Raw genomic sequence first — 166944 nt, 5'->3', positions numbered from 1 at the left:
TCAACAATCGACCAAGAAAGTGTTTGGATTGGAAAACTGCATACGAGGTCTTTTCCGAAGAAGTGTTGCGCTTAATTTGACAAACCGTCTAATGCTAAGAAGCTCGAAGAACTTCAATCGATCGCGGGTGGGGATCACGCGTTCCTTCAAAAAATCGGAGAAACGTATATCGCGCAGTTCGATCGAAAGTTTCCTGAACTAAAAGATGCCGTCGCCAAGCAAGATGCTGAGCAAACTGAAAAGCTCGCTCACTTGCTAAAAGGTGCTTCCTATTCCGTTGCCGCTGATGATTTAGCTGATGATTTCGAACTGCTTGAAAAAGAAGCAGAATCTGGTTCAATGACCGGAACACAAGAAATCGTCGATCGGATTGAGCAATGCATGGTGGAATTCCGTGTCGTCTGGCTCGATGTGTTTACTGGAAAAAATCTTGACGCGCTGCGTTGAGCAATCGAATAGATCAAAAAAGCCGACATGCTGTCGGCTTTTTTTCTTATAAGACGTATGAATCGACCGTTTCGATCAAACGACCGATTTCCGGTTTCGTGATTTGTGCATTGACACCAACGGATTCACCTTTATGGCGTAAATCGTCGGAAATCAAGGAAGAGAAGACGATGATTGGCAATTCCGCATAACGATCATCTTCACGGAGTCGTTTCGTCAAGTGTAGTCCATCCATCTTCGGCATCTCGATATCGGTGATCAAAAGGTCACAGTTGCTTCCGTTCTCAAACGCATCAAAAGCTTCCTTACCATTGATGAACCACTTCAGTCCGTGATAACCGGCTTCCTCAAGTGTTTCAATGATCAATGTCCGGAGCATTTCCGAGTCTTCGGCGATCCAGATGACTTTGTCGGACCGGTCACGGGACTGGACGCGACGCCCTTCTTCGCGGGCGAAGATATCCTTGCGTGAGAGCTCAAGTGCGATTTTTTCGTAGTCGAGCAAGATGATCATTTTGTCGCCCGTTTTGACGACACCGTTCGTTAATCCCTCAATGCCACGAGCGAGTTCGTTTGGTGTATCGATCTGTTCCCATGAGATACGACGGATTTCCGTCACGGAATCGACACGCAGGACGCTTTTCTCCCCATTAAATTCACAGATGATCAATCGATCCTCGGTTGCTTCATCGTGTGGAACACCAATGACCGTCGGCAAATCGATGACTGTCATGACTTCGCCACGCAGTTCAATCAATCCTTTAACAGCGTCCGGTGTACCTGGGAGTGGTGTCATCGGGAGCGGAACGATGATTTCCCGAACCTTCATGACGTTGATTCCAAACGTGTATGGTCCGCAATGGAAGATGACGATCTCGAGTTCGTTCGTGCCGGCTTCTAATAAAATATCGTGCTGATTATACATATGGTTGTGCCCCTTTCCATTACCTTCACTTCACTTCTGACTAGTTATCGGCATGCTACGCTAAAAATTCTAGTTCTGAATTGACAAAAAAAGTGTTGTAATCGCTTTCATAATATGTTAAGCAAAAAGTTTGGCATTTGTCAGACCAATTGATTACAATAAGCTATGCAGCCACACACTGAAATGAGAGAGATAAAAATAAATGGAGGTAGAGTGGAATGACTACAGCAACAACCTACACATTTTTACTAGATGGACAATGGCATGAAAGTGAATCAAAAGAGACGATTGAAATCTCTTCACCATATAAAGAGGATCTTGTCGGTCGCGTCCAAGCGATGACAAAACCGGAAGTCGATCGTGCCATCGCTTCAGCGAGAGCGGCACAAGCAGAGTGGGCAAAACAACCAGCGAACAAACGGGCTGAATTGCTTCACGCGTGGGCAACGGAACTCGAAAAACGTGCGGACGAAATCGGTGAAGTCATCATGCGCGAAGTCGGTAAAGGACGTGCAGATGGCGTCAAAGAGGTCAAACGAACAGCTGAAATCATTCGCTACACAGCGGAAGAAGGTCTCCGTTTCGACGGTCAGATGATGCAAGGGGATTCGTTCCCTGGTGGTAGCGCGAAAAAAATCGCGGTCATCAAAAAAGCACCACTCGGCGTCGTGCTTGCGATTTCACCGTTCAACTACCCAGTCAACTTGGCAGCAGCGAAACTCGCACCTGCCCTCATGACAGGAAACGCCGTCGTCTTCAAACCGGCAACACAAGGTTCGATCAGCGGTATCTTGATGGTCGAGGCACTCGTCGCAGCAGGTCTTCCAGCTGGACTCGTCAACATCGTCACAGGTCGTGGATCGGTCATCGGTGATTACTTGACGACTCACCCGGGCATCAACATGATCACATTTACTGGTGGTACAGGCACTGGACAACATCTATCACGTCAATCGGCAATGATTCCACTTGTCCTTGAACTTGGTGGAAAAGACCCAGCGCTCGTTCTTGAAGATGCGAATCTGTCACTTGCGGCAGATCATATCATCAGTGGGGCGTTCTCTTACTCAGGTCAACGTTGTACAGCAATCAAACGCGTCTTCGTTCTTGATCATCAAGCGGATGCACTCATCGAAGAACTCAAGACACGAATCGCGAAATTGACAGTCGGTTCACCTGAACAAGACAGCGTCGTCGTGCCGCTCATCGATACGAAATCAGCGGACTTCGTCGAAGGCTTGATCACGGACGCAACAGACAAAGGCGCAACGCTCGTCACAGGTGGCGGACGTACGGCGAACTTGATCGAACCAACACTTCTTGACAACGTGACACGCGACATGCGTGTTGCTTGGGAAGAGCCGTTCGGACCAGTTCTTCCAATCATCCGTGTCAACTCAGTCGACGAAATGATTGCATACTCAAACGAATCAGAATACGGTCTTCAAGCAAGTGTCTTCACAGAGAATATCGATGCTGCGTTTGCAGTAGCGGATGCGCTTGAAACAGGTTCTGTTCAAATCAATGGTCGGACGGAACGTGGTCCTGACCACTTCCCATTCATCGGTGTGAAATCATCGGGTCTCGGCGTTCAAGGCGTTGGACGTAGCTTAGCTTCGATGACACGCGACAAATTAACAGTCCTCAACTTAAAATAAGTTTCTGACCGACCTTTCAATCTGCGGAAAGGTCGGTTTTTTGTGCATCCATTTCTCGCGCTTTAACGTAAGCTAGAAAACAAATGTCACCCTTTGACGCACAAAGTTTGGCGCTATAGCTTCATTCTCTCTATAATGAAAGAAAATGGACGAGAGAAAAGAGGCGTGTAGGTATGACTGTATCAGACGAAATCATCCCGATTCCGATTCCGACACCATTTCCGGTTGGAGACGTGAACTGCTATGTACTACGAACGGAAGGGGAAAACATCCTCATTGATTGTGGACCGGATACGCTTGAAGCATGGCAAACGATGCAACGGACGCTTGCACGACATGAACTTCAGGTCGAGGATTTAGATCGTGTCATCGTGACACATCACCACGCGGATCATGCTGGGATGGCACATCGCTTTTCAGAGAAAGGCATTCCCGTCTATGGACATGCGCGATTACGCCCATACTTGGAACAGGACGAGACCTTCTTGAACAACGGGGACGCATTCTTGCGTCGATTGGCGACATCGTTTGGCGTTCCGCTAGCGATTCAAGAGATGTTACCAAGCTATCAATCTGCCTTGAAATGGCTTGGAAAAGGTCAACTTGATTTTACATTAAAAGAAGGCGACGCAATTACGCCGTCTGGGCGATACCGGGTCATCGAACTACCGGGGCATGCAAGTGACCAAATCGGAATACTAAGTGACGATGGTGTGTTGTTCGCGGCTGATCACCTGCTCGACCGGGTCGAGCCGAATCCATTGCTCGAACAACCGCAACCAAGTGATGATGTGCTCGTAAAACGTCCTGTTCTTGCGTATCTTGACTCTTTAGAAAAATTACAAAGTGAGCAGATTCGAATCGCCTACACTGGACATGGTGCTCCGATTCGAGATGTTGCGGTACTCGTCGAAGAACGATTGATGCAACGCAAGGCACGTGGTGATCAGCTCTTGAAGTATTTTTCGGGAGAACATACGTTATTCGAATTAGCACAAGTGACGTATGGAAACCGATTAAAAAAATCATTCCCGCTTGTCATGAGTGAGATGAAAGCACGTCTCGATACACTCGTCGCCCGCGGTGCGATCACGGTCGAGAAACGATCAGGTATCCTCTACTATTCGAAAATGGAGGAAGTCTAATGCAACTCATCAACCGGACGATCGTCATCACGGGCGCTTCAAGTGGACTCGGGGAAGCACTGGCGCGCACTCTGCATAAAGAAGGCGCAAACTTGATTTTAATTGCACGACGCGAGGATCGGTTACAAACGTTAGCATCTGAACTCCAGGCAGACTACCTGGTCTACGATTTGGAAAAGGCGCCTGAAATTCTTGCGAAAACACTCGCAAATCGTTATGGACGGATTGATATTTTGATTAATAACGCAGGTTTCGGGGAATTCAGCTTCTTAGACGATACCTCGATTGAAACGATTGAGTCGATGCACCGGATCAACGTCTTAAGTCCCATTCGCTTAACGAAGGCATGTCTGCCATTACTGAAAGAAGGTGGCATGATCGTCAACGTGGCCAGTCAGGCGGGGAAGTTGCCGACACCGAAATCAACGATCTATTGCATGACGAAAGCAGCGATGTTGCAGTTTTCGAACGCGTTACGTCTGGAGTTACGTCCAAAAGGCATCCACGTCATGACGGTCAATCCAGGGCCGATCGCGACAGAATTTTTTGTCCGTGCGGATGTCGACCGGAAGTATGAGCAAAATGTCGCTTCCATCGTCCTATCGAAAGAACGACTAGCTTCGACTGTCGTCCGAGCAATAGAGCGGCGTAAACGTGAAGTCAATGCACCATGGTGGATGGAGTTATCGGCAAAAGGGTACGGCGTGATGCCACGGTTGATCGAGTGGTTAGGAAAACCGGGCTTCGATAAAAAGTGATGACGGAGGAGAACGACAAATGAAAACAAAGGTAATCAGCTTTCTTGCCCTAGGTACGCTGCTCGCAGGCTGTGGAACACCGGATGCGACACCGGAACCGAAGAATGTCTTGGGGACTTCTTATCAGACGATCGAAAAAGAAGCGGAAAAGTCAACGGTTCGGATGTACATGTGGGGCGGCGATGACGGCATCAATGCCTACATCGATGAGTATGTAGCACCGCGTCTGAAGAAGGAACACAACATCACGTTAGAACGGGTCCCGATCGAGACGGCGGATATCATTCAAAAACTGCGTGCTGAGAAGCAGGCAGGTAAGGAAAAAGGTGTCATCGATGTCGTCTGGATCAATGGCGATAATTTCTTGAATGCTAAAAAAGATGATTTACTCTATGGAGAAATCACAAAAGTCCTCCCGAACATGAAATATGTTGATGCTGCCGCACAGAGTTCAGATAGTGGTACGAAAACAGACGGACTTGAAGCCGCATGGGGGAAAGTTCAATATACGTTGCACTATGACGCAGCTGACGTGAAGTCGCCACCGACCGACTTGAAAGCACTGAAGTCATGGGTCAAGGAAAATCCAGGACGTTTCACTTATCCGGAAGTGACGGACTTTACGGGGAATGCCTTCGTCCGCCACGTCATGTATGGTGTCGAATCGAATGAAACCTTAAAAGACCCGAAAGCAGACTTCAAGAAGACATGGGCTTATTTGAACGAAATCAAACCGTATCTCTGGAAAAAAGGGAAGACCTATCCAAAGACACTTGCCCAACTCGATCAGTTATACGCGAAGGGAGACGTTGATTTCACGATGGGCTTCAACGAACGACGGGCTGAACAAGAAGTGAAGACAGGAACGTTTCCGAAACAAACACGTCCGATCGTCTTGAAGGATGGATCAATCGCGTCGACGCATTTCCTTTCCGTACCGTTCAACGCACCGAATCCGAAGGGCGCACTCGTAGCGATCAATACGTTGTTATCACCAGAAGCACAGTTGAAAAAATACGATGCGACGTATTGGGGAGACGGAACGAGTCTTGATTTATCGACACTGAATTCGTCAGAACAAAAGCAATTCGCTGATGTACCGGCTGCACCGTCGACACCAAAGCCAAGCGTCTTTGAAGGAAAGGTCCGGACGGAACTCGACCCATCCATTTTCGAGATGATCCGTAAGGAATGGCCGTCTCGTGTGGCGCGGTAACGCGTATCCTGCTGCACTCTTGATGGCAGGGATGGTCTTATACGGGTTATGGGTCAGTATCTCGATGACGACATCTGCTGATTACCGCGAGCTACTGACGGATGAGGTCTTTTTAGAGAGTCTAGCCGTCAGCAGTTATGTGGCCATCATCAGTACGGTGCTCGCGCTGATCATTGGTGTGGTGCTCGCAAGGCTCTTGAGCAGAACACGACTAGCTGTGTTACTTGCGATTCCTTTATTCATCCCTCATCTAGGAGCAGCATACCTCGCGATTCTCTATTTGAGTGATGTGCCTGTCATCGGACCGCATGAAAGGAATTATTTTAGTGTCATCCTGACGTATCTGTATAAAGAAATTCCGTTCGTGTTTTTTTATCTCTTACCGGTGGTCCGGCGCCTTGATTCGCGTTATCAAGAACTCGGTATGATGCTCGGTTTATCACCAGTGTGCCGATTCTGGCATGCGCGGGGTGTTTTTCTACTCGTTCCGATGCTTGAGGCAGCATTTATCTTGCTTGCCTTCATCCTGTTCGCATATGAGATTCCAGCACTGCTTGGCGTGACCTATCCAAAATTACTTGGCGTCTATGCATTCGATTTGTATACACAAGGCGATTTATCGGAGCAACCACTCGCTTTTGCAATGAGTGTCGTCTTGACGGGAGGACTCTTCCTCCTGCTATTGCTTATGACTGGTTTGACACGCCCACTGGCAACGAAGATCAGTAGGGGGCGAAGCGAATGATGAAAAAAATCAGTGTGACCGTATTCGTTGTACTCCTGTTCATCGTTCCTTTAATTGGTTTGATTCCAGGAGAGTGGAATTGGAATCCGCGCCTAGAAGCGACGCTCGGCACGACCGTCGCGATGATTTGTGCCGTCGTATTGTTAAATCATCTCTTCGGATACATGGCAGGAAAAGCGATTGCCTTTCAAACGGGGAAACGGATTCGTATAGCAGAGTTCTTGATTAGTTTGCCGCTGTTCGTTCCCGTGTTATTGCTATCATTCGGTCTCTATTTGACATGGATCCGTCTTGGTTTGGCAGATCGATTTTTTGGTGTCCTGCTCGTGTTGCTTCTGCCGACCTTACCCTATACAGTTCGCTTGTACACGAACGGATTTCAGGCGCTCGGAGAACGGATGCTTGAACAGATGGTCTTGATTGAGGGAAACCGGTTCAAGCGTTGGTTCTATTTGACGGGACCGATGCTTCGGTCGACGTTACAATCCGTGACGCTACTCGTCACGGTGATCACCATCAGTCAGTACGCACTGGTTGCGTTGATTGGTGGCGGAATCGTCCGCATGATTGCACTGGAAGTTTTTCCGGCGTATTCCGGTAATTCTCAAGGGGCGGCGCGTCTAGCGACACTCTGGTTGATTGGTTTACCCATCCTCTTTTATGCTGGACAAGCTATTATTTTTTCTAGTTGGATACGAATCGTACGGAGGCGTTTAAATGGAAGTCACGATACAACAAGTCAATAAACGTTTTGGAACGAAGCATGTATTATTTGATATCGATGTAAGCATTGCGTCTGGACAATGTGTGGCCTTAGTCGGACCGAGTGGTAGTGGGAAAACGACGCTTCTCCGCCTGATTGCAGGTCTCGAACGTGTGACGAGTGGAGTGATTCAGTTCGGCGACCGAGATGTGACTGTCCTTTCACCGAATCAACGTGGTGTGACGATGATGTTTCAACGGTCGCTGTTGTTCCCACATTTGAACGTCGAACAGAACATCCGTCTCGGTGCCAAACAATTAACACCGATTGAGCTCGAATCCTGGTTACATCGCGTCGGACTCGAGGGAAGAGGAAAAAGTGCTGTTCACGAATTGTCAGGGGGCGAACAGCAGCGGGCGAGTTTAGCTCGTGCGCTGGCGAGTCAACCGGACTTCTTGTTGCTCGATGAACCGTTCTCGAGTCTAGATGTACCGAGACGACGGGAACTACGGACATTGATTCGGAAGTTGACCGAGGAACAAGGTGTCACGACACTCCTTGTCACACACGATCGGGAAGAGGCAATGGCGATGGCGGATATCGTCTATGTCTTAGAGCACGGACGAATCGTCGATCATGGCACTCCAATCACACTTAGTCAGACAAGTCCGTTTTTTGGCGAAGGCATTCAGATTGAAGAAACATGGCATCCGCTGACGGCAGTCAACTTGGTCTCAAGACCGACGAAGGAAACGGATGAACGTGTTACGATTACGAAAGAACTCATTCAATACGGCGTTCGCTTCTACGAAGTAGAACGGGCGTCCGGAGAACGGCTCGTGCTTTCTTCAGACGAGACGATTCATGAGAAAGAAGGCTATATCGTTAGAAAGGAGGGGTGACATGTTAGATACGCGTGCGCGTAAAATCGTTCAACCCCTGTTTGATCAAGGGGCGACCTTATTTAAGAAAATTGGATTATCGGCGACACAGGTGACGATCATTTCCGGCATCATCGGTGGTGTGACGGGATTTTTCGTTTATAACGATATGATGGGAACGGCGATTGTCTTATTGTGGATCTCGGGCATGCTTGATGTCATCGATGGAACGATGGCACGAAAAGAAAAGACAACTCCGATTGGTACGATTCTTGACCTTGTGCTCGACCGGATCGTCGAGCTGTCAGTGCTGATTGGTCTTGCACTCCGATTTCCGGAAACGCAGGTCGTTATTCTGTTGCTCGTCGCATCATTCGTCATTGGGATGACGATGTTCCTCGCAATCGGAGCGGTCAGTGAAAATTACGGCTATAAGTCGTTTCAATATCAACCGGGACTCGTCGAGCGGACGGAAGGGTTTTTATTCCTAACAGCGATGATCCTGTTCCCAAGCGCCATCATTTGGATCGCAATTGTCTTTTTGATTGCTGAACTCTATACGGTCGGGGAGCGATTCCATCAAGCTTCGAAGGTGTTGCGATGAGTGAACAAGAGATGATCATGACTGTGGATCGAGCGGGCAACCTGCTCGGACCTCGTCCACGATCAGAAGTCCACGCAAACGGCTTGTGGCACGAAACGTTTCATTGTTTCGTTTACGATCCAAAGCGGGACGTCGTGCTGCTCCAGCAACGGTCTGAACAAAAGAAGGACTTTCCAGGAATGCTTGATATCACGGCAGCGGGTCACTTGCTTGCGAATGAGACAGTCGAGGATGGTGTCCGGGAACTCGAGGAAGAGATTGGTTTGACGTGTACGTTTGATCAATTGATACCGCTTGGCATCCAGGAAGAGGAGTTTCGGGATGCGTCACTATGGGACTGTGAGCGATGCCATGTCTTTCTTGCTCGAAGTGATCAAGCGATAGACGCATACGTCCTCCAGGAAACAGAAGTGAAGCGATTGATTGCTTTTTCGATCGAGCAGTTTGAGCGAATCGCTGACATGTCCATCGAGCGTATTCAGGACACGACAGGCGAGTGGTTCGATCGTCGTCAATTCGTTCCGCATCCTTCTTCTTACTGGAGACATGTACGACAAGGAATCGAGCAATTACGTAAATAGAAAGAATGGGAAAGCAATAACGCATGAAGACCTACGATCGAATGTGATTTCGCTCGTAGGTCTTTTTTTAATCGTACATTCGTTCGACGCAAGAGTAGCGAAATTAAGATATATTTGAGATAATTAAGTATATATACAAAAGAAGGAAAGAAGGTGCAGCCAGTGGCATTACGATTTGCACTACTCGGGCTGCTGACCCAAGGGGAAGCGACCGGTTACGATTTAAGCGCGACTTTTAAAAAACAGATGATCCACTTCTGGACCGCACACCATACTCAAATATACCGAGAGTTGTTGAAAATGGAAGAGGCAGAGCTCGTGACGAGTGTTCATATCGTCCAAGAAGACTTGCCGGACAAGAAAGTCTATTCGATTACCGATAAAGGGCGTACGGAGCTCGTTGAATGGTTACGGACACCAAATGAATTCAAACCGAAGATGAAGGATGAGAACTTGATGCGGGTGTCGCTCTTGCATCTGCTCCCACCAGAGGAAGCCGTTGCTTATTTGGAAGAGTCGAAGCGGCACCATCAATTTGCCGTCGAGATGATGCATAGTTGGCGTCACGACCACCTCGAGAACGGTGCAACACTAGGGGAGACCTTGACGAGTGAGTACGGCTTGCGTATGATGTTGAATTACTTGGATTGGTGTGACTGGGCAATCGCGGAAATCAAAAAGAACGAAGCAAACGTCTAACAATATTGGCTCGACTGTCATGTAGATGGCGGATTCGAGCCAGTTTTATTTTGTAATAGGATTTAGTAAGGAGAGAATCGATGTACTTTAATGACTATGAAGACTGGATTGAGGAAGAGGCGGAAGCATTATTTCGCTTACATGAAGAACCGCTGATACGAGAAGCAATCTCGTATTCGCAATTTACGGCGTATGTAGAAGAGGCACTCCTTGAACCATTATTGCTGAAATTACGTTGGCTCGGAGAAGCAGAAGAAGAGGAGATTCTAGAACGAGCGGATTCAATCGTTTGGGAGAATGCCTCAGGTCATTCGGAAGCTTCCCTTCGGCGAGATGTGTTACGACGGGTCGTCAAGCGAGATTTTACTGCGCATATCCTCGCGTACCTCACACCAATTCTTGAAGCGAGACAAGCCACTTATGAGGCGGAATTGAAGCAGCTTCAATTGGCGCATGCTGAACAAATAGATGAGGTCAAACAATACGAGCAACAGATTGAACTCGGACCGCCACCTAAAAAAGTCAAAAAATGGTGGTACCTCAAAGAAAAAGAAGTAGCACGTTCCTATACGGAGGAAGAACGATCTGCATTGCAAGCCCAACAGCAACAACTCGAGGACGAGTTAAAGCGACTCGAACAAAAAACACGTGAGACAGAAGCTGACCTCGAACGATTGGATTCAATTCACCGTCTATAACGTATGAAAAAATGGAGCATGCGACATGATGTCGCGTGCTCCATTTTGTATGAATACTATCTATTACGCTTGTGTCGCCAGTTTTGCGAGGACTAGTTTTGCGACTGCTTCACTTGAAGCCGGGTTTTGTCCTGTGACGACGTTGCCGTCGATGACTGCGAATTCCTTACCAGCATCCGATGTGAGGAAAGTAGCGCCTTCACCACGAAGTGTCGTCTCAAGCAAGAATGGTACTTTATCTTCGAGACCTGTCGATTTTTCTTCTTCGTCTGTGAAGCCGTTGATTTGACGACCTGATACGAAAGGTTTGCCATCGATCATGACGTGTGCAAAGGCCGCTGGACCGTGACAGACAGATGCGACGACGCCATCTTTTTTGATGACAGCTTCAATGGCACCTGCCACTTGTGGGTTATTCGGGAAGTCGACGACCGCACCGTGACCACCTGGGAAGTAAACAGCATCAAATGATGCTGGATCGACTTCTGAGAGTGCTTTCGTGTCGTGCAACGCACGGCGTGCATCTTGGAATTTCGGCAAGATTTCTTTGACGATCGATGCTTTATCGATCGGGACGTCGCCACCTTTGATCGAAGTGACCGTCACGTCATGTCCTGCATCCTTAAACAGGTTGTATGGTGCTGCGAACTCTTCGAACCATAATCCTGTTTTGTGACCATTCATGTCATCTGCACTTGTTGATACGATTAAAATACGAGCCATAATAAAACTCCTCCTCTGTATGAACGTTACAAAGAAGGAGTTTCCCGGAGATATGAAGAGTTAAACCTCACCGGTGTTCCGTATAGTGATGAACCGGCAGTGTAGCAAGTGCCTGATCGATTTGAGCTTGCGAGATCGGCTCTTTCATCGCTTGGACGTTTGCCTGAAGCTGTGACACGCTTGACGCGCCAGGAAGGACGATATCGACCTGTTGATCGATGGCTTGCAACGCAAGCGCCGGAAGCGGGAAATCTTGAAGTTTTTGTAGACTCGCCTCAAGCGTTTCCTTATCGAATTGTTCGAACCGATCAACCGACTGCAGGCGTGAAGCACTCTCATGTGTCAAGAGTCCTTTTGCCAGTGGACCACGGGCAACGACTTGGATGTTTTTCTCTTTTAAGCGTGGCAACAACTCTTCGATGCGGCGATCGAGCAACGAATAAGGCGTCATCAAGTAAGAGAAATTACTATGCTCGAGCCAATATTCGATGACATTCGGGCGCAGTGACGACAGACCATATTCCTTGATCTTCCCCTCTGCTTTTAAATCTTCCATTGCGCGGATCGACGCATCGATGTCATCATCGATCGTGCCACCGTGGACGTAATACAGGTCGAGATAAGGTGTTTCAAGACGATTCAAACTTTCAAGACAAGCTTGCTTCAGATAGTCATAACTCGGATCCCATGTCCAACCGGTTCCGGTCGCGTTCATCCGATTCCCACCTTTTGAGGCGAGGAACAATCGACTGCGATCCTCTTGTGAGAAGGTTTGACCGATGATGGATTCGACCGCTCCGTTCGCATAGACGTCCGCTGTATCGAAGTGCGTGATTCCGGCATCAAGTGCCGTCCGCAGGATTGCTGTTGCTTCCTCCTGACCACGCTTTAAGATCGTCATCGTACCTAATCCTAATGACATGTTCAATTCCCTCTTTTCTTAGATGAACTATAAGTTTGGAACTTCTGCTTTCTAGTGTATCATATCTGATGAAAAAGACGATTTCGAAGTCTTGCGGCAATACGTCGGAAACGGCATACTAATCATGACAGAGAACGTAAACTAAGATAGAAGAGGGGAACACATCCGATGGAAGAAAAAACGATTGAACGTGAAGTGATCTATGAAGGAAAAGTCTTTGATGTCGAGAAACATGTCGTCACGTTACCGAACGGCAATACCTCGGTCCGTGAATTGGTCTATCATAATGGTGCCGTCGCAATCATTGCTTTTGATGAACAAGGTGATTTGATCGTCGTGGAACAGTACCGGAAGGCGTTCGAGAGTCTATCGATCGAGATTCCAGCAGGAAAACTCGAGAAGGGTGAAGATCCACTCGATTGTGCCGGACGCGAATTAAAGGAAGAAACAGGATACGTCGCGAAAGAGTTACGACATGTCTTTGATTTCTACGGTGCGCCTGGTTTCTGCAGTGAGCGTGTACATATCTATGAAGCGATTGGTCTGACTGCCGGTGATCGTCAACTCGATGAGGATGAGTTCCTTGAGAATAAGACATTGAAGCTCGAAGAAGCACTCGAACTCGTTGCAAACGGAACGATCGTCGACGCGAAAACGATCATGGCGATCCAGCATTGGCAAATTCGTACTTTAAAATGATTCTCATTTAAATGATTTTCAGTTGATAATCATTTTAATTTGAAAAAAGACTGATTATCAGCTATGATAATAGCATCAGTTCGAACAAAGGGGGCGTTATGATGGAAAGTCGTGTAGAACGCATCAAAAAACAGCTAAGCGGTAAAGGATATAAGCTGACTCCCCAACGTGAAGCGACTGTGCGTGTCCTGCTCGAACACGAGTCGGATCACCTCAGTGCCGAAAATGTCTTTCTCCTTGTAAAAGAAAAGAACTCCGACATCGGACTTGCGACGGTTTACCGGACGCTCGAATTATTGACGGAGCTTGAAGTCGTCGATAAAGTCAACTTCGGAGATGGCGTATCCCGGTTTGATTTACGACAAGAAGGTGCGAGTCATTCGCATCACCATCTCGTCTGTATCGAATGCGGATCCGTCGAAGAGATTTTAGACGACATGCTAGAAGAAGTAGAGAAAGAAATCGTGTCCCGATTCCACTTTAAAATCAAGGATCACCGCCTGACATTCCATGGCGTCTGCCGTGTCTGCCAAGAGCGTCATGCTCGGGAAGCGTTGGAACAATCGCAAACACAAACAGTCTGACCGTCCGACGAAATTTCGGATGGTTTTTCTTTTTCAATTTTATAGGTCAGACCTCTTCACAACGGTTTACACCTTTGATATGATGGGAAAGTAAGCGATTTCGTAAACGAAGAGGATGAGTTCAGTGCGTGAACAACTGGAAGCATTTATCAATTATTTAGTGATTGAACGGCAAATGTCCGCGAATACGGCAGCTGCGTATCGAAATGATTTAAATCAATACTTACAGACGCTTGAAACAGCGGAAGTTTCCTCGTTCGAACAGGTTCACCGACATCATATCGTCGACCATATTGAACGATTGCTTGAAGCACGAAAGTCACGATCGACGGTTCGCCGGGCGACGAGCTCGATCCGTTCGTTCCATCAATATTTGGTCGAAGAGAGACTTGCAACACATGATCCGTCTCGTCATCTTGATTTACCGAAACCGGAGAAAAAGTTGCCCGTCGTCTGGAGTCAAACGGACGTCGAACGCTTGCTTGATTCGGTCGTCGGTGTCGATCCGCTTACACGACGAGATGCAGCAATGCTTGAGCTTCTCTATGGAACAGGCATGCGCGTCAGCGAACTGCTCCAACTGAAGTTGAACGATTTGCAACTCGAACTCGGGTATCTGTCGTGTCTTGGGAAAGGGAACAAATCCCGGATCATCCCGATGAGTACGACATCGATTGAGAGCGTCAGGACATATCTTGACCTCGCGCGCAACAGTCTCGGTGGTCAACAGACGGACGACGTCTTCTTAAACAGTCGCGGTGATCGTTTATCACGGCAAGGGTTTTGGAAGATGATCAAGCGACGGGCAAAGGAAGCGGGTATCGAAAAAGAGATCACGCCGCACGTCCTGCGTCATTCGTTCGCGACCCATCTACTTGAAAATGGTGCCGATTTACGCGTCGTACAAGAGATGCTAGGACACGCTGATTTGTCGACGACACAAATGTATACACACGTTAACAAAGCACGACTTCACGACGTGTATAAGAAACATCATCCACGGGCATGATGGTTCTATCTTTTAAAGGTCTGACTTCAGACAAATGATGCGTTTTGTCTAGTCCCTTTCCGGGAAAAATCGTAACGGGAATCGCACAACTACAGCTCGTATATAGGAGGAACAGCAAATGGCTCAATCATTTAAACGTGTATTTTTGATCGTCATGGACTCCGTAGGAATCGGAGAAGCACCGGACGCTGAACAGTTCGGAGATCTTGGTTCGCATACGCTCGGTCACATCGCGCGTGAACGCAACGGACTCAACATGCCGAACATGGCAAAACTCGGTCTCTCGCATATCGAACCGATCGAAGGTATCTCAGCTGAAGAAGTACCGCTTGCGGCATACGGAAAAATGCAGGAAGTATCTGCAGGGAAAGATACGATGACAGGGCATTGGGAGATCATGGGACTCCGGATCGATACACCATTCCGTGTCTTCGAAAAATTCCCGGATGATTTGATTCATCGCCTAGAAGAGTTCTCAGGTCGGAAGATCATTGGGAACAAACCGGCTTCTGGTACGGAAATTCTCGACGAACTCGGACAAGAACATGTCGAGACAGGCGCCTTGATCGTCTATACGTCGGCAGACTCTGTCCTTCAAATCGCAGCACACGAAGAAGTCGTGCCATTAGAAGAATTGTACCGGATTTGTGAATACGCACGTGATATCACACGGGATGACCCGTACATGCTTGGTCGTATCATCGCGCGTCCATTCCTTGGTGAAGCAGGAGCGTGGGTCCGGACAGCGAACCGTCACGACTATGCACTTAAACCATTCGACCGGACGGTCATGAACGAACTCGAGACGGCAGGACTCGATGTCATCTCGCTCGGTAAGATTGCTGATATCTACGATGGAGAAGGCGTCACGGATGCAATCCGGACGAAGTCGAACATGGACGGGATGGATCAGCTCGTGAAACAACTTGATCGTGATTTCAACGGACTTTGCTTCTTAAACCTTGTCGATTTCGATGCGTTGTTCGGACACCGTCGTGATCCGCAAGGTTACGGACAAGCACTCGAAGAGTTCGATGCGCGTCTTCCGGAAGTGTTTGCTCGCTTAAACGAAGACGATCTCTTGATCATCACGGCTGACCACGGAAACGATCCGGTTCACGCAGGAACGGATCATACACGGGAATACGTACCATTGCTTGCCTACCATAAAAATGGTGTTGCAAAACCGCTCGGTATCCGTGAAACGTTCGCTGATCTTGGAGCGACGGTCGCAGAAAACTTCGCCGTCAAGATGCCGGCACATGGAACAAGCTTTTTAACAGAACTATAATTCGAGGGAGCGATTCAGATGACAGTCAACTGGAATGAAACACGTTCGTTTTTAGAAAGCAAGATGCAGGCAAAACCGGAGATCGGATTGATTCTCGGTTCAGGACTGGGTGTCCTCGCGGATGAGATCGAAAACCCGATCGCGATTCCATATCATGAAATCCCGAACTTCCCAGTATCAACGGTCGAAGGACACGCGGGACAACTCGTCTTCGGTACTCTTGAAGGGAAACAAGTCGTTGCGATGCAAGGGCGATTCCACTTCTACGAAGGATATTCGATGGACATGGTCACATTCCCAGTCCGTGTCATGAAAGCGATCGGCGTCGAGACATTGATCGTCACGAACGCAGCGGGTGCTTGTAACGAAGCGTTCGAACCAGGTGATTTGATGTTGATCACAGATCACATCAACTTCTTCGGTACGAACCCATTGATCGGGAAGAACGTCGATGAGATGGGACCACGTTTCCCGGATATGTCGAAGCCGTATGATGCGGAATTACTTCGTCTTGCGCAGGAAACAGCAGATGAACTCGGAATTCGTGTCCGTCAAGGTGTCTACTTCGGAAACACTGGTCCAACGTATGAGACGCCAGCAGAAGTCAAGATGGCACGGATGCTCGGTGGCGACGTCGTCGGTATGTCGACGGTTCCTGAAGTCATCGTTGCCCGTCATTCCGATATGCGAGTCCTTGGGATCTCATGTGTCTCGAACATGGCAGCAGGTATTCTCGACCAACCGTTACATCATGATGAAGTCATCGAAACGACAGAACGTGTCCGGGCACACTTCCTATCACTCGTTCGCGGTTCGATCAAAAAAATGTAACGACTGTTTATAAAACTCACAAACCACTCCTGAGGAGGAACTAGATTATGCGTATGGTAGATTTGATTGCAACAAAACGAGACGGTGGCGAACTCGCAACAGCTGATATTCAAGCAATGGTAGAAGGATTCACGAATGGTGAGATTCCAGATTACCAAATGTCAGCGATGTCGATGGCGATTTTCTATCAAGGAATGTCAGATCGCGAAATCGCTGATTTGACGATGGCGATGGTCAACTCGGGCGACGTGATCGACCTTTCACGTATCCACGGGAAAAAAGTCGACAAACACTCAACTGGCGGTGTCGGTGACAAGATCAGTCTGATCGTCGCACCACTCGTTGCGTCAATCGGCATTCCGGTTGCGAAGATGAGCGGTCGTGGACTCGGTCATACAGGTGGAACCATCGACAAACTCGAAGCATTCCCTGGTTTTGACGTCGAGCTTTCAGAAGAAGCGTTCGTCTCACAAGTCAACGACATCAAGATGGCAATCATCGGTCAAACGGGTAACCTAACGCCTGCAGACAAAAAACTCTACGCCCTTCGTGACGTCACGGCGACGGTCAACTCGATCCCATTGATCGCAAGTTCAATCATGTCGAAGAAGATTGCAGCAGGAGCAGACAGCATCGTACTCGACGTCAAGACGGGTTCTGGTGCCTTCATGAAATCGTTTGAAGATGCAAAAGCACTCGCGACAGAGATGGTTTCAATCGGTAAGAGTGTCAACCGTAAGACGGTTGCTGTCATTACAGACATGGATCAGCCGCTCGGCTTTGAAATCGGAAACGCAAACGAAGTCAAGGAAGCGATCGAAGTCCTTCAAGGGAAAGATGTTCGTGACTTGAAAGTCATCGCCTTGACGATTGCATCACACATGGCAGTCCTCGGTGATTTCTACCCGACGTTTGACGAAGCATATGCGGATCTCGAAACACGTCTCGGTAACGGAGCAGCACTTGACGTCTTTAAAAAGTTCATCGCAGCTCAAGGTGGCGACGCGTCTCTCGTTGACGACATGACAAAAGCACTTGAAACGAAATACGAAAAAACATTCGTCGCTTCAAAAGCAGGTTATGTCTCTGAAATCATCGCTGACGAAGTCGGTGTTGCAGCAATGATCCTCGGTGCAGGACGCGCGACGAAAACAGATGAGATTGATCACGCAGCAAGCGTCACGTTGCACAAGAAAGTCGGCGACCGTGTCGAAGTCGGCGATGTCATCGCAACACTTCGTTCAAACAAAGAAACACTCGATCAAGCAATCGAAAAAATGGATCACGCGTACCATATCAGTGAAACGAAACCGGCAGAACGCCCGCTCGTTCACGCTGTTATCCAGTAAGCAATCCAATCAGCAATACTTAAGTAGTGGACTTCGTCCGCTACTTTTTTTATGGTAAAATTGTAAGTGTAAAAATATGGGAGGGGAGTATATGAAACGTTGGATAATCGGGATTGCCAGTCTAATTGGAGTCATCGGAGGTAGTGCCTTATTGATGACTTTCGCTTTTACACAGGACATGAACTCGGATGGAACGAAAGAGACTGAAGTACAGCGGAAAGCAAAAACTTACTTAGAACAGCATCTTCCGGAAGCGAAGGTGACCGGTAGTCTTTACGACAACATGGGCAATTTTCCATTTGAATATGCCGCACGCGCGATAGACGAAAAAACGAATACTGAGTTTTTCGTCTATCAACAAGAGGAGTCGGGGAGGTTCGTTGACTCGTATCATGCGTCACTTTGGGAAGATCGGTTAGAGCGACGGATCCCGTCGCCGACTCTCGAACAACTGAACAATCAATTGAGCGTGACCGTACTTTATGACAACGATAAAATACAGCATCTAGGTGACGTGCGTTTTTATTCAAAGGCTTATTTACGGAAGGAAGTCGCTCCGACGCTCTTAGTGGACGTTCCACGCAAGCGACACGAACAAGATAAAGCGCAGGTCACAGCGTGGGCAAAGTCGTTGCGCGAACAAAAGATTCTTCAACATATGACAGTCAAGGTCGATTATGTCTCGGAAAAAGGAGAATTGCTTGAGAACGGAGATTCGCTCTTCGTGAAGCTGTAAAATGGAGGGGAAAAATGAAAGTACGCGGTCCCCTTTCGATTTGTTATACTGGAAATACTTGTAATGAAAAGGGGGAACTCTCATGAAACCACCACGCTTACAAAAAGGGGATAAGATTGCCATCGTCTCGCCGGCGTCTGCTGTCGCAGCATACGTACCGCGTCGTCTCGCCCGCGGTATCGCAACACTTGAAAAAATGGGCTTTGAGGTCGTCTTGATGCCGAACGCAACAGCTGTCCATAGTCATACGGCAGGAACGATCGGGGAACGGCTACAAGATTTACATATGGCGTTCGCTGATCCGTCGATCAAGGCGATCATCTCGACGATCGGTGGGTTTAACTCGCACCAGCTACTCGACGAACTCGATTATGAATTAATCCGGAACAATCCGAAGATCTTCGTAGGTTACAGCGATATCACGGCACTGTTTGCTGGGATCTATCAGCAGACAGGATTGACGACGTTCGTCGGACCCGCACTGCTGACGCAGTTTGGTCAATTCGATGGTCTTGATCCGTATACAGAAGAATCGTTCAAACGTACGTTCATGCAGACGGAGCCGATTGGTCGGATCGAAGCGTCTGAGGAGTGGACAGATGAGGTTTTACGCTGGGATGTCGCGGACGACCGAAGACGAGAACATCAAGTGAACGCAGGGTACAAGATCGTTAAGACCGGTGCCGCAGAAGGTCCGATTCTGACGGGGAACACGGGAACACTTTTACTGCTTGCCGGAACACCTTACTTGCCATCGTTTGACGGTGTCGTCTTGATGCTTGAGGATGACGAGAGTGAGACACCAGAAACGATCGACCGGTATTTCACGCAATTGCGACACATGGGTGCGTATGACAAGATTGCGGCACTCGTCGTCGGACGCTTCCCGCGAAAAGTCGATTTTGACCCGGACTTCCCGCTCAAGGACATCATTCTGCGCGCGACGCGAGGCTATGATTTCCCGATCATTCTCGATGCGGACTTCGGGCATACGGATCCCGTCACGACACTTGCGAATGGAATTCGGATTCGTGTCGAAGCAACAGATTCGGTGACACTCGATATTTTAGAGGCAGCCGTCGAGTAAAAAGGTCTGCACGACGTCCTGAAATTTGGTACACTGTACCATGGAATCACGATCTTGAATCGTGACGAATCTCTTGCTGAAAAGCACGAAAGGTTGGTCAAACATGCAAAAAACTGGTCATATCTTATTAGAAGATGGAAATAAAATCGAATTCGAATTGTTCAACGATGAAGCACCGATCACGACTGAAAACTTCGAAAACCTTGCAAACTCGAACTTTTACGATGGATTGAACTTCCACCGTGTCATCCCAGGCTTCGTCTCACAAGGCGGATGCCCAATCGGAAACGGTACAGGCGGTTCAGGAAAAACGATTCCTTGTGAAACGTCAACATCATACCCACACAAACACAAAGCGGGTTCACTTTCGATGGCACACGCTGGTCGTAACACAGGATCGAGCCAGTTCTTCATCGTACACGAGCCACAACCGCACCTCGACGGCGTACACACGGTCTTCGGACAAGTGACTTCAGGTCTCGAACATGCACAAAAAATGAAGCAAGGCGCTGGCATCAAAGAAATCCGCGTCGAAGCGTAAGTTCTTGCTCCTCTTCGAACGTTCGAAGAGGAGTTTTTCTTTTTTTAGAACCGGGTACAATCAGTAAGGGAACTCAACTCGAAAAGGAGTGTTTGTCATGCGTTTAGAAGGAAAACGAATCATCCAAGTCGTCAGCAATGACTTCGAGGATTTAGAATTATGGTATCCAGTCCATCGCTTACGTGAAGAAGGCGCAATCGTCGACATCGTCGGTGAGAAAGCGGATGAAACATATATCGGGAAGTACGGTGTCCCAATCAAATCGAATAAGACGTTCGATGAGATCAATCCAGCAGAATACGATGCGATTCTTGTTCCAGGTGGTTGGTCGCCCGATCTGTTACGCCGCTTTGACTCTGTTCTGAACATGGTGCGTCATTTTGACCAGAACAAACAACCGATTGGTCAAATCTGCCACGCTGGTTGGGTGCTGATCTCTGCCGGCATCTTAAAAGGTGTCAACGTCACGAGTACGCCAGGGATTAAGGATGACATGACGAATGCGGGTGCGATTTGGCATGATGAAGCCGTCGTCGTCGACGGACATATAGTCTCGAGTCGTCGTCCGCCCGATCTACCGGACTACATGCGTGCCTTCATCCAAGTGATGGAAGAACAAGCGTGATTCAGATGCAGGGGACGTCACGAGACGGACTCCTGCATTTTCATGGATTATGAAAAAAATGCAGTAATTCTGTGTGAGAAGGTGTAGAATGAATGAGTCTCAGTCGTTCATGCTCCTGAGAGTTGTTGAAATTAGGAAGGTGTAGAATCACATGCTAGTAAAATATAAGAAGTTGAATGAACGGACCGCGATGGGGCTGATCGCCTTTTCGTGCGAAGTGAAGGATCCGAAGTATTTGCTTGAAACGGTTCAAGCCTATGAACAGGAAGAAGACCAACGCTTGTATTTGTACAAACAAGATGAGGATTTCGTCGGTGTCATCGGGTTTCAATTAATGGATGGCCATGCTGAATTGAAACATATCGCATTATCACCATCGTTCCGTGGAGAACGGATGTCGTATCTCCTACTCGATGAAGCAGCCAAGCTTCTTCGAACGGATATTACGGGTGCGACCGAAGAGACGCAACGCCTCGTCGACAAATGGAAAAATCAATAAAAAGACCGGTCCATGGCTCAGATGGACCGGTCTCTTCGGTTTTGTAGCGCTTCTTGTCGTGCCGTGACGACATCCGTACGATCACGTAAACGGTGTTTATGCGTCACATAGTCGAGATCAGGTGCTGTCGCTTCAAGTGCGACGGCTCGGATGACGTCCGAGAAGACAGGCAACGGGATGTGTCGATAGACCTTATCCGTAAAATGGTCGCGATGATCGAGCAAATATGAGACGTCGATCCCAGACGCAATCAGTGTTGCCCGGTGACGTTCGATTTTATCGAATGCTTTCAAATATGTCCGCTGTGCCCCAGTCGCATTTCCGCGGCGGTGATGATAGCGGGCGACGGCCAGTTGAATCAGACCGACAAGCGCCTCGTCCTGGCGTTGTCCTTCTTGCCAGACTTCCTCTAAGATTTCATGGCACTCGAAGTAATCGTGCCGGATGTTGAATTCAAATACGAATCGTTCAATCGGATTCATGGAATCACCTCTTCCTTGGAATATAACATAGTCGAACCCACCAGTTGTATGGTATACTAAGGCGCAAAAAACGTTGATGGGCAGGGAGAATCATGGAATCATACAGTGTAAAGATGGATGCGTTTGAAGGCCCGCTGGACTTGCTGTTACACTTGGTTGGTAAATTAGAAATCGATATTTATGATATATCCGTTTCCATGGTGACGGATCAATATGTGTCCTATATCCGTGCGATGCAGCATCTTGAACTAGATGTTGCTAGTGAATATCTTGTCATGGCAGCGACGCTGTTGCAACTGAAAAGCAAACAACTCTTGCCGATCGAACAGACGGAATACGATGAGATTCCTGATTTCGAGGAAGAACCGACACGAGAAGGTCTGATTCAACAGTTGATCGAGTATAAAGCGTATAAGGAAGCAGCACTCGTCCTGAAAGAAAAGGAAGAGGCACGCCTTGAGCTATTTTCGAAACAACCAGAGGATTTGATGCGTTATCTCGACACGGATGCACAAGAGTATAATGGTACGTTATCACTGAGTGATTTATTACGTGCCTATGAAAAAATGCGCCAACGGGAAGCTTGGAAGGTACGTCGCTCGAAGACGGTCAAACGGGAAGAACGGTCACTCGAACAACAGATGGAGTCCGTTGCCCGGTACGTCGCGACCCGGGAGCGTACGACATTTTTCGGCTTTTTTGCGGAGCAACCGACAGTCGAAGAACTAGTCGTCAGCTTCCTCGCTGTTCTAGAGCTCGTGAAGCAACGGGTCATTGATTGTGAACAGATGACCGATGATATCCTATTGCGGAGCATGGTGAAGGAGGAGAGTCAGATTGGCGTATGAACAAATCATTGAGAGCCTGTTATTCGTCGTCGGAGACGATGGGATCGATCCACGTGGTCTCAGTCAAGCGCTAGAGATCAGTGAAGCGGCAGCACGCGAACAGTTGCTGGCTCTTCAAACGACATTCGAAGCAGAGCAGCGTGTGTTGCAAATCGTGGAGTCAGGTGGCGTCTTTAAGATGGTGACACGAAAAGAGATGTCGCCATATATTCAGGCATATGCCGGTTCGCTCGCAGAAGATTCCTTGTCTCGAGCAGCGATGGAGACACTCGTCATCATCGCATACAAGCAACCCGTCACACGTGCTGACATCGAAGTCGTCCGTGGTGTGAAGACGGAGCGTGTCATCCATACGTTAAGTGCAAAAGGTTTGATTGAAGAGGCGGGACGCGCCAAAGGCGTCGGTCGCGCAAAATTGTATAAAACGACGGATCATTTCCTGGACCATTTTGGTCTGAACAGTATTGAAGAGTTGCCGCCACTCGAGTTCGAAGAAACGTTCGAATCGGATGGAGATCTCTTCTTCCGGAATGATCCTTCATTAGAGGAGAGAGTGAATTAATGGAACGGTTACAAAAAATCATCGCACAAGCAGGTGTCGCTTCGCGGCGTAAAGCAGAGGAATTGATCACAGCAGGTCGCGTCAAGGTCAACGGAAAAGTCATCACGGAGCTTGGAAGGAAAGTCGGAGCACGTGCGGAAGTCGAAGTAGACGGTGTGAAGCTCGAGCGGGAAGAGCACGTCTACTACATGCTCTATAAACCAACAGGTGTCGTCTCGACGGTTGAAGACGATAAAGGACGTAAGACGGTCGTCGATCTCGTACCACCGGGACACCGTGTCTTCCCAGTCGGTCGACTCGACTATAATACGAGTGGTCTTCTTTTAATGACGAATGACGGTGAATTCTCGAACCTCTTGCTTCACCCGAAATATAAGGTGCCGAAGCGTTACATCGTCAAAATCAAAGGTGTACCAGAATACTTCCACGTCAAAGGTCTTGAAAAAGGCGTCGTCTTACCGGATGGTTTCAAGACAGGGAAAGCACGTGTCGAGATGCGCGATATTGATAAGAAGAAAAACACGGCGATTCTTGAAATGGTCATCTACGAGGGACATAACCGCCAAGTCCGTCAAATGGTCGAGACACTCGGTTCGGAAGTCTTGAAGTTGAAACGTGAACAGTTCGGTTTCTTGACACTGGCAGGTCTTACTTCTGGCGAGTGGCGTGAACTTTCAAAAAAAGAAGTCAATCAATTGCGTGAGCTAGCGGATCCAGCCGCTCCACCTACGAAAAGACGTAAGAACACAAAAAAACGTTAATTTGTAAAGCGAGAAGCTCATCCTCCGGGTTGAGTTTTCTTTTTTTGTGACAAAACGATTAACGAATTTCACATTTTGTCAACGGTAAAGCGATTTCAAGTACAATATGGGTGGAGGCGGTAAAATATGAAAAAAACGAAACAAAATCCGGAAGAACGCTTAGCAGCGGCCCAGCAAAAAAAGAAGAAACGCTCCTTCTGGCGTCTGATGATCATGACGATTGTCTTGTTCGCCGGAGCAGTCGTCATCATGCAATTCGTCGATCAAGCGACACGTGATAAAAACGGTCGTGTCATGGCAGGCGATGATGCCCCTGGTTTCTCACTCGTCGATCTATATGGTGAGAAACAGCACTCGATGGACGAATACAAAGGAAAAGGACTTTTACTCAATTTCTGGGGAACATTCTGTGAACCATGTAAGAAAGAGATGCCATTGATCAATGACAACTATCAGATGATGCAAGACCAAGGCGTCAATTTCGTAGCGGTCAATGTCGGTGAAACACCAGTTCGTGTCTCAAGCTTCATCAAAGATATTGGCGGAACGGACTATCCGATTCTCATGGATACGAACAGTTCGGTCGAGAAGGCTTACGGGATCTACAACTTACCTGTGACGTTCATCATCAATAAAAAAGGTGAAGTCGTCGAGAAATATGAAGGTGAGATTGATCAAGCGAAGCTCGAAGAGATGGTGAAGAAGGCGAACGAGTAACGCATCGAAGGGGGATTTAAGGATGCAGGAGCAAGAAGATTTCAAACAACTGGACATGCGTTACGAAGAAGCGGAGCTTCGATCGAAACGTAAGAATCCATCTTGGATCGACCGGGCATGGACGTTCTTCTCGTCCGTCAAGGTCGGGTTATGGTTGATTGCCTTGATCATCATCGCGAGCGGGGTCGGAACGATCTTCCCGCAAGAGATGTATATTCCACAGGCAACACCACCGGAAGAGTTTTACCAAAAAGAATACGGTACGGCAGGGGATATCTACTATACGTTAGGATTCCACAACCTGTTTGAGTCATGGTGGTATATCGGATTGATCACGCTTTTATTACTCTCGATCATCATCGTGTCGATTGACCGCTTCTTCCCGCTCTACCGAGCATTGAAGAAACAACCGGTCATTCAGTCGGACCGTTTCATGAATGGTCAGCGATTTGGCGCTGAAGCGACTGGAGACGTCAAAAAAATCGATGCGATCGCACCGTTACTTGAGAAAAAGGGCTATAAAATCCGTCGACAAGACGGGGCGCTCTTAGCGGAAAAACAACGGTTTGGACGATGGGGTCCTTACATCAACCATATTGGTCTTGTACTATTCTTCGGAGGAGCGATGCTTCGAGTCGTACCAGGGATGCACGAAGATGAATTGCTTTGGCTCCGCGAAGGAGAGACGTTGCCGATCGAGGCGACGGACAATCAGTACTACTTGAAAAATGAAGCGTTCAACATCGAGTTCTATGATCCTGAGAAGGTCGATGAGAAGTTCAAGAAATCACTTGAAGCAGCAGGCGGAAACGTACCGAAGAACTATGATACGAAGATGACGCTGTACAAGAAAGTCGGCGAAACATCCGATTTCAAACCGAAGCTTGAAGAAATCAAATCAGGTGAGACGGCAGTCAACCGCCCATTCGAATTCGATGATTATCAAGTCTTCCAGGAACAATACGCGGCAGATCCGGAATTCAAGACGATGTCGTTTAATATCGTCAACCAGAAGACGGACAAAGTCGTCGATACGATCAAAGTCGACTTGCGTGATCCGAAAGAAACATATGCTTTAAAAGATGGATATGAAGTCGAACTGAAGGACTTCCTTCCGGACTTCGTCGTTAAAGATGGTCAGCCAACGACGAACTCGGGACGTCCAGTCAATCCAGCCTTCGTCTTTAGTATCAAGTCACCGGAACATCCGAAAGGTGAACGGAGTTTGATTGGGATCAAATTGAACGTCGGTGGAGATGAGAACCAGTACAAAATGGCATTCGCGGGTACGGAACTCTCGAACATCTCGGGTGTCCGGATTAAAAAAGATCTGACGCTACCGTTCCTGTTTGCAGGTGGTATCATCTTCATGGCAGGTCTATTGATCGGAATGTACTGGCCACACCGTCGTCTCTGGCTCAAAGAGAAGAACGGTCGGATCCAGATTGCTGGATTTACGAACAAAAATGCATTGGGGCTTCAAAAAGAAGCTAATCTCGCGTTGACGGAAGTCGGTCTACCAGAACTTGAGGATCGACAAAAGTTGCGGGAAGAGGGGGAAGCTAAATGAATTTGCTTCAGTTGAGCAGTAACCTGCTCCTTACATCATTCATCGTCTACCTCGTCAGTACAGGATTCTTCGCTGTAGCGACGAGTGGTAAAAAAGGACCGACGCGTTCTGGTAAAATCGCCTTTACGCTCGCGATCATCGGTTTCCTCGCGCAGCTCGGTTATTTCTTCACGCGCTGGGCTGGAGCTGGGCACGTTCCAGTTTCGAACTTATATGAATACACGACATTCTTCGGCATGATGATGGTACTTGGTTTCTTGATCGTTTATGCCATCTACAAAAACAACGTCCTTGGCTTGATTGCGATGCCAGTTGCATTGCTCGTCATCGCCTATGCGTCGATGTTCCCGGATGAAGTCCAACCGTTGATCCCAGCACTACAAAGTGTTTGGCTCAAAATCCACGTCACGACGGCAGCGCTCGGCGAAGGGATTCTGGCCGTCAGCTTCGCGACGGGATTACTGTATCTGATTCACGCGACGGATTTCAGTAAGGAATCGAAAACACGGACGTGGCTCGAAGTCGTCATGTTCTCACTCGCATGTGTTGTCGGTTACATCTTAGTTGGGCTGTTGTTCAAAGCAACAGGTTCTGCATCGACGATCGAATACGTTGCGAAAAACGGTGCAACGATGACACATGACTACGCGATGCCAGTCTTGACCGGTCCTGAAGGCGGAAAAGTCTTATCGGGTTCAGGTGCCGTCATCGAATTACCGAACTTCTTGAACGCGAACAAAGTCAATACGGTCTTATGGTCGATCATTGGTGGCGTCGTCTTATACGTCTTGCTTCGCTTCGTCATTCTTCGCAAGCGTCTTGCTGAGAGCTTGAAGCCGATTGCACGTAAGATTGATCTTGAGACAGCAGATGAGATCAGCTATCGTTCTGTTGCGATTGGTCTTCCAATCTTCATCCTGGGCGGTCTGATCTTCGCGATGATCTGGGCGCAAATGGCTTGGAGCCGTTACTGGGGCTGGGACCCGAAAGAGGTATGGGCACTCATTACGATGCTCTTCTACGTCTTTTATCTCCATATGCGCATCCAGCGTGGTTGGATTGGTAAAAAATCAGCTTGGTTATGTGTCGGCGGATTTGCCGTCATCATGTTCAACCTTGTCTTCGTTAACCTTGTCGTAGCAGGATTACACTCATACGCGTAAGAAAAAGCAAGCAGCGGACCCGGAAACGGTCCGCTGCTTTTTCGTGTGCGTCTGACCGAAATGTGCCTTTTCGGAGAAATCAGCCGGAGCAAGCCATTCTTTTCGTTTCATAGTATACTAAAAGAGTAGTAGGATAGAGGAGTAGAGTTTAGTTCATAGGAGGAGACAGCATGTCAGAAGAAGCACGTATTTTAGTCGTCGACGATGAAGAACGGATTCGTCGCCTGTTGAAGATGTATCTGGAGCGGGAAAATTTCACGATCGAGGAAGCAGACAATGGAGAGACGGCGCTTGAAATGGCGCTTGAGACAGAATACGATGTCATTCTCCTCGATTTGATGATGCCGAAGATGGACGGGATGCAAGTCTGTGAAGAACTGCGGAAAACAAAAGCGACGCCAATCGTCATGTTGACGGCAAAAGGCGAAGAGACGAACCGCGTCCATGGGTTTGAGATGGGGGCAGATGATTATATCGTCAAACCATTCAGTCCACGTGAAGTCGTCTTGCGTGTCAAAGCGATTCTTCGTCGGGCAAGTGCGACGAAATTCCTCCACACGGATGCGAAAACAAAAGATGTCATCGTCTTCCCACACTTGACGATCGACAATGATGCGCACCGCGTGACGGTCGAGTCGCAAGAAGTCAATTTAACACCAAAAGAATACGAACTCCTGTATTTCTTAGCAAAACAAACGGATAAGGTATTCTCGCGAGAACAATTACTCAAGGAAGTCTGGAACTATGAATTTTTCGGAGATCTGCGGACAGTCGATACACACGTCAAACGTCTGCGTGAAAAGCTGAATCGTTTGTCTCCGAACGCTGCTCAAATGATCACGACGGTCTGGGGTGTCGGATACAAGTTCGAGAATAGTCCGACCTGACGATGAAATGGTTGCAAAGCGTTGTCATCAAACTATGGGGAACGATTCTGTTACTCGTTTCGGTCGTCTTGATCGCCTTGACGATCTTGTTACTTGAATTTTTCAACTCGTTCCATATCGAACAGGAACGGGGGCACTTGGCAAAGCTCGGTCAACAAGTCGAGACCGTCTTTCAGGCGCACTCCGGCATCGAGGAAGGGTCGAGTACTGCTGTTGAAATCACGGATATCTACGGGGCGACACTGATCGCAAAGACGCAGGATGATTCCGTCGAAGCGAATATCTCACAAGCGAAGGCGAACCGGATCATCAAGGAACTCGAACGTCAGAACTGGAAAGCAATTGATGGTGAAGAAGGCGAGACAGCGATAGGCAACTATGAGACCTTTGATGGAAAAGCAGCACTCGCGTATCGGGCACCGCTCATTACGGATAGTGGCAACGGAACGATCTACTTGATCGAGCAATTGACGAACATCGAACAGGCGAATGAGGGTGCACGTCAAATCATTCAACTCTGTGTCCTGTTAGCGATCATCGGAACGACCGTCTTTGCCTTCTTCCTCTCGACACGAATCACGGCGCCACTGCGAACGATTCGCCAAGCTGTCGTTGAGGCCGGTGAAGGAAAGTTTGATCAGAGCCTGACGCAACGTTCACGGGATGAGATCGGTGACTTAGCGCTTGCGTTCAATGAAATGAGTAGTCAACTCAATCAATACGTCACGGATCTCGACAAGGAGCGGCATTTACTCTCCTCGATTCTGCGCTGTATGGCAGACGGTGTGTTGACGTTCTCAAAATCAGGGGAGCTCCTCGCGACGAATCCACCGGCTGAAGCCTTTTTGGCGGGTTCTCCCGTACCGGATGAACTAATTGAGTTATTCCAGACGGTCATGCGTGAAGAGACGGAGATGACGGTCTCCTTTGAACGAGAGGGACGCTTCTACATCATCATCGTCAGTCCGTTACTCGAACAAGAAGAACAGATCGGAGCGGTCGCCGTCTTGCGTGATATGACGGAAGCTCAGCAACTCGAGAAGATGCGCGCTGATTTCGTCGCAAACGTCAGTCATGAATTGCGGACACCACTCGTCATGCTGCAAGGGTACTCGGAAGCAATTGTCGATGGGATGACCGAGAGTGATGAGGCAACGAAGGAATTCGCTTCGATCATTTACGACGAGTCCCAGCGACTGTCGAGACTCGTTAACGATCTTCTTGATCTTGCACGAATGGAAGCGGGATATCAGGAGTTACGGATTGAATCCGTCGAAGCAATCCCTTTTGCAAAGCGGGTGATCAAGAAGTTCAAACAGATGGGACGCGATAAACAAGTTACCTTCTCGGTTTCTGGTCCGAACATCGCGTTTGAAGCAGACCCTGATCAGATGGAGCAAGTCTTGACGAACCTGCTTGGGAACGCCCTGCGTTATACGGAGAACGGTGAAATCAAGATTAAGATTGACGAAGATAGGGAAAACATTATATTATCCGTCATTGATTCGGGTGACGGAATTCCAGAAGAAGATCTACCGTTCGTCTTTGACCGTTTTTATAAAGCGGATAAAGCGCGGACACGTGGCAAGACGGGGACAGGAATCGGTCTTGCGATCGTGGCGAATGTCGTCCGAGCTCATGGTGGTGAAGTCGAAGTCGACAGCCGCTTGGGAGAGGGAGCGACCTTCCGGATCCGATTACCGAAAAAACAAGGGAAGCGAACATTATGAGTCGCTTCCTTTCGCTATAGGAGTGAATGAAACATGAAAATTTACACGAAGTCTGGTGACGAAGGAGAAACATCTCTCGTTGGTGGAAGAGTCAAAAAAAATGATCGGTTGATCAGCTTGATGGGAGAACTCGACGAATTGAACAGTTTCGTCGGACTTGCCCGGACGAAAGCATCGTCAATCGAGGTGCGTGAGCAACTGACAGTGATCCAGCACGCGTTATTCGATTGTGGTAGTGACTTGATGTATGTCGAACCGCGTCCGTCACGTTTGAGTCAAGAAGCGACGATTGATTTAGAAAGTTGGATCGACACGTTAACGGAGTTATCGCCGCCGCTCGATAAGTTCATCTTGCCTGGCGGAACGGAAGCAGCTGCAACGTTACACGTGGCACGGACGGTCTGTCGTCGCGTTGAACGTTCGATGATCGATGTCCCTCAAGCGGCTCATTTGTTACCGTTCATCAACCGACTCAGTGACTTCTTCTTTACAGCAGCCCGTTACGAGAATGCCGTCAAACAAAAAGCAGATATTGAATATGTCCGCAGTGCGCATGTATTCAAACGAAAGGATGGAGAGCAATGAGTCAGTCATTTAGCACATGGAAAAAGGAAGGAACGAGCTACCATCTCGTTCCGACCGATAAATTCAAGACGACGACGATTCTCGTCACATTTTCAGCACCGTTAGAAGCGAAGACGCTGACAAGCCGTGCAATCCTACCGTACATCATGGAAAAATCGACAGCCGCTTATCCGTCGATGAAAGCGTTACGTGAGCCGCTTGAAACACTATATGATGCGGGACTTTATGCGGACGCGTCGAAGTTTGGAGAAGAGCATGTCATCTCATTCCAACTCGATGTCGTCCGGGGAGAACTCGTCCATCATCCATCGTTGTTAAAAGAAGCACTCGAATTGCTCGAGCAAATGGTGCTGTATCCAGATTTGACGGAAGGTGGCTTCCGTGAACAGTTCGTCAAACAAGAAAAACGATTGCATGCCTTACGGATCAGTTCACTATATGACGATAAAATGCGCTACGCACAGCAACGTCTTCTCGAATTGATGGCACCAGGTGAAGCCGTCGCGTTGCCATCCCTTGGAACACTCGAAGAACTCGAACAGATCACCCCGTCATCCTTGCGTGATACATACCGTTCGATGATTGAAGACGACCGGATTGATGTCTTCGTCGTCGGACATGTAACGAAGGAGGAGATGGAAGACGCTCTATCATTCTTGCCATCGCATTCTGAAAAAATCAGTCATTACATTCCGGCCCAAAAAGCAGTCAATGGCGTGAAACGGTCGAGTGAAACGCAACCGATCAAGCAAGGTAAATTGCATCTTGGTTACCGGGTAGCGGTCGATCCGACATCTGCTGACTCGATTCGGATGCAAATCGTCAATGGTCTGTTCGGTGGCTTCCCGCATTCAAAACTGTTCATGAATGTTCGTGAAAAAGAGAGTCTCGCGTATTATGCGGCTTCACGATACGCGGCATTGAACAGTGCACTCTATGTTTATGCAGGGGTCGACACGAAAGAAGCGGAACGTGCTGAGAAAATCATCTTGGAACAACTCGTTGATTTGAAAGCAGGACAGTTCACGGATGAAGAATTGACACAGACGAAGGCGATGTTGATCAATGCGCGCCGCCAAATCCTTGATCAGCCAGGTCAATTGATTGGTTGGTTGAATGGTTCGAAGATGCGTGGACTGACACTGGAGGATGAGATTCATATCATTGAAACGGCGACACGTGAAGACGTCGTTCGATTAGCAGCGGCAATCGATCTTGATGCCGTATATCTATTGCGAGGTGAAGCATGATGGAACAACTGACTTATCACGATACAGACGAAACGGTATACCACGAGCAACTCGATAACGGCTTATCCGTCTATTTGTTGCAAAAAAAAGGATACGAAAAGACGTATGCGACGTTTACGACACGTTATGGTTCGATTGATCAACGATTCAAAAAAGGGGAGGAATGGATCATGGTACCGGACGGCATCGCCCATTTCCTCGAGCATAAGATGTTCGAATCCGAAAAAGGGGACGTCTTCCAAGAGTTTGGTCGTCTCGGTGCCTCTGCGAATGCCTTTACCTCGTTCTCGCGGACAGCGTACTTGTTCTCAGCGACGTCGCTGATCGAACAAAACCTTGAGACATTGATCGATTTCGTACAAGATCCCTACTTCACGCCGGAGAGTGTTGAAAAAGAGAAGGGGATCATCACGCAAGAAATCCAGATGTACCAAGATAATCCGGGATGGCGTCTGTTCTTCGGTCTGATCGAATCGATGTATGCATCGCATCCAGTCCGGATCGATATCGCGGGAACTCCGGAATCAATCAATCAAATCACAGCCGATGATTTGTACACGTGCTACCGTACGTTCTATCATCCATCGAACATGGTGTTGTTCGTCGTCGGAAACATCGATCCAGAAGAGACACTGGCATTGATCAAGGCGAACCAGGCGAAGAAGGACTATACGGATCGCCCGGCAATCGAACGAGATTACGGTCAAGAGCCGCATGGCGTACATCGTCCACGTTTTGAACTCGAGCTCGACGTTAAGACACCTAAGGTATTGATCGGTTACAAGGACGAATCGCTCCGCGGCGAGGCACAAGTCCGCCGTGAGTTAACGAGTGAACTGCTGTTACACCTCTTGTTCGATCAGACATCATCGACGTATTTGGAATTGTATGAAGACGGTCTGATTGACGATACGTTCAGCTTTGATTACTCGAGTGAGGAAGAGTTCGCCTTTGCGACGTTTGGCATGGAGACAGAGGATCCAGACAAGTTCATCCAAGCGTATGAGACACTCCTGCAAACGCGTCCTGACTTCACGGAAGATGAAGTCACGCGCAAGCGGAACATGATGCAAGGGAAATTCCTCCGTGCCTTGAATTCACCGGAATTCATTGCGAATCAGTTCTCGCGTCACGCACTTGCCGGTACGAACCTGTTCATGCTTCCAACGTTGATTGCTTCGATTACGAAAGAAGAGATTGAAGCCCGTTTCGACGAGTTGTTCGCCATTGAAAACCGGGCGATCTCAATCGTCAAACCGTACGCGTGATGCGAATCCTCATCACCGGTGCGAGTGGCGCCATTGGTCTTGCGGCAGCAAAACAACTTGCTGCCGCCGGTCATGAATTGGTGCTTCAGACGTATCGACAGCAAGCGGTTTTAGAACGGATGATAGAGGAGTGGCAAGGCGAGCACCACATCCTGACTGCGAACTTAGCAGACGAGAAGGACTTGCAGGCATTTTGTGCGGCATTACCTGTCGTCGATGCCTTCGTCCATTGTGCCGGAACGAGTTATAGCGGTCTGTTGCTCGATCAATCAGCAACATCAATGCACGAACTCTGGAAAATTCATGTCGAGGCGTTGATGCGCATCAGCCAAACCGTGACACGGACGAAACCGTTTACGTCGAAGCTTGCGATCGTCGTCATCAGTAGTGTGTTAGGAGAACAAGGTGTCGCGGGTGAGGTCGTCTATTCGACATGCAAGGCGGCACAGCTTGGATTCGTCAAGGCATACAGTAAGGAACTTGGACCGATGCATGGACGCATCAATGCGATTACGCCGGGGTGGATCGATACGCCGATGAACGCGATTTTTTCTGAGGATGAAAAGGCAGAAGCGATTGCTGAAATTCCTGCCGGACGATTCGGGAAAGCAGAGGAAGTGGCTACTGCGATCCGTTACTTAGTGCAACCCGAATCGAGTTATGTATCGGGAGCCATCCTTAAAATAGATGGCGCGTGGATGTAAGCATTGGAATTTCAGTTCAGGAATGCTTTTCATTTTTCAAAAAATCATTTAACATGAGGAATGGATAATCGTATTGATAGAGGAGGATGGGCGCGTGAGTGAGTTCGAGCAATGGTATCTCGAATATGAATTAAAGGTCAATCGTCCCGGTATACTCGGGGACATTGCTTCGTTGATGGGAATGTTACATATTTCGATCGTGACGATCAATGGTGTCGATCATCAACGACGCGGTATGTTGCTCCAAACGAAACAACCGGATCAAATTCCACGACTCGCCGCTATTCTCAAGACGATGTCAACCATAGAGGTCATCAAACTACGAAAACCAAAACTACGTGACCGAATCGCGATTCGTCACGGGCGCTATATCGATCAAAGCAGTGATGAACGAAAGACGTTCCGCTTCGTCCGGGAAGACTTAGGGATTCTCGTCGATTTCATGGCAGAGCTATGTAAACAGGATGGGCACTTGTTGATTGGTGTCCGCGGCATGCCACGCGTCGGTAAGACGGAGTCGATCGTCGCAGCGAGCGTCAGTGCGAATAAGAAATGGCTGTTCCTATCGTCGACGTTGATTAAACAGACGGTTCGAACATCGTTGTTCGACGACGAGCGGACGGGTGATTATGTTTACATCATCGATGCGTTAGTGTCACAACGAAATTTCGATGAACGACACTGGCAAATCCTGCGGGAAGTCATGCGTCTACCCGCGACGAAGATCGTCGAACATCCGGATGCGTTCGTCAAATCGAGTGAGTATACGTGGGATGATTTTGATTACATCATTGAATTACGCAACACGACTGAAGAAATCATTGTGACTGAACTGCCTCGTTCCCATGGGGGAAATGATTGGTTCAACTTTGAATAAGTATGAAAAATGGAAGGTGTGTTACCGATGACCGAGCTCGGAACCTACTTAAAGGAACAACGGGAGGCGCTAGGCGTCTCTCTCGAACAAATTCAAACGACGACAAAGATTCAAAAGCGTTACATCGTCGCGATCGAAGAAGGCAATTATGATCAATTGCCGGGAGCCTTTTACGCCCGGGCCTTCATCAAGACATATGCGGAAGCACTCGGTCTTGACGTCGATGAAGTCTTTACGACTTATAAACGTGATCTTCCGGAACCGGAAGCACAACCGGTCGTCGAACTGTCACGGCGCGCGACGTATTCGAAATCCAGTGCTCCGAAGAAGAGCGTTGCGAAGCGTTGGATTCCGAACATCATCATCATCGTACTAATCTTTGCGATCGGTACTGCCTTGTATTATGGTCTGCAGACGTTCCTCGACGGTAACGAAGAGGCGAAGACGTCCGCACCGAAGCAAAATGATGTCACGATCGATCAAGGGGACGCGCCAAGTAAAGAGACGGATGCGCCTGCGAAGACGGAAGAAGAGCCGAAGGAAGAACCGGCGAAACAGGAAGAAACAAAAGAAGAACCTAAAAAAGAACCTAAAAAAGAGGCACTTGCTGCGAAGTCGACATCTGGTCAAGATGTCACGTATGAAGTCGCAACGAAAGATACGATGAGTGTCTCGATTCAAATCAAGAAAGATGCCTCTCCGTCGCCATTCGTCGGTGTGCGTGATACATCACTTGAAGGAAAAGCACTCGCGCCAGACCACATCAACGCATCGGATCCGAATCCGATCGTCGTGAAGGACGCGAAGACGGACTTGATCCGCATCCGGATCGGTTCGATTAAAGGGATTGATAAAATCGTCGTCAATGACCAAGAACTGAAACTGAACCGTTCGCTTCTCGTCCAAAACATCTATCTAAAGAAAGTAGCCACGCCGTAATCCGGCGTGCCTTCTTTTAGATGGCATGTCATTTACATATGAAATGAAGGAGGAGGGCGTTACATGAACTTACCGAATCAATTGACAGTATTACGTGTTTTATTAATTCCCGTGTTCGTCATCGTACTTGCGATTGATCCGAACTGGGGACAGTGGGATGTGTTGGGAGCCGAGCTTCCCGTCTCACACTTCGTTGCAGCTATCATCTTCCTTGTTGCTTCACTGACGGACTGGCTCGATGGATATATCGCTCGTAAACAAAAATTAGTAACGAACTTTGGAAAATTCATGGATCCACTTGCCGACAAGATGTTAGTTGCAGCTGCACTCGTCTACTTGGTGGAACTTGGATTCGTCGCAGCATGGATCGTCGTCATCATTCTCTGTCGAGAGTTCGCAGTCACGGGTCTTCGTCTCGTCGCATCTGACGAAGGGATCGTCCTTGCTGCCGGAAACTCTGGGAAAGCCAAGACATGGGTCCAGCTGACATCAATTACGGCATACTTGTTGCACGATATCATCTTTGCGATGTGGAACATTCCGTTCGCAGATATTACGATGTGGCTTGCTTTGATCTTGACGATCTACTCAGGCGTCGAATATTTCTCGAAAAACATTAAGTTAATTACGAAATCCATGTAAGATGGATCAATTTAGACTGTTCGTCATACCGAACAGTCTTTTCTTATACTTCAAGAAGGTGAGGAATCAACATGAAAGCAGAAATCATCGCAGTCGGAAGCGAACTCCTCCTTGGGGAAATCGCGAACACGAATGCACAGTACCTTTCCGAATGGTTAGCGAGTGCCGGAATTGACGTTCATTATCATACAGTCGTCGGTGACAATCGCGAACGGATGCAAGAAACATTCCGTCAGGCACAACAGCGGGCAAATCTCCTCGTCATCACAGGAGGTCTTGGACCAACGGAAGATGATTTGACGAAAGAGGTGCTCGCTGATCTCCTCGGACGTGATCTCGTTCTCGATCAAGCGGCGTACGAGCGAATCGAAGGGTTTTTAAAGACACGTCAACGAGAGATGACGATCAACGAACGAAAACAAGCATTAATCATCGATGGTGCAACGGTTTTACGTAATGATGCAGGACTTGCTCCCGGTATGTCGGTCCAAACGGAGCATCACCAATATATCGTCTTACCCGGTGTGCCACGCGAGATGAAGCAAATCCTCAAAAATCACTTCAGTCATCTATTCGGTCAAGAAACGATTCGCTCTCGAACGTTACGATTCTTCGGAATCGGGGAATCGGCGTTAAACGACCGTCTAGAAACGTTGATCAAGGAAGCGACCAATCCATCGGTCGCACCGTATGCGGAGCTCGCTGAAGTCCGGTTGCGCCTGACGGCTAAAGCACTCGATCAACAGGAAGCCGATCGTATGCTCGATGAACTCGAACAACACGTCCTTGCTGAAGTCGGCATGTACTTTTATGGATATGGGGAGACGAGTCTGCCGGAAGTCGTCCTAAAACGGTATCAAGAAGCAGGATTGACACTTTCGCTCGCCGAATCACTGACGGGAGGAGCTGTCGCGAGTGGTCTCGTTGATGTCAGCGGTGCGAGTCAAGTATTGCGCGGGAGCGCTGTCGTCTATGATGATGCAGCGAAGCAAGCCGTGTTATCGGTACCAGAGGATTTATTACGAGAGCATACTGCTGTCAGTAAAGAGGTAGCGATTGCGATGGCTGAAGGGGCACGAGAACTGTATCAATCCGATATCGCCGTCGCCTTGACGGGGGAAGCAGGTCCGACGAGCAACAGTGGAAAAGTGGTCGGAACGGTCTATTGTGCTGTTGCGGACGCACATGGAACACGGATCGTCGAATGGCAATATCCATCGTTCGACAGAGGCATGATTCGACTGCGCGCCGTCAAGGATACCTATTTCCTTTTACTGAAACATCTCGAAAAATCATCAGAGTAAGAAAAATGATCGAAGTGCAAGTATGCGAATAAATGTTCGTAAAATGCTTGTCATTCGGTCTCAAAAGAAGTACAATAATCTCAGTAAGATAATTAAAAGGAGGCCTGCTACGTGAGTGATCGTAAAGCAGCACTTGAGATGGCGTTACGCCAGATAGAGAAACAGTTCGGTAAAGGTTCTATCATGAAACTCGGAGAAAATGCGGATCAGAAGGTATCAGTAATCTCTTCTGGATCGATTACATTAGATATTGCCCTAGGTGCAGGTGGATACCCACGTGGACGGGTCATCGAAGTATACGGACCTGAATCGTCAGGTAAAACGACGGTTGCGCTTCATGCAATCGCAGAAGTTCAAAAACAAGGCGGACAAGCCGCATTCATCGATGCGGAGCACGCGCTCGATCCAGCATATGCAAACAAACTCGGTGTCAACATCGATGAGCTCCTCTTGTCACAACCGGACACTGGGGAACAGGCACTTGAAATCGCGGAAGCACTCGTTCGTTCTGGTGCGGTCGATATTCTTGTCGTCGACTCTGTTGCAGCACTCGTACCAAAAGCAGAGATCGAAGGCGAGATGGGTGACTCACACGTCGGTCTTCAAGCACGTTTGATGAGCCAAGCGCTTCGTAAGTTGTCTGGTGCAACGAATAAATCGAAGACGATTGTCATCTTCATCAACCAAATCCGTGAAAAAATCGGTGTCATGTTTGGTAACCCGGAAACAACTCCAGGCGGTCGTGCACTTAAATTCTACTCGTCTGTTCGTTTAGAAGTGCGTCGTGCGGAAGCGTTGAAAAACGGTACGGATGTCGTCGGTAACAAAACGAAGATTAAGGTCGTCAAGAACAAGATCGCGCCTCCGTTCAAACAAGCGGAAGTCGACATCATGTATGGTCTCGGGATTTCGAAAGTCGGCGAGTTGATTGACATCGGAACAGACCTTGATATCGTTCAAAAGAGTGGTGCATGGTACTCGTACAACTCTGAACGTCTCGGTCAAGGGCGTGAGAACGCGAAACAATACATGGTCGAGCATCCGGAAGTCGCAGCAGAGGTCGAACGTTTGATTCGTGAACACCACGGTCTCGTCGATCGCGAAGAGCCGGTTGATTTCGAAGCAGAACAACCAGAAGATCTATTTGCTGAATAAACCGTTTCAGAGAGGATTCGCGTGCGAATCCTCTCTTTTTTAGTGTAAAAGAGGAAAACAGTGGAATTCTTTCCCGTCCGTTCGTTGACAATGAACGAGTGCTATCCTTACAATATAGATGTACGTTTTTTAGACAGCTTCGATGAAATACCGAAATGAACTAAGAAACACCTTGCAAAGGGGAGGTGAACCCATGAGTACACTGACTTGGATTGTCATACTTCTCCTCACTTTGCTGATCGCATTCATCGTAGGCTACTTCTTGCGGAAATCGATTGCAGAAGCGAAAATTCAAGGCGCAGAAACGGAAGCGAACAAAATCGTTGAACGTGCGCGTGAATCGGCTGAGGCAACGAAAAAAGAAGCAGTACTCGAAGCGAAAGATGAAGCATTCAAACTTCGTAACGAAGTGGAAAAAGAATTGCGTGAACGTCGCCAAGAGCTAGCGAAACAAGAAGCCCGGTTGCTCCAGAAAGAAGAGACACTCGATCGCCGTGTTGACGCTATCGACCGTAAGGAAGATCAGATCAATACACGTGATGCAGAGATCGCGAAACGGAAGCATCAAGCTGAAGAACTAGAGCGCAAAGTAGAGGACCTGTATGAACAGGGACGTCAAGAGCTTGTCCGCGTCGCGAATTTATCGCAAGACGAGGCAAGAACGATCATCATGGATGAGACGAAACAGGCTGCTTTACATGACGCAGCCATTCTTCAAAAAGAAATCGAACAAAAAGCAAAAGAAGAAGCCGACAAGAAAGCACGTAACATCTTGTCACTTGCGATTCAACGGTTCGCCGCTGAACATATCGCAGAGACGACTGTATCGGTCGTCAACTTACCGAACGATGAGATGAAAGGTCGGATCATCGGACGGGAAGGCCGCAACATCCGTACGCTCGAGACCTTGACTGGGATCGACTTGATTATCGATGATACGCCGGAAGCCGTCATTTTGTCTGGTTTTGACCCAATTCGTCGCGAAGTCGCTAAAATGGCGCTCGAGAAATTGGTTCAGGATGGTCGGATTCACCCGGCCCGTATTGAAGAGATGGTCGACAAATCCCGTCGTGAAGTCGACGAGCGGATTCGAGAAATCGGGGAAGAAGCGACGTATGATGTCGGAATCCACGGCATTCATCCGGACCTTGTCAAAATTCTCGGTCGCTTGAAGTACCGTACGAGTTACGGACAGAACGTCCTGTATCACTCACTTGAGGTTGCCCACCTTGCAGGTATGATGGCAGCTGAACTTGGAGAAGATGTCACGCTTGCGAAGCGTGCAGGTCTTCTGCATGATATCGGGAAAGCGATCGACCACGAAGTCGAAGGCAGTCACGTTGAGATCGGAGTCGAGCTCGGTACGAAGTACAAAGAACATCCAACCGTCATCAATGCGATCGCGTCCCACCACGGGGATACGGAAGCGACATCTGTCATTTCCGTCTTGGTTGCAGCTGCGGATGCATTATCTGCTGCTCGTCCAGGTGCACGTCAAGAGACACTCGAAAGTTATATCCGCCGTCTCGAACGCCTCGAGGAAATCTCGGAATCGTTCGACGGTGTCGAAAAATCATTTGCGATCCAAGCGGGTCGTGAAGTCCGTATCATCGTTCGACCTGACGTCGTCGATGATGTACTGGCTCACAAGATGGCGAGTGACATCCGGAAAAAAATCGAAGAAGAACTCGATTATCCGGGACACATCAAGGTCACGGTCATTCGGGAAACACGAGCAGTCGAATACGCGAAATAAATGGAGTGGCGGGCGACCGCCACTTTTTTTAATGAACGGAGGAACAGCAATGAAGATTTTATTCATCGGAGACGTCGTCGGTGCACCCGGTCGACACATCCTGCAACAATTCACAGCACGCCTGAAAGCGAAGTACAACCCGAACGTCATGCTCGTCAACGGCGAAAACGCGGCACACGGACGCGGCATCACGAAGTCGATCTATCATCAATTCCTTGAACTCGGATTCCACGGAATCACGATGGGGAACCACACGTTTGATAACCGCGACATCTTTGACTGGATCGACGATGCGGATCGAATCGTCCGTCCGGCGAACTATCCGGAAGGCACGCCAGGTCGTGGAATGATGATCGTCAAAGCAGGTAATAAAAAGATTGCCGTCATCAACGTCCAAGGAACGGTCTTCTTACCACCACTCGGTGACCCTTTCCGTACCGTCGATGCACTGATTGCGGAAGTCGAAGGAAAAGTTGATGCGATCTTCGTTGATGTCCATGCGGAAGCAACGAGTGAGAAAATTGCGATGGGTTATCACCTCGACGGTCGAGTACAGGCTGTCGTCGGGACACATACGCACGTCCAGACAGCAGATGAGCGTGTCCTTGACGGAGGAACAGCTTACATCACGGATGTCGGGATGACAGGTCCGCTGAACGGCGTGCTCGGAATGCGCCAAGAAGATGTCCTACGAAAATTCAAGACACAGCTCCCAACACGGTTTGAAGTTGCCGAAGGACGGGAACAACTTAATGGAGTCTTGATTCATATCGATGACACAACCAAAAAAGCAACGAAGATTGAACGGATTCATCTGACGGATCAGTCAGTATTCTTCGACTGATTGCCATTTCTGGATGGGGAGGTACACGCATGGACGTCCTGAAAGTATCAGCTAAGTCGAATCCAAACGCGGTAGCAGGTGCACTCGCGGGTGTCATTCGAGAGAGAGGTTCCGTCGAGATTCAGGCCATTGGTGCGGGAGCGCTCAATCAGTCTGTCAAAGCCGTCGCCATCGCACGCGGATTCGTGGCGCCTTCTGGCATCGACTTGATTTGTATCCCAGCCTTCACAGACATTTTGATTGATGGGGAAGAGAGAACCGCCATCAAACTCATCATCGAACCACGATGACGAATTGGACATAGGTCCTATTTGCAAGTAGACCATTTACTCGACTGGAGTAGATGGTCTTTTTGCTGTGCCTGCGAAATTTTCTCACCTTTCCACCGAGGGAGCATTGTACTACTTCCGGTAAATCGGTATCATGAGGGAGGATAGAGAGAACTATCATTTCAGGGGACAGAGAAGGAGCGAACGTCGATGTATAATCAGTTATCATGGAAAGTTGGCGGTCAGCAGGGAGAAGGGATCGAATCAACAGGCGAAATCTTTGCGATTGCCTTGAATCGACTCGGCTATTACCTGTACGGCTACCGTCACTTTTCGTCACGTATCAAGGGAGGACATACGAACAATAAGATTCGTGTCGCGACACAGGAAGTCCGGACGATTTCCGATGATCTCGATATTTTGGTCGCGTTCGATCAAGAGACGATTGATGTTAACTTCCATGAATTGCGTCAAGGTGCCATCATCATCGCGGATGCGAAATTCAATCCGACGAATCCGGACGAAGCACGCGCTTCCTTGTATGCGATTCCATTTACGGAGATTGCAGCTGATCTCGGTACGGCTTTGATGAAGAACATGGTCGCGATCGGTGCATCGAGCGCGATTCTCGGCATTGCACCGGAGCGTTTCCAAGCCGTCGTCGAACAGATTTTCGGCCGAAAAGGTCCAGACATGGTCGAGAAAAACTTAGCGGCAATCCGTGAAGGAGCAGCAGCGTTCGAAGCACTCGCAGGAGATGGTGAACGATTCGTTTTAGATCCAGCAGACGGAAAACAACGAATGTTCATGATCGGAAACGATGCGATTGCGCTTGGTGCGATTGCCGGTGGAGCACGTCTCATGGCAGCCTACCCAATCACACCATCATCTGAGATCATGGAATACTTAATCAAGAAACTGCCGCAGTTCGGCGGGACGGTCGTCCAGACGGAAGACGAATTGGCGGCAGTCACGATGGCAATCGGGGCGAACTACGCAGGTGTCCGTGCTTTGACGGCGTCTGCTGGTCCAGGATTGTCATTGATGGCGGAAGCGATCGGGTTATCCGGGATGACGGAAACACCGCTCGTCATCGTCGATACACAACGAGGTGGTCCGTCAACGGGTCTACCAACGAAACAGGAACAGTCTGACTTGATGGCGATGATCTACAGCACGCATGGTGAGATTCCAAAGGTCGTTTTGGCACCGTCAACGGTCGAGGAAGCGTTCTACGATGCAGCAGAGGCATTCAACATCGCAGAGGAATACCAGTGTCCTGTCATTCTATTGACGGATTTGATGCTGTCTCTTGGAAAACAATCGGTCGAACCACCGGATATGTCACGCGTTGAGATCCGACGCGGGAAGTTGATCCAGGAAGACTTACCGGAACTTGAAGGAAAAGCGTACTTCAAACGCTACGAAGTGACGGAAGATGGGATCAGCCCACGTGTCATTCCAGGCGTCAAGCACGGGATTCATCACGTAACGGGTGTTGAGCACAATGAGGAAGGGCGTCCGTCGGAAGCGACGAAGAACCGAGTCGATCAGATGACGAAGCGACTCCGTAAGCTAAACACGTTCCGCTTACAGGATGCCGTTCTCGTAACGGAGCATCATGCAGAACCGGATATCTTATTCGTCGGTTTTAACTCGACACGTGGAACGATTGAAGAGATCATGCCACGACTCGAAGCACAAGGAATCAAGGTTGATCACTTGCATATCCGTCAAGTCCATCCGTTCCCTAGTGAGCTTGTCACGCCACACTTAGAGCGGGCAAAACGAGTCGTCGTCGTCGAATACAACGCAACGGGACAACTGGCGAAGCTGATCCAGATGAACTGTGGACATGCATCGAAGATCGAGCATATCCTGAAATTCAATGGCGACCCGTTCTACCCAGCAGAGGTCGTCGAGCAGGTCGTAGGAGGGGTATATCATGGCAACCTTTAAAGATTTTAGAAACGATGTCAAACCAAACTGGTGTCCAGGGTGTGGAGACTTCTCGATTCAAGCAGCGATTCAGCGTGCTGTCGCGAACGTCGGTCTCGAACCAGAAGAGTTGGCATTGATTTCCGGGATTGGCTGTTCTGGTCGGATTTCCGGTTATATCAATACGTATGGCTTCCACGGCGTTCATGGACGGTCCCTTCCGATCGCCCAAGGTGTCAAGATGGCGAACCGCGAATTGACGGTCATCGCGTCTGGTGGCGACGGTGATGGATTTGCAATCGGCATGGGACATACGATCCATGCATTCAAGCGCAATGTCGACATGACGTACATCGTCATGGACAATCAGATTTACGGCTTGACGAAAGGACAGACATCACCCACTTCTGCACCTGGATTCAAGACGAAATCGACGCCAAAAGGGTCGATCGAAAAGAGTGTTTCACCCGTTGAACTCGCCTTGACGGCTGGTGCGACGTTCGTTGCCCAAAGCTTCTCGAATGATTTGAAGGGCTTGACGCAATTGATCGAGCAAGCGACGGCACATAAAGGATTTGCCTTCATCAACGTCTTCAGTCCATGTGTCACGTTCAACAAGGTCAATACGTACGATTGGTTCAAACAGAACTTGACGAAGCTGTCCGATATCGAAGGATACGATCCGGCGAACTTGGATCTTGCGAAACAGACCGTTCATGCTCACGACGGACTCGTCATGGGATTGATCTATCAGGATGAAACACGTCCTGATTACCAGTCACAAATCGATGGGTATCAAGAATCGGGTCTCGCGTACGCGGATCTTGAGCTAAACGAAGAAACATTCGGTAAACTGGCAGCGGAATTCATGTAAGATAGAGGAAAGATGTGTTTGGTTTTTTTGGGGATGCTAAACATTTGGAAGTTCGCCACATATAAAAAACGTGAACTTCCGCGAAGGAGTCGGGGAAAGATGACGAAATTAGTAACGACGGTAGAAGAGACGACAACGACGAAAACGATGCGTGCACTCGTCAAAGAAGAGCGCGGGTTCGGTGCCGCACTCAAAGAAGTACCGGTACCCGTACCGAGTCGTGGAGAAGTCTTGATTCGAGTCGAGGCAACATCGATCTGTGGGACGGACGTGCATATCTATGAGTGGGACGCGTGGGCAGCCTCGCGTGTCAATCCGCCGTATGTCTTCGGTCACGAGTTCTCGGGCGAAGTCGTCGAGCTCGGAGAAGGCACGAAACGCTTGAAACTCGGTGATCGTGTCTCGGCGGAGACGCATATCGTCTGTCATCAATGTAAACAGTGTCTTCGTGGGCAATATCACATCTGTAAGAATACGAAGATCATCGGTGTCGATACACAAGGTTGTTTTGCAGAATACGTCGTCATGCCGGAAGAAAACCTTTGGGTCAACCCGGAAGATATGCCAGCAGGGATCGCTTCGATTCAAGAGCCAATGGGCAATGCCGTCCATACGGTACTCGCGAGCGATGTCAGCGCGAAAACGGTCGCAATCGTCGGTTGTGGTCCGATTGGTCTGATGGCAGTTTCGGTCGCAAAAGCAGCCGGTGCGGCGGAAGTCGTCGCGATCGACGTCAATCCGTATCGTCTTGAACTCGCGCGGACGATGGGGGCGGATGTCGTCATCGATTCACGTCATGACGATGTCTTGGAGCGGATCGAGCGCATGACGGACGGAGATGGAATTGATGTCGTCTGTGAGATGAGTGGTCATCCGGTTGCGATTCGTCAAGCCTTCGAGATGGTGACAGCAGGTGGAGACGTCAACATCCTCAGTCTGCCGGTCAAACCGGTCGAAATCGATTTGACGAACCATGTCGTCTTCAAAGGTGTCCGGGTTCAAGGCATCACCGGTCGGAAGATGTATGAGACATGGAGCCAGGTTTCTGCTTTCTTATCGAGCGGAAAAGTCGATGTCCGACCGTTAATCACACACACGTTACCGCTAGAGCGGTTCGAAGAAGGATTTGAATTGATGCGTCAAGGGAAATGCGGGAAAGTCGTATTACAACCAAGGGGGACGAATTAATGGGATTTGAACACTTACGGACAGAACTAGAAGAGATGAAACAGGCGGGCACGTTCCGCAACCTCGTAGCACTTGAGAGCGCGCAACATAACCGCGTGACGATCAATGGTAAGGAACTCATTCAACTGTCGTCGAACAACTACCTCGGACTCGCCGCACATCCACGTCTTGCTGAACAAGCAGCGGAAGCAGCGCGCACGTTCGGTGCTGGAACAGGATCTGTTCGGACGATTGCCGGGACACTCGAGATGCACCAAGCATTCGAACGGGAACTCGCGACATTCAAGCACACGGAAGCAGCACTTGTCTTCCAGTCTGGATTCGCAACGAATCTCGGTGTCTTATCGGCACTGCTCGGTCCGGAAGACGTCGTCATCTCGGATGAGTTGAACCACGCTTCGATCATCGATGGTATTCGTCTGACGAAAGCGAAACGCCGCATCTATAAACATGTCGACTTGGCGGATCTTGAAGCGGCCTTACAAGAAACACAAGACGCGCGGACGCGCCTCATCGTCACGGATGGCGTCTTCTCGATGGACGGAAACATTGCACCACTTCCGGAAATCGTTGAATTAGCCGAGCGTTATGACGCACTCGTCATGGTCGATGATGCCCATGCGTCAGGTGTGCTTGGGAAAGCGGGACGCGGTACGGTCAATCACTTTGGTCTTGACGGACGTGTTGCCCTGCAGGTCGGTACGCTCTCAAAAGCCATCGGTGTCCTCGGTGGATACGTCGCGTGTGAACAGCACGTCAAGGATTATCTGATCCATAAAGGACGTCCGTTCTTGTTCTCGACATCACATCCACCAGCAGTCGTCGAAGCGAACCGGGAAGCGCTCCGTGTCATGGAGGAAGAGACGGAACTCTTCGATCGTCTATGGGAAAACACGGAATTCTTTAAACAAGGACTCCGTGATCTTGGATTCGACATCGGAACATCGACGACGCCGATCACACCGGTCATCGTCGGGGATGAAGCACGTTGCCATGAGTTGTCGGACCGCTTACGTCAAGAAGGTGTCTTTGCTCAAGGCATCGCCTTCCCGACGGTCGCAAAAGGAAAAGCACGTGTCCGGACGATCGTGACGGCGGAACATACGCGTGAAGATTTAACGACGGCGCTTGCAGCTTTCGAAAAAGTCGGTCGTGAATTAAACTTGATCGGTTGATATCGATCACGGACGAAATGCGTCCGCATACTTTCAGGCAGCGGATCAGCGATTCGCTGCCTGAAGTGCGTCATGACGAAAGAATCAAAGTCGACCGTTTTTACTTTTGCGAGATAGGGAATAACAGATGAGGAAAGGATGTGACCTGATGAGTACGAAGAAAAAAGGGATTTTGCTCTCATTTTTGATGCTGACGCTGCTCCTTGGGGGTTGTATTCGCATCCAATATGATGCGACGATCCATACCGACCAGAGTGTCACCTTAAAGACGACATATGCCGCAAAGGAACACCCGGTAGCGCGTTTACTGAACCTAAATCCGAATTGGAATAGTTATGTTAAACAGGCAGAAAAGAACGGTTATGCAGCGAAGGCGTTCAAGACGAAGGATGACTATGAAGGGATTCGGATGCAGAAGACATTCGCGAACTTCAAGGACATGACGTCGATTAAGGACGAATGGAAGACAGGTATCGGAGGGATTCTCATTCCACCTGATACGAAGTTCGACATGAAAAAATCGGATGGTTTTTGGTTTGATACGTATCGACTGGATACGAACATCGATCTCAGTATCGATCGTTTGAATATCAAAGGCTATCAACCGACAGGACAGGTCAAGAAACTCGCCGACCGGTATATCCGTCAAGCCGATATCGAGATCAAGCTCCACGGTCCGAAAGTAATCGGTCTCCAAAATGGAGAAAAGATCGACTGGTCGAATTATCATGATGTGTCATGGAAATTATACGGAACGAAAGCCAACCAGCTACAGTTGATTGCGTATGTACCGAATCCGACAGGTTGGATCATTACTGGTATCGTGTTATTGATCGGTTTCGGATTATTCCTCTACTGGGTCTTTCACCGTGTCCGTCGTTTGCGCCGGCAACAGTTAAAGACGATCGGCATCTCGCTCCTCGTCTGTTTGATTGTCGGGGGAGGCGCGTGGTGGGTGTTCGCGGAGGATACGTCAAGTGCGCCGCCACCAACGCGCCAGATCGTTACACAAGGAAAGAGTGAAATCGTGCCGACGTTCCTCGTTCATGGGTTATTCGGGACGGAGCGGACATTCGTGCCGATGATTCAAAACTTCACGAATAAAAAAGTCGCCGATGATGGTGGTCGATGTGACGTGACTCGTTCCGGAAAAGCAACCTGTAGCGTCAAACCCTCGCCGACCGGCTACCCACTTGTCCGAATCGTCTTCGCAGATGATGAGGCAAGCCTTGCCGACCAGCAAAAGTGGTTGAATGCAGCGATTGCAGCTTACGATGCGAAACAAAAAGCGACCTTTGCCGATATTCAGCTCGTTGGGCACAGCATGGGTGGTGTCGATGTCGTCGCCTACACAGTCCAAGAGGAGATGCCGTATCACGTCCGAAAAGTCGTGACGCTCGACTCACCGATCGCCGGTTCCGATTACGCGAAACTTGGTTTGACACTTGCGCCACTCGGCACGAATACGAACAGTCCTGCGATACGTGATCTTGCGAAAGGTTCTCCAGCGATGAACAATCTGACCCAACGGCTTGAGACGTGGCCACGCGACGTACTCGTCTATTCGTTTGGTGCCAAAGGAGGCGACTTCAATCTGATTTCGTTAAATAGTTCGTTTGCACTCGAGAACTACACGGATAACATTCAGACGAAATCCTATAAGTATGATCACTTCACGATTCATCGCCGGGAGCCGGTCTTCCGCGAAATCCGCAATTTCCTGTTTAAAGAAAATCGAGTCACGGAGGAGGAACCATCATGAAACAGGTCGTCATCGTCGGCGGAGGAATTGCCGGTCTAACGGCTGCGGCATTGATTGCACAAGAAGGACATGCCGTCACGGTACTTGAAGGAAGCCGTGAATGGGGAGGGTCAGCCGGGAAGTTCACACGCCGGGACTTGACGTATCCAGTTGGAGCGACCCTTGGGATGGGATTTGAACCAGGTGGCATTCATGCCCGTGTGCTCGATCATCTCGGAGTGACGCACCAAGTCGAGCCACTCGACGTCGTCATGACGATTCGCATCGAAGGACGATTGATTCATTATTATCAAAACCGTGATGCGTTTCTAACCGAATTGACCTCACATTTTCCGGAGCAGGCATCGTCGATTCGGGCATTCTTTGCTGAAATCGAGCAGATACACGAGGCAATTCGTCCACTAATGGCAGAACTGCCGGCATTGCCACTTCAAGATTTAGCCGACGTCCGGCGGTTAGTCCGTCACACGAAAAGTGTCGTCCTCTTACCATATTTTCCGCTGACGATTGGTCATCTGTTACGCAAACATCGACTAGCGGATACGCTGTTCGCACAAGTGATCGACGGGATCTTACTCGACAGCATGCAGACAGGGCAGGAAGCATCTGCTTTACTAGGAGCTGTCGCCTTATCGATTTACCACGAGGGTGCTTATTATGTCCCAGGTGGATTATACCGACTGGCCGAGCAATTAAAAGAGACAGCAGAGGCGAGCGGGGCAACCTGTCTCCTTGGGCGAAAAGTCACGTCGATTCGAAAGACACCGGATGGTTTCTTGATCGAGGATCGTCGCGGACGCTTGATGCTTGCTGATGCTGTCATCTGCGCAGTTCCGCTTGAAGGCATCAGGGAAGTCGTCAGTACGGATATGAAACGAACGTTACGACGGACGTACCAGCGACAAGAAAAGCTACAGCAATGGGCGACCTTTACGTATTATGCGGCGATACCGGAGTCGGTCATTTTGTCTGATGAAGCATTCCGGCAAGTCCATGATCCGTCCCTACCTTCAGGTCATGCCTTCATCTCCCTCTCCCGTCCAGATGACCGGTTACGTGCACCAGCCGGTCAGCGGACGCTGACGATGTCATGCCATGTTCCGATTGGTACGTTCGATAAGACGAACCGGAAACGCTACGACGAACAAGTCGAGAAGTTGTCGGCAATCTTCGAAGCTATTCTTGAACAACAGTTTCCAGGTTTCCGTCAACAGGCGATCGAACGCCATCCGGGTGGACCCGGTGCGTGGGTACGCTATACGTTCCGTCCGGACGGTGGAGTCGGGGGATATCCGCAACGTCCGAGTACAAGTCTCTTGTTCGCGGCTCCGTTTCGTACAGGCATCGATCACTTCTTTGCAATCGGGGACACGATCTTTCCGGGTGCCGGGACGATCGGGGCGACGACGTCTGCGATTCATGTTGCCCGACAGTTTGATGTCAGATTATGAGAAATCGTCGTAAAATGATGAAAGAAGCGACGCATCTGTCGCTTTTTTCACATTTGAGGATTATGATGAGGAAGAGTCGGGAACATGATATCCATGAACAGAAAGAGAAAAGGAGTGAAGAACCATGGAGACATTCGAGCAAAAATGTCAGTCGTTCATTCAGGAACGACGACCTGAAGTCGGTCCGATTCAATTCGAGTCGGCGCGTACGTTTCTCAATGCACGCGGTTTAAGCGTTTACGAACGGATTTATCAAGGGAAAGAGGAAGTCCGATTAGCGTTCGTCGAGCAGACGAATGGTCAACAACTCGTTTCATTGATGGAAAATACATTCGGCAACGGACTGGTCTATTTTGTCTCAACGGCAACCGCGACATGGGATGGCGACCGTTTTGGTGAATATACGTTTTAAGTACATAGGGAGTCCCAGTCGATGACTGGGGCTCTTTCGTGTCGAAACCTAATCCTTGTCCCGTTCGTAAGGTAGATAAGTGACTCAGTTGAAGGAGGAAACGATGTGTCATCACTTGAACAACCTAAAACATCGACACGGCGGCTTGCGACCGTCTCGTTGATTTTCATGGCGGTCGGATTCGTCGTCTCATTGCCATTTAAAGAAAATGCGTGGGTCTTTTGGCTCCAGAGTGGTTTTGAAGCCGGACTCGTCGGTGGGATTGCCGACTGGTTTGCGATCACGGCATTGTTTCGCCATCCGCTCGGCTTAAAGATTCCCCATACGAACCTGTTGCCGAAAAATCGGGAACGGGTCATCGAATCAATCGTTCATATGCTCGAGACGGACTTGCTCAATAAAGAGAGTATCGTCGCGAAGCTCCAGCATATGACGCTCGCAGACCGTGTCATCAAAATCTTACGTTCGATTCTCGTTCTGCCTGCTTTTCGAGCGACCGTTACCGAACTATTGGTCGGTCTGATCCGGAAATTACCGAAAGAGGCGATTCTTGAGTTTGCGAATACACGGTTGACGGAGACGATCAAAGCGTATCCGTCAAAACGGCTGGCGGTACGGGCGATGGAGTTAAATGAGGAACGTCGACTCGACGAGTGGCTGATGGATCAGTTACTCGGTTATGGGCAACGTCTGCTCGAAGACCCCGTCATCCGAGACCAGATTGGGCGCCTTGCCTATACGGCGATGATCGACCAAGAAAAGAATACGTTCTTGCGGGTGACGGCGCGAACCGTCCAAAAAGTCTATTCAGAAGAAAAACTCAGTCTTGTCATTCAAGGTGTCTTGTTGACGGTCATTCAAGATATGCGACACGTCCATCACCCGAATCGTTTAGCGATTCTTGATCATCTGCGTCGTAATCTGGCACAGTTATCGATTGATGAAGAGCGTCTAGCAAAAATCGATGCTTGGAAGGCAAGCGAGGTCGACCGGTTTGACTTCGTTCCGGTCATTGAACGCGCGTATGATGCTGGTTTGATCGAACTCGAACGCTACTTGACGTCAGATGCCTTCTGGACGGAACGGGCGATGCCGATGCTTTCGCGCGCTTTAGACGACTGGGAACAGCATCCGACGTTCAAAGATAGCAGTGATCAATGGATGAAGGAGCAACTCGTTCGTTTCGTCGAACAAAATCACCAAAAAATCGGTGGACTCGTCCGCGAGAACTTAAACCGGTTCGATACGGAGACACTGATTCATATGATCGAGGATAAGGTCGGCAGTGACTTGCAATGGATTCGGGTCAACGGGGCGTTGTGTGGATTCATCATCGGTTTGATTCTCGGTGCGATCAAGGTGTTCGTCGGATGAGCCGGTGGACGCATGATGTGACGTTGTCGGAAGCATTTGATTTTAAAGGAATCGTATCTCGTTTGACGGAAGACCCGTTACAAATCGAACAGGATGGGCGACTCGTCGTTCCGATCTTCATCAACGATCAGGCATACATCACGACGATGGAAGCCATCGATGGTTACACGTTACGGATTGACGGTTCAGGACCGCAAACAGCGGTGCTGACGCAACTCAATCGACGGTTTCGACTCAATGAGCCAAATCCTGCGCAGCGTCTCAAGGCGACGTCGTTACACGCGATCGTCGAACGGTTCGGCGATGAACGACTCGTGCTTGATCATTCACCGTTCACGGCCTTGATTCGCTCGATCATTCATCAACAGATCAATCTCTCATTTGCCCATACGTTGACGGAACGTGTCTTTCGAACATTCGGAACGGTCAAGGACGGAATCATTCTTCCGCCGACACCGCGTCAATTAGCGGCAGCGCGTCGCGAGGACTTGCTTGCTCTACAACTATCAGGACGTAAAGTCGATTATCTGCTTGGCGTAGCGACAGCAACGATTGATTACGATGCATTGATGTCAGCCGACGATGCAGAAATCGCTGAGACGTTGATTGCACTGAAAGGCGTCGGACCATGGACGGTCCAAAACGTCCTGATGTTCGGATACGGTCGTCCGGACCTTTTTCCGGCATCGGACATCGGGATATTACGGGCTTTCGAACGGTTGCTCGGTTACCGACCGACGGTGGAAGAAGCGACGCGACTGGCGGAGGAATTTGCCCCTGTCCGTAGTCACGCCGCCTATCTATTATGGCGTTCGATTGAATAAGGAACTATTCTTGTCACTCTATCGCGAGAACGGTATAATGAATGCGACAGAACGAGGAATCGTTCAGAATGCTAAGGGAAGCGACGTGTTCGCTAACGATAGAGGGGACGAATGTGGATGTATACAGATGAACAAATCATCGAAAAAGCCAATGAAATCGCCAAAATGATTTCAGAGACACCGGAAGTAGAACGATTTAAAGCGGCAGAAGCCAACATCAATGGGAATGAAAAAGTCCAAAAGATGATGAAACAAATCAAGTTCCTTCAAAAAGAGGCAGTCAACTGCCAACATTACGGCAAAACAGAAGCACTCGCACGTGTCGAAGCGAAGCTCGATAAATTGTTCGCTGAGCTCGATGAGATGCCTGTTGTCCAACAGTTCCAAGAAACACAAGAAGAAGTCAACGGACTTCTCCAATACATCACGGTGACGATCTCGAACGGGATTACGGATCAAATCATCGAAGCGACGGACGGAGATGTTCTCGCTGGTAAGACAGGTAGCGGCATGGAAGCAGAAAACAAAAGCGGCGGTTGCGGCTACTAATCACGAAATGAACGAAAAGCCGACGGACATCCGTCGGCTTTTTCTACGAATGAGGTGGAAGAATGGAAGCAGTACACAACACTCCGATGATGAAACAATACTTCTCAATCAAGGCGGATTATCCGGATGCCTTTTTGTTTTATCGACTCGGTGATTTTTACGAATTATTCTTTGAGGATGCCAAGAAAGTCGCTCATGAACTGGAGTTGACGCTGACGGCGAAAAACGGCAAGAACGCGGAACATCCGATTCCGATGTGTGGCGTGCCCCATCACGCAGCGAACGGCTACATCGAACAGTTGATCGAGCGTGGTTATAAAGTGGCGCTTTGTGATCAAGTCGAGGATCCGAAGTTGACGAAAGGACTCGTCAAACGCGAAGTCATCCAAGTCATCACACCGGGAACGTTGATGTCCGCCTTGACGGAAAAAGAGAATCGGTACTTAGTCGCGGTCGTCGAACAGGACGGTCGCTTTGGGATTGCTCGCGGTGATGTCTCGACCGGTGAGAGTGCCTTGACTAGCGTTGCGACACTCGACGGTGTGGTCAAAGAACTGAGCATCATCCTGCCACGGGAAATCATCGTCACGACAGAGGAACATGAGACAGCGCTCGCACACTTACGGATTCCACTGACGCGTAGTTCACGGCGCGAGACGCATCCGCACGGTGACCGTGCGATTGATGCAGCCCAAGCGGAAGCCTTTGCGGTCCTCTATGCCTACATGCACGATACACAAAAACGAGCGTTGACACATCTACAACCTGCTGTCGTCTATGAAGCGAGCGACTTCATGCAACTCGAGCCGAATACGGTCAAGAATCTCGAACTCGTCCGCTCGGCACGGACAGGAGATAAAAAGGGTTCGTTGCTTGGTTTACTTGACGTGACAGGTACAGCGATGGGCGGACGGATGTTGAAACGCTGGCTTGAAAAACCGTTGTTATCGGAACGCGTGATCACCGAGCGGCTCGACGCTGTCGAGGAATTGTTGCAACACTACTTCGAACGTCAGCAATTAAAAGATACGTTACGCGAAGTCTATGATCTCGAGAGACTCGTCGCAAAAGTCGGTTACGGTACGGCTTCAGCGCGCGACCTCGTTCAATTGAAGTCGACGTTACGGCTGATTCCCCGCATTCAATCAGCGCTCGAGGAGATGATGAGCGAACGTCTTGGTCAGCTCAGTCTCGGACTCGATCCGCACGACGAATTGAGCGATTTGCTCGATCGTGCTTTCGTTGAAGCACCACCAATCTCAACGAAAGAGGGCGGAATGATTAAGGCTGGTTATTCAGCAGATCTCGACGAGTTACTCGTCGCCTCAAAAGACGGAAAGACATGGCTTGCGACACTTGAAGCCAGTGAACGGGCAGCAACCGGCATCAAGACGTTGAAGATCGGCTACAATCGCGTCTTCGGTTATTACATCGAGGTATCACGAGCCAATGCCAAGCTGTTGCCAGAAGGACGGTATGAACGGAAGCAGACACTTGCCAATGCCGAGCGTTACATCACACCGGAACTGAAGGAAAAAGAAGCATTAATCCTTGGTGCGGAAGAGAAGAGTGTCACGCTCGAGTACGATCTCTTCTGTGGAGTGCGCGATGAAGTCAAAGGACACATCGAAAGCTTACAACGGGTCAGTCGCCGGATCGCGGAACTCGACGTCCTCGTCGCACTAGCTGAGATTGCTGAAACGCACGACTATGTCCGACCAATCACGACGACGGGACGAACGGTTGATATTCAGCAAGGACGTCACCCGGTCATCGAAACAGTCTTACCGCGCGGTGAATACGTCGCGAACGGGATCACCTTAAACGAAGGACGCGAGATGCTGTTGATCACTGGACCGAACATGTCCGGTAAATCGACCTATATGCGACAATTCGCATTGATTGCTCTATTGCACCAAATCGGCTCGTTCGTACCAGCTGCTCAAGCGGAACTGCCGATCTTCGATCAAATCTTCACCCGGATCGGGGCGGCAGACGACCTCGTCAGTGGACAGTCGACATTCATGGTCGAGATGGTCGAGACACAAGAAGCGTTGACGCGTGCAACGGACCGATCGTTGATCCTGCTAGATGAAATCGGTCGCGGGACCTCGACGTACGACGGGATGGCACTCGCACAAGCGATCGTTGAACACATCGCCCGGCATGTCGGAGCGAAGACGCTATTTTCGACCCATTACCATGAACTGACGGTGCTCGAAGAATCGATTGATCGATTAGCGAACGTTCACGTCCGTGCCGTTGAACAAGATGGGCGTGTCGTCTTCTTGCATGAAGTACGCGACGGAAAAGCCGACCAATCATACGGAATCCATGTCGCGCGGTTAGCTGATTTACCAGATAGTCTGATCGAACGGGCACAAGTCCTCTTGTCCGAGTTCGAGCAGGCTGAGCCTGTTCCGGTCGCAGCACCTGTAAAAGCTCCTGTTCAGGAGGAGCCGATTGATCAACTCAGTCTGTTCTCAGATGCGGATCCTCTGCGAGAGACGATGGCGAGTCTTGATTTGATCAATATGACGCCGCTCGAGGCATTGAATACGCTGTATCGTCTACAAGCCGAAGCGAGAAAGTGAGGAGAATGCAGTGGGAATCATTCGTGAATTATCCGATAGTTTAGCGAACCGGATCGCGGCGGGAGAAGTCGTCGAACGACCAGCATCGGTCGTCAAGGAACTGGTCGAGAACGCACTTGATGCCGGTGCGACCCAAATCGATGTCGAACTCGAAGAAGCTGGAATGAAACGGATGACGATCCGCGACAACGGACACGGGTTTTACCCGGATGACGCTGAACTGGCTTTCGTCCGTCACGCGACGAGTAAGATTAAGGACGAGCATGACTTGTTCCGAATCAAGACACTTGGTTTTCGCGGAGAGGCACTTGCCTCGATCGCGTCCGTCAGTAAAGTGACATTGAAGACGAAACGTGAGGACGCGGAAGGAATTCAAGTGACGCTTGAGTACGGGACGGTCGTTGAACGGACACCAGCAGCAATGAACCGGGGAACGGAATTGACGGTCGAGCATCTCTTCTTCAATACACCGGCACGGCTGAAGTATTTGAAGACGACGCATACGGAGCTTGCGGCGATCACGGACGTGCTGAACCGGATGGCGTTCGCTCATCCAGACGTCAAACTTCGAGCAACGCATGAAGGGAAGACTTTGATCCAGACGAACGGATCAGGAGACGTCCGGCAAGCACTGGCGAGTGTCTACGGTCATCAAACGATTCAAGGAACACTAGTCGCTAAAGGTGCGAATGCCGATTATCAATTGACGTGTCATCTCGTCAAACCGGAAGTGACCCGTGCCTCAAAGAATTACATCACGTTGATTCTCAATGGACGTTCGGTCAAAAATTTCGCCCTGACGCAAGCGGTCTTGAACGGTTACCATACGCTCTTACCGATCGGGCGGTATCCGATTGCGGTCATCGAGGTGACGATGGATCCACTCTTGATCGATGTCAACGTTCACCCGGCGAAACGAGAAGTCCGTCTTTCAAAAGAGATGGAGCTCTGCCAGTTGATCCAGGAGACGATCAAGATGACGCTCAGCCGGGAGACGCTGATTCCGAAAGTGACGCCACCGAAACCAAAAAAAGATCCGAGTAGCCAGGAAAAACTCGATTTTTCTTATGTCGCTGAACCGGTCGAAGAAACGTCATCGCGAGCGGTCTGGAATTATCCGATTCCGAAAAAGCCGCAAGAAGACGATCGACCACCTGTCGAGAAATCATTACCTTTTAGCAACGAGGATGATCTGTTCGAGCCCATCGAACCGGTCAAGCAAGACTTTGTTGAACCGATTGAGGAACCAGCCGCGCGTCCGCGCTTTCCGCATCTTGACGTCATCGGTCAACTTCATTCGTCCTATATCGTCTGTGCCGGGGAAGACGGGATGTATATGATTGATCAACATGCAGCACAGGAACGAATCAAATACGAGACGTATAAGGTCATGTTCGGTCGACCACCGGAACAGAGGCAACAATTGCTCTTACCGTATACGTTCGAAATCTCGTCGGATGATATGAAACGGATGGATGAAGTCCTTCCGTTGCTAAAAGACGTCGGCATCGAGTTCGAAGCATTCGGTCCACAAAGCTTCATCGTCCGAGAAGTTCCGACGTGGTTCCCGTCCCATCGGCAGGAAGAGACGATTCAGGAATTACTCGATGAAGCCTTGATGAAGCGAAAAATCGATCTCGAGATGTATCGGGAAGATGCCGCCATCATGATGGCATGTAAGAAATCAATCAAGGCGAATCATCCATTGAACGATGAGATGATGCGCCGGTTGATTGACGATCTAGCGAAAACGGAAATGCCGTTCACGTGTCCACACGGACGTCCGGTCATCATCGAATGGACGACATATGAACTTGAGAAGTTATTCAAACGGGTCATGTGATCAAGATGAGGAGACGATTCCACTAAGGAATCATCTTCAAAATGAAGACAAGGCGCAATTTTTCTCTTATGAGAAGGATTGCGCTTATTGTTCGTCTCGAATCATTTTTTGTACTGATACACGACTGACTGGTTTTTGTTTGTGCTAATACAAAAAAGGTGTAGATTTTCATGAGAACGGTTACTTCAGTTGATTAACTAGATTTCATTGATTATTGAAGGAAAGAGGCGGATAATAAGACCCGAAACTGTTAACAAGGGGACCTTTATCATGTTGTCATGCGTTATGCGTATCATTCAAATCATTGCTCAAATCGCATTTATTTTTTGTTTTTCACTCAGTGGGGACTGGGTGAGCGAAACTTTCCAGTTACCATTACCCGGTAACATCATCAGCTTGATTCTGCTGTACGTGACGTTAAAAAGTCGACTGCTTCCTCTCGTCGCTGTTGAACGGGGCGGAACCTTTCTGCTGTTCGTCATGCCGTTATTCTTCGTTCCAGCACTGTCCGGAATCATGGATTATACGACATTCCTTCGAACATCTGGTCTTCAAGTCGTGTTGATCGTCGTCGTCAGCAGCCTGCTGACGTTAGTCGGCTCAGCGTACATCGTCGATCGCTTGGCACACCGGAAAGAGGCGGTGAACCCACATGAGTGAGACACTGTTCTGGATCATCCTAACCATTCTTTTATTCAGTGGCGCAATGTTCCTTTATCAACGTCATCCTCGTGTCTGGACGTTACCGATCCTGACGGTGACGGCTGTCCTGATCGTGATTCTCGTCTATAGCGGCGTCTCACATGCAGAATACATGCAAGGGGGACAATACTTGTCGAAAATGCTCGGTCCAGCGATCACGGCGTTTGCGATTCCACTCTATCGTGTCCGACATCACGTCCGGCGTTTCTTACCGGAAATCGGACTTGGTGTGTTGCTTGGAACCTGTATTGCAATGAGTTCAGATCTGTTACTCGGTCTGTTGCTTCATCTCGAGCGGACGACGAACCTTGCCTTGTTGCCGAAATCGGTCACGTTACCCGTTGCCTTAGCGATCTCACAAAAAGCAGGCGGGACGACGACGCTGACGGCAGCCTTCGTTTTATTGACCGGATTAACGGGATCAATCGTCGGACCAAAATTAATGACGGGCTTGAAGATTCGGCACTTCGTCAGTCGCGGAGTTGGGCTAGCATCGATTGCCCACGTCATGGGCGCGACAAAATCGATGAGTCTTGACCAACGCGAAGGGGCGGTCGGTCTGTTGACGATGGTCTTGACGGCCGTCTGTGCCAGCGTCATCGCACCGTTTTTAATCACATGGTTATATGGCTAAACACTCTGTTTTTTCAACGGAGTGTTTTTTTGTAACCGATTGAAACTTGTCGACTACTTTTGCAGTATAGTACAACAGAAAACAGGGTGGAGGAGAAGAAGATGATCATTTGGATTAACGGTACGTTTGGCGTCGGAAAGACGACAGCAGCAAAAGGATTACAAAAGCGTTGGAGCAGATCATACATCTTTGACCCGGAAGAGACAGGCTATTTCTTACGGGCACAACTGCCGGAAAACAAGAACGATTTTCAGGATGAGCCGTTGTGGCGCACGTTTAATCGACAGCTCCTCGAACAGCTCGATACGGAAGATGCGCGAATCATCGTGCCGATGACCTTGACGAATCCAGCGTACTTTCAGGAAATCATCGGGACGTTACGAGCGAACGGTCATGACGTCCGTCATATCGCCCTGATGGCGAAGGAGACAACTGTCAAACGCCGCCTGATCAGCCGCTTTGAGCGTCCAAACTCGTGGGGCGGTCAACAGGCAGAACAACGCTTACGTCAACTGACCGATCCATTGTTCAGTCAACAGATCGAGACGGATGATCTGACGAAAGGACAAATCGTCGATGCGATTGCCCTCGTGACCGGGATTGGACTCTCGCCTATCCGACCGTAAAGGATTCAAGAGGGATGTTTCCGGGAATCATTAGATGATAATAGATGAGGAGGAAACAATCTTGAACGAAGGGCAACTTATTGCTAGGAGGATTTATGAATATGAAACACTGGATGACTGAGAAATTGGGCAGACAGTTGATGGCGATTTTTTATAGTGTCTTTGCACTAAGTGTCATCACATCGGTTGCCAGTTATTTATACGTGGATAATGCAGACGGTCGGACGAAGGAGCAAGTACTTGACCAGTTACAAAAGACACAATGGTTCTGGTTCTTGAACTTGATGATTTTTTTATTTTGTCTATTGTTCATCGTCCGTCCGTTGATACATCGGGTGACGTCACAACTCCGCGAATTGAACGTCAAGAGTCGTCGCCTTGCAGAAGGCAAGTCGATTTCGCTCGAGCACGATGTCGACAGCCATAATGAAGTCGGTCAATTGACGGCATCGTTTTACCAGATGGCACGGTCGATCTCATCACAACATGCGGAATTGTCAGCTAAGAATCAAGAAATGGAACACAATCAGGAAGTATTGAAGCAAAAACAGAATGAGCTTGAGCGTGCTCTTGAAGTGACGCGGACGAATGAACTCCATTTGCAGGATCGGAATGAACTGATCGAAACGCTTGCTTCAAAGGAGAGTTTATTCGATTACTCGTCTGTCATCAGTACGATTGTCCGGTTGACGAAGACAGAGTTCGGGGCATTGTTATTGATTAAGAACAATGAAATCGCGCAAGTCGTTCCAAAAGAAATGACAGAAGAACAACAAGAAAGCCTGAAGACGGAGTCGTTACTACTAAAGCGAGTCATGATTTCAAAGGAAACCGCACATTCTTCAAAAAAGGTCGCGAACGACGATCTGATCAAGTATCCGTATCACGTATATGAAGGTGTCATTCCGATCATGGATCCGGCAAAAGAAGAATTGATTGCTTGTCTTTATCTAGCACGGTTTGACGCACCATTCAACCAACAGGATCTAGCGGAACTGGAATCGTTCTCAAAACAGATTGCGATCTCATTGATGCGAATGTCACTCTACGAACAGATGGAATACGAACGAAAAGAGACGGCACAACTGCTGAATTCCGTTCGGGAAGCGATTCTCTACATCAAACACGAAGAGAAGACGATCTTAGGAAATCAGGCGTTATTCGATATCTTCCAGTCGTTACAAGTCGAAGAAGACAACGATTCGATGACCTTCCTTGAAGTCCGACCGGAAACGATGTTCGAACAGATGGACCAGAAGGAAGCGTTTGAAGCATACTTTGAAGAAGTCTTATCGGGTGAGATTCCGGAGGGCATGTTCTCCTTGTCGATTGATCAGGGGGAATACTTCATTCAAGTCTATGCCGAAGCCATTGCGCACGGGGGACATTCAAAAGGAACGATTCTCGTCTTCCGTGACGTCACGGCTGAGACAGAAGTCGACCGCGTGAAGTCGGAACTCGTCTCAACGGTCTCGCATGAACTTCGAACACCGCTCTCTTCGATTTATGGCTTTACGGAGCTCATGTTGAAACGGGATTTGGATCCTGAGCGGAACAAGCGATACTTGCAGACGATTCACGATGAATCGAAGCGTCTGACCGATCTCGTCAGCGACTTCTTGAACGTTCAGCGGATGGAGTCAGGAAAGCAAGAGTATGACAAACAAATCTTTGACCTGAAAGAAATCGTCAAGGAACAAATTCAGTTTTATCAAGCAGCGACGGAGCAACACAGCCTGAAACTTGATTTGAATGATGAACAGGACTTCATGGTCGAGGCAGATGCGAACAGCATGAAACAGTTACTCGGTAATCTCTTGAATAACGCGGTGAAGTACTCACCGGACGGCGGGGATGTCGTCGTCACGATGACTCACCAACACAATCAAATCGAACTCAGCGTTCGCGATTTCGGGATCGGGATTCCGAGTCATTCGATGCCGCATCTATTCAGTAAGTTTTACCGGGTCGACAACTCAGACAGCCGAAAAATCGGCGGAACAGGTCTTGGATTATCGATCTGTAAGGAAATCGTTCGCGCTCATGATGGCAATATCGAAGTCGAATCAATCCTTGGAGAAGGAACGGTCTTCCGGGTCAAGTTGCCGAGTGCGACAGACGCGTTACTCGAAGCAGAATGAAGAGATGAAGAAGAGGCGATATCATACGCCTCTTCTTTTTTGTCGTGCCTCGTGTGAGATTCGTCCAAATTCCTGCGTTTGGCTAAAACGAGTAAGATGCAGACATTTGAACGATAAATCGAACAGATTGATGACAGAACGGCTGAAACAGTTGAAAAAATCGTAAGTTGTGCAGGGATTGCGAACGTTTCTGAACTCTCGCTATAGTGATTACAAAAAACGTGGGAGGAAAAAGAATCATGGAGAGCTTAGAAGCGTTACTCACACCACTGCAAGATATCGAACAAGAGAATGCAAACATTGATGGCAAAACACCGCTAGCGAAATTACAGCGGATTGCTGGGGAAGCAGCGCGACAGATGATGCGACAACATCTCGAAGCAGATGTCTTGCAGGCGCTTGACGACAACATCTTGTATATCCACGACGCCGATTATTACGTGACCGGGACGACGACTTGTGCCCAGATTCCGCTCGGTCAGCTACTCTCAAACGGATTTCAGACGACACACGGTTCAATCCGTCCAGCGCAAGACATCCGTTCCGCCCTCGCCCTTGCAGCAATCATCGTCCAGGCGAATCAAAACATGCAGCATGGCGGACAAGCCTTTGCGACCTTTGACGATGATCTAGCACCATTCGTCGAAAAGACCTACCAACGCGAATGGACCAAACTACAAGATCTTGTACCGCATTGGAAGCGACGCAAACGGGAGCGGCGCGCATGGCAGGAGACGTATGAAAAGACGTTTCAGGCGTGCGAAGCGTTCATCCATAATACGAATTCAATGCATTCACGCGGTGGGGGACAGGTACCGTTTTTATCCGTCAATTATGGAACGAATACTACGCAGGCAGGGCGGCTCTTCCAGCGCGCCTTGCTGACAGCGACGGAACGTGGGTTAGGAAGAGGGGAGACGCCGATCTTTCCAATTCAAATCTTTAAAGTCAAACAAGGCATCAACCTGTCACCGACAGACCCGAACTACGATTTGTTTCAACTTGCTACCCGCGTGACAGGAAAACGACTGTTTCCGAACTTTGCGTTTCTTGATGCACCATTCAACCGTCAGGAGCAACCAGGGGGAGCCGAAGTCGCGTACATGGGATGCCGGACCCGTGTGTTTGAAGATCGTGGAGACATCCCGTCCGTTACAGGGCGAGGGAACTTATCGTTTACGAGCATCAATCTCGTCCGTTTGGCACTTCAGAGTCAAACCGTCGATCAAATGTTCGAAGCCGTCCAAGAGACGACAAGACTTGCATGCCGGCAACTCATTGCGCGTTATGAGTTCCAGGCAAGTCGAACAGCTGACGCGTTTCCATTTTTATATCAACATGTCTGGAAAGACGGTGAGATGCTAAAAAGTACGGATCAGGTGGGTCAGGTCCTCAAGCACGGGACGTTAGCGGTCGGCTTCATCGGTCTCGCGGAATGTTTGACCGTTTTGACGGGCAATCATCATGGGTATTCCGAACTGGCGCACCAGATTGGTATTGCCTTGATTCAAGCGATGCGAACGGTCATCGACAACTATGGCGAGATGACGGGATTGAACTTCAGTTTACTGGCAACTCCAGCTGAAGGGTTATCAGGTAAGTTCACACGTCGTGATGCTAGTGACTTCGGTGAAATCAAAGGAGTGACCGATCAGCCGTATTACACGAATTCCTTTCATATCCCTGTCGATGCGCCCGTAACGATCCGTGAAAAGATTCAACTCGAAGCACCGTTTCATGCATTATGTAATGGTGGACATATCACCTATGTCGAGACAGATGGCGCCCTTGCCGGAAATCCACAAGCGATTGAAGACATCGTTCGTTTGATGGCGGAAGCTGGAATCGGCTATGGGTCAATCAATCATCCCGTCGATCGTTGTCTTGATTGTCGAACGGAGCAGACGATCGAGGATCAGTGTCCGGTTTGCGGAAGTAGATCGATCGAACGGATTCGACGCATCACAGGATATCTCGTCGGTACACTGGACCGTTGGAATGAGGCAAAACGGGCTGAAGAGCAGAATCGGGTGAAGCACGATGTTACGCGTTCTTTCCCTTCATCCTGATTCTGTCGTTGATGGACCCGGTTTGCGAACGGTCCTGTTTCTTGCCGGTTGTCCACACCACTGTGTCGGCTGTCATAATCCGTCCTCCTGGGACCCGACAGGTGGAGTGGAGTGGAGGATTGAAGAAACAGTTGAACGGATTCAGGCGATCGGAAATCGTCGTTTGACATTGTCCGGTGGGGAGCCGATGCTTCAAGCGGCAGCACTTGTGCAACTACTTGAACGACTTGGACCAGACTATGACGTCATTTTATATACTGGCTATGTACTAGAGGAAATCTTAAGACGTCAACGATGGTATCCACTAATACTGCGACTAGATGGACTCATCGATGGTCCGTTCATCCTGTCGAAACTCGACCGAACGACACGTTTTCGGGGCAGCACGAATCAACGAATCTACGATCGACAGCAACTGCAAAAAAGAGTGTTACACGAAAACAAAAACTCCCCCGTCTGAATAGACAGGGGAGAGTCAGATCATGCATATTTTTGTTCTTGATCGACGGATTCGACGACTGCAAGTGTCGTCGTCCGTCGTTTTTTGATGAAGAACGATAAAATCAATGCCGCGAGTGCAAGTAACGTCGCGATGAAGAACGTATCGTTGATCCCTTCGATCATCGCCTGCATCTGTAACCATTCCGGATTAGCGGCTTCAGGTTGTGAAGCGAATTCCGGAACGTGATGTTTCGTCCGCGATGTCATGATCGTCACGAGCAGACCTGAACCGATCGCACCCGATACTTGTGACAACGTATTGTTCAATGCCGTACCGTGGGGCGTCAAGTGTTGCGGAATATGGTTCAATCCGTTCGTCATGACCGGCATCATGACCATCGAGATTCCAAGGAAACGTAGCGTATACATGATGACGAGGAACGCGTATGACGTATCCGCAGCTAGCTGACTGAACGAGAACGTCGTCAAGACCGTCAGTGATAAGCCGATGATCGCAAGGAACCGGGCACCGAATCGGTCGAACAGACGACCTGTGATCGGTGACATGATTGCCATGACGATCGCCCCCGGTAACATCAAGAGACCAGAGTGAAACGGTGAGATACCCCGAATCGTCTGGATATAGATCGGCATCAAGATCATTGCGGAGAACATCGACATGTTCAGGACCATCGAAATTCCTTGCGATAAAGCGAACATCGGATAACGGAAAATCCCGAACTCAAGCATCGGTTCTTCGAGCATGAATTGACGTATAATGAAGGAAGTCAGACTAATCACACCGATGATCAATGATCCGATGACCGTCCAAGATCCCCATCCGGCAGAACCAGCGGAACTAAATCCATACAGCAAACCACCGAAACCGAAGCTTGAGAGAACGAGTGAAAACAAATCGAGTTTGAGTGTGCTACGAACTGTCTCTTTTTTCAACAAGAAAGCACCCGTGAACAGTACGAGTAATGCGATCGGTGTAACGAGATGGAACAACATCCGCCACTCATAATGTTCAAGAATCCAGCCGGACAATGTGGGGCCGATGGCTGGGGCGAACGTGATGACAAGTCCGAAGATCCCCATTGCTTGTCCGCGTTTCTCGATCGGGAAACCGGTCAAAAGAACATTCATTAATAATGGCATCATGATCGCAGAACCTGACGCCTGCATCATCCGCGCGCCGAGTAGAAGCGGGAAGACGTGTGCTTGTCCAGCGATGATCGTACCGAGTGAGAACAGCGTCATCGCCGTCAAGAACAGTTGACGTGTCGAAAACTTCTGGACAAGGAAGGCTGACGTCGGAATCATGATTCCGTTGACGAGCATATAGCCCGTCGTCAACCACTGGGCGGTGCTTGCCTGAATACCGAATGATCCCATGATCGACGGTAAGGCGATATTAAGTAACGTTGAGTTCAGGACCGCAACGAACGCACCTGCCATAAGGACAGTTAAAATTAAATAAAGTCGTGATGATTGCTTGCTTGATTGCATTTCGTTATGCTCCTTTTGTACTACGAGTCTAAAATGTTAGACTTGAATTCTATGACTAACTTGGCTATCTTACCAGGCTAAGTCGAATGAATTCAAATTATTTGCTTCATACACTAAAATAAGTGATTGTTAAACCATTGCAATCATTTGAACAGAAAAGGACAAGACCATGAATCCAAAAAAGAAACAACTTCTAGATGCCGCCTATCAGCTATTCGTCGAAAAAGGATATCAATCGACGTCCATCCAGGACATTCTTGAGCACAGTAACGTTTCCAAAGGAACGTTCTATAACTACTTCTCCTCTAAAAATGAATTATTCATCGATGTATTCAATACCGTCTTTGAAAAGATGCGGACAGCGCGCAAGGAAATTCTCGTCGGACGAGATGTCTCGGATTATGAGACGTTCATTCAACAAGGTAACTGTTACTTGGAACTGATGCAAAAATATAAATTGTATACGTTGTTCGAAGAGGCGATTGCTTCAAATGAAAAAGAACTAAAGACATTCATGGAGAATAACCGTCTTCTCGAGATCGAATGGACGTTTGAACGATTACGTGATTTATTCGGTCAGACGAAAGAACCGTATCTTCTAGATTTAGCGGTCATTTATACAGGGATGTTGCAATATGCGATGTACTTCTTCCGTCAATCCGAACCGAACACACAGCCGGAACGGGTCGTCCGTTACGTATTCAATCGATTGACGCATCTCGTCGAAGACGTCAGTCGGACGGAAGAACAGTTGATTCCGCCGCGCTTCCTATCCGTTTGGCTCGACCGTCCACAAGATGAAGTCGTCATTCGGAAGGATTTGTTCGAGAAGACGAGTGCGCATATGAAACGCTTGATTACCCTGTCATCGATTTCCGATGAATCGAAGGAAGCCCATGAAGAGGTTCTTGATTTCATCTATGAAGAACTACTCGAACGGAAGAAACCAAAAATTCATCTTCTACGCCGTGCACTCGAGACGATGGACGAAGATCCGGTCTTTGCGGGTCAGGAAATCATGGCGACCTATAAGGCGATGGTCGATGAGATTGCCCGTGTGCGGACCAGAACTTCCTAAAAAGGTTGTTTTTTGAAACTAATCGGATTACACTGAGACCATTCATGTTAGAAAAGGGGTCTCAATCATCATATGTTTACTCAATGGAAAAAAGAGTGGTTCCTGCAACCAAAAGCGGATTTGCTGTCCGGAATCGTCGTTGCCTTGGCACTCGTTCCGGAAGCAATCGCGTTTTCGCTGATTGCTGGCGTTAATCCGATGGTCGGTTTATACGCTTCCGTCATCATTGCGATCGTCATCTCGATTGCCGGCGGTCGTCCCGGAATGATTTCAGCTGCGACCGGTGCGATGGCACTCGTCGTTGTCCAGCTCGTCAAGGACCATGGTGTCGATTATTTACTAGCTGCCGGTATCCTTGCCGGAATTCTACAAATCGCGTTCGGATTTTTAGGAATTGCTAAGTTATTACGGTTCATTCCTCGATCCGTCATGGTTGGATTCGTCAATGCTTTAGCGATTTTGATTTTCTCGGCACAACTGCCGCAGTTCGAAGGACAGAACTGGATCATGTACGCAATGGTCGCCGCATCACTCGCCATCATCTTGTTATTCCCACGCGTGACGAAAGTGATCCCGGCACCACTCGTTGCGATCACGATCATGACAGTGTTGACGGTCGTCTTCTCACTTGATACACGAGTCATCGGGGACATGGGGCAAATCGAAGCGGCGTTACCAAGCTTCTTCCTGCCGAATGTTCCGTTCTCGCTTGAGACGCTCCAAATCATCTTCCCGTATGCTTTGTCACTTGCATTCGTTGGGTTGATCGAATCGTTGCTGACAGCACGAATCGTCGATGAGATGACGGATACGACGTCGAACAAAGCGATGGAATCACGCGGACAAGGAATTGCGAACATCATCGCAGGTATGTTCGGTGGCATGCCGGGCTGTGCAATGATCGGTCAATCGGTCATCAATGTCACGTCGGGTGGGCGTGGTCGCTTGTCGACGTTTACAGCAGGTGTGTTTTTAATGCTGTTGATGTTCACGATGAATGATCTATTGATGACGATTCCGATGGGAGCACTCGTCGGCGTCATGTTCTTCGTCTCGTATGCGACGTTTGACTGGGGATCATTCAAGATGCTCAAGACGTCACCGAAGAGTGATTCTGCTGTCATGCTCGCAACCGTTCTCGTCACCGTATTGACGAACGATTTATCAATGGGTGTTCTTGTCGGAATCTTGCTTGCTGCGTTATTATTCGCGTCAAAAATTTCTCGTATTCAAGTCGAGCGCAAGGAGCAAACAGATCGAGTCCGTTATACGATTCGTGGACCATTGTTCTTCGCATCGACGACAGCATTTGCAGAACAGTTTCAGCTCGAAACTGATCCATCGTCTGTCATCACGCTCGATTTCTCAGCGTGTCACTTGTTTGATGATTCCGCTATCGAAGCGATCGAAAACGTCGTCTTGAAATACGAACGACTTGGCAAAAAAGTTGAACTCGTTGGATTGAACGAAGAGTCGCAGGCTCTTGTTGATCGACTAGCTCAGCGGATTGCGTAACGAATTTTATAAAAGGGGTGGCATTCCTAGGTACATTGGGAATGCCACCTCTTTCTATTGTCTCGACGAGTCATATACGCACTATGTATCCAATAATTGTATGATGTGATAAGGTGTAAGCTATTAAAAAAGAAAGTTATTATGAACTAACGTTAAAAACTTTAATTCAACTCACTTTAATAAGTAAACGAGGTTCACTAAATGAAAAATTACCATTTGAATAGAATACTCAATTTAAGGACAGTCGAAGCATATTTTTTGAGAGATGGTTATTTAACACCACCTATGTATTGCCTAATACTCATTGACTATCAACGTCCTAGCACTATTGACGATTTTCCTTATTTAAAAAATATTGATGGAATCTCGGAAGACGACTTTGGATATGATAATTTTATAAAAGCAATCATTATTTCACCTGAGGAAGTTACTCAAGAAACGTATGATGAATTATGTACCGTGGCAGGTGGTTTTTTAGAGGATAAAGAAGAGTGTCGATGGAATTTGGATATTGAAGTTATTGGTAATTTCAAACATAAAAATAATTTGGATGACATTTTTCCTTTACTCCAAAATGTATTAGAAAAATACAAGTGTCCTATAAATATTCATCATATTCCTATAGAAAAATTTAACTTCTTATCACAGGAATAAATGAGTATGATGTTTTAACATTCAAACCTACTACTCGTCCGATATGATTTATAAGATATCTATATGATCTTCATCTGTTGAAACGAACTAAAAGTCAAAGAATGACTGAATACCATGTATGAATTATGTTTTATCACTAAAAATAATAGCAAAACGATTTGAGGATTGAACATGTGCTGGAGAGGATAAGTGCGACGTGCTTTCAGTTTCGCTATACTAGAAACAAAAGGGGGCATTTAGGATGAAATGGTTTCGATTTGAGCAAGAAGGAAAAGTAGGTATCGGGGTTGAACGGGATGGCTCTACATATGATGTGACGGCACAAGTCTATACGGATTCATTGTTTGAAGTGATTTCACGTGAGTTCGATGTTGATCTTGATTTAGATATCGCGCCACTACTTAAAGGGGATGTTCGAAAACTGGCACCGTATATTCCGGCACGAAACGTCATCTGTGTCGGCAAGAACTACGCCGATCATATCAAGGAGATGGATACGGCGGGAGCGGGGAAATTCGTCTTGTTCACGAAAGCACCGACGTCGATCGTTGGTCCGTTCGAATCGATCGAACGGCATGCGGATTTGACACAGCAACTGGATTATGAAGGTGAACTCGCCATCATCATCGGCACGACGGGGCGTGATCTGACACCTGAGAATGCACTTGATCACGTGTTTGGCTACAGTATCGTCAATGATTTGACAGCGCGGGACTTACAAAAAGAACACGTCCAGTTCTTCCGTGGCAAATCACTCGATGGGTTCTGTCCGTTCGGACCGGTCATCGTCTCAGCGGACAGCTTTGATCCGCATGACGTCCTTGTCGAGACGCGTGTGAACGGGGAACTCCGTCAATCGGGATCAACGGCCTTGATGTTGCGTGATGTCGTAACGATTTTAGTTGAAGTGTCACACGGGATGACACTTGAAGCAGGGGACATCATTGCGACAGGCACTCCGGCTGGTGTGGGTCACGGCATGAAACCACCGGTCTACCTTCAGACAGGAGATGTCGTCGAAGTATCGATTGAAGGAATCGGTCGCTTGCAAAATGAAGTACAGTGAACGAAGATGACTGAAATGACCGATTTTCATTCACCACTTTCCAAGTTGCTTTGGAAAGTGGTTTTTTATTTTGTGAAAATCATTAATAATTTAAAAAATGATTGATTCTAACCAATAAAACAGTCATAAAATGACCGTTTTTGATGTATAATGAAACTATAAGAACGGTTTCATGTCGAAAAAAGTCGTATTTTGAACGTTTTATAAAGAATTTATATAAGTTTTGAACGTTTTTGATTGATTTTTAGATGTAAACGCTTTATATTAAAGATGCGGAGGGAAACCTTATGTTAACGAAAAAACGCCATCAACTCATCCTTGAGCTTTTAGCCCGAGAAGAAGTCGTCAAGATGCAAAAGATCGTCGAACAAACCGGTGCGAGTGAATCCACGATTCGTCGGGATTTATCACAACTCGAGACAGCAGGTCATCTGCGTCGGGTGCACGGGGGCGCGACAGCGAACCATTTGCAAATTGAAGAACCGAGTTATTTCGAGAAGAGTGACCAACACGTCGAAGAGAAGGAACGGATCGCGCGAGCGGCTGCCGATCTGATCGAAGACGGGATGTATGTCTATCTCGATGCCGGAACGACGACGCTTGCCATCGTTCCGTATCTCGAAGAGAAGGCGATTACGGTCGTAACGAACAGTCTTCCTCTAGCGAACACGTTACTCTATCACCGTATCCCGACGTTCGTCGTCGGAGGGCAACTCAAGCATTCAACGCAAGCACTCGTCGGTTACAACGCACGTGAAGGAATGTTGATTTACCATTTTGATGTCGCGTTCCTTGGGATGAACGGTGTTCATCCGGCACAAGGCTTCACGACACCAGATCCGGAAGAGGCACTCGTAAAGAAGACAGCGATCGAATTAGCAAAACAATCGTATGTACTCGTCGATGAGACGAAGCTGGATGCGATCAGTTTCAGTCGTGTGGCGTCCTTGCAAGCGGCGACGATCATCACGACGACATCCAGTGAGCAAGAAGCGAAATACAGTCAATACACAGAGGTGGTGAACGCGAAATGATTTATACACTGACACTCAACCCATCCATCGACTATTATGTCACGTTACCGGTATTTGAGGCAGGACAAGTCAATCGTGTCGAACAGGCGGAAAAAGTGGCCGGAGGGAAAGGGATCAACGTCTCTCTCGTCCTAAAAAACTATGAGGTGGAAACACAAGCACTCGGATTCCTTGGAGGAAGTACCGGACAATTCATTCGGACGGAACTCGAGAAACGAGGCGTGTTGACGGACTTCACACCGATTCAAGATGAGACGCGAATCAACGTAAAGATTCGCGCCGATCAAGAATCTGAGCTGAATGCAGCGGGACCGAAGATTCAACCGGAAGAGCTGGAGCATTTATTATCCCGATTCAAGACGATGGAAGCCGGTGACATCGTCGTCTTCGCAGGTAGTATCCCAAGCAGTCTGCCGCATGATCTCTATCGTCATATCGCGACGATCCTGAATGAACGGAACGTCCGCTTCGCTGTCGATACGACGAAGGAAGCGATGCTTGAAGTCTTACCGCTCGGTCCATTTTTAATCAAGCCGAATCACCATGAACTCGGTGAAATCTTCGACGTCGAGATTACGTCGAAGGAGATGGCCGTTCCATACGCCCAACAGCTCGTCGAGCGAGGTGCCGAGAACGTCGTCATCTCATTTGCAGGAGACGGAGCACTGCTTGTCAATCGTGAAGGTGCCTATACGGCAAACACACCGGCAGGGAAGCTCGTCAATTCCGTCGGTGCTGGAGATTCACTCGTCGCTGGATTCGTCGCCAGCCACGCGCTCGGTAAATCACCAGAAGAAGCGTTCCGCTATGCGGTGACGACTGGTAGCGCGTCTGCTTATTCCTTTGGTCTTTGTACGAAGGAAGATATCGATCGTCTCATCAAAGACGTCAACGTCGTTGAACTCATTCAATCCTAAAAGGAGTGTGACTACTCATGAAAATTACTGATCTCTTGACACGTGATACGATTCAGCTCGATTTACAAGCGTCATCTAAAGCCGCTGTCATCGATGAACTCGTCAACGTCCTCGATCGGGCAGGAAAACTGAACGATCGCTCGGCATATAAAGAAGCGATTCTCGCACGGGAAGCGCAAAGTACGACAGGTTTAGGGGAAGGCATTGCCATTCCACACGCAAAAACAGCAGCAGTCAAAACACCAGCGATCGCTTTCGGTCGTTCGGCAGGTGTTGACTACGAAGCACTCGATGGTCAACCAAGTCGGTTGTTCTTCATGATCGCAGCGGGTGAGAACGCAGATAATGCGCACCTTGAAACACTTTCGAAACTATCGGTTTATCTGATGGATATGAACTTCCGCGATACGATCCTTGCGGCTAAAACGAAAGACGAAGTCATCGCAGCAATCGAAGCGAAGGAACGTGAAGAAGAAGGTCCAGTTGACGTCTCAAGCGACAACGTTGACCAAGACGCACCGTACATCCTCGCTGTCACAGCTTGTCCGACAGGGATTGCACACACGTATATGGCGGCTGATGCCCTTCGCCAAAAAGCAGAAGAGATGGGTGTCCGAATCAAAGTCGAGACGAACGGATCGACAGGCGTCAAGAACGGTTTGACACAACAAGACATCAACGATGCGACAGCGATCATCGTCGCTGCGGATAAAGCGGTTGAGATGGATCGTTTCAACGGGAAACACGTCGTTGAAGTACCGGTCGCACAAGGAATTCGTAAACCACAAGAATTAATTAACCGTGCCGTCAAACAAGACGCACCTGTATACAAAGCGAGCGGTTCAAGCGAAAGTTCAAAACCAGCGCGTGGTGGATTCTACAAACACTTAATGAGTGGGGTATCCGCAATGTTGCCACTCGTCGTCGCTGGTGGTCTCTTGATTGCGATCAGCTTCTTCTGGGGAATCAACTCTGCGAACCCGGATGATCCGTCATACAACGAGTTCGCTGCTCAGTTAATGTCGATCGGGAAAGCTGCATTCGGTCTCTTGATTCCGATCCTCGCCGGATTCATCGCGATGTCGATCGCTGATAAACCAGGTCTTGCTCCTGGTCTGATTGCTGGTTTCCTTGCAAGCAACGGTAATGCTGGTTTCCTCGGTGGATTGATTGCCGGTTTCCTTGCTGGTTACGTCGTGCTCTTGCTCGTTAAAGTCCTCAAAGGTCTCCCAGCAGCACTTGAAGGAATCAAACCAGTCTTACTCTATCCATTGTTTGGTTCATTCATCACAGGGATGATCATGTTGCTCGTCATCAATGAGCCGATCGCGAAGTTCATGACATGGCTCACGGATTCGTTGAACGGGCTCAGCGGTGGGAACGCAATCCTCCTCGGTATGCTCGTCGCAGGTATGATGGCAATCGACATGGGTGGTCCAATCAACAAAACAGCATATGTTTTCGGTACAGCTGCTCTTACAGCAGGTAACACGGAAGTCATGGCAGCCGTCATGGCAGGTGGGATGGTTCCACCACTTATCGTGGCTTTCTCATCAACATTATTCGCACGTAAGAAATTCACACCGCAAGAACGTGAAGCAGGCATCGCTGCTTACGCAATGGGTGCATCGTTCGTCACAGAAGGTGCGATTCCATTCGCAGCAGCCGATCCACTCCGCATCATTCCTTCAAGCGTCATCGGTTCAGCTATCGCTGGTGCATTGACGATCGTCTTCGGCGTCTTGCTCCCAGCACCACACGGCGGTATCTTCGTCTTCCCGTTACTTGATGGTCCATCAGGTACGGTCATGGCAATCGTCGGTTACGCGGGTGCGATCCTCATCGGTTCACTCGTCGGTGCGGCAATCCTATCCTTCCTCAAAAAACCACTTGTTGACCAATCGGTCGCGAAAGCGGAAATGACAGAAGGAACAGGTACGAAAGCATCATAATTCATCTAAATCCTCTCCGTTTTCAAGCGGAGGGGATTTTTTGTTGAATTTTGACGGCTAACGGTGAAGAATAGAGGGCATACTGAATAAGAAGGAGGGATGGACATGGGTGGACAATCCTTACAAATCGGACCACGGACCATCAAGACAGGTCTTGCGGTCATCTTGGCGCTGTTGATCAGTAATCTGTTCAACCTCAGCCCGATCCTGCCTGCAATCTCGGCAGCGACGACACTCCTGCCTTCGGTCTATCAGACATGGAAACAATTTCTCGAGGAAGCAGAGGCCAACTTGATTGGTGCCTTTTTGACGTTACTCGCACTTTGGATTTTAGGGGATAAACCAGCCAATCCGCTCGCGATCGGAATCGTCATCATGGCAGCAATCTCGATTTTGCTAGCCTTTGGTTTCGGGCGGACGATTCCACACGTCGTTTTGATGATCATCGTCATTCTCGAAAGTGTGGCGACAGCGACCGAGCCACTTTGGCAAGTCGTCCTGATCCGTTACTTGCTCGTCATGCTCGGGATCGGCTGTGCGCTTGGCATCAATGCGCTGATCTTCCCGCCGCGCTACGGCAATGTCTACTATCAAAAAGCGACGAAACTCTTCGAAAAGCTGCTCGTCGTCACGCGAGCGATTGCCTTCGAAGGCAAGGTCGCCCCATATCGGGCGGCAATCGATAAAATGTCAAATTCGCTCCTTGAGACACAAAACTTGTTCAACCTACACAAGGAAGAGATTCGAGGAACGCGTCAGAAGCACGCCTCGCTCTTACGGAACCTCTTGATTCTCAAACATATGCAATCGTGCCTCGAACGTGGTGTCGCGACGGCAGAGCGCTTCAGAGAGCGAGAGAAGGCCCTTGACTCGATTGCGGACGATCTTCGGAGTGAATTGTTTTATCACTTGATGCATATCGCCCAGCGACAAGAGAAGGTCTTGCTGACATATGATCTCTTGTTGACGGAAGAACCACTCGCAATGGAGGATCTCGTCAAAGAGAACATCGCCTTCGTTAAGCACTCTTTCCTTGACCGCGATGAACTCGAGGAAGAAGTCATCATGGAAATCTTACCGATCGTCGTTTCGATGAATGAGTGGATCCAAGAGCTTGAAGCATTCGAAAAACGGCTCAATGGTGCGCTTCGTCGTCATATCACATCACTGACGATCGAACAAAAATCAGTCCGTGATAAAACATTTAATCGATTTAAACGTAAAAAAGCCATTGACGAAAGTAAAAAGTAAGCGTATAGTCCTCCTTAACGATACTTTACTTGCTAAAAGCATAACAGTATAACAGCATAACAGAACGAAAGATTAAGCGATGATGAAACCGAAGTAAAGACCATCTCCCTGTTTCAGAGAGCACGTGGCGCTGCGAACGTGTACACAGATGGTGTTGAATTACAGTTTCTGAGCTTCTTGCGTAAGCGAGCGGAGCACACCGTTATCCCAATCATAAGTGACTCAGTCGATGACTGGGTAATCAGGGTGGTACCGCGGCTTTCGTCGCCCCTGTCGAACAATATGTTCGGCAGGGGCTTTTTTGTTATCTCACATTCATTCAAGGGGGAACTCATATGTCTACACCAATCATTCCAAGTCATTTACGTCCACACGTCGCACCACAGCACTACGAAGACTACACGCCAACGGATCATGCCGTTTGGAGATACGTCATGCGACTGAATTTAAATACGTTACAAGATACAGCACATCCGGCATACCTCGAAGGGCTTGCTGCATCGGGCATCAGCCCGGAACGGATTCCGGACGTGCGTGAAATGACAGCGAACCTAAGCTGTGGAGGCTGGGGAACAGTCGCTGTTGATGGTCTCATTCCTGGCGTCGCCTTCTTCGATTTCCAAGGGCACGGACTCTTGCCGATCGCGACCGACATTCGGAAGGTCGATAACATTCTCTACACACCGGCGCCAGATATTTTGCATGAAGCAGCGGGGCACGCGCCAATCTTGATGAATCCGGTCTACGCGGAATTCGTTCGACGCTTCGGTGAGATCGGGGCACATGCCTTTAATCATAAAGCCGAGCATGACGTGTTCAAGGCACTAAAGAAATTGACGATTGTCAAAGAGAGCCCGTTCTCGACGCCAGCCGACATCGAGCAAGCTGAAGTCGAACTCGCGGAGACACGGACACACGTCAAAGGAATTTCGGAAGCGAACGAAATCTCACGTCTGTTCTGGTGGACGGTTGAATTCGGTCTGATTGGTAATATCGACAACCCACAAATCTACGGGGCAGGTCTTTTATCATCCGTCGGTGAAAGTCGCCACTGCTTAACGGACGCGGTCGTCAAACATCCATTCTCACTTGAAAAAGCACTTGCAACGAAACATGACGTGACGAGCATGCAAAAAGAACTCTTCGTTTGTGAATCGTTCGAACAACTCCGCGATGCACTTGAAGAATTCGCACAGTCGATGTCTTACATCCGCGGTGGCATCCACGGACTAACAAAAGCGGTCGAATCGGGTAACCTGTCAACGCTCGTCTTCGACAGTGGTCTCTCGCTCGTCGGTGTTCCTGAAACGCAAGAGATTCACGATTCGCTTCATCTCGTCAAACTAACAGGTCCGACAGCGCTTGCTGCGAACGGCGAAGTGTTGACAGGTCAAGGACTTGCAGATCATCCGGAAGGCTTTACACTCCTTCACGGCAAGGAATTGAACGAAGTATTGATGCAAGTCAAAGTCGGTGAACGTCTCGACTGGGCGGAAGGAAATGTTCGCGTCACAGGGGACATCACAGCGATTCAAAACGTCAATGGAAATCGGGCGCTCGTCGTCTTAGAAGCAGCGACGCTTGCAAACGACGGGAAAACGATGACGATGGACCGGATGGAATTGATCGTCGGTGACATCACGTCAGCATTCCCGGGAACGGAAGTTGAAGCACTGAAGCCGATTCCGGAAACGGTCGAGTTCGAACGAATCGAACGTCCGTTGACAGCGGCTGATCCGATCTTCGAAGTCGTCCGCGAGATTCGCGAAGGTCGTGCCGGACGAGAACGGTTACCGCAACTGATCGATCAGACACTCGTCCAGTTACCGGACGCTTGGTTACTCCGTCTTGAATTACTCGAGTTAGCGGATGAAGTCGATCAACCACGTCTGATTGCAGATCTCGAGCGCTTAAAAGCGACATCTGAGCAGCGAGATGAATTGATCACGCGTGGGATGGCCTTACTCGACGTCGTTCATCAATGAGTCGAACTCCGGTTCTGAACCTGTTAGAATGGAGACATTCGGTAAAAGGGGATGATCGGTTATGACAAATTATTATCAAGACGTAAAGGAATTCCACCGTGTGTTTTCACACCCTGGCGCAACGACGCCAACACCTATGACGGTCAATCGTGGAATCAAACGCTCGACCTGGACGGCAGAAGAAGCGGTCGTTGAGTTCCTGCATCAATCGGCGACGAGTGAAGCAGAATTTCTCGAAGCAATCGAACGTTTCAAGTCAGGACTTGATACAGCGGTCGAAAAATCGCTTCAGATGAAACAACCCGAAACAGATGTCGAACGGCTCGTCGGACAAGGGGATGCCTTGACGGACGCCCTCTACTTCATCATGGGAAGCTTCGTTGAGATCGGGCTTGATCCGGCTCCATTGTTCGAGATCGTCCAGCGTGCGAACATGGCGAAGCTTGGACCGGACGGAAAACCAATCTTCCGGGAATCGGACCAAAAGGTCATGAAACCGGAAGGCTGGCAACCACCGGAACCACAATTAGAAGCAGAAGTGCGTCGGCAAATCGCTGTAGCTTCGAGTTCGTCGAAAGCGTGATTCATGACGATAAAAAAAGAGGGATGACTGGTCTGCGAACCGGTCATCCCTCTCTTGTTGTATTTATTCACTTTTGACTTGATAACGCGATAAATCGAGTTGACGGGCGGTCAGGAACTCGACCCCTTCTGCTTCAAGTGCCAGTCGCTGTTCATCGCCTTCAAGCGATAGTTTTCCGCCAGCAGCGAGCACGCGGTGCCACGGTAGACGTTCCGTCGTACTCATGCTGTGAAGAATCCGCGCTACTTGTCGTGCGCTACGCGGATGACCGGCGAGTCGAGCGACTTGCCCGTACGTCATGACCCGACCAGCAGGGATTGAACGGATGATGGTCAGGACATCTTGCGTGAACGGTGTCATGACTCGTCAGAAGCGACGACATACTGTTGAATCTTATCGTCTTCATCAAAGCCGATCGTCACATCGATGATGCCTTGTTGCAGGCGAATCTGGAGTTCGAGACGGTCCTTGATATCGTCCGCTTGTGCGATCGTCAACGTCGGGTCGACTTCAATCTCGACTTCGACGTGGAAATGATCGCCTTCCTTAATGACTTCTAGTTTACTAATGTCCTTGACGTCAGGGTCCTTCATGATTAGTCCGCCGAGACGTGCTGCCATCGTCTCATCGGCTTCACCCAGTGCACCAGCTGCGTTTTGCAGGAAGACATTCCCGACGACGTAAAACATCATCAGTCCGATGAGGATCGAAGCAATTCCTTCTGCCTGATGGAACGGTGTCACATGCGAGATGATGACGGCGAGCATCGCGACGACGCCACCAGCCGTTGCGACCAAATCTTCTAGGAACACAAGGCGTGTGGCTGGTTTCGCTTGTTTGAGTGAGCGGAAGCTGTCAAGAATCAAGCGTGGTCCTTTCGAGTCCAACTTCGCATCGTGCGCGATCTCTTGCATCGCTTTAACAAATACGCCACTCTCTAAGACGACACCGACGAACAAGACAGACAACGTAATCCAAAAGCCAGTTGATTCTGTCGGTTCGATGATGTGGGCGATCCCTTCATGAATCGTCTCGTACGCCATGATACCGACGAAGAGGATGGCACCGAGCAAGACGAGATTGACGAGACGACCGAAGCCGTTCGGGAAACGTTTCGTCGGTGCCTTTTTACTGAGGGCAGAACCGATGAAGACAAAAAATTGGTTAGCAGCGTCCCCGAGCGTATGCATCATCTCCGCGAACATTGCGACATTTCCCGTCAGGACGTAGGCAATTGCCTTGATGATGGCGATGACGGAGTTAACGATGCCTGCCGTCAGCGCCGACCGGTTTCCCCGGCGTAATAACGTAAAAAATTCTCCCATGATTGTACTCCTTTTAGTTAAGTTACATATTAGTTCATTTTATTATGTTACATCATTTTGAGAAAAACGACTATCTTCACACGAAAAAACCCACGCAAGCTGCGCGGGTTTAACTCGTCAAGACAAGTCGACTGTTTTATTGATTTCGTTCTCATCGTCCTTGCCGACGACTTTCTTCAAGACTTGTTTGACGGACTTCGTCGTGTTTCCCGTTTCCCAGTATTCAGCAGCTTCCGTGTTGACCTTGATCAAGACGACTTTCGGATCTTCGTATGTCGTTCCAAGGTATGCTTCGTAGCGTGGACTCCAGAGCTCTTTTTTTCGTTCGATGTCTTCGACGAGTTCTGCTGTCCCACGAATCGAGACGTATGATTTGTCGACGTACGCGACGTTAACGCTCGGATTCTTAAGTAGTTCTTGGTACTTGTCTGTTTCTTTTGAAGTGAGGAACCAGAGGTCGCCATCAAATTCGATATCCTGTGTCTGCATCGGACGCGATACGAGTCCTTCTGCTGAAATCGTCGTCAGCATCGCTGTTTCGATTTTATCAATCAGTTTCTTGACCGTTTCGACTGCTTCTTGATTCGTAGTATGGGTTGACATGTAACTCCACCTCATTCGTTAGATTTTTATGCTCACTTAGGCATTGTTCCCTGAATTTCAAAATGAAAACGTCCCCATGATAAAAAGAAGCAGTTTCGTTGCACCGTACAACGAGGAGGCGTACAGTGTAGGTACGCATTCGAAAGAAAAAGGAGAGACATACATGAAACTTAGTATTTTAGACCAATCCCCGGTCTCTAAAGGACAATCGCCATCTGATGCCTTACACGAAACGGTCGAGCTCGCGAAAATCGCGGACGAACTCGGCTACCATCGCCTGTGGGTATCCGAACACCACTTCGCTAAAACATTGGCTGGTTCAAGCCCGGAAGTCTTGATCGCTTACATGGCGGCAGTGACGAAACAGATTCGCCTCGGTTCAGGCGGTGTCATGCTGCCGCATTACAGTGCTTATAAAGTCGCGGAGAACTTCCGTGTCCTTGAAGGGCTTGCACCGAACCGGATCGACCTTGGACTCGGTCGGGCACCAGGCGGTATGCCGCTTGCGACACGTGCGTTGCAAGAAGGATCGTCGCCACGTTTTGGTGGAGCCGATTACGGCGAACAACTCGATGATCTCGTCGATTACTTGAAAGACGGAGCACCTGCCGGACACCGGTTCGCGGGACTCGTCGCAACACCAGAAGTCGATACGACACCAGAAGGTTGGTTGCTTGGATCAAGTGGGGGTAGTGCCTTGAACGCTGCGCAACGCGGATTCGGATTTGCCTTTGCCCACTTCATCAATGGACAAGGTGGACAAGAAGTGATGGATTACTACCGTCATAACTTCATGGCGACGTCGTTCAATGAGACACCACAAACGCTCGTCTCGATCTTCGTGACGTGTGCTGAAACGACGGAAGAAGCAGAACGGTTAGCTTCAAGCCTGGATCTGTCACTACTCCTACTTGAAAAAGGGGTCTCGTCGACAGGAACGCCAACTCCAGAAGAGGCAGCGGCGTATCCGTATACGTTCCAAGACCAATTCCGGATCGCTGAAAACCGGAAGCGGATGATCGTTGGTAACCCGGAATCCGTTGCAAAACAATTGCAAGAGCTCGCTGATTCCTACGGCACAGACGAAGTAATGATCGCTTCGATGATCGCTGACAAGGAAGCAAAACAACAATCATTGAAATTAATCATGGATGCCGTCAAAGCGACGGTCTGACCGATACGCACGTCCTTTCTCACGAAGTGAGGGAGGACGTGTTTTTTGCGTCTGCTACGGGAATGCTCTCGGATAAGATGTCATTACGAAGTCGGAGGAATCCGAATGATGCTGTACCGAATAAGCCGACTGTACCGACTCCAAGTAGCACGATGATAGATACATGATCACTGAGTAAACCAAACAATAGGGTACCGATTGGCATCATCGCCATTGCAATGGATTCCAGCACACCGATGACACGTCCGAGGTAAGCCGGATCGGTCTGTTTTTGAACGATGAGCTGCAGTGGAATGTTCATCCGTAAGACGAGCATGCCGTCGATGAACAATAGAATCATGAAAAAAGGTAATAGTAGAGCAGATGGAACATAGCCGAGTAGAGCAAGTGCAGGAAGCGCATAACAAGAGGCGATTAAAAAGAGCGACTCGAATATCGTGCGTAACGGACGTTTCACCGTAAAGCGAGGTAAGGCAAGAAGCAACGAAGCGACAAGAAGACCGGCACCGAGTGCGGACTCGACCAGTCCAAACCGAAATGGTGTGAATTGCAGTCGATCGAGCAAAATGATTGGTAACAAGATTTCGAAAGCGACAAAAAAGAAGTTCAGGACAATCGCCATCAGGACGAGTATCGTCAAGACCGGTTGACGGAACAGATAACGGTAGCCCTCTTTAAACTCCGAGACGAAAGACGGAGTATCGGTAGTAGCCAGAGGAGAGGTATCCACTGCAAGAAAGCGGAGGCGGCTATTCCACCAGGCAGCAGAAGCAAACAAGAGGAACGGTAAGATCAAGAATTGCGTGATGGAGACAGTGGCGATAAGAAATCCCGCAACGAGTGGAGCGGTGATCGTTGAGGTCGATTGAATCGTCGAGAAAAGCGCGTTTCCGCGTTGTAACTCATCTTCTTCTACGAGTCGCGGTAACGAGCTTGATAAGGTGACGGATAGGAACGTCGACAGGCTCGTCAAGAGGACACTAGCAACGATGTAATGAACGGTATGTAGAGGGGCTTGTAGCGAATAGAGCAAAAGTCCAAACAAGACGAGTGCACTTAAGCTTTCGGTCATGACGATGATTCGTTTCCGGTTCCAGCGATCAGCGAGGACACCAGCAACCGGTGAGAGTAAAATTCGTGGCACTGATCCTGCAAGCAGGACGAGCGCAAACTGAAAACCAGACGACGTTTCCCGTAAGACGGTCAGTCCAGCGACGAACGTAAAGAGACTAGCCGCAAACAATGAACAAAACTTTCCGAATAAGACACGCTTTAAATTAAATGACATCCTGTCCACTCCTTCAGAGTTAAATTTTATTGAACTTTAGTGTAGAATAAAGGAGTGGAAGAAAAATGTAAAGATAAAGTTCAATAAAATTTAACTTTTATGATAAAAGGAGTGACAAGTGTGTTAGGGGAACGTATCAAACAGATCCGAAAACAGAAAAAAATGACGCAAACGGACGTTGCGACCGGCATCATCACGAAGTCGATGCTCAGTATGGTCGAGAACGGGAAAGCGACACCGTCAGTGCCTGCACTACAGGCGATTGCTAGGCGATTACAAGTGACGGTCGAGGAATTGATGCTCGATCCGCGGGATGTTCGGATGCGGGAACTCCTTGAAACAATCCGTTCACGAGATACCTCATATCATTCGGACGAAAAAGTTCGAGAAATTCTGCATCCGTATTTAGTGCCAGAGACAAACTCTTACTGGCAAGGACAGGTCTTTCAGGAATATGGGGATGCCCTCCGAACGTCTGACCCTGAGCTTGGTTTGACATATTTCGAGAAGGCAGAGCGAGTTTTTCAACAGCTTGGTCGTCAAGATGAACAATTACTTGCCCAAATCGCAAAAGTTTACTTTTTATTCAATCTCAAACGGACGAAGGAAGCGTATGAGCTGATCGAAGCAATGGATATACCACATGAGATTCCACTTGCACCGAAAACCTATTTAAAGCTTCAAATCCTGCGTGCGCTCCGAGCAAGTTTGTTCGATGATCACTACACAGAAGCGATCGCCTTATTGCGTGAAGGGGTTCAGTATATGCGGGAGCAAGATGTCTATTATCATGTCATTTCGTTTCAACGTTTCCTCGGATTGTTTTTATATCTAGAAGGGGAAATCGAACAATCACGGCAAGAGTTTGATCGACTGGAGCAGTTTTTTGCATTTAGTGAAACGACTGCCGTCGGACGAATCGAAGTCGATTTAACGAAAGGACTCATCGCGATTTTTGAAAACGATACAGACGGCATGCAGATGGCGTGGGAAAAACTCGTCACTGTGGCGATTGACGACGCGAAGCATTACATCGGACAACTCGAAGTCCATCTCCTTTTGAACGGCATCGAATTACCGAATCAGACGCTGCAGCAGAGCGTCGATAAGATATGGGAGATGCAAGATGCGTGGCTTGCCGCGAGTGGATTCGACCAAGCGATGATGCTACAGACGCTCGTACTAGCGATGCAACGAGGGATTGGTCAGGAACGGCTGGAGGATGTCATTCGATTGAAGGATGATCTTCAAAGCGAACGACTCAAAGGCGATCTTGAGCGAGAGATACAAGCATTGGTTAAGGTTCAATGACAAAAAAACAGGCATGAGGCGAGTTCGCTTCATGCCTGTTCGTGTAAGGATGTCGTTCTTCTGAAAATCAATAAGACGCAAGCGGCGACGGAAACGATCAAGTGACCGATATAGACGTCTCCCGTCTGGATATAATGCAAGAGCATCGAGCCACCAAAAATCAATAAGGCAAGAAAGAGAAGCCGAACATACAGTGTTTTGTAAGACATGCAGACACATCCTTTCCATATCCAGTATATCCCAAAGTGAAGTGGTAAGACAAAAAACATCCACCCCGAGGGATGGATGAGGAAAGTTTAAAGTGATTTAAAGCCTAATAGTTTTTGCGTCCAGTAACGTTCCGATACACGGCTGATACCTAAAGCAGGTTCATTTGCATGAATGAACTGATCGTTGTTCAGCATGATGCCAATATGTGTCGGACCAGCGGCATAGGTGTTTTCGAAGAAGATGATATCGCCACGCTTCGGTTGACGTAATTTTGATAACTTCGCTCCGAGATACCGATCATCGTTCCAGTAACCGTTGACGTTCGTCCGTCCGACAGCATAGCCAGCGGCATTCAACGTGTAATTCACAAAACCAGAGCAATCGAATCCACCATTGACGGGGCTACTTGATCCCCAGACGTATGGTGTACCAAGATATTGTTGCCCAATCGAGATCGCACGTTCCATCAATGTCGAACCAGGTACGGTCGTCACAGGAGGTGGTGGCGTGACCGGAGGCGTCGTCGTGACGGATCCCGTCGTGATGTAACTCTTCGCAACATAGTAGAGACCCGTTCCAATCTTGATCTGGTACCAGCCGCTATCTTTTCCTGTCGTTTCACCTGTGACATTGACCGTTGAGCCGTGTCCGACTTGCGTGAAGACTTTAGAAGACGTCGAAGGCAATGTGCGGACGTTCAGCCCGGTTGGGGCATTGACGCGATACGTCTTCGAAGCATCAACCGGCGTCACAGAGACTCCGGGAGTCGTTGGTGTTGTTGGTGGCGAAGCTTTTGTTGAAGCTTTGACATAAGTTGAAGCAACATACGCTTCTTTTCCGTCGAGCTTGACTTGATACCACGAATCAACGGCACCTGTGACATCGAGTACTGTCTGATGGGGTAATGTCTTGTAAATTTTTGCGTTCGTTGCTGCAGCAGTCCGTGCGTTCAAGCCTTCCTTCGCATTAACCGTGTAGATCTTCGAGCGATCGACCGCTTTAATGACGTTCTTGACGGGTGTCGTCGTAGCAGGTTTTGACGTAGACGTTACTTTCACTGTCTTTTTATCAACTAATGATGCATGGATAAAAGCTACTTGCTTCTTATACGTGATTTGATACCAATCACCGGATTTTTTCGTAACAGTCAGAACGCTATTTTTTGCCAGTTTTCCGAGTGATTTCGAACTCGTCGTTGCTTGTTGGCGGACGTTGACAGCATCGGTGTTCGTTATGTAGGTCGTCGTTGTCGTAGTCTTTACTGTCGTCGCCTTGACGTATGCTGAAGTGATGAAGGCTGGTTTTGACTGGTAACGGATTTCGTACCAGCTGTTGACCTTCTTGACTGCTGTCAGCTTCGTTCCTTTTTTCAGTGTCGTGATGACCTTCGCGGAAGTCGAGGCAGCCGAGCGAATGTTGACGTTATCCGTCAATGTTAAGGTCGTTGACGCAGCAGAGACCGGTCCAGTTGAACTGATCAAGGCGATCGTCGTAAGAGCGAGAAATGTCTTCTTCACGTGACGTAGCTCCTTCCAAATAGATAGGTAAAAATCGTTGTTACCATTTTGTCATAAAAAGTGCTAATTCCCCTGATTTTAAAATATATTTTTGTTCTAAAAAACTACGCGGTTGTTTTAATAAAAAAATGAATAGCTCGATACAGTATTTTCAAAAAAGTTCGAGTACACTAGAAGTACTCGGAAGGAGGCTACACATGTTACGCCGTTTTTATCAATATTATATCCCGCATAAACGTTTATTTTGGCTTGATTTCATATCTGCCTTATTCGTCGGGGTTTTAGAACTTGCTTTTCCACTCGCTGTCCAGTGGTTCATCGACTCCTTGTTGCCAAACGGTGAGATGAACTGGATCATCCTCGTCAGCGTCGGATTATTAGCACTCTACATCATCAGCACGTTGATGCAGTTCGTCGTCAACTATTTTGGACATAAGCTCGGGATCAATATCGAGACCGATATGCGTCGTCAACTGTTCAGCCATGTGCAGAAACAGTCGTTCCGCTTCTTCGATAATACGAAGACCGGTCATATCATGAGTCGGATCACGAATGATTTGTTTGATATCGGGGAACTTGCCCATCACGGTCCGGAAGATGCCTTCATTGCCGTCATGACATTGCTTGGTGCGTTCTCGATCATGTTGACGATCAACGTACCACTCGCGCTCGTGACGATCATTGCGGTACCGTTTTTGATCTGGCTGATTAGTTATGCGAACGTCCGGATGAATAAATCGTGGGACCGGATGTATGGTAACATCGCGGAAGTCAATTCGCGCGTCGAGGACAGTGTCTCTGGTGTCCGTGTCGTCCAGTCATTCACGAACGAAGCTTACGAAATCGAGCGTTTTGAAAAAGACAACGCGACGTTCCGGCAGTCGAAGATCAATGCCTACAAGGTCATGAGTAAGAGTCTATCCGGCATCTACTTGACGACCCGTTTGATGACGCTTGCCGTCTTAGTCGTCGGTGCCTACTTGACGTATCGCGAAGCTTTAACGGCAGGGGAACTCGTCGGATTCATTCTTTATATGAACATACTGCTGAAGCCAATCGACAAAATCACCGCATTACTTGAGATGTATCCAAAAGGGATGGCTGGCTTCAAACGCTTCCTCTCGATGATTGATGAGGATGCATCGATTCCGGATGCGCCAGACGCACTCGTCGTTGATCGGTTGAACGGTGGCATCACATTCAAGGATGTGGCGTTCGGTTATGAAGCCGATCGTCTCATTCTAGAGAATATCAATCTGACGGTCGAACCGGGTCAGACAGTCGCGTTCGTCGGAACATCAGGGGCAGGGAAGACGACGATCTGTTCGTTGATTCCACGTTTTTACGATGTTCTAGATGGCGCAATCACGATTGACGGAATCGATATCCGGCAGATGACGAAGGAGTCTCTGCGACAACAAATCGGGATCGTCCAGCAGGATGTCTTCTTGTTCTCAGGGACGATCGCTGAAAATATCGCCTACGGTGACCTGAATGCGACGCACGAAGACATCGTGCAAGCGGCGGAACGTGCCCATCTCGGTCCGATGATCGCGGATCTTCCGGATGGGTATGCGACACAAATCGGCGAACGGGGACTCAAGTTATCGGGTGGGCAAAAGCAACGACTTGCCATTGCACGGATGTTCCTTAAGAACCCGCCGATTTTGATTCTCGATGAAGCGACGTCTGCGCTCGACACGGAAACGGAAGCACTGATCCAAGAATCGCTCGCCGAGTTGTCCGAGAACCGGACGACGCTCGTCATTGCCCATCGTTTAGCGACGATCCGGAATGCGGATAAGATTTTCGTCGTTACGAAGGACGGCATCGTCGAAGAAGGCTCGCATGACGAACTGATGAATCAAGGTGGTTATTTCTCCCGGTTGTTAGAGAGACAACGAGTTTGAATCGATTTGAAAGATTGGAAAGCAATGGACATGTTCCGTTGCTTTTTTTGTTCGTTCAAAAATAAGATTGTGTATGCTAATTTTAGGGAAAACGATTTATAGAAAAGAAGGCGAGGTGGAAGGATGTACGGTCAATTCTGTGAGAACTATGATGAGAGTTATCCCGTCTTGCGGGAAGAGACGTCACATGATTTCCATCGTTTTTTTGCACTGTCTTACACGATTCATGATACTGTCTTTGAACAAACTGTATATGAAAGACTAATGCGGACAATCAAACACAAGACATCGCGTTTTTCAGCGCTTCGGAGCCGTTATACGCCGTTACTTGTCGCCCATGTTCAATTGAATAGCACGGATCCCGATGTTCTCATCGAAGAGATCATCGTTGCGGAAAAGAAGATTAAACATCGCCTGATTCGTGATAAAGGGGTTCGTCCATTTTTTGCGCTCAACGAAGTATTGAATCGACGTCAAGGAATCGATGCCTTTCCCTATATGGAACGGCTGCACGCGACACGACCTCATCTAAATGCAGCAAAGCAGTACGTCGTGACATCGACATTGCTTGAACAGCAGCCATTACCAGAAGAATTTCTAGAGCGGGTCAATACATCGGAAGAGTGGCTCGCGCAATTCATGGAACGAACGAGTGAACGTGTCATTACGGCGCAAATCTTAGCGGCGCATCCAGATCCTTCAGCGCAACAGGAACGAATCATTGCGTGGCGGGAACTGTTAGAGCGGAGAGAGATCATCATCTGGAATCTTTTAATGCCGATTCTTGCGTTACTCCCTACAATGGAACGTGTCGACTGGATTTATGTGACCCGGATCGTCGACCGGGAGCGGGCACGGAATCGATTTTCAGACGAGGTCAACTGGTTGATTGCCTTTCATTTGTTGCTCGCTAAAACAGGTGTGACACGAGTTCAAGCCACGTTGTTATTGCTGGCTGCACTAGAGTTGACGAAAAAACCGTAAAATGAAAAACGAACGAGGAGTGGCGCGCGCCATTCCTCGTTCGTTTGGTTTAGTGACTTAATCGAACGTCGTAAACGTCGCATGTCGTTCGACCGGATACAGTTCCGTACCGGCGACAGCGTTCAAGATCAACTGGTTCCGCGAGACGGACATACCAAGATTATCCGCAGCCGGGCCGTGTGATAATTCTAAATTAGCGGTTGCGTATAGATGGTGGGCTGTCTCGACCGAACGCACGATTTGGTAGTCAGCATCGACTTTCCAGGCATTCGGTGCTTCGAATACGATATCAAGTCGGTCGATGAAGCTCGGAAGGGATGGCGAAAAACCAGTTGCCGCAATGACGGCATCTGTTACGGACATACGTTCATCCTCAAGTTCTTGATGTTGCATCGCAATCGTGAACCGCTCATCGTACGTAATCTCTTTTACTTCAAGATTCGCGCGGATCGCGACCTGTCGTTGTTCCTCTTCCGTCAAATCATAGAGATGGGCGTAGATCGATTGCAGGGTCTCCGGACTGATACCGTTCTGAGAGCGGGCAAACTTCTTGACCGACTCTTGTCGTACTTCGAGTGGAAGTTGGTTGAAGTACGTGACGTAGCTCGGTGAAAAAATTTCTTCTCCGAGTTTGCCGGTCTCAAGTGTCTCAAACAGTGTCGAACGCGCAATCCACTCGAGTTCAGGACGCTCTGAAGCAGGCGTCGTCAAGAGATCAAGGAAAATCTCGGCGGCACTTTGACCGGAGCCGACGATGCTGATTTTGTTGCGCTGAAGTAAATTTGCCTTGTTCATGACATATTGCGTATTGTGGATGACGCGTTCGTCAAACGTATCCGGGATGGCGGGTTTTGAACCAGTGCCGATGACGACGTTTCGTGCTTCGAACGTTTCGCGTTTACCGGTCGAGACATCTTCGACGAGGACTTCAAAACTATCACCGGTGTCTTGCACGTCGATGACACGTGTCGAAAAGCGGAGATCTTCAAGTTGTGTTGCGACCCAACGTAAGTAATCGTTGTAACCTTGTCTTGAAATCAGAAGTTTTTCATAGAAGTAAAACGTGTGGAGACGGTGAATCGATCGTAAGTAATTGAGATAGGAAAACGAACTTGTCGGATCGGCGAGTGTGACGAGATCGGAGATGAAGCTCGTCTGCATCATCGAGTCCTGGATCATCATGCCGGGATGCCATGAAAATTGTTCGCTTTCGTCAAAAAATAACGTCTTTAAATCTGTCGGATGCGCAAGTGCGCTCAATCCTAAATTCATCGGACCAATGCCAATGCCGATTAAGTCATACATAGAAAAAGCCTCCCAATTCGATATTGTTCTAAAACAATACCCGAAAAGGAAGGCGGACGAAACGTCAGGCTGAAGCTTTACAGCTGGTCGGTCGTCGTTGTTTTGGTTTCGACCGTCATCGTTTTCCCATCACGGATGATCGTCAAGGAGAGCGGTCCATCTGATTTGATCAGTGCCGTTTTGATGTCAACGAATGCTTTGATTTCGGAGTCATTGATTTTCGTGATGACATCACCTGTTTTCAGTTTAGCCGCAGCAGCTGGACTGTTCGGTTCGACTGACATGACGACGACACCTGTTTTTTGACTGTCTGGTAGTTTGACTTGATCTTTAAGATAACCGGCAGGGAACGCCGCAACGTCTTGTAAGGACACACCGAGCGTCGGATGCTCAACTTTACCGTTTGTTTCAAGCTGTTTGAGGATTGGTAATGCATCATCGATCGGGATACTGAAGCCGACGCCTTCAACACCAGACTCAGCGATTTTCATCGAGTTGATTCCGACGAGTTGTCCTTGTTCATTGATCAAGGCACCCCCTGAGTTACCAGGGTTGATTGCGGCATCCGTTTGAATGACTGTCGTATTGAAGTCGTCTTGTCCATCACTGTTCGTATCGACCGGTACGGTCCGGTCTTTCGAACTGACGATTCCGCGTGTGACGGAGTTTTGGAACTCACCGAGCGGGTTACCGATTGCAAGGACCGTTTGTCCGGCTTTTAAGTCCGCTGATTTCCCGAGTGTGATGACGCCCGGAACATCGCTTGCGTCAACTTCAAGCACAGCTAAGTCATAGGTTTCGTCGCTACCAAGCAACTTGGCTGAGAGCGTCTTGCCGTCATTCAACGTTACATCGAGTTTTGATGCCCCATCGACGACGTGATGGTTCGTAATGATGTATGCTTTGCCATCCTCTTTCTTATAGATGACACCGGACCCTGAACCAGCCGCTGCTTCTTGTTGCGACATCGAGTTGCCCGTTTGATAGTTCGTTACGGTCACGACTGATTTTTGAGCCGTGGCGACTGCGTTCGTCACCGGATCATTCGTCGTCGTTGAGACTTGTTTGGGCATACCATTTGATAGTGGTGTATCAGCGACTTGCTGTTCTTGATCGAGTAGGATCGGAAAGGCAACCGTAGCCATCAAGACCGCGCCGATGATGCCTCCAGTCAATCCAGGTAAAAGTGCTTTCGTTTTTCCAGCCATAAGTCATCATTCCTCTCTGTATGATTTCTGATTTCATCATAGCAAATGAAACAACCTCTTCACTGATTACGGGAGACATTCCGAAATGACTCATCATTCCCCATAATTCGACGACAATTTCTAAAAGTTGAGATAATCAGGTCAGTTCGATACACTGAAGCTGTCTCGAACATATATTTCATTAACAGAAAGAGAGTGTGGAACATAATGCTATTGCGTCTAGTCTATGGAGCAGGATTGTTGTTTGCGGGAGTTGGTCATTTCCGTAATGAAAAAGGATTCGTCAGCATCATGCCGTCGTTCATTCCGTTCAAGCGCTTTTTCGTTCAAGTGACAGGTGTCATCGAAATCGCTTACGGTGTCATGTTGTTGACAGGAAAAGGGGTGCACCTCGTCCGTAAGACGCTTCCTGCCTTCTTATATGCAGTCTTGCCCGCAAACGTCAACATGGCAGTCAATCCGAAGCCGATTAATGGAAAACGTCTTCCGTCTTGGTTGCTTTGGACACGGTTGCCGCTCCAATGGGGACTCGTCTCTCTTGCGAAACGCCTGAAATGAATCGGAACAAAAAGCCGCCAAATTGGCGGCTTTTATTGTTAGAAACGTTTGTTGACAGCAAGTAAGGAAGCTTTTGCAATCTCTTCGTAGGTAGAATCGTTCGGGTGGAATTGGTCACTCGATAAATCACGTTTGACGTCACGCACGAGATTAAACGTGTCGATGATCTCGACATCGTACTCGATACCGAGCGTCCGTGATTTTGCGTTCCAATCTTGGACGATGGCATCGAATGCTTCACCGTTTTCCGTCGCGCGGAAAGGATTATAGAGCCCGACGTAGAAGATGACAGCATCCGGATTTTGTTCTCGTAGGATACTGAACGTCTTTTTCAAGTTCGCTTGTGCCGTCGTGACGGTTTCGGCTGTCTTCTTCGCATTGAAGTTTGCGACGCCTTCACCACGATTGAATAAGTCATTTCCGCCAATCGTCACCGAGATGACTTTTGCTTGTTTGATTGAGCGTAAGACTTCTTTTTGTTCTAGTTGTTTCAGTAAATCTTCCGTCCGGGCACCACTGACGGCAAGATTCTGGAAGCGCTCGACAGTGTTATCTTTGACAAGATCGCGTCCGACGATTGCAGCGTAACTATTGCCGTTTGATGCTCCGACACCACGTGTCAAGGAATCACCAAGCGCGACGTACGTCCCGCCTTTTTTGACAGGCTCTTCCTTCGTAGGTGTCAAGACGGCACGTTTTGGTGGGTTGACGACGTCACTATAGGCACTGACGAAGCCGTATCCAAAGATTGCCGTCAAAACGAGTGAGACGGTTAAAAACAGGGGCCAGCGTAATCGCTTCATGAACGTTCCTCCTTCTAGGTTCTAACCTGATTGTAGCAAAAGTTGAAAGAATGTGCGGAAATGAAGTGTTCTGACAAGTCAAATGATTCATTATTCCGCTAGAATAGACAATAAGAGGTGAGAGACGTGAAACCAACAGTGAAATTAGAAGGTGTAACAAAGGTGATCGGAAAAAAGACGATCATTGATAATATCTCGTTTGAGATCCAACCAGGTGAAGTCTTTGGCTTCCTTGGACCGAACGGGGCAGGAAAAACGACGACGATCCGGATGCTCGTCGGCTTGATCAAACCGACGTCCGGTAAAATCACGGTCTGTGACTTCGACGTCCGCAAACAGTTCGTCCAAGCGATGGAGCGGATTGGCTCGATCGTTGAAAATCCAGAGTTGTATAAGTATTTAACGGGTCGCGAAAATCTACAAGTCTTTGCCCGGATGTTACCGAATGTCGATGAGGCTCGGATTCAGGAAGTCATCGATCTCGTCGATTTGACGGCGCGTGTTGATGATCAAGTCCGGACATACTCGCTCGGGATGCGGCAGCGTCTCGGCATCGCACAAGCATTACTCGGACGACCAAGCGTCTTGATTCTCGACGAACCGACGAATGGTCTCGATCCGATGGGGATTCGGGATTTACGTCAATTCATCCGCCGGCTCGTCGAGGAAACGGGACTGTCGGTCCTCGTCTCGAGTCATATCTTGGCTGAGATCGAAATGCTTGCCGATCGAGTTGCAATCATGAGTTATGGCAAAATCGTTCAAGTCGGAACGGTCAAGGAACTGGTCGAGTCGCTCGCACCAGGCGTTGACTGGCGTGTCGATGATGCCTTTAAGACGAATGAGATTTTATCAGCATCCGATTTAGTCCAAGTGTCCGAAGTCGTCGATGCGAATACGGTTCATACTTTGATGGATGCAAGCAAGACACCAGCGCTCAATAAGCAGCTGCTCGAAGCAGGGGTCGAAGTCTGGACGATTGAACGGAAGGTCCAAACGCTCGAAGATCTATTCATCACGTTAACGGGAGGCGATCACATTGCGTAATCCGAACATGATCGGTCTCGTACGAAATGAAGTGACGAAAATTGCTTCGAAACGTCGTTTTGCCGTCGTTGCGATCATTCTCGTCGTTCTTGTCTCGATGTTTACGTACGCACAGTACCGAGACATCCAAGAACAAATCAAAAAGCAGGGAACGCTCGATTGGCGGGTTGAGTTACAACAAGACATCGTCGACACGCAGAACCGTCTTGCTTCTAGCAGTATTCAAGATGAGTTCCGTCAGTTCCTTGAGTTTGACCTCAAACAAAATCAATACTATCTCGATAACGACATCAACCCGAACTATCCGGGAGCCCCGACGTTCATCCGGATCTTCTTCTCGCAAGGATTGACGCTGATCTTACCGCTGTTCATCATCGTCATCATGGCGGATATCGTCAGTGGGGAGCAAAATGATGGAACGATCAAGACGCTCCTGTCGCGACCAGTCCGGCGCTGGAAGATCCTGATGGCGAAATGGTTGACGGTGCTGCTCTATACGTCGATGTTGATGGCATTGACCGTTGCCGTCTGTTACGCGATATCCGGGATCGTCCTCGGCTATGACGGCTGGACCGCACCGATCTTGACCGGTTTCCAAGCCTCACCGAGCGGTACGTTCTCGACCGAGTTGGTGCATACGTTACCGATGTGGGAGTACCTCTTGATGGCAGTCGGTCTAGCGTGGATCGTCACAGCCGTTGTCGGAACGATCGCCTTGATGGTCTCTGTTCTCGTCAAAAACACAGCGACAGGGATCGGGATCATGATGGCAGTCTTGATTTCCGGTACGTTACTGACGACGCTTGGTTCAAGTTGGACGAGCTCGAAATATCTCGTCAACGTCAATTTCGGACTGATCAACTATCTCGATGGACAAGCACCACCAATCGAAGGAATGACGCTTCCGTTCTCACTTGCTGTCCTCGGTTGTTGGACGGTCGCGGCGCTAATCGTTGCGTTTTGGAACTTCACACAAAAAGATATGTATTAAGACGAACGGGTCCACCTATAGAGGGGGACCCGTTTTTCATGGATGAAGCGACAAACGATCGTATGTCTCGATTATTTTTTGATACTGAAGTTGTGTCGATAACGAAGCATCTACTATCAGAATCGGGGAAATCGACTGGTCCATCTGATACTGGTGTTCTGCGAACGTACCGATCATCGATGGATCCGTCGCCGTGTGATACGTCCGGCACCAGTCAAGGAATTCATTGGAGCCTGTAAAATCTGGGTATCGTGCTTTTTCGCGCGCGATGAGACGTTCCATCCGAACCGATTCGTCGAGCGACAGGAAGACAAGCAAGTCCCGATTGATGAAACCATCCGGATGCCAAGCGAAGACAGAGCCGGAGACGATGTAATCGTTGTAAGACATAAGATCTGCTTCATACATGGAAAATCGCTCGGAGACGTCTCGCTTTTCAGTGAACGTCGTATCTGTCCAAAGATAATGGTCGGTATCAATCCAGGGAATCTGTTCAGCTTGTCCGATGAAGGCGCCCAGTGTACTTTTTCCGGTACCTGATCCACCAATGATTTGAATACGCACGACAATCGGCTCCTTTCGAAATAATGTACCGGCACGCAGAACAGGCCCGGGCATGATGCCGGACCTGTCGCTTGGAAGAACGAATTCTCCCTATGTCGCCTCGTGCAAGCACAAGACATGGAATCGAGAGGCAGTGCCTCTAATAGGAAGCCGATGCAGGTCAGCCTCCGCGCTACGTACCAATCGTACTTTTATCATACTGATTCCAAGAATTGGTGTCAAACCTGCTCGAAAGGGTTTATATTCTGTGTAAACCGTCAAAAGAGAGAATAACGATGATTAGAGGAGGAACGACCATGGCAGATTGGGGCATCATGCTGACAGGCGTCGTCATTTGTGGGTGGTGCATCTTTAGTGCCATTTATGACGATTTCATCCGTCGCGTATAAGACGAGCAAGTGGAAGCCGTCCAGAATGGGCGGTTTTTTCATTGATTTTTTTAATCCGAGTAAGTGGCTGTGGTACACTCGAATCAGAATGAAAAGATAGAGAATGGGTGAAGAAAAATGAAGAAACAACCAGTCATCGTCATCGTCGGACCGACGGCAGTCGGAAAAACGAAGACGGGCATTGAACTAGCCAAACGATTAAACGGAGAAGTGTTATCGGGAGACTCCGTCCAAGTCTATCAAGGGATGGACATCGGATCAGCCAAAGTGACGACCGAAGAGATGGAAGGGGTGCCGCACCATCTGCTTGATCTTGTGACACCGGACGACGAGATGAGTGTAGCGCGTTTTCAGACGGTTGCCCGAGCGACGATTGATGAGATCGCAAGTCGGGGCAAGTTACCGATTATCGTCGGTGGAACCGGGCTTTATATCCGGTCGATTTTATATGATTACCAGTTCACTGAGCAGGCGGAAGATCCAGCCTTGCGTGCTGAACTCGAAGCGTACGCGGCGACGCACGGTGCGAATGCATTGCATGACCAGTTGAAGGAACTCGATCCGGTGCGCGCCGAAGCGATTCATCCGAATAATATCCAGCGGGTCGTTCGGGCGATCGAGGTCGCACGGACCGGTCAGACACAAACGACCGGTAGTAAGCCGGCACTTTATGAGAGTCTACTGTTCGTCCTACACATGGAAGACCGGGATCGCTTGTATGACCGGATCGATCAACGAGTAGATATGATGGTCGAAAGTGGGCTTCTTGAGGAAGTGGCGCGTCTGGACGCTGCCGGGTATCGACACACGAAGGCGCTACAAGCGATTGGTTATAAAGAGATGTTACCAGTCCTTGACGGAGCACCACTCGATCCTGCCGTCGATATGCTGAAACGGAACACGCGACGCTTCGCGAAACGTCAATTGACGTGGTTCCGTCACCAATTTGATGGCGTTTGGGTGGATATGGGAAAGTTTTCATTTGAAGAAACGTTCAAAATTATCTATGATAGAACTGTAGAGTTTCTGAAAGCGGTTAAATAAGAGTTGCCCGAAGACAGAAACAGATAAAAAGAGGGGGCACGGGGAATCATGAAAGCGACATACAACATTCAGGACGTCTTTTTAAATCAATTACGGAAAGATGCAGTCCCGACAACGGTTTTCTTAATCAGCGGGTATCAATTACGGGGGCTGATCAAGTCATTCGATAACTTCACGGTCATCTTGGAGTCGGAAGGCAAACAGCAGTTGATCTACAAGCACGCAATCTCGACGTTCGCACCAGCGCGCAACGTGACGTTATATGAGCAAGAAGAGACACAAGAAGTCTCTCGCTAAGTAAAAAAGACGACCGGGGGGTCGTCTTTTTTTGTTGACTTCATTATTTATACGCTGGCTGAACAAGCGTACGAAGAACGTCGACAGGATATCGTTCTAAGTCAAGGATATCAAATCCGATAAATCCGGTATGATCGGATTCAGCGAAGTAGAACGTAACTCCTTGGAGGTGAGACGAACTTTTCGGAATCGTGTTTCGCAATCGGAGCGAGAAACGATCTGTATGTTCTGCGTATAAGAATGCTTGTGAATGGACGGCGCGGATCACGTTCGCTTCTTCATTGAAACATTCAATCCCGACGATGCGTCCCTCTTGATCAACGTCTACGTTGAGGAATTCATTTTCTTCTAGCTCGTCCGTTTCTTCAATCGCGGGAGTAAATGTTTCTGGGAAGAGATATAGATATCCCATTTCTGCTTCTTGATCATAAGTCATTCGAATCGTCATCTATGTCACATCCAAGCCTAATGATTTTTTTACAACAACGGTGTCAGTTCCTCGACCGCCTCTTCATAACGTCGGAGCGAGACATCCTTATAGAGGCATGTCTTCTGCAGACGTTCTTCCTTCGTCATCTCGTCCTGATACGTTTTTAAGATGAAACTGTTGCGTAACATCGACGGTGTCAAGACCCGTTTATTATCGGATCGTTCATTCAACTGACGCATCATCTTCGTGATCATGACAATCGACAGTTGCTTTGGTGCATTTTTGCTGTAAACCCAGCGGAACGTCATTCGAGCAAAGTCGAAGGCGACGAAAAAGGGGTCGGTGCTGTGATAACGGGGACGGACCGGTTCCGGAATCGTCTTCAAGTAACGCAACATGATGTCTTGATCTTCCCGCTCGAGATGGAGCAGGTAACGGTTACCAAGGCGATCGTGGACAGTCATCTCTTGCTGGGCGAAATTAAGGTCATGCATCTTCAAACCAATGATATGATGAACACGTAGACCGTAGCGATAAAACAATCGAAGGATCAGTTCGTTTCGATCGATTAAAAACGGACGTGCCTTCAATTGATGTTCCGTCAAGCCGCGATCGGATTGATTCGTCCGGACCAATTGTTCATATTCCTTGAAGGAAGCGACGTGTTTTGCCGTCAATTCGTGCGTCGGTTGTGCGTATTCAATCAGCTTCGCCTTCGTTTGTCGAATCTGATAATTGACTTGATTGATGACGGTGACGATCCGGGCAACCGTTGCTTGCTGGTAGAGTTTCTCTTCGATTAAGTATTCATTGATGAACGTCTTCCACGTCTCGATCGAAATCGCCTTGAAATCGTCGATCGTCTCGAGTGGTTGGTCGACATCGGTCATGTAGCGATGGACTTCGATTAAATCATAGCGATAGCGGCGGACGGTCGAAAGTTGCCGTCCACTTGTCGTTAGATAAAACAAATAGCGTTCAATGAACTCTGGAAGCGTATACGACTGTTCGCGTGCCATGGTTTTCCTCCCCTTATCGTAATCTTTCTTCCATCATAAACCGAACGGATGTTTCCTGTCCAAAAAAGTTCAGACGAACCGGTGCCTGTGGTATGATAAAGGGCGCAGTACGTCTTTACTCGTGAAAGGAATGATATTATGTCAGAACGCGTCATCGTCGTTGGTTGCCAGCTCCCCGGTGTCCCGGACCATGTCTATGAAGAATCGGTCGCGGAGCTCGAAGCACTCGTAACGACTGCGCATGGTGTCGTCGTCGGTCGTCTGGATCAAAAACGACAAGCGATTGATCGCCGTACGTTCATCGGAAAAGGAAAGGTTGAAGAACTCGTTGCTTTAGCAGACGAACTTGAACCTGATTTAATCATATTCAATGCCGAGGTCACGCCCGGTCAGATGAAGAATATCCGGATCGCCTTGTCGGACCCGGAAGCCATCAAATTGATTGACCGGACGCAGTTGATCCTCGATATCTTCGCTGGCCGAGCCCAGTCACGCGAAGGGAAATTGCAGGTCGAACTGGCACAGATGAGTTATCTCTTACCACGTCTTGCCGGGCAGGGCACACAACTGTCACGTCTTGGTGGCGGAATCGGGACGCGTGGACCAGGTGAATCGAAACTCGAGACGGACCGCCGTCATATCCGGCGTCGGGTCGATGAGATCTCGAAACAACTCGAGACATCCGTCGCGCACCGTGCCCGTTACCGGGAACGTCGCAAAGAGAACCAGACATTCCAAATCGCGCTCGTCGGTTATACGAATGCTGGCAAATCAACGATCTTCAACCGGTTGACACAAGCCGACACATACGAGAAGGATGAGTTGTTCGCGACGCTCGATCCGTTGACACGTCAAGTCGATTTGCCGGAAGGTGGTCAAATTCTCCTGACGGATACGGTCGGTTTCATTCAAGATCTGCCGACGAAGTTGATCGCGGCGTTCCGTTCGACACTCGAGGAAGTGCTGGAAGCCGACTTGATCCTCCATATCGTTGATGCGTCGAGTGAGCATTACTTGAATCAGATGCAGACGACGAACGATGTCCTCGATGAACTCGGTGCCGGTGACATTCCGCAACTCGAAGTCTACAACAAGAAGGATCAATTGAACCGCTTGTTCACAGGTGGAAAACTGCTGATTTCTGCGCTTGACCCGCAGGATATCGAGCGCTTGATCGAAGAGATCGAACGTTCGATCAGCGAAATCCTCGAGTATCTCGAGATTCGCATTCCAGTTGACGGATTTGCCCATTACAATCCGGCGAAGGAAGTCATGATGAATTTGAAGGAATCGTTCGAAGAAGATGGTTCCGTCATTCTAAAAGGTTACTTGCGTAAAGATACGCGTCTATACGCGACATTGAAACAATACGAGGTGTAAACATGTTTTCAGAATTAACCCATTACGAAACGCTCCGTCCGCTCATTGACCGGGCGGAGGAACAGATCGCCCCGTACGTCAAGAAAGCGCAAGAGGTCGCGGAATACAATCAATTCCGCGTCCTCGATGCGTTCCGACGTCACAAGGTCAGTGATTTTCACTTCATGCCGTCAACAGGTTACGGCTACAACGATGAAGGACGCGATACGCTCGAACGGATCTATGCTGATGTCTTCGGTGCGGAAGCCGGTCTTTGTCGTCCGCAAATCATCAGCGGAACCCATGCAATCGGTATCGCGTTGTTCGGTTTGTTATTGCCAGGAGACGAATTGCTTTATATCACAGGAAAACCATACGACACGCTTGAAGAGATCGTCGGAATTCGTGGTGACGGACGCGGTTCATTAAAGGAACTGGGCGTCCAGTATGATGTCGTCGAGATGAAAAACGCCGAGACGATCGACGTACCGGCCGTTCTCGAACGGATCACACTACAGACGAAGGTCGTCGGGATTCAGCGTTCAAAAGGCTATGCGACACGACGCAGTCTGCCGGTCAACGAGATCGGAGAAGCGATTGCTGCCATCAAAGCCGTTCATCCGCACGTACTGATCTTCGTCGATAACTGCTACGGTGAGTTCGTCGAGACGATCGAACCGACACACGTCGGAGCGGACTTGATGGCAGGATCGTTGATTAAGAACCCGGGTGGTGGACTTGCGAAGACTGGCGGTTATCTCGTCGGTCGGACTGATCTGATTGAACGAGCGTCATTCCGGATGACGACACCAGGAATTGGCGCCGAAGCCGGTCCATCGTTATCCGCACTTCCGGATATGTACCAAGGCTTCTATATGGCACCACATACGGTGAGCCAAGCGTTGATGGGCGCGATGTTCACGTCGAGCATGCTTGGTCAGTTTGGCTTTGACACGGCACCTCATCATACGGCAGAGCGGACGGATTTGATTCAATCGGTCTCGTTCCATGCGCCAGAGCCGATGATTGCCTTCTGTCAGGCGATTCAAGCCGCTTCACCCGTCAATGCACATGCGTTACCGATTCCGGATTATATGCCGGGCTATGCGGACGATGTCATCATGGCAGCAGGAACATTCGTACAAGGATCATCGATCGAGTTATCAGCGGATGGTCCGATCCGTGCGCCCTATACCGCATACGTCCAAGGTGGTTTGACGTATAGCCACGTCAAGATTGCCATCATCTCAGCCATCAATCACTTGATGGAAAAACAATTAATTCCAGAAAAAAACGTTTAATACTAGAATATCTCGTGAAAAGACCTCTGAACGACTTCATGTAAAGTGATTAAAAAAGTTGTGTTAACTTTTCTTACATCGCTTGACAAGTTGCCTGACAGAGGTTTATTCTCATGGAGTAAGGAAAAAGGAGGAACCACATGGCAGACTCATCACGCCAGTCCAAGCCACTATTTCCCATCGGAGTCGTTCAAGAGTTGACCGCGTTATCTGCCCGCCAGATCCGATACTACGAAGAACAAGGACTGATCAAACCGGAGCGGACAGAGACGAAGCGTCGCCTCTATTCGTTCAACGATGTCGATCGTCTGTTGTCGATCAAGGAATACCTGGATCAGGGACTGAATATCGCAGGGATCAAATTGATTTTTGAAAACGATCTTGTCAAACGCGAACGCGTTGCGGAGAGCGTCGTCGAGACGCGCCCGGAACTATCTGACGGCGAATTGTATAAACTCCTGAAAAATGAATTGAAGGAAGCAGGACGACATGGAAAGACGTCGCTCATCCAAGGTGAGCTCGGGCGTTTCTTCAAGTAAGGACCTGTAACCATATAAAAACGAATCGGAGAGGGGATTTGTCACATGACACGTCGCAACATTACACGAGAAGACATTTTGAAAATCGCTAAAGCTGAGGATGTACGCTTCATTCGCTTACAGTTCACAGATATCCTCGGAACGATCAAGAACGTTGAGATTCCAGTAAGCCAATTGGAAAAAGCACTTGATAACAAAATGATGTTCGATGGTTCATCGATCGAAGGATTCGTCCGGATCGAAGAATCAGATATGTATCTCTTCCCAGACTTGAACACATGGGTCGTCTTCCCATGGACAGAAGATGGAACAGGGAAAGTTGCACGTTTAATCTGTGACATCCACAATCCGGATGGCACGCCGTTCGCAGGAGACCCACGTGGTCAGCTCAAACGGGTACTTAAAGAGATGGAAGAGCTCGGTTTCTCATCATTCAACGTTGGACCAGAGCCAGAATTCTTCCTCTTCAAGAAAGATGAAAAAGGTCGTCCGACACTTGAATTGAACGACCAAGGTGGATACTTCGACCTCGCACCAGTCGACCTCGGTGAAAACTGCCGTAAAGAGATCGTCATCGAGCTCGAGAACATGGGCTTTGAAATCGAAGCATCACACCACGAAGTTGCTCCAGGTCAACACGAAATCGACTTCAAATATGCGGATGCAATCACGACAGCGGATAACATCCAAACGTTCAAACTCGTCGTCAAGACGATTGCTGCGAAGCACAACTTGCACGCGACATTCATGCCAAAACCACTCTTCGGTGTCAACGGATCAGGCATGCACGCGAACATGTCGCTCTTCAAAGGCAACGAGAACGTCTTCTTCGATGAAGGCAACGAAGACATGCAATTGTCGGATGATGCACGTGCTTTCACGGCAGGTATCCTCAAACACGCTCGTGCGTTCACAGCGGTTTGTAACCCGACAGTCAACTCATACAAACGTCTTGTTCCTGGCTACGAAGCACCTTGCTACGTCGCATGGTCAGCGCGTAACCGTTCACCACTCGTCCGTGTTCCTGCAGCACGTGGACTCTCGACTCGGATCGAAGTTCGTTCAGTCGATCCAGCAGCGAACCCGTACCTTGCGCTTGCGACATTGCTCGCTTCAGGTCTTGATGGAATCAAGAACAACTTGAAAGCACCGGCTCCAATCGACCGCAACATCTACGTCATGGACAAACCGGAACGCGTTGCAAACGGAATTGATGATCTTCCATCAACACTCAGCCACGCACTCGAAGTCTTGAAAGCGGATGACGTCGTCATGCACGCTCTCGGCGATCACATCGCAGAGCACTTCGTTGAATTGAAAGAAATCGAATGGGATATGTTCCGGACGCAAGTCACGGAATGGGAACGCGATCAGTACATGGTCTTGTTCTAATCCAACTCAAGCACTTTCGGACTTCTGTCCGGAAGTGCTTTTTTCATAGCGCAGACAGGGATTGAGTCAAGGATGTGGAAAGATACAAGAGTACAAAGAAAGGGAGACGATACATCATGAAAAAAGGATATGAAGGCAAAGAGATCACGGTCTATTTTGATTCGGAAGTCTGCATTCACTCTGGTCATTGTGTACAAAGTCTACCAACTGTCTTTGATGTCAAGCGGCGTCCGTGGATTGAAGCGGACGGGGCACCAGTGGACGATGTCATGCGGGTCGTCGACGGTTGTCCGAGCGGCGCCTTATCTTACGAACGGAGGGAAGCAAATGGAGCTGAAACGAGCTGAACGTAAAATCGAAGCCCATCAGGAAGGGGAAGTGATTGGGGAAATCACTTACAGCGATACGAACAACGGCATGTGGATCATTGATCACACATACGTCGATCCCGCGCACCGCAATCAACAGATCGGGGAACAACTCGTTGCCGAGATCGTCAACTGGGCACGAGAAGCAAATGTCAAGCTGTTACCGTTATGTCCGTTTGCGAAAAAAGAGTTTGAACATCAATCCGATTATCAGGACGTACAAGCAAATACGTGAACACAAAAATCTCCTCTAGTCTCTCAAGACCAGAGGAGATTTTTTCGAGTCATTGTTTATGATCCCTAACTTTCATTTTGCGAGAAACCATCAGCGTGCCGAAATAGGCGATGACGTACAACACAATCAATCCTTGTTTTAGCAGATAAGGCAGATCCATTTGACTCGCGATTATAAAAATGACGCACAGCAATATCAAATAGGGTATGAACTGCTTATTTGGCATATCAGGACCCTCTTCACTATCCATTTATTTCTATTATAAGGATAACACAAGAGTACATCGAAATAGGCTAAAGATGAATGACTTGCTTATAGATACAATCGTAGAAACGCCATCGTGACAACACCAGTCACGACCGTCCAGGATAAACTTTTACTGAAAATCGCGACCGCCATGGTCGGGAGGGCGGCGAAGACATGAAGCGTCGAAACCGTCGGAAACGCCTCATCTTGAGCGATGAGAAGATTTTGAAAGAAAAGGGCACCGAGCAGGCAGACCGGAATGAACGAGAGCCATTCTGTTACGAGGCGCGGTAACGTCAGTCCATGAAGGACGAGAAACGGTAAGACGCGTGGAATCCATGTGACGAGTCCACAAGCTAAAAAAAGAGCAATTAATTCCGGGCGGATTTCCATCGTGTGATCACGACTCCTATACTTGCACCACCGAGCGTCGCGCAAAGAACGGCGACTTCTGGAGAAAAGTAGCGCATGGTTATGTAAAGCAATAGTAAGACAATCAGTAAAAGGCAACTATTCACGGCAATACGGGAACGTTCCCCTTCAAACTGTAAGTACAATAAGCCGATGAACATCGCTGTCAGGGCAAAATCGAGACCGAAGCGCTCGGGATCAGGAAACCAGCTACCGACAAGTGCACCGAGAACGGTTGCGATAATCCAGCTGAGATACGCGGTCAGATTTAAGCCATGCATGAATGACGGAGCGAGCTTCCCTTTTTGGGCAGTGTTCATCGCGACAGCGAACGACTCATCCGTTAGTAGCGTTCCGGTACCGAGGCGGTCGCGGAGGTGACGTGTCTCGACATGCGGAGCGAGCGTCAGACTCATTAACAAGTGCCTGAGATTGACGATGAACGTCGTCAGAATGATGGCAGAAGCAGGACTATTTAAGAGTAAAAGACTCGTGATGATGAACTGGGCGGCGCCGGCATAGATGAAGACGGACATGAATCCGACTTCGAGAGGGGATAAGCCAGAGGCACGACCGACGATCCCGGCTGAGAAGCCGATGCCGATATATCCGAGGACGGTAGGTAGACAGGCACGGACACCTGTTTGAAAGGCTGATGACATTCGATTCCTCCTCTTTTTAAAGAGCATAGCATTCGTATGGAATATCGTCACCAACTGGTCAATATTTTCATCGTTTTTTTCGACATACTCGGCTTGATTTAGTGGTAAAGAGTAAGTGGTACGGCAAAAAACAGATTGGTAAAGGAGCGTTTTTCATGCACAAATTAATGAAAGATTCAAACCGGTTCGTTTCAGACATGGTCGACGGACTCGTACTAGCTCACCCTGATTTGTATAAGAAGGTCGAAGGTGTTAATGTCGTCGCACGGAAAGTACCGCTCGATGGAAAAGTCGGTCTTGTCTCTGGTGGAGGAAGTGGTCATGAACCCGCACATGCTGGATTCGTTGGGGACGGTATGCTTACTGCGGCTGTCTGTGGGGAAGTCTTCACGTCACCGACACCGGACATGGTGCTTGAAGGCATCAAGGCAGCCCATGGTGGAAAAGGTGTGTTACTCGTCGTCAAGAACTACTCGGGTGACGTCATGAACTTCGATATGGCAAAGGAACTCGCTGAACTCGAGGACATCGAAGTCGACACGGTCATCGTCAATGATGACATTGCTATCAAAAAAGAGGAAGACCGTCGTGGTGTCGCGGGAACCGTCTTCGTCCATAAGATTGCTGGTGCTGCAGCTGCAGATGGAAAATCACTGAGTGAAGTCAAGGCAGTCGCAGAAAAAGTCATCCAGGGCGTTCGGTCGATCGGAATGGCACTCTCGCCATGTTACATGCCGGAGAGTGGCAAGCCAGGTTTTGAGTTGCATGATGACGAGATGGAAATCGGAATCGGGATCCACGGTGAAAAAGGACTTGAACGAAAAGCGGTCGCTTCCGTTGATGCGATCGTTAAAGAGTTGCTCGATCGTCTGACGAAAGAGGTACCAGACAAAAAAGTCGCCGTCATGGTGAATGGGATGGGTGGAACACCAGAATCCGAACTGTATATCACGTATAAATACGTTGCGGAAGAACTTCAGGCGCATGGGTACGAGATTGCCCGTTCGTTCGTCGGAAACTATATGACCTCGCTCGAGATGCACGGATTCTCAATCACGCTCTTACCAGTGGATGATGAACTGCTTGGTTATCTCGATGCAGAAACGAAAGCGATTGGATTCTAATTCAGATAAACGGGGTGTACAAAGATGAAGTTGACGACGGAACAGTTACGAAGCGCGCTCATCAAAGCAGCGGAACAGATCGAACAGCATAAGGATGAATTGACGGACCTTGACCGGGAAATTGGTGATGGAGATCATGGAATTAACATGTCGCGTGGCTTCCAAGCAGTCCAGAAGACGCTAGAAGAACACGGCGAATATGAGGATTTAGGAGCTTTATCGAAAGAAGTCGGGATGACGCTGATCAAGACGGTCGGTGGAGCATCCGGTCCTTTGTACGGGACTGCATTCGTTAAGTTCGCCGGTGCATTCAAAGGGAAAACAGAAGTCGAAGGTGCGGATCTTGCAGACGCTTTCCGCGAAGCGACGGAAGGGATCAAATCGCGTGGGAAATCGGAATTCGGTCAAAAGACGATGGTCGATATCTGGACACCGTTCCAAGAAGCGCTCTCGCAAGAAGGGGACTTGAAAGCGGCAATCGATCAAGCACTTGCTGATACGAAAGCGCGTATCGCAACGAAAGGGCGCGCGTCCTACTTCGGTGAAGCGACGGAAGGCGTACAGGACCCAGGTAGTTTATCGAGTGCTTTGCTACTCAGCGAAATTGCGGAGGTGCTTCATGGTTAATCTTGTACTTGTTTCTCATAGTGAAAAACTCGCGGCTGGTCTGAAAGAACTGTTAGCAGAGATGGCACCGGATACGCCAGTCTTAGTAGCAGCCGGTCTTGAAGATGGTAGCATCGGAACGGACGCGACGCGCATCGAAGAAACACTAAATACACTAGACGACGATGGAGTCGTCTTAACGGATATCGGCTCTGCGACGATGAATACGGAACTGGCCCTTGAACTATATAGTGGCGAACGGACGGTTCGGTTTATCGACGCACCACTCGTCGAAGGCGCGTTTTTAGCGGCTGTTCTTAGCGGACAGTCGAAATCTGTTGATGAGATTGAAGACGGATTGAAAAAAGAGTTCGGTAAATAATTGGTGAAGCCCTCGATACTGAAGACAAAGTGCAATTGTTCTCTAACGAGAAGGATTGCGCTTTTTTGTTCGCTTCGAATCGTTTTCCTGGGACAAGCATCGCGCCGCTTCGCTTCGCTGCAGGGTCGCTCTTGCTTGCTTTTCCCTAGGAAGCGATGTCGAGTGAACAAAACGCTTCTCTAATCTTTCTTCCGAGTATAAAAAAAGATGCGTCACACGCCACTCCTACAGGAACAAGCGCATATTTACGCTGTCAGAGACAAATAAGACCCGCTTTCCTGCTTGAATGAAGCAGGAAAACTGGCTGGTGTCTCGCCTGAGGAAAGGGCGTGAAAAAACGCATCATTTTTTGGAGTCAGCCCTTTTGTCTACAGTCTGAGCTCTCTTTGCAATAAAGCGAAGAATGGTTTTTTGTATTATTGGATATCAAAAACCCGGTCCCTCTGCAAAAAGAACCGGGTCAATTGTTTTATTTTGATGGTTTGAAGACCATTGTCGCTTCAACTGCTTTTTGCCATCCAGCATAGCGTTGCTCACGATCGTCTTCTTTCATCTCTGGTTTGAACTGGTGATCTAGCTTCCATTGTTGTTTGATTTCCGCTTTATCTTTCCAGTAACCAACAGCTAATCCAGCAAGGTAGGCTGCACCGAGTGCTGTCGTTTCGTTAATTTCTGGACGATCGACAGGAACGCCGAGGATGTCCGATTGGAACTGCATCAAGAAGTTGTTCGCTACTGCACCACCGTCGACACGAAGTGTCTTCAGTTCGATACCAGAATCTTGTTCCATCGCTGTCAACACATCGCGTGTTTGATAAGCGAGTGATTCAAGCGTTGCACGAACGAAGTGTTCCTTATCTGTTCCGCGTGTTAATCCGAAGATTGCCCCGCGTACATCTGAATCCCAGTATGGCGCACCAAGACCAACGAAGGCAGGAACGACATAAACACCGTCTGTTGAGTCGACTTTCGTTGCGTAACCTTCTGAATCTTTCGCATTTTTCAGCATCCGGAGTCCATCACGGAGCCACTGGATCGCAGAACCAGCGACGAAGATAGAACCTTCCAGCGCATATTCCACTTTTCCATCGACGCCCCAAGCGATCGTCGTCAAGAGTCCATGATCAGAAGAAACGGCTTTCTCGCCTGTGTTCATGAGCATGAAGCAACCTGTTCCGTATGTGTTTTTCCCTTCACCCGCTTCGAAGCACGTTTGACCGAAGAGTGCTGCTTGTTGGTCACCCGCAATACCAGCGATTGGCACTTCGTAACCGAAGAAGTGATACGGTACCGTTTTGTCGTAGACTTCACTCGACTGACGAACTTCTGGCAACATCGAAGCAGGAACACCGAGGATATCGAGTAACTCTTCATCCCATTTTTGTTCGTAGATGTTATACATCAATGTTCGTGAAGCGTTCGTGTAGTCCGTGATGTGCGTTTTTCCACCAGACAGTTTCCAAACGAGCCACGTATCGATCGTACCGAAGAGCAATTCACCGTTCTCTGCTTGCTCACGCGCACCTTCGACATTATCGAGGATCCATTTGACTTTCGTTCCAGAGAAGTAGGCATCAATCAGAAGTCCTGTTTTATCGCGGAACTTCTGGTTCAAACCTTGTTCTTTTAAATCGTCACAGATACCAGATGTTTGACGTGATTGCCAAACGAGCGCGTGATAAACGGGTTTGCCTGTTTCCTTGTTCCAGACGACAGTCGTTTCACGTTGGTTCGTGATGCCGATTCCGGCGATTTGCTCAGGTTTGATATCTGCTGTTCCGAGTGCTTCGGCCATGACAGCAAGAATCGAACCCCAGATTTCGTTTGCATCATGCTCGACCCAGCCTGGTTGTGGGAAGTACTGCTTGAATTCCCGTTGTGCCGAGTTGACGATTTTCCCATCGTGATCGAAGATGATCGCACGTGAGCTTGTCGTACCTTGGTCGAGTGCTAGGATATACTTGTTTTCCATTTCGAAATCCCCCTTGAGCGGTATGTGTTAGTGAGACGTGATCTTAGTAGATCAATTGATAGATGAACACGGCAAGCGCTCCACCGATGATCGGACCGACGACAGGAATCCATGAATAGCCCCAGTCAGATGAACCTTTATTCGGAATCGGTAGGATAGCGTGCGCGATACGCGGTCCAAGGTCACGAGCCGGATTGATGGCATACCCTGTTGTACCACCGAGCGAGAGACCGATGACGACGACGAGTAAACCGACGATGAGTGGTTTTAAGCCATCTCCGAACGTTGTTAAACCAAGTGCCAAGATACCGAAGACGAGAACAAATGTCCCGATGATCTCAGAAATCAAGTTCGACGGCGTATGACGAATCGCTGGACCTGTTGCGAACACACCGAGTTTTGCAGCTTGATCATCAGTCGCTTCAAAATGTTTCATGTAATGAAGCCAAACGAGAATGGCGCCGATGAAAGCTCCGACAAGTTGTCCGGCAATGTAGATCGGAACGTCTGCCCACGGTAGGTCAGAGTTCAAAGCAAGTGCGATTGTCAATGCGGGGTTCAAGTGTGCTCCACTTTCAGCAGCGACGAATGCTGCTGTCATGACGGCAAGACCCCAAGCGAATGTGATGACGATCCATCCGCTGTTTTCCGATTTCGTCTTTTTCAAGACGACACCGGCGACGACCCCATCCCCGAGCAGGATGAGAATCATCGTACCGATCATTTCTAGTACAAAGTTATTCATGCAAAAAACCTCCCTTTGGATTAAAGCAGATAATGGCCTTTCTACTTTAAATTACTCCGAATTGAGAACGTTTTCAATACATATAATTGAAATATAGGAATGGAAATTTTTTATTTTGATGTTTAAAGATACGAAAAAGTGGATAAGAAAACACCTCTTCCTGCCTGCGAACAAGCAAAAGAGGTGTTACCGACGACGTTTTTTTCTTTTTTTAGGTCGAAACCAACTGCTGGAATAATCTAGTAGGATATGAATCGTACTCGCCACCATGATACCGACGACGAATGCAGGCAGGGAAGCGAACCACGAATCAATCGTAGCAGAATCAAGAACCTGAAAATATAGACTTAAAAATAGTAGGGGAATCAGAATCGCAGCACTATAAAGAAGCCGGATGATATCTCCGATGATCAGTCCATGCGACCAGATCGAGCGGTGGGGCATGATTTTGACGTACGGCATCCAAAGGACTCGAAATGGTCCAAAGCGATAATACGGTTCTGACTTTAAATCGAGGTCGGGTGACAACCAAAGCGTACCGACAGCGATACCGATGGCGGTTGGTAACCAATCGGTTTGTTGCGTTGCGACCGAATACGCAACGTAACCCGTCAGTGCGACGGTATTGACGGTATCATGTACATTTCCTGAAGGCATGAAAAAAGACCAGTCGTAACTGGTCCCTCCGTCAATGAATCGTCCGATACACGCCGATTACCTTACCAAGAATGGAGACATTATCGAAATACATCGGATCCATCGAGTCATTTTCTGGTTGTAGACGTACCTGTTGATCTTCTAAGAAGAACCGTTTCACCGTCGCTTCGCTATCTTCGGTCATAGCTACGACGATTTCTCCGTTTTCTGCTGTGTTTTGCTGGCGCACGATGACACGATCGCCGTCAAGAATACCTGCGTTAATCATCGATTCACCATCGATCGTCAACATGAAGACCGTCTCATTTCCTACATAATGTGCAGGGAGCGGGAACTGTTCTTCGATGTTTTCAATCGCTGTAATCGGAAGACCCGCTGTGACTTTCCCGATGACGGGAACATGGACGATGGCTTCCGTGATTTCTTCAGGCTTATCAAGCAATATCTCAATCGCACGTGGTTTCGTCGGGTCACGGCGAATCATTCCCCGTTTCTCGAGTCGATCCAAATGACCGTGTACCGTCGAGCTAGACGCGAGTCCGACTGCTTCTCCGATTTCACGAACTGATGGTGGATACCCCTTCAGTTTCACTTCAGAGACGATGTAGTCGAGAATCTCTTGTTGGCGCTTAGACATTTTCCGCATACGAATTGCCACCTCTTTCTGGATTGAAGTTTGAAATGTAAGAATATATGTTTCTAGATTCACTATAACATAGAACAAATGAGCGTACAAACAATTGTTCGACATTTTGTGTTGACCGAACACGGGTTCTATGTTTATTATGAGTTATGCGAACAATTGTTCCGCGAACATTTATTCTAACTCATTCATTTCATATTTGGAGGGATTCATGATGATTCATACGATTCGTACTCATGCTTTTTCAATTCTCTTCTATGCATTAAGTATTGCCTTCGTGATCTTTTTACTCACACCACGCCCGGATGAAAAAGTGGCGCAACTGATGACAGCTTCCGTTACGGTCGATGAGAACGCTACAGTCGAACAAATCGCTGAAGTCTATAATGATGGTTCGATGTCAGATGAAGAGTACGTCAACTGGTTGATTAAAAATAATGATGTTGAAACAAAACACGTCATCTCAAAAAGCAAAATCGTTGTACCAATCGCACAACAATGACAAAATGGAAAAGTTGTGAAAGAACGAACAGGGATGTGAGGTACGATGAAGGTCGTGATTTATTGTCGGGTGTCGACCGAAAAAGAAGCACAAGATAGTTCGATTGAACGCCAACGGATGGAACTTTCGAAGGTCGCGTCTCAAAAGGGTTTTGATGTCGTGGACGTCGTCTCTGAAAAAGAGAGTGGCTATGACGTCGATCGGGAAGGGATGCTGACGGTTCTTGATCATGTGACACGTGACGCGGTAGATGCGGTCCTCGTGACGGATGATACACGGATTGGTCGTGGGAATGCGAAAATCGCTATTTTGCACACGTTTAAGAAGCACGGTGTTCGGTTGATGACGCTTGATTCCGATGGAGAATACCAGCTTGCAGATGCAGAAGCAATGGTCCTTGAGATCGTCTCACTCGTGGAAGAATATCAACGGAAACTGCATAACGCAAAAATCGCGCGCGGCATGCGGCGAGCTGTTGAACAAGGCTTTCGACCGGAACGAAATCTCAATCGCCAAGGAGAGAACGCTGGGCGTAGTCGAAAGGACGTACCGATCGAAGAAATCGTACGTCTTCGAGAACTCGGACTGACGTTTTCAGATATCGCCATTACGCTTCGCGGGATGGGACATGATATCTCAAAGGCAACAGTCAATCGTCGATATCTTGAATACCGCGAATTGACACCTAGCCCGGAATGAGAAGCAAGTAACCCGTCGACTGACGCGGTTAACTTGCTTTTTTTAGTAAGCTCTTTTACAGTAAGAATACAATTGAACAACTCAAGTTTGAGTCATAGAGAAAGAGGGATTTCATGTTATCACAAGAACAATTAGATCGAATCAATGCATTGGCGAATAAATCAAAAGTCGAGCCGTTATCGGAAGCAGAAACAGCAGAACAAAAAGAGTTACGTGCAGCGTATCTCGCAGCATTCCGTGGATCGTTCAAAAACCAACTCATGGGCATGAAGATCGTTGATGAAGAGGGCACAGACGTAACACCTGAGAAATTAAAACAAGCACAAGAAGAAGAACGGAATAAACAATAATCGTTTGTTCCTTCTATAGAAGAAAGAGGTTTCGCGTTAAGCGGACCTCTTTTTTGTTTAGCGCTGTTAGATGAGGAAACATTGCACGATAGCAATACATCTTAATAACGATCTTTCATCAATTCATGCATCCTGTATGAGTCGATAGAACGGCTATAGATAGCGCATTCATTTTAATGTGACATACTATTTAGAAAAGTTGTATCACATTTAAGAGTGTGCTAAAATGAGTAGGAATTTGTGAAAAAGAGAGAGGATGATTGTTTTGACGAACATGACGACAGTAGAACAATTAGCAATTAATACGATTCGTACCTTATCGATTGATGCCGTACAAAAGGCGAATTCGGGTCACCCAGGTATGCCAATGGGAGCAGCGCCGATGGCATTCTCGCTTTGGGCGGATCATATGAACCACAACCCTAAAAATCCAGAATGGTTCAACCGCGACCGTTTTGTACTTTCAGCTGGACACGGTTCGATGCTTCTCTACTCACTCCTCCACCTATCGGGATATGATCTATCAATGGATGATCTTAAATCATTCCGTCAATGGGGATCAAAAACACCAGGTCACCCGGAATACCGTCACACGGCTGGTGTAGATGCGACAACAGGTCCACTTGGTCAAGGGATTGCAATGGCAGTTGGTATGGCGATGGCAGAACGTCATCTTGAAGCAAAATACAACCGTGACGATCTCAACGTCGTCGATCACTTCACATACGGAATTTGTGGAGATGGAGACTTAATGGAAGGTGTCTCAGCTGAGGCGGCTTCACTCGCAGGTCACCTTGGTCTTGGTAAATTGGTCGTATTGTACGATTCAAACGATATCTCACTTGACGGCGATCTCGATAAATCATTCTCTGAAAACGTCCAGAAGCGCTTCGAAGCGTACAACTGGCAAGTCATTCGCGTAGAAGACGGAACGGATATCGATTCGATTTCGAGAGCGATCGCGGCGGCACAAGCAGAGACGACAAAACCAACGTTGATCGAAGTCAAGACAGTCATCGGCTTCGGTTCACCGAACAAGTCAGGGAAATCGGCTTCTCACGGTGCACCACTCGGTGAAGCGGAAATCAAATTAACGAAAGCAAGCTACGTTTGGGATCACGAAGAGTTCTACGTGCCTGAAGAAGTTAAATCATTGTTCGACGAGCGGATCGTCCAACGTGGTGCTTCTGCAGAAGACGCATGGAACGAGACGATGAAACAATACGAAGCAGCGCATCCAGAATTGCATGCTGAACTCGTTCGCGCGATCGCAAATGAATTGCCAAGCAACTGGGAAGCAGATCTTCCGACGTACGACTTGTCATCGAAAAAAGCGACACGCCAAACGAGTGGTGAAGTCTTGAACGGTCTTGCGAAGAACGTTCCGACATTGTTCGGTGGTTCAGCTGACCTTGCAGGATCGAACAACACGATGCTCAAAGGCGAAGCAGACTTCGATATCGACCCAAGCGGTCGTAACATCTGGTTTGGAGTACGTGAATTCGCAATGGCTGCAGCTGTCAACGGTATGGCACTTCACGGCGGCGTTATTCCTTACGGCGCGACATTCTTCGTCTTCTCGGATTACCTCCGTCCAGCGGTTCGTTTAGCAGCATTAATGGGACTTCCATCAATCTTCGTCTTGACACACGACTCGATCGCTGTCGGGGAAGATGGTCCAACACACGAGCCAGTTGAGCACTTGATGAGCTTCCGTGCAATGCCGAACGTCACGATCTACCGCCCAGCAGACGGAAAAGAGACGATCGCAGCATGGAAAACAGCGGTTCAAGCGAAAGACAAACCGACACTTCTTGTCTTGACACGTCAAGGTCTTCCTGAACTGGAAGGTACGACGACAGAGGGCGCTGAAAAAGGTGGTTATGTCATCGCTGGTGACGTCACGAAAGCTGATACGCTCTTGATCGGTACGGGTTCAGAAGTTCACCTTCTTGTCGAAGCACAAAAAGAACTTGGTGAATCAGCAGCTGTCGTTTCGCTTCCATCATGGGAAGTATTCGAAGCGCAGTCAGCAGAGTATAAAGAATCAGTTCTTCCAAAACACATCACGAAACGTGTTGCGATCGAAGCAGGCGCTTCGCTCGGTTGGTACAAATATGTAGGAACAGAAGGACAAGTCATCGGAATCGATCGTTTCGGTGCATCTGCGCCTGGAGACTTCCTCTTGAAAGAATACGGCATGTCTGTTGAGAACGTTTTAGCGACAGTCAAACAACTCGGATAATCTTTTCCGGAAAAACGGGTCCGATCTTACGTCGGGCTCGTTTTTCATCTATTATCATCTATGCAAACAATTGGAATTATAGTATAGTAAAAAGCGACGTTTTAAGTTAGAGGAGGAAGCAACTTGGCTACATGGATTTGGATTTTAATTGCCCTTCTTTGCTTGGTAGCAGGTGTCGCCCTTGGTTTCTATATCGCTCGTCGATACATGATGAACTACTTGGAGCAAAACCCACCAATCAACGAAGATATGATTAAGACATTGATGATGCAAATGGGTCAAAAGCCATCACAAAAGAAAGTCAACCAAGTGATGCGTTCAATGAGTGGTTCAATGAAATCACCTAAAAAATAAGCTGTACGAAAGGGGACCAAATGGTCTCCTTTTTATTTGCTATTTTTTAGAAAGAGCACTAATCTAAAATGTGAGACTATTTCAAATAATCATAGGATTTAAAAAAGGGGGGAGACTTGAATGGGAGTCTTCAGGAAACTCGGTTGGTTTTTCCGACGAGAATGGAAAGCGTATAGTCTTGGGGTCGTCAGTTTGATTTTTGTAGCAGCGTTAGAACTCATTCCACCGAAGATCATCGGGACGACAGTCAATGGTCTAAGCGAGGGAAGCTTGACGAAGAATGATTTGATTCGTCTCGCAGGTACATTGTTGCTCATCGGGGTCGCGACATATATCATTCGTTATTTTTGGCGCTTTTATATCTTTGGGGCATCGATTCGTCTCGGTCGATTATTGCGCAGCCAACTGTATGGACATTTTTCAGATTTGGATCAATCGTTCTATAAGAAATATCGGAGCGGGGATTTGATGGCGCATGCGACGAACGACGTACAGGCGGTATCGATGACAGCAGGTGCCGGTATTCTAACGCTCGTCGACTCGGTGACGATGGGGAGCTTCGTCATCATCACGATGGTCACGACGATCAGTTGGAAATTGACGCTCGTATCACTTCTACCGATGCCGCTGATGGTCTACTTGACGTCACGCTACGGGAAAATGTTACATTCGCGTTTTCATGACGCACAGGAAGCCTTCTCCGATTTGAATGACAAGGTCGCGGAAAGCATTAGTGGTGTCCGTGTCTTAAAAGCAACAGGAGAAGTGGAGTCTGACGTGCAGACGTTTACGGATCTATCGGATGACGTCGTCCAAAAGAACCGTCGTGTCGCAAAAATCGATGCATTATTTGATCCGACGATTTTTGGATTAGTCGGTCTATCGTACATCATCGCTGTCGGATATGGTGCATATCTGTTACAACAAGGTGAAATCCGAATCGGTGACATCGTCTCATTCACTACATATCTTGGTTTATTGACATGGCCAATGCTTGCCTTCGGTTGGTTGTTCAACATTGTCGAACGTGGTCGTGCTTCCTACGATCGGATCGAGCGAATGCTTGCGATCGAACCGGAAATTAAAGATGCGAAGGAAGCAGCAACAAGTGTTTCCTCACCTGAACTCCACGTTGGGATTGAGCGTTTCATCTATGATACGCAACCGGTCTTACAAGACATCGATGTGACGTTGAAGCCCGGTAAGTCGCTCGGAATCGTCGGGAAGACAGGTGCTGGGAAATCGACGTTCGTTCGCTTATTGTCTCGCGAATACGACGTCAAACAAGGCGCCATCACGATTGGTGGACGAGACATCAAACAATTGACGCGTGACACCGTCCGTCGTCAAGTGGCGATCGTCCCACAGGATCATTTCTTATTCTCCGCGTCGATTGCTGATAATATTGCCTTTGCAAAACCGGACGCATCAATGGAAGACATCATGGAAGCAGCTCGGATCGCAGCGGTTCATGAGGATATTCTTGGGTTTAAGGAAGGGTATGCGACGATGGTCGGGGAGCGTGGGGTGACGTTATCCGGCGGTCAAAAACAACGGATCTCGATTGCCCGGGCATTACTAGCAGACTGTCCGATTTTAGTGCTCGATGATGCCTTATCTGCGGTTGATGCCAAAACTGAGGAAGCGATCATCCACCACTTCCGCACGGCGGATCACGATCAGGCACAAATCATCGTTGCTCATCGCCTGTCGGCTGTGTCACATACCGATGAGATCATCGTCCTTGAAGACGGTCGGATCATCGAGCGAGGCACGCATGAGCAGTTACTCGCTCATGACGGTTGGTATAAAGAGACGTACGATCGTCAGCAACTAGAATCACTCGTCGAACAAGGAGGGCGTTCCGAATGAATCATGATATCAATGAAAAAGCCGTCCTGAAACGATTACTTGATTTCGTCAAACCGTTCAAAAAACAGGTCAGTATCGCCTTCATCCTGCTGTTCATTACGACAGCGGCAAAACTCGGGGGACCGTATCTCGTCAAGATTTTCATTGATGAATACGTCGCACCGGGTACGTATCCGGTACAGGAAGTCGCACTTTTGTTTACAGCGTACTTGTTACTGCATACGACAGGAATCATCGTCGATTACTTGCAGGCGTTCGAATTCCAAAAGATTGCCTTGCAAGTCATTCAACGCTTACGCATTGATGTGTTCCGGCACGTCATGCACTTACGGCTTGCCTATTTTGACCGAATGCCTGCTGGAGTGCTCGTATCCCGGATCACGAACGATACGGAAGCAATCAAGGAGCTCTACATCGGTGTCCTGTCAACATTTGTGCAAAGCGGCGTTCAGTTGATTGGAACATATATCTTCCTTTATCTACTAGAGCCGCGACTCGCGACGATTGCGTTACTATTGTTACCGCTGTTTTATTTCATCATTTGGATTTACCGGAAGTATTCGACGAAGTATTACGCGGAAGTCCGCGATTTACTATCGAAAATCAATGCCCAACTGAACGAATCCATCAACGGGATGGCAATCATTCAACAATTCCGCCAAGAAAAACGCTTGATGGCAGAGTTCGAGGAGACGAACGTCGCCCACCAGAATGGACGTTATAAGAACTTGAAGCTCGATAGTTGGTTGCTGCGACCAATCATTGAATTGTTACTCGCCATTTCAATTGCGACACTTGTGACGTATTTCGGTGTCCTATCGTTCTCGCAAACGGTCCAAGTCGGTGTCGTCTATGCCTTCATCAGCTACATGGAGCGGATTTTCCAACCGGTACAGCAAATCATGCAACGGTTGTCCGAGTTCCAACAAGCTGTCGTCTCAGCAGACCGTGTGTTCAAGGTTCTCGATACGGATGAGCCGGAACCAACGAAACAACTCGAAGGGGATGCACGAGTATCGGAAGGACATATCGTCTTTGAAGACGTGCGCTTTAGTTATGACGGAGAGAAAGATGTCTTGAAAGGAATTTCGTTCGAGGCGAAAAAAGGACAGACGATTGCCCTCGTTGGTCATACGGGAAGTGGAAAAAGTTCAATCATCAATATCTTGATGCGCTTTTACGCATACCAATCGGGTCGGATTTTGATCGATGGTCAACCTCTTGAGCAGTTATCAGAAGAAGAACTACGACAGCATGTCGGACTCGTGTTGCAGGATTCATTCTTGTTCACGGGAACGGTCGCTGATAACATTCGATTATTCGATAGTTCGATTTCCTTTGATCGTGTCGAAGCGGCTGCTAAATTCGTACAAGCCGACGGATTCATCAATCAACTCGACCAGCAATATGACAGTCCCGTTGCGGAACGGGGGGCGACGTTCTCAGCTGGGGAACGTCAGTTGATCTCCTTCGCACGCACGATGGCGCGGGATCCGAAAATCTTGATCCTCGATGAAGCGACAAGTTCGATTGATACGGAGACAGAGGAGAAAGTGCAAGTCGCACTTGAACGGATGCGTCAAGGGCGGACGACGATCGCCATTGCCCACCGTCTATCGACGATTCAAGATGCAGATTTGATTCTTGTGTTGCATCAAGGGGAAGTAATCGAGCAAGGAAATCACCAAGAATTAATCGCACAAGATGGTCTGTATAAGAAGATGTATCAGTTGCAATCCGGTCATGTCACGGTTTCTTAAAAAAAGACATAAAAAAAGCCTGCCAGGCGGCCTCGCCCGGCAGGTTGTTTGTTTTGATTAGTAGACTGTGACTGTGACGTTTTGACGTCCCCAGTTAAGTGCTTCTTGTTGTGAACCAACGAGAAGGTCAAGTTTGTTACCTTGAATTGCGCCGCCACGGTCGAGTACGATTGCTTCACCAATGCCTTCGATGTGCATACGTGTACCGATTGGGTATTGTGAAGAAGCTGCTACGATACGCATACCATTGTAAGTGATCGTATTCGTAACGTCATAACCGCTTGCTGTCAACGCGCGACCGTTGTAGAGTTGGCTACCGTTGTTAGATGGGTCGTTCGTGTAAGCACTGACGTTCATCGTCACCTTTGTGCCTGATTTTGCAGGTGTTGATTGTTTTGTTGCAGTAGCTGGTTTAGCTGCTGCTTTTGGTGCTGGCTTCGCAGCAGGTTGTGCTTTTGCTGCTGGTGCTTTCGATACGCCAGCGAGTGAAGTATAGTCGCTGTGTACATAGCGCGTTTTACCATCGATTGTTGTTTTAATCCATGCACCAACTTTACCTTCTACGTTGACTTTTTCGCCTTTGTAGAGGTTACCGACATCTTTCGAGCTTGTCGTTGGTTGTGTGCGGACGTTTAATACTGCCGTAGTAACTGTAGCTTTTTTAAAGTCGAATGAGCCTGCTGCAGACGTATACGCACCATGGACATAACGTTTTTGACCGTTAACTGTTGTTTTGATCCATGCGCCAGAACGTCCTTCGACATTTAATGTTTGACCTTTATAGACATTCCCTACGTCTGCTGATGCAGTTGTAGGTGCTGTGCGTACGTTGAGTACTGGTGTATTTACTGTTACCGTTTCTGAGGCAGCCTCTGTCTCTTGGGCAAATCCTACTGATAGAGCTGTTGCTGCAAGACCGGCAGCGAAAACTGCTTTTTTCATTATTGATGTCCTCCTGACATATGCTGTGTTTACTGTTCCTACTTTACACGGCAAATCTGACCTGTGCGTTTACATGTCAATGTCATTCGAGTTACAAACCGGGCTTTTGTGACAACAAGATTGCAAAAGGACGGTTTTTGTCATCGATAGGACATACTGATTATGAAAAACGGATGTTTATAGGTCTTTTGGCTTACTAAATATAAAAAATTCGCACAATTCAACAGAAAAAAGTCTTAAAAATAGAAAGTGTTAAATCCTTCTATCGTCTGATGATGAAAAAGTGAAACGGATCATCAATACTTGACGACCGTCATCACGCCGAACGCTGTCAGGTAAGAACGATTGTACAATTCCTGCATCCAATCGTTAGCGGAGAGTTGAAACGTGCCGCGAATCGATTGGTACGTCCGCTGGCGAATATTGATTTCGATTGGCTCTAGTAGCGGAGTGGACGGTAGATGGTCATGCATGCTGTCATTTTGATTTTCGATATAGAGCAGCTCGAGGACATCTCCTTCTTCCATATGACGTTGTTCTATATGACGTTGTAGATAAATTATGAACTCCCACTGATCGGCACCATCGATCGTATACAAGTAAGGTATCGTGAATCTTCCTCGCTTCAATGAGACGTATTTCAACCGCTTCGACTTCATGTACGTATAATTGAGGGAAATCGTCAGGTATATAAAGGGGACGAGAGCTAGCAATGAATGTAAGAGCGGACATCAAGCACCCCATCAGAAATAAAAAGTCATAAAAAAAAGTCAGCATTCACACTCGAATACTGACCAAATCGTGCATTAAGATAAGAGCGGTTCGTTCGAACCGTGAATGGTGTAGTTTTGGACTGTCCGTGAATATTCTAAAAGTAGGACATCAAGTTCATGGCTAAGTTGTAGAACACGCGGGGAGGTGAAGCTGGACTGGTCAGCTTGATGATATAGTTCGCTACGTTTGGCTTCGATGGCTAACGTCAATAGTTGTTGTGTCGTCATAGCAGTCTCCCTTACATTGGTGTCGTATCCATATTCTAGCAAGTCCAATTACTAGGCGCAACGAGATTTCAGTAAAATCGACGAAATGTAATTTTTTTGTAATTTTGGCGGACACGAATCTTTTGCAACTTTCTGTGAGATAATAGGTGCTAAATGCAGAGGAGTTTGGCAAAATAGAGGAGGAACTTCTTCTATAGTAGTAAAGGAAAGGGGATGCTCATGATGGAGCTCTCGTTATGGTTAGCGTTTGGAGCAGGATTATTATCTTTCGTCTCTCCATGTACGCTACCACTGTATCCTGTGTTTCTCTCATACATCACAGGCGTGTCGGTGACGGATTTAAAAGAACGGGGCGTACGAGAAAAGCAATCCTTGTTTCATACGTTAGCGTTCCTCGTTGGTTTTGCGATGGTATTCGTTGTGCTCGGGTTATCGACATCGTTATTCGCAGATGTCTTTATCACATATCGCGATACGTTACGGATGATTGGGGCACTCGTCATCTTCGTATTTGGGATTGTTCTCGTCGGATTATGGCAACCAACATTCTTGATGCGTGAAAAGAAACTGAATCTCGGGGAACGAAAAGGGGGATACGTCGGGACGGTACTCGTCGGAATCGGTTTTGCAGCCGGTTGGACACCGTGTACAGGTCCGATTCTCGCAGGAGTCATCGGATTAGCTGCGACCAATCCGAGTCAAGGCATGTTCTACATGCTCGCGTATGTGCTTGGCTTCTCGATTCCGTTCTTATTGATGGCGTTCTTCGTCGGTCGTTCGCGCTTGTTCGTGCAGTATAGTCTGAAATTAACGAAATTCGGGGGAGCCTTGATGATGGTGTTCGGAGTCATGCTGTATTTTGATGGCTTGAGTAAATTCGCAGCATGGATGAGTGACATCGTCGGATTCACTGGATTTTAATCAAGGAAGTGATCGGATGATTTGGATATCAACTGGGGTAGCGCTCGTCATGGGATTGCTGATCAGCTTCATTCGTGTGAAGGCATCAGCAAAACCGACGAATGCTAAAAAAATCTTGATCCCGCCCTTTGCGATGTCGACGGGGATGCTACAGTTTTTATACCCAGCATCCCGTCTGACATGGACGGAAGTGGCAGAAGCATTGCTCATTGGAGCCATCTTCAGCATCTTTTTGATCAAGACATCCAATTTTTATGAAGCAGAAGGGCAGATTTATTTGCAACGTTCGAAAGCTTTTTTCATCGTCTTATTCGGTATCTTATTCATTCGGACGGTTGCGAAGTTCTTCATCGGCGGGCAGATTGACATTTTCGAAACGGGCGGCATTTTTTATCTCGTCGCTTTTGGAATGATCGTCCCTTGGCGCTTCGCGATGTATTTGAAATACAAACGAGTAAAGTCGGGCACCGTGCCGGTCGCGCACTTACCTCATTAAAAAAACCGCTGAAGGCGACTTCGGCGGTTTTTCGTGCATCCTTCAATTTTGGAAGTATAATGCGTAGTCTCGCCAGTCGATGGCGTGCTCCGTCAGTGCTTTTTTCAAGAATTTATGATCGCGTTTTGGCGTAGCGGAAATATATCCTTTGACGACCAGTTCAGATGTCATCTCTGTCGCTTGTTCCTCCAGTGCGAACTGTCCGATCCGCCCGGCAATCTTGCGGCGTGCGACATCACGAAATGCCGATGGAACCGGCATGACGAGAGCGTTCAATAATTCCATCGTCTCATCCGTCCAAAGATGTCGTGTTTGGTCGATGTACTCATCTTCCCAGTCCATCATCGATTTACCGTCTTCTTTCGGTAACTTTTTGAGGAACTTCCGGAACATGAAAAACCCGCCAATCGCCATGAGTGTAATCATGATAAAGCCCCAGAGCAGAATCCCGTTCATGAACCATTCCATGCGCGACTCATCCCCCTTTCACATCAAATATAGATTAGCATAAATCAGATGGACGTGCTATGATGAATGACGGAGAAAGTGAGGCGAAAGAATGCTGCAACCATACGTACAATTGGACGAGACCGGACAGCCCCGTAAAGGTATTTTACCTGAAACAGCGGACGGTCGGATCGTTGAATTCTATTATGATACGAAGGGTGAGGAGATCACAGTCATCTTCGTCACTGTTCCGGCAGAAGATGCGAGCCGGAAGCGTGCGTTTACGGTCGGGAAAACGTTTAAAACGGTCTCGACACTCGAAGACTTCACGTTACTTCACTATGAATGGGCAAATGACCAGATTTTCGCAACACTCGAGATGTTCGCGGATGGGTCGAAACGTCAAATCGACGCTTCGAGATTGCTCGACTATTAAAAAAGAAGGAGATGCGGATTGCCGCGTCTCCTTCTTTTGATATTCAAGAAATATGAAGTCGGATGACCTCGTCATGCAGTTCAACCTGACCACCAATCGGGAACGTGAACAAAGGACTCGTATGTCCGAAGTCGACATTCGCAAGAACTGGTACGTGCTCTAGGACTGGATAGAGCGAGATCAGATACCGCAGATGCTCTTCCGTCATCTTTGTTGCGAGCTGGAAGCGCCCGAAGACGATCCCGCGAATCGTTTCGGCACCCGGTTGCGCCATCAATGAGGCGAAATCACGGGCAAACGTCGCTGGATGGACTTCGTAATCGTCTTCAAGGAATAAAACCGTATCCCGTAAATCAGGGAAGTGTGGTGTGCCTTGCAGGAGATTTAACGTACAAAGATTTCCACCGAGCAGTCGACCACTTGCTTGTCCCGGAGATAAGAGAAGTGGACCTTTGTTTGGTAACGTAATGACATGTCCGAGATCGGTATCACGCCAATGGACCGAAGGCTTGATCGTAACGGGATCCGTTCCAAACAACACTTGCTTGAAGTAATCGATCGTATAGGCGTCGCGATCACGGAAAGCCCGTAACATCGGTCCGGAGTAAGTGATTAATCCGGTATTCGTTAGAATGGCATGACTGAGTGCTGTGATATCGGAGAAGCCACAAAGGATCTTCGGATGTGTCCGAATCAATTCGTAGTCGAGTAAGTCGACAAGTTCATTCGTACTGAACCCACCGCGAACGCACAGGATCGCATCAACGTTCGGATCAGCGAACGCGGCATGAAGATCAGCAACCCGTAACTCAGGATCACTGGAACCGAATGGATTGACGGCACGCGCATGTTGACTGATCGAGACACTTAATCCGAGCGATTCGAGGGTCTGGATCGCACCATCGATGATCTTCATCTCGACCGTTGAGAGACTAGAAGCGGGTGCGATTAAGCGGACATGAGAACCATCCATCAACTTCTTTGGCGTTAACGTCGGCAGGTGGGCAGCGATGATCTCTAAACGGTTACCGAATGGATCGGCTGTGAAGAAACGACGACGTGGCGCAAGGCGTGTGTCATGCTCAATTGGATAACCGGCAGCTTGAAGAGAATCGCTCAACGCTTCGAACGCAGCGACGGTTAATCCAGGATGCGCTTTTTTAGCAGGGGAGAAGGGATCCTCGATGCCGAGATGAAGTGCTGCACCATGATTCTCGAACCAGACACCGCCACTGGCTTGAACACCAGTCGGTTTTTCGACTTCCTTCATATGTAAAAGCCCGGCATAAAATGCACGGGCGCGATCTTCTTCGTTTTTCGGCATAGCGAGCTGGACATGATCTAACATGAAGACACTTCCTTTACGAATGAGATTCAAGCAACGAACTGGGTGATTCGTTTTAGTTCACGTTCGACGAGGTTCAAGTAGAAGACACCTTCGATCCGGCGATCGAGAGACTGTGCAATCTCATAGAGATTCGTCCGAAGCGCTGCGAGATACGACGCTTCCTCACCAAGCGATTGACGATGAGCAAAGGCATAGTGAGCGAGTAGGAACTGAAGATATCCACGATCAGTCAAGAACGGGATCAATTGTTTTTTCTCTTCCATCGACCAAGTATAGTTCGTATCATAATACATCTTCGCATACAGGTGATACGGTTCGTCACCGCCTGTAAAGAGGGTTTCACCCCGTTTGACTTCTTCGATCAAGCGTTCGCTCCAATCGAAGCGTTCTTTTTTGCGACTGAGGAACAACGGTAGGATGTATGGATGAGCCTGATCCGGCATCCGCGAGCAACCGCGTTCATGCCGCAGTGCTGCATAAAGTAGCAAGGCACGATCTTCGAAGCCACGATCAATCGCATACGTCATCCGGCTGAATGCTTCACAGGACGGGCAATCACTGAGTTCGTCACTTGGCGCGTCAACCCATTCCGATAGATAATGATCGGCCTGTTCCTCGTCACCGAGTTTGCTGTAGACCATGAAGCTGATATAGTCACGTGTCCGAATAAAGCCATGCGCGTCACAGAAATCGATGAAGCGATCAAGATCTTCTTCGAGAAGCGAGACCGTCACGTCTTCTTGTTCTGCCATATAGATCAAGTAGGACTTGTAGTTCCAGTACAAATCAAGTTCTTGTTTGGGAGTCAGTGTCATCTCATCTTTTCGGATCCATTCCATCAAGAGCGTGAAAGACACGAGAAACGATCGGAAGTGTCCTAAATCAAATTGATTTTGTGAAAATGCCCATAAGGAGAGGAAGCGGAGTGAATCATCAGCTGTTTCCTCAAAGATGGCCCATAAGGCCTCACCGCGTGCAACGGAGGGTTCTTCTTCCTTTAAGCGAAGATATAAGAGATGGAGTTCTTCTTGAGGGTTCATCTGTACCCCTCCTTTCTTATATAAGTATACCACGAGCGTTTTGAGAAATCGCAATTGAGCGAGGATGGAATAAAAAAAGATTCCGAACCGGCTCAATCGCGGTTCGGAATCATTTCAAGTATTTGTGGATGAGTATCAGCTGTCGGATGTAGCAAATCATGTACCGTGTAACTATTGAGTACTTGATGGAACGCCGCAATGGCATCATCGAAGGCATCACGTGCCGGATTGAGCGAAGGGACCTCGTGAATGCCTTCTTGCGGATCGAGAAAATGAACGGTTGGTTCAAACAGTTGTACGACGTCACCGATATGAATTGCATCTGGAGGACCTGCTAAGCGGAACCCACCTCCACGACCACGGACAGAATCAATCAAACCACTCTGTCCTAAACGATAGACTACTTTCATCAAATGATTCTTAGAAATGTCGTAACAATCCGCTACTTCCTGGATTCGGACTAAACGATCGGGATGGGCTGCTGCGAACAGCAGGGACCGAATCGCGTAATCCGTATAACGTGTCATGCGCATTTTCATCACCTACTTAACACACATACTAGGGGGGTACGCAAGCATTATCAACTCTCAATGTGCAAAAATTAAGATGCATTTTAGAGATTGTTTTTGAGGGTGGATTCACGCATAATGGACGGTGAAAGGTAGGTTAAATTATGCATTTCGATCAGGCATTACACCTTTTGCAACAGCTCGGACCATCGATGGAGCAAAAGGGATTGCGGATCGCGACGCGCTTCTATGACTCGCTTGAGGCGACGTACGAAGAAGAATTGCGCGCGCTTCGAGAAGCGGGGGCTCAGGACGGAACTCGTGCCTTGCGGATTTTACGCCTGAGTCAATTACTGAACCAGATTACCAATCAGCATGAATCGAGTGAACTGTTTAAATTGATTTTACTGAATGAAATCGATCAGACGAAATCGTTTCTACTGACGTACCCGGACATTATCAGTCGTGAAATTCTTCAAGCTATTCAAATCGAATATGATCTTAAAGAAGATGCACCTTTACTTCAAGCATGGGCAATTGTTCACCATCAACTCGTCGATACGTGCCGCCATTTTTGTAAATACCGTCATGCTGAAAATTGGCGTCAACAAGATATTTTGTTGATCGCAGAAGAACATCATCTCGGAGCCGTCATTGATGAAGCAAGGCATGCTCTCTTGAGTGGTCGAAAAACGACATTGTTACATGTCTCAGCTGAGGAACTGGCAGAACGAATGTTAGCGAATGTCGTATCCTTGACGACGAAAGGGATGGTCGTTCATCACATTCGTCAAGAAGGATGGGAACAACAGATGCACGAATTCTTGACGATGATCACGGCGAATGATCCGATCGTCTTCGTCAGTGGATCGACGAATTTCATTGAAGAAATCCAGCAACGACTTGATCCGCTACCGGTCCTGTTCGGTCCGTTCGTAGCGGCAAATCAATTACCCTCTTAACGAGAAAAGCGATGTGTAACGCTCTGACAAAAGTCGGAGCATGACACATCGCTTTTTTAAGCTGATTTCGTTAAGCGTTTCGCACGTTGAATCGACCGGTCGAGTGCGAGATAGACCCCACCTGAGACACAACATAGCAGTCCGACGAATCCGAGCGCAAAGTCACCTTTTCCGGTATCAAGGAATAACGATCCGAGAAGCGGTGCGGTGACGCCGCCAATCAACCACTGGAGACTCGCAGCACCGTTGTACGTTCCGCGGAGATGTTCTGGTGCGATCAAAGCGATGAACGTCATCTGCACAGGAGACATGATCATCTCACCGAGCGTATAGAACGCATAAATCGCAAGCAATACCGTCACGAGCACGACATAACTCGTTCCGAGTGAGAACAGGTAAGACGGCACGAATGCGAGAAAAATCATGCCGATCCCGAAAATCGAGGCGCCGAGCAACATGACTTTTCCGAATGCCTTGCCGGACAAGCGAGCAGCGATCGGGAACTGGAACAAGACGACCATGATTCCGTTCAGTGCCATCAAGTAAGGAAACGGATTTTGTTTCGTCGGTAGTCCCGGTAGTGCTTCCTTCAAGAAGACCGGTAACATACTCTCGACGAGGGCAAATCCCATCGAGATGAAGACACCCGCCCCGATGAAGATTAAAAAGACATGATCCTTCCGCAATACAGTGAGCGGTGATACTTTGACTTCGTCCGTCTTTTCGATATACTCCGGTTTCGTCTCTTCGATGAAGAAGTAGAGAACGAGTCCGTACAGGAAAAAGACGAAAGCGGCAGAGTAGAAGATGAGTGAACGGTCGACGAATAGGACCGCACTTCCGAGAAGTGGACCGAATGCGGCCCCGACGTTATGTCCCATCCGCAGCAGGCCGAACGATTCGTTCAGGCGTTCTGGTGGTGTGACGTCAGCGACCATCGCGCTTGCCGCCGGATGGAACAGTGAACTCGATAAACCGAGCAGCGCGTTCAAAGCGAGAAGTGGTCCGAATGAATCAGCGAACGAAAAACCGATTAGTGCGATGACGTCACCGATGATCGAGAGGACCATCAGTGGTTTTCGACCGAATTTATCGGCGAAGTGACCACCGAGGACGGCACCGACGAGCGACATGATCGGTCCGGTCGCCATGATGACACCGACCAAGAAGTAGGAATCGAGTCGATCCGCATAATAAAGAACTAAAAATGGTGCAATCATGAACATCATGATCCCCGTGATCGTTTCCCCGACGAACCGGATCCAGATGTTGCGATCAAGCTGTTTGAGTGCGTTAAACATAGTGAAAACCCCTTATATTCTGTTTTTAGACAATAGAAAAGACGGATACGCACAAATATGGGCATACCCGTCCTAATATAAGAGGGCAACATGTACGTATACGCATACGCACACCCTGCTTAATTAAAAATTAAACGATTGGGTGACGTACAGTTATAGCCGATACAAAGACAGTGTGGACAGATGTCCGGGCTTGATGGAATACCATTGTACGTCTCCTCCTTCTGTAATAGTAAACTTCCTAGTCATCGTAAAGAAGATCGTGATGAATTGTCAACTTTAAATCTGAAAATTGAGTCAATGAAGTGAAATGGACGAGACCTTGAAAATTCGGTATGATAGACTAGTTGCGAAAAAGATTGATCGGACTTTTGAATATATCGGTGAAAGGAACTACCATACATGACAAACATTCTACAAACGGAAGTCGAAAAGCGTCGGATTTTCGGCATCATCTCCCACCCGGATGCGGGTAAGACGACATTAACTGAAAAATTCCTCCTGCACGGAGGGGCAATCCGTGAGGCAGGTTCTGTCAAGGCACGGAAAAACTCGAAATTTGCGAAATCCGACTGGATGGAAATCGAAAAACAACGCGGAATCTCTGTTACGTCTTCGGTCATGCAATTCGAATACGATAAAAAGATCGTCTCAATCATGGATACACCAGGTCACTCGGACTTCGGTGAAGATACGTATCGGATCCTGACAGCGGTTGACTCAGCAATCATGGTCATCGATGCAGCGAAAGGGATCGAGTCGCAAACGAAGAAACTGTTCCAAGTTTGTCGGATGCGCGGGATTCCAATCTTTACGTTCATCAATAAGATGGACCGTCAAGCGCGTGACCCACTCGAATTGATGGAAGAACTCGAAGAAGTCCTCGGTATTCCGTCTGTTGCTGTGACGTGGCCAGCTGGTTCAGGGCAACAGTTCGAAGGGGTCTATGACCGTGTCAAAGGACAATTCCATTGTTTCAAGAACGATCGTAAGTCGATCGAACTCGGTGAGGAAGGTCTCGCGAACGAAGAACTCGCGACGACGATCAACTCGGAAATGTATGAGACGTTGATGGATGAAGTCGACTTACTCGACGGCGCAGGTAACGAATATGATGAAGAATTGATCGCAAAAGGTGAACTGACTCCAGTCTTCTTCGGATCAGCACTCGTCGATTTTGGTGTCACACCACTTCTTGAACATTACTTGAACTTGTCTCCTTCACCGACACCACGCGAGTCGAACAAAGGGAAAGTCGAGCCGGCACAAGACTTCTTCAGCGGTTTCGTCTTCAAGATTCAAGCGAACATGAACCCGAACCACCGTGACCGGATTGCGTTCGTCCGTATTTGTACGGGTAAATTTGATCGTGGAATGGACGTCGTCCTGACACGGACAGGCAAGAAGATGAAGTTATCTCAATCGACACAATTCATGGCGGATGAGCGGGAAACGGTCAATGAAGCGTTCGCAGGAGACGTCATCGGGTTGTACGATTCAGGCAACTATCAAATCGGTGATACAATCACGAACGGTGATCCATCGTTACAATATGAAGCACTCCCAACGTTCGCACCAGAACTCTTCTTGAAGGTCTACACGAAAAACGCCTTGAAGTCGAAACAGTTCCAAAAAGGTGTCGAACAGCTCGCGCAAGAAGGTGCGATCCAGGTCTACAAGACGGAATACAACGAAATCATCCTTGGAGCGATCGGACAACTCCAATTCGAAGTCTTCGAGCACCGGCTCAAAGGTGAGTATGGCGTTGACATCTTGAAGGATGCTGCGAACTTCCAAGTCGCGAAATGGATCAAGCCAGCTGAAGTCGCTGCCGTCAAACAATTGACGGATTCTCGGACGGTTCTCGTCTACGACCGTTGGGAAAATGCTGTTCTATTATTTGCAAATGATTTCGTCTACGAGCGATTCGTTCAGAAAAACGAAGGAACGATCACATTGGTCGATTCACCGCAACAACTCTAAGTTTTTGACGGATTACTTTTCGAAGTAGTCCGTTTTTTCATTCCTGAAATCTCGTTTGATGGCAAGCGAACAAGGGTAAAAACAGAGCGAGTTTGAATTCATATGAAAAAGGAAGGTGTCATGTGATGGCGAAACGGTTTGTTGGAATCTATCAGGATCAATCGAGTCTGGAACGAAAAATCGAGGAATTGAAACAACAGGGGCATCATGATTCGGATTTTTCTGTCGTCGGTCGAGATGACGCGGCAGACGAAGCATCGGGTGCAAGTTGGATTGATCAGGTCAAATCAAAATTTTCTAAAGAACCACCGCTCCGCGAGACATTAAAACGTGTCGGACATTCGGACGATGAGGCAGAACGGCATTACGCAGAAGTCGAGCGTGGCGGTCTTGCATTGTTCGTCAAGGATCGAGATCACGATCATGACCACGACCATGAGCACCATCATCACCATAACCATGATCATGACCATCGACACGATGATAACAAGGTCGAAAATCCGGGGAACAATGCCTATGAATCCAATCACCGCGGGGACGGTGAGAAGAGCGACCGGGCGAAGTGGAAAGCGGACGATCTCGACTAATACCTAGAAGTGAAGGCGCCGCTTGCGGTGGACTTCACTTTTTTTCATATCTGGAGGCGTAGGGCGAGATGTGTGAGGAATCGAGGTGCTATACTGAGACCATCGAAGAGGTGATAAGACATGAAAAAAATAGTGACAGCTTTAGCAGGAATTGGTCTTGCCAGTGCTTGGTTCATCAACCGATACCCGGTGTTCGGAAATCGACCAAGCCGTGCAGAGCGGCTGAGTTTTGAACGATCAGATCGTTTTGTCGACGGGAAGTTCAAAAATGAGATGGATTTCCAGTTGAAGATGGAATGGGACTCGATGAAAAGTATCTTAAAGGATTACGGAAGAAACATTCCGAATCTGCGTCCTGTCAAAGCGTTACCGACGCTTCCGTATCAGCGACGTCAAGACGATAGCGAAACACCACGTGTCACATGGTTCGGACATTCGGCATTTTTACTCGAACTCGATGGGCAAACGATTTTCTTTGACCCGATGCTCGGGCGCGCACCATCACCGTTCCCGAAGCTGGGCGGAGGACGTTTTCAAACGACGCAGACGGTTGATCTCGAACGTTTACCGTTGATTGATGTCGTCGTCTATTCGCATGATCATTATGATCATCTGGATTATCCATCCGTCCTCGCCTTGAAAAATCGAGTCGGTCGCTTCATCGTGCCGCTCGGTGTCGGGAGTCGTCTCCGTGGATGGGGCGTCTCAGCTGAGCGAATCACGGAACTCGACTGGCATGAATCGACACAAGTCGGTGGCATCAAACTGACAGCGGCTCCGTCGCGCCATTATTCAGGGCGAAATGGTCTTGATCAATTTTCAACGCTATGGGCGTCATGGGTCATCGAAGGCTCGCAAAAGGTCTTCTTTAGTGGCGATAGTGGATATGGTCCACACTTTAAAGCAATCGGCGAACAATATGGTCCGTTTGACCTGACGATGATGGAATGTGGGCAGTACGATGTCCGGTGGTCCAATTCGCATATGTTACCGGAACAAACGGTTCAAGCACATCGTGACGTCAAAGGTCGCGTCCTGATGCCAATTCACTGGTCTGCCTTCATCCTCGCGTTTCATGCATGGTTCGAGCCGGTCGAACGGTTGCTCAAGGAAGCGAAACGCGATGAGATTCCGGTTCTGACTCCGATGATCGGGGAGAGTGTGACACCCGAGAGCACGACACGAAAATGGTGGCGGGAAGTGCGTTGAGTAAAATAGCTTTTTGATTTTAATTGAATGAAATGAGAAAAAAGTAGCCTTTTCGATGTGACTCGAAAAGGCTACTTTTTTAGGTGAATAAACAGAGGAGATGTTCATCCTCGACCCTTACAGGAAAGCGAGGATGATGACATCGTTCGGTCGTACAATACCATTTAGCTCGCTAATCGATCAGCCTGTTTCGCGCGACGAGAGCGAACTTTTTCGATGATTTCGAAACCGAGCACAAGCATCGTTCCGACGAGTAATCCATTACTGAGGAACGGACGAAGCGTCAAAGGCAGAACTTCCGCAATGACGGTTGATTGCAACAAGATACTGATGCCGATGACGGCACTGATCGCAAACGCATGGCGGCGACGGCTGTTCTCCATGTTACTTTCCGCAGACTGCCAAGCAATCAGGAACATGTGTGGCAATGTCGCAAGCAACGCGGCACTCGCGACGCTACGCGGTAATGTTGCGATGATCCCGATCAAGCTTGGGAAGAAACCGATCAACGCGATGACGAGCGAGGCAATCAAGAACGGGCGACGTTTCCGGCTTCCCGTTTGCGCGATGAATCCGCTCGTGATCGGTAACGGCACCGGCACAAGCGTCGAGAATGTAGCAGCGAGTAAATGAATGACACCTTCGATGGATAATCCTTGGTGCAGACGTCCTTGTTTTTGAAGCGTCGCTTCGACGGCGCTTAAAGCGGCAATTAAATTGACGACGAGCAAGATCGCGAACGGAATCGCGACAAGGAATGCACTGCCGTCAAACTGTGGCCATCCGAACGGTAACGCTTGCGGTGGTGCGAACAAACTAGACGATGCAGGAAGCGACGGACGGCTGACGAGCCAACCGACGATGATTCCGATCATCAAGGCAAACGGACGTAAGCGACTCGGTCCGAATTGGCTGAGTCCGAGTACGAGCAAGAACGTGATGATTCCGGCGAGACGTGTTGCCTCGACGGCAAGAACGGCACCGAGCATGACGCCTGTTAATTGAATACATAATAAGAGCAAAAATGTTCCGCTGACGAGCGGTGTGAAGACGGGTAGTAAGTATTTCGTCCATCCTGTCAAACCGAGAATGATGAGGACGACGCCGGCAATGACGACGGCTGCCATCGCGATCGTAAAGGCCGTTTTTGAGTCGACCGGTAGTGCGGCGATGACGACGAAGATGCTGACCCATGATCCGGCAGGTCCCGATACGATCGGAAGCCGGTGGCCGAAGGCTCCGTGTAGGAAACAGGCAATCCCGCCTACAAAGAACGACCGTTGGACAAGAGCAGCTGTTTCGACTGATGAGAGGTCGAACAGACTGGCGACGACGATTGGTAAAGCAATCGTGTTCGCGAGTAAAAAGACGATCCACTGGAAGGTAGAAGTCGTTTGTTTCATGAAAAAGCTCCTTTCTTAAACTTCAGATATTCCTGCATCATAGCATATGATTGATGTTATGATTCATATATCTTTATACATGAAAACATATGAAAGAGATGATGAGTATGGATTTACGCCAGTACCGCTATTTTTGTGCGGTCGTCGAGGAACAGTCTGTCACGCGGGCAGCGGAGCGTTTGCGGATGGCGCAACCAGCCTTGACGCAACAAATTCGGCGGATGGAAGAAGAGCTCGGCGTTCGTCTGATTGAGCGGGCAGGACGCGGGATCCGGATCACACCAAGCGGCAACCGCTTATATGAACGAGCAGTTTCTTTACTGCAGTTCGAGCAGGAGACACGGATGGAAGTGAGCGACATCGAAGCCGGTCGAACAGGGATTTTGCGAATTGGTGTCAACACATTATCAGCCAGTCGGCTCGTCGAATGGATTGAACAGATGAAACGACGACATCCTGGTATTATCTTACAAGTCCACCAAGGAGAATCGAGTGCGCTCATCGAACGGTTGAAAGAACGGTCGCTTGACGCAGCGTTCGTCCGTCTGCCGATTGATGCACAAGGGATCTCGATTGAATGGATGGAAGAAGAACCGTTTTATCGCGTCCATCATCCGGAATATGCGGACGCCGACGTCATCATTCCGAGTCAGGAAGGACTGGGTGTCTTTCAGACGCTCAGTCAGCAGTTCGGTGTCGTCTCGCAGGAAACCTGTTCCGACGTCCTGACCTTAATCGGACTCGTCCGGTGCGGACAAGCCGTGACACTGTTACCGAAAAGTACACTCCGTGAGCTCGACATGACGGGACTTGTTCAGGAACGGTTACCGGACGCGACGAGTACGACGGCTCTTGTCTGGTTGACGGAAGACGGACAATCTGCCTTAACACAACAATTTTTGAAGATTGTTCAAGAAAGAGAATAAATTGGCTCATCACCATAAGATGTGGTTGACACATAAAATCCATCGGATTTTGAATTGAACATAGAAAAAAAGCGAAAACCCCAGTATCGTAATTGTTGTCTAGACAAACCACGATTGGAGTTTTCGCCTTGTCCCAACTGTTTATCAAATTAATTCTTCCGCTTCCAGCTCTTTTTCAAATCCAGATGTCGTCTGATGAAGAACCACATGTATTTCCTGTCATTCCTGATCCACGTGAGATTCCTAGTGTTCCGAAAAAGCATTATAGAACGGTGCCATGGACGGACGATTTCAGATGTCGCACGTGAATATGAACTCCCTTATACGACTGTCGAACGATGGTTTTATCAGTGCGCTTCAGCTGAGGTAGAAAAGCACACAAAGCACATCCTCGTCGATGGATTTGCCACGAGAAAAGGGCAAACTCATCGACGATTGTTCTTGATGCCAAGACTGGGTGTCTTCTGTCTGTCGTCCCGGGTCCGGGACGCATCAGCGATTACAGCTGCGCTTCAAGGTGTGCCGGGAGATGTTCGGTCGGTCGTCAGCGATTTTGCACCTGCGATGGCGAAGGCAGTCACTTCTGTCTTTCTGGATGCAACGCATGTGCTGGATCGTTTTCATCTCATCCAGTTCTTCACGGACACTCTTCGCCGACGGCGTCGTTTTTTTGAACGAGACGAAACGTCATCATCATATTCGTGTCATCGACCGTGCACTGGCTTGTCGCCCAGAAATGTTGGCTCTAGAAGACCGATAGGTCGCCCGTTCTTGTATTCTAGAAGATGCCTTTACTCAGGATCTATATAGAGGACTCCAACATATCCGGTATGTGCTGAAAGCAACGTGTAACGGGCAGGCTCAACGAAGGCTGACGGACTGACTAGACCGTTACCAGTTCCATCCGTGCGGACCTCTCGCAAAAATCGCGAAAGCGATTCGGGGTCGTAAGGAAGCGATGCGTCAGACCATTGTATCAAGGCTATCGAACGGGAAAATGGAAGGAACGAACAACAAGATTAAGCTCATCAAACGTCGTGGTTATGGCTACTGAAACCTCGAGCGATTCTTTTTGAGATTGCGCCTCGAACTTGGTCGTTAAAATAGCAACCACATGTCATAGTGATGAGCTAGTTTTATGGAAAATTTTGATAATTTGTTCGAATATGGTTTTAAAAAATAATATTGATGAAAATACCTATTTTATTTCTGTTACTCCTCTTAATATAAATAAGGACAGCTTAACGATGGATTTTGTCAATGAAAACAATGATTGATCAGAATTTATAAAATTATTAGTTACTGAATCGAAAAGAGTTATAACTGAAAGAGAAGATGAACTGCTCCCCGTCAAGTAGACAGGATAAATAATAAAAATCTCTTAAACGGCTTGAGTTCCGTATTCTAATGGAGCCAAGCCGTTTAACCGTTGTTGGTACCGTTTTTCATTGTAGAAGTAAATATATTTCTGGATCGCGAGTCGGAGTTCGTCGAACTCCGAAAACTTATGTAGATAATAACTTTCGCACTTTAACGCTCCCCAAAAGGACTCCATCGGTCCGTTATCAATACATCTTCCAACCCGAGACATGCTTTGTGTAATGCCTGCCACGCGTGTCATATGACGAAACGTATGAGACGTATATTGAAATCCTCGATTACTATGAAGCAAGGGAGGACTTCCGGGTGCGCCCTGTAGGGCGAGTTCGAGAGTATCGAACTCGAGCTGATTATTATTGGAGTGCCCAAAAACGAAGGCACGGATGGATCCATCACATAGGTCCAGAATAGCGCTCAAATATGCCTTCTGAGAGGCGCCGTACTTCAGTTCCGTTCAAACCGTCACCCATTTTTGGTTCGGTCCTGCCGCGTTGAAATCACGGTTCAGAATGTTCTCTGCGGTCTGTTGAGGGCGATTACGAATATACAAAGGACGTTTCCGGCGTATGACGCAATGAATACCGGCGACGTGCATTAGACGACGGACACGCTTCGCGTTGACGTTTCTTCCGAAACGGCGTTTCAGGTTCAATGTCATCCGTCGGTAGCTATAGATTCCGTTCACCGCAAGGTGGATCTCGTTCATCTCTTCGATGATTTTTATGTTCTCCGTCTCACGTGTCTGCGGTATACCAATCCGGCGTAACCACTTGTAGTAGGCAGCGCGCGAGACACCAGCGAGGTGACATAGGGCGATGATCGGGTAACCAAATTGCTCTACCGATGATTGTATGGCTTCATATTTATCTTGAAGACGAATTTGACTTAACGTGACCTCCTCTCGATCTCCTCTAACTTTTTTAAGAAATCATTCTCCATTCGTAGACGCTCATTTTCTCGCTCGAGTCATTTCAGCTCCAACGCAAAGCTCTCTGTATCCGTCAATTCTTCTACTGGCTTCTGACGTCCGCGACGGTCCATCAGCGCGTCGATTCCGTCCTTCTCGAACTTTCTTACCCAACTATAGATTTGTTGGTATGAGACCCGATGGGTCTCCATGATGTGTTGATAGTCTTTTCCGCTTTGTATACAATCCATAACTGCCTGGACACGTTCTTCGAATGTAGAGGTTCTATCTTTAGTCATAATAGACCGCTCCTTCAATGGTTTCCCAAGTGTACTATGACTAGTATATTTCCGAATCCATCTTGCAAGTAAGCTTGTACTCGAAATATTAAACCGTACGGTAGCGCTAGAGAGCGATTCCTCTTGGGTCAGAACTGCATGTATAGCTTCCATCCTTAGTTCCTTTCATCCTTAGTTCTTCTGGATAGCGTGTCCACTTTGTTCGATTATGAAGTGTGGAGAATCCTCCCACGCGATATTTTGTCCTCCAACCATTCAAGGTCGTGACTGAAAGCTCAAAGAGCGAGGCGATCGACTTAATCGAGTTTGTTCCATCCTCACACAACTGAATGATGTGTAGTTTTTGATCCATCGAAAACCTAGATGTGGCCATAGAAAAAGCTCCCTTCAAAAAGTAGACAGTTTTAGTTATTTCAACTGTCTACTTTTTGGGGAGCATATCAGACCGACAACTGCTATTTGTTTGCATCTTTTGTCTCTCAAAAGTTGATAACCGTCGAGAACATCTTGCTACCAGTCGGCTGGTCCGTAGTTCAAAAGTTCTTCTGCTGGTAAACCGTGTCCACTCAGTGTCGGAGCATAGTAGGAAAACTGACTCTGTTGCAAATAGCGGCCAAGCTTTTTCATGTTATTCGGATTGCTGGTGAAGGAGTGTAAAAGCAAAACAGCGCGTTCGCCGCCTTCGTAGTAAAAGGGTTTCGGGGGTAATAGTCGCATAGAAAAGTAAGTTCTTATTTCATCGTAGTTCTCATTTTTATTAAATTTAACATCTGGTGAACTTATGAAGATATATTCATATTCTATTTCTCTACATAAGTTATCTCATCCACCGACCAACCCCAAGTATTTTTCTTTTTATTAAACCTCATTTTTTTTATAAACTTGATTAGATCTTCATCTTCCAAATTATGTTTATCTACTAAGATTGGAGAAATGAAAACATCATTGACAAAAGCAAATGCATTTTCATTATTTTTTTCTATATATCCGATGTCGGATTGAATGAAGTTCGAACGAAAGTCTTCGTCACCTTGTGTAACTTCATGTATCAAATAATAATTCGGTCTACTGTGATGTTTGAACAGTTTTGCCTTAAATATTTCGTCACCTTTCCAATTATGATTCCCTTCAATTGAATCACTATGGAAGTAACCGCTTTTCACGGACTTGTTGTTCAACAGGAAGTTAAAATTGACAATGCTTTTCTCTTCGTTGACGGAGGTGACAAATATATCGGTAAGCGGGAGTGTTCGATAAAGAATGTCTTTCGCTTTTTGCGCATAATCAGCTAGTTGTTCTCTTGTGTCAACGTTCTCCGTTTCCTTGTACCAATTCTCTTTTTTCCAACCTTCTAGTTTTGGTGAAACGCTCTTCCGGTTTGCTTGTTGAGATTTGATTAACGTATCTAGCTCTCGCTTAGCATGCGAATACATCTCACGTTGTATTAATAACGGGATGATTTTTTCTTGCAGTCCCACAATCATTTCTGGCTTTGCCTTGCAAAGTAAACCTGCACATAGGCAGTTAAACCGTTCTTCCTCTTCAACTAGCTCACTTATAAGATTCCATACCCAAAACTCATTACTTTTTGTTCTTCCGAAGGAAGAAATGACGCTCAATGCTTCTTCATTTCGATTCAATTTTAATAACAATCGTCCTTGGTGATAAGGGAGCCAAACAAAGGAAGTATTTGCAGCAATGCTTCTCTCCAAAACAGATAAGAAAGTATTAACGCGTTGCTCTGTCACAATTTGAATGTCCATTTTTAATATTCTTTTTGAATAATGGTTTAATACCGATTCCTTCAAAGGTGGTATTTTTTTTTCCTCTCCATCTTCAGTCTGAAAATGAGTTTCTCTCGCATCAATTGAATCGAACCAATCAAATCCGATAGTATCTATAAACTTGAGATAGTTATAATCATTTAAATGACTCATCATGTCTTTGATAAGTGAACGCATGGCAGAACGTGCATTCGGATCATATCTTGTCTCAATAAAATTAGAGTCATTTCTATAAAATCTTAAAAACTCAGGAAGTACTTTATCGGCGTATGAATCATCTTTTGAGATGACTCTCCGAATAGACCATAATATAGAATCTACCAATGTTCTTTTTATGTCGTTTGGTGACCATTTATTCAATGTAATGGTCGCATTATCGTTCAATATTCTGAAATTATTAAGATAACGATCAATCTCATTCTCAGAGATTTTCAGAAAATCATACATAATCCACCCAAACGTGATTAAAGTATCATCATCATTTGGATTATTCATTAAGGTAGGCAAAATCTTTATAAATGCCTCTTTAGGCTTGTTTGCTTTTCTCAGGTGTTTAGCTTCTTCGACCGGATCGGGGTCTAGGTTGCCACCATTTAAGCGAATTTTTTCAGATATGGCTCTTAAATCATCAAAAATCTGTTTAATCTCGCTATCTTCCTTCTTTAGCTTTAACTGCGCGATAAAGTCATTTTGACTAACTCGTCGTTCCGTAAAATCTAATAACAACTTATATTTCACGAAGCGAGTTTTCGTAATTTGATACAAATCATCTTTATAATCTTTTGTCGTATACATTCTATCCCTCCGTTACGTTAACGTATATCTTTTTTGAATGAGTTCCACTACCTGTTTATAGATATCTGCATCTCCATGCAAATAATCGAATGTACTCACCATTCCTTTCCCGTTGTAATAAGTTTGGACTTCCACATACTCTTGATGATTATGGAACTGTAAAATCAGTTTCCAATCCTGAGCATCAATCACACGCAATTGAATTTCAGCATGCTGAAGGTATTGACTCAGTTCTTCAAAGATAGGCCTCATGACTCCAAGATCGTTTACCAAATCCTGATTTCCAGAAGCTAAAAGTGAAAGTAACTTCTCATATCCTGCCGTACTCCCTGATTTGAATTTTGGGCTTCGAATCTCTCTCTTCCCAGTGTAGTTAAAGTGCACTTCAACATCTTCTGAATCTATGTTTAAAGTGACCATTTCCAGGTATGGTCTTGAGACGATTGTTTTGACTGCACCTACACCAGACAATCGTTCGTCTATATATGTTCTTAAATGTTCCGCTGGCAGGAGTTGATCGTCTGCAAAGGAAAAAATGTTCTTAGGTTTCTTCTTATAACTTGTAACTTCTGGAGCGTTCGAGAAGTTGATTTTCATGAATGGCGAGATAGGCTTCCAATTGATTAAGTACACCTTATTCAAAGCTGTCGAGATTCCCGTATAGAGCCATCTGAAATATTCTTTATTCGTCCGTCCTCGATTCTCCTCGTCCGTAATAAAGAATACCTCATTAAATGTATAAGCCATGGCTTTATTTACTGTCATAGCCCATCCAAATTTCACCTTCGCTGCGTTTAAAATTTTGAAATATTCAAACTCGGGATCATTTAACTCTTTTAGGATGCGGTATCGATATGCTTTTTCAAAGCTAGTCAATTTTCGACTATCTGATGAATCCCGATAAAGTATTTTTCCAGAACGCTCGATTTTTGCGTATGTTTTAGGTTGTTTCATCATTTCTTCAAACTCAGGACTTTTTGAAAAGGGTGATTTTTCTTGTGCGTCTACTTCTAGTTTTGCCAAGACCTTGAGGTATGCGATTTGTTCATTTAGCTCAAGCTCATTTTTATCGGCATTTAAAAAATTCTCAAACACAAACGTTTCAATCACGATTCCACTTCTAAGCCTAATAACACAAGGAACAAAGCGTAAGACGATATTTTTGTCGTCCACCATTTCGTTTTTTTCTATCGTTTTTGAATAAGTAATTCGTAACACTTCCCCAAACATGCCGTTATGTACCTGTCTGACTTCTGAAAAGACAAAATGCTCATTTTGAGATACACCAGTATCATCATGTGTTTCTTGTTCAGCAAGAGAAGAGGAGTTGAAAATCAGCAAATCTCCCGGTCCAATTTTTGCCCCGTTTTTAAGGAAGTGTTGTTTAATCCACTGATTAATCTTCATCGCTACTTTATTCGTATACACTATTATCTTTTTTTCATACGGATGTTGAAACGCTGCTTTCATCACTTTTGCCTTATTTTCCACTTCATTTACAGACATTGCGTTATGCGATGATAGGACCAAGCTATTGAATTGATCTTGTTTAATCTGAGATGAAATTTGATTACAAGCCTCAATGATCTCATTTCCGGTTTTATTGTCAGGCAATTCAATGTGAGCTATATCTGAAATAAGATTTCGTTGTTTTAAAAGTGCTTGAAGGTAATTCACTTGTAGTGCGTCTTCCATTTCTGATCCAAAACTCAGTTTGTTCACATCACCTACAAAAATAATCTTTGTATCTGGGTGATCTACTAAATTGATATGATCCAACACATCATTTAATAGGTGACCAGAACCATATTGGATATCATCGGAATGAAGCTTCGAATTTGTGATCAATTGACTGTCATCAATGATGTATAGAATCTTGTCTTGAACAGCAATCTCAGTTCCATTTGAGTTTTCTTCTGTCGAGAGAGGACGAGATATTTTCAAAGGAATAACTTTTCTATAATTTTCGTCCCTGTCTTCTGTACTAAAATCAAATATCGAACTGAATAAAGATTCGACCTCTTCTAGGTTCGGATGGCTCTGTAGCATCTTTTGTTTCAACCGATTCGAATAGGCGAAGACTGGGACATGCGTATAATTTGCATCGAATGCCAAATCGCGTATATGTGGGATCAACGCCGTCTTTCCACTTTTCGTATTTCCTGTCACGGTCATAATTTTCTGATCAGAACGTAAAAAGTCATTTATTTCCTTCATTTGATGCATATGATCATTTGAGGCTTGCAGTTTAGGTTCTGATATCACTACGTCTATGGCCTCGTTAAAGTTATACGGATTGGCTTGAAATACGGTTTGGGTAAACACACGTTTGGCCGAATCTGATAAATAGTTCAAATTCCTATTACCCATCACATCAAGAATGTCGACGATTTTATTGAGATAATTGTTTGGATCAGCGATTGTGAACCCTAATTGGAATTGGTGTGGGATTTCACCAATCGTTTCGATCGCATCTTGAAAACATACCATCGTCGAGACTGTACTTTTATTGAACGATTGGATTCGGGATTGTAGCTCTTGAATTAATCGAGCACGCTGTCTTTGTAACTGAGCGTAAGGATTGGGAGCACTGCCACCTTTAACGGTAACATCTTTATTTAGCACCCATCTGCCATATTTGAAGTCCTGAGGAGAGGGGAGGTTCAACACCCCTTTATAGTTTTTAAAGTCAATTACAATCATTTGATTCTGAGTGAGCAGCAGACAATCAATTTGTAAGCCCTCTTTTGTTACACACTCCGGCATGCCAATCAATATGCCGTTCCAAGATTTTCGCTCAAATAAATCAAAAAGTTCAGCGGAGATTTTTCTGAAAAACTCATTCTCATAGGTCTTGACTGATTTTCCTTTTAAAATTTCTAACACGTTTCTTCCTCCTTTAAGATGATTTTCGTCGAATTTAAAGCCAAACTTGAGAGGCAACCTTCTCTGTAACATTTATATGGCATCGTTTTACCATACGTTCACTCATTCAATCTCCTCTGAGTCATGAGATGGTTTTAAGAGTAATGTTCAAACCCAATAAATATGTATGTTTTCTAAATTTTGATTGATAAAGCAAACTATTAATCCATATAATTCTATTATACTTGAAAATACAGTAAGTGTTTGTTAGGAACTCATAAGTTTAATTATTTTTATTTATCAAACTAGTGACACTAAAAAAGCCCCCAAAATAAATGGGGACGAAGCGCACACCTTATATTGTTAGTTTACACTGTCTCATCCTGCAATGTCTCACCTGTCCGGCGAATCGTCGCTCCGAGTTCAGCGGCAATCGCATTGACGGCTTCTGAATCTTCGTTGACTTCACTGATCAAGATGACACCGTAATGATTGAGATTGATCTGATTCAGTGTCCGGTTAAACAAATCAAACGAATCTCGTTCGTTTTTCTCATCCCGATTCGCACCAATCAAGTAGCCAGCGACGGAACCGACGAGCATCCCGAACGGACCACCGATGACGCCGATCGCCATCCCGATGAGCGATCCTTTGAACGATTGATCCTGTTGCGTGAAGTCGATTGCATCGATGAAAGAGAACCCCTCTGCTTCGTCGCGTTTTGCGAGAACCATCTGCTCCATGTCGATTTCCTTGATCGCTTCGAGGTCTTTGATCATCGCGAAGCCTGTTTGCGCTTTTTCTAAATCATTGAAAATAATCGTCGTAATGACGTGCGTTGCATCGCTTTTATATTTCGCCATAATAAACGCCTCCACAAGAATCGGATATCATACTACACTTTTTAAGTACCCTGAACATTCTAAATGGAAACGCATGACTGGAAATATGGCAAGAACAGGACAACAGAATAATTTTCTAATATCGGCAATAAGTAAAACTTATCGAAAGTCTTTTGTTCTTTCAAATTGTAACGGAATCCATATTATACTATGATAGAACTGTACAAGTAAGCGGTATCAGGGGCTTGATGTCGTGAACACTTAAAGGGGGAATCACCATGAAGCAAACAGATGTGTCGCAAGATGTCTTTGGCGCACGCCGTTCGTTTGAAGCAAACGGTAAGAATTATCAGTACTATAGTCTTGAAAAATTGGAAGAACTCGGATTGACGGAAGTCAAACGCCTTCCATACTCGATTCGTGTCCTGCTCGAGTCAGTACTTCGTCAACAAGATGGTCGTTCGATCACACGTGAACACGTCGAGAACTTGGCGAAATGGGGAACAGCTCAAGTTTCGAACGATGTCGATGTTCCGTTCAAACCGTCACGCGTCATCCTTCAGGATTTCACAGGTGTTCCAACAGTCGTTGACCTCGCGTCACTTCGTAAAGCCATGCAAGATCTCGGTGGAGACCCATCGGTCATCAACCCAGAAGTACCAGTCGACCTCGTCGTTGACCACTCGGTTCAAGTCGATGCTTACGGTTTTGCTGGAGCACTTGCAGAAAACATGGATCTCGAATTCGAACGTAACGAAGAGCGTTACAAATTACTTCGCTGGGCGACATCGGCATTCGATAACTACCGTGCCGTACCACCAGCAACAGGGATCGTCCACCAAGTTAACCTCGAGTACTTGGCATCTGTCGTCCTTGAAAAGGAAACAGCAGACGGTACAGTTGATGTGTACCCGGATACACTCGTTGGAACGGACTCACACACGACGATGATCAACGGTCTTGGCGTCCTCGGTTGGGGAGTCGGTGGGATCGAAGCGGAAGCGGGCATGCTCGGACAGCCATCGTTCTTCCCAGTACCAGAAGTCATCGGTGTACGCATTACAGGTGAGATGCACCCAGGAACGACAGCAACAGACGTTGCCCTTCGTGTAACGGAAATGCTCCGTCAAGAGAACGTCGTTGGTAAATTCGTCGAGTTCTTCGGTCCATCACTCCACTTGATGTCACTTTCTGACCGGGCAACAATCGCGAACATGGCGCCAGAATATGGTGCAACATGTGGATTCTTCCCAGTCGACACAGAAACATTGACGTACCTTCGTCTGACAGGTCGCGATGAAGAATTGATCGAAAAAGTCGAGAACTACTCGAAAGCAAACGGTTTGTTCTACACGCCACAAAACGAAGATCCAACATTCACGAAAACAGTCGAACTCGATCTTTCGACGATCGTTCCTGCCCTTGCTGGACCAAAACGTCCACAAGACCGGATCGATTTGACGGATGTTCATACATCATTCAAAAAAGCGTTGACGGCTCCACAAGGAAACGCTGGATTCGGCTTAGCGGAAGAAGAAGCGAACAAAGTCGCTGTCGTTCAGTTCGAAGACGAAGCAGTTGAAATGCGTACTGGTGACGTGGCAATCGCTGCGATCACGAGCTGTACGAACACATCAAACCCATACGTCATGATCGGTGCGGGACTCGTCGCGAAAAAAGCAATCGAACTCGGTCTTTCGGTTCCGAAATACGTCAAGACATCACTTGCGCCAGGATCGAAGGTCGTTACGGATTACCTCGAGAAATCAGGACTCCAAACGTACCTTGACGAACTCGGCTTCAACACGGTCGGTTACGGCTGTACGACATGTATCGGTAACTCCGGTCCACTCGACCGCGCTGTCGAAGACGCGATCCTCGGTTCAGACTTACTCGTTTCGTCTGTCCTCTCCGGTAACCGTAACTTCGAAGGTCGTGTCCACCCGCTCGTCAAAGCGAACTACTTGGCTTCACCGCCACTCGTCGTCGCGTATGCACTTGCAGGAACAGTCGACGTCGATATCATGAACGCGTCACTCGGAACAGGCAAAGACGGACAAGAAGTCTTCTTCGCTGACATCTGGCCGTCACGTGATGAGATCCAAACGATCATCAACACGGTCGTCACACCAGAAAGCTTCCGTGCAGAATACGATTCAGTCTTCACAGGAAACGAACGTTGGAACAACCTTGATGTGCCAACAGGGGATCAGTACGACTTCGACGGTGAGTCGACGTACATCCAAAACCCACCATTCTTCGAGAACTTGGCGAAGGAAGCGGGTCAAGTCGAAGCACTCAACGGGCTCCGTGTCTTCGGTAAGTTCGCTGATTCAGTCACGACGGACCACATCTCACCAGCGGGTTCATTCTCGAAAACGACACCAGCCGGTCAATACCTCGTCAACAAAGGGGTTGCACCAAAAGACTTCAACTCATACGGTTCACGTCGTGGTAACCACGAAATCATGATGCGCGGAACGTTCGCGAACATCCGGATCCGTAACCAAGTCGCACCAGGTACAGAAGGTGGCTTCACGACGTACTGGCCAACAGGCGAAACGATGGCGATGTACGATGCTGCGATGAAGTATAAAGAAGATGGCACAGGTCTCGTCATCCTCGCTGGTAAAGATTACGGTATGGGTTCTTCACGTGACTGGGCAGCAAAAGGAACGAACTTGCTCGGCGTCAAAGCCGTCATCGCGGAAAGCTTCGAGCGGATTCACCGTTCAAACCTCGTCATGATGGGTGTTCTTCCACTGCAATACGTGGCAGGCACGACAGCTGAAACACTTGGTTTAACAGGTGAAGAAGCGATCAGCATCGCAATCGATGAGTCTGTTCGTCCACGTGACATCGTTAAAGTCACAGCGACAGCGGCAGACGGAAAAGTCACTGAATTCGAAGCGATCGCTCGTTTCGACTCAGAAGTCGACATCGATTACTACCGTCACGGCGGGATCCTTCCAATGGTCCTTCGTGAGCGTCTCCAACAAGCATAAGTTGTCTAATCAAAGGTGGGGGAAACCCCACCTTTTTTTGACGAGAGGAGGAAAAAGGTGAACCGATTCAAGAAGTGGTTTCAACCGAAGGAAGACCAGCCGTTGCCGATGCGTGACGTGACGCTTGATGAAGTCAAACAAGCGACGCATGCTTTTGAATCCGAACTACCGAAAGGGACGAATCGGACAGTGCTTTTAGACAACGAACAACGCATCGACTTAAAACAGTTGGAGCCGTATTTGAAAGCACGTTCGACACAAGTGTTTTACATGTCGCGTGAGACATTCACCATCATGGAGGCAAAAGACCGAGAACTTGTCTATGAGATGGATCATGTCCAGGTTGCCGTCGATCGCTATTTTGACCGGGTGAAGAAACTCCCGTTGAAACCGTATAGCAAAACGTTCCAAGTCGACTGCGCGATGTTGTTTCAAGATGGCTATTTGCGTGAAATGCCGCATCATAGCTATTACTTGGTCGATGAGTCGATGATCGTCTCGCTGACGCCGAAAGAAGCATAAACGTAATCAAGGGTGGACCGAATTCATTCGGTTCGCCTTTTTTTGTCGTCCTGACCATTTTCTGATTTGTTCAAAAGTCTGACGAATTTAGTCAGAAATCGTGAAATCTCGGACAAACCCTTTGTATTCTCCTTATAAAACCGATACGATGATAAGGAATAGAGACTTGAGCTAGGAAGGTGTACATGGCATGACGAAACGAACGAGCACGTGGATTGCAGTAGCAATCGTGGCAATGGCGATCCTCCTTGCCTACAATTTTTATCTCTTGAACAAGACGCAGACCGCAAGCGATGAAAAAGCCGCGACGGTCAAACCGTTTTATACGATGACACGCATCCAATATGTTGAGAAGAAGCTCGCGTCGAAAAAAGATGAACTTGAATCACGCACGTATGAAGTCGTCTTTAATGACAAAGGTCATTTCCGGACAGAAGTCGTAGACGGTCCGTCAAAAGGATCGCTTGCGATCTGGAACGGGACGATGTTCCGTGAGTATGATGCGACAGGGAAGTTAGTCAATGAGACGAAAGCCGGCAAAAGTGTCAGTGCGCCGCGCCCATTCCTCTCACGTGGCTTCAACGAACAGATCCTCGCCTTCATCAACAAAGGTGACTTCGGACAAGTCGAGGGAGAAGCGGACATCGCTGGAATGGCAGCAGACGTGTATGTGAAAAAAGAACCATCAAGCACGGTACCAGAAGACTGGATCAAACAATACCCATCAATCTTCGATAAAGAAAACAACCAAGAACAAGCAACGTATTATGTCGCTTCCGACCGTTCGAAAGTACTCGGTGCGGAGTCACGTAATAACGGTAAACTGTTCTACTCTGTCAAGATGAAGAGTTTTGAAACGATCGATACGTTCGATCCGGATTGGTTAAAAGCAAAATAAACAAGAAACGACCGGCGATGACGCTACGAAACGGTAGCGGACAAAGTCGGTTTTTTCGAGACGCAGGAGGTTCAACATGGAAGCATTCTCGAAAGAGGAGATGTTCAATCAAATCAAAGCGTGGGAAGAGGGCGCGAAGGTCGAGGAGGTGCTCGCCTTACGGTATGCTCAAAGTAGCCGGTTGCTTGGAGAGACGGAAGCACTCGTCCGCATCTTGGCGTTACTCGTCGAACATCGCTATATCATGACGGGACGACTGGATGCCTTAGCTGAGAGTTGGATGCAAGAAATCCGTCAGCATGGTCGTTTGCCAGCTCGTCTTGAGCAGTTGTTGACGGAACAACAATTACAAAGTACGTATCAGCGCCTTGTTGCGCATACGTTTCCGACGATTCGCGAGACGGACAATGCGAACGCCAAACGATCAGCGACGAAAGAACTGATTCTCCAAGCAAGCCAAATCGTCGAGGAGACGGAACAAATCGTCGAACTGACGGAACGACTGCGTCGGTTGGATGCTGGTCGTTGGACGGAACTGTTCGAAGCTGGAACGGCATTACTGCGTTCGAGTGCCACGCTTGAACAGACAGCGCAGACATTCGTCGACAGCTTGCAAGAGCGTTTCTATTCCCGAGAAGCGTTTCGCGAGATGACGGAACTGAAAGCGACGACAATCCAGGATCTCAAACGTGCCGTCGCTTTGCTCCCCGTCGAAAGCAAACAAGTCGAACGCTCAGCACTCGAAGAACTCGACGCGATGATTGGTCTCGAAGACATCAAACAACGGGTCCATCATATGTATCGCTTCTTGAAGTATCAACAAAAACGATCGGAAGATGGCTACCGTTCGAGCGATCAACCATCGCTACACATGATTTTCATGGGAAACCCCGGAACCGGGAAGACGACCCTTGCCCGTTTGATGGCAAAAATCTATCACGAGCTCGGATTACTCGAACGACCGGAAGTCGTCGAGACGGATCGTTCATCGCTTGTTGGTGCGTTCGTCGGTCAGACGGAAGAACAGGTCATGAGTAAAGTCCGTGAAGCCGTCGGAGGGGTGCTCTTCATCGATGAAGCCTATGCCTTAAAACGAGCCGGACAAAGTGGGAACGATTATGGTCAGGCCGCGATTGATACGCTCGTCGCAGCGATGACGAGTGGGGAATATGCAGGGCGATTTGCGGTCGTGCTTGCTGGATACCCAGAAGAGATGCGTGATTTCCTGAAGGCGAATCCTGGACTCCGGAGTCGTTTCCCGGAATCAAATCATTATCTACTCGCTGACTATACGGATCAGGAGCTGCTCGCCATCGGACGTTCGATCGCGACCGCGAACGATTACGTCTTGACGGAACAAGCAGAGCGGGCGTTGCTCGGACGGCTTGAGCGAGAACGAGTTGACGCCAGTTTCGGAAATGGACGCGCCGTCCGTAATATCGTGCTTGATGCGATCTTCAAGAAGGGATCAAGCCTTGGAGAGAGTGCCAGTCACGAAGACTTTGCCTTACTCGAACAAGAAGACTTCGAGATGGTGCAAGAACTGGACGCAACCGTTGAGGAGCGGATCGCTTCGCTCGTCGGATTGTCTAATCTTAAAGATGAACTCAAACAGATTGAAGCTCTGTTGTCAATGCAAAAACGTCGCCGGGAAGCTGGTTATAAAGTCTTACCGGTCGAATTGCATGCGGTCTTTAGCGGCAATAGCGGGACCGGAAAGACGACTGTCGCGCAGCTTTATGCTGATGTGTTACGACAATGCGGTTATTTGAAACGCGGACATCTGAAAGTCGTCAGCCGGGCGGATCTCGTCTCCGGTTACGTCGGACAAACAGCGCAAAAGACGCGCGACGCAATTCGCGACGCGCTGGGTGGTGTCTTATTCATTGATGAAGCGTATGCGTTAAACGGTGGAGCGAACGACTTCGGGAAGGAAGCGATTGATACGCTCGTGGATGAGATGACGAAACATCAAGACAATCTCGTCGTCGTCCTTGCGGGTTACGAGCAACAGATGAACGCTTTGCTTGCGAGTAACCCAGGACTGAAATCACGCTTTAAGCGATCGTTCCACTTCCCGAATTATTCGCCAGACGAGTTGATTCAAATCATTGAAGGATACGCAGCACGGTTCGGATACGAGCTGACGGAGGACGCACGGTTGACGCTTACCGAGAAGATTGATGTCGTTCCGAACGGAAACGCACGGGCGGCGATCACGATCGTCGAACAGGCGATCGCGAAGCAGTCGATGCGATTAATTGACAAAGTTAGCTTGTCCGGTTCAGAATGGTCCTATCTTGAAAAAGAGGATTTTTAAGGGGGAAGCTACATGCACACGATTGAAATACCTGTCCGGTACGCCGAGACGGACATGATGGGCATCGTCTATCATTCGAACTATCTCGTCTATTTGGAACTCGCACGGACAGAATTAATCCAGTCCTTGGGTCTTGATTACAAGGAGATGGAAGATGCGGGTTATGTCTCCCCGGTCACGAATGTCAATCTCGATTACAAACGCTCGTTGACGTACGGTGATACAGCGGTCGTCACGGTTTGGATTGATCATTACGATGGACTACGGACGATTTATGGCTATACAGTCAAACATCCGGACGGGAAACTTGCGGTATCTGCGAAAACGACACACGTCGTCGTCAAGAAGGAAAACTTCCGACCGATTCGCTTGCCGAAGGTGTTCCCGAACTGGCACGAAATTTATGAGAAGATGAGTGAGACGGACGCAGCACTCTTAACGTAAGCGTGAAGAGATGCATCAAAAGCGGAATCGATTTTTGAATCGGTTCTGCTTTTTTCTTTTTTCAGCTTTTTCAGTCTGAACAGTAAAATTTAGAACTTGGTACTAACGACTGATGACAAAGTCAGGATCATTTGCGAAAATAAAGAAGCTGAAGTAAGGTAGGGACTTACTCTATCTGTCGGAAGTAGACTCGACGGATGGAACGATTAGCGGTAACATAGAGAAGCATAAAAAGAAGAGGGGTCTTACTCATGAAAAAAATCGTAACCGTCAGTACGTTAGCGCTTCTCCTTGCAGGATGTAATCCTGGGGATCAACAAGCGGATGATACAACGAAAACGGAACAGAAATCAGATGAGACAAAACAATCAAAAGACGAAACGAAAAAAGAAGACACAGCAAAAGACACGAATAAAGAAGAAACAAACAAAGCAGACGAAACAGCAAAAGACGATACGTCAGAAGATGCAAAACAAGAAGACAATTCGTCTGATGCGGCAACGCAAGAAGATCAAGAATCTTCGGATGAGACGAAAAAAGAAGAAGAACAAAAAGATGATACACCAGCATCAGAGAACAAGACGGAGGACAAAAAAGACGAATCGACGGATCAACCGGACAGTTCATCTCAGGATCCAGAACAAGAAAAACCGTCGAAACCAGAAGATGAGACACCGGACGTCGATAAATCAGCAGAAGCCAAAGCGGATCTATCACTTGGTAATCTTGTCGTCGTTAATAAAAAATACAGCTTGCCAATCGACTACAAACCATCAGATCTTGTCGTACCAAACGTCAGCTTCTCATACTCAGGTGTACTTGAGCAAAGCTACATGCGGGCGCCAGCTGCGAAACAGATGGAGAAGATGTTTGCCGCTGCTAAAAAAGAAGGCGTGACATTGAACGCTGTCAGTGGATTCCGTTCAGGCGAACGTCAAAAAGTATTGTATAATAATTATGTCGCACGTGATGGCAAGGCGGCTGCTGATCAATATTCAGCACGTCCTGGTCATAGTGAGCACCAGACGGGTCTCACTTTCGATATTTCGGCACCAAGCGTTGGTAACGGATTGACAGCTGCCCTTGGTGATACGAAAGAAGGAAAATGGATCGCGAATAACGCAGCGAAATATGGTTTCATCGTGCGCTACGATCGTGGCTTCCAATCACGGACAGGCTATACGTATGAGCCATGGCACATTCGTTATGTCGGTGTCGATGCCGCGACACAAATTAAAAATAACGGACAGACTCTTGAGGAATATATGAAAGTCGGTCACTAAGAGGTTGGAGGTTAACTATGATTGAAATCATAGGGATTTTAGTTCTTGGCTATCTGCTTGGTTCGATACCGTTCGCACTTCTTGTCGGGAAGTGGGGACATGGGATGGATATTCGCCAACACGGTAGCGGGAATCTCGGAACGACGAATACGTTCCGTGTCTTGGGAAAAAAGGCGGGAATCATCGTATTGATCGGTGATTTCGGAAAAGGAGCCGTCGCAAGTCTCGTTCCAATCTTGATGGGAGCAGATATACATCCGTTGTTTGCTGGACTAGCAGCTGTCATCGGTCACATCTATCCGATCTTCGCGAAGTTCAAAGGCGGAAAGGCAGTTGCGACGTCCGGAGGGATGTTGCTCGTGACGAGCCCTGTTCTGTTCATCTTCCTGCTCGTTTCCTTTTTGACGACACTTCGTCTGAGCCGGATGGTGTCGCTCAGTTCAATCGTGGCAGCAAGTGTCGGAATCGTTGTTTCCATCACGATTGGTGTCTTGACGAACGACTGGATCGTTCCGACGTTCTTTACGGTTCTTGCCTTGTTCGTCATCTTCAAGCACCGCGAGAACATCCAACGGATTCGCCAAGGTACAGAGTCTAAGATTCCACTCTTTGCAAAGAAACCGTCTGAATGAGTCATTAAGACGCATCTACATTTCGTTCATTGAGATGCGGATGCGTCTTTTGTTTGTGGAAAAAGTCGGATAACGGACGAATTCAACGACATTTCATAGGAACTACACGTTTATTTACATCGGATTTACAAGACCTTTACAGATGTTCGATACACTAGAACTAGAACTTGTCTGTGAAGGGGGAAGCGCACGTGTCGTTGTTAGGAGAAGAGCGGAAATCACGCATCATGGAATGGCTGGAAGAGGAAGGGAAAGTCATGACGAAGGATTTGATCGAACGTCTCGATGTCTCAGGAGAAACGGTACGACGCTACTTAGAGGAGCTCGAACGGGAACGGCAGTTGAAGCGCGTCTATGGCGGTGCCATCTATCAAGGAGGAAAACGAGAAACACCGATCTCGCGTCGGACGGATCAGTTGTCTCGCCGTTTAGCGCGTTATGCGAAAGGATGGCTCAGCGATTATTCCTGTATCTTTCTTGGTCGAGGCGAGCCGGTCGAGCATCTGTTGCCGTATTTAACGGGGAACGCGACGATCGTCACGAACTCACTAGTGGTCGCTAGTCACTTGGAGCAGTGCCGCAAGACGGGACCGTTCAAAGGTGAAATTCGGTTACTTGGTGGGACGGTCGATGCCTATGGGCAGACGGTCGGAGTCGAAGTCTTGCAGGCGCTCGATGCCTACGCTTTTGATGCCTGTTTTCTATCGTTTGACGGTGCCGAAATCGAGCGTGGCTTCGTCAGCGATGATATTGAATCCTCGCTGATTCAAAAAGCCGTCATCAGTTGTACGAAAGACGTTTATGCCTTTTTGGCGAATGATGAATTCCAGGGCAATCGTAAATATAAGGTGGCAGAGTTCCGACGTGCGAAGATCGTCCTCAGTCCAGCCTCCTATCCACCATCGTGGGAGATGAAACTGTTCAACGAACGCGTGAACTGGATGGTCGTCTCATGATACACTGATGCGGGAGGGATGTATCATGTTAGAAATCATCGCATCGACCGTAGAAGAAGCGGTCGCAGCAGAACAAGCCGGAGCGGACCGGATCGAGCTCGTTTCCGCATTATCCGAGGGTGGGTTGACGCCGAGCTATGGACTGATTCGTCAAGTCGTCTCGACGGTCGAGATTCCAGTTCACGTCCTCGTTCGACCACATAGTAAGTCGTTCGTCTATTCGAAATCAGACGAAGAAACGATCATCACGGATATCGACTTGATCCGAGAACTCGGTGCTGCCGGGATCGTCGTCGGCTCATTGACCGCAGACGGTCGTGTCGACGAAGGATTCCTTGGTCGAATCATCAAACATAAAGGGGAACTGTCATTGACGTTCCACCGAGCAATCGACAGTAGTCGTGATATTTTCGAAGCGGCAGAAGTGCTCGCTGATTTTCCAGAAGTCGACCGGATCTTGACGTCGGGTGGTCAAGCGACGGCGTTAGAAGGAAAAGAGACAATCGCTCGCTTGATCGAGGACCATCCGGACTTGATTATCTTACCAGGTTCCGGGATTACTCTTGAGAATGCGGAAGCACTTATTGAGGCGACGAAGGCATCGGAACTACATGTGGGTTCCGCTGTCTTACAAGACGGTATCATTCAAAAAGAACGTGTTGAGGCATTGACGCGACTTCTGCGCTAATCCTATACCGCACGAATCCATTTTTCAAATCTTATGAGATGAGAGAAATGGATTTTTTTGTATGTGTTCGTGACGGATTTTCGACGATTCCGTGACGCGTTTGAAAAGCAGAGCGGGATAACTAGGTTTTTCAACGGGACTACGCTAGAATCAAAGATGGAAATAGTGGAAATGAAGGAGTACGACATGAACCCTAAACAATTAAAACAAGACGCCCTTGGTACACTAAAAGGACGTTGGCTGGTCGGGCTAAGCATCTCGATCATCTACTTCCTTATCTTTGCGCTTGCAGCAAGCCGGATGTCCTTTGACCAAGATGACATCGACAGCATGGTCCGTTTCATTGGACTGAACATGGTCGTAACGATCGTCCTTGCTCCGGTGACGGTTGGACGAACGATTGCTTACTTACGCTTCACACGCGGGGAGTCTGCCGGTATCGGAACGTTATTCGAAGGGTTTTCTTCGTTTCGACGTGCTTTTCGAACGATTGCCGCTTACGCGATTGTGACGGTATTGGTGTATGTCGGATCATTTTTGATTTTACCGGCATTGTACTTTTATCTAGCGTATCGCCTCGTCCCGTACATTTTGGTCGACCGACCAGAATTGTCGTTTTGGCAAGTACTCGGCGAGAGCCGTCGGATGATGAAAGGGCATAAGCGTGAATTGATCATGCTTTACTTGAGTTTCATCGGCTGGGGTATCCTCGCACTACTTAGTACTGTGGGTGTCATCTTCTTGACGCCATATTTCGATACGACGATGGCACACTTCTATGAACGCTTGAAACCAACACGTCAATCATCCGTCGAGGGATGAACGAAAAAAGCCTGTACATTACGTCAGTAGACGTAGTGTACAGGCTTTTTGCTCATTCTACCGAAGCGCGTGAACGTTCGGCGAGCAACAGATAAAGCGCTTGTGTACCGGAATCGGCGTGACCCAGCTCAGCAAGTTGTTCATATAAATCCTTCGTCAGTGCGAGACCAGGTGTCGCGATGCCCATCTCAGCTCCTCGCTCAAGGGCAAGGCGCATATCCTTGATGAAGTGTTTGACGAAGAAACCAGGTGAGTAGTTTTCAGCGATGACGCGCGGAATCAAGTTCTCAAGACTCCAGCTACCGGCAGAACCAGATTTGATCGTCTCGATGAATTGCGTCGGGTCAATCCCGGACCGCGTGACGAACAACAGCATCTCCGCTGTTCCGATCATCGAGCCGGCAATCGCGATTTGGTTCGCGAGTTTCGCCGATTGTCCTTTACCAGGACCACCGAAGAGTGAAATCGATTTTCCCATCGCTTCGAATAAGGGCTTCGCTTGTGCGAAAGCCGCTTCTTCCCCACCGACGAGAATGGCGAGTGTTCCGTTCTTCGCGCCGAGGTCACCACCTGTGACAGGTGCGTCCAGTGCCTGAAGACCGCGTGCTGCCGCTTCCTGCGCGATGCGTTCTGCAAGAGCCGGACTGGATGTCGTCATATCGATCAGAATCGTTCCTGGTGCCGCATGATCGAGGATTCCGTCTTCGAAGTAGATCTGCTCGACGTCTTGCGGATAACCGACGATCGAGATGACGACGTCGACATCCGTGACGACGTCTTGAATCGTATCGACGATCTCGACACCATCTGCTTCAAGGACAAGTCCTTTTTCTTTCGTACGATTGTATCCTTTGACTGTAAAACCTGCCTTGCGCAGATTGCGGACCATGCCTTGTCCCATGACACCTAATCCGATGAAACCGACTGTCTTCATACGTGATTCCCCCTTGCACGTTCCGTGCCGATGAATTGTTGCGTTACGAGCTTATTATACAATGGATTGTCGACGACAAGACGATCATGTGTCCCGATGCCGGAAATCCGACCATCTTCAAGGACGATGATTTGATCGGCATGACGGACCGTCGCGAGACGATGGGCGATGACAAACGTTGTCCGTCCGACCATTAATCGCTCGAGTGCTTCTTGAACGACACGTTCCGACTCGGAGTCGAGACTGGATGTAGCTTCGTCAAGCAACAGAATTTCCGGATCACGGAGGAGTGCACGTGCAATCGCAATTCGTTGGCGTTGACCACCAGACAGTTTGACACCCCGTTCTCCAATCTCAGTCGCATAACCTTCCGGGAATCGTTCGATAAACGTATCGGCATTCGCCATCCGTGCAGCCTCCCGGATTTTGTCTTCACTGACGTCTTCCGCAAGACCGTAAACGAGATTGTCACGGATCGTTCCCGATAAAACAGGGGAGTCTTGGGCAACATAACCAATCGCTTGGCGCCAAGACGATAACGTTAAATCAGCGATGGATTGATCTCCGAGTCGGATTTGCCCGGACGTCGGTTGATAGAATCGCTCCAGTATCGCGAATAATGTCGTCTTCCCGGATCCACTCGGACCGACGATCGCTGTCGTCTTGCCGCGTGGTAACGTAAAGCTGACATCCTGGAGGATGGGCGTCTCATTGTATCCGAATGATAGGTGATCGACCGTGACGTCCGTAAACGGACGCGGCGCAACAAGCGCTCCAGGTGCTTCCGGTGTCTCATCGAGAAGCTCGATGATTCGCTCTGTCGCCCCGCGAGCCTTCTGTAACTTCGTGATGAATTCAGTCATCGTCACGAGTGGCGTCATGATTTGGAACAAATAGAGTGAGAAGGCGACGAGTTCACCTGCTGTGATCTGGTTCGTCGCGACGCGGTAGGCACCAAAGCCGATGATCAAGATCAACATCGTCGTCAAGGTGACGTTAAAGATTGGCAACAAAAGGGCTTGGATTCGTCCTTCCTTGACGCCATAGCCATAAAGATTCTCGATGCGAGTTTTCCCACGGTCGAGCTCATAGGATTCAGTCGCTTGCGATTTGACGAGTCGGACTTCACCGAGCATCTCGGCAAAAAAACCGGATAATCCCGCGAGTTCCTTCTGAGTCTCACGAGATATCTTATGCAACTTCCGCACGAGCGGGATGATGATTAGTAGCGTCACGGGTACAGCGATGACCATGACGAGTGTCATTTGCCAGTCGAGGAAGAACAGGATCGTGATCGCTCCGATGATCGAGACGAGTGATGTCAGCAGGCGGACGAGTTGCTCCGACAGCAATTGCTGGAGTGTCGTAGCGTCACTATTGAGCCGAGAGACGAGCTCACCTGATTTCGTCTCATCATAGAACGGAATCGATAAGGTCAACAGGTGTTTCCATAAGAGCGTCCGCAAATTGGCGACGATCCGTTGACCAACGATCTGTAACCAATAGATGGACAAGGCGTTCGCGACGACTTGGACGACGAAGACGATCACGAACAAACTGATCAGCTGCGGAGTCAGTCGATCGACTGTAAAACCGTCAATCAACGTCTTTAAGAACCAAGGGAGGGCGAGTGCTGCCAGCGCTTGGATGACGGAGACGGAAACGGCAGCGGATAATAATCCGACCGGGGGTTTCGTTTTTTTCAATAACAGGTAAAAAGATTGGAACGTCGCAGCGTTCATTTCAACACATCCTCTCTTTTCCATTGTCCGAAAGAACGAAGAAACGGTCAAATGGGAAACGCGACTTGACAAGAAATCTTTTGGTTTGTGACACTGATAGTGGAAACAACAAGGGAGGATTCAGATGTCTATTTTCGTAGATGCAGACGGATGTCCCGTTGTCGATCTCGTCGTTCGACACCGACAGGGACGTGACGTCTTTTTAGTTTGTGATACAGCGCACCAGATGATGCGGGAGGGGGCGACGACGATCACGGTCGGACAAGGACCAGATGCCGTCGATTACGCGATCGTCAATCGGATGAAACGTGGCGATCTCGTCGTGACCCAAGACTACGGTTTAGCAGCACTCGTTTTAGCGCGAGGAGGCTTCGCGATGGACCAAAATGGTCGTCAGTTTACGAACGAGAATATCGATCTATTGCTTCATACACGCCATGTCGGACAACAAATCCGACGAGCGGGTGGACGGACAAAAGGACCGAAAAAACGGACGCGCGATGCGGACCGGGCCTTTGAAGAGGCATTTCGCGCATTAGTGCAAAGCAGCATATAAGGAAGACAGTACTCGAACTGTCGATCAAATAGGGACCATGCTATAATTTGTAACAGGAATGAATTTTGAAAGGAGGATACACGTTGAAACGAATCTTACGCGACCACTCGAAGGACCGTCCTTACCGATTGCGCCAAGGAACGGTTCCAGCATCAGCTGAGGCACGACTCACATCACTCGATCAACGTGAAATCAATCGATTACAACAGAATTTACGAGAAGTCGAACTGAAATTGAAGCAACGCAATGAAATCATGGAAGCGTTAGCGACGCAAAATGTCGAAGCGGCCTGTGAGACCGTCCTGACGATCCTGTTGCAACTGCTCGATGTAAAAGAAGGTGCCATCCTCTTGTACCGTCGTGAACAGTTGAATCATTTCGTCGCGCAAGGCATCGACGAGATGGAGCTGATTGAAAAAGATCTCGATCAATATTCTGTCTTACGTCGGGCGTTCGTCATGCGTAAATCGGTTCAATTACCGATTGGCGATCAGTTCGAATCGGCGATTCCCGTCCAATCTCCAAGTAATGGACAAGTCGTCGGGTTACTTTATATTCGTCATGCTTTTCCTCAGTTCAATCTAGAGCAAGTCGGGGACTTACTTGATCTATCACGAAAACTCGGAATGACGCTTGAACGCCATCTCCTGTTCCATCAGATGGAGCATGAAAAGATCAAGACGTATCAGCTCCTCGACTCGATTCGGGAAGCTGTCCTATACATCGAGAGTAGTGGGGAACAGATCTATGCGAACCAAGCTTTGTTGAACATGTTTCCACCGAAGCTCGTCAATCAAGCGCAAGGATTCCGCCACGCCTACGAACGGGCGACGTCGCTGTTTGAACATGTCGATCAGCCAGACGCACTCCATGACTACATCGGTCAACTGATGAATGGAGATATTCCGGGAGAAACGATCGAACTATCAGCGTTTCGGGGGAACTTGCTACTCAGTGCTTACGCCGAGCGGATTGCGATCGCAAACGTCGAGTGGGGCATGATGCTCGTCTTACGGGACGTGACGAAAGATAAGGAACTTGATCTTAAGCAGGCAGAATTCGTCTCGATCGTGTCGCACGAGTTGCGGACACCGCTCTCTTCCATCATGGGCTTCACGGAATTATTGATGAAACGAGAAGTGGATCCGAAGCGCCAAAAGCGATATTTGCAGACGATTCATTCAGAAACCGTTCGTTTGGCGGAATTGATCAATGACATCTTGGAAATTCAAAAAGGAGAAGATTCGACGCATGGGACGCAAAAAGAACCGCTTGATGTGAAACAATTGATGTTCGAGATGAAACCGATGTTTGATCTCGCGAGTCGCGCGCATCGCATCAGCGTCCAGTTCGATCCAGGCTCCTATACGATTTCAGCAAGCAGTGAAAAGATGAAACAACTGTTCACGAACTTGATCATGAACGCGATTAAATATTCACCTGAAGGTGGCGCAATCCGGATCAAAGGGTCAAACCAGTCGGATCAACTACGGATTGAGATATCGGACGAAGGGCTTGGGATTCCAGAAAAAGCGCTCCCTTACATCTTTGATAAATTTTACCGAGCAGATAACTCGGATACACGTAAAATCGGTGGAACCGGCTTAGGGCTCGCGATTTGTCGCATGATCGTGCTTGATCATGGTGGAGCGATTTCCGTCCAATCAACGGAAGGAGAGGGCAGTACCTTCATCATTCAACTCCCGCTCGACGCATGACCGACAATCGACCGAGAAAGGAGGAAGACACGGTGAATAATTCACACATTCGATATGAAGCATTGCATCCGCTCGTCGAAGAGATTCTTGAAAATCTGAGTGAACGGATTGGCGTCAACACGTTGTTTTTTGCATTGAACGACTCCTATAGCAACTTTGTCGTCAAGGCGATCAATCAAGAACGACAATTGATTGAAGAAGGCTCGACCCATGTCTTCCAACATGTCCTCTGTAAGTTGGTCGTCGATGAGACGGACGGGAAGGTCTCGATCAATGAATTGCTCAATGATCCATTGACGGTCAATCATCCGGTCACGAAAGCACTTGGAAACGGTAGCTTTTTAGGGGTGGCGATCAAAAACGCAGAGAACGAGAAAATTGGCACGTTATGTGCCTTTGACGATCAACCATTCGACTTCAAGGAACAGGACATCGCGCTCGTTGAACGATATGCAGATATCATCAGTAAATCAATCAATGTCGAAACATACGTCATTAAGGATGCCCTGACCGACGTCTATAACGAACGCTATATGAATCGTTTGATTTCGAGTGTGACGATCCATCCGGCCTTTTTGATGGTACTGAACCTCGACCGTTTTCATGCGATCAATGCTACGCACGGTTACCGGATAGGGAATGAAGTGTTGCGTGAAATTGCAAGTCGTCTAAAATATGTACCGTTACCGAATCATGTCGTCGGACGGATGGATGGTAATGAGTTCGTCGTATTGGCAGAACTTGAGCAAGAGCAAGAATTCGAACAGCATGCAATAGACTATGCCCGCATCGTCACGGAAGCGATCGAGCAACCAATCGTTGGTGTCGCGGACGAACCGATTCACGTGACGGCATCGTCTGGTGTCAGTCTCTTGACGGGTGACATGGCGAGTCGTCAGACGCAGATTTATGCAGCGGAAGCTTTGATGCAACAAGTCAAACACGACGGAAAACGACGGACCTCGTTCGTCAATCCAAACCGGCATGCGGAACAGCACCCGTTTGCATCGGTCCTTGAATCAGAGCTGTCGCATGCACTGGAACGGGGCCAGTTCGAACTTTATTACCAATGGATCGTCGATGCGAAACAAGAACATTATGTCGCGGTTGAAGCACTTTTGCGCTGGAACCACCCAGTGCTTGGCTTCGTCAGTCCGACGGATTTCATTCCGATTGCTGAGAAGATGGAGATTTTTCCGGACATTGGTCGATTTACGATCTGTCAGGCAATCTTGGATCAACGCCGGTTAGAAGAAACGTTTGGTCGTAAGATTTCCGTCGCCGTCAATCTATCGGCAAATCAGTTCGAGTCGGATCAACTATTTTCCGAGTTAATTCGACTAGCGGAAGAGTCTTACTTCCCGAATGAGCGTCTCATTCTTGAAATTCGTGAGGAAGTACTGCAAACACGTCGTCGTTTTGCCATCAAACGCTTGGAACAGTTACGCCAAGCAGGCTATCGTCTGACCGTCGATCATTTCGGCAGTCATTATGCGTCGCTCAATTCGTTGTTACGCTTACCTGTTCAAGCGGTCAAACTCGATCCGATTTTTACACGTCGACTCGTTCAAAATCAGTTGGAGCGCTCGATGATTCGCTCTGTCCATTCCTTGACGTCGACGTTGAACATCGCGCTCGTGATTCAGGAAGTCGAAACACCGTCACAGCTGCAACACATTCAAACGTTAGATGAGTTATTGTATGTGCAAGGATACGAGGTCCATCATCCTCAGCCCATCGATCAACTGCTCGTCGAAGACATCATGCGAGGACGTGCTGAGGTTTAACCGTTCTTCAGTCGGGAATACCTTAAAAGGTGGAACAAGTACATTTTAAGGGGGATGCCAAATGGCTGATCAACACGATAAAGAAACGGATCCAATTACTTCAGGTAACCGAATGACGAAGGATGAGATTGCGGGGCGTGATCCGCAGAACCATGCGGAGGTTCAGGAAAAATCGAAGAATGAAAAAGAATCGAAGCATCCAGATCAAGAAGCAGATAAATCAAGTGAAGAAGCTTCAAGTGAAGAAGCTCCCGATTTGTCCCATGCTTCAGATGAAGATGGCGATGTCCAGCCGTCTGATGAAGACCAGCAAGATAAAGAATAAGTAAAATGAAAGGCAATCGATGTCCGGCAGAAATACTGGATATCGATTGCCTTTTTTTGATGGAGTAAAAGATTACTCGCCACCCCCACCGCCACCGCCGTCACCACCACCATCAAAACCTCCGTCGATCCCGCCGTCTGTCGCATGGGACGTGTCGGTCAAATCAACAGGGAAGAGTAAGAACGGAATCGCGTCGGCGCCGTCCGGTGGGAGAATCGAAGATGGGAAGAGCTGTTGCAGGATTGTTTGTTGACTTAAATACAATCGGATTGCTGTCAAATAGACTAAGTCTTTCCGGTATTTAAAATGTAAATCGGAGCGTAACGCCTCTGCCATCCGTTCGAGTGACGAAGCGTGAACGTTTGGATCACCGAGTAACGCAAGCATGCCGTGGAACGACAGCGGAACATGATGTTTACGATGTATCTTACGGGATGACTCCACTTGTGCGATATAGCGATCCCAATCGTCTTCAGGCAATAAAGCGAATATCAAGGCGACGACATAAGTCTGTTGAGCGCGTCCGAACCGTCGTTTGAGTCGTTGATAGACCGTTTCGATACGCGAGGCGAGTTCGTCTAACTCACCGCGTGTCGTAGCGTGAAAATAGACGAAAGAGATCAATAGCGGTGACACGATGAACCGATGTTGTTTTTTGAGGCGTGTGTATAATTGTACCGTTCGTTCAAGTACCGCGTCCTGTGGAGTAAGACGGCTGATGAACAGGGCAGTAGAGTAGGCATTCAAGGGATGCGACAAGCGATGCGATTTAAAATAGCCATGAATCGACATCATCTCAGCAATCCGACTCGGTGTGTGGGCGTCAAAGGCATGAATCTTCGAAGCAAGTAATAATGCCTGGGTCGTTTGTGTACGCAACCGTATTTTCAAATCGTCTGCTGTCTCAAGCAACACACTTGCGGAAACCTGCTCCGTTCCAATCGTCCGGTCGAATGCCAGTTCGATCAGAATGCCATCCTGATAGGTTCTGAATTCTGGTCCAATGTGATCCAGCTGTCGCAAGAAAGTCGTCGCGATCTCCATGACTGTTCCTCCTCTGCCTTTTTTTATAGTGTATCACGCAGTGAAAGCGTTCTCTTATTTTTTCAGTTGGGTGTCAATCAATCGTTCTGCTGCGCGCCGGTACAAGTTACTCATGTGAGCCATCGCTAAGATCTGTTCCAGTGGGTCGGTCGTCGAGGCGGTCAGAGCGTCTTGTTCCGTTACGAAGCGCGCTGTATTTCGTTCCGTCAGTTCGAGGTAATTACGATAAAACCCTTCAAGATCGAGTTGATCCTGTTCGATCCCTGCGTTCAAGGGCGAGAGAATCGTCTTGATATCATTAATCGAAAACGAACTTTTCAATTGATAAATCAAGCTGATCAGAATCAAGTGTTCCTTCGTATACTTTTTATTCGTGACCGGAAAGAATAATTTCTTTTTGGCATAATTGTTGATCATCGTCTTCGTCAAAATCGTCTCGTCTGCACTTCGCGTCGTTTCCTCGAATGTCCGCTCGAACAGTTGGATGACTTGATCCATATAGAGATCGATATTCGGGATATCTTCGAGCCGTAATTGACGATCGTATCTCGTGTCATCAGAATGTGTCATAAAAAAACCTCCAAAATCGCTAAAATAGGACTTTCTACTTCTCCATCATATGATAGAATACGTATATAACGCCATGTAGTATTCAAAACTACATATCAGGGGAGGAACGAAAGTGAAAGCTTATATGAGAGAACCGATTAATGGATTAACGCATCTTGGAGGGGCTGTCTTTGCTTTTGTCGGGTTACTGGCACTTGTCATCAAGGCATCCTTAGAACGGGGGGCATCACTTGCGATCGTTGCAGCGATTATTTTTGGTGTCAGTATGATGGCGCTTTATGCCGTCTCAGCGACCTACCATATGGTGCTTGCGAGCGACCGGGCAATCGCGATCTGGCGTCGGTTGGATCATTCGATGATTTATCTGTTGATTGCCGGGTCTTACGCACCGTTTTGTCTCGTCAGTCTGAACGGTCCGACCGGTTGGGTCTTGTTCAGCATCGTCATGTTGATTGCAGTCTCTGGAATCACCTTTAAATTGGTTTGGTTCAACAGTCCGCGTTGGTTATCAACGACGCTCTACATCGGAATGGGCTGGATCATGGTATTTGCGATCACACCACTCGCGCAAGTCTTATCACCGCTCGGCATCGGATTGTTGTTCCTTGGTGGTATCTTCTATACGATCGGTGGCATCATCTATGGGCTGAAGCCACGTATCTTATCATTCAAACATCTTGGATTCCATGAAATCTTCCATATCTTCGTACTACTGGGTAGCCTAGCGCATTTCCTATGTGTCTACTTCTTCGTCTTATGAGGATGTCCTCCTTCAGTCAATGGCTGAAGGAGTTTTTTTGTGTCTGATGGAAAATACAGGAGAAGTCGAGTGTCCTCACGAATGAAAGAACGAATAGATCACGCATAGGGGGAAAAACATGAAACACACACGATGGCAGTTAGAGACACTCTACACGATAGATGACGTCAAAGCAGGAATTACTACGATACAAGCGGCGTTGACAAAACGTCCGGCTAATGTGGCAGAACAGGTCGAACGTTGTCAGCAAGTCGCGCGCGACGTCGAGGAATGGAGCGACTTCATTTATTGTCTGTACGCTGAAGATGTCACGCGCTCAGAAGTCCATCCATTGCTCGAAGAGATCGAAATCGTGCAAGCGATGGTGCGCAGTGAGGCAGCAGCACTCGATATGAAGATTGCCGCACTGTCACAAGAAGAGTGGGAGGAGCTCGTCACGGGTTCACCATACGCCTTTTTCTTGAACGAACGCCGTGACATCCAATCCCGTCGTGCACCACTAGTTCAGGAACAATTGTTGCAGGATCTCGGTGTGGACGGGTTCCAAGGCTGGGGGCAGCTCTACAAACAGCGCTTCATGGCATTGCGCGTCGACTTGGACAAAAAGCAGGTCACGATTGGTCAAGGGCTACACGAAGCGATGTTCGCACCTGACCGTTCGGCTCGTTTAGCGGCAGCGACAGCAGTTGACACCGCGTGTGCACAAGAAGCTGACCTGTTTGCGACGATTCTGAACCGGATTGCCGGCTTCAGATTGCAATCCTACAAGATGAGGAACTGGGAGCAACCATTGACCGAGTTGCTTGAGCAGAACCGAATCTCGGAAGCGAGCCTAACAGCGATGATGGAAGCACTCGATCAACACCGCGATCTCTTTCACGCCTATTATGCTCGCAAGATTGCCCAGGCGGAGCGGGTGACGGGAGAATGGCATGATTTTGAGACGAACACCTACCGCTCCGCGCGTCACGTTCCGTTTGAGATGGCAGAGACCATCGTCACGACACAATTCAAACGATTGAATCCGCAGCTCGGCGCCTTCGCGGAAAACGTGTTTAGTGAGGGATGGGTCGATGCAGAGAATCGTCCTGGAAAAGCAGAGGGCGGATTCTGCGCTGCCTTTCCGATTGCCAAGGAGAGCCGGATCTTCATGACGTACCGCGACAGTTATCCGGACGTCGCGACGCTCGCTCATGAATTCGGTCATGCCTATCATAATTATTTACTGCAAGATGAACCGTATTTAAATCAAGTCAAAGGAACGAGCATCGCGGAGACGGCTTCGACGTTCATGGAGAATCTCGTGCTCGATGCTGCCATCAAAGAGACGACGGAACGAGAGGAAGTGCTCGCTCTCTTAGAGGTCAAGATCCGAGAAGGGCTGAAATATGCCAGCATCGTTCCCGGCATGTTCCGGTTCGAGCAACGGTTTTACGCGGAACGTCAGCTAGGGACGGTCAGTGCCGAACGGTTAAGTGAACTCCTGCAAGAGGAAGAACGGTTAGCCTATGGTCCGGTATTGCCTGAACCGGCACGATATAAATGGATGTACATCAGTCATTTGTTCAATCCGAATCTTGCGTTCTACAACATTCCCTACACGATCGGTTATCTGCTCAGCAATAGTCTGTATCAGACGGTTCAAGCGGATCCGAGTCAATTTTCGACAGTCTTTGAAGCCGTCATGCATGATTCCGGTCAAGCGACAATCGATGAGATCGTTAAACGTCATCTCGACGCTGATCCGACATCCGTCGCGTTTTGGATGGAAGCCCAGCAACCGCTCGTCCAGGCAATTGAGCAGTACCTGACGTTAACGGAATCCTCTCTCTCCGTCGATTGAAGACGAATCGAAACGGGAACAGAAATGTAGGGAGGGATGCGGATGTATGAACAGGAGAAACAATTAGTCGCTGAGGCAGCACTAACTTACGTGAAAGATGGGATGATAGTGGGTCTTGGGACGGGTTCGACGACGGAACGGTTCATCGAGGCGCTTGGTCCAATTGTGCAGGCCGGACTACAGATTCAAGGCGTGGCAACGTCACTTGCGACGGTCCGACTCGCGGAACAGTTACACATTCCGTTGATCGCCTTGGAAGAGGGAATGGAAATCGATGTGACGATCGATGGGATCGATCAAATTGACGGACACTTCCAAACAATCAAAGGTGGTGGCGGTGCACTATTTCGCGAGAAAATCGTCGCACTGATGAGTCGAGAATTGCTCTATCTGACCGATTCCTCGAAGTTCGTCCATCATTTAAGCGGACCGTTACCGGTCGAACTGGATCCGTTTGCCTTACCGTATGTGCGGCAACGGTTGCGTGATAAGCATGTATCCGCAACGCTACGCGTGAAAGACAATCGTCCCTTCGTTACAGATGGAGGTCACGTGATTCTTGACGTAGACTTATCAGCCATCTCGGACGTCCGAGTATTCGCAAAAGAAGTGAAGAGTTGGTCGGGTGTACTCGAGACCGGTTACTTCGAGCGACAGCCCGATCATGTCCTGACGGTCGAAGAGGGCAAGGTCAAACGTATCGCGCATCCACGACTGCGTGACGGTGGTGGATTGGTTTAAGGAAAGAAAGAAGGAAACCGTATGGGCTTGAAAAAACGGTATTTATTCGGAGCAGGTGTCATTGCCGGTGCGAGTCTATTGTTGTTCAGGAAGCGGGAACAGGGCACACAGACCGATGCGCTACGTGATTATTTAGAGCATCTCGATCAGGATCCGA

General features: G+C 48.2%; 166 protein-coding genes, 1 pseudogene and 1 other annotated feature (1 of these 168 only partly in view). Of the genes and pseudogenes, 124 read left to right on the top strand and 43 right to left on the bottom strand.

All coding sequences use genetic code 11. The features are described 5' to 3' along the window. Positions 1-120: 120 nt before the first annotated feature. Entirely contained in the window at positions 121-447 is a 327-nt protein-coding gene (locus tag KNQ14_RS09545; protein WP_214860874.1) for an Hpt domain-containing protein, read from the top strand. 46 nt (positions 448-493) lie between these two features. Here the strand turns inward: KNQ14_RS09545 and KNQ14_RS09540 are convergent, their stop codons facing one another. Further along, positions 494-1372, bottom strand: coding sequence for a chemotaxis protein CheV (locus KNQ14_RS09540; RefSeq protein WP_023467660.1), 879 nt, complete (start codon positions 1370-1372; stop codon positions 494-496). 218 nt (positions 1373-1590) lie between these two features. Here KNQ14_RS09540 and KNQ14_RS09535 point away from each other — a divergent pair, with 218 nt between their 5' ends. From KNQ14_RS09535 to KNQ14_RS09485, 11 genes are all read left to right on the top strand, one after another. Continuing rightward, positions 1591-3030 (top strand): NADP-dependent glyceraldehyde-3-phosphate dehydrogenase, encoded by a 1440-nt coding sequence (locus KNQ14_RS09535; RefSeq protein WP_214860839.1) that lies wholly within the window; start codon positions 1591-1593, stop codon positions 3028-3030. Positions 3031-3203: 173 nt separating this feature from the next. Further along, entirely contained in the window at positions 3204-4175 is a 972-nt protein-coding gene (locus KNQ14_RS09530; RefSeq protein ID WP_214747732.1) for an MBL fold metallo-hydrolase, read from the top strand. Then, on the top strand, positions 4175-4933 hold the full coding sequence (locus KNQ14_RS09525) for an SDR family NAD(P)-dependent oxidoreductase (protein WP_214747735.1): 759 nt from the start codon (positions 4175-4177) through the stop codon (positions 4931-4933). The genes KNQ14_RS09530 and KNQ14_RS09525 overlap by 1 nt, the downstream gene beginning before the upstream one ends. Positions 4934-4952: 19 nt before the next feature. Next, positions 4953-6149: an ABC transporter substrate-binding protein gene (locus tag KNQ14_RS09520; protein ID WP_023467664.1), complete on the top strand. Its 1197-nt coding sequence runs from the start codon at positions 4953-4955 to the stop codon at positions 6147-6149. Next, on the top strand, positions 6136-6894 hold the full coding sequence (locus tag KNQ14_RS09515) for an ABC transporter permease (RefSeq protein WP_214747738.1): 759 nt from the start codon (positions 6136-6138) through the stop codon (positions 6892-6894). The genes KNQ14_RS09520 and KNQ14_RS09515 overlap by 14 nt, the downstream gene beginning before the upstream one ends. After that, complete coding sequence (locus KNQ14_RS09510; protein WP_251055778.1) at positions 6891-7640, top strand: ABC transporter permease subunit; 750 nt, start codon at positions 6891-6893, stop codon at positions 7638-7640. Before KNQ14_RS09515 ends, KNQ14_RS09510 begins: the two co-directional genes overlap by 4 nt. Further along, the gene (locus KNQ14_RS09505) at positions 7612-8499 is read left to right on the top strand and encodes an ABC transporter ATP-binding protein (protein WP_214747741.1); all 888 of its coding nucleotides are present in this window, start codon (positions 7612-7614) and stop codon (positions 8497-8499) included. Before KNQ14_RS09510 ends, KNQ14_RS09505 begins: the two co-directional genes overlap by 29 nt. Position 8500: 1 nt before the next feature. Next, positions 8501-9082: a CDP-alcohol phosphatidyltransferase family protein gene (locus tag KNQ14_RS09500; RefSeq protein ID WP_214860837.1), complete on the top strand. Its 582-nt coding sequence runs from the start codon at positions 8501-8503 to the stop codon at positions 9080-9082. Then, positions 9079-9663: an NUDIX hydrolase gene (locus KNQ14_RS09495; protein WP_023467669.1), complete on the top strand. Its 585-nt coding sequence runs from the start codon at positions 9079-9081 to the stop codon at positions 9661-9663. The genes KNQ14_RS09500 and KNQ14_RS09495 overlap by 4 nt, the downstream gene beginning before the upstream one ends. A gap of 162 nt (positions 9664-9825) precedes the next feature. Continuing rightward, positions 9826-10362 (top strand): PadR family transcriptional regulator, encoded by a 537-nt coding sequence (locus tag KNQ14_RS09490; protein ID WP_023467670.1) that lies wholly within the window; start codon positions 9826-9828, stop codon positions 10360-10362. An 80-nt stretch (positions 10363-10442) separates the two neighbouring features. Continuing rightward, positions 10443-11060, top strand: coding sequence for a hypothetical protein (locus tag KNQ14_RS09485; protein ID WP_214860836.1), 618 nt, complete (start codon positions 10443-10445; stop codon positions 11058-11060). Between the two features lie 63 nt (positions 11061-11123). Here KNQ14_RS09485 and KNQ14_RS09480 read toward each other — a convergent pair whose 3' ends face one another. Then, positions 11124-11783, bottom strand: a complete 660-nt coding sequence (locus KNQ14_RS09480; RefSeq protein ID WP_023467672.1) for a type 1 glutamine amidotransferase domain-containing protein — start codon at positions 11781-11783, stop codon at positions 11124-11126. 67 nt (positions 11784-11850) lie between these two features. After that, entirely contained in the window at positions 11851-12705 is an 855-nt protein-coding gene (locus tag KNQ14_RS09475) for an aldo/keto reductase (RefSeq protein ID WP_214860834.1), read from the bottom strand. A 168-nt stretch (positions 12706-12873) separates the two neighbouring features. Here KNQ14_RS09475 and KNQ14_RS09470 point away from each other — a divergent pair, with 168 nt between their 5' ends. The 11 genes from KNQ14_RS09470 to KNQ14_RS09420 all read left to right on the top strand — a co-directional run bounded on the left by KNQ14_RS09470 (position 12874) and on the right by KNQ14_RS09420 (position 21956). Beyond that, positions 12874-13404, top strand: a complete 531-nt coding sequence (locus KNQ14_RS09470) for an NUDIX domain-containing protein (protein ID WP_023467674.1) — start codon at positions 12874-12876, stop codon at positions 13402-13404. A gap of 101 nt (positions 13405-13505) precedes the next feature. Continuing rightward, on the top strand, positions 13506-13988 hold the full coding sequence (gene fur, locus KNQ14_RS09465; protein WP_023467675.1) for a ferric iron uptake transcriptional regulator: 483 nt from the start codon (positions 13506-13508) through the stop codon (positions 13986-13988). 124 nt (positions 13989-14112) lie between these two features. Beyond that, the gene (gene xerD, locus KNQ14_RS09460) at positions 14113-14997 is read left to right on the top strand and encodes a site-specific tyrosine recombinase XerD (RefSeq protein WP_029341179.1); all 885 of its coding nucleotides are present in this window, start codon (positions 14113-14115) and stop codon (positions 14995-14997) included. 118 nt (positions 14998-15115) lie between these two features. Then, a complete protein-coding gene (gene deoB / locus KNQ14_RS09455) occupies positions 15116-16288 on the top strand; it encodes a phosphopentomutase (RefSeq protein WP_214860832.1) in 1173 nt (390 codons plus the stop codon). An 18-nt stretch (positions 16289-16306) separates the two neighbouring features. Then, entirely contained in the window at positions 16307-17119 is an 813-nt protein-coding gene (locus tag KNQ14_RS09450) for a purine-nucleoside phosphorylase (protein ID WP_029341181.1), read from the top strand. 47 nt (positions 17120-17166) lie between these two features. Beyond that, positions 17167-18468 carry a pyrimidine-nucleoside phosphorylase gene (locus KNQ14_RS09445; RefSeq protein WP_214747751.1) on the top strand — a complete coding sequence of 434 codons (1302 nt, stop codon included), beginning with the start codon at positions 17167-17169 and terminating at the stop codon, positions 18466-18468. Positions 18469-18559: 91 nt separating this feature from the next. Next, on the top strand, positions 18560-19204 hold the full coding sequence (locus KNQ14_RS09440) for a hypothetical protein (RefSeq protein WP_214860830.1): 645 nt from the start codon (positions 18560-18562) through the stop codon (positions 19202-19204). An 82-nt stretch (positions 19205-19286) separates the two neighbouring features. Next, positions 19287-20291: a S66 family peptidase gene (locus KNQ14_RS09435; protein WP_214860828.1), complete on the top strand. Its 1005-nt coding sequence runs from the start codon at positions 19287-19289 to the stop codon at positions 20289-20291. A gap of 103 nt (positions 20292-20394) precedes the next feature. After that, positions 20395-20832: a peptidylprolyl isomerase gene (locus KNQ14_RS09430; protein WP_023467682.1), complete on the top strand. Its 438-nt coding sequence runs from the start codon at positions 20395-20397 to the stop codon at positions 20830-20832. Positions 20833-20929: 97 nt separating this feature from the next. Beyond that, positions 20930-21457, top strand: coding sequence for a type 1 glutamine amidotransferase domain-containing protein (locus tag KNQ14_RS09425; protein WP_035398198.1), 528 nt, complete (start codon positions 20930-20932; stop codon positions 21455-21457). Positions 21458-21608: 151 nt separating this feature from the next. Further along, positions 21609-21956, top strand: a complete 348-nt coding sequence (locus KNQ14_RS09420) for a GNAT family N-acetyltransferase (protein WP_023467684.1) — start codon at positions 21609-21611, stop codon at positions 21954-21956. A gap of 17 nt (positions 21957-21973) precedes the next feature. Here the strand turns inward: KNQ14_RS09420 and KNQ14_RS09415 are convergent, their stop codons facing one another. Further along, entirely contained in the window at positions 21974-22438 is a 465-nt protein-coding gene (locus KNQ14_RS09415) for a DUF309 domain-containing protein (RefSeq protein WP_214860826.1), read from the bottom strand. A gap of 92 nt (positions 22439-22530) precedes the next feature. On the opposite strand from KNQ14_RS09415, the gene KNQ14_RS09410 reads away from it, so the two are divergent. The 38 genes from KNQ14_RS09410 (at position 22531) to KNQ14_RS09225 (ending at position 64885) form a co-directional block, all read left to right on the top strand. Next, on the top strand, positions 22531-23286 hold the full coding sequence (locus KNQ14_RS09410) for a segregation/condensation protein A (protein WP_023467686.1): 756 nt from the start codon (positions 22531-22533) through the stop codon (positions 23284-23286). Beyond that, a complete protein-coding gene (gene scpB / locus KNQ14_RS09405) occupies positions 23276-23848 on the top strand; it encodes an SMC-Scp complex subunit ScpB (protein WP_023467687.1) in 573 nt (190 codons plus the stop codon). The genes KNQ14_RS09410 and scpB overlap by 11 nt, the downstream gene beginning before the upstream one ends. Further along, complete coding sequence (locus KNQ14_RS09400) at positions 23848-24609, top strand: pseudouridine synthase (protein WP_214860824.1); 762 nt, start codon at positions 23848-23850, stop codon at positions 24607-24609. Before scpB ends, KNQ14_RS09400 begins: the two co-directional genes overlap by 1 nt. A gap of 126 nt (positions 24610-24735) precedes the next feature. Then, complete coding sequence (locus KNQ14_RS09395) at positions 24736-25326, top strand: redoxin domain-containing protein (protein WP_214860822.1); 591 nt, start codon at positions 24736-24738, stop codon at positions 25324-25326. A 22-nt stretch (positions 25327-25348) separates the two neighbouring features. After that, positions 25349-26896 (top strand): cytochrome c biogenesis protein ResB, encoded by a 1548-nt coding sequence (gene resB, locus KNQ14_RS09390; RefSeq protein WP_251138359.1) that lies wholly within the window; start codon positions 25349-25351, stop codon positions 26894-26896. Continuing rightward, positions 26893-28059, top strand: coding sequence for a c-type cytochrome biogenesis protein CcsB (gene ccsB, locus KNQ14_RS09385; RefSeq protein WP_023467691.1), 1167 nt, complete (start codon positions 26893-26895; stop codon positions 28057-28059). Before resB ends, ccsB begins: the two co-directional genes overlap by 4 nt. A gap of 170 nt (positions 28060-28229) precedes the next feature. Next, positions 28230-28946: a response regulator transcription factor gene (locus KNQ14_RS09380; RefSeq protein WP_023467692.1), complete on the top strand. Its 717-nt coding sequence runs from the start codon at positions 28230-28232 to the stop codon at positions 28944-28946. A gap of 2 nt (positions 28947-28948) precedes the next feature. Beyond that, positions 28949-30676 carry an ATP-binding protein gene (locus tag KNQ14_RS09375; protein ID WP_214860819.1) on the top strand — a complete coding sequence of 576 codons (1728 nt, stop codon included), beginning with the start codon at positions 28949-28951 and terminating at the stop codon, positions 30674-30676. 33 nt (positions 30677-30709) lie between these two features. Next, on the top strand, positions 30710-31261 hold the full coding sequence (locus KNQ14_RS09370) for a cob(I)yrinic acid a,c-diamide adenosyltransferase (protein ID WP_023467694.1): 552 nt from the start codon (positions 30710-30712) through the stop codon (positions 31259-31261). Beyond that, complete coding sequence (yfmF, locus tag KNQ14_RS09365; protein ID WP_023467695.1) at positions 31258-32511, top strand: EF-P 5-aminopentanol modification-associated protein YfmF; 1254 nt, start codon at positions 31258-31260, stop codon at positions 32509-32511. Before KNQ14_RS09370 ends, yfmF begins: the two co-directional genes overlap by 4 nt. Beyond that, the gene (gene yfmH, locus KNQ14_RS09360) at positions 32508-33779 is read left to right on the top strand and encodes an EF-P 5-aminopentanol modification-associated protein YfmH (protein WP_251138358.1); all 1272 of its coding nucleotides are present in this window, start codon (positions 32508-32510) and stop codon (positions 33777-33779) included. Before yfmF ends, yfmH begins: the two co-directional genes overlap by 4 nt. Next, positions 33779-34483, top strand: a complete 705-nt coding sequence (ymfI, locus tag KNQ14_RS09355; protein WP_023467697.1) for an elongation factor P 5-aminopentanone reductase — start codon at positions 33779-33781, stop codon at positions 34481-34483. The genes yfmH and ymfI overlap by 1 nt, the downstream gene beginning before the upstream one ends. Positions 34484-34577: 94 nt before the next feature. Then, a complete protein-coding gene (locus KNQ14_RS09350; RefSeq protein ID WP_023467698.1) occupies positions 34578-35360 on the top strand; it encodes a DUF3388 domain-containing protein in 783 nt (260 codons plus the stop codon). A 9-nt stretch (positions 35361-35369) separates the two neighbouring features. Next, complete coding sequence (locus tag KNQ14_RS09345; protein ID WP_251138357.1) at positions 35370-36299, top strand: helix-turn-helix domain-containing protein; 930 nt, start codon at positions 35370-35372, stop codon at positions 36297-36299. A gap of 63 nt (positions 36300-36362) precedes the next feature. Next, positions 36363-36941 (top strand): CDP-diacylglycerol--glycerol-3-phosphate 3-phosphatidyltransferase, encoded by a 579-nt coding sequence (gene pgsA, locus KNQ14_RS09340; protein WP_023467700.1) that lies wholly within the window; start codon positions 36363-36365, stop codon positions 36939-36941. 71 nt (positions 36942-37012) lie between these two features. Next, on the top strand, positions 37013-38245 hold the full coding sequence (locus KNQ14_RS09335; RefSeq protein ID WP_214860817.1) for a competence/damage-inducible protein A: 1233 nt from the start codon (positions 37013-37015) through the stop codon (positions 38243-38245). A gap of 111 nt (positions 38246-38356) precedes the next feature. Further along, a complete protein-coding gene (gene recA / locus KNQ14_RS09330; protein ID WP_023467702.1) occupies positions 38357-39400 on the top strand; it encodes a recombinase RecA in 1044 nt (347 codons plus the stop codon). A gap of 193 nt (positions 39401-39593) precedes the next feature. Next, positions 39594-41156 (top strand): ribonuclease Y, encoded by a 1563-nt coding sequence (gene rny, locus KNQ14_RS09325; RefSeq protein ID WP_023467703.1) that lies wholly within the window; start codon positions 39594-39596, stop codon positions 41154-41156. Positions 41157-41205: 49 nt separating this feature from the next. Continuing rightward, positions 41206-42000 carry a TIGR00282 family metallophosphoesterase gene (locus KNQ14_RS09320; RefSeq protein WP_023467704.1) on the top strand — a complete coding sequence of 265 codons (795 nt, stop codon included), beginning with the start codon at positions 41206-41208 and terminating at the stop codon, positions 41998-42000. Between the two features lie 29 nt (positions 42001-42029). Then, positions 42030-42290 (top strand): stage V sporulation protein S, encoded by a 261-nt coding sequence (locus KNQ14_RS09315; protein ID WP_023467705.1) that lies wholly within the window; start codon positions 42030-42032, stop codon positions 42288-42290. A 189-nt stretch (positions 42291-42479) separates the two neighbouring features. Further along, positions 42480-44228 carry a 2-oxoacid:acceptor oxidoreductase subunit alpha gene (locus KNQ14_RS09310; protein WP_214860815.1) on the top strand — a complete coding sequence of 583 codons (1749 nt, stop codon included), beginning with the start codon at positions 42480-42482 and terminating at the stop codon, positions 44226-44228. After that, a complete protein-coding gene (locus KNQ14_RS09305; RefSeq protein WP_214747771.1) occupies positions 44215-45081 on the top strand; it encodes a 2-oxoacid:ferredoxin oxidoreductase subunit beta in 867 nt (288 codons plus the stop codon). The genes KNQ14_RS09310 and KNQ14_RS09305 overlap by 14 nt, the downstream gene beginning before the upstream one ends. A gap of 99 nt (positions 45082-45180) precedes the next feature. After that, positions 45181-46269, top strand: coding sequence for an L-threonine 3-dehydrogenase (gene tdh, locus KNQ14_RS09300; protein WP_023467708.1), 1089 nt, complete (start codon positions 45181-45183; stop codon positions 46267-46269). Further along, the gene (locus tag KNQ14_RS09295; protein ID WP_214747774.1) at positions 46269-47444 is read left to right on the top strand and encodes a glycine C-acetyltransferase; all 1176 of its coding nucleotides are present in this window, start codon (positions 46269-46271) and stop codon (positions 47442-47444) included. Before tdh ends, KNQ14_RS09295 begins: the two co-directional genes overlap by 1 nt. A gap of 145 nt (positions 47445-47589) precedes the next feature. Next, positions 47590-49206, top strand: a complete 1617-nt coding sequence (locus KNQ14_RS09290; RefSeq protein ID WP_214748243.1) for an alpha/beta hydrolase — start codon at positions 47590-47592, stop codon at positions 49204-49206. Continuing rightward, positions 49203-50657: a phytoene desaturase family protein gene (locus KNQ14_RS09285; protein WP_214860814.1), complete on the top strand. Its 1455-nt coding sequence runs from the start codon at positions 49203-49205 to the stop codon at positions 50655-50657. The genes KNQ14_RS09290 and KNQ14_RS09285 overlap by 4 nt, the downstream gene beginning before the upstream one ends. Positions 50658-50781: 124 nt before the next feature. Further along, positions 50782-51069, top strand: coding sequence for a hypothetical protein (locus tag KNQ14_RS09280; protein ID WP_029341204.1), 288 nt, complete (start codon positions 50782-50784; stop codon positions 51067-51069). Positions 51070-51174: 105 nt separating this feature from the next. After that, entirely contained in the window at positions 51175-52443 is a 1269-nt protein-coding gene (locus tag KNQ14_RS09275) for a DUF445 domain-containing protein (protein ID WP_055967116.1), read from the top strand. Next, the gene (locus tag KNQ14_RS09270; protein WP_214860811.1) at positions 52440-53267 is read left to right on the top strand and encodes a DNA-3-methyladenine glycosylase family protein; all 828 of its coding nucleotides are present in this window, start codon (positions 52440-52442) and stop codon (positions 53265-53267) included. Before KNQ14_RS09275 ends, KNQ14_RS09270 begins: the two co-directional genes overlap by 4 nt. 111 nt (positions 53268-53378) lie before the next feature. Beyond that, positions 53379-53816 carry a YlbF/YmcA family competence regulator gene (locus tag KNQ14_RS09265; RefSeq protein WP_023467714.1) on the top strand — a complete coding sequence of 146 codons (438 nt, stop codon included), beginning with the start codon at positions 53379-53381 and terminating at the stop codon, positions 53814-53816. 62 nt (positions 53817-53878) lie between these two features. Continuing rightward, positions 53879-56410, top strand: coding sequence for a DNA mismatch repair protein MutS (gene mutS / locus KNQ14_RS09260; RefSeq protein WP_214747783.1), 2532 nt, complete (start codon positions 53879-53881; stop codon positions 56408-56410). 10 nt (positions 56411-56420) lie between these two features. Then, entirely contained in the window at positions 56421-58253 is a 1833-nt protein-coding gene (gene mutL / locus KNQ14_RS09255) for a DNA mismatch repair endonuclease MutL (protein WP_214860809.1), read from the top strand. 285 nt (positions 58254-58538) lie between these two features. Continuing rightward, positions 58539-58913 (top strand): CidA/LrgA family protein, encoded by a 375-nt coding sequence (locus KNQ14_RS09250; protein WP_251138356.1) that lies wholly within the window; start codon positions 58539-58541, stop codon positions 58911-58913. After that, positions 58906-59589, top strand: coding sequence for an LrgB family protein (locus KNQ14_RS09245; protein ID WP_023467718.1), 684 nt, complete (start codon positions 58906-58908; stop codon positions 59587-59589). The genes KNQ14_RS09250 and KNQ14_RS09245 overlap by 8 nt, the downstream gene beginning before the upstream one ends. A 101-nt stretch (positions 59590-59690) precedes the next feature. Then, a complete protein-coding gene (locus KNQ14_RS09240) occupies positions 59691-60215 on the top strand; it encodes an AAA family ATPase (RefSeq protein WP_214860799.1) in 525 nt (174 codons plus the stop codon). A gap of 101 nt (positions 60216-60316) precedes the next feature. Further along, positions 60317-62356, top strand: a complete 2040-nt coding sequence (locus tag KNQ14_RS09235; protein ID WP_058265170.1) for an ATP-binding protein — start codon at positions 60317-60319, stop codon at positions 62354-62356. A gap of 206 nt (positions 62357-62562) precedes the next feature. Continuing rightward, a complete protein-coding gene (locus tag KNQ14_RS09230; protein ID WP_214860796.1) occupies positions 62563-64425 on the top strand; it encodes an anaerobic ribonucleoside triphosphate reductase in 1863 nt (620 codons plus the stop codon). Further along, positions 64397-64885 (top strand): 4Fe-4S single cluster domain-containing protein, encoded by a 489-nt coding sequence (locus KNQ14_RS09225; protein ID WP_214747798.1) that lies wholly within the window; start codon positions 64397-64399, stop codon positions 64883-64885. Before KNQ14_RS09230 ends, KNQ14_RS09225 begins: the two co-directional genes overlap by 29 nt. A gap of 20 nt (positions 64886-64905) precedes the next feature. Here the strand turns inward: KNQ14_RS09225 and KNQ14_RS09220 are convergent, their stop codons facing one another. Continuing rightward, positions 64906-66378, bottom strand: a complete 1473-nt coding sequence (locus KNQ14_RS09220) for a DHA2 family efflux MFS transporter permease subunit (protein ID WP_214747801.1) — start codon at positions 66376-66378, stop codon at positions 64906-64908. 169 nt (positions 66379-66547) lie between these two features. Between KNQ14_RS09220 and KNQ14_RS09215 the strand changes: the two genes are divergently transcribed. From KNQ14_RS09215 to KNQ14_RS09170, 10 genes are all read left to right on the top strand, one after another. Further along, the gene (locus tag KNQ14_RS09215; protein ID WP_214747804.1) at positions 66548-67456 is read left to right on the top strand and encodes a TetR/AcrR family transcriptional regulator; all 909 of its coding nucleotides are present in this window, start codon (positions 66548-66550) and stop codon (positions 67454-67456) included. A 72-nt stretch (positions 67457-67528) separates the two neighbouring features. Beyond that, entirely contained in the window at positions 67529-68971 is a 1443-nt protein-coding gene (locus tag KNQ14_RS09210; RefSeq protein ID WP_214747808.1) for a SulP family inorganic anion transporter, read from the top strand. 201 nt (positions 68972-69172) lie between these two features. Then, the gene (locus KNQ14_RS09205; RefSeq protein WP_023467726.1) at positions 69173-69625 is read left to right on the top strand and encodes a hypothetical protein; all 453 of its coding nucleotides are present in this window, start codon (positions 69173-69175) and stop codon (positions 69623-69625) included. Between the two features lie 241 nt (positions 69626-69866). Further along, positions 69867-70691, top strand: coding sequence for a fumarylacetoacetate hydrolase family protein (locus KNQ14_RS09200; RefSeq protein ID WP_214860795.1), 825 nt, complete (start codon positions 69867-69869; stop codon positions 70689-70691). A 287-nt stretch (positions 70692-70978) separates the two neighbouring features. Then, positions 70979-71725 (top strand): DeoR/GlpR family DNA-binding transcription regulator, encoded by a 747-nt coding sequence (locus KNQ14_RS09195; RefSeq protein ID WP_023467728.1) that lies wholly within the window; start codon positions 70979-70981, stop codon positions 71723-71725. Next, positions 71722-72642, top strand: coding sequence for a 1-phosphofructokinase (gene pfkB / locus KNQ14_RS09190; protein WP_023467729.1), 921 nt, complete (start codon positions 71722-71724; stop codon positions 72640-72642). The genes KNQ14_RS09195 and pfkB overlap by 4 nt, the downstream gene beginning before the upstream one ends. 17 nt (positions 72643-72659) lie before the next feature. Continuing rightward, positions 72660-74594 (top strand): PTS fructose transporter subunit IIABC, encoded by a 1935-nt coding sequence (locus KNQ14_RS09185; protein ID WP_214860792.1) that lies wholly within the window; start codon positions 72660-72662, stop codon positions 74592-74594. 105 nt (positions 74595-74699) lie between these two features. Continuing rightward, positions 74700-75845, top strand: coding sequence for an FUSC family protein (locus KNQ14_RS09180; protein ID WP_214860790.1), 1146 nt, complete (start codon positions 74700-74702; stop codon positions 75843-75845). Between the two features lie 70 nt (positions 75846-75915). Further along, positions 75916-76120 (top strand) — a binding site (T-box leader). A gap of 60 nt (positions 76121-76180) precedes the next feature. Beyond that, positions 76181-77830 carry an aromatic amino acid hydroxylase gene (locus KNQ14_RS09175; RefSeq protein ID WP_214747817.1) on the top strand — a complete coding sequence of 550 codons (1650 nt, stop codon included), beginning with the start codon at positions 76181-76183 and terminating at the stop codon, positions 77828-77830. Between the two features lie 61 nt (positions 77831-77891). Then, positions 77892-78413 carry a pyrophosphohydrolase domain-containing protein gene (locus KNQ14_RS09170; protein WP_214860788.1) on the top strand — a complete coding sequence of 174 codons (522 nt, stop codon included), beginning with the start codon at positions 77892-77894 and terminating at the stop codon, positions 78411-78413. A gap of 63 nt (positions 78414-78476) precedes the next feature. Here the strand turns inward: KNQ14_RS09170 and KNQ14_RS09165 are convergent, their stop codons facing one another. The 3 genes from KNQ14_RS09165 to KNQ14_RS09155 all read right to left on the bottom strand — a co-directional run bounded on the left by KNQ14_RS09165 (position 78477) and on the right by KNQ14_RS09155 (position 80341). Then, positions 78477-78773: an MGMT family protein gene (locus KNQ14_RS09165; RefSeq protein ID WP_214860786.1), complete on the bottom strand. Its 297-nt coding sequence runs from the start codon at positions 78771-78773 to the stop codon at positions 78477-78479. Further along, a complete protein-coding gene (locus KNQ14_RS09160) occupies positions 78770-79738 on the bottom strand; it encodes a cation diffusion facilitator family transporter (protein ID WP_214747824.1) in 969 nt (322 codons plus the stop codon). Before KNQ14_RS09160 ends, KNQ14_RS09165 begins: the two co-directional genes overlap by 4 nt. Positions 79739-79855: 117 nt before the next feature. Continuing rightward, positions 79856-80341 carry a pyridoxamine 5'-phosphate oxidase family protein gene (locus tag KNQ14_RS09155; protein WP_023467736.1) on the bottom strand — a complete coding sequence of 162 codons (486 nt, stop codon included), beginning with the start codon at positions 80339-80341 and terminating at the stop codon, positions 79856-79858. Positions 80342-80504: 163 nt separating this feature from the next. On the opposite strand from KNQ14_RS09155, the gene KNQ14_RS09150 reads away from it, so the two are divergent. Then, on the top strand, positions 80505-81515 hold the full coding sequence (locus KNQ14_RS09150; protein WP_023467737.1) for an LLM class flavin-dependent oxidoreductase: 1011 nt from the start codon (positions 80505-80507) through the stop codon (positions 81513-81515). A 19-nt stretch (positions 81516-81534) separates the two neighbouring features. Here KNQ14_RS09150 and KNQ14_RS09145 read toward each other — a convergent pair whose 3' ends face one another. Further along, entirely contained in the window at positions 81535-82803 is a 1269-nt protein-coding gene (locus tag KNQ14_RS09145) for an MFS transporter (protein WP_214860784.1), read from the bottom strand. A gap of 120 nt (positions 82804-82923) precedes the next feature. Between KNQ14_RS09145 and KNQ14_RS09140 the strand changes: the two genes are divergently transcribed. Next, positions 82924-84114, top strand: a complete 1191-nt coding sequence (locus KNQ14_RS09140) for a helix-turn-helix domain-containing protein (RefSeq protein WP_214860782.1) — start codon at positions 82924-82926, stop codon at positions 84112-84114. Between the two features lie 29 nt (positions 84115-84143). Here KNQ14_RS09140 and KNQ14_RS09135 read toward each other — a convergent pair whose 3' ends face one another. Both KNQ14_RS09135 and KNQ14_RS09130 read right to left on the bottom strand, forming a co-directional pair. Then, on the bottom strand, positions 84144-84323 hold the full coding sequence (locus KNQ14_RS09135) for a hypothetical protein (RefSeq protein ID WP_023467740.1): 180 nt from the start codon (positions 84321-84323) through the stop codon (positions 84144-84146). A gap of 87 nt (positions 84324-84410) precedes the next feature. Further along, entirely contained in the window at positions 84411-85841 is a 1431-nt protein-coding gene (locus KNQ14_RS09130) for a C40 family peptidase (RefSeq protein ID WP_055967156.1), read from the bottom strand. 197 nt (positions 85842-86038) lie between these two features. On the opposite strand from KNQ14_RS09130, the gene KNQ14_RS09125 reads away from it, so the two are divergent. Both KNQ14_RS09125 and KNQ14_RS09120 read left to right on the top strand, forming a co-directional pair. Beyond that, positions 86039-87751, top strand: coding sequence for an ABC transporter ATP-binding protein (locus tag KNQ14_RS09125; RefSeq protein ID WP_023467742.1), 1713 nt, complete (start codon positions 86039-86041; stop codon positions 87749-87751). Positions 87752-87874: 123 nt separating this feature from the next. After that, a complete protein-coding gene (locus tag KNQ14_RS09120) occupies positions 87875-88735 on the top strand; it encodes a DUF4003 family protein (protein WP_214860780.1) in 861 nt (286 codons plus the stop codon). Between the two features lie 57 nt (positions 88736-88792). On the opposite strand, the gene KNQ14_RS09115 is transcribed toward KNQ14_RS09120, so the two are convergent. Together KNQ14_RS09115 and KNQ14_RS09110 are read right to left on the bottom strand one after the other, a co-directional pair. Next, entirely contained in the window at positions 88793-90040 is a 1248-nt protein-coding gene (locus tag KNQ14_RS09115) for a lysine N(6)-hydroxylase/L-ornithine N(5)-oxygenase family protein (protein WP_058265188.1), read from the bottom strand. A gap of 77 nt (positions 90041-90117) precedes the next feature. Further along, positions 90118-91248 (bottom strand): S1C family serine protease, encoded by a 1131-nt coding sequence (locus KNQ14_RS09110; protein WP_214860778.1) that lies wholly within the window; start codon positions 91246-91248, stop codon positions 90118-90120. 207 nt (positions 91249-91455) lie between these two features. On the opposite strand from KNQ14_RS09110, the gene KNQ14_RS09105 reads away from it, so the two are divergent. After that, positions 91456-91806: a DoxX family protein gene (locus KNQ14_RS09105; protein WP_029341233.1), complete on the top strand. Its 351-nt coding sequence runs from the start codon at positions 91456-91458 to the stop codon at positions 91804-91806. Positions 91807-91844: 38 nt separating this feature from the next. Here the strand turns inward: KNQ14_RS09105 and KNQ14_RS09100 are convergent, their stop codons facing one another. Next, complete coding sequence (locus KNQ14_RS09100; RefSeq protein ID WP_023467747.1) at positions 91845-92609, bottom strand: SGNH/GDSL hydrolase family protein; 765 nt, start codon at positions 92607-92609, stop codon at positions 91845-91847. Positions 92610-92735: 126 nt separating this feature from the next. Here KNQ14_RS09100 and KNQ14_RS09095 point away from each other — a divergent pair, with 126 nt between their 5' ends. Continuing rightward, complete coding sequence (locus KNQ14_RS09095) at positions 92736-93656, top strand: ABC transporter ATP-binding protein (protein ID WP_214860777.1); 921 nt, start codon at positions 92736-92738, stop codon at positions 93654-93656. Beyond that, positions 93649-94647 (top strand): ABC transporter permease, encoded by a 999-nt coding sequence (locus tag KNQ14_RS09090; RefSeq protein WP_214860775.1) that lies wholly within the window; start codon positions 93649-93651, stop codon positions 94645-94647. Before KNQ14_RS09095 ends, KNQ14_RS09090 begins: the two co-directional genes overlap by 8 nt. A 36-nt stretch (positions 94648-94683) precedes the next feature. Here the strand turns inward: KNQ14_RS09090 and KNQ14_RS09085 are convergent, their stop codons facing one another. Further along, complete coding sequence (locus KNQ14_RS09085) at positions 94684-95211, bottom strand: P-loop NTPase family protein (protein ID WP_023467750.1); 528 nt, start codon at positions 95209-95211, stop codon at positions 94684-94686. A 506-nt stretch (positions 95212-95717) separates the two neighbouring features. Between KNQ14_RS09085 and miaA the strand changes: the two genes are divergently transcribed. Together miaA and hfq are read left to right on the top strand one after the other, a co-directional pair. Next, a complete protein-coding gene (gene miaA / locus KNQ14_RS09080; RefSeq protein ID WP_214724560.1) occupies positions 95718-96644 on the top strand; it encodes a tRNA (adenosine(37)-N6)-dimethylallyltransferase MiaA in 927 nt (308 codons plus the stop codon). Positions 96645-96692: 48 nt separating this feature from the next. After that, positions 96693-96941, top strand: a complete 249-nt coding sequence (gene hfq / locus KNQ14_RS09075; RefSeq protein ID WP_023467753.1) for an RNA chaperone Hfq — start codon at positions 96693-96695, stop codon at positions 96939-96941. A gap of 43 nt (positions 96942-96984) precedes the next feature. On the opposite strand, the gene KNQ14_RS09070 is transcribed toward hfq, so the two are convergent. Together KNQ14_RS09070 and KNQ14_RS09065 are read right to left on the bottom strand one after the other, a co-directional pair. Further along, positions 96985-97377, bottom strand: coding sequence for a DUF2283 domain-containing protein (locus KNQ14_RS09070; RefSeq protein WP_214860773.1), 393 nt, complete (start codon positions 97375-97377; stop codon positions 96985-96987). Between the two features lie 41 nt (positions 97378-97418). Continuing rightward, positions 97419-98390: a tyrosine-type recombinase/integrase gene (locus KNQ14_RS09065; RefSeq protein ID WP_023467755.1), complete on the bottom strand. Its 972-nt coding sequence runs from the start codon at positions 98388-98390 to the stop codon at positions 97419-97421. Between the two features lie 138 nt (positions 98391-98528). On the opposite strand from KNQ14_RS09065, the gene hflX reads away from it, so the two are divergent. From hflX to KNQ14_RS09035, 6 genes are all read left to right on the top strand, one after another. Continuing rightward, positions 98529-99770 carry a GTPase HflX gene (gene hflX / locus KNQ14_RS09060; RefSeq protein ID WP_214860772.1) on the top strand — a complete coding sequence of 414 codons (1242 nt, stop codon included), beginning with the start codon at positions 98529-98531 and terminating at the stop codon, positions 99768-99770. Between the two features lie 2 nt (positions 99771-99772). Beyond that, positions 99773-101050, top strand: a complete 1278-nt coding sequence (locus KNQ14_RS09055) for a methionine gamma-lyase family protein (protein WP_214860769.1) — start codon at positions 99773-99775, stop codon at positions 101048-101050. Between the two features lie 140 nt (positions 101051-101190). Next, complete coding sequence (locus KNQ14_RS09050; RefSeq protein ID WP_023467758.1) at positions 101191-101589, top strand: MerR family transcriptional regulator; 399 nt, start codon at positions 101191-101193, stop codon at positions 101587-101589. Positions 101590-101634: 45 nt separating this feature from the next. Continuing rightward, positions 101635-102981 carry a type I glutamate--ammonia ligase gene (gene glnA, locus KNQ14_RS09045; protein ID WP_023467759.1) on the top strand — a complete coding sequence of 449 codons (1347 nt, stop codon included), beginning with the start codon at positions 101635-101637 and terminating at the stop codon, positions 102979-102981. A gap of 116 nt (positions 102982-103097) precedes the next feature. Continuing rightward, a complete protein-coding gene (locus KNQ14_RS09040) occupies positions 103098-103328 on the top strand; it encodes a (4Fe-4S)-binding protein (protein WP_214860767.1) in 231 nt (76 codons plus the stop codon). Continuing rightward, positions 103309-103584: a GNAT family N-acetyltransferase gene (locus KNQ14_RS09035; protein ID WP_035398130.1), complete on the top strand. Its 276-nt coding sequence runs from the start codon at positions 103309-103311 to the stop codon at positions 103582-103584. The genes KNQ14_RS09040 and KNQ14_RS09035 overlap by 20 nt, the downstream gene beginning before the upstream one ends. A gap of 312 nt (positions 103585-103896) precedes the next feature. Here the strand turns inward: KNQ14_RS09035 and KNQ14_RS09030 are convergent, their stop codons facing one another. Together KNQ14_RS09030 and KNQ14_RS09025 are read right to left on the bottom strand one after the other, a co-directional pair. Next, entirely contained in the window at positions 103897-104223 is a 327-nt protein-coding gene (locus KNQ14_RS09030; RefSeq protein ID WP_023467761.1) for an AzlD domain-containing protein, read from the bottom strand. Next, complete coding sequence (locus KNQ14_RS09025; protein WP_214860765.1) at positions 104202-104903, bottom strand: AzlC family ABC transporter permease; 702 nt, start codon at positions 104901-104903, stop codon at positions 104202-104204. The genes KNQ14_RS09030 and KNQ14_RS09025 overlap by 22 nt, the downstream gene beginning before the upstream one ends. A 155-nt stretch (positions 104904-105058) precedes the next feature. Between KNQ14_RS09025 and dhaK the strand changes: the two genes are divergently transcribed. The 3 genes from dhaK to dhaM are packed head-to-tail and all read left to right on the top strand — an operon-like array spanning position 105059 to position 107015. After that, positions 105059-106027, top strand: a complete 969-nt coding sequence (dhaK, locus tag KNQ14_RS09020) for a dihydroxyacetone kinase subunit DhaK (protein ID WP_214860763.1) — start codon at positions 105059-105061, stop codon at positions 106025-106027. Between the two features lie 24 nt (positions 106028-106051). Further along, complete coding sequence (gene dhaL, locus KNQ14_RS09015) at positions 106052-106654, top strand: dihydroxyacetone kinase subunit DhaL (RefSeq protein ID WP_214860762.1); 603 nt, start codon at positions 106052-106054, stop codon at positions 106652-106654. Further along, positions 106647-107015 (top strand): dihydroxyacetone kinase phosphoryl donor subunit DhaM, encoded by a 369-nt coding sequence (dhaM, locus tag KNQ14_RS09010; protein WP_195865422.1) that lies wholly within the window; start codon positions 106647-106649, stop codon positions 107013-107015. The genes dhaL and dhaM overlap by 8 nt, the downstream gene beginning before the upstream one ends. Positions 107016-107484: 469 nt before the next feature. Here the strand turns inward: dhaM and glpK are convergent, their stop codons facing one another. The 4 genes from glpK to lexA all read right to left on the bottom strand — a co-directional run bounded on the left by glpK (position 107485) and on the right by lexA (position 111035). Further along, positions 107485-108987, bottom strand: a complete 1503-nt coding sequence (gene glpK / locus KNQ14_RS09005) for a glycerol kinase GlpK (protein WP_214860761.1) — start codon at positions 108985-108987, stop codon at positions 107485-107487. A gap of 43 nt (positions 108988-109030) precedes the next feature. Further along, positions 109031-109732: an MIP/aquaporin family protein gene (locus tag KNQ14_RS09000; protein ID WP_214860760.1), complete on the bottom strand. Its 702-nt coding sequence runs from the start codon at positions 109730-109732 to the stop codon at positions 109031-109033. A 186-nt stretch (positions 109733-109918) separates the two neighbouring features. Continuing rightward, entirely contained in the window at positions 109919-110389 is a 471-nt protein-coding gene (locus KNQ14_RS08995; RefSeq protein ID WP_047391185.1) for a metal-binding protein, read from the bottom strand. 31 nt (positions 110390-110420) lie between these two features. Next, positions 110421-111035: a transcriptional repressor LexA gene (lexA, locus tag KNQ14_RS08990; RefSeq protein ID WP_023467770.1), complete on the bottom strand. Its 615-nt coding sequence runs from the start codon at positions 111033-111035 to the stop codon at positions 110421-110423. A 211-nt stretch (positions 111036-111246) separates the two neighbouring features. On the opposite strand from lexA, the gene yneA reads away from it, so the two are divergent. The 7 genes from yneA to KNQ14_RS08955 all read left to right on the top strand — a co-directional run bounded on the left by yneA (position 111247) and on the right by KNQ14_RS08955 (position 118814). After that, positions 111247-111534, top strand: a complete 288-nt coding sequence (gene yneA / locus KNQ14_RS08985) for a cell division suppressor protein YneA (RefSeq protein WP_023467771.1) — start codon at positions 111247-111249, stop codon at positions 111532-111534. A gap of 45 nt (positions 111535-111579) precedes the next feature. Further along, positions 111580-112233: a YneB family resolvase-like protein gene (locus KNQ14_RS08980; RefSeq protein WP_029341251.1), complete on the top strand. Its 654-nt coding sequence runs from the start codon at positions 111580-111582 to the stop codon at positions 112231-112233. A 113-nt stretch (positions 112234-112346) separates the two neighbouring features. Next, entirely contained in the window at positions 112347-112583 is a 237-nt protein-coding gene (locus tag KNQ14_RS08975; RefSeq protein WP_035398122.1) for a DUF896 domain-containing protein, read from the top strand. Between the two features lie 274 nt (positions 112584-112857). Next, on the top strand, positions 112858-114828 hold the full coding sequence (gene tkt, locus KNQ14_RS08970) for a transketolase (protein WP_251138354.1): 1971 nt from the start codon (positions 112858-112860) through the stop codon (positions 114826-114828). Between the two features lie 123 nt (positions 114829-114951). Beyond that, positions 114952-115182, top strand: coding sequence for a YneF family protein (locus KNQ14_RS08965; protein ID WP_012370001.1), 231 nt, complete (start codon positions 114952-114954; stop codon positions 115180-115182). A 120-nt stretch (positions 115183-115302) separates the two neighbouring features. Next, positions 115303-117054 (top strand): ABC transporter transmembrane domain-containing protein, encoded by a 1752-nt coding sequence (locus tag KNQ14_RS08960; RefSeq protein WP_214860756.1) that lies wholly within the window; start codon positions 115303-115305, stop codon positions 117052-117054. Further along, positions 117051-118814, top strand: a complete 1764-nt coding sequence (locus KNQ14_RS08955; RefSeq protein ID WP_214860754.1) for an ABC transporter ATP-binding protein — start codon at positions 117051-117053, stop codon at positions 118812-118814. Before KNQ14_RS08960 ends, KNQ14_RS08955 begins: the two co-directional genes overlap by 4 nt. A 57-nt stretch (positions 118815-118871) precedes the next feature. Here the strand turns inward: KNQ14_RS08955 and KNQ14_RS08950 are convergent, their stop codons facing one another. The 3 genes from KNQ14_RS08950 to KNQ14_RS08940 all read right to left on the bottom strand — a co-directional run bounded on the left by KNQ14_RS08950 (position 118872) and on the right by KNQ14_RS08940 (position 120757). Further along, positions 118872-119756: an SH3 domain-containing protein gene (locus KNQ14_RS08950; protein ID WP_023467777.1), complete on the bottom strand. Its 885-nt coding sequence runs from the start codon at positions 119754-119756 to the stop codon at positions 118872-118874. 296 nt (positions 119757-120052) lie between these two features. Next, positions 120053-120355, bottom strand: coding sequence for a hypothetical protein (locus KNQ14_RS08945; RefSeq protein ID WP_214860752.1), 303 nt, complete (start codon positions 120353-120355; stop codon positions 120053-120055). Positions 120356-120562: 207 nt separating this feature from the next. Then, positions 120563-120757 carry an aspartyl-phosphate phosphatase Spo0E family protein gene (locus KNQ14_RS08940; RefSeq protein WP_023467779.1) on the bottom strand — a complete coding sequence of 65 codons (195 nt, stop codon included), beginning with the start codon at positions 120755-120757 and terminating at the stop codon, positions 120563-120565. 222 nt (positions 120758-120979) lie between these two features. Here KNQ14_RS08940 and KNQ14_RS08935 point away from each other — a divergent pair, with 222 nt between their 5' ends. Continuing rightward, entirely contained in the window at positions 120980-121678 is a 699-nt protein-coding gene (locus KNQ14_RS08935; protein ID WP_305798062.1) for a cytochrome c biogenesis CcdA family protein, read from the top strand. 16 nt (positions 121679-121694) lie between these two features. Continuing rightward, on the top strand, positions 121695-122174 hold the full coding sequence (locus KNQ14_RS08930; RefSeq protein WP_029341259.1) for a CcdC family protein: 480 nt from the start codon (positions 121695-121697) through the stop codon (positions 122172-122174). A 42-nt stretch (positions 122175-122216) separates the two neighbouring features. On the opposite strand, the gene KNQ14_RS08925 is transcribed toward KNQ14_RS08930, so the two are convergent. Beyond that, positions 122217-122642 carry a DUF2621 family protein gene (locus KNQ14_RS08925; RefSeq protein ID WP_029341260.1) on the bottom strand — a complete coding sequence of 142 codons (426 nt, stop codon included), beginning with the start codon at positions 122640-122642 and terminating at the stop codon, positions 122217-122219. Positions 122643-122733: 91 nt separating this feature from the next. Here KNQ14_RS08925 and KNQ14_RS08920 point away from each other — a divergent pair, with 91 nt between their 5' ends. Then, positions 122734-123057 (top strand): hypothetical protein, encoded by a 324-nt coding sequence (locus tag KNQ14_RS08920; protein WP_050678333.1) that lies wholly within the window; start codon positions 122734-122736, stop codon positions 123055-123057. Positions 123058-123100: 43 nt separating this feature from the next. Here the strand turns inward: KNQ14_RS08920 and KNQ14_RS08915 are convergent, their stop codons facing one another. The 3 genes from KNQ14_RS08915 to KNQ14_RS08905 form a co-directional block, all read right to left on the bottom strand. After that, a complete protein-coding gene (locus KNQ14_RS08915; RefSeq protein ID WP_214860747.1) occupies positions 123101-124405 on the bottom strand; it encodes a VOC family protein in 1305 nt (434 codons plus the stop codon). A gap of 26 nt (positions 124406-124431) precedes the next feature. After that, entirely contained in the window at positions 124432-125445 is a 1014-nt protein-coding gene (locus tag KNQ14_RS08910; protein WP_058265204.1) for a hypothetical protein, read from the bottom strand. A gap of 92 nt (positions 125446-125537) precedes the next feature. Continuing rightward, on the bottom strand, positions 125538-125978 hold the full coding sequence (locus KNQ14_RS08905) for an RrF2 family transcriptional regulator (RefSeq protein WP_029341264.1): 441 nt from the start codon (positions 125976-125978) through the stop codon (positions 125538-125540). A 140-nt stretch (positions 125979-126118) separates the two neighbouring features. On the opposite strand from KNQ14_RS08905, the gene KNQ14_RS08900 reads away from it, so the two are divergent. Next, a complete protein-coding gene (locus tag KNQ14_RS08900) occupies positions 126119-126916 on the top strand; it encodes a hypothetical protein (protein ID WP_023467787.1) in 798 nt (265 codons plus the stop codon). Between the two features lie 56 nt (positions 126917-126972). Here KNQ14_RS08900 and KNQ14_RS08895 read toward each other — a convergent pair whose 3' ends face one another. Continuing rightward, a complete protein-coding gene (locus KNQ14_RS08895) occupies positions 126973-128217 on the bottom strand; it encodes an MDR family MFS transporter (protein ID WP_023467788.1) in 1245 nt (414 codons plus the stop codon). A gap of 402 nt (positions 128218-128619) precedes the next feature. On the opposite strand from KNQ14_RS08895, the gene KNQ14_RS08890 reads away from it, so the two are divergent. The 3 genes from KNQ14_RS08890 to KNQ14_RS08880 all read left to right on the top strand — a co-directional run bounded on the left by KNQ14_RS08890 (position 128620) and on the right by KNQ14_RS08880 (position 131996). Next, entirely contained in the window at positions 128620-130200 is a 1581-nt protein-coding gene (locus KNQ14_RS08890) for a peptide chain release factor 3 (protein WP_058713293.1), read from the top strand. 125 nt (positions 130201-130325) lie between these two features. After that, positions 130326-130787 (top strand): YflT domain-containing protein, encoded by a 462-nt coding sequence (locus KNQ14_RS08885; RefSeq protein WP_214860745.1) that lies wholly within the window; start codon positions 130326-130328, stop codon positions 130785-130787. Positions 130788-130907: 120 nt separating this feature from the next. Continuing rightward, positions 130908-131996 carry an MBL fold metallo-hydrolase gene (locus KNQ14_RS08880; protein ID WP_214860743.1) on the top strand — a complete coding sequence of 363 codons (1089 nt, stop codon included), beginning with the start codon at positions 130908-130910 and terminating at the stop codon, positions 131994-131996. Between the two features lie 164 nt (positions 131997-132160). On the opposite strand, the gene KNQ14_RS08875 is transcribed toward KNQ14_RS08880, so the two are convergent. Beyond that, a complete protein-coding gene (locus KNQ14_RS08875; protein WP_149427056.1) occupies positions 132161-133399 on the bottom strand; it encodes a purine/pyrimidine permease in 1239 nt (412 codons plus the stop codon). 89 nt (positions 133400-133488) lie between these two features. On the opposite strand from KNQ14_RS08875, the gene KNQ14_RS08870 reads away from it, so the two are divergent. The 3 genes and pseudogenes from KNQ14_RS08870 to KNQ14_RS08860 all read left to right on the top strand — a co-directional run. Next, the gene (locus KNQ14_RS08870; RefSeq protein ID WP_251138353.1) at positions 133489-134325 is read left to right on the top strand and encodes a LysR family transcriptional regulator; all 837 of its coding nucleotides are present in this window, start codon (positions 133489-133491) and stop codon (positions 134323-134325) included. Positions 134326-134520: 195 nt separating this feature from the next. Continuing rightward, entirely contained in the window at positions 134521-135135 is a 615-nt protein-coding gene (locus KNQ14_RS16925; RefSeq protein WP_371743344.1) for a transposase, read from the top strand. A 112-nt stretch (positions 135136-135247) separates the two neighbouring features. Next, positions 135248-135379, top strand: a pseudogene (locus KNQ14_RS08860) (transposase); the annotation flags it as partial. Positions 135380-135706: 327 nt separating this feature from the next. On the opposite strand, the gene KNQ14_RS16775 reads toward KNQ14_RS08860, so the two are convergent. From KNQ14_RS16775 to KNQ14_RS08835, 7 genes are all read right to left on the bottom strand, one after another. Continuing rightward, the gene (locus tag KNQ14_RS16775) at positions 135707-136153 is read right to left on the bottom strand and encodes an IS3 family transposase (protein ID WP_371743346.1); all 447 of its coding nucleotides are present in this window, start codon (positions 136151-136153) and stop codon (positions 135707-135709) included. Between the two features lie 6 nt (positions 136154-136159). Next, positions 136160-136411 carry an IS3 family transposase gene (locus KNQ14_RS16770; RefSeq protein WP_251138349.1) on the bottom strand — a complete coding sequence of 84 codons (252 nt, stop codon included), beginning with the start codon at positions 136409-136411 and terminating at the stop codon, positions 136160-136162. A gap of 260 nt (positions 136412-136671) precedes the next feature. Further along, positions 136672-136911 (bottom strand): helix-turn-helix domain-containing protein, encoded by a 240-nt coding sequence (locus KNQ14_RS16765; protein WP_251138348.1) that lies wholly within the window; start codon positions 136909-136911, stop codon positions 136672-136674. A 106-nt stretch (positions 136912-137017) separates the two neighbouring features. Beyond that, on the bottom strand, positions 137018-137284 hold the full coding sequence (locus tag KNQ14_RS16760; protein ID WP_256442249.1) for a helix-turn-helix domain-containing protein: 267 nt from the start codon (positions 137282-137284) through the stop codon (positions 137018-137020). A 427-nt stretch (positions 137285-137711) separates the two neighbouring features. Next, complete coding sequence (locus KNQ14_RS08845) at positions 137712-139490, bottom strand: DUF7017 domain-containing protein (protein ID WP_214860739.1); 1779 nt, start codon at positions 139488-139490, stop codon at positions 137712-137714. 12 nt (positions 139491-139502) lie between these two features. Beyond that, a complete protein-coding gene (locus tag KNQ14_RS08840; RefSeq protein ID WP_214860737.1) occupies positions 139503-142376 on the bottom strand; it encodes an NERD domain-containing protein in 2874 nt (957 codons plus the stop codon). Positions 142377-142723: 347 nt separating this feature from the next. Continuing rightward, complete coding sequence (locus KNQ14_RS08835; protein WP_214860736.1) at positions 142724-143218, bottom strand: hypothetical protein; 495 nt, start codon at positions 143216-143218, stop codon at positions 142724-142726. 257 nt (positions 143219-143475) lie between these two features. On the opposite strand from KNQ14_RS08835, the gene acnA reads away from it, so the two are divergent. The 10 genes from acnA to KNQ14_RS08785 all read left to right on the top strand — a co-directional run bounded on the left by acnA (position 143476) and on the right by KNQ14_RS08785 (position 154767). Further along, positions 143476-146202 carry an aconitate hydratase AcnA gene (acnA, locus tag KNQ14_RS08830; RefSeq protein WP_023467797.1) on the top strand — a complete coding sequence of 909 codons (2727 nt, stop codon included), beginning with the start codon at positions 143476-143478 and terminating at the stop codon, positions 146200-146202. Between the two features lie 57 nt (positions 146203-146259). Then, on the top strand, positions 146260-146724 hold the full coding sequence (locus KNQ14_RS08825; RefSeq protein WP_023467798.1) for a DUF3939 domain-containing protein: 465 nt from the start codon (positions 146260-146262) through the stop codon (positions 146722-146724). Between the two features lie 190 nt (positions 146725-146914). Then, a complete protein-coding gene (locus KNQ14_RS08820) occupies positions 146915-147622 on the top strand; it encodes a hypothetical protein (RefSeq protein WP_214860734.1) in 708 nt (235 codons plus the stop codon). A 76-nt stretch (positions 147623-147698) separates the two neighbouring features. Continuing rightward, entirely contained in the window at positions 147699-149942 is a 2244-nt protein-coding gene (locus tag KNQ14_RS08815; RefSeq protein ID WP_214860732.1) for an AAA family ATPase, read from the top strand. Positions 149943-149954: 12 nt separating this feature from the next. Continuing rightward, entirely contained in the window at positions 149955-150386 is a 432-nt protein-coding gene (locus KNQ14_RS08810) for an acyl-CoA thioesterase (RefSeq protein ID WP_214860731.1), read from the top strand. 251 nt (positions 150387-150637) lie between these two features. Continuing rightward, positions 150638-151669 (top strand): M15 family metallopeptidase, encoded by a 1032-nt coding sequence (locus tag KNQ14_RS08805; RefSeq protein WP_214860730.1) that lies wholly within the window; start codon positions 150638-150640, stop codon positions 151667-151669. A 17-nt stretch (positions 151670-151686) separates the two neighbouring features. Then, positions 151687-152301 (top strand): glycerol-3-phosphate 1-O-acyltransferase PlsY, encoded by a 615-nt coding sequence (gene plsY / locus KNQ14_RS08800; RefSeq protein WP_029341281.1) that lies wholly within the window; start codon positions 151687-151689, stop codon positions 152299-152301. A 191-nt stretch (positions 152302-152492) separates the two neighbouring features. Beyond that, positions 152493-153257, top strand: a complete 765-nt coding sequence (locus KNQ14_RS08795; protein WP_047391234.1) for a DeoR/GlpR family DNA-binding transcription regulator — start codon at positions 152493-152495, stop codon at positions 153255-153257. A gap of 25 nt (positions 153258-153282) precedes the next feature. Next, positions 153283-153945 carry a copper homeostasis protein CutC gene (locus tag KNQ14_RS08790; RefSeq protein ID WP_214860729.1) on the top strand — a complete coding sequence of 221 codons (663 nt, stop codon included), beginning with the start codon at positions 153283-153285 and terminating at the stop codon, positions 153943-153945. A 186-nt stretch (positions 153946-154131) separates the two neighbouring features. Beyond that, positions 154132-154767: a DUF975 family protein gene (locus KNQ14_RS08785; RefSeq protein ID WP_050678317.1), complete on the top strand. Its 636-nt coding sequence runs from the start codon at positions 154132-154134 to the stop codon at positions 154765-154767. A 52-nt stretch (positions 154768-154819) separates the two neighbouring features. Here the strand turns inward: KNQ14_RS08785 and KNQ14_RS08780 are convergent, their stop codons facing one another. Both KNQ14_RS08780 and KNQ14_RS08775 read right to left on the bottom strand, forming a co-directional pair. Continuing rightward, positions 154820-155701, bottom strand: a complete 882-nt coding sequence (locus KNQ14_RS08780) for an NAD(P)-dependent oxidoreductase (RefSeq protein ID WP_195865401.1) — start codon at positions 155699-155701, stop codon at positions 154820-154822. Further along, positions 155698-157443 (bottom strand): ABC transporter ATP-binding protein, encoded by a 1746-nt coding sequence (locus KNQ14_RS08775; protein WP_214860728.1) that lies wholly within the window; start codon positions 157441-157443, stop codon positions 155698-155700. The genes KNQ14_RS08780 and KNQ14_RS08775 overlap by 4 nt, the downstream gene beginning before the upstream one ends. 124 nt (positions 157444-157567) lie before the next feature. Here KNQ14_RS08775 and KNQ14_RS08770 point away from each other — a divergent pair, with 124 nt between their 5' ends. The 4 genes from KNQ14_RS08770 to KNQ14_RS08755 all read left to right on the top strand — a co-directional run bounded on the left by KNQ14_RS08770 (position 157568) and on the right by KNQ14_RS08755 (position 161829). Next, positions 157568-157999 carry a YaiI/YqxD family protein gene (locus KNQ14_RS08770; protein WP_055967203.1) on the top strand — a complete coding sequence of 144 codons (432 nt, stop codon included), beginning with the start codon at positions 157568-157570 and terminating at the stop codon, positions 157997-157999. An 83-nt stretch (positions 158000-158082) separates the two neighbouring features. After that, entirely contained in the window at positions 158083-159717 is a 1635-nt protein-coding gene (locus KNQ14_RS08765; RefSeq protein ID WP_231681779.1) for an ATP-binding protein, read from the top strand. A 32-nt stretch (positions 159718-159749) separates the two neighbouring features. Next, positions 159750-161504 carry an EAL domain-containing protein gene (locus KNQ14_RS08760; RefSeq protein WP_371743343.1) on the top strand — a complete coding sequence of 585 codons (1755 nt, stop codon included), beginning with the start codon at positions 159750-159752 and terminating at the stop codon, positions 161502-161504. Between the two features lie 61 nt (positions 161505-161565). Next, a complete protein-coding gene (locus KNQ14_RS08755; RefSeq protein ID WP_214860726.1) occupies positions 161566-161829 on the top strand; it encodes a hypothetical protein in 264 nt (87 codons plus the stop codon). A gap of 72 nt (positions 161830-161901) precedes the next feature. Here KNQ14_RS08755 and KNQ14_RS08750 read toward each other — a convergent pair whose 3' ends face one another. Then, positions 161902-162873: a DUF4003 family protein gene (locus tag KNQ14_RS08750; RefSeq protein WP_035398079.1), complete on the bottom strand. Its 972-nt coding sequence runs from the start codon at positions 162871-162873 to the stop codon at positions 161902-161904. A gap of 54 nt (positions 162874-162927) precedes the next feature. Then, complete coding sequence (locus KNQ14_RS08745) at positions 162928-163443, bottom strand: DUF1836 domain-containing protein (protein WP_214860723.1); 516 nt, start codon at positions 163441-163443, stop codon at positions 162928-162930. Positions 163444-163555: 112 nt separating this feature from the next. Between KNQ14_RS08745 and trhA the strand changes: the two genes are divergently transcribed. The 4 genes from trhA to KNQ14_RS08725 form a co-directional block, all read left to right on the top strand. Further along, positions 163556-164203: a PAQR family membrane homeostasis protein TrhA gene (gene trhA, locus KNQ14_RS08740; RefSeq protein WP_023467814.1), complete on the top strand. Its 648-nt coding sequence runs from the start codon at positions 163556-163558 to the stop codon at positions 164201-164203. A 118-nt stretch (positions 164204-164321) separates the two neighbouring features. Further along, positions 164322-166046, top strand: a complete 1725-nt coding sequence (locus tag KNQ14_RS08735; protein WP_214860721.1) for a M3 family oligoendopeptidase — start codon at positions 164322-164324, stop codon at positions 166044-166046. 42 nt (positions 166047-166088) lie between these two features. Further along, positions 166089-166787 carry a ribose-5-phosphate isomerase RpiA gene (gene rpiA, locus KNQ14_RS08730; protein WP_214860719.1) on the top strand — a complete coding sequence of 233 codons (699 nt, stop codon included), beginning with the start codon at positions 166089-166091 and terminating at the stop codon, positions 166785-166787. A 21-nt stretch (positions 166788-166808) separates the two neighbouring features. After that, on the top strand, positions 166809-166944 hold the 5' portion of the coding sequence (locus KNQ14_RS08725) for a hypothetical protein (protein ID WP_035398072.1). Its footprint extends 125 nt past the window's final position; only the first 136 of its 261 coding nucleotides appear in the window; its start codon is at positions 166809-166811; its stop codon lies off the right edge, out of view.

Source organism: Exiguobacterium sp. s161 (assembly GCF_018619045.1).
Classification (GTDB): Bacteria; Bacillota; Bacilli; order Exiguobacteriales; family Exiguobacteriaceae; genus Exiguobacterium_A; species Exiguobacterium_A indicum.
Note: the sequence above shows the minus strand (reverse complement) of the source record. Positions and strands in the feature narration are given on the sequence as shown.

Excerpts from the sequence above, each read along its gene's own strand:
- KNQ14_RS09540 (WP_023467660.1), bottom strand. The coding sequence starts at position 1,372 with ATGTATAATCAGCACGATATTTTATTAGAAGCCGGCACGAACGAACTC.
- KNQ14_RS09535 (WP_214860839.1), top strand. The coding sequence starts at position 1,591 with ATGACTACAGCAACAACCTACACATTTTTACTAGATGGACAATGGCAT.
- KNQ14_RS09530 (WP_214747732.1), top strand. The coding sequence starts at position 3,204 with ATGACTGTATCAGACGAAATCATCCCGATTCCGATTCCGACACCATTT.
- KNQ14_RS09525 (WP_214747735.1), top strand. The coding sequence starts at position 4,175 with ATGCAACTCATCAACCGGACGATCGTCATCACGGGCGCTTCAAGTGGA.
- KNQ14_RS09520 (WP_023467664.1), top strand. The coding sequence starts at position 4,953 with ATGAAAACAAAGGTAATCAGCTTTCTTGCCCTAGGTACGCTGCTCGCA.
- KNQ14_RS09510 (WP_251055778.1), top strand. The coding sequence starts at position 6,891 with ATGATGAAAAAAATCAGTGTGACCGTATTCGTTGTACTCCTGTTCATC.
- KNQ14_RS09505 (WP_214747741.1), top strand. The coding sequence starts at position 7,612 with ATGGAAGTCACGATACAACAAGTCAATAAACGTTTTGGAACGAAGCAT.
- KNQ14_RS09500 (WP_214860837.1), top strand. The coding sequence starts at position 8,501 with ATGTTAGATACGCGTGCGCGTAAAATCGTTCAACCCCTGTTTGATCAA.
- KNQ14_RS09495 (WP_023467669.1), top strand. The coding sequence starts at position 9,079 with ATGAGTGAACAAGAGATGATCATGACTGTGGATCGAGCGGGCAACCTG.
- KNQ14_RS09485 (WP_214860836.1), top strand. The coding sequence starts at position 10,443 with ATGTACTTTAATGACTATGAAGACTGGATTGAGGAAGAGGCGGAAGCA.
- KNQ14_RS09480 (WP_023467672.1), bottom strand. The coding sequence starts at position 11,783 with ATGGCTCGTATTTTAATCGTATCAACAAGTGCAGATGACATGAATGGT.
- KNQ14_RS09475 (WP_214860834.1), bottom strand. The coding sequence starts at position 12,705 with ATGTCATTAGGATTAGGTACGATGACGATCTTAAAGCGTGGTCAGGAG.
- KNQ14_RS09470 (WP_023467674.1), top strand. The coding sequence starts at position 12,874 with ATGGAAGAAAAAACGATTGAACGTGAAGTGATCTATGAAGGAAAAGTC.
- fur (WP_023467675.1), top strand. The coding sequence starts at position 13,506 with ATGGAAAGTCGTGTAGAACGCATCAAAAAACAGCTAAGCGGTAAAGGA.
- deoB (WP_214860832.1), top strand. The coding sequence starts at position 15,116 with ATGGCTCAATCATTTAAACGTGTATTTTTGATCGTCATGGACTCCGTA.
- KNQ14_RS09450 (WP_029341181.1), top strand. The coding sequence starts at position 16,307 with ATGACAGTCAACTGGAATGAAACACGTTCGTTTTTAGAAAGCAAGATG.
- KNQ14_RS09445 (WP_214747751.1), top strand. The coding sequence starts at position 17,167 with ATGCGTATGGTAGATTTGATTGCAACAAAACGAGACGGTGGCGAACTC.
- KNQ14_RS09440 (WP_214860830.1), top strand. The coding sequence starts at position 18,560 with ATGAAACGTTGGATAATCGGGATTGCCAGTCTAATTGGAGTCATCGGA.
- KNQ14_RS09435 (WP_214860828.1), top strand. The coding sequence starts at position 19,287 with ATGAAACCACCACGCTTACAAAAAGGGGATAAGATTGCCATCGTCTCG.
- KNQ14_RS09430 (WP_023467682.1), top strand. The coding sequence starts at position 20,395 with ATGCAAAAAACTGGTCATATCTTATTAGAAGATGGAAATAAAATCGAA.
- KNQ14_RS09425 (WP_035398198.1), top strand. The coding sequence starts at position 20,930 with ATGCGTTTAGAAGGAAAACGAATCATCCAAGTCGTCAGCAATGACTTC.
- KNQ14_RS09420 (WP_023467684.1), top strand. The coding sequence starts at position 21,609 with ATGCTAGTAAAATATAAGAAGTTGAATGAACGGACCGCGATGGGGCTG.
- KNQ14_RS09415 (WP_214860826.1), bottom strand. The coding sequence starts at position 22,438 with ATGAATCCGATTGAACGATTCGTATTTGAATTCAACATCCGGCACGAT.
- KNQ14_RS09410 (WP_023467686.1), top strand. The coding sequence starts at position 22,531 with ATGGAATCATACAGTGTAAAGATGGATGCGTTTGAAGGCCCGCTGGAC.
- KNQ14_RS09400 (WP_214860824.1), top strand. The coding sequence starts at position 23,848 with ATGGAACGGTTACAAAAAATCATCGCACAAGCAGGTGTCGCTTCGCGG.
- KNQ14_RS09395 (WP_214860822.1), top strand. The coding sequence starts at position 24,736 with ATGAAAAAAACGAAACAAAATCCGGAAGAACGCTTAGCAGCGGCCCAG.
- resB (WP_251138359.1), top strand. The coding sequence starts at position 25,349 with ATGCAGGAGCAAGAAGATTTCAAACAACTGGACATGCGTTACGAAGAA.
- ccsB (WP_023467691.1), top strand. The coding sequence starts at position 26,893 with ATGAATTTGCTTCAGTTGAGCAGTAACCTGCTCCTTACATCATTCATC.
- KNQ14_RS09380 (WP_023467692.1), top strand. The coding sequence starts at position 28,230 with ATGTCAGAAGAAGCACGTATTTTAGTCGTCGACGATGAAGAACGGATT.
- KNQ14_RS09375 (WP_214860819.1), top strand. The coding sequence starts at position 28,949 with ATGAAATGGTTGCAAAGCGTTGTCATCAAACTATGGGGAACGATTCTG.
- KNQ14_RS09370 (WP_023467694.1), top strand. The coding sequence starts at position 30,710 with ATGAAAATTTACACGAAGTCTGGTGACGAAGGAGAAACATCTCTCGTT.
- yfmF (WP_023467695.1), top strand. The coding sequence starts at position 31,258 with ATGAGTCAGTCATTTAGCACATGGAAAAAGGAAGGAACGAGCTACCAT.
- yfmH (WP_251138358.1), top strand. The coding sequence starts at position 32,508 with ATGATGGAACAACTGACTTATCACGATACAGACGAAACGGTATACCAC.
- ymfI (WP_023467697.1), top strand. The coding sequence starts at position 33,779 with ATGCGAATCCTCATCACCGGTGCGAGTGGCGCCATTGGTCTTGCGGCA.
- KNQ14_RS09345 (WP_251138357.1), top strand. The coding sequence starts at position 35,370 with ATGGAAGGTGTGTTACCGATGACCGAGCTCGGAACCTACTTAAAGGAA.
- pgsA (WP_023467700.1), top strand. The coding sequence starts at position 36,363 with ATGAACTTACCGAATCAATTGACAGTATTACGTGTTTTATTAATTCCC.
- KNQ14_RS09335 (WP_214860817.1), top strand. The coding sequence starts at position 37,013 with ATGAAAGCAGAAATCATCGCAGTCGGAAGCGAACTCCTCCTTGGGGAA.
- rny (WP_023467703.1), top strand. The coding sequence starts at position 39,594 with ATGAGTACACTGACTTGGATTGTCATACTTCTCCTCACTTTGCTGATC.
- KNQ14_RS09320 (WP_023467704.1), top strand. The coding sequence starts at position 41,206 with ATGAAGATTTTATTCATCGGAGACGTCGTCGGTGCACCCGGTCGACAC.
- KNQ14_RS09315 (WP_023467705.1), top strand. The coding sequence starts at position 42,030 with ATGGACGTCCTGAAAGTATCAGCTAAGTCGAATCCAAACGCGGTAGCA.
- KNQ14_RS09310 (WP_214860815.1), top strand. The coding sequence starts at position 42,480 with ATGTATAATCAGTTATCATGGAAAGTTGGCGGTCAGCAGGGAGAAGGG.
- KNQ14_RS09305 (WP_214747771.1), top strand. The coding sequence starts at position 44,215 with ATGGCAACCTTTAAAGATTTTAGAAACGATGTCAAACCAAACTGGTGT.
- tdh (WP_023467708.1), top strand. The coding sequence starts at position 45,181 with ATGACGAAATTAGTAACGACGGTAGAAGAGACGACAACGACGAAAACG.
- KNQ14_RS09295 (WP_214747774.1), top strand. The coding sequence starts at position 46,269 with ATGGGATTTGAACACTTACGGACAGAACTAGAAGAGATGAAACAGGCG.
- KNQ14_RS09285 (WP_214860814.1), top strand. The coding sequence starts at position 49,203 with ATGAAACAGGTCGTCATCGTCGGCGGAGGAATTGCCGGTCTAACGGCT.
- KNQ14_RS09280 (WP_029341204.1), top strand. The coding sequence starts at position 50,782 with ATGGAGACATTCGAGCAAAAATGTCAGTCGTTCATTCAGGAACGACGA.
- KNQ14_RS09270 (WP_214860811.1), top strand. The coding sequence starts at position 52,440 with ATGAGCCGGTGGACGCATGATGTGACGTTGTCGGAAGCATTTGATTTT.
- KNQ14_RS09265 (WP_023467714.1), top strand. The coding sequence starts at position 53,379 with ATGTGGATGTATACAGATGAACAAATCATCGAAAAAGCCAATGAAATC.
- mutS (WP_214747783.1), top strand. The coding sequence starts at position 53,879 with ATGGAAGCAGTACACAACACTCCGATGATGAAACAATACTTCTCAATC.
- KNQ14_RS09250 (WP_251138356.1), top strand. The coding sequence starts at position 58,539 with ATGCGTATCATTCAAATCATTGCTCAAATCGCATTTATTTTTTGTTTT.
- KNQ14_RS09245 (WP_023467718.1), top strand. The coding sequence starts at position 58,906 with ATGAGTGAGACACTGTTCTGGATCATCCTAACCATTCTTTTATTCAGT.
- KNQ14_RS09240 (WP_214860799.1), top strand. The coding sequence starts at position 59,691 with ATGATCATTTGGATTAACGGTACGTTTGGCGTCGGAAAGACGACAGCA.
- KNQ14_RS09235 (WP_058265170.1), top strand. The coding sequence starts at position 60,317 with ATGAAACACTGGATGACTGAGAAATTGGGCAGACAGTTGATGGCGATT.
- KNQ14_RS09225 (WP_214747798.1), top strand. The coding sequence starts at position 64,397 with ATGTTACGCGTTCTTTCCCTTCATCCTGATTCTGTCGTTGATGGACCC.
- KNQ14_RS09220 (WP_214747801.1), bottom strand. The coding sequence starts at position 66,378 with ATGCAATCAAGCAAGCAATCATCACGACTTTATTTAATTTTAACTGTC.
- KNQ14_RS09215 (WP_214747804.1), top strand. The coding sequence starts at position 66,548 with ATGAATCCAAAAAAGAAACAACTTCTAGATGCCGCCTATCAGCTATTC.
- KNQ14_RS09210 (WP_214747808.1), top strand. The coding sequence starts at position 67,529 with ATGTTTACTCAATGGAAAAAAGAGTGGTTCCTGCAACCAAAAGCGGAT.
- KNQ14_RS09205 (WP_023467726.1), top strand. The coding sequence starts at position 69,173 with ATGAAAAATTACCATTTGAATAGAATACTCAATTTAAGGACAGTCGAA.
- KNQ14_RS09200 (WP_214860795.1), top strand. The coding sequence starts at position 69,867 with ATGAAATGGTTTCGATTTGAGCAAGAAGGAAAAGTAGGTATCGGGGTT.
- KNQ14_RS09195 (WP_023467728.1), top strand. The coding sequence starts at position 70,979 with ATGTTAACGAAAAAACGCCATCAACTCATCCTTGAGCTTTTAGCCCGA.
- pfkB (WP_023467729.1), top strand. The coding sequence starts at position 71,722 with ATGATTTATACACTGACACTCAACCCATCCATCGACTATTATGTCACG.
- KNQ14_RS09185 (WP_214860792.1), top strand. The coding sequence starts at position 72,660 with ATGAAAATTACTGATCTCTTGACACGTGATACGATTCAGCTCGATTTA.
- KNQ14_RS09180 (WP_214860790.1), top strand. The coding sequence starts at position 74,700 with ATGGGTGGACAATCCTTACAAATCGGACCACGGACCATCAAGACAGGT.
- KNQ14_RS09175 (WP_214747817.1), top strand. The coding sequence starts at position 76,181 with ATGTCTACACCAATCATTCCAAGTCATTTACGTCCACACGTCGCACCA.
- KNQ14_RS09170 (WP_214860788.1), top strand. The coding sequence starts at position 77,892 with ATGACAAATTATTATCAAGACGTAAAGGAATTCCACCGTGTGTTTTCA.
- KNQ14_RS09165 (WP_214860786.1), bottom strand. The coding sequence starts at position 78,773 with ATGACACCGTTCACGCAAGATGTCCTGACCATCATCCGTTCAATCCCT.
- KNQ14_RS09160 (WP_214747824.1), bottom strand. The coding sequence starts at position 79,738 with ATGGGAGAATTTTTTACGTTATTACGCCGGGGAAACCGGTCGGCGCTG.
- KNQ14_RS09155 (WP_023467736.1), bottom strand. The coding sequence starts at position 80,341 with ATGTCAACCCATACTACGAATCAAGAAGCAGTCGAAACGGTCAAGAAA.
- KNQ14_RS09150 (WP_023467737.1), top strand. The coding sequence starts at position 80,505 with ATGAAACTTAGTATTTTAGACCAATCCCCGGTCTCTAAAGGACAATCG.
- KNQ14_RS09145 (WP_214860784.1), bottom strand. The coding sequence starts at position 82,803 with ATGTCATTTAATTTAAAGCGTGTCTTATTCGGAAAGTTTTGTTCATTG.
- KNQ14_RS09135 (WP_023467740.1), bottom strand. The coding sequence starts at position 84,323 with ATGTCTTACAAAACACTGTATGTTCGGCTTCTCTTTCTTGCCTTATTG.
- KNQ14_RS09125 (WP_023467742.1), top strand. The coding sequence starts at position 86,039 with ATGTTACGCCGTTTTTATCAATATTATATCCCGCATAAACGTTTATTT.
- KNQ14_RS09120 (WP_214860780.1), top strand. The coding sequence starts at position 87,875 with ATGTACGGTCAATTCTGTGAGAACTATGATGAGAGTTATCCCGTCTTG.
- KNQ14_RS09115 (WP_058265188.1), bottom strand. The coding sequence starts at position 90,040 with ATGTATGACTTAATCGGCATTGGCATTGGTCCGATGAATTTAGGATTG.
- KNQ14_RS09110 (WP_214860778.1), bottom strand. The coding sequence starts at position 91,248 with ATGGCTGGAAAAACGAAAGCACTTTTACCTGGATTGACTGGAGGCATC.
- KNQ14_RS09105 (WP_029341233.1), top strand. The coding sequence starts at position 91,456 with ATGCTATTGCGTCTAGTCTATGGAGCAGGATTGTTGTTTGCGGGAGTT.
- KNQ14_RS09100 (WP_023467747.1), bottom strand. The coding sequence starts at position 92,609 with ATGAAGCGATTACGCTGGCCCCTGTTTTTAACCGTCTCACTCGTTTTG.
- miaA (WP_214724560.1), top strand. The coding sequence starts at position 95,718 with ATGAAGAAACAACCAGTCATCGTCATCGTCGGACCGACGGCAGTCGGA.
- hfq (WP_023467753.1), top strand. The coding sequence starts at position 96,693 with ATGAAAGCGACATACAACATTCAGGACGTCTTTTTAAATCAATTACGG.
- KNQ14_RS09070 (WP_214860773.1), bottom strand. The coding sequence starts at position 97,377 with ATGACTTATGATCAAGAAGCAGAAATGGGATATCTATATCTCTTCCCA.
- KNQ14_RS09065 (WP_023467755.1), bottom strand. The coding sequence starts at position 98,390 with ATGGCACGCGAACAGTCGTATACGCTTCCAGAGTTCATTGAACGCTAT.
- hflX (WP_214860772.1), top strand. The coding sequence starts at position 98,529 with ATGTCAGAACGCGTCATCGTCGTTGGTTGCCAGCTCCCCGGTGTCCCG.
- KNQ14_RS09055 (WP_214860769.1), top strand. The coding sequence starts at position 99,773 with ATGTTTTCAGAATTAACCCATTACGAAACGCTCCGTCCGCTCATTGAC.
- KNQ14_RS09050 (WP_023467758.1), top strand. The coding sequence starts at position 101,191 with ATGGCAGACTCATCACGCCAGTCCAAGCCACTATTTCCCATCGGAGTC.
- glnA (WP_023467759.1), top strand. The coding sequence starts at position 101,635 with ATGACACGTCGCAACATTACACGAGAAGACATTTTGAAAATCGCTAAA.
- KNQ14_RS09040 (WP_214860767.1), top strand. The coding sequence starts at position 103,098 with ATGAAAAAAGGATATGAAGGCAAAGAGATCACGGTCTATTTTGATTCG.
- KNQ14_RS09035 (WP_035398130.1), top strand. The coding sequence starts at position 103,309 with ATGGAGCTGAAACGAGCTGAACGTAAAATCGAAGCCCATCAGGAAGGG.
- KNQ14_RS09030 (WP_023467761.1), bottom strand. The coding sequence starts at position 104,223 with ATGGAAATCCGCCCGGAATTAATTGCTCTTTTTTTAGCTTGTGGACTC.
- KNQ14_RS09025 (WP_214860765.1), bottom strand. The coding sequence starts at position 104,903 with ATGTCATCAGCCTTTCAAACAGGTGTCCGTGCCTGTCTACCTACCGTC.
- dhaK (WP_214860763.1), top strand. The coding sequence starts at position 105,059 with ATGCACAAATTAATGAAAGATTCAAACCGGTTCGTTTCAGACATGGTC.
- dhaL (WP_214860762.1), top strand. The coding sequence starts at position 106,052 with ATGAAGTTGACGACGGAACAGTTACGAAGCGCGCTCATCAAAGCAGCG.
- dhaM (WP_195865422.1), top strand. The coding sequence starts at position 106,647 with ATGGTTAATCTTGTACTTGTTTCTCATAGTGAAAAACTCGCGGCTGGT.
- glpK (WP_214860761.1), bottom strand. The coding sequence starts at position 108,987 with ATGGAAAACAAGTATATCCTAGCACTCGACCAAGGTACGACAAGCTCA.
- KNQ14_RS09000 (WP_214860760.1), bottom strand. The coding sequence starts at position 109,732 with ATGAATAACTTTGTACTAGAAATGATCGGTACGATGATTCTCATCCTG.
- KNQ14_RS08995 (WP_047391185.1), bottom strand. The coding sequence starts at position 110,389 with ATGCCTTCAGGAAATGTACATGATACCGTCAATACCGTCGCACTGACG.
- lexA (WP_023467770.1), bottom strand. The coding sequence starts at position 111,035 with ATGCGGAAAATGTCTAAGCGCCAACAAGAGATTCTCGACTACATCGTC.
- yneA (WP_023467771.1), top strand. The coding sequence starts at position 111,247 with ATGATTCATACGATTCGTACTCATGCTTTTTCAATTCTCTTCTATGCA.
- KNQ14_RS08980 (WP_029341251.1), top strand. The coding sequence starts at position 111,580 with ATGAAGGTCGTGATTTATTGTCGGGTGTCGACCGAAAAAGAAGCACAA.
- KNQ14_RS08975 (WP_035398122.1), top strand. The coding sequence starts at position 112,347 with ATGTTATCACAAGAACAATTAGATCGAATCAATGCATTGGCGAATAAA.
- tkt (WP_251138354.1), top strand. The coding sequence starts at position 112,858 with ATGACGACAGTAGAACAATTAGCAATTAATACGATTCGTACCTTATCG.
- KNQ14_RS08960 (WP_214860756.1), top strand. The coding sequence starts at position 115,303 with ATGGGAGTCTTCAGGAAACTCGGTTGGTTTTTCCGACGAGAATGGAAA.
- KNQ14_RS08955 (WP_214860754.1), top strand. The coding sequence starts at position 117,051 with ATGAATCATGATATCAATGAAAAAGCCGTCCTGAAACGATTACTTGAT.
- KNQ14_RS08950 (WP_023467777.1), bottom strand. The coding sequence starts at position 119,756 with ATGAAAAAAGCAGTTTTCGCTGCCGGTCTTGCAGCAACAGCTCTATCA.
- KNQ14_RS08940 (WP_023467779.1), bottom strand. The coding sequence starts at position 120,757 with ATGACGACACAACAACTATTGACGTTAGCCATCGAAGCCAAACGTAGC.
- KNQ14_RS08935 (WP_305798062.1), top strand. The coding sequence starts at position 120,980 with ATGGAGCTCTCGTTATGGTTAGCGTTTGGAGCAGGATTATTATCTTTC.
- KNQ14_RS08930 (WP_029341259.1), top strand. The coding sequence starts at position 121,695 with ATGATTTGGATATCAACTGGGGTAGCGCTCGTCATGGGATTGCTGATC.
- KNQ14_RS08925 (WP_029341260.1), bottom strand. The coding sequence starts at position 122,642 with ATGGAATGGTTCATGAACGGGATTCTGCTCTGGGGCTTTATCATGATT.
- KNQ14_RS08920 (WP_050678333.1), top strand. The coding sequence starts at position 122,734 with ATGCTGCAACCATACGTACAATTGGACGAGACCGGACAGCCCCGTAAA.
- KNQ14_RS08915 (WP_214860747.1), bottom strand. The coding sequence starts at position 124,405 with ATGTTAGATCATGTCCAGCTCGCTATGCCGAAAAACGAAGAAGATCGC.
- KNQ14_RS08910 (WP_058265204.1), bottom strand. The coding sequence starts at position 125,445 with ATGAACCCTCAAGAAGAACTCCATCTCTTATATCTTCGCTTAAAGGAA.
- KNQ14_RS08905 (WP_029341264.1), bottom strand. The coding sequence starts at position 125,978 with ATGCGCATGACACGTTATACGGATTACGCGATTCGGTCCCTGCTGTTC.
- KNQ14_RS08900 (WP_023467787.1), top strand. The coding sequence starts at position 126,119 with ATGCATTTCGATCAGGCATTACACCTTTTGCAACAGCTCGGACCATCG.
- KNQ14_RS08895 (WP_023467788.1), bottom strand. The coding sequence starts at position 128,217 with ATGTTTAACGCACTCAAACAGCTTGATCGCAACATCTGGATCCGGTTC.
- KNQ14_RS08890 (WP_058713293.1), top strand. The coding sequence starts at position 128,620 with ATGACAAACATTCTACAAACGGAAGTCGAAAAGCGTCGGATTTTCGGC.
- KNQ14_RS08885 (WP_214860745.1), top strand. The coding sequence starts at position 130,326 with ATGGCGAAACGGTTTGTTGGAATCTATCAGGATCAATCGAGTCTGGAA.
- KNQ14_RS08880 (WP_214860743.1), top strand. The coding sequence starts at position 130,908 with ATGAAAAAAATAGTGACAGCTTTAGCAGGAATTGGTCTTGCCAGTGCT.
- KNQ14_RS08875 (WP_149427056.1), bottom strand. The coding sequence starts at position 133,399 with ATGAAACAAACGACTTCTACCTTCCAGTGGATCGTCTTTTTACTCGCG.
- KNQ14_RS08870 (WP_251138353.1), top strand. The coding sequence starts at position 133,489 with ATGAAAGAGATGATGAGTATGGATTTACGCCAGTACCGCTATTTTTGT.
- KNQ14_RS16925 (WP_371743344.1), top strand. The coding sequence starts at position 134,521 with ATGAAGAACCACATGTATTTCCTGTCATTCCTGATCCACGTGAGATTC.
- KNQ14_RS16770 (WP_251138349.1), bottom strand. The coding sequence starts at position 136,411 with ATGAACGAGATCCACCTTGCGGTGAACGGAATCTATAGCTACCGACGG.
- KNQ14_RS16765 (WP_251138348.1), bottom strand. The coding sequence starts at position 136,911 with ATGACTAAAGATAGAACCTCTACATTCGAAGAACGTGTCCAGGCAGTT.
- KNQ14_RS16760 (WP_256442249.1), bottom strand. The coding sequence starts at position 137,284 with ATGGCCACATCTAGGTTTTCGATGGATCAAAAACTACACATCATTCAG.
- KNQ14_RS08845 (WP_214860739.1), bottom strand. The coding sequence starts at position 139,490 with ATGTATACGACAAAAGATTATAAAGATGATTTGTATCAAATTACGAAA.
- KNQ14_RS08835 (WP_214860736.1), bottom strand. The coding sequence starts at position 143,218 with ATGGCGAAATATAAAAGCGATGCAACGCACGTCATTACGACGATTATT.
- acnA (WP_023467797.1), top strand. The coding sequence starts at position 143,476 with ATGAAGCAAACAGATGTGTCGCAAGATGTCTTTGGCGCACGCCGTTCG.
- KNQ14_RS08820 (WP_214860734.1), top strand. The coding sequence starts at position 146,915 with ATGACGAAACGAACGAGCACGTGGATTGCAGTAGCAATCGTGGCAATG.
- KNQ14_RS08815 (WP_214860732.1), top strand. The coding sequence starts at position 147,699 with ATGGAAGCATTCTCGAAAGAGGAGATGTTCAATCAAATCAAAGCGTGG.
- KNQ14_RS08810 (WP_214860731.1), top strand. The coding sequence starts at position 149,955 with ATGCACACGATTGAAATACCTGTCCGGTACGCCGAGACGGACATGATG.
- KNQ14_RS08805 (WP_214860730.1), top strand. The coding sequence starts at position 150,638 with ATGAAAAAAATCGTAACCGTCAGTACGTTAGCGCTTCTCCTTGCAGGA.
- plsY (WP_029341281.1), top strand. The coding sequence starts at position 151,687 with ATGATTGAAATCATAGGGATTTTAGTTCTTGGCTATCTGCTTGGTTCG.
- KNQ14_RS08790 (WP_214860729.1), top strand. The coding sequence starts at position 153,283 with ATGTTAGAAATCATCGCATCGACCGTAGAAGAAGCGGTCGCAGCAGAA.
- KNQ14_RS08785 (WP_050678317.1), top strand. The coding sequence starts at position 154,132 with ATGAACCCTAAACAATTAAAACAAGACGCCCTTGGTACACTAAAAGGA.
- KNQ14_RS08780 (WP_195865401.1), bottom strand. The coding sequence starts at position 155,701 with ATGAAGACAGTCGGTTTCATCGGATTAGGTGTCATGGGACAAGGCATG.
- KNQ14_RS08775 (WP_214860728.1), bottom strand. The coding sequence starts at position 157,443 with ATGAACGCTGCGACGTTCCAATCTTTTTACCTGTTATTGAAAAAAACG.
- KNQ14_RS08770 (WP_055967203.1), top strand. The coding sequence starts at position 157,568 with ATGTCTATTTTCGTAGATGCAGACGGATGTCCCGTTGTCGATCTCGTC.
- KNQ14_RS08755 (WP_214860726.1), top strand. The coding sequence starts at position 161,566 with ATGGCTGATCAACACGATAAAGAAACGGATCCAATTACTTCAGGTAAC.
- KNQ14_RS08750 (WP_035398079.1), bottom strand. The coding sequence starts at position 162,873 with ATGGAGATCGCGACGACTTTCTTGCGACAGCTGGATCACATTGGACCA.
- KNQ14_RS08745 (WP_214860723.1), bottom strand. The coding sequence starts at position 163,443 with ATGACACATTCTGATGACACGAGATACGATCGTCAATTACGGCTCGAA.
- KNQ14_RS08735 (WP_214860721.1), top strand. The coding sequence starts at position 164,322 with ATGAAACACACACGATGGCAGTTAGAGACACTCTACACGATAGATGAC.
- rpiA (WP_214860719.1), top strand. The coding sequence starts at position 166,089 with ATGTATGAACAGGAGAAACAATTAGTCGCTGAGGCAGCACTAACTTAC.